The sequence below is a fragment of the Pseudomonas sp. B21-032 genome, from assembly GCF_024748965.1.
Taxonomy (GTDB): Bacteria; Pseudomonadota; Gammaproteobacteria; order Pseudomonadales; family Pseudomonadaceae; genus Aquipseudomonas.
In genome coordinates this window covers 4088752-4314599 of the sequence record NZ_CP087180.1, presented here as the reverse complement: position 1 = coordinate 4314599, position 225848 = coordinate 4088752, and the positions used below count along the sequence as shown (strand labels likewise).

Below are 225848 nucleotides of genomic sequence, written 5' to 3'. Positions count from 1 at the left end.
CTGCACTTCTTCGCCCTCGACCCGGAAAACCCGGCGAGCATTTACAGCTGCCTGGGTGCCGCGCGGGCCAGTGCCCATGCGGTACGTGGGCGGATCACCGCCGACATGTGGGAAAACATCAACGCCACCTGGCTGGAAATTCGTGGCATCGCCGAGCAAGGCCTGGGCCGCTATGGCATGAGCCGTTTCTGTGAGTGGATCAAGGAACGCTCGCACCTGTTCCGTGGCGCCACTTACGGCACCATCATGCGCAACGACGCCTTTCGCTTCATCCGCCTGGGCACCTTCATCGAGCGCGCCGACAACACCCTGCGCCTGCTCGATGCCCGCTACGAGATGCTTGGCGACGAGGCCGAGGCGGTCAGCGACAGCTCGGCGCGCGGTTATTACCAATGGAGCGCCTTGCTGCGCGCGCTGTCGTCATTCGAGGCCTACACCGAGATCTACCGTGATGCACCGGCCGCTCGCCATGTTGCCGAGTTGCTGCTGTTGCGCGCCGACGTGCCGCGCTCGCTGCGTGCCTGCACCGAGGAAATCGACCTGATCCTCGCCAGCCTGCCCGGTGGCAACGGCCGCCCGGCCCAGCGCCTGGCCGCCGAGGTGGACGCGCGCCTGCGCTACACCTCGATCGATGAAATCCTTGCCGAGGGCCTGCACCCCTGGCTGACCCATTACATCCCGCTGGTGCGTGAACTGGGCAACGCCATTCACAGCGCCTACCTGGAGGCCGTATGAGACTGACCATTAGCCACGAAACCGCCTACCACTACGAAGACCAGGTGCGTGCCAGCATCCAGTACCTGCGCCTGACTCCGCACGACAGCGAGCGTCAACAGGTGCTCAGTTGGCAACTGGACCTGCCGCGGCCGGTGCGCGCGCAACTGGACCCGTTCGGCAACATCCTGCATGTGCTGAGCCTGGAAGAGCCGCATTCGGACCTGGTCATCGGCGCCCGTGGCCTGGTCGACATTGATGAAAGCCGCGAGGCCGAGCACGAGTTGCAATCGCCGCTGCCGTTCCTGCGCTTCACCCGCCTGACCGAAGCTGACGAAGCCTTGCGTGCCTTCGCCAGCCAGCAATGCCGCAAGCGCCGTGACCGCTCGGCGTTGATCGAACTGATGAATGCCCTGAACCAGCGCATGGCCTACCGGCCCGGCAGCACCGCCGTGGATACCAGCGCCGCCCAGGCGTTTGCCGGCGGCGCCGGGGTGTGTCAGGACCACACCCATGCCTTCCTGGCCTGCGCGCGCAGCCTGGGCATCCCGGCGCGCTATGTGTCCGGCTACCTGTTCGACAGCGACAGCCAGCAGATGGCCAGCCACGCCTGGGCCGAAGCCTGGCTGGAGGATGCCTGGTACAGCTTCGATGTCACCAACCAACTGGCCCGGCCTGAACGCCACCTGAAACTGGCGGTGGGCCTGGACTACCTGGATGCCTGCCCGGTGCGCGGCATGCGCCGCGGTGGTGGTTTCGAGCAGATGCACGCCAAGGTGCTGGTGACCCCGACCCTCAACGCCCAGCAGCAGTGAGCCTCAGGGTTTGCGCGTGGCCATGTGGGCCAGGTACGCGAGCAGCGCATCCAGCTCGCTATCGCTGATGACCGCTGCGGCAAACCCGGGCATTTTTGCCTGGGGCCACTGGCGCAGGCTTTGCGGGTCACGGATGTAACGCCGGAGGAAGTCGGCCTGGAAGTACTCGGTCGGGTTGTGCGGCAGGTTCAGGTCCGGGCCGAACTGGGCGTCCCCAGCGCCATTGAGACGATGGCAGGCCAGGCAGTTCTTCTGGAACACGGCAAAGCCCTGGTTGACCGGGTCGTCGGCGCTAATGCCTGGCGCCGGGCGCATGGCCGGGAAACGCTCGGCCACTGCCGCCAGGCGGCGAATGCTGGCGACCTGGAAAGGCCATTGCTCAGGGCTGATGCGCCCGGCTTGCGGGTCGGTCCAGACCAGGTAAAACGGCCCGGCACCGGGCTTGCCCTTGGCCAGTGCCGGCCAGGGTCTGGCCGGGTCTTCAATGGCCAGCCAGGCCCGCGCAGGGCCGTCCTTGAGCAAAGGCGCGGCGGGCATCTCGGCGGCGAAACCGTCCAGGGCAATGGCTTGCAGGTGATCATCGGCCTGCACTCCCTGTAGGAGCACAGCCAGTGGTACCGCGCGGTAATGCATGGTTCGCTTGTAGGAAACGTCGTTTTCAATCTGGATATCCTGCGCCAGCGGATGCGCCAGCAACTCGGCGCTCTGCCAGTGGCGGCTGCCGTTGCCCAGGTCGAGGGTCAACTGCGCCGCCTGCAGGGGCAGGCACAGCAGGGCGAGCAACAAGCTGAAACAGTGGCGCATGGGCAGTCTCCAACCATCAGGGTCGGCAGATTACCTGCACACAACCGGCTTGTGCCAGGCACAAACCGCGGGAAGAGGGCATGCCGCTCAGCCGAACAGGCGTGAAAGGTTCGGCAGGATCAACAGCAGCGTAGTGGCGAAGAGAATGAGCCCGGCTTGACGTACTTTGTGTTGTTTGAACATGGCTGACCGCCTTTTTGTTGTTATTCCTGAGTGCCCAGAGGCTTCCTTGTCGTCGATCTGGCGAACATCATTTAACGTGGTGAAACATTAAGTCGCGAACCGTTGCTAATGGGTATACAGCTAACCTTAGGGTCAACGTCACCCGTGTTTTAGAACGCTTTAATCTGTACTTATTGCACTTCAGATGTTTTTCGCTATGAGGCCTTTGGCCATCCACCAGCATTCCCCTTGCTAGACGCCTGCGCCACATCGGCAAGTGGATCCCAACCTCATGACCGTTCGTCCGAGCATCATACTTGCCTGCGCGCCTTATTCGGGGCAGGCTTTACGGGGCAATCCCGCCTTTGTCGTTCAGGACTATCTCTATGTCGCTACGCATCTGCATCCTGGAAACCGACGTCCTGCGACCGGAGCTGGTCGAGCAGTATCAGGGCTACGGACGGATGTTCGAGCAGCTGTTTACCCGCCAGCCCATCGCCGCCGAGTTTTGCGTCTACAACGTGTTGAGAGGCGAATACCCCGATGATGATGAGGTGTTCGATGCCTACCTGGTTACAGGCAGCAAGGCCGACTCGTTCGGTGATGATCCGTGGATTCACAAGCTCAAGGCGTTCCTGCTGGAGCGCTATCAGCGTGGCGACAAACTGCTTGGCGTGTGTTTTGGTCATCAACTGCTGGCGCTGCTGCTGGGCGGCAAGAGCGAGCGCGCGCACCAAGGCTGGGGGGTGGGTACCCACCGCTATGTGATGAACGCCAAGGCGCCGTGGATGAGCCCACAGGTCGAAGAGCTGACCTTGCTGATCAGCCATCAGGACCAGGTCACCCGCCTGCCGGAGAACGCCACGGTGATTGCCTCCAGCGACTTCTGCCCGAACGCCGCCTATCACATCGGCGACCAGGTGCTGTGCTTTCAGGGCCACCCGGAGTTCATCCACGACTATTCGCGGGCGCTGCTCGAGCTGCGCCAGGACAGCCTCGGCCAGGAGGTCTACCGCAAGGGCATCGACAGTCTGGCGCAGCAGCACCAGGGCAGTACGGTGGCTGAATGGATGATGCGCTTCGTCGCGCACAAGCCCCAGGGCAGTTCGGCCTGAGGCCTGCCGTTACAGCCAGCCGGAGCGCTTGAAGCTGGCGTACAGCGCCGTGCAGCCCACGGCGATCCCGCCCAGCACGGCAAAGTAGCCGTAGTGCCAGCTCAGCTCCGGCATGTTCTGAAAGTTCATCCCGTAGATCCCCGCCACGGCGGTGGGGAAGGCCAGGATCGCCGCCCAGGCGGCGAACTTGCGCTGCACGATGCTCTGGCGTGACGACTCCAGCAGCATGCCGATTTCGATGGTCTGGCTGGCGATGTCGCGAATCCCTGCCAGGTCCTCCATCTGCCGGGTGACGTGGATCTGCACATCACGAAAGTACGGGCGCATGTTCTTGTCGATGAACGGGAAGGTCAGACGCTGCAGTTCTTCGCTGACCTCGACCATCGGCGCCACATAGCGGCGCAGGCGCAGGATGTCGCGGCGCAGGCTGTGGATGCGCTGGATGTCTTCTTCCTTGAGCGAGCCGCTGAGCACGCTGCGCTCAAGCTCCTCGATCTCGCCATGAATGGCTTCGCTGACCGGCTGGTAGTTCTCGGTGACGAAGTCGAGCAGGGCGTAGAGCACGAAGTCTTCGCCATGCTCGAGCAGCAGCGGCCGGGCCTCACAGCGCTGGCGCACCAGGGCGTAGGATTTCGAGTGGCCGTTGCGGGCGGTGATGATGTAGCCGTTGCCGGCAAAGATGTGGGTTTCGATGAACTCCAGCTTGCCTTCATGGCGCACTGGCGAATAAGTGACGATGAACAGCGCATCGCCGAAGGTCTCGAGCTTGGGCCGGCTGTGCTTTTCCAGCGCGTCCTCGATGGCCAGCTCATGGAGGTTGAACTGGCGTTGCAGGTTGGCCAGTTCCTGGGCGTTGGGCTCTTCCAGGCCGATCCAGACAAAATGCCCGGGTTTGCTTGCCCACTGGCTGCCTTCATTGAGGCTGATATTGGTGACTTTTCTGCCGGCGCTGTACACCGCCGCCGCAACGACTCGACCCATAGTTGTCCGCTTCTTCTGTTAACCGTGCCAGTAGCTTGGTATGACCGGCACGATTCGGCAACCGTTCACGCCTGGGTCAGTTCACTTTCCATGCGATCGATGCAGTGTTGCATCTGCAGGCGGCACTGTTCGGCCAGGGCCGGCACATCCTGCTGGGTCAGGCCGCTGGTGGCGATCGGCGCCAGCGAACGGATGATGACCTTGCTTCGCCGCCAGCCGTTGAGCTTCAGGCGGCTGGCATAGCGGCTGACGCACACCGGCACGATCGGCACACCGGCTTCCACGGCCATGTGGAAGGCACCCTTTTTGAAGGTGATCAGATGCTCGCCGGCATTGCGTGTGCCTTCGGGGAACACCCAGATCGAGGTGTCGTCTTCGCTCAGGGTGCGGGTGGTGGTCTGCATGGCCCGCCGCGCCTGGTAGGCATTGCCGCGATCGACCAGCACGTTGCCGCCCAGCCAGAACAACTGGCCGAACAGCGGGATCCATTTCAGGCTCTTCTTGCCGATGCACACGGTGCGCGGCGGCACCACATGGCCGAGCACGAACAAGTCGTAGTTGGACTGGTGGTTGGCGATGATCACGCAGCCCGGCGGCTGGTCGAACAGCGGGCCGACCTCGGCCTTGATCTCAAGGCGCATCAGCCAGGTGGCGGGCAGCCCGTAAAGGCGTGCACAAATTCGGCTGTTGTCCGGGTTGAACGGTCGGCACAGGCCGACCAGCACACCAAGAACACCGGCCAGGAGAAAATGCAGCCCCAACAGGAACATGCGGATTATAAAAAGCATTCGTACGACTCACACCAGGCAAACGCGGCGCAGTGTACGGGTGTGCACTTCTATCGGCAAACGCTCATTGGGCGGGACAGGCCTGATTACACAATTAGTTGCAATCAGGCCTTGGTAGGGGGTCAGCCGAGGTGTTCCTGGTCGCGGATGATCGCGTCGTCGAGCAGCTCCAGCAGAGCTTTGCGCACCTTGAGCTTGGTGTGCTTGTGGGCGTTCATGTTGATCTTCTTCAACTGCCGGGCGGCAGTCAGCGCAGCTTCCTGAAGTTGCTCGACCGGCACGACCTTGTCGAGGAAACCGGCGTCCACGGCGCTGACCGGGTCGAACATCTCGGCATTGATCACCGAGCGGTGGAATGCTGCACGGCGCAGTCGATCGCGGGCCAGTTCAATACCGGCGTGGTGCATGGTCATGCCGATCTGCACTTCATTAAGGCCAATGCTGAACGGGCCTTCGACACCGATGCGGTAGTCGGCCGAGAGCAGCAGGAAAGCGCCCTTGGCCACCGCGTGGCCCGGGCAGGCGACGATGATCGGGAACGGGTGCGAAAGCATGCGCCGGGCCAGGGTCGAGCCTGCGGTGACCAGGCTGACGGCTTCTTTAGGGCCTGCGGTCATGACTTTGAGGTCATAGCCGCCGGACAGAATGCCGGGCTGGCCGGTGATGATTACCACCGCGCGGTCCTGCACGGCCTGGTCGAGAGCGGCATTGAAGGCCTTGATGACGTCAGGCGAGATGGCGTTGACCTTGCCGTTGTTCAGGGTCAGGGTGGCAATGCCGTCTTCGAGGTGGTAGGTAATCAGCTCACTCATGACAGAGTTCCTTAAAGGGGAGTGGGGCAGACGTTACTCAGGCAAGTGCCCGAGGTAAAGCGCTGTGACTGACTGACCGGTCAGCTTGACGGCCCGTTCGCTCGTGCTGACGGGAGTAGGTGAATCGGCGCTGTCAAAGCACGCCAGAGAATGGCGGCTTTGCCCTGTGTACCGTGGTTTTTTGCTTGAATGGCTTAAGCGCATGAATATTCTGAAAAAAACCTTTGCCATCAGAACCTCTTTCGACTACATTAGCGCGCCTCGACAGGCTGAACTGCTTGAAGAGAAACGGTGAAGTGTCCGAGTGGCTGAAGGAGCACGCCTGGAAAGTGTGTATACAGGAAACTGTATCAAGGGTTCGAATCCCTTCTTCACCGCCATATCTAGAAAAGCCCCCGACCTGAACAAGGTCGGGGGCTTTTTGTTTTGCCCATGAAAAAGGATGTTTCAGATGCTCAAAGAATGTTTTACCAAGGCGCAGATCCTCGCCGCCGAACAATTGCTGACCTTGGTCAGCCCGTCGGCGGCAATGGCCAGCCAGCATGTCCAGGCCCTGCGCGAGGTCGAGCTGGATGAAGACGACATCGAGGAATTCGAGGACGATCCGCAGCAACTGATGTACATCGTCAAGGACGTGGCGGACTGGGAGTCGGTGTTCTTTGTCGACTGGAAAGACACCGAGTCTTTTGTGCAGAGCGTGCAGCAGCTGGCCGAGGCACGGGATGCCGACGTTACGTTCGGCGTTGAGGACGCGGAAGATGAAGACTTCCTCGAAGGCACCACGGTGCCCGAACTGATGGTCACCGCACACGACGAACTGCACAAGCAGGGCCTGGTGCTGTGGAACTGGTCTACCGATGGTGACTGCTACAGCGGTTTCATTACCACCAGGGACGTGGCGACGCAGCTGGTGGCGTTGGGCAAAGTGCTGGAAGTAGAAATCCGCGAGGGTAGCGAGCCGTTCTGACGGCGGTGTCTTCATCGCGGGTCAAGTCGACCCGCGATGAGCCCCTCAGAAGCTCACAGACGCCGAAACCCGTGCAGTGCGCGGCGCCCCCTGAAACAGATAACCATCCCCCAGGTACTCCCCGGCATCGCGCCAGTAGCGTTTGTCGAAGACGTTATCCACCATCAGCCGCAGCACCGTGTCGTAACCACCAATCCTGGTGCTGTAACGGCTGCCCAGGTCAAACACCGCATAGCTGCCGACCTCAACCGTTCCAGCCTGATTGGCGTACTTGCTGGCGCTGTAGCGCGCACCGCCGAGCAGGGCCAGGCCCGGGATCGGCAGGCTGTAGTCGGCCTGCACCGCAGCGCGCAAGTTCGGTACGTTGAGCGCCTGATGGTCTTCGTAGTCCGCCGTGCCGCTGTTTTTGACCCGCGCGCGAATTGCCGCAGCACTGGCGTTGATCTGCAGGTTGGAGGTCAGCCAGCCGCTGGCGCCCAGCTCCAGGCCGATGTTTTTTTGCTGGCCTTGCTGCACATAGGTGAAACCACCGGCACCGTCAGGTTGTGAATACTGATAGGCCTGGCGCAGCTGGAACAGCGCGGCGCTCAGGCTCAGGCGTTGCCAGTCGCGCTTGATGCCGACTTCCAGTTGATGGGACAGGGTCGGCGCAAGAATCTCGGCACCGTTACTAGCGAACCACGGCGCAGTACCGCCGGAAGACAGGCCCTTGCTATAGCTGGTGTACAGGGCGATGTCCGGGCGCGGCTTGTAGATCAGCGCGGCATTGGGCAACAGTTGGTAGTCGCGGGTGTGGCGGCCTGAGTTGCCATCTTCGCCGAAGGTTTTTTCATCCAGGCGCACCAGGCGTGCGCCCAGCACGGTCTGCCAGTGCTCATTGAAACTGATGCGGTCGCTGGCGAATATCCCGTATTGGCGGCTGTCGAGTCTGCGGGTGCTGTGGCCAGGGGTTTTTTCAGACGGCTCCAGCGCCGGCGTTTGTTGATAGATGTTGCCGCTGCCGATCCACTCGTTGAAATAGGGGCGCTGATCGAGGGTTCGACGCTGAGCGCTGCTACCGATGGTCAGCTCGTGGCCAACGCCCAGGCTGTCGAAGCGGCCATTGAGCGCCACTTGAGCCTCATCGGTGCGTCGGGTGTCGTCGGGGCTGCGGTAGTCATAAATGTCATAGTCGCCTGCCTCGCTGAAGTAGGCGCCTTCACTCGACCCCCAGGCAAACGAACTGTAGTCATCGATCACCACCTTGCTGCGCGAGGCGCTGACGCTGCCGGTCCAGTTGTCACTGAAGCGATATTCGAAGCGCCCGCCAAGGTTCAGCGAGTCGATGCTCACCGGGTTGGCCCAGTGCTGATAGGCCAGGCGGTCATGCGGGTCGATGCCGTGGGGCAGGCTGTTGCCGCCGAGCAACTGGTAGCCCGGCACCGAACGCTGCTCGCGCTGCTGGTATTCGGCATCCAGCTGCAGCACGGCGTCGGGGTTGATCTGCCAGTCGAAGGCCAGCGAGGCGAAGTCGCGCTTGCCGTCGGCGTGGTCGACGTAGCTGCGGATGTCCTCATGCGCCAGGTTGGCGCGCAGGCCGAACTGACGCTCGCTGCCGAACCAGCCGCCGAGGTCGGTGGCCAGGTAGCGCTCGCCTTGTTCGTTGCTTGAAACCGTCACCGAGCGCACATCCTCCGGGCGCTTGGTCACGTAGTTGATCAGGCCACCGGGTTCCGACACGCCGCTTTGCAAGCCCGACAGGCCCTTGAGCAACTCGACCTGTTGCTTGTTCTCCAGCGCCACGTTCTGCTCGCCGGCGATGGTCTGGCCGTTGATCTTGTAGCTGCTGGCGGCGTTGAGCTCGAAGCCGCGCACGTTGAAGTTTTCGTAGTATCCGATCGGCGCATAGCTTTCACCCACCGAGGCATCGCTTTGCAGCACTTCACTGAGCTTGCGCACCTGGCGGTCGGCCAGCAGTTGCTCGTTGAACACTGCAATCGAGGCCGGCGTATCGAGCAGTGGCGCCGGCTGGAAACCGCCGACCGCGGCTTCGCGGGCCTGGTACCCCTCGCTATAGACCTGCGACACCTGCAGCGGGGCCAGGGTGATGCTGTCCTCGGCCAGGCTGTGTGTAGCCGGCAGGGCCAGGCTCAGGCCGAGCAGGCGCAAGGGCAGGCGAGGGCGAGGCAGGGTCATGCAGGAGCTCCTTGAAAACGAACGCGAACGCGCCGTTATCGATCGGCTGCTGTCCGGCAGGGCGTATTTGCCCGATAGGCGATGAGGGGCGCGAGCCCGGGTGGCGAAAGCCTGCCGGGCTCGCGCCGGGCAGGCGGGGGCGCAATCTTAGCAGGGGCGACCGGTTGGCGGCGCCCCTGTTTTCAATCGATTGTCATGACCATGAACGTACGAGGGCTGTGCGGATTCAGCCGTTCGCTGCCGCCTGGCTGTGGCGTCGCCAATTGCCGTCGATTTTCGACCAGGTCTTCTTGTCGGTGATGGCCATCAGCTTGCGACCATCCTTGAAGGTCGCCAGGAAGGTCACTTCTTCTTCCTTGCCGCCTAGCCAAAGGCCGGCGATCAGGCCGACCGGGCCGGCCACCAGGGCGCCGGCAACGCCCCAGCCCAGCGCACTGCTCAGGCTGCGGCTAGATTCCTGATTGGCGACGATCAGATCGGTAATGCGGGTCAGGGCGATTTTCTCGCCAGGTGAGGGGCTGCGGGCGGTCTTGAGTGTGAGCGATCCATTGCGGTACTCGCCTTCACCTTGCAAGAAATCGCCGGATTGAACCGTGAGTCTTGTCATAGTGGCATCCAGGTTGAAAGGGCTGTTGACCAATCCCTACTCAGCGCCCGGCCCCGTCACAAGTCAATGGCCAGCCGACGGAGGGTCACCCGCTAGTTGTCACAAAAAAGTAAAGGCTCAGAATCAGCGGGTTATAACGGCATGTCGCATTCTTATAATTAAACTTCGATTATGCAACTAAAACTGTCGGGTCAGTTTTCGTCTAGGGCCGGGGTTTTTGTCAGTCTCGATATATCGTCGTTTGCGCAAATGTATACGCATTGGCTAAATCAAGGGTTTGCGCGTGTAGGACAATAAACAATTAGTCTTATTGAAAATTGACGTCAAAAAAAGCTGGACAGTTCAATTCCACCTGTGTCAGTTTTTCCCCGCCTCATTCAGGCGAGTGATAGGACGATCTCGCCGCAGGAGCGTCCTATCGGACAACAACTGCTTTTTTGTAAACAAGGAAGTGTCTGTATGTCGAAAGTCAAAGAAAGCGCTATTGTTTCAGCTGGCTCTGTATTGCAACCGCACGGTGCAAGTTCCGCTTACAGCCTGATCAATAGTTTCGGCCATCAATATGATCGCGGCGGCAGTGCGACAGTCAATGGCAAACCTTCGTTCTCGGTCGACCAGGCCGCTACCCAGTTGCTGCGCGACGGCGCTGCCTGGAAAGACCTGAACAAGGACGGCACCATCAGCCTGACCTATACCTTCCTGACCAAGGCACCTTCTGACTTCTACGGTCAGGGGCTGGGCTCGTTCAGCGCCTTTTCCGCGCAGCAGAAAGCCCAGGCCAAACTGTCCATGCAGTCCTGGGCGGACGTGGCCAAGGTCACCTTCAAGGAAGGCGCCTCGGGCGGCGACGGTCACATGACCTTCGGCAACTACAGCGATGGCAGCACCGGCGGCGCGGCATTCGCCTACCTGCCGTTCGACGGTCCGGGCTCGCACAAGGGCGAATCCTGGTACCTGATCAACAATCAGTACCAGGCCAACGTCAACCCGGAAAACGGCAACTACGGCCGTCAGACCCTGACCCACGAAATCGGCCACGTCCTGGGCCTGTCCCACCCCGGCGACTACAACGCCGGCGAAGGCTACCCGACCTATGCCGATGCTACCTACGGCCAGGACACCCGTGGCTACAGCGTCATGAGTTACTGGGGCGAGAGCAACACCAGCCAGAACTTCACCAAGGGCGGTGTGCAGGTGTACTCCTCGGCACCGCTGATGGATGACATCGCCGCCATCCAGAAGCTCTATGGCGCCAACTACGCGACCCGCTCCGGCGACACCGTGTACGGCTTCAACTCCACCGCTGACCGCGACTTCTACTCGGCCACCTCGGCCTCGTCGAAAATCGTCTTCTCGGTGTGGGACGGTGGCGGCAACGACACCCTGGACTTCTCCGGTTTTACCCAGAACCAGAAGATCAACCTCAATGACGCGTCGTTCTCCGACGTCGGCGGCATGATCGGCAATATTTCCATTGCCAAGGGTGCCATTGTCGAGAACGCCATCGGCGGCTCGGGCAACGACCTGCTGATCGGCAACGCCGTGGCCAACGAGCTCAAGGGTGGTGCCGGCAACGACATCATCTACGGCGGCGGCGGTGCCGACAAACTCTGGGGTGGTGCCGGTTCCGACACCTTCATCTTCGCTGCCAGCAGCGATTCGACCCCGAGCAATCCCGACCGGATCATGGATTTCGTCAGCGGTCAGGACAAAATCGATCTGTCGGCAATGTCGGCCTTTGCTGTCAACAAGCTGCCGCTGCAGTTCGTTGATGCCTTCACCGGCCATGCCGGCGAAGCGGTGCTGAGCTTCGATCAGGCAAGCAACCTCGGTAGCCTGTCGATCGACTTCACCGGCAACAGCCTGTCTGATTTCCTGGTGACCACTGTAGGTCAGGCGGTCGCCACGGATATCGTGGTCTGATAGCAAACTGAAAGGGCGGCGCCGATGCGCCGCCTTTTCCGAGGCGGACAGATAATGGCTTTGAAGCGAATGATCGCGCTCGGCGCGATTCCCCTGATGTTGATGACCGAGGTCGGTATGGCAAGCAGCCTGCTACTCCCCACGCCCGCGCAACTGGCCGGTGACTGGATGCTTTACCCCGAAAACGATCGGGCCGCAGGGTGTGAAATGCACCTGGATGCAGCGCAAACCTTGCGCGGCGATCTCGAATGCGTAGCAGGGCTGATTGGGCAGCGCCCCAGCGGCTGGCTGCCGACCACTGATACGCTGGCTTTGCTTGATGGCAGCGGTAGCGCGATGGTGCACTTTAACCGTTATAAGCCAGGTATCTTCAAATGGACTTCCATATCCGGAAAGATACTCTTGCTGGAACGTAAGAATAAAGAATAAAGCCTTGTAGGCGATTGCCGATTTTTCAGTGATAGAAAGGCGGACAATGAACAAGCCGACTCATAAAGCCGGGGCACCCCTGTGGGCAGCACTGGCCGATCACAAGTCCACGCTATTGAGTGTGGGTTGTTTTACCGCGTTGATTAACCTGCTTATGTTGGTGCCCTCGATTTATATGCTGCAAGTGTATGATCGGGTACTGTCTTCGCAAAACGAAACAACCCTGTGGATGTTGACGTTGATGGTAGTCGGCTTCTTCGTATTTATCGGCGCGCTGGAAGCGATCCGCAGTTTTATTGTTATCCGGGTTGGCAACCAGCTGGAGCAGGGCTTTAACCTCCACGTCTACCGTGCAGCCTTTGAGCGCAACTTGCGCCAGGGCGACGGGCAGGCCGGGCAAGCACTTAACGACCTCACGCAAGTGAGGCAATTTGTCACCGGTCCTGCACTGTTTGCCTTCTTTGATGCACCCTGGTTTCCGATTTATCTGGCAGTGATTTTCCTCTTCAACGTCTGGCTGGGTGTCATGGCCTGTGCCGGGGCGCTGCTGCTGATTGCCCTGGCGGTGCTCAACGAACGCCTGACTCACAAGCCGCTGGTTGAGGCCAGCGGTTTCCAGCAGCAGTCCACGCACCTGGCCAGCAGCCAGTTGCACAATGCCGAGAGCATCCAGGCCATGGGCATGCTTGGCGCCTTGCGCCAGCGCTGGTTTGCCTTGCATTCGCGCTTTCTGAACCTGCAAAACCAGGCCAGCGATACCTCGGCGGTGATCACCGCGGTGAGCAAGTCGCTGCGCCTGTGCCTGCAGTCCCTGGTGCTAGGGCTGGGCGCCCTGCTGGTGATCGAGGGGCAGATGACCCCGGGGATGATGATCGCCGGTTCCATCCTCATGGGCCGGGTGCTCAGCCCGATCGATCAGCTGATTGCCGTGTGGAAGCAGTGGAGTGGCGCGCACATGGCCTATCAGCGCCTGGATGGCCTGCTGCGCGCGTTTCCCGAGCCGCCGGCGCCGATGGCCTTGCCAGCGCCAAGCGGGCGCCTGGGCTTCGAACAGGTCAGCGCCGGGCCGCCTGGCAAGCGCGTGGCCACCTTGCAGCAGATCAGTTTCAACCTGGGTGCCGGCGAAGTACTTGGCGTGCTCGGCACCTCCGGCTCGGGCAAGTCGACCCTGGCCAAGGTGCTGGTCGGCGTCTGGCCGACCCTGGCCGGTACCGTGCGCCTGGACGGCGCCGACCTGCACCGCTGGGACCGCGAGGCCCTCGGCCCGCATATCGGCTACCTGCCGCAGAACATCGAACTGCTGCGCGGCAGCATTGCCGAGAACATTGCCCGCTTTGCCGAGCTCGACGGCCTCAAGGTGGTCGAAGCCGCGCGCCAGGCCGGCGTGCACGAACTGATTCTGCGCCTGCCGCAAGGCTATGACACACGCCTGGGCGAAGACGGCGGCGACCTGTCAGGCGGGCAGAAGCAACGCATCGCTCTGGCCCGGGCCCTGTACGGCGGGCCGAGCCTGATCGTGCTCGATGAACCCAATTCCAACCTCGACACCAGCGGCGAAGCGGCGCTGGCCACTGCCATCGCCCAGATGAAAGCCCAGGGCCGCACCGTGGTGCTGGTTACGCACCGCTCGGCCGCCCTGGCCCAGGCGGATAAACTGCTGGTGCTCAGCGAGGGCCGGATGCAGGCCTTTGGCCCGACCCATGAAGTCATGCAGGCCCTGAGCCGGGCTCAGGAGCAGGCCCAGCGCCAGCCCGCAAATGCCGCACTGGCAACCGGAGGTGGCGCATGAGCCAGGTCGATAAAAGCCGCAGTGCCCGGTTTTACGTGCGCCTGGGCTGGCTGCTGACCCTGGTCGGTTTTGGCGGGTTCATTGCCTGGGCAACCCTGGCGCCGCTCGATCAAGGCATTGCCGTGCAGGGCACCGTGGTGGTCTCGGGCAAGCGCAAGGCGGTGCAATCCCTGGCCGGTGGCGTGGTCAGCCGCATCCTGGTCAGCGAAGGCCAGTTGGTTAAACAGGGTCAGCCGTTGTTTCGCCTCGACCAGACCCAGGTCCAGGCCGATGTGCAATCGCTGCAGGCCCAGTACCGCTTGGCCTGGGCCAGCCTGGCGCGCTGGCAGAGCGAGCGCGACAACCTCGGCGCAATCATCTTTCCAGCGCAGCTTGCCAGCAACCCCGACCCGCAACTGAGCCTGGTGCTCGAGAGCCAGCGCCAGCTGTTCAGCAGCCGCCGTGATGCCCAGGCCCGCGAGCAGGCCGGGCTGACCGCCAGTATCGACGGCGCCGTGGCTCAGTTGGCCGGCATGCGCCGCGCCCGTGGCGACCTGCAGGCCCAGGCCGATTCGCTGCGTGAGCAGTTGGAGAACCTCAAGCCGCTGGCAATTCAGGGCTACATTCCGCGCAACCGCTTGCTCGAGTATCAGCGCCAGTTGTCCCAGGTCCAGCGCGACCTGGCGCAAAACAGCGGCGACAGCGCGCGGCTGGAACAGGGCATTGTCGAGTCGCGGCTGAACCTGCAGCAGCGGCGCGAGGAATATCAGAAAGAGGTGCGCAGCCAGTTGGCCGAAGCGCAACTGAAAAGCCTGACCCTAGAGCAGCAACTGACCTCGGCCGGTTTCGACCTGCAGCACAGCGAGATCCTCGCCCCGGCCGACGGCATTGCGGTCAACCTTGGCGTGCATACCGAGGGCGCGGTGGTGCGCGCCGGCGAAACCTTGCTGGAGGTGGTGCCCCAGGGCACCGCCCTGGAAGTGGAAGGGCGCCTGCCGGTCAACCTTGTGGATAAAGTCGCGATGCAGCTGCCTGTGGATATCCTCTTCACCGCCTTCAACCAGAGCAGCACGCCGCGGGTGTCGGGCGAGGTGGCGCTGATTTCCGCCGACCAGTTGCTCGATGACAAGACCGGCCAGCCGTATTACGTGCTGCGCAGCACCGTCAGCGAGCAGGCCCTGGCGCGCCTTGACGGGCTGGTGATCAAACCGGGCATGCCGGCCGAATTGTTCGTGCGTACCGGCGAGCGCTCGATGCTCAATTACCTGTTCAAACCCCTGCTCGACCGGGCAGGCACCGCGTTGACCGAACAATAAGGAAGCCCGTGGATGAAAAGCTTGATGACCGGGCTGCTGGCGGCGTTCGCCCTGACAACAGGGGCGGGCGCGCAGGCCATGGGGCCGTTTCAGGTGTATGAACAGGCGCTGCGCAAGGACCCGGTGTTCCTCGGCGCGCTCAAGGCCCGCGACGCCGGGCAGGAAAACCGCACCATTGGCCGCGCCGGTTTGCTGCCAAACCTGTCGTACAACTACAACAAGGGTCGCAACGATTCCAAGGCCCGCTACCTGGGCGATTCGCCGCGCGAAGATGAAGACCGCCACTACAACAGCTACGGCTCGACCTTCATCCTTCAGCAGCCGTTGCTCGACTACGAGGCCTACGCCAGTTACCGCAAGGGCGTGGCCCAGGCGCTGTTCGCCGATGAAGCATTTCGCGGCAAGAGCCAGGAACTGCTGGTGCGGGTGATGACCAGTTATACCCAGGCGCTGTTTGCCGACGACCAGATCAGTATCAGTGTCGCCAGCAAGCAGGCCTATCAACAGCAGTTCCAGCAGAACCAGCAACTGTTCCAGCAGGGCGAGGGCACCCGTACCGACATCCTCGAAGCCCAGGCCCGCTATGAGCTGGCCGACGCCGAGGAGATCCAGGCCCGTAACGATCAGGATGCCGCCCTGCGCGAGCTGGGGGCGCTGATCGGCGAGCCTTCGGCGCGCATCGACGAGCTGGCGCCGCTCAACGACGGCTTTGCCCTGCTGGCGCTGCAGCCAGCGACCTACGAGGCCTGGCATGAGCTGGCCCTGGCCAACAACCCGCAACTGGCGTCCCAGCGCCAGGCCCTGGAAGTGGCCGGATTCGAGGTGGAGCGCAACCGTGCCGGGCACCTGCCCAAGGTCACGGCTTACGCTACCTCACGGCAAATGCAGTCCGACAGTGGCAACACCTATAACCAGCGCTATGACACCAACACCATCGGCATCGAAGTCAGCCTGCCGTTGTTTGCCGGGGGCGGGGTGTCGGCGGCCACCCGTCAGGCCAGCCGCAACCTGGAGCAGGCCGAATATGAACTGGACGGCAATACCCGTACCACCCTGATCGAGCTGCGCCGCCAGTACAACGCCTGCCAGTCCGGCGTCAGCCGCCTGCGGGCCTATCAGCGCGCGCTGACTTCGGCCGAGGCGCTGGTGCAATCGACCCGCCAGAGTGTGCTGGGTGGCGAGCGGGTCAACCTCGATGTGCTCAATGCCGAGCAGCAACTGGCGACCACCCGCCGCGACCTGGCCCAGGCCCGCTACGACTATCTGCTGGCCTGGATCAAGCTGCACTACTACGCCGGGACCCTGCGCGAGGAGCACCTGGCGAGGGTCGATGAAGCCTTTGTGCGCCGTTAGGCGATACCCGGGCGCACGGCGCGCTGGCGCTCAGCCAGGCCCCAGACCAGCAGGGCCAGGGCGCCGATGCTCAGGCCGGCGATGACGATGCCGTCCCAGCCATAGCGCTGGAACAGCTGCGTGCCGAGCAGCGAGCCGAGCGCGCCGCCGATGAAGTAGCAGGTGATGTAGCCGGCATTCAGGCGGTTGCGCGCTTGCGGACGCAGGACAATCACCGCGTTCTGGTTGCTCACGTGCACCAGCTGCACCGCCAGGTCGAGCAACAGCACGCCAACCAGCAATGCCGCCAGCGACGACTGCGCAAAGGCCAGCGGTACCCACGAAAGCAGCAGTACCAGCAAGCCCACCGTGGTGCCCAGCGGGCCTTTGCCGCGGTCGGCCAGGCGCCCGGCCCAGTTGGCCGACAGGGCCCCGGCGGCACCGGCCAGGCCGAACAGGCCGATCACTGCGTCGCAATAGTGGTAAGGCTCGGCCGACAGCAGAAAGGCCAGCGGCGTCCAGAACAAGGCGAACAGGCTGAACGACAACAGCCCCAGCAGCGAGCGCAAGCGCAGGATCGGCTCGTCGACGAACAGGCGGAACACCGAGCCGAGCAGCGCCGGATAACTGAGCCCGGCGTGCTGATGGCGCTCGGGCAGGGCACGGAACAGGGCGATCGCCGACAGCCCCATCAACCCTGCCGCCAACAGGTAGATGCTGCGCCAGCTACCCAGTTCAGCCATGAAGCCGGCAGCCGTGCGCGCCAGCAGGATGCCCAGCAGCAGCCCGCTCATCAGCGTGCCGACCACCCGCCCGCGTTGTGACGGGTCACTGAGGCCCGCCGCCATCGGCACCAGCACTTGGGCGACCACCGAAAACAGGCCGGTGAGGGTGGTGCCGATCAGCAGCCATATCAGGCTTGGCGAAAAGGCGCTGATCAGCAGGCCCAGGGTGCTGATGGCAATCATGCTGACGATCAGCTTGCGTTGTTCGAACAGGTCGCCCAGCGGTGCCAGCAGCAACAGGCCGGCGCCGTAGCTCAGTTGTGCGGCCATGACGATGGCCCCGGCGCTGGCAGTAGTCAGGCCGAAATGCTCGGCGATGCTGTGCAGCAAGGGTTGTGCGTAGTAGTTGCTGGCGACCGCGAGGCCTGTGGCAGTGGCCATCAGCAAAATCAGGCCGCGGCTCAGGGGGTGGATGGCAGAGGTCATGGACCGTCTCTAATCAGTGGCAGTTGGAGGTGACAGTATGGGAAATGCGCTAGCATGACGCCAATGTATCGTTTTCATTCTATCCATCTTGAAAATAGATCGATCCATGAATCTCAAGCAGATTGAATATGCCTTGGCGGTAGTCGACACCGGCAGCTTCACCCGCGCCGCCGAGCGCTGCCATGTGGTGCAGTCGGCCTTGAGCCATCAGATTGCCCGGTTGGAAGAAACCCTCGGCGTCAGCCTGTTCGAGCGTAGCTCGCGGCGCGTGCGCCTGACGCCTGCGGGGGAAGCTTTTGTGCAAAGCGCGCGGCCAGCACTGGAGGCGACTCGAAGGATTGCCGAGGATGTTGCCGCCGCCTGCGGTGAAGTGCGCGGGCAATTGTCGATCGGCGAGATCACCTCGCTGACCGAGCTGGACCTGGTCGATCTGCTGGCTGATTTTCATGCCCAACATCCACGGGTGGACATCCGCTGGCTGATGGCCAAGAGCGAGTTGCTGATCGCCGACGTGCGCGAGCGACGCCTGGACGTGGGTTTTATCGGAATCTGGCCGGGCGAGCGGCTGGAAGGCGTCGAGTACCGCCTGCTGGCCGAAGAAGAATTGGTGGCGGTGATGGCTGTCGAGCACCCTTTGGCAGGCAAGATTCGCTTGTCTCTGGCCGATCTTGAAGCCCAGCCGCTGGTGGATTTTCCCGCCGGTAGCGGCGCGCGCCGGCAAACTGACGAAGCCTTTGCTGCCGCCGGAGTGCGCCATCGGGTGCAGTTCGAAATGACCAACATCCGCCTGGTGGAGAAATTCGCCAAGCGCGGCCTGGCGATCGGCCTGGTGCCGGCGCGAATTGCCAACGGCTTCAATGGCGTGGCGTCGGTAGCGGTCGAGGATGCGCCGGTGCGTCACGTTTATGCGATCTGGTCGACGCACCCGACCCCGGCCGCCAGGGCCTTTGTCCAGTTGATTGAACAGCGCCTGGCCGACAGGGACGGTCATTGACTGGCCTCAGGCCGCGAAGCCGCCATCAATGCTCAGGCTTGCGCCAGTGATGTACGCCGCCTCCGGGCCGGCCAGGTAGGCGACGAAGCTGGCGATCTCATCGACGTGGCCGTAGCGACCCACCGCCATCAAGCCCATCAGGCTTTCAGCGAACTCGCCCTGGGCCGGGTTCATGTCGGTGTCCACCGGCCCCGGCTGGACGTTGTTGATGGTGATGCCCAGGGGGCCGAGGTCACGGGCCAGACCGCGGGTCAGGCCGACCAGCGCCGACTTGCTCATGGCATAGGGGCCGCCACCGGCGAAGGGCATGCGCTCGGCATTGGTGCTGCCGATGTTGATGATACGCCCGCCCTGGCCCATGTGCCGGGCAGCGGCCTGGGTGGCGACGAAAACGCTGCGCACATTCACCGCCAGGGTACGGTCGAAGTCTTCCAGGCTGAAATCCGCCAGTGGCCCGACGGCCAGTACCCCGGCGTTATTGACCAGGATATCCAGGCCACCGAAGGCCTCGACGGTGCTTGCCACAGCCTGCTGCACGGCGCTGGCATCGGCGCTGTCGGCCTTGATTGCCAGGGCCTTGCCGCCGGCGGCGATGATGCTCTGCTGCAAGGCATCGGCCTGGGCCGGGGCATTGGCGTAGGTGAAGGCGACACTGGCGCCTTCGGCGGCCAGGCGTTTGACGATGGCAGCGCCGATACCGCGCGAGCCACCCTGGATCAAGGCTACTTTACCGTTGAGGCTGGATTGGGTCGACATGCTGTGCTCCCGAAAGAACAAGGCCGGATGCCTTGGATGGGGCCCAGTATCGGCCGCTGATTACCCTGCCGGTAGCCAGTAATCGCTATAGTCTGTGTAAACCAGAAGTATGGAATCGCCGCGATGGAGTCGTTCAGCAGTATCGAGTGTTTTGTCCGCAGCGCCGAGGTCGGCAGCTTTGCCGAAGCCGCGCGGCGCCTGAGCCTGACCCCGGCGGCAGTGGGCAAGAACGTCGCCCGCCTGGAGGCACGTCTGGGTGTGCGCTTGTTCCAGCGCAGTACTCGGCGCCTGACCCTGACCGAGGCCGGCCAGCGTTTTCTCGGTGAGGTAGCGGCGAGTTTCCAGACCATCCAGTACGCCGTGGCTAACCTTGCCAGTGCCGAAGGGCAGCCTGCCGGTACCCTGAAAGTGAGCATGGGCACGGTGTTCGGCCGTCTGTACATTGTGCCGCTGCTGGCTGAGTTCCTGCGGCGCTACCCGGCCATCAGCCCTGATTGGCATTTTGATAACCGCCAGGTCGACCTGATTGGCCAAGGTTTCGATGCGGCCATTGGCGGCGGCTTCGATCTGCCGCAAGGCGTGGTGGCGCGCAAGCTGACTCCGGCGCACCGGATTCTGGTAGCGGCGCCGGCCTACCTGCAGCAGCATCCGCCGATCACCCAGCCTGGCGACTTGCACGCACTCGATGGCATCCTCATCCGTTCGCCGCAAACCGGGCGCGTGCGCTCCTGGCCGCTGACCAGCCGCGAGCGGGAACAAAGTCCGTTGAGCCTGCGCCTGCGCATGACCATGAGCGATTCGGAAGCCGCCTGCGCGGCAGCGGAGCAGGGCCTGGGCGTAGCGCTGGTGAGCATGCCATTTGCCGTGCCATACCTGCAGGCCGGGCGGCTGCTGCGAGTGTTGCCGGACTGGTATGTGGACGACGGCAACATCTCGCTGTACTACGCCGAACACAAACTATTGCCGGGCAAGACCCGGGCCTTTGTCGATTTTATCATCGAGCAGTTTGCCAGCCAGGGGTTGGCGCAGCGCTTTGATGCCTTGGGATCTTTGTGAAGGCGCAGCCTTCCTGATCACAGAACCTTGAGGATGTAGTAACGCTGGGACACCCCGCCAAGCACCAGGCTGACCTCATCCTCTTCGACCTTGCCGAGCAGTCCCTGACCCAGTGGCGAGCGCGGGGTGATCACCGTGACCAGGTGCTCGCCCTGGCCAATCTTCAGGCCCGCGCCTTCGGGGCCGAGGAATAACTGCTGGCAACTGCCGTTCTCGGCCTCGAGGGTCACCAGGTTGCTGACCTGGATGCCGCGTTGCGGGTCATAGTCGCGCAGCAGCAACTGCTGGTACGCCGCCCGCGCCTGGCGGATCTCTTCCATGCGCCGGGCTTGCCCGGTGGCCAGGTACGAAGCCTCAAGGCCCAGGGTGTCGTACTTGTTCTCGGCGATGTTCTCTTCGGCGGTGGCCGCTTCATAGGCGGTTTGCGCCGCGCGCTGGGCGACGTCCAGGTCGAAGGTCAGGGTATCGATGATGCGTTGCAACAGGTCGGCTTTGTTCATGGTGTCAGTTGCAAAATTCCAGGACATGGGCGCGACTTTTTTCTGTGGGCAGGTTGCGGTTTTGCTGCAGCCAGAACTGGCACTTGGGGTTGGACAGGTTGCGCATGCTGCCTTGTGCCTGTTCTTCGGCCTGCTGTACCTGCTGGTTGCGCAGGATCTGCTGGTACTGCTCGAACATCTGCTGTTGCGGGTCTGCCGCCGGCGGGGGCGCCGGGGCGATGGCAGGCGGCGCAAGCACCTGGCCGATCGGCGGCACCGTCGCGGGAAGCAGGCGCCCGGCCAGCCACAGGCTCAGGGCGATGGCCACGGCGCCAAGCCACAGGCCCAGGGCAATGCACAGGATCAGTTGCAGCGGCTTGAGGGTGATCTTCAGTTCGCGAGGGCGGGGCATGATGGCCTCCTGGCCAGGACACGGGTGGCCATTGTCGCATGGTGCAGCAGGTTTTTTACCTGCCATGCTTTTGTCTGCGATGATTTACCCGGACAATCGGCGCTTTTTCCAAGGGGCTCGCGATGAAAGCGCACTGGGACATCTTCTGTTGTGTCGTCGACAACTACGGCGACATCGGCGTGACCTGGCGCCTGGCCCGGCAATTGGTGGCCGAGCAGGGCCAGGCGGTGCGCCTGTGGGTGGATGACCTTAAGGCGTTCGTGCGTATTTGTCCCGCGGCCCGGGCCGATGCCGCCCAGCAATGGCAACAGGGCGTTGATGTGCGCCAATGGCCTGGCGAGTGGCAGGACACGGCGGTAGCGCAGGTGGTGATTGGCGCGTTCGCTTGTCAGTTGCCGCCCGCTTATGTGCAGGCGATGCTCGATCAGCCACGTGCGCCATTGTGGCTGAACCTGGATTATCTCAGCGCCGAAGACTGGGTCGAAGGCTGCCATGGTTTGCCGTCGCCCCAGGCCAATGGCTTGCGCAAGGTGTTTTTCTTTCCGGGCTTCACCCGCAAAACCGGCGGCTTGCTGCGTGAGGCGAACCTGTTGGCACAACGCGACGTGCTGCAGCAGGACCCTGCCGCACGCACCGCGTTTCTGCAGCGCCTGGGCGTGACGCCAGCGGCAAACGCCCGCCTGATTTCGCTGTTCGCCTATGAAAACCCCGGTGTGGCCAGCTGGCTCGAGGCCCTGGCTGGCGACAGCCGCGCCAATCATCTACTGGTGCCCGAAGGCCGGGTGCTGGGCGATGTTCAGGCCTGGCTCGGCGAGCCGCTGTGCGTCGGCAGTGTTGCCCGGCGCGGCGCACTGACCGTGCAGATCCTGCCGTTCGTCAGCCAGGACGATTACGACCGGCTGCTGTGGAGCTGCGATTTCAATGCAGTGCGCGGTGAAGACTCTTTCGTTCGTGCGCAATGGGCGGCACGGCCGCTGCTTTGGCATATTTATGTGCAGGAAGAGTATGCCCACTGGGAAAAACTCGAAGCGTTTCTGGATCTGTACATCCAGGGCCTGAGCGCTGCGGCAGGCGACGCGCTGGTACAATTGTGGCGCGCCTGGAACATGGACTGCGACATGGGCCAGGCCTGGCAGCAGGTGCTGCTGCACTGGGACGAACTCGACCAGCACGCCCGCCGCTGGAGCGCCGCGCAGGCCGCTCAGCCGGACCTTGCCACGGCGCTGGTACAGTTTTACCGAAATTGGCTATGATATGCGGCCTCGATTTTTGTAAATCCATCCAAATTCGGATATATCGCAATGAAAACTGGTAAAGAACTGAAACCCGGTACCGTGATCCGTATCGACAACGATCCATGGCTGGTTCAGAAGGCTGAGTTCACCAAGTCGGGCCGTAACAGCGCGATCATGAAAACCAAGCTGAAGAACCTGCTGACCGGCTACAAGACTGAAACCGTCTACTCGGCCGACGACAAGCTGGACGACGTAATCCTGGATCGCAAAGAAGCGACCCTGTCGTTCATCAACGGCGACACCTACACCTTCATGGACACCACTGACTACACCATGTACGAGCTGAACGCCGAAGACATCGAGGCCGTTCTGCCGTTCATCGAAGAAGGCATGGAAGACGTCTGCGAAGCCGTGTTCTTCGAAGAGCGCCTGGTTTCGGTTGACCTGCCAACCACCATCGTGCGTCAGGTTGACTACACCGAAGGTTCCGCTCGCGGCGACACTTCGGGCAAGGTCATGAAGCCTGCCAAGCTGAAGAACGGCACCGAGCTGAGCGTTGCTGACTTCATCGAAATCGGCGACTGGATCGAGATCGACACTCGCGAAGGCGGCTCCTACAAGGGCCGTGCCAAGGTCTAAGCCTGGCATTCCTGCGCAATCGAAAAACCCGGCCTTGGCCGGGTTTTTTTATGCCTGGGGTTTTATCACTCAGACAGTGACATGCAAGCGTACATCAACGTTGCCACGGGTGGCATTGGAGTACGGGCAGACCTGGTGAGCGGCGTCGACCAGTGCTTGTGCCTCAGCCTGGTCCAGGCCCGGCAGGTTGATGTTCAGGTCGATATCCAGACCGAAGCCACCCGGAATCTGGCCGATGCCGACCTTGGCAGTGATCGAGCTGTCAGCAGGCAGGGCCTTTTTCTGCTGGCCAGCGACAAACTTCAGGGCGCCGATAAAGCAGGCCGAATAGCCGGCGGCAAACAGCTGTTCGGGGTTGGTGCCGTCACCACCGGCGCCGCCCAGTTCCTTGGGGGTGCTCAGTTTGACTTCCAGCTTGCCGTCGCTGGAGCTCGATTTACCGTCGCGGCCACCGGTGGATGTGGCTTGGGCAATGTACAGCGGAGTGACTTTTTGCATGATGAGCCTCGCTTGTGAGTGGCGCCGCGGCGCTGAGTGGGTACGGAAATTAAATTAGCGCGCAATTATTTAGTGCGCAAGATAATTTTTCGGCTGACCTACGAACGGTCATCTACCAGCATAGCCCTCAGAGGCTTTTTTGCAGGTTGGCGCGCAGTTCCAGCAAGTCGGCCTGCAGCTTTTGCAGGCGTTGGAGGTTCTCGCCACTGGCGGCGAGGATGCAGTGCGGCACATCCTTGGCCCGGGCTTGCAAGGCGCGGCCCTGGTCGCTCAACTGCACCAGCACGACCCGTTCATCTTCACGGCTGCGGGTACGCTTGAGCAGGCCTTCGGCTTCCAGGCGCTTGAGCAAGGGAGTGAGCGAGCCTGGATCGGTGAGCAGGCGCTGGCTTATCTCGCCGACGGTCAGGCCGTCCTGTTCCCACAGCACCAACATCGCCAGGTATTGTGGGTACGTCAGCCCAAGCTTGTGCAGCAGCGGCTTGTAGACCTTGGTCATCAGCAGCGAAGTCGAATGCAGAGCAAAGCACACCTGGTTATCCAGGCGCAGTTCGTCGCAGGGAGCGGGCGCTTTCGGGTCGGCGTTCATGCACATCCTTTCATGGGTTGAGTCCTTTAAATTTAGCACGCAAGTCATTAGCGCACTTACTGCCAGCGCAGCTCGCTTTGCAGCGCCAGGTCCCATGGCGGGATCGGGCTGAAGCGGCTCTTGAGGAATTCGAGCAGCAAACGGCTGCGAGAGTTCGTTTCATGTTCCAGGCGCAGGGCATAGATGCCACTGCTTTCGGCGCCGGGCAGGCCGTTGTCACAGAATAGCGGCAGCAATTCGCCGCGCAGCAGGTACTCGCTGATCAGCCAGGTGGGCAGGTGGGCGATGCCCAGGCCGGCGAGGGCGCCGAACAGCAGGGTTTCGGCATTGTTGGCACTCATGCGCATGCGCGTCGGGCGGTACAGGCGCATCTGCCCCTCGACCGCGAAGCGCCAGGCGAAGGGCGGGGCCAGGCCGTCCCAGTCCAGGCCATCGTGTTCAGGCAGTTCAGCCGGGCTGGCGGGAATGCCGCGCTGGGCCAGATAGCCGGGGCTGGCGCAGGCAATGCGCACCATATAGGCCAGCGGCGTGGCCACCAGGCGAGTGTCGGCCAGCGGGCCGGCGCGCAGTACCAGGTCGACTTCGCCCAGGTGCGCGCCGTGCAGGTCGACGAAGCTGTCGATCAGGCGCAGTTGTACGTCCAGGCCGGGATAGGCAACGAGGAAATCGGCGATGGCCGGGGCCAGGTGGCGGCGGCCGAAGGCGGCCGGGGCGTCGATGCGAATCAGGCCTTCCGGGGCATTGCTCAGCGACACCGCTTCAGCCCGGGCCAGGCGCAGTTCTTCGACAATTCGCCGGGCGCGCTCGGCAAAGGCATTGCCCGCCGGCGTCGGCCTTAGCGCATGGGTACTGCGCACGAACAGGCGGCTGCCGACTGCGCTTTCCAGGCTGTCGATACGCCGTGCCACCGCCGAAGGCGTCAACGGATGACGCCTGGCAGTAGCGGAGAAGCTGCCGGTTTCCAGCACATCGAGAAATAGGCTGAGTTGTTCGGTCAGGGCGTCGGGGTTCATGGCGGCAGATCTGCTTTTGCGTATATGGCACAGCCATTGTGCGTTGTTGTGCGTTTCCCCGCTAGCGCCAGCTCGGTAGCATGCAGCGCTTGGCACTTAAGAGAGACAGCAATGATCGAGTGGGTGATGTACATAGCGCTGGGCGCGGCACTGGGTACCGTGGGCGGGTTGTTCGGCATTGGCGGCGGGCTGATCGCGATTCCGGCGCTGGGGGTGCTGTTCGGCCTAGACCAGCAACTGGCCCAGGGCACGGCGTTGGTGATGGTGGTGCCCAACGTGCTGCTGGCACTGTGGCGGTATCACCAGCGCAATCGCATTGAGCTCAGGCATGCGCTGCCGCTGGCGGCGAGCAGTTTTGTGTTTGCGTGGCTGGGTTCGATCTGGGCGGTGGGCGTCGATGCCCAGGCGATGCGCTTTGGCTTCGTGTTGTTTCTGGTGGCGCTGGCGGCCTGGAACCTGGCGCGGATGTTCATGCGCACGGCGCAGCCATCCAGTGAACTGCGCCAGCCCTGGCCGTGGCTGGGCGTGCTGGGCAGCGGCGCCGGGGTGCTGGGCGGCTTGTTCGGGGTCGGCGGGGCGGTGGTGGCAACGCCGGTGCTGACCAGCGTGTTCGGCACCACCCAGGTGGTTGCCCAGGGTTTGTCGCTGGCGTTGGCGGCCCCGAGTACGGCCGTTACTTTGCTGACTTATGGTCTGCATCAACACGTGCAGTGGAGCATGGGCATCCCGCTGGCGGTCGGTGGCTTGCTGAGCATCAGTTGGGGTGTGAAACTGGCTCACGCCTTGCCGGAAAAAGTCCTGCGTTCGCTGTTCTGCGGCTTTCTGGTGCTGTGCGCGGTAATGCTCGCGTTCAAGATCTGAAGCCCTCGATGATGTAGTCGGCCAGGCAGTCGGTCATTTCCGACTGCGTGGTGCGATTGCGCAGCAGCATGATGCTGGCGGTGGGCAGTGGGGGCAGGCCTTCGGCCTCGCCGATGATCTGCAGGTCGCTGGTGATCAGGCTGTGCAGCTGCGCGGTGACCGCCAGGCCGGCGCTGACCACGGCCATGATCGCCGCAGTGCTGGCGCTGGTGTAGGCGATCCGGTACTCCTTCTCGATGGCATCCAGGGCGTTGCAGGCCCAGGTCCGGCAGTAACAATCGCAGTTGAACATCGCCAGCGGCAGCGGGTTGTGCTCATGCGGGCAGAAGCCCTGGGCCTGCACCCAGACTGCGCGCTCGCGGCGCAGCAACTGGCCGATTTCGTTGCCAGGCTCGCGAGTGACGATGGTCAGGTCCAGATCCTGGCGTTGCATCAGCTGCCGCGAACTTTCGCAGTGCACCTCGACCTGCACCAACGGATAGGCCTGGGCAAAACTTGAGAGGATGCCTGGCAAAAAGCGCATGGCGTAGTCGTCCGGGGTGCCGATGCGCACCACCCCGACCATGTGCGGCATGCGCAGGGTATTGAACACCTCGCCGTGCAACTTGAGGATCCGCCGGGCATAGCCCAGCAGCACCTGGCCCTCGGCGGTCAGGCGCACCTGGCGGCCATCGCGCTCGAAAAGCTGGCGCTGGATGATGTCCTCTTCCAGGCGCTTCATCTGCATGCTTACCGCCGACTGGGTACGGTTGACCACTTCGCCGGCGCGGGTGAAGCCGCCGTGTTCGGCAATGGCGACAAAGGTGCGCAGCACGTCGGAATCGATACTCTGGTACTGGGACAAGGCATCAATCTCCTAGATGTATTACATAAGAAACATTCGTTGGATTGATCTTATGCCCGACCTGACACTGTCGTCATCCCAACAGGAGGGTAAGACGATGAAAGGTCAGAAGTCGCTTGTTCTGCAGTACTCAACGTCCCGGCACAGCTGGTTTTACTACCTTGGCCAAGGCTTCAGTCAGCAACTGCTGCGCTGGCGCCAACTGCATCGCCAGCGCCTTGAACTGGCGCGCCTGAGTGACGCGGCGCTGGACGATATCGGCTTGAGCCGCGCCGATATCCTGCGCGAGGTGGAGCGCCCGTTCTGGGATGATCCGCTGAAAAAATGAGTCGCGTCATGGCGGTGCCACGACTAGTGTAAGTGGGCTTGTTCACAAGGAGCCGGGCATGCCCACCACACAGTCCCTTTCCCTGGCCCAGGCGCGCCGCCTGGCGTTGTCGGCTCAAGGCTTCAACAATCGGCAGGCGAGCCCGTCGCTCGGAGCCGCGCAACTTAGCCGGATGATCGAACGCCTGGGTGTGGTGCAGATCGATTCGGTCAATGCCCTGGTGCGTTCGCACTACCTTCCGCTGTTTTCCCGCCTCGGCAGTTATCCACAGGCGCTGCTCGATCAGCTGGCCTGGGGGCGCAACCGTCAACGCAAACTCTTCGAATACTGGGGGCATGAGGCCTCGCTGTTGCCGCTGCAGCTGTATCCACTGCTGCGCTGGCGCATGGAGCGTGCGCGCCAGGGGCAGGGGATCTATCAACAGCTGGCGCGTTTTGGCCGCGAGCAGCAAGCGACCATTGCCCGGGTGCTGGCGGCGGTGACCGAGCACGGCGCCCTCGGCGCTGGCAGCCTGTCGACCCGCCAGGAGCGCGCCGGGCCCTGGTGGGACTGGAGTGCGGAGAAGCACGCGCTGGAATGGCTGTTTGCCGCAGGGTTGGTCAATGTCGCCGGCAGGCGCGGGTTCGAGCGCTTGTATGATTTGCCCGAGCGGGTACTGCCGGCTGCATTGCTTGAGCAACCACCACTGCCGGAGGCCGACGCTCAGCGTGGGCTTTTATTGCATGCCGCACAGGCGCTGGGCGTGGCCACCGAGAAGGACCTGCGCGACTACTTTCGCCTGGCCCCCGGCGACAGCCGCGCACGCCTGGCCGAACTGGTCGAGGAGGGGCAATTGCAAGCCTGTGCGGTACAGGGCTGGACGCAAGCGGCGTATTGCCTGGAGGCGCCAAAGGTGCCGCGCAAAGTGAGCAGCAGCGCCTTGCTTTCACCCTTTGACTCGCTGGTCTGGGCGCGTGAGCGCACCGAGCGGCTGTTTGACTTTCGTTACCGCCTGGAGATCTACACGCCGGCGCCCAAGCGCGTGTACGGCTATTACGTGTTGCCGTTTTTGCACAACGAACGGATTGCCGCGCGGGTCGACCTGCGCGCCGAGCGTGCCAATGACTGCCTGGCAATCCACGCGGTGCACGAAGAGCAGCCGGGGCTGGATGACGCGGGCATGCAGGCCCTGGCCGACAACCTGCAGCGCATGGCCAGCTGGCTGGGCCTGGCCGAGGTGCAGTTGCACTGCCCGCGCGCCAGCGCCGCACGCTTGCGCGTGGCGCTGGCCGCTGGCCGCTGGCCGCGTTAGCGACGCACTTGCTTGAGGGTTTCGGCGATCAGGAACGCCAGCTCCAGCGACTGATCGGCATTCATTCGCGGGTCGCAATGGGTGTGGTAGCGGTCGCAGAGGGCGTCTTCGGTGATGGGGCGTGCGCCGCCAATGCATTCGGTGACGTTCTGCCCGGTCATCTCGATATGGATACCACCGGCATGGCTGCCTTCGGCCTGGTGCACCTGGAAGAACTGCTTGACCTCGCTGAGGATCTGGGCGAAATCGCGGGTCTTGTAGCCGCTGCTGGCCTTGATGGTGTTGCCGTGCATCGGGTCGGAACTCCACAGCACCTGGCGGCCTTCGCGCTCGACGCTGCGAATCAGCGCCGGCAGGTGTTCGCCGACCTTGTCGGCGCCCATGCGCACGATCAGGTTGAGGCGGCCGGGGTCGTTGCTGGGGTTGAGCACGTCGATCAGGCGGATCAGCTCTTCGGTGTTCATGCTTGGCCCGACCTTGACCCCGATCGGGTTGTTCACCCCGCGCAGGAACTCGACGTGGGCGCCATCGAGCTGACGGGTGCGATCGCCGATCCAGAGCATGTGCGCCGAGCAGTCATAGTAGTCGTTGGTCAGGCTGTCGCGGCGTACAAAGGCCTCTTCGTAGTTCAGCAGCAGCGCTTCGTGGGCGGTGAAGAAGCTGGTTTCCCGCAGCTGTGGCGAGCTGTCCAGGCCGCAGGCGCGCATGAATGCCAGGGTTTCGTCGATGCGGTCGGCCAGCTGGCTGTATTTTTCTGCCAGCGCCGAGTTGGCGATGAAGTCCAGGTTCCACTTGTGCACCTGATGCAGGTCGGCGAAGCCGCCCTGGGCAAAGGCGCGCAACAGGTTGAGGCTGGCGGTGGACTGGTGGTAGGCCTGCAGCAGGCGCTCCGGATCGGGGATCCGGCTTTCTTCGTCGAAACCGATGCCGTTGACGATGTCGCCACGGTAGGCCGGCAGGGTGACGCCGCCAATGGTCTCGTCGCCCGCCGAGCGCGGCTTGGCGAATTGCCCGGCCATGCGCCCGATCTTGACCACCGGGCAGCCGGCGGCGAAGGTCATGACAATGGCCATTTGCAACAGGACCTTGAAAGTGTCGCGAATCTTGGCTGCGGAAAACTCGGCGAAGCTTTCGGCGCAATCACCGCCCTGGAGCAGGAAGGCCCGGCCCTGGGTGACTTCGGCAAACTGGCGGCGCAGCTCCCGCGCTTCACCGGCGAACACCAGCGGCGGATAGCTGGCCAGGGTCTGCTCGACCTTGAGCAGATGGGCAGCATCGGGGTAGCTTGGTTGCTGCTGGATCGGCAGGGCGCGCCAGCTGTCAGGACTCCAGGGGTGGTTCATTGCGGGCTCGATCTGTTCGGAAAGGGGCTGTCTGCCATGTTAACAGGTGGCGCATGCCTTGTTGCACTGGCGCTATTGACAGACAATGGCGGTTTTTGCGCGATACGGCGGCGTCTGCCGGGAGACAGCATGACAGTGGAACGGGTAGAGCGACTGCTGGCCCAGGTGCAGGACCAGTACGGCACCATCAGCGTGCTGGAAGTCGACGACTATCGCTTTCTCGAATTTGGCGAGGCGATCGAGCAGAGTTGCGTGTTCACCGCCGACCCGAGCTGGCTGGAGTACGACTACACCCGTGCCATGCTGATCGGCGCGCTGGCTCACGCCGAGCCCGAGAGCGCGTTGTTCCTGGGGCTCGGTGCCGGCACCCTGACCCAGGCCTGCCTGAAATTCCTGCCGCTGGAAGACGTCGAAGCCATCGAGTTGCGCCCGGATGTGCCGCGCCTGGCCATCGAGTACATGGGCCTGGATGACGACCCGCGCCTGTACATTCGTATCGGCGATGCCATGGAGCTGCTGGAGACGGCCGAATCCGCCGACCTGATCTTCGTCGACCTCTACACCGACCACGGCCCGGGTGTCGCCCACCTGGCCTGGAGCTTTCTGGAAAACTGCCAGAAACGCCTGAACCCCGGCGGCTGGCTGGTGATCAACCAGTGGGCCAGCGACGACGGCAAGCCACTGGGTGCGGCGCTGCTGCGCGGCCTTTATCATCGGCATTACTGGGAATTGCCGGTCAAGGAGGGCAATGTGATCCTCATGGTCCCGGCTGACCTCGACCAGCAGCTCGATCTGCCGGGCCTGACCGCGCGGGCCGAGGCGCTGGCGCCGCAACTGGGCTACTCGTTGCAACCGCTGATCGGTGCGATTCGCCCGGCGTCCTGAGGCGCGTCACCGTGTCACTGGCGGAAAATCGATTCAGCCGCCAGTGTCGTCCACTTTCCGGGCCCGCCGTTACGTGGCCTGGCGCTGGCGTGTTTCATGAAAAAAATCTCCCGTGAATGGCGAATTCAGGTATAGTACGCGCCGGTCTTTCACCGGACCTCGTTTAAGGTGTGCAATTCCCCGAAGCCAGCTTCGGCTGCGCGTCCGCACTGCGGACTCTCCTTGACGTTCCTTTTTTTCTTCAATCGTTTTCGCAAATCCCCGCCGACAAAGCTGCCAGGGTGACCTTCGGGTCTTACAAGGCATGTGCAGCTTTGGAGCATGGGTCTTTGCGGATGCACTTAGAGGCAGACCCATGACCCAGGAAACCGGCGGCTTCGCCGCTCTCGAACTTCATCCGAGCATTGTTGCTGCAGTGCTGGCTACCGGCTACGAAGAGCCGTCCGCCATTCAGCAGCAATCGATCCCGATTATTCTCGCTGGTCACGACATGATCGGTCAGGCGCAGACCGGCACCGGTAAAACCGCTGCCTTCGCTCTGCCAATCCTGCACCGCATCGACCCGAGCAAGCGCGAGCCGCAAGCCCTGATCCTGGCGCCAACCCGTGAGTTGGCGCTGCAAGTAGCCACCGCTTTTGAAACCTACGCCAAGCAAATGCCGGGCGTAACCGTGGTGGCCGTATACGGTGGTGCCCCGATGGGCCCACAACTGAAAGCTATCCGTAACGGCGCGCAAATCGTCGTTGCTACCCCGGGCCGTCTGTGCGACCACCTGCGTCGCGACGAGAAAGTCCTGGCAACCGTCAACCACCTGGTGCTCGACGAAGCCGACGAAATGCTCAAGCTGGGCTTCATGGATGACCTCGAAGTGATCTTCAAGGCCATGCCGGAAAGCCGTCAGACCGTACTGTTCTCGGCCACTCTGCCTGCATCCATCCGTGCCATCGCCGAGCGCCACCTGCGCGAGCCGAAGCACGTCAAGATCCAGAGCAAGACCCAGACCGTTACCGCTATCGAACAAGCCCACCTGATGGTCCACGCCGACCAGAAGGTTTCTGCTGTCCTGCGTTTGCTGGAAGTGGAAGAGTTCGACGCGCTGATCGCCTTCGTGCGTACCAAGCAAGCCACCCTGGACCTGGCCAGCGCCCTCGAAGCCAAAGGCTACAAAGCCGCTGCGCTGAACGGTGACATTGCCCAGAACCAGCGTGAGCGCGTCATCGACTCGCTCAAAGATGGCCGCCTGGACATCGTCGTCGCTACCGACGTCGCTGCCCGTGGTCTGGACGTACCGCGCATCACTCACGTGTTCAACGTCGACATGCCGTACGACCCGGAGTCCTACGTTCACCGTATCGGCCGTACCGGCCGTGCCGGTCGCGAAGGCCGCGCGCTGCTGCTGGTTACCCCGCGCGAGCGTCGCATGCTGCAGGTGATCGAGCGTGTTACCGGTCAGAAGGTTGCTGAAGTTCGCCTGCCGAACGCCCAGGCCGTTCTCGATGCGCGCATCAAGAAGCTGACCAACAGCCTGGCGCCGCTGGTTGCTGACGCCGAGTCGACCCACGGTGATCTGCTTGATCGCCTAACCGCCGACATCGGTTGCAGCCCGCGTGCCCTGGCCGCTGCCCTGCTGCGCAAGGCTACCAACGGTCAGGCCCTGACCCTGGAAGCGGTCGAGAAAGAGCAGCCGCTGGTTCCGACCTACACTCCGCGTGAGCGCACTGGCGATCGTCCAGAGCGTGGCGAGCGTGAGCGTCGTGCACCCATGCCGCTGGGCGAAGGTCGTGCGCGTTGCCGTACCGCGCTGGGCGCGCGTGACGGTATCGCCGCCAAGAACCTGCTGGGCGCGATCCTCAACGAAGGCGGCCTGGCCCGCGAAGCGATCGGCCGCATCCAGGTGCGCGACAGCTTCAGCCTGGTCGAGCTGCCGGAGGAAGGTCTGGAGCGTCTGCTGACCAAGCTCAAGGACACTCGTGTTGCCGGCAAGCAGCTGAAGCTGCGCCGCTACCGCGAAGACTGATCCGCGAGCGATAAAAAAATCCCCGACTGGTTCGGGGATTTTTTTTGCCTGTACGAGGTGATGTGTTGGCTTGACCCGCGATCGGTCGCAATCCAGCGACAGGATCAATCGAACCGGTAAATATCCATCCCCAGCGCCCCCAGCGTAAACCCCTGATGGGCAATCCCGAATCGCCCGCCCGCACCCCGGGCGAAATACAGCGGCAACAGGTGCTCATCACTGGGATGATTGCGCACGGCAAACGGCGCCTGCTGGCGGTAGTCGTGCAAGGCGGGGGTGTCATCGGCTACCAGCTTGTCGATTATCCAGTCGCGAAACGCCAGGGCCCAGGGCTCGACGCTTTCGGGTCCAGCCTGCCAGTCGAGCTCGCGCAGGTTGTGGGTAATGCTCCCCGAGCCAATCAGCAGGATGTTGTCCTCGCGCAATTGCGCCAGCGCCTTGCCCACCTGCTCCTGCAGCTGCGGGCCCATCTGACTTGGTAGAGACACCTGTACTACGGGGATGTCGGCTGCCGGGTACATCAGCGACAGCGGCACCCACACGCCATGATCAAACGGGCGCTTGGGGTCGAGGTGCGCGGCTAGCCCGGCATCGCCCAGCAGGCCGATCAAGCGCTCGGCCAGTGCCGGCTCGCCAGGAGCGGGGTACTGCACGGCATACAGGGCGGCAGGAAAGCCACCGAAGTCATGCCAGGTTTCTGGTTGCGGGTGGCTGCTGACCCACAGCTCGCGGCTCTCCCAGTGCGCCGAGACCACCACGATGGCTTTGGGTCGCGGTAGCTCTGCGGCCAGGCGCGTCAGGGCCGGGCCGCTGGCACCGGGCTCGAGGGCGAGCATGGGCGAGCCGTGAGAAATAAACAGGCTGGGCAGCATGGAGAGGGTCCTGGCGGTTAAGATGGGCCCATCTTCCGGCAGATCATTGATCTGATTCCAATATAAGTTTTCGCATAATCTGATCGAATAATTCGAGGTATGCCATGCAGGCAGAGTTCTGGCACAAGCGTTGGGCAGATAACCAGATCGGCTTTCACCAGCGCCAGGTCAACGGCGACCTGCAACAGTACTGGCCCAGCCTGGGCCTGGCGCCCGGCAGCAAGGTGCTGGTGCCGTTGTGTGGCAAAAGCCTCGACCTGGCCTGGCTGGCCGGGCAGGGCCATCAGGTGCTCGGCATCGAGCTGTCCCAGCGGGCGGTGGAGGATTTCTTCAACGAACAGCGGTTGACGCCCGAAGTCGGCCAGCGGGGCGCGTTCAAGACCTATCGCAGTGGCAACCTGCAGCTGTGGTGTGGTGATTTCTTCGCCCTGAGCGCCGAAGATGTTGCCGACTGCACCGCGCTGTATGATCGGGCCGCAGTGATTGCCTTGCCGCCTGCGTTGCGCCAGCGCTATGCCGCGCTGCTCAGTGGCTATATGGCGTCCGGGTGTCGGGGGCTGTTGATCACCATGGATTACGACCAGGCCCTGCTGCCGGGCCCGCCCTTTGCGGTGGTTGATGCCCAGGTGCGGCAACTGTTCGCTGACTGGCAGCCGCATGAGCTTGAGGCGCGGGATATTCTCGCCGAGAGCCCGAAGTTCGTTCAGGCCGGGGTGCCGATGCTATTTGAGCGGGTGTACCGCCTGCAGCGCTGAAATGCAAAAGGGCGACCGAAGTCGCCCTTTTTTATTGCTGCTACCGATCAGCCGCGACGGCGCAGGGCTTCGATGCGCTCTTCCAGCGGCGGGTGGCTCATCAGCAGGCCGGCCAGGCCCTGCTTGAGGCCGCCGTTGATGCCGAAGGCGTTGAGGGTGTCGGGCATGTGCACCGGCACACCTTGTTCCGAGCGCAGGCGCTGCAGGGCGCCGATCATCGCGTTGGTGCCGGCCAGGCGGGCGCCGGCTTCGTCGGCGCGGAACTCGCGTTTGCGCGAGAACCACATGACGATGATGCTGGCCAGGATGCCCAGTACCAGTTCGGCGACGATGGTCGCGATGTAGTAGGCAATACCCTGGCCTTCTTCGTTCTTGAAGATCACCTTGTCGACGAAGTTGCCGATGATGCGGGCAAAGAACATCACGAAGGTGTTGACCACGCCTTGCACCAGGGCAAGGGTGACCATGTCGCCGTTGGCCACGTGGCCGATCTCGTGAGCCAGTACGGCGCGCACTTCATCGGGCGAGAAGCGCTCGAGCAGGCCCTGGCTGACCGCTACCAGGGCGTCGTTGCGGTTCCAGCCGGTGGCGAAGGCGTTGGCCTCGTAGGCCGGAAAGATACCCACTTCGGGCATCTTGATGCCGGCTTCGCGGGACAGTTCCTCGACGGTCTGCAGCAGCCATTGTTCGTGGCGGGTGCGCGGTTGGCTGATGATCTGGGTGCCGGTGCTCATCTTCGCCATCCACTTGGAGATGAACAGCGAGATCAGCGAGCCGGCAAAACCGAACACCGCGCAGAAAATCAGCAGCTGGTCGAGTTTGAGGTCAACCCCGTTGGCCGCCATGAACCCGTTGAAGCCAAACAGGCTCAGGGTAATGCTGGCAATCAGCACAACCGCGAGGTTGGTGGCCACAAACAGTAAGATGCGCATCATGGTTGTTACGTTCTCCTGACGGATAAAAGTGTCACGTATGCGGGGTATATAAGGTGCGCGCTGCAGTGATTCAACCGGGCGACTATTTCAAACTGTGTACTTGCCTTTATTACAGACGAATTCCAGCAACCCGCACGCCAGAGCGGCGGGTGCTGTAAGGGCTGAATGCTGGGTCTGAAAGGTCTGCGCCGAGGGCGGCGCAGACGTTTCCATATGCGCAGTAGGTTACTGCTGATATGTCTTCAGGAAGTTTCCGATGCGGCCAATGGCCTGCTCGAGGTCGTCGACCCGTGGCAGGGTCACGACGCGGAAGTGATCCGGCCACGGCCAGTTGAAGGCAGTGCCCTGGACGATCAGCAGCTTTTCCGACAGCAGCAGGTCGAGGACGAACTTCTCGTCGTTGTGGATCGGGCAGACTTTCGGGTCGATGCGCGGGAACGCATACAGCGCGCCCATCGGCTTGACGCAGCTGACCCCGGGGATGCTGTTGAGCAGCTCCCAGGTGCGGTTGCGCTGCTCAAGCAGGCGGCCTTGTGGCAGTACCAGGTCGTTGATGCTCTGGTAGCCGCCCAGGGCGGTCTGGATCGCGTGCTGGCTCGGCACGTTGGCACACAGGCGCATGTTGGCCAGCATGTCGATGCCTTCGATGTAGCTCATGGCGTGATGCTTGGGCCCGGAGATGGCCAGCCAGCCGGAGCGGAAGCCCGCCACCCGGTAGGACTTGGACAGGCCGTTGAAGGTCAGGCAGAGCAGGTCCGGGGCCAGCGAGGCGGTGCTGATGTGCACGGCTTCGTCATAGAGGATCTTGTCGTAGATCTCGTCGGAGAACACCACCAGGTTGTGCTGGCGGGCCAGCTCGAGCATACCCAGCAGCAGTTCGCGCGAGTACACCGCGCCGGTCGGGTTGTTCGGGTTGATGATCACCAGGGCCTTGGTGTTGGAGGTGATCTTGGCCTTGATGTCGTCCAGGTCCGGGAACCAGTCGGCCTGCTCGTCGCACAGGTAGTGCACCGGGTTGCCGCCGGCCAGGCTCACCGCGGCGGTCCACAGCGGGTAGTCCGGGGCCGGGATCAGCACTTCGTCGCCATTGTTGAGCAGCGCCTGCATCGACATCACGATCAGCTCGGAGACGCCGTTGCCCAGGTAGATGTCTTCGATACCGACACCTTCGACCTGTTTTTGCTGGTAGTACTGCATCACCGCCTTGCGCGCGCTGAACAGGCCCTTGGAGTCGCTGTAACCCTGGGCGGTCGGCAGGTTGCGGATCACATCCTGGAGGATCTCGTCCGGCGCCTCGAAACCAAAGGGCGCCGGGTTGCCGATGTTCAGCTTGAGGATGCGATGGCCTTCCTCTTCCAGGCGTTTGGCGTGCTTGAGCACCGGGCCGCGAATGTCATAGCAGACATTGGCGAGCTTGTTCGATTTGCTGACCTGCATGATGTGATCCCGATTAGAAAAGATCGCCGCGCATTGCGCTGTGAAAACGTTTGAAATGCGTATGACGCGGGTGCCAGACTGATGTCTGATGAGGCGCAATAATATACGTGCCGCCCGCCCTGTGGAAAAGCCATGGCGCGGGGTTTTTGGACAGATGAGGCCTGATGATGGAAAAACTCGCGAAAACCCTTGAAGAATGGCGTGCCATGCTCGACCCCGAGCAGTACGACGTGTGCCGCCTGAAGGGCACCGAGCGGCCGTTCAGCGGCAAATACAACGCCACCAAGACCGACGGCGTCTACCATTGCATCTGCTGCAACGAGCCGCTGTTCGATTCGAGCAGCAAATTTGATTCCGGGTGCGGCTGGCCTAGCTTCTATGAGCCGATTGCCGACAGCGCGATGATCGAAATTCGCGATACCTCCCACGGCATGATTCGTACCGAAGTCACCTGCGCCAAGTGCGACGCCCACCTGGGCCACGTATTTCCCGACGGTCCGCCGCCGACCGGGCTACGCTACTGCATCAACTCGGTCTGCCTGGACCTGGTGCCACGCTGACAAAGGAGCAAGGTCATGGCCGACGCAATGCTGAAGATTCCCTGCATTACCCTGACCGGTGAGCAAAAAGCCCTGGCCGATTACCCGGCCAAGGCAGTGCTGGTGGTCAACACCGCCAGCCAGTGCGGATTTACCCCGCAATACAAGGGCCTGGAGCAGCTCTGGCAACGTTACCGCGAGCAGGGGCTGGTGGTGCTGGGCTTTCCCTGCAACCAGTTCGGCAAGCAGGAGCCGGGCGATGCGAGCGAGATTGCGCAGTTCTGCGAGCTCAAGTTTGGGGTCAGCTTCCCGTTGTTTCGCAAAATCGAAGTCAACGGCGCCGGAGCCCATCCGCTGTTTATCGAGCTGAAAAAGCGCGCCCCAGGGCTGTTCGGCTCCGAAGGCATCAAGTGGAACTTCACTAAGTTCCTGCTCGATCCGGCCACCGGCAAGGTCACCCGCTATGCTCCGAGCACCAAGCCGGACGCCTTGGCCGGTTCGATCGAGAAACTGCTCAGGTAGCCGTCAACGGCACCCAGTGATCGATCAGCGCCAGCAATTCCTCGCGGCGAAACGGCTTGGCCAGGTAGTCGCTCATCCCTGCGGCCCGGCAGCGCTCGCGCTCTTCGGGCATGGCGTTGGCGGTCAGGGCGACGATCGGTAGGTCTGGCCAGCGCCCGCTCTGGCGGATCCGCCGACTGGCTTCATAGCCGTCCATCACCGGCATGTTGCAGTCCATCAGCACCAGGTCGAAGGGTGACTGCTCCAGCTGTTCGAGGGCGTCGGCGCCATGGGCGGCGACGCTGACCTCACAGCCGAGCTTGGCCAGCATACCCTTGGCCACCAACTGGTTCACCGGGTTGTCCTCGACCAGCAGGATGCGTGCACGGCGTTCGCTGTGCGAGGCGCCGCCAAGCGGTGACTGGTTGATGTGGTCGGCGCCGTGCAGGGTGCGCCGAAGTGTCTGATACAGGGCGTTGCGGGCCAGCGGTCGGGCCTGCTGCTGCAAGGGCGCCAGGTGCGCGGCCTGTTCGCCGGGCAGGAAATTGCCATAGGCGGTAACCAGCAGGATTGGCGCACTGACCTGCGGACGCAAACTGAACAGGCAATCCAGGTCGTCGGTGATCAGCAGGTCCGGGGTCGCGTCCTTGAGTTGCTCTGGCGTGTCGTAGCGCTGGTAGTCCAGGCCCCAGCCGGGCAGCAGTGTCTGCAGCAGTTCGGCCAGGCCGCTGCTGGCATTGCTGATGGCCGCAACGCTGCCGTGCAAAGGTTGCGCGGGCACCGCCGCAGTATGGCTGGGCAATGGCAGCTCGGCGCTGAACTGGCTGCCGAAGCCGGCTTCGGAACTGATGCTCAGGCGCCCTTGCATGGCTTCGCAGAGGTTATTGGTCAGCGCCAGGCCTAGGCCGGTACCGCCGTATTGGCGGGTGATACCGGCGCCGGCCTGGGTGAAGGGCTGAAAGATCCGTACCTGGGCTTCGCTGGGGATGCCGATGCCGGTGTCGCAGACATCCAGGCGAACGCCGCCGGCGTAGCTGCAAAGGCGCACATCGACACGGCCAAAGCGAGTGAACTTCAAGGCGTTGGACAGCAGGTTGCTGACAATCTGCCGTACCCGTGTCGGGTCGCCGAGCACCATCGAGGGAAACTGCGGGTCGATCAGGCAGGTCAGCTCGACACTGGGCGCGGCGTTCTGCGACAGCAGGTTGGCGGTGTCTTCGACCAGCGCGCCGAGGTCGAAGGGAATGCGTTCAAGCTCCAGTTGCCCGGCATCGAACTTGGACAGGTCGAGAATATCGTTGAGCAGCTCGACCAGAACCTTGCCCGAGTCGTGGGCAATCGACAGCTGCTGGCGCTGCTCGGCATTGAGCGGGCTGTCCAGTGACAGCGCGATCATCCCCAGCAGGCCATTGAGCGGGGTGCGAATCTCGTGGCTCATGTTGGCCAGAAAGGCCGCGCGTGCCTGGGCCATGTCCAGGGCGCGGCGCCGGGCGTCTTCGAGTTCTTCGTTGGACTGGCTGAGGCGAGTGTTGCTGGCCTTGAGCTCGTTGGTGCGCGCCGAGACGATGTTCTCCAGCTCGTTGAGGTAGTCGGTCAGGCGGTTTTCGGCGTTGCGCCGCTGCTGGATCTCGGTGGCCATGCTGACGAACTGCTGGTTGGCGACCTTTACCAGCACGCCGATTTCGTCCTGCTCGTGGCCGGGTGGAAACGACAGTTTGGACTGCGCCGGGTTGCGCGAATCACTGTTGCTCAGGGCGCTGATCACCCGAACCAGCGGCTGGGTCAGCATGATGTAGAACAGGCCGAGAAGAATCCCGGTCAGGACCAGGCTGCGCACAAAGCCATTGAGCAAGGTGACTTCGGCGCGCTTGAGAAAGCGGCTGCCAAAGGCAAAGGTATCGACGTCCAGGTACAGGGTGCCGAGGTATTCGTCGGGCATATGGCTGAGAAACAGCTGGTCGCGAAACTGGCGCGATTCGCCGAAGAGGAAATCGCTGATCAGCCGGTAGCTGCTTTCCTGGCGTGGGCGCTGAACATCGGCGAGGACGGTGTCGTTGTTGTCGATCAGCCAGGCGCGGGTGATCGCCGGCGATTGCAGCAGCCCGCGGGTCAGTTCCTGGGCCAGTTCGGCATCGATGTTATAGGCGATGCGCGAAGCCGGGTTATGGCTGATTTGCAGCAGCGCCTGCATCTCGCGGTTGATGGAGGCGTCTTCACTGGCATAATCGATACCGATCTGGATGAGACTGAGCAATGTACCCAGGATGAAGCCGACCAGGACCGTCAGCCGGGCTTGCTTGTAGGACAGGCGATTGGTGAACTTGATATCCATGAGTCCCGAGCCAGTTTCACGTTCCGTGCGCTGCGCAAGCATAGCCGATCAGTCCCGGCTGCTGGCACGCCCTGTCACACATTCAGCTGTGCTTTTGTCCTTGCATCTGTCTTGAGGAATTCTTGTGGACTCACGTTTGAATGCTTTTCTGGAGCGCGCCGAAACCGTACTTGCGCGCCTTGAGCCCCTGTTGCCGGCGCCACGCCCGAGCATCGACTGGTCGCAATGCCTGGCTGCGCGCTGGCAGCGCGATGGCCGTAGCGGCTACCTGCTGCCGCTGCAGGTCAGCCTCGACATGCGCCTGTCCGACCTGATCGGCGTCGATCAGCAGCGCGAGCAACTGGGGCGCAACACCCGCCAGTTTCTCGATGGCATGCCGGCCAACCACGCATTGCTGTGGGGCTCGCGCGGTACCGGCAAGTCGTCGCTGGTGCGCGCACTGCTGGCCGAGCATGCAGAAGCCGGCCTGCGCCTGATCGAAATCGAGCGCGATCACCTGGCCGACCTGCCGCGGGTGGTCGAGCAACTGCAGAAACTGCCGCAACGCTTCGTGTTGTTTTGCGATGACCTCTCGTTCGAAGCCGGGGAGGGCGACTACCGGGTGCTCAAGAGCGTACTCGATGGCTCGCTCGAACAGGCGCCGGATAACGTGCTGCTGTATGCCACCTCGAACCGCCGCCACCTGGTGCCGGAAAAACAGAGCGACAACGAAAACTGGAAGATGGTTGACGGCGAGCTGCATCCCAACGAAGCGGTGGAGGACAAAATTGCCCTGTCTGACCGCTTCGGCCTGTGGCTGTCGTTCTACCCCTTCACCCAGGAGCATTTCCTCAACGTGGTCGAGCACTGGATCACCCAGCTGGCGCAGAGCGCTGGCCTGGCCTGGCGCCGCGACGAGGAACTGGACATTCTCGCTGTGCGCTGGGCAACCGGTCGCGGCAACCGTAACGGCCGTTGTGCCTACCAGTTCGCCCGTTACTGGGTGGGACTGAAACTGTTGGAGCAAAAATCATGATCGACCTCAACGCTACCGGCGCCGGCCTCGAAGGCTACGGTCTGCTGGCGGCACAACTGGAAGCCCTGCTGGCCGATGAGCGTGACTTCATCGCCAACGCCGCGCAGTTTTCGGCGTTTCTCTACAGCCAGGTCGAAGACCTGAACTGGGCCGGCTTCTACCTCAACCGCAACGAGCAACTGCTGCTGGGGCCATTCCAGGGGCAGGTGGCCTGCGTGCGCATCCCGTTCGGGCGTGGTGTGTGCGGCGCGGCTGCGGCCAGCCGGGAAACCCAGCGGGTGGAAGATGTGCACGCGTTTCCCGGGCACATTGCCTGCGACAGTGCATCGAACAGCGAGCTGGTGATTCCGCTGGTAAAGGATGGCCGGTTGATTGGCGTGCTGGACCTCGACAGCCCTAAGCTTGCACGTTTCAGTGAAGTGGATCAGGCGGGGCTGGAGCGTTTGGCGGGGATTTTCCTGCGACTGACCGATTGCTGATGAGCGCTTTGCACTCGATCGCTGGCAAGGCCAGCTCTCACAGGTCTTGTATGTAGCGAACCTTGTGGGAGCCGGCCTTGCCGGCGATTGGGTCAATTAGAACTCAGTCGTAGATGACCTTTTTCTTCCAGTCTTCGGTGGTATCGGTCTTCAGGCCTTCGGTCAGGGCGTTGGTTTCGTCCTCGGCCGGTTCCAGCTGGCTCAACACCTGGGCATTGGCGCGGGCCAGCAGCTTCTCCATGTATTCCAGTTGTTCGCGGTAAATCACCGGGTCAGGCTGCTTGCGCAGGTATTGCACGCCACGCTCGAAGGCCAGGCGCGCGTGCCCGGGCTGGTTCTGTTGCAGCGCCTGCTGGCCGAGGTTGTTGAAGAACTCGATGTGCAGCAGCACCAGGATGTGGCGAATTTCCTTGACCCAGTACTTGGCCTCGTTGGTCGGCAGGAAGCCTTCCTGGGCGGCGCGGGTGATCTGGTTGTGCATGCCTTCCAGCAAAAAACGCACATCCTTGGCCCGGGCTTCGGTCTGGATCGGCATCGGCGGGTTGTTCACCGGCAGTGCTTCACCTTTGGCAATCAGCCCTTCGAGTTCGGCGATCCGTGCGCGAATATCGCGGCTGTGCTTGTCCAGGGCCAACTGGCGCTGGTTGAGGTTGAGTTCCAGGCGGGTCAACAGCAACTTGAGGGCCGGGGTCATCAACTGGCCAGGAAAGGTTTCGGTGATTTCGCCACAACGGCGCAAACGTTCGGCCAGCTCGATCTTCAGCCGGGCACGCTCGAGCTTGTTGTTCTCGACCACGTTGTTCAGGTAGCCGATCACGATCAATAACGCGATCCCCGCTACTATAAGCAGGGTGATCAGAAGTGGTGTCACCGTTAACGCCTCATACAGGATGATTTACTGTTTGAGTGTAGTGGCTAAGCTTTTAGCCGGATAGAGCTGTTTGGCGGTTGCCCGGGGGCGATTGATGGCCTTTTGCTGGTAGATCGCCGTGGCTGCTGGGCCGAAGGCGGGTAGGGCGTCAGAAAATAATCGTCAAGCCTCAGGCGCGCGTTGCCCTGGCGCAAGGCTGCAAAGCGCCGGGAAGTCATTGATTTAAATAAATTTATACAGAGGGGTTGACGGCTTATCAAAGCATCCCTAGAATGCGCGCCACTTGCAGCGTAAAGCACACAGCGGAACGCGGCAGGGAGTGAATGTTGTAGCGTGTCCCCTTCGTCTAGTGGCCTAGGACACCGCCCTTTCACGGCGGTAACAGGGGTTCGAGTCCCCTAGGGGACGCCAATGCGGGAATAGCTCAGTTGGTAGAGCACGACCTTGCCAAGGTCGGGGTCGCGAGTTCGAGTCTCGTTTCCCGCTCCAGTTTACAAAGGCTTTGCTTAACGGCAGGGCTTGTAAAAACCCAGCGTCAGATCTTTATGGTTTGAGTTGGTAACTGAAGCATGCATTGCATGTTTCGGGCTTCGTCCCCTTCGTCTAGTGGCCTAGGACACCGCCCTTTCACGGCGGTAACAGGGGTTCGAGTCCCCTAGGGGACGCCATTTTTGCGGGAATAGCTCAGTTGGTAGAGCACGACCTTGCCAAGGTCGGGGTCGCGAGTTCGAGTCTCGTTTCCCGCTCCAAATATGGTGCTCCAGCGTTTGATAACGCTGTAGTGATGGAACAAGGGCGTCAGTGCTTGTTCTTGCCGGTCCAGCCGGTCGCTACAAATTTGCGGGAATAGCTCAGTTGGTAGAGCACGACCTTGCCAAGGTCGGGGTCGCGAGTTCGAGTCTCGTTTCCCGCTCCAAATAAAGAAACGCCGTTCGTTTGAACGGCGTTTTTTTTCGTCTCGATTTTATCCGCTGTCTGCGTGCGGCAGGGCTGTTGTCAGCCCTGCGCAGCTTCATCGCTTAATGCTTGCTGTCGTCGTCCGACATGCTCAGCAGCTGTTTTTCCTGGTTCCAGTCGAAGGGTTCATCATTCTGCTCGGCCTCGAAGCGGCGCTCTTCCAGTTCCTGGTACATGTCCAGTTCGTTCTCCGGCATGAAGTGCAGGCAGTCGCCGCCAAAGAACCACAGCAGGTCGCGCGGTACCAGGTGCGCGACCTGTGGATAACGCTGGATGACCTGGCACATCAGGTCCTGGCCAAGATAGGTGCTTTCCGGGTCGACGGGCAGTTGCAGCATCAGATCGTCGAAGCGCTCCAGAAACAACGCGTGGCTTTCTTCCGGCACCTGCTCGGCTTCGCCCAGGGCAACCAGGATGGTGCGCAGGTGGGTGAGCAGGGCGAGATGGTATTCCAGGCGATCGGTAGCCATGCAGGCAGTCCTCTTGAGCAAAAACGGGCGCGGGAGTATACGGCTCCCGGCGCCCGATGTCCCGGCCCTTAGCGAATCTTGCCGTCGGCCGGTAGCAGTTGCCCCTTGTCGAAGGCGTCGACATCGATCACCCGCCGGCGTGCCGACTCAGCAGCATGCAGGCTTTGCGCCTCACTGGCTTGCAGCACGCCAGCGTGCAGCGCCGCGTCGATAATCGACTCGCCTGGCGCAGGGTCAACCTGGCCACTCTTGACGGCCTGGTGCAGTTTTTTACGCAGCGGCGCGCCGGCGCTGAGTAAATCGCAGGCCTGTTGCAGGGCGGCAACCGGATCGCCGTCCGTTTGCGGCCGATAACAACCGGCAAGCAGCTCCTCCAGCGCCGGGTCACCCTTGGCGCGGCCGATCAGTTCGGCAATCTCCGCGTCCAGTTCGTCGCTTGGCCCGGTATGCCGGCGGCCGAAGGGGAACACCACCAGGCGCAGGGCGCAACCGAGCAAGCGGTTGGGGAAGTTGTCGAGCAAGCGGTCCAGGGCTTTTTCGGCTTGGCCAAGGCTCTCCTCCAGGGCCCAACGCAGCAGCGGTTGCAGGTGCTCGGGCGAGTTCAGGTCGTGGTAGCGCTTGAGCGCCGCCGAGCCCAGGTACAGGTGGCTGAGCACATCGCCCAGGCGCGCCGACAAACGCTCGCGACGCTTGAGTTCGCCGCCCAGGAGCATCATGCACAGGTCGGCGAGCAAGGCGAACGCCGCCGCCTGGCGATTGAGGGCGCGGAAGTAACCTTGGCTTAACGCGTCGCCCGGGACTTTCTCGAAATGGCCCAGGCCCAGGCCGAGCACCAAGGTACTGGCGGCGTTACCGACGGCAAAACCAATATGCTGCATCAGCAGGTGATCGAACTCCTTGAGCGCCTGGTCGTGGTCTTCGCGACCGGCCAGGGCCATTTCCTTGAGTACGAACGGATGGCAGCGAATCGCCCCCTGGCCGAAGATCATCAGGTTGCGCGAGAGGATGTTGGCGCCCTCGACGGTGATGAAGATCGGCGCGCCTTGCCAGTTGCGTCCCAGGTAGTTGTTCGGGCCCATGATGATGCCCTTGCCGCCGTGCACGTCCATGGCGTGCTGGATGCATTCGCGCCCGCGCTCGGTGAGGTGGTACTTGAGAATCGCCGACAGCACCGAGGGTTTTTCGCCCAGGTCCACGGCCTTGGCGGTGAGCAGTCGCGCACTGTCCATCAGGAAGGCGTTGCCGCCAATGCGTGCGAGGGATTCCTGGATACCTTCGAAGGCCGCCAGCGGCACGTTGAACTGCTCACGGATCTGCGCGTACTGGCCGGTCACCAGGCTGGTGTACTTGGCTGCACCAGTGCCCACGGCTGGCAAGGAAATCGAGCGGCCCACCGACAGGCAGTTCATCAGCATCATCCAGCCCTTGCCGAGCATGTCCTGGCCGCCGATGAGAAAGGCCAGCGGCACGAACACATCTTTGCCGCTGTTGGGGCCGTTCATGAACGCCGCGCCCAGGGGCAGGTGACGCTTGCCGATTTCGACGCCGGGGGTGTCGGTGGGAATCAGCGCGAGACTGATGCCCAGTTCTTCTTTATCGCCCAGCAGGTGTTCGGGGTCGTAGGCCTTGAAGGCAAGGCCGAGCAGGGTCGCGACCGGTCCGAGGGTGATGTAGCGCTTTTCCCAATTCAGGCGCAGGCCGATGACTTCCTCGCCTTGCCACTGGCCTTTGCAGATGATCCCGGTGTCGGGCATGGCGCCAGCATCGGAGCCGGCCAGCGGACCGGTGAGGGCGAAGCAGGGGATTTCGTCGCCGCGGGCCAGGCGCGGCAGGTAGTGATTGCGCTGCTCGTCGGTGCCGTAGTGCAGCAGCAGTTCGGCCGGGCCGAGGGAGTTGGGCACCATCACGGTGGAAGCAAGGTCGCCGCTGCGGGTCGCCAGCTTCATTGCCACCTGCGAGTGGGCGTAGGCCGAAAAGCCCTTGCCGCCGTACTCCTTGGGAATGATCAGGGCGAAGAAGCCGTGGCTCTTGATGTGCTCCCAGGCCGCGGGGGGCAAATCCAGGTCCTGGCCGATCTGCCAGTCGCTGACCATGGCGCAGAGTTCTTCGGTGGGGCCGTCGATAAAGGCTTGTTCTTCTTCAGTGAGTTCGGCCTTGGAGTAGCCGAGCAGGGTGTTCCAGTCCGGTCGGCCGCTGAACAGCTCGCCGTCCCACCACACGGTGCCGGCGTCGATGGCTTCGCGTTCGGTCTGCGACATTGGCGGCAAGGTGCGCTGGAACCAGCCGAACAGGGGCGCGGTGAGCACTTTGCGGCGCAGGTCGGGGAGCAGCAGGGGCGCGGCGACGGCGGCCAGCAGCAGCCAGAAAATTGTCAGCAGCCAGCCTGGGGCGTGGCTGAAAATGCCCACCGCCAGCAGGTACAGGGCAACGATGCCCAACGCCGGCAAGGCGGCGATGCGACGGTGGGCCAGGTAAGCCACGCCGATCACCAGGACCACTAACCACAACAGCAACATAGGAATTCCTCCGTGAAACATCGGGGCATTTCGCCATCCATCGAAGCTTAGACCGCATCGGCTAAACGGCTTGTCTGAACAGTGACAGGACATGACCTCAGGAGTTCGCCTGCACGCCAAACGATTGCCAGCGCGAGCGCCTGGAGTAGACTGGGCGACCAGCCAAATCATCAGGGAAACGACATGCTCAAGATCTGGGGCAGGAAGAATTCGTCGAATGTCAGGAAAGCACTGTGGTGCGCCGCAGAGCTTGGTCTGGAGTATGAGTCGATCGATGCCGGTGGCGCCTTCGGCCTGGTCAACGAGCCGCAGTACCGGGCGCTGAACCCCAACGGCCTGGTGCCGATGATCGAGGACGACGGCCTGGTGCTGTGGGAGTCCAATGCCATTGTGCGCTACCTGTCGGCGCAGTACGGCTGCGAGTCGGGCTGGTATGAGCAGGACGCACGCAAGCGTGCCGAGGCCGACAAGTGGATGGACTGGGTTACTTCCTCCCTGGCTACGCCGTTCCGGCCGTTGTTCTGGGGCATCCTGCGCACGCCTGCCGATCAGCAGGACTGGGTGGCAATCAATGCCGCACACAAGACCTGCGCGCAGTTGCTGTCGATTGCCGACCAGGCCCTGGCGCACCAGCCGTATTTGTCTGGCGACAAGCTGGGCATGGGCGATATCCCCCTGGGCTGCTTTGCCTACGCCTGGTTCGAGATGCCCATCGAGCGCCCCGAGATGCGCCACCTGCGCGCCTGGTATGAGCGCCTGCAAGAGCGTCCGGCCTATCAGGCGGCGGTGATGACGGCGCTGACCTGATTGACGGTTACCGGGAAAGTGCGGTCAAGCTGATAGTTAATATCGATACACATGACTGTACTTGTCTGGTCTGCACAAGCACCATGCTCCTATTCACTGCGGCTGGCCTCGCCCGGCCGCGTCTAGAACCTTCCACACTGGTACGCGACCCGCTATGAGTTCTGCTCTGTCCATAAGGCAGCTAACCAAAACCTACGGCAACGGTTTCCAGGCCCTCAAGGGCATTGACCTGGATGTCGCCGAAGGTGACTTCTTCGCCTTGCTCGGCCCCAACGGCGCCGGCAAATCCACCACCATCGGCATCCTCTCGACCCTGGTCAACAAGACCAGCGGCAGCGTCAACATCTTTGGCCACGACCTCGATCGCCAGCCCGCCGCGCTCAAGCGCTGCATCGGCGTGGTGCCGCAGGAGTTCAACTTCAACCAGTTTGAAAAGACCTTCGACATTGTCGTCACCCAGGCCGGTTACTACGGTATCCCGGCCAAGGTCGCCAAGGAGCGGGCCGAGCAGTACCTGACCCAGTTGGGCCTGTGGGACAAGCGCGATGTGCCGTCGCGCTCGCTGTCGGGCGGCATGAAACGCCGCCTGATGATCGCCCGCGCGCTGATCCACGAGCCGCGCCTGCTGATCCTCGACGAGCCGACCGCGGGTGTGGATATCGAGCTGCGCCGGTCGATGTGGAGCTTTTTGACCGAGCTCAACCAGAAAGGCATCACCATCATCCTCACCACCCATTACCTGGAAGAGGCTGAGCAGTTGTGCCGTCACATCGGCATCATCGACCACGGCACCATCGTCGAGAACACCAGCATGCGCGCCTTGCTGAGCAAGCTGCATGTCGAGACCTTCCTGCTCGACCTCAAGCAGGACCTGCCCCAGGCGCCAAACCTGGTCGGCTATCCGTGCCGCTTGATCACCCCGCACACCCTGGAAGTGCAAGTTGACAAGGAAGTGGGCATTACTGCGCTGTTCGGCCAGCTGGCGCTGCAGAACATCGAGGTGCAGAGCCTGCGCAACAAGACCAATCGTCTCGAGGAGCTGTTCGTGTCCCTGGTTGAGAAAAACCTGGCAAAGGTGGCGGTATGAGTTCGGAACTGAGCGCCAACCTGGTCGCCCTCAATACCATCGTCTACCGCGAAGTACGCCGTTTTACCCGGATCTGGCCGCAGACCCTGCTGCCCCCGGCGATCACCATGGTTTTGTACTTCGTGATTTTCGGTAACCTGATCGGCCGGCAGATCGGCGACATGGGCGGCTTCACCTATATGGAGTACATCGTCCCGGGGCTGATCATGATGTCGGTGATCACCAACTCCTACGGCAACGTGGTCTCGAGCTTCTTCGGCAGCAAGTTCCAGCGTTCGATCGAGGAACTGATGGTGTCGCCGGTGTCGCCGCATACCATCCTCGTCGGCTACACCCTGGGCGGCGTGTTGCGCGGCTTGGCGGTAGGGGTGATCGTCACCTTGCTGTCGCTGTTCTTCACCGACCTGCAGGTTCATCACCTGGGCGTGACCATTGTCGTGGTGCTGCTGACGGCGACAATCTTCTCGCTGCTGGGCTTCATCAACGCCGTGTTCGCCCGCAACTTCGATGACATCTCGATCATCCCGACCTTCGTGTTGACGCCGCTGACCTACCTGGGCGGGGTGTTCTACTCGATTACCCTGTTGCCGCCGTTCTGGCAGACCGTGTCGATGGCCAACCCGGTATTGCACATGGTCAACTCGTTCCGCTACGGCATTCTCGGCGTGTCGGACATCCGCATCGGCGTCGCCATCAGCTTCATGCTGGTCGCCACGGCAGTGCTGTATATCGGCTGCGCGCGGTTACTGGTCAGTGGGCGAGGAATGCGCACCTGATTGTTTGACCTTGCGCCGGCGCCACTGCCTGCCGACCCACCAGCGCCAGTAGAGCATGGTCAGGCAGTAGGCGAGGGCGCCGAGCAGCACGCCACACACCACTGAGCCGAGCAGGAACGGCTGCCACAGGGTCGACAGCTGGTCGGTGATCCACTCGAAGGTCAGTTCTTCAGGCAGGGTGCGTGGTGGGATCTGCATCAACCAGGCGCCCATCTGGTAGGTGCAGAAGAACACCGGCGGCATGGTGATCGGGTTGGTCAGCCACACCAGGCTGACCGCGATCGGCATGTTGCCGCGGACCATGATCGCCAGGCTTGCGGCCAGCAGCATTTGCATCGGAATCGGAATGAAAGCGGCGAACAGGCCGACAGCCATGGCGCGCGCAACCGAATGCCGGTTGAGGTGCCAGAGGTTGGGGTCGTGCAACAGCCGGCCGAGAAAGCGTAAGGATTTGTGTTCCCTGATGCTGGTCGGATCGGGCATGTAGCGTTTGAAGAGACGACGCGGCATGTGGGGTCTCGGCAATCTGAAGGGTGCCAGTATGCACGGATTCTAAAAGTGCCTTATTCAGACTTTGTGACAATTATTTAGCGAGCGGTTGCCGTCACTGATCTAAGCCTCAGGGGGTGGTTTACTTCTGGAGCTTCACGCTTATGCGCACAGGGATGTTGGCGCTTGCACTCGGGCTGCTCAGCCTCGGGTTCCTGCCGGCTTTGCCGCCCGTCTGGATACTTGTCCTGCTGACAGTTGCCGGGCTTTGCTGCCTGCCTACGCGGCTGTGGCCCGCCGGGCTGTTTCTGCTGGGCTTGAGCTGGGCGTGCGTCTCGGCGCAATGGGCGTTGGATGAGCGTCTGGCGGCGCAGTTCGATGGCCGTACCCTGTGGATAGAGGGCCGGGTTGCTGGCTTGCCGGAGCAGGGTGCGCGCTCGGTGAGGTTCGAGTTGAGCGATGCCGAGTCGCGCCGGGGGCAATTGCCAAGGCGCATGCAGCTCAGCTGGTTCGGCGGCCCGGCGGTCAACAGCGGTGAGTACTGGCGTTTGGCAGTCAGCCTCAAGCGCCCCGCAGGTTTGCTCAATCCTCACGGCCCGGACCAGGAGGCCAGTTTGTTGGCCCGGCGCATCGGCGCCACCGGCAGCGTCAAAGCCGGCGAGCGGCTGCTGCCGGCAACGGCGGCCTGGCGGGATGATCTGCGCCAGCGCTTGCTCAGCGTTGATGCCCAGGGCCGGGAGGCGGCGCTGGTGGCCTTGATACTCGGCGATGGCGGCGCTTTGGCGCGCCAGGACTGGCAAGCGCTGCAGGCCACCGGCACGGTGCACTTGCTGGTGATTTCCGGCCAGCATATTGGCCTGTTGGCCGGGCTGGTATACGCCTTGATTGCCGGGCTGGCGCGCCTGGGCTGGTGGCCGCAACGGCTACCCTGGCTGCCTTGGGCCTGTGCGCTGGCCTTTGCCGCAGCACTGGCCTATGGCTTGCTGGCCGGGTTTCAGGTGCCGGTGCAGCGCGCCTGCATGATGCTGGCCATGGTGCTGCTCTGGCGCCTGCGCTTTCGTCACCTGGGTGTCGGGCTGCCGTTGTTGCTGGCGCTCGATGCAGTGCTGCTGTGGGAACCATTGGCCAGCTTGCAGCCGGGCTTCTGGCTGTCGTTCATGGCCGTGGCCATTCTGATCTTCACCTTCAGCGGCCGCCTTGGCGCCTGGAACCCCTGGCTGGCCTGGAGTCGCGCCCAGTGGTTGATCGCCATCGGCTTGCTGCCGGTGCTGCTGGCGCAAGGTTTGCCGGTGAGCCTGACGGCGCCGCTGATCAACCTGCTGGCAGTGCCGTGGATCAGCCTTGCGGTATTGCCAATCGCGTTGCTAGGCACTGTGTTGCTGCCGGTGCCGCTTCTGGGGGAAGGCTTGCTGTGGCTTGCCGGCGGCCTGCTCGACGGTTTGTTTCGCTTGCTGGCGCATGTGGCGGTTTGGCAACCGGCCTGGATGCCAGAACCATTGCCGTTCTGGGCCTGGTTGCTGGTATGCCTGGGGGCATTGCTGGTGTTGTTGCCGCGTGGCATACCGATGCGGGTGCTGGGCTGGCCATTGTTGCTGTTGGCGGTGTTTGCGCCCCGAGAGCGCGTGCCGCAGGGGCAGGTAGAGGTCTGGCAGCTGGATGTCGGCCAGGGGCTGGCCTTTGTGCTGCGCACCCGGCACCACGCCATGTTGTATGACGCCGGCCCGGCCATGGGCGATTTCGATCTGGGCGAGCGGGTAGTGCTTCCCAGCTTGCGCAAGCTGGGGGTAAGCAAGCTCGACCTGATGTTGCTCAGCCACGCCGACGCCGATCACGCCGGGGGCGCCCGCGCCGTGCAGCGCGGGTTGCCGGTGCTGCGGGTGCAGGCTGGTGAGGCTGCGGCCTTGCCTGAAGTGCTGCAAGCGCAGCCGTGCAGCAGCGGCGAACGCTGGCAGTGGGACGGGGTGAGTTTTTCACTGTGGCAGTGGCAGGATGCTGGCGACAGCAACCAGGATTCCTGTGTGCTGCTGGTCGAGGCAAATGGCGAAAAACTGCTGCTCACCGGCGATCTCGATGCCCGCGGCGAACGGGCCTGGGCGCGGGGCTGGCAGGCGACCACGGTCGACTGGCTGCAATCGCCCCATCACGGCAGTCGCAGCTCCTCCAGCGAGGCCTTGTTAAAGGCTACTACCCCGCGCGGCGTGCTGATTTCGCGCGGGCGCTACAACGCTTTCGGGCATCCGCACCCGGAAGTCATGGCGCGCTATCGGACGCACGGTATTCAGGCCTATGACAATGTCGACCACGGTGCCTTGCGCCTGCGCCTGGGTGTGTTCGGCGAGCCTGAGGGGTTGCGTGCCCAGCGGCGTTTCTGGCGTGAACCAAGATGACGACCTTCGGCAGATGAGCCCCCTGGGGTCCTATGGTAAAGTGGCGGACTTTTTCGAGGGGATGCTTACTGTGTGGGAATTGGTCAAGTCCGGTGGCTGGATGATGCTGCCGATCATTCTGAGTTCCATCGCTGCCATGGCGATCGTCGCCGAGCGTCTCTGGACCTTGCGCGCCAGCCGGGTCACGCCACCGCACCTGCTGGGCCAGGTGTGGATGTGGATCAAGGACAAACAGCTCACCAGTGACAAGCTCAAGGCCCTGCGCGCCGATTCGCCGCTGGGCGAGATCCTTGCCGCAGGCCTGGCCAACTCGCGCCATGGCCGCGAAATCATGAAGGAATGCATCGAAGAGGCCGCAGCGCGTGTCATTCACGAGCTGGAGCGCTACATCAACGCCCTGGGCACCATCGCCGCCATGGCGCCGCTGCTGGGCTTGCTCGGCACCGTGCTGGGCATGATCGACATCTTCAGCGCCTTCATGGGTACCGGCATGACCACCAATGCCGCAGTGCTCGCCGGCGGTATCTCCAAGGCACTGATCACCACCGCGGCCGGCCTGATGGTCGGTATTCCGTCGGTGTTCTTCCACCGTTTCCTGCAGCGTCGTATCGACGAGCTGGTGGTCGGTATGGAGCAGGAAGCGATCAAGCTGGTCGAAGTGGTGCAGGGCGACCGTGATGTCGACCTGGCCGAGGGCAAGGCGTGAAATTCCGGCGCAAGCCACGGGAGACCGTGGACATCAACCTGGCCTCGCTGATCGACGTGGTGTTCATCCTGCTGCTGTTTTTCGTGGTCACCACCACCTTCACTCGCGAAACCCAGTTGCGTGTCGAGCTGCCGGAGTCGGTCAGCGGCGCGCCGGCACCGGATTCGGAGCTCAAGCAACTGGACATCACCATCAGCGCCGACGGCGTCTATTCGGTGAACAACCACCTGTTGCCCAAGAGCGACCTGGCGACCCTCATTGAAGCCCTGCAGCAGGAATCCGCAGGGGACACCAAACTGCCGTTGTCGATCAGCGCCGACGGCAAGACCCCGCACCAGGCGGTGGTGACTGCCATGGATGCGGCCGGCAAGCTCGGTTTCAGCCAGTTGCGCATGACCACGGTCGAGGCGGCTCAGGGGACGCCCTGATGGCCTTTGCCGATCGTCTGCTCGATGCCTGGTACGCCGGGCATCCGGCCCTGGCGCTGCTGCGTCCGCTCGAAGCCCTCTATCGTCGCGTGGTGCTGAGCAAGCGCGCGCGCTTTCTCAGTGGCGAGAGCCCCAGCTACCGCGCGCCGGTGCCGGTCATCGTGGTGGGCAACATCACCGTCGGCGGCACCGGCAAGACACCGATGATCCTCTGGTTGATCGAGCATTGCCGCCAGCAGGGCCTGCGTGTCGGCGTGGTCAGCCGTGGCTATGGCGCCAGGCCGCCACAGTTGCCGTGGCGCGTGCGTGCCGAGCAAAGCGCGGCTGAGGCGGGTGATGAACCTTTGCTGATCGTCCAGCGCAGCGGCGTGCCGCTGATGATCGACCCGGACCGTTCGCGTGCGGTTCAGGCATTGCTGGCCAGCGAGCCGCTGGACCTGATCCTGTGTGACGACGGCATGCAACATTACCGCCTGGCCCGCGACCTGGAGCTGGTACTGATCGATGCCGCCCGTGGCCTGGGTAACCGCCGCTGCCTGCCGGCCGGCCCCCTGCGCGAGCCGGTGGAACGCCTGCAGGACGTCGACGCGGTGCTTTACAACGGCGCCACGACCGACCGCGAAGACGGTTTTGCCTTTGCCCTGCAACCTACTGCACTGGTCAACCTGCGCAGTAGCGAGCGCCGTGGCCTCGACTTCTTTGAGCCAGGCCAGGCCGTGCACGCGGTGGCCGGCATTGGCAACCCGCAACGTTTCTTCAATACCTTGCAGGGGCTAAACTGGCGACCTGTGCCACACCCTTTTGCCGATCATGCCCAATACAGCGCCCAGGCCCTGAGCTTCAGCCCTGCGCTGCCCCTGGTCATGACCGAGAAGGACGCGGTCAAATGCCGCGCCTTCGCTGCCGACGACTGGTGGTACCTTGCGGTCGATGCTGTGCCTTCGCCGGCCTTCAAGGCCTGGTTCGACACACAGCTTGCACGCTTGCTGCCCGGGTCGCGGCCCTCCTGATTCGTTTCTTTTTCCGGCCACTGGCCTGAGGAATTTCCATGGACACCAAACTGCTCGATATCCTTGCCTGCCCGATCTGCAAGGGCCCGCTCAAGCTCAGCGCCGACAAGACCGAGCTGATCAGCAAGGGCGCGGGTCTGGCCTATCCTATCCGCGACGGTATCCCGGTGATGCTCGAAAGCGAAGCCCGTACCCTGACCGATGACGAGCGTCTGGACAAATGAGCCTGGCCTTTACCGTTGTGATTCCGGCGCGGCTGCGCTCCACGCGCTTGCCCGGCAAGCCGTTGCTGCCGATTGCCGGCAAGCCGATGATCCAGCACGTCTGGGAACAGGCTCGCAAAAGCAGCGCCAACCGTGTGGTAATCGCCACCGACGACGCGGATATCTTCAAGGCCTGCGAGGCCTTTGGCGCTGAAGTGCTGATGACCCGCGAAGACCATGACTCCGGTACCGACCGTTTGGCTGAAGTCGCCGCCAAGCTGGGCCTGGCTGCCGATGCCATCGTGGTCAACGTGCAGGGTGACGAGCCGCTGATTCCGCCGGTGATCATCGATCAGGTGGCGGCCAACCTGGCGGCCCATCCCGAGGCCGGCATCGCCACCCTGGCCGAGCCGATCAGTGACGTCGAAGCGCTGTTCAATCCCAATGCGGTCAAGGTGGTCAGCGATTGCAATGGCCTGGCCCTGACATTCAGCCGCGCACCGTTGCCCTGGGCGCGGGATGCCTTTGCCCAGAACCGTGAGCAGATGCCGCAAGGCGTGCCGTACCGTCGCCACATCGGCATGTACGCCTATCGCGCCGGCTTCTTGCAGGACTTCGTCGCCTGGGGCCCGTGCTGGCTGGAGAAGACCGAATCGCTGGAGCAGTTGCGGGCGCTCTGGCATGGCGTGCGTATTCACGTTGCCGATGCCATCGATGCGCCGCCCGTGGGCGTCGATACCCCTGAAGACCTGGAGCGCGTACGGCGCTTGCTGGAGGCCTGATGCGGGTTTTGTTCGTGTGCCTGGGCAATATCTGCCGCTCGCCTACCGCCGAAGGCGTGCTGCGTCAGCAATTGCGCGCCGAAGGCCTGGCCGAACTGGTCGAAGTGGCGTCGGCTGGCACTGGCGACTGGCATGTCGGCAAGCAGCCTGATGCGCGCACCTGCCGCACCGCGCGCATTCGTGGCTATGACTTGTCGCAGCAGCGTGCGCAGCAAATCAAGGCCGCGCACTTCAATGACTACGACCTGATCCTGGCTATGGACAAGAGCAATCTTGGCCATCTGCAGGGCATGCGCCCGGCCACGGCCAAAGCCGAGCTGGACCTGTTCCTACGCCGCTATGACGGCGCGCTGGATGAGGTGCCGGATCCTTACTACGGCGCCGAGGAGGATTTCGAACAGGTCCTCGACCTGATCGAAATCGCCTGCAGCCGTTTGGTCACCGAACTCAAGGGTCGTCTATGAGCGGGCAGTGGCAGCAACAAGTTTCGCTCAAGCCGTTTAACACCTTCGGTATCGACGTTAAGGCCCAGTTTTTCACTGAAGCCCACAACGACGAAGAGGCTCGTCAGGCCTTGGCCCAGGCGGCTGAGCAGGGATTACCGGTGCTGGTGGTGGGAGGCGGTAGCAACTTGTTGCTGACTGCCGATATCCAGGCGCTGGTGCTGCGCATGGCCAGCCGTGGCCTGCGCATCTTGTCTGACGATGGTGAGCGGGTGGTGGTCGAGGCCGAAGCTGGCGAACCCTGGCACCCGTTTGTGCAATGGAGTCTGGCCCAAGGCCTGGCCGGGCTTGAGAACCTCAGCCTGATTCCGGGCACGGTCGGCGCCGCGCCGATGCAGAACATTGGCGCCTATGGCGTCGAGATCAAGGACGTGTTCGCCGGGCTTACCGCACTGGATCGCCAGACGGGCAAGCTGCGCGACTTCAGCCTGCAAGAGTGCGCCTTCGCCTACCGCGACAGCCTGTTCAAGCGCAACCCGGGGCGCTGGTTGATCCTGCGGGTGCGCTTTGCCTTGAGCCGGCTCATGCATGCCCACCTGGACTACGGTCCGGTGCGCCAGCGCCTGAACGAGCAAGGCATCAGCCAGCCGACTGCGCAAAATGTCAGTGATGCGATTTGCAGCATCCGCCGGGAAAAACTGCCTGACCCGGTCGAGCTGGGCAATGCCGGAAGTTTCTTCAAGAACCCGGTGGTGGCAGCTGTGCTAGCCGACAAGATCCGTTTGCAGTATCCGGGGCTGGTGGCTTATCCACAGGCTGATGGCCAGTTCAAGCTGGCTGCCGGCTGGCTGATCGAACAGGCGGGCTGGAAGGGCCATCGCGAAGGCGATGCCGGGGTGCACCGATTGCAGTCGCTGGTGCTGGTCAACTATGGCCAGGCCACCGGTGTGCAGTTGCATCAGTTGGCGCAGAAGATCCAGGCCGATATCCTCGAGCGTTTCGGGGTTGAGCTGGAGATGGAGCCAAACCTTTATTAACCGCTCCCAACGGCAATAAAAAAGCCCCGCCAGTCACCTGGCGGGGCTTTTTTTCAGCCTGGAAGATCAGACGAGCGGTTTGTGCTCTTCTTTCTCTTCAACCACTTCTTCAGCCGGTGCAGCAGGCGCCTCTTCAGCGACTACAGCAGCGCTGGCTTCGGCGGCGGCCACTGCAGCAGCGGCTGCGGCAGCTTCGGCTTCACGCTTGCGACGGCGTACTTCACGTGGGTCGTTCGGTGCGCGACCGTTGCTGGTCAGAGCACTGGCAGGAGCTTCAACCGCTGGCTCTTCAACCGCTGCAGGCTCGGCAACTACTGGCGCAGGCGCTTCGACCACTTCAGCAACGACTACCGGCTCGGCCACTACAGGTGCCTGGACTTCAGGCGCTGGCTCGACCGCAGCAACCGGCTCGACCACTTCAGCCGGGGCAGCAACAGGGGTTTCGATAACCGGCGCGATGCTGGTTTCTACGACTTCTGCTGCTTCGACCGGGGCAGTGAAGGGCTGTTCGACAACCGGCGCGGCAGCGACTTCAGCGACCTGGGCAGTTTCTACCACTTCGGTTGCTTCAGTTGCTTGAACCACTTCGGCGACTTCAGCCGCTTCAACTACTGGCTGAGTTGCTTCGACGACGGTTTCGCTGGCCGCGACTTCAACAACCGCCTGCTCTTCGACAGTAGCGGTGGCGCGTTCAGCCTGCTGGTTGGCTTGGGCTTCGGCAGCGGCGCTGATGTTGCTGGTGGCAACAGCGGCGGTCACGGCCAGGCCTGCGGCCAGTTCAGCACCCAGTTCGCTGGCTTGAGGCTGCTCGTCGCTGCCGTCTTCCGAACCTTCTACCAGGTTACCGTTGGCATCGCGTTGACGCTCACGACGGTTGCTGCGACGACGCTGGCCACGGGAGCGGCGGCGAGGGCGTTCGCCTTCGGTACCTTCCTGGTTGTCATCCTGCAGCAGCTCTTCGTTCGGCAGTTGCTCTTCAGCAGCGTCGGCAGCCTGTTCGGCTGGGCGCGGCTGGCGTTCTTCACGCGGTGGGCGCGGAGCGCGCTCTTCGCGTGGGGCACGCTCTTCACGCGGTGCACGTTCTTCGCGCGGTGCGCGCTCTTCACGTGGGGCGCGTTCTTCGCGTGGAGCACGTTCTTCACGAGGCTGGCGCTCTTCACGTGGGGCGCGCTCAGGGCGTTCTTCACGGACCGCCGGGGTAGCGGCGTCCAGCGGCTCGCGCAGTTCGCGGACCGGACGCTCTTCACGGGAGCGGCGCTCTTCACGTGGGGCGCGAGCTTGACGCTCTTCGCGCGGCTGACGTGGTGCACGTTCTTCGCGGGCCGGTGCTTCTTCGCGGGCTTCGCGAGGCTGACGCTCTTCACGCGGGGCGCGCTCGGCACGCTCTTCACGCGGCTTGCGGTCTTCGTCGCGACGGCCGTTGCGGTTGCGGCTCTGCTGGCGACCGTTGCGGCGCTCTTCGTTGCGCTGCGGGCGTTCGGTGGCGGGCTTCTCGGCAACCACAGGGGCGGCGGCAGGCTCGTCCTTGCCGGCGAACAGGCTGACCAGCGACTTCACCAGGCCTTTGAACAGGCTTGGCTCAGGAGCGTGGACTGGAGCAGCCACTGGCGCGGCAGCTTCGGCAGGTACTGGAGCGTTGGCGCGGGCCGGAGCGGTCTTGACCGCAGCTTCCTGGCGCACCAGGGTGCGGGTAGCGGCAGTCGGCTGGACTTCTTCGGTCTCGGCGGCGGCGATTTCGTAGCTGGACTGGCTGCTCAGGGCTTCCGGGCTGTCGTCGCGCAGGCGCTGGACTTCGAAATGCGGGGTTTCCAGGTGGTCGTTCGGCAGGATGACGATACGCGCCCGGGTGCGCAGCTCGATCTTGGTGATCGAATTGCGTTTCTCGTTGAGCAGGAAGGCGGCAACCGGAATCGGCACTTGCGCGCGGACTTCGGCGGTGCGGTCTTTCAGGGCTTCTTCTTCGATCAGGCGCAGGATGGCCAGCGACAGCGATTCGACGTCACGGATGATGCCGGTGCCGCTGCAGCGTGGGCAGACGATGCCGCTGCTTTCGCCCAGCGAAGGACGCAGGCGCTGACGGGACATTTCCAGCAGGCCGAAGCGCGAGATGCGCCCAACCTGTACGCGGGCACGGTCGGCTTCCAGGCATTCGCGGACTTTTTCTTCCACGGCGCGCTGGTTCTTGGCCGGGGTCATGTCGATGAAGTCGATCACGATCAGGCCGCCGATATCACGCAGGCGCAGCTGGCGGGCGATTTCCTCAGCCGCTTCCAGGTTGGTCTGCAGGGCGGTTTCCTCGATGTCGCTGCCTTTGGTGGCGCGCGCCGAGTTGATGTCGATGGAGACCAGGGCTTCGGTCGGGTCGATAACGATCGAGCCGCCGGACGGCAGGTCGACGACGCGCTGGAAAGCGGTCTCGATCTGGCTTTCGATCTGGAAGCGGTTAAACAGCGGCACGCTGTCTTCATACAGCTTGATCTTGCTGGCGTACTGCGGCATGACCTGGCGGATGAAGGTCAGGGCTTCTTCCTGGGCGTCGATGCTGTCGATCAGTACTTCGCCGATGTCCTGACGCAGGTAGTCACGGATGGCGCGGATGATGACGTTGCTTTCCTGGTAGATCAGGAATGGCGCGGCGCGGTCCTGGGAAGCTTCCTTGATCGCGGTCCACAGCTGCAGCAGGTAGTCGAGGTCCCACTGCATTTCTTCGCTGCTGCGGCCAAGGCCGGCAGTGCGCACGATCAGGCCCATGTCGGCAGGGGCGACCAGGCCGTTGAGGGCTTCGCGCAGTTCGTTGCGCTCTTCGCCTTCGATACGACGGGAGATGCCGCCGGCACGCGGGTTGTTCGGCATCAGCACCAGGTAGCGACCGGCCAGGCTGATGAAGGTGGTCAGGGCGGCGCCCTTGTTGCCGCGCTCTTCTTTCTCGACCTGGACGATGACTTCCTGGCCTTCGCTGAGCACTTCCTTGATGTTCACCCGGCCTTCGGGCGACTTCTTGAAGTATTCGCGGGAGATTTCCTTCAGCGGCAGGAAGCCGTGACGCTCGGAGCCGAAGTCGACGAAAGCGGCTTCCAGGCTAGGTTCGATCCGGGTGATCCGGCCTTTGTAGATGTTGGCCTTCTTCTGCTCACGCGCGCCGGACTCGATGTCCAGGTCGTAGAGACGTTGGCCGTCCACCAGAGCTACACGCAACTCTTCGGGTTGAGTCGCGTTAATCAGCATTCTTTTCATGTAATACCGTCGGTTTCCGGGCTGCCGGAAACGGCGTTCGGCACACACGACTTCTCACGGTCGGTGTCAGGTGCGCAAGGGGTGGCGGGCCACCCCCGTGTCCAGCAACTTTCGAGTCCGACTGGTCACCCAGTACTGCCGAAGTCGCGACGACGCGTCCTGCTTGCTGTGGTGTCAAATGCACTCAGTCAGGAGGAGGAATCAGCCTTCGGCCGTGGACGCCCGTGGGGCATCTTGATCAAGACCGGGTCCGGTCGCCTGGCCAATAGGCCGGTGGACTGGACGCAGTACTACACGGTCCGACGGTTGTGCATCTCCACCCTACACGTATCCCTGATAATTCGGGTGCTGCCGCGCGCTGAATCCGCAACGGGTTGCATTTTCGCCAGCTCCATACGGGAGCCCGCGCCTTTTATGTCCAAGGCTGGTATTTCCGAAGCCGTCGCCATGACTGCGTGAAATTGACGGCACTGACAGAGTGGCAGCGAAAAAAACGTGGGGGAGGGTGAAATACCGCTCTTGTAGTTTTTTATCGGTCTTCTCTGCACGGCGCTGGTGGCGATTCCAGGCATTTCTGTAAACTGGCGAAAGCCCCGTCGGACGGCCTCGCGTCCTCGAGAATTGCGTCGGTCAGGGCCGGCTGAAAGCCGTGAGTCCGCTGGCCAGCCGCTTTTGGCGGCGTTCGCGACTATAGCAGCAATCATTAAGTGCTTCAAATCCATAAAAAATTGTTATGATTGGCAAATGACGACTACTGCCCCTCCGACCTCCGGCGTCCAGCTGATCGAGGTCGCGCCGGAACTTGCCGGCCAACGAATCGATAATTTCCTCGTAACGAAGCTCAAGGGTGTTCCCAAGACCTTGATTTACCGCATTTTGCGTAAAGGCGAAGTGCGCGTGAACAAGGGCCGGATCAAGCCCGAGTACAAGCTGCAGGCGGGCGACATCGTGCGCGTGCCGCCCGTTCGTCTGCCCGAGCGCGACGAGCCGGTACCGGTGGCCCAGGGTTTGCTTCAGCGCCTTGAGGCGGCGATTGTCTACGAAGACAAGGCGCTGATTGTGCTCAACAAGCCGGCCGGCATCGCCGTGCACGGTGGCAGCGGCCTGAATTTCGGCGTGATCGAAGCCTTTCGTCAGATGCGCCCGGACGCCAAGGAGCTGGAGCTGGTCCATCGCCTGGACCGCGACACCTCGGGCCTGTTGATGATTGCCAAGAAACGCAGCATGTTGCGCCATTTGCACGCTGCCCTGCGCGGCGACGGTGTCGACAAGCGCTACATGGCCCTGGTCCGCGGTCATTGGGCCACCGCCAAGAAGCAGGTCAATGCGCCGTTGCTCAAGAGCAACCTGCGCTCCGGCGAGCGCATGGTCGAGGTCAATGACGAAGGCAAGGAAGCGCTGACGATCTTCCGCGTGCTGCGCCGTTTTGGCGAATTTGCCACCATTGTCGAGGCGCGGCCGATCACCGGTCGTACCCACCAGATCCGCGTGCATGCCCTGCATGCCGGGCATTGCATTGCTGGCGACAGCAAGTATGGCGATGAAGATTTCACCCGCGAGATCCGCGACCTGGGCGGCAAGCGCCTGTTCCTGCATGCTTATGCCCTGACCGTGCCGCTGCCTGATGGCGGCGAGCTCAAGCTCGAAGCGCCGGTAGACGAAATGTGGGCCAAGACCGTGGAGCGCCTGGGTGCAGCGTAATTACGACCTGCTGATCTTCGACTGGGACGGCACCCTCGCCGACTCCATCGGCCGCATCGTCGAGGCCATGCACCTGGCCGCCGGTCGCGCCGGCTATGCCATCTGCGCGGATGACGCGGTCAAAGGTATCATTGGCCTAGCGTTGCCCGAGGCCATCAGCGTGTTGTATCCGCAGCTGGATGCCGAGCAGATCGTGCAGTTTCGCCAGCACTATGCCGACGTGTACATGGCCCTGGATGACCAGCCTTCGCCGCTGTTCGAGGGGGTGGTTGAGTCGCTGGAGGCCTTTCGGGCCGAGGGTTATCGCCTGGCGGTAGCCACCGGCAAGGCCCGGCGCGGGCTCGACCGGGTCTTGCGCGCCAACGGTTGGGAAGATTACTTCGATATCACCCGTGCAGCCGACGAAAGCCGCGGCAAGCCGCACCCGCAGATGCTTGAAGAGATTCTTGCCCATTGCCAGGTCGAACCGCAGCGGGCATTGATGGTCGGAGATTCTTCCTTCGACTTGTTGATGGCCAGCAATGCCGGCATGCATTCGGTGGCGGTGGGTTACGGCGCCATGTCGCTTGAGGCCTTGAGTGCCTTCGGGCCACAGGTGTGTATCGATCATTTTTCACAGTTGCAGGCCTGGCTTCGCTGCACGCCTGCAGCAGTACATTCCAGGGTAGGTGAGCATGGCTGACGAGTGGAAGGCGCCCAGCGCCGAAAGTAACGACAGCAACGAAGAACAGAAGAGCTGGAAGCTGCTGGAGAAAACCCTCCTGGCCGGTGTTCAGGAGCAGCGTCGGGCGCGGCGCTGGGGATCTTTTTCAAGCTGCTGACCTTTGTTTACCTGTTCGGCATTTTTGCCCTGTTCACGCCTTTGATGAACATGGACAAGGCGGCCTCGCGCAGCGTCAGCCATACCGCGCTGGTCGAGGTGCGCGGCATGATCGCCGACCAGGAGCCGGCCAGTGCCGACAATATCGTCAGCGGCCTGCGCGAAGCGTTCAAGGACCCGAAAACCAAGGCGGTGATCCTGCGTATCAACAGCCCGGGCGGCAGTCCGGTGCAGTCAGGTTACATCTACGATGAAATCCGCCGCCTGCGTGCCGAATACCCGACCATCAAGCTGTATGCGGTAATCAGCGATCTCGGCGCTTCCGGCGCTTACTACATCGCCAGTGCCGCTGATCAGATCTACGCCGACAAGGCCAGCCTGGTGGGCTCCATCGGTGTAACGGCGGCCGGTTACGGTTTTGTCGGCACCATGGAAAAGCTCGGCGTCGAGCGTCGTACCTATACCGCGGGTGAGCACAAGGCCTTCCTTGATCCGTTCCAGCCGCAAAAGCCTGAAGAGACGGCGTTCTGGCAGGGCGTGCTGGAAACCACCCACAAGCAGTTCATTGCCAGTGTCAAGCAGGGTCGTGGCGAGCGCCTCAAGGACAAGGAGCACCCTGAGCTGTTCAGTGGTCTGATCTGGTCGGGCGAGCAAGCCCTCTCCCTGGGCCTGGTGGATGGCCTGGGCAGCGCCGGCTACGTGGCGCGCGAGGTGGTAGGGGAGAAGGAGCTGGTTGACTTCACCGTCGAGGAGTCGCCGTTCGATCGCTTCTCCAAGCGCCTGGGGGCCAGTGTGGCCGAGCACCTGGCGATGTGGATGGGCTTTCAGGGGCCATCGCTGCGTTGATTGCCTGGTGCATTGAAAAAGCCGACCTTCGAGGTCGGCTTTTTTGTGCGCGTCAGGGCAGGCTGACGCCTTCGGCCTGCAGCATATCTACCAGGCGGATCAGTGGCAGGCCGATCAGGCTGGTGGCATCCACGCCGTGGGTGCTCTGGAACAGGCTGACGCCCAGGCCTTCGGCCTTGAAGCTGCCGGCGCAGTCGTAGGGCTGTTCGGCGCGCAGGTAGCGCTCGATGCGTGGCAGGTCCAGTTCGCGCATGTTTACCGTGAACGGCACGCAGTCGACCTGGCAGTGGCCGGTGGCGCTGTTGAGCAGCGCCAGGCCGGTGAGAAAGGTCACATGGTTGCCGCTGGCTGCCAGCAGTTGCTCGCAGGCGCGCTCGAAGGTGTGCGGCTTGCCGAGGATCTGCTCGCCGAGCACCGCGACCTGGTCGGAGCCGATGATCAGGTGCCCGGGATGGCTGCCGGCCAGGGCCTGGGCTTTCTCCCGGGCCAGGCGCTTGACCAGCTCAAGGGCGGGCTCTTCGTCCAGCCGATGTTCGTCGATATCCGGCGATGCCCAACTGAAGGGCAGGCGCAGACGCTCGAGCAGTTCGCGTCGGTAGGGTGAGCTGGAAGCCAGTAATAAAGGCAGCATGATAGACTCCTGAACAGGTGAAACGATTCTAACATGCTGAACGGAGCCGAATTTCCTTTGACAGGGGCGGGGGTCATCCCTAGAATGCTGCGCCTATGTTGAATGACCCGATTCCACCTCACGTTGACCCGCGCAAATTGGCCGATCGTGGTGTTTCCCTCGAAGGAACACTGCAGCTCGCCGATTTGGAGAGACTCTGCGACCCGCTTTCCGACACTGTCGGTACGGTGCAGGCTAAATTCGATTTTGAGCGCGACGAGCAGAAGGCTGTGGTTATCCACACCGACCTGCGTGTCGAGGTCAAGATGGTTTGCCAGCGTTGTCTTGAGCTGGTCACCCTGCCGATCCACAGCGAATGTACTTACGCCGTGGTGAAGGAGGGTGCGAATACCCAGTCGTTGCCGAAAGGTTATGACGTGCTGGAACTGGGCGAAGATCCTTTGGATCTGCAGGCCTTGGTCGAGGAAGAGCTTCTGCTCGCCTTGCCTATCGTGCCTGCTCATCATCCGGAAGAATGCCAGCAGCCGGCGGGCGCCGATGAGCCCGAACCGAGCAAGGACGAGGTAACACGGTCCAACCCGTTCAGTGTATTGGCGCAGTTAAAGCGTGACCCAAACGTTTAGGAGTTAATCAATTATGGCTGTTCAGCAGAACAAAAAATCCCGCTCTGCCCGTGACATGCGCCGTTCGCACGACGCCCTCTCGGAAAACGCTCTGTCCGTAGAGAAAACCACTGGTGAAGTGCACCTGCGTCACCACGTATCGCCAGAAGGCGTATACCGTGGTCGTAAAGTGATCGACAAGGGCGCTGACGAGTAATCCTTGTCCGCTCAGATCATCGCGATTGACGCAATGGGCGGGGACTTCGGTCCCCGCAGCATTGTTCAGGCGAGTATTGCTTGCCTGTCGGCTACCCCCTCGCTGCACCTGACCCTTGTCGGTCAACCCTCCCTCCTTGAAGATCTGATCGCTGGCCCGTCGGCAGCGGATCGCGCGCGCCTGCAGATCGTGGCCGCCAGCGAAGTGATCGGCATGGACGAGCGGCCGTCACAGGCGCTGCGCAGCAAGCCCGATTCGTCCATGCGCGTGGCCCTCGAATTATTGCGTGATGGCAAGGTTCAAGCCTGCGTCAGTGCCGGCAACACCGGTGCGCTGATGGCCCTTTCGCGCTATGTGCTGAAAACCCTGCCCGGTATCGATCGCCCGGCCATGGTTGCCGCCATTCCCACCCAGACCGGCTATTGCCAGCTGCTCGACCTGGGCGCCAATGTCGACTGCAGTGCAGAAAACCTCTATCAGTTTGCCGTGATGGGCTCGGTGGCCGCCCAGGCCCTGGGTATCTCGCGTCCGCGCGTAGCCTTGCTCAATGTTGGCACTGAAGACATCAAGGGCAACCAGCAGGTCAAGCTTGCGGCCAGCCTGCTGCAGAACGCCCGCGGCCTGAACTACATCGGTTTCGTCGAAGGTGACGGCTTGTACCGTGGCGAGGCGGATGTGGTGGTGTGCGACGGTTTTGTCGGCAATATCCTGCTCAAGTCCAGCGAGGGCCTGGCGACCATGATCGGCTCGCGCATCGAGGCGTTGTTCAAGGGCGGGCTCGGCGCGCGCCTGGCCGGCGCCGTGGCCATGCCCCTGCTGCGCCGCCTGCAGGCTGACCTGGCGCCGGCGCGACATAATGGCGCAAGCTTTCTCGGCCTGCAGGGCATTGTCATCAAGAGTCATGGCTCAGCCGGTGTACAGGGCTTGCAGAGCGCCATCCAGCGTGCCTTGATCGAGATCCAGGAGAACCTGCCGCAACGTTTGCACGGGCGCCTGGAAGACCTGTTGCTTTAGGCATATGCCTCAGGAAGTGGTTAAATGTGACCGCTTGGTCCTCGTTACCATCCAACTCTTCAGTTTCTTGTGCTCAGCCTGGTGCTGGGCGCTTTATTTCCGACGACAAGATCACTAGGGGCTTGTTCAATGTCTGCATCCCTCGCATTCGTCTTTCCCGGTCAAGGTTCGCAGTCCCTCGGCATGCTCGCCGAGCTGGGCGCCCAGCATCCGCTGGTCATTGATACCTTCCGTGAGGCCTCCGAGGCTCTGGGCTATGACCTCTGGGCGCTGACCCAGAACGGTCCGGAAGAGCAACTCAACCAAACCGACAAAACCCAGCCGGCCATCCTTACCGCCTCGATCGCTTTGTGGCGCCTGTGGCTGGCTGAGGGCGGCGCGCGTCCGGCGTTCGTTTCCGGTCACAGCCTGGGTGAGTACAGCGCCCTGGTCGCCGCCGGCAGCCTGAGCCTGGGTGACGCCGTTAAACTGGTCAAGCGCCGCGGCGAGCTCATGCAAGAGGCCGTACCGGCCGGGCAGGGCGCCATGGCGGCAATTCTTGGCCTGGACGACGCCGTTGTCGTGGGTATCTGCGCAGAAGCAGCCCAGGGCGAAGTGGTCAGTGCGGTGAACTTCAACTCGCCAGGCCAGGTAGTCATCGCCGGTGCCAAGGCCGCCGTTGAGCGTGCCATGGAAGCCTGTAAGGCTGCTGGCGCCAAGCGCGCACTGCCACTGCCGGTCAGCGTGCCGTCGCACTGTGAGCTGATGCGCCCGGCAGCCGAGCGCTTTGCCGAGTCGGTCAATGCCATCGACTGGCAGGCCCCGCAAATCCCGCTGGTGCAAAACGTCAGCGCTGCCGTTGCCGCGGACCTCGACACCCTCAAGCGCGATCTGCTAGAGCAGCTGTACAAGCCAGTGCGTTGGGTCGAGTGCGTGCAGACCCTGGCCGCCAATGGTGCGGTCAACCTGGTCGAATGCGGCCCGGGCAAGGTTCTGGCCGGTCTGAACAAGCGTTGCGCCGATGGCGTGACCACCTACAACCTCAATACCCCAGATGCTGTCGCCGCCACTCGTGCGGCGCTGGCCTGATTTAGGAGAAACTTGCATGAGCCTGCAAGGTAAAGTTGCCCTGGTTACCGGCGCCAGCCGTGGTATCGGCCAGGCTATCGCCCTGGAGCTGGGCCGTCTGGGCGCTACCGTGATCGGTACCGCCACCTCCGCTTCGGGCGCCGAGCGTATCGCCGCGACCCTCAAGGAGCACGGCATCACCGGCACTGGCCTTGAGCTGAACGTGACCAGCGACGAGTCGGTCACCGCTACCCTGGCCAAGATCCAGGAGCAGTTCGGTGCGCCGACCATTCTGGTCAACAACGCCGGCATCACCCGCGACAACCTCATGCTGCGCATGAAGGACGACGAGTGGTTCGACGTCATCGACACCAACCTGAACAGCCTCTACCGTCTGTCCAAGGGCGTGCTGCGCGGCATGACCAAGGCGCGCTGGGGTCGTATCATCAGCATCGGCTCGGTGGTCGGTGCCATGGGTAACGTCGGCCAGGTCAACTACGCTGCCGCCAAGGCCGGCCTGGAAGGCTTCAGCCGCGCCCTGGCGCGTGAAGTCGGCTCCCGCGCGATCACCGTCAACTCGGTGACCCCGGGCTTCATCGACACCGACATGACTCGCGAGCTGCCTGAAGCTCAGCGTGAAGCGCTGCAGACCCAGATCCCCCTGGGGCGTCTGGGCCAGGCTCAGGAGATCGCCAATGTGGTGGCTTTCCTGGCCTCCGAAGGTGCAGGTTATGTCACCGGCGCGACCATTCCGGTCAACGGCGGCATGTACATGTAAAATTGAATGTGACGGATTGCATCAAAAAAATGTCATACGAGCTGTCTAAAATCCGTTATAAAGCTGCAACCAGATTCTAGTCGGTTGGCAGGTGTGGTCTTGCAAGGCGTGTTGCGCTTGAAAAGCAGACGTCTTTCTATACACTTACACACCGGCCAGCTGCCTGACATATGTCCATTAGGAGTGAAAACAAGGTATGAGCACCATCGAAGAACGCGTCAAGAAAATCGTCGCCGAGCAACTGGGCGTTAAAGAAGAAGAAGTAGTGAACACTGCTTCCTTCGTCGAAGATCTGGGTGCCGATTCCCTTGACACCGTTGAGCTGGTGATGGCTCTGGAAGAGGAATTCGAGACCGAAATCCCTGACGAAGAAGCCGAGAAGATCACTACTGTTCAAGCTGCTATCGACTACGTCACCAGCCACCAGGCCTAAGACGTTGTAGTCGTCGCTTCTTGTCATGGAAAAACCGCACTGCCTTCGCCGGCGTGCGGTTTTTTCTTTACAAGAGATGTAGTCAATTGAATAAGGAGAGTGCTGTGTCGCGTAGACGCGTCGTGGTCACCGGTATGGGTATGCTGTCGCCACTGGGTACGGATGTGCCGAGCAGTTGGCAGGGCATTCTGGCTGGCCGCAGTGGCATAGGTCTGATCGAGCATACTGACCTGTCTGCCTACTCCACCCGTTTTGGCGGCTCGGTAAAGGGCTTTGAAGTCGAGCAGTACCTGTCGGTCAAGGAAGCCCGCAAGCTCGATCTGTTCATTCAGTACGGCCTGGCAGCCGGTTTTCAGGCAGTGCGTAACGCCGGCCTGGAAGTGACCGATGCCAACCGCGAGCGCATTGGCGTGGCCATGGGCTCGGGTATCGGTGGCCTGACCAACATCGAAGAAACCAGCCGGACCTTGCATGACCAGGGCCCGCGGCGTATTTCGCCGTTCTTCGTGCCGGGTTCGATCATCAACATGATTTCCGGTTTCCTGTCGATCCACCTGGGTGTACAGGGGCCTAACTACGCTATTTCCACCGCCTGCACCACCGGTACCCACTGTATCGGCATGGCTGCGCGCAACATCGCCTTCGGTGAAGCCGACGTGATGATCGCCGGCGGTGCGGAAATGGCCGCCTGTGGCCTGGGCATGGGTGGTTTCGGTGCGTCGCGGGCGCTGTCGACCCGCAACGACGACCCGACCCGCGCCAGCCGTCCGTGGGACAAGGGCCGTGATGGCTTCGTCCTCGCCGACGGTGCCGGTGCGCTGGTACTCGAAGAACTCGAGCACGCCAAGGCCCGCGGCGCGACCATCTATGCCGAGCTGGTAGGCTTTGGCATGAGTGGCGATGCCTACCACATGACCTCGCCGCCAGAAGATGGCAGCGGTGCCGCGCGCTGCATGGCCAACGCCCTGCGCGATGCCGGCCTGAACCCCGGCGAAGTCGATTACATCAACGCCCACGGCACCTCGACGCCGGCCGGCGACCTGGCAGAAAGCTCGGCGATCAAGTCGGTGTTTGGCGATCACGCCTACAAGCTGGCCGTCAGCTCGACCAAGTCGATGACCGGGCACCTGCTTGGCGCTGCCGGTGCCGTCGAGGCGATCTTCAGCGTGCTGTCGATCAACAGCCAGGTGGCGCCACCGACCATCAACCTGGACGAGCCGAGCGAAGGTTGCGACCTCGACTTCGTGCCGCACCAGGCGCGCAACATGCCGATCGAGGTGGTGCTGTCCAACTCCTTCGGTTTTGGTGGCACCAACGGCTCGCTGGTGTTCCGCCGGTTCGCCGGCTGATGCACAGCTGGGTCGATGGCCTGCCGGCAGATGCACTAACCCTGCAAAGCCGGGGGCTGGCCTATGGCGATGGTCTGTTCGAGACCATCGCCGTGCGCGCCGGTCGGCCATCGTTGCTCGAGTACCACCTCGAGCGCCTGGCGCTGGGTTGCCAGCGCCTGGCGATCAGCGCCGATCACGGCCTGATTCGCGACGAGCTATGCCGTTATGCCAGCTTGCTGGGTGACGGCGTGCTCAAGCTCATTGTTACCCGCGGCGACAGCCAGCGCGGCTACGCGCCGGCCGCTGGCGTGGCGCCACGACGAATTCTCCAGGGCAATCCCTTGCCCACCTATCCCGCAGGGCATGCCGAACAGGGCGTTCGCTTGTTCGATTGCCAGACCCGTCTGGCCGAGCAACCCTTGCTGGCAGGCTTGAAACACCTCAATCGCCTCGAGCAGGTGCTGGCCCGTGCCGAGTGGCAGGATGCCGCGCACGCCGAAGGTTTGATGCGCGATGTTTCCGGGCGCATCATCGAGGGGGTGTACAGCAACCTGTTCCTGGTGCGCGACGGCCAACTGCAGACTGCCGACCTGAGCCGCTGCGGGGTGGCCGGGGTCATGCGCGCAGCCTTGCTCGATCACGCCAGGGACGCCGCAATCGCTGTGCAGATTACCGACCTGAGCCTGCAGGACCTGCAGCAAGCTGACGAAGTGTTTGTCTGCAACAGCGTCTACGGCATCTGGCCGGTACAGGCTTTTACATCGCTGAACTGGCCGCCGGGGCCGCTCACCCGTAAACTGCAGGCCATTGCCCGTACGCTACTGGATGCCTGATTTGTGAGACGTAAATTCTTGGTGCTGCTGGAGATCGGCTTGATCCTGGCCGGCCTGACGCTGGGCTATTCGGCCTGGAAGGTAAAATCGGCGCTGGAGCAGACCCTGCACGTGACCCAGGAGCAGTTGCTCGACGTGCCCACCGGTACCACCCCCAACCGCATGTTCTACCGCATGCAGAACGACGGGGTGCTGGAAGACGCCTTCTGGCTGCGCCTGTACTGGCGTTTCAACATGGCTGGCGTGCCGCTGCATACCGGCGAGTACCGCATGACCCCGGGCATGACCGTGCGCGAGCTGTTCGAGGTCTGGCGTCGCGGTGATGTGGTGCAGTACACCCTGACGCTGGTCGAGGGCTGGAACTTCCGCCAGGTACGTGCGGCGCTGGCCAGGCACGAGAAGATCAAGAAAACCATCGACGGCCTGAGTGATGCCGAGGTCATGGACAAGCTTGGCCATCCGGGGGTGTTCCCTGAAGGTCGGTTCTTCCCCGATACCTATCGCTTTGTGCGCGGCATGAGCGATGTCGAGTTCCTCCAGCAGGCCTACGCGCGCCTGGAAGAAGTGCTGGCCAAGGAATGGGCTGAGCGCTCCAGCGATGTGCCGTATCGCGACCCGTACCAGGCGCTGATCATGGCGTCGCTGGTCGAGAAGGAAACCGGCGTACCGCAAGAGCGCGGGCAAATTGCCGGGGTGTTCGTGCGGCGCATGCGTATCGGCATGCTGCTGCAGACCGACCCGACGGTGATCTACGGCATGGGCGAACGCTACAACGGCAAAATCACCCGCGCCGACCTGCGCGAGCCGACGCCGTACAACACCTACACCAACGCCGGCCTGCCGCCGACGCCGATTGCCATGGTTGGCCGCGAAGCCATTCATGCCGCGTTGAACCCGACGCCGGGCAGCAGCCTGTATTTCGTGGCGCGTGGCGATGGCAGCCATGTGTTCTCCGATGACCTCGATGCGCACAATTCGGCCGTGCGCGAGTACCAGATCAAGCGCCGTGCCGACTACCGTTCGAGCCCGGCCCCGGTTACCGAACCTGAACCCGAGGCCCAGCCGCCGGCGCCGCAATCGCCGGATGTCAGCCCTGAGCCGGCGACCGAGCAAGCGGCGCCGGCCAGCGACGCGGCCTCCCCGCAATGACCCACTGTAAGGACTGCCTGTGAGCGGCTTGTTTATCACCCTGGAAGGCCCTGAAGGCGCGGGCAAAAGCACCAATCGCGAGTACCTCGCCGAGCACCTGCGCGGCGCCGGCCTGGATGTCGTGCTGACCCGCGAGCCGGGCGGCACGCCACTGGCCGAGCGAATCCGCGAACTGCTGCTGGCCCCCAGTGAAGAGAAGATGGATGCCGACACCGAGCTGCTGCTGGTGTTTGCCGCCCGTGCCCAGCACCTGGCCGAAGTCATTCGCCCGGCCCTGGCCCGTGGCGCGGTGGTGTTGTGCGACCGTTTTACCGATGCCACCTACGCCTATCAGGGCGGCGGGCGCGGCCTGTCGCTGGAGCGCATCGCCACCCTGGAGAATTTCGTCCAGGGCGATCTGCGCCCGGACCTGACCCTGGTGTTCGATCTGCCGGTGGCGATCGGTCTGTCGCGCGCTGCCGCCCGCGGCCGCCTGGACCGTTTCGAACAGGAAGGCCAGGCCTTCTTCGAAGCCGTGCGCCAGGCCTACCTGGCTCGCGCCCAGGCTTCGCCGCAGCAATACCGGCTGATCGATGCCGCTTTGCCGCTGGCTCAGGTACAGCAGGCGCTGGACGCCTTGCTGCCGCAGATTCTGGAGCGTTGCCGTGGCTGAGGCCTTTCCCTGGCAGCAGGCGCTGTGGCAGCAACTGGCCGGGCGCACCCAGCATGCCCATGCCTATCTGCTGCACGGTCCGCAAGGCATTGGCAAGCGGGCCCTGGCCGAGCGCCTGATGGCCTTGCTGCTGTGCCAGCGTGTGCAAGGGCTGCAGGCGTGTGGGCAGTGCAAGTCATGCCTGTTGCTCGCAGCCGGCAGCCACCCGGACAACTACGTGCTGGAGCCGGAAGAGGCCGACAAGCCGATCAAGGTCGACCAGGTCCGCGAGCTGGTGTCTTTCGTGGTGCAGACTGCGCAGTTGGGCGGGCGCAAGGTGATCTTGATCGAGCCGGTCGAGGCGATGAACGTCAACGCCGCCAACGCCTTGCTCAAAAGCCTTGAAGAGCCCTCGGGCAATACTGTTCTGCTGCTGGTCAGCCATCAGCCCAGCCGCCTGTTGCCAACCATCAAGAGCCGCTGCCAGCAGCAGGCCTGCCCGCTGCCGAGCCGCGAGCAAAGCCTGGCCTGGCTCGAACAGGCCTTGCCCGACTGCGACGAGCAGGAGCGCCTGGAGTTGCTCAGCCTGGCCGCCGGCTCGCCGTTGGCGGCCGTCAGTCTGCAGGCCCAGGGTGTGCGCGAGCAGCGCGCGCTGGTGGTCGATGGGGTGAAGAAGCTGCTCAAGCAGCAGCAATCGCCTAGCCAGCTGGCCGACGCCTGGAATGCCATTCCCTTGCTGCAACTGTTCGACTGGTTCTGCGACTGGTCCAGCCTGGTCCTGCGTTATCAGTTGACCCAGGACGAGGAGGGGTTAGGCTTGAGCGATATGCGCAAGGTGGTCCAGTACCTGGCGCAGAAGAGCAGCCAGGCCAGGGTCCTGGAGATCCAGGACTGGATTCTGGCCCAGCGCCAGAAGGTCCTGGGCAAGGCCAACCTCAATCGGGTGCTGTTGCTCGAGGCGCTGCTGGCGTCCTGGGCGATGTTGCCGGGCCAGCGTTGAGCTGCGCCGTTCCTTCATTTCTTTTCAGCGTTGTCATGCACCCATGCTTGTAGATTCCCATTGCCACCTCGACCGTCTTGACCTCACCGCCCACCAGGGCTCCCTGGATGCGGCCCTGGACGCTGCCCGCGCGCGCGGCGTCGGCCACTTCCTGTGCATCGGCATCAGCGCCGACAACGCCCAGGCGGTCAAGGACCTGAGCGAGCGTTACAGTGATGTCGACTGCTCGGTGGGCATCCACCCGCTCGACCTCACCCCCGATGGCGCGCCGCCGCTGGACTGGCTGCTCAAGGAGCTGGAGCACCCGCATGTGGTGGCGATTGGCGAGACCGGCCTGGACTATCACTATGAGCCGGAAGCGGCTCAGGTGCAGCAGGACTCGTTCCGCCTGCACCTGGAGGCAGCCAGGGTAACCGGCAAGCCGGTGATCATCCATACCCGCGCGGCGCGCGCCGACACCCTGGCCTTGCTGCGTGAAGCGGACCTCAAGCAGGCCGGCGTTCTGCATTGCTTCACTGAAGACTGGGACATGGCCAGGGCGGCGCTGGACCTGGGCTACTACATTTCGCTGTCGGGCATCGTCACCTTCCGCAATGCCGATGCGTTGCGCGATGTGGCCCGCCAGGTGCCTGCCGATCGGCTACTGGTCGAGACCGACTCGCCGTACCTGGCGCCGATCCCCTACCGCGGCAAGGCCAACTTGCCAGAGTACGTGCGTGAAGTGGCGGAGTTCGTGGCGATGGTGCGCGGTGAAAGTTATGAGCAACTGGCTGAACAGACCACGGCCAACTTCAAGCGCCTGTTTCCGTTGGCGCGGGTGGCCTGAGCCCGCGGGCGGTAAAAACCGCAGGCAAAAAAAACCCGGGTTCTGGGGGGTGAATCCGGGTTAAGACCATTAGGAGTAAAACAAAGGCACGCGGTCCCTGAGCACCTTTATCGGCGCGCCACATGGGGGGATGCGCTGCGCCAACACCTGAAGTATTGGCCAGGATTGACGCGCCGCCAGCCACAGCTGGTCGTTTTTTAAACAGATTTGGAATACGCCTGCCGCTGCTGAGCACTCATCGCTCTGCGATCTCGCGCACAATGGCCAGAGTTTCGTCGATTATCTGCCTAGGTGTGTAGAAGTGCGGGGAAAATCGCACCCCGGGGCCACGCGGAATGCAGATCACCTGTTCCTGCTTGAGGCGCTGATAAACCTGGGCATTCTCGACGCCCTCAATGCTGAAGGACACGATCCCTGAGCGACGCGCAGGCTCCTGCGGGCTGTGTACGCGGACCCCAGGGATCGCTGCCAGGCCTTCGTTGAGCCAGTACACCCGCTCCAGCAGCGCTGTGGCCACTTGATTGATGCCCACTTCTTCGAGTAGCGCCAGGCTGGATTCCAGTGCCGCTGCACCAAGCATGTTCGGGCTGCCGCATTCAAAGCGCCGGGCGCTGTGGGCCGGCTGCCATTCGCTGCGGCTGTAGTCGCCCATGTGTTCGAGCATGTGCCAGCCGTACTCGCTGAGCTTGAGCAGCGGGCGTACCTCGGCGCGGCAATAGAACACCCCGAGGCCTTCCGGGCCGAGCATCCATTTGTGCCCATCGGCCATGGCAAAGTCGCACTGATAGGCCTGGACGTCGAAGGGCAGGGCGCCCAATTGCTGGATGGCGTCGATGCAGAACAACACCTCACGCTCACGACAGCCTTGGCCCAGACGCACCAGGTCAAGGCGCAGGCCGCTGGCAAACTGCACGGCGCTGATTGCCAGCAGGCGCACCTTGGGGCCGCAGGCCGCGAGCAAGGCCGCCTCCGGGTCGCTGCCCTTGAGGCTTACCTGGATGACGCTGACGCCTTTGTCGGCCAGGGCTTCCCAGACAATCCGGTTGGAGGGGAATTCTTCGTCGCTGATGACGATCTGGTCGCCGGCCTGCCAGTCGATACCGAAGGCGACGAAAGACAGCGCTTCGGAGGTGTTCTTGACCAATGCGATGTCATCCGTCGACGGTGCATTCGTCAGGCGCATCAGGCGTTCACGTAAACGCTGCTCCATGGCCATCCAGTCCGGATAGTCCCTTGCACCGAGCAAAACGTTCTCGCTGGCGAAGCGCGAAACCGCCTGGCTGGCGCGTTTGGGCCAGGGTGCGACCGCGGCATGGTTCAGATAACGAAGCCCCGGGGCCTGTTCAAACTCATCAAGAAACATAGACATGGTTGGATGATCCGTGCATTTTGGCGCAAGTTAGGCATAATAACCGGCTTCGATTTTGATCCAGTCCTTCTTATGCAGAAAGAACCTCGTAAGGTCCGTGAGTTTCGTCGCCGAGAGCAAGAAATTCTCGATACCGCGCTCAAGCTGTTTCTCGAACAGGGTGAAGACAGTGTCACCGTCGAGATGATCGCTGATGCCGTCGGTATCGGCAAAGGCACGATCTACAAGCATTTCAAATCCAAGGCGGAGATCTACCTGCGCCTGATGCTCGACTACGAGCGCGATTTGAACGAACTGCTGCACTCTGCCGACGTCGACCGCGACAAGGAAGCCCTGTCGCGCGCCTACTTCGAATTCCGCATGCGTGATCCGCAGCGCTACCGCCTGTTCGACCGTCTCGAAGAGAAGGTGGTCAAGGGCAACCAGGTGCCGGAGATGGTCGAGGAGCTGCACAAGATCCGCGCCTCCAACTTCGACCGCCTGACCCTGCTGATCAAGGGTCGCATCAGCGAAGGCAAGCTTGAGGACGTACCGCCGTACTTCCACTACTGCGCGGCCTGGGCCCTGGTGCATGGGGCCGTGGCGCTCTACCACTCGCCGTTCTGGAGCAACGTCCTGGAAGATCAGGAAGGCTTCTTCCAGTTCCTCATGGACATCGGCGTGCGCATGGGCAACAAGCGCAAGCGCGACCCGGATACCGCCGGTAGCTGAGACATTCAGCCAAACCATGGCGCTACTGGGATTGGGTGGCGAGGAATATACTCAGGTATGAGGCTTGCAAAAACCTGATTTTTGAGTCAGGTTTTGCAGGCCCGATTCACCCATGCCGGAGTCACCCATGATCGTCGACCGCCAAGGCAGGCGTTTTCGCAATTTGCGTGTCAGCCTCACGGCTGCCTGCAACTACGCCTGTACCTATTGTGTGCCCGACGGCAAGCGTCTGGTCGCGGCCCAGGACGAGCTCTCGGCCGAGGCCATGGCCCGCGGCGTGGCTTATCTGGTCGAGGCCGCCGGTATCGAGCGGGTGCGCGTCACCGGCGGCGAGCCGCTGGTCAGCCCCAAGCTGGAAACCTTCCTCAGCGCCATTGCCAATCTGGGCCTGGATGAAATCAGCCTGACCACCAACGGCCAGTTGCTGGCGCGCAAGCTGCCGTTGCTGCGCGCGGCGGGTATCCGTCGCCTCAACGTTTCCCTCGACACCCTTGATCCGGATGCCTTCCGGCGCATTGCCCGTGGCGGCGACCTGGCCACTGTGCTCGACGGCATGAGCCAGGCCAGCGCCGCCGGCATGCAGATCAAGGTCAACATGGTGCCGTTGCGCGGGCAGAACTTCGACCAGGTGCTGCCGCTGCTGGAGTACTGCCTGGCCCACGGCTACGAGCTGCGCTTCATCGAGCTGATGCGCATGGGGCACCTGGCGCGCGACAGCAATGCCTTTTTGCAGCAGTTCGTCAGCCTTGAGCACTTGCTGCAATTGATCGGCGAGCAGTACGAGTACCTGCAGGCCAACGCGCCGGTGGATGCCACCGCCTTGCGCTACCAGATCCCGGGCCAGGGTTATTTTGGCGTGATCGCCAACGAGAGCGTGCCGTTCTGCCGTACCTGTTCGCGTTTGCGCCTGTCCTCCACCGGCTGGCTGCACGGTTGCCTGTCGTCGAGCAACCGTCACTATATCGGCGACCTGCTCGACAAGCCGCGCCACCAGGCCTTGCCGGCGCTACAGGGCTTGCTGGTCAAAGCCCTTGGCGACAAGCAGCCGGTGGCGTTTTCCGGTGGCGCGACGGTGATGAAAATCATCGGCGGCTAAGACTGGCGCAAAAGCTGCATCTGCCAGCTGTTCGCCGGTTTTCCGTCACCGGCCACTGGAGGATAGATGCGTAGCCTGGTTTTGCTGCTGGCGCTGACGGCGCTGGGCGGCTGCATGAATGTCAGCGATATGGGCGAGGGTGCCCGTTATCACATGAGCGATGCCGGTCTGCTCGATCACAGCGACACCCGTCGTTCGCTGTCGGTGCGCCTGCAGCCTGATTCATTCATTTACATTGGCCAGGGTGCTTTCGTGCCATCAGGCAAGGGCCCGTACCCGCGGCCCAACGTCGTGGCTGAAGAAGCCTTCAAGGGCTTTGTCGAGTACTTCCCGCTGGTTCGCCGTGCCCCTGCGCCGCTGGGCCTTGAGCAAGCGCTGATCGAAGCGCGTGAAGTCGGCGCCCATTACCTGCTGTACACCCGTTTTGCCCGCACCGACGATCGCATCGGCAATGGCGATGAGTGGTATGACGAGCAGGCGGTCGATCGTCTGGGTATCGATACTGGTGTGGTGCAGCTGATGCTGATTGAAACCAGCACCCGTTACCTGATCGACACCGCGCGGATCAAAAGCCGCGGCGGTTTGCTGACGTTCCACGACAACAAGCCGGAAGATTTGCTCCGCCCGCCACTCGAGGATTACGCTCGCAGTCTGTTGGGCATGAGTCGTTAAGGAGAGGGTGATGCAAGACACCGGCAAGGCCAATGATCTGCTGGCGCAGATTCCCAAGGCAGAAAAGGGCCTGCCGCCCGTGCACCTGTGGAACCCGGATTTTTGCGGCGACATCGACATGCGCATCGCCCGTGACGGCACCTGGTACTACCTGGGTACGCCGATCGGGCGCAAGCCGATGGTGCGGCTGTTCTCGACCATCATCCGCCGCGACGGTGACGACTACTTCCTGGTGACGCCAGTGGAGAAGGTCGGCATCAAGGTCGATGACGCGCCCTTTGTTGCGGTCAGCCTGGAGGTGCAGGGCGAGGGTGAGCAGCAATTGTTGCGCTTTACCAGCAATGTCGACGACCAGGTCGAGGCCGGCCCCGAGCATCCGCTGCGCGTTGAAATCGACGCGCAGACCCAGGAGCCTTCGCCGTACGTGCACATGCGTAGCAACCTCGAAGCGTTGATCCATCGCAATGTCTTCTACCAGTTGGTCGAACTGGCGGTGCCCAGGCAGATCGATGGCCAGCAGTGGCTGGGCGTCTGGAGTGGTGGCTGTTTCTACCCCATCGGCCGGACCTGATCGTCCGCCCGGTTTTCCCTGAGGGGTGACCGGGCTGCGCGATTTAATCTGCCAGAAACGAAAAAACCTCCAGTGCTCAGGGCAACTGGAGGTTTTTCAGGTGTTTGGCTCCGCGACCAGGACTCGAACCTGGGACCCAATGATTAACAGTCATTTGCTCTACCGACTGAGCTATCGCGGAATCTGTGGCGTATCTTACTGATTGCTAAGGGGAAGTCAAGCCTCCCCTATGCAATTGAGTAAATTACAGGACCTCGACGATCGCCTTGGTCACCACATGGATGTTGCTTTGGTTCAGCGAGGCGACGCAGATGCGACCGGTATCCAGAGCATAGATACCGAACTCGTTCTTCAGGCGCGCGACCTGCTCAACGGTCAGGCCCGAGTAGGAGAACATGCCGCACTGGCGACCGACGAAGCTGAAGTCCTGCTTGGCGCCGTACTCGGCCAGCAGCTCGACCATCTGCTTGCGCATGCCGTGGATGCGCTGGCGCATCTCGGCCAGCTCGTCTTCCCACATCTTGCGCAGCTCTGGGCTGTTGAGCACGGTGGCGACGATGGTCGCGCCGTGGGTCGGCGGGTTGGAGTAGTTGGTGCGGATCACGCGCTTGACTTGCGACAGCACGCGGGTGGCCTCTTCCTTGGACGCGGTGACGATCGACAGGGCGCCAACGCGCTCGCCGTACAGCGAGAAGGATTTGGAGAACGAGCTGGAGACGAAGAAGTCCAGGCCCGACTCGGCGAACAGGCGTACCGCGGCGGCGTCTTCAGTGATGCCGGCGCCAAAGCCCTGGTAGGCCATGTCGAGGAACGGCACGTGGCCTTTGGCCTTGACCACTTCGAGAACGTTTTTCCAGTCTTGCGGGGTCAGGTCGACACCGGTCGGGTTGTGGCAGCAGGCGTGCAGCACAATGATCGAGCCAGACGGCAGGGCGTTGAGGTCTTCGAGCATGCCGCTGCGGTTGACGTCGTGGGTGGCGGCGTCGTAGTAGCGGTAGTTCTGGACCGGGAAGCCAGCGGTTTCGAACAGGGCGCGGTGGTTTTCCCAGCTCGGGTCGCTGATGGCGACGACGGCGTTCGGCGACAGCTGCTTGAGGAAGTCGGCACCGATCTTCAGGGCGCCGGTACCGCCGACGGCCTGGGTGGTGATCACGCGACCGGCGCTCAGCAGTGGCGACTCGGCACCGAACAGCAGCTTCTGTACGGCCTGGTCGTAAGCGACGATACCGTCGATCGGCAGGTAACCGCGGGAAGCGTGCTGGGCAGCGCGCTGGGTTTCGGCTTCGATCACTGCACGCAGCAGTGGGATACGCCCTTCTTCGTTGCAGTAAACACCTACACCCAGGTTGACCTTGTTGCTACGGGTATCGGCGTTGAAAGCTTCGTTGAGGCCCAGAATGGGATCGCGTGGTGCCAGCTCGACAGCGGAAAACAGGCTCATTATTACCTTGGCTCTGAATGGAGAGTGGAAGAGGTCGCACGCTCCAGTCGCTTGCACTAGAGCGGTGCACAAACGGGGAGTCAGTATAGTGATACCGCTCGGTCACGGCGACAGTCTGTCGCAGCTTTTCCTGCTGTTTGACCGAATATTTTTCGACCGTTAGTCGATTTCACCGGTCCATACTCAGAAATGCCCGGGTTACTCAGTTGAAACTGGCGCAAGGGGCCCTTAATTCGGTATAACTACTGTCTATAAATACAGTTGCCCGCGCCAGCGATGAAACCATCGCGATCACACAGAGGTTTGTCATGTCCGAGTTCCAGCTCGTCACCCGTTTCCAGCCGGCCGGCGACCAGCCCGAGGCCATTCGCCTGATGGTCGAAGGAATCGAGGCGGGCCTTGCGCACCAGACCCTGCTCGGGGTGACCGGCTCAGGCAAGACCTTCAGCATTGCCAACGTGATCGCCCAGGTGCAGCGCCCGACATTGGTGCTGGCGCCGAACAAGACCCTGGCGGCGCAGCTGTATGGCGAGTTCAAGTCATTCTTCCCGAACAACGCCGTCGAGTACTTCGTTTCCTACTACGACTACTACCAGCCCGAAGCCTACGTGCCGTCCTCGGACACCTTTATCGAGAAGGACGCCTCGATCAACGACCATATCGAGCAGATGCGCCTGTCGGCGACCAAGGCGCTGCTGGAGCGCCGTGATGCGATCATTGTCACCACGGTGTCCTGCATCTATGGTCTGGGCAGTCCGGAAACCTACCTGAAGATGGTCCTGCACGTGGACCGCGGCGACAAGCTCGACCAGCGTGCGCTGCTGCGCCGCCTGGCCGACCTGCAGTACACCCGCAACGAAATGGACTTTGCCCGCGCTACCTTCCGCGTGCGCGGTGATGTGATCGATATCTTCCCGGCCGAATCGGACCTGGAAGCCATCCGCATCGAGCTGTTCGACGACGAGGTCGAGAACATCGCCGCCTTCGATCCGCTGACCGGCGAGGTGATCCGCAAGCTGCCGCGTTTCACCTTCTACCCCAAGAGCCATTACGTGACCCCGCGCGAGACCCTGCTCGAGGCCGTGGACGGCATCAAGGAGGAACTGGCCCAGCGCCTTGAGTACCTGCACAAGGCCAACAAACTGGTCGAGGCCCAGCGCCTGGAGCAGCGCACCCGCTTTGACCTGGAGATGATCCTCGAGCTGGGTTACTGCAACGGCATCGAAAACTACTCGCGCTACCTCTCCGGGCGCCCGGCCGGGGCAGCGCCACCGACTCTTTACGACTATCTGCCGGACGATGCCCTGCTGGTAATTGACGAATCCCACGTCAGCGTTCCGCAAGTCGGCGCCATGTACAAGGGCGACCGCTCGCGCAAGGAAACCCTGGTCGAGTACGGCTTTCGCCTGCCCTCGGCGCTGGACAACCGGCCGATGCGCTTTGACGAGTGGGAAAACGTCAGCCCGCAGACCATCTTCGTTTCTGCGACCCCCGGCAACTACGAGGCCGAACATGCTGGCCGCGTGGTTGAACAGGTGGTGCGCCCCACCGGCCTGGTCGATCCGCAGGTCGAAGTGCGCCCGGCCACCACCCAGGTCGACGACCTGCTCTCGGAGATCCGCAAGCGCGTGGCGGTCGAAGAGCGCGTGCTGGTCACCACCCTGACCAAACGCATGGCCGAGGACCTCACCGACTACCTGGCCGACCACGATGTGCGCGTGCGCTACCTGCACTCGGACATCGATACAGTGGAGCGGGTCGAGATCATCCGCGACCTGCGCCTGGGTACCTTCGATGTGCTGGTGGGCATCAACCTGCTGCGTGAAGGCCTGGATATGCCGGAGGTATCGCTGGTGGCGATTCTCGATGCCGACAAGGAAGGTTTCCTGCGTTCCGAGCGCTCGCTGATCCAGACCATCGGCCGCGCGGCGCGTAACCTCAATGGCCGGGCGATCCTCTATGCCGACAACATGACCGGCTCCATGCAGCGGGCGATTGGCGAGACCGAGCGGCGCCGCGACAAGCAGGTCGCCTTCAACGCCGCCAACGGCATCGTGCCCAAGGGCGTGGTCAAGGACATCACCGACATCATGGAAGGCGCCAACGTGCCCGGCTCGCGCAGCAAGAAGCGCAAGGGCATGGCCAAGGCGGCAGAGGAGAGCGCCCGTTACGAAGCCGAACTGCGCTCACCGGGCGAGATCGCCAAGCGCATCAAGCAGCTGGAAGAGAAGATGTATCAGCTGGCGCGGGACCTGGAGTTCGAAGCGGCGGCGCAGTTGCGCGACGAGATTACCGCGCTGCGCGAGCGGATGATCACCACCTGAGGGCCTTATCGCTGGCCCTATGATTGCCATAACTGTGGGAGCGGCGGTGCGACGCCTCGACTTGACCCGCGATAAGGCGCCGCGATTAGTGCGCTTCCCCAGCCTTCAACCCCTGCGGCAATTTGCGCGTCATCACCACCGCCAGCATGCTGATCGCCAAGCCGATGCCGACAAAGTGGAAGGCATCGTTATAGGCCATGATCATCGCCTGCTGGTGGGTGATTTCACTCAGCTTGCCCAGCGCCGCCGCATCGCTGCCCAGTCGCTCTGCCAGTTGCGCCAGACGCTCCGCCACCTGCGGGTTGCTTGGCACGATGGCCTCGCGCAGGTAATCGAAATACACCTTGGTCCGTGCATCCAGCAAGGTCGCCAGCAAGGCGATGCCGATGGCGCCACCCAGGTTGCGCAAGATGTTGAACAGGCTCGAGGCCGAGCCGGCGTCCTGCGGCTGGATGTACGCGGTGGCAATCAGCGAGATGGTCACCATGATCATCGGTTGGCCGAGGGCGCGGATGATCTGGATATGGTTGAACTGCTCGCCGGCAAAGTCCGGGTTGAGCACCCCGGAGCCGAAACTGGCCAGGCCGAACAGGCCGAAACCCAGGGTGCAGAGGATCTTCGGTGAAATCACCTTCATCAGCTGCGGCACCAGCGGAATCAGGAACAGCTGCGGAATGCCCATCCACATGATCACTTCACCGATCTGCAGGGCGTTGTAGTTCTGGATCTGCGCCAGGTAAAGCGGCAGCAGGTAGATCGAACCGTACAAACCCACGCCCATGCCCAGGCTGGCAATGCTCGACAGGCCGAAGTTGCGGTTGCCAAGGATGCGCAGGTTGATCAGCGGGTTGGGTTTGGAAAACTGCAGGATCACGAAGGTGATCAGGCTGAGCAGGGCGATGCTGCCCAGGGTGACGATCAGGCTCGATTCCAGCCAGTCCTTGCGGTGGCCTTCCTCGAGAAATACCTGCAGGCAGCCAAGGCCGACGCCGAGCGTGACGATACCGGCATAGTCAGTGCTTTTCAGCAGTTCCCAATGGGCTTCTTTCTTCTCCAGGCCGTACAGCAAGCCGCCGATCATGATCAGCCCCGGCGGGATGTTGATATAGAAGATGTACTCCCAGCCCCAGTTCTCGGTCAGCCAGCCACCCAGGGTCGGGCCGATCGAGGGGGCGAAGGTGGCGGTCATGGCGAACATGGCCATGCCCTTGGCCCGGTGGTGTTCGGGCAGCTTGATCAGGGTCAGGGTGAAGGCCAGGGGGATCAGCGCGCCGCCGGTAAAGCCCTGCATGGCGCGGAAGACGATCATGCTCTCCAGGTTCCAGGCCATGGAGCAGAGTAGCGATGAGGCCAGAAAGCCCAGCGACACCCACACCGCCAGGCGCCGCGCCGACAGCAGTTGCACCAGCCAGGCGGTGAGCGGGATCATGATGATCTCGGCCACCAGGTAGGAGGTGGAAATCCACGAGCCTTCCTCCAGGGTTGCCGACAGCGCGCCCTGGATGTCCTTGAGCGAGGAATTGGTGATCTGGATGTCCAGCACCGCCATGAAGGCGCCGAGCATCACGCTCATTACCGCGATCCAGTCGCGCCGGCTGGGTTCGCCGGCGGGACGGATCAACTGGTCACCGGCCATGGTCGGCGTTGTCGCGGATATCAACGGTGGCGGTTACCGACATGCCCGGGCGGATCTTGCCGTGCAGCGGGTTGTTGGCGGCGAAGGTCAGTTTTACCGGAATGCGCTGCACCACCTTGGTGAAGTTGCCGGTGGCGTTGTCGGGCGGCAGCAGGCTGAACTGCGCGCCGGAGGCGGCGAACAGGCTGTCGACCCGCGCTTCGATCGGGGTGTCCGGGTAGCTGTCGAACAGCAGTTCAGCCTTTTGCCCGGGCTGCATGTGGCCGATCTGGGTTTCTTTGAAGTTGGCCTGAATCCAGATGTCTTCATCGGGGACGATCGACAGCAGGTAGGCGCCGGCCTGGACCACCTGGCCATTGCGCGCGGCGCGCTGGCCGATGATGCCGCTGATCGGGGCGTGGATTTCGCTGCGGGTCAGGTTCAGCTCGGCCTGGGCCAGGTCGGCGCGGGCGTTGACGATCTGCGCATCGAGGCGCTTGATCTCGGCGGCCAGGGCGTTGACCTGCTGGCGCTGGCCTTGCAGGTCGGCCTGGGCCTTGCTCACCTGGGAGCGGGCGACGTGGTTTTCGGCTGACAGTGTGGTGACCCGTTCTTCCGAGACAAAGCCCGGTTTGCGCAGGGCCTCGGCGCGGTTCAGGTCCAGTTGCGCACGGCCGAGGGTGGCCTGGTTGGCGGCAACCTGCGCTTTTCCTGCGGCAATCAGGCTGGCTTGCTGGGTGAGCCGGCTTTCGGCCTGCAGGCGTTCGGCTTCGCGGGTATCGAGGGCGGCGCGGGCGCGTTCAACGGCCAGGCGAAAATCTTCGGGCTCAAGGCGCACCAGCAGGTCGCCCTTGGCCACGTGCTGGTTGTCCTGTACCAGCACTTGATCGATGCGCGCGCTCAGCTGGCTGGAAACCCGGGTTATTTCGCCCTGCACGTAGGCGTTGTCGGTGCTTTCATAGAAGCGTCCCTTGAAGTACCAGTGGGCCAGGAAGGCGAGGGCAATCAGCAGGACAAGGGCAAGAAAAATCAGCAGGCGACGCTTGAGTTGGGCAGGCATGGGTACGATCGTTGTAAAAATGTAAGCAAATTTAACAGCGTTTGCAGCCGTGCTTACAAGTGCCGATCGCGCCCATTGCTGGAGCCCGGTGCCCGCTCCCTGTTAACATCCAGCCTTTGTTTCATCTCTAGTTCGAGACTGTCCATGACCACCGTTCGCACGCGTATCGCGCCTTCGCCTACTGGCGATCCCCACGTCGGCACCGCTTACATCGCCCTGTTCAACTACTGCTTTGCCAAGCAGCACGGCGGCGAGTTCATCCTGCGTATCGAAGATACCGACCAGCTGCGCTCGACCCGCGAGTCGGAACAGCAAATCTTCGACGCTCTGCGCTGGCTCGGCATCGAGTGGAGCGAAGGTCCGGACGTCGGCGGCCCGCATGGCCCTTACCGGCAGAGCGAGCGGGGCGATATCTACAAGCAGTACGCCCAGCAACTGGTCGACCTTGGCCACGCCTTCCCGTGCTTCTGCACCGCCGAAGAGCTCGACCAGATGCGTGCCGAGCAGATGGCCCGCGGCGAAACCCCGCGCTACGACGGTCGCGCCTTGCTGCTGTCGGCTGAAGAAGTGCAGCGCCGCCTGGCCGCTGGCGAGCCGCACGTGATCCGCATGAAGGTGCCGAGTGAAGGCGTCTGCGTGGTCCCGGACATGCTCCGTGGCGACGTCGAAATCCCGTGGGACCGCATGGACATGCAGGTGCTGATGAAGACCGACGGCCTGCCGACCTACTTCCTGGCCAACGTCGTCGATGACCACCTGATGGGCATCACCCACGTGCTGCGCGGCGAAGAATGGCTGCCGTCGGCGCCCAAGCTGATCAAGCTGTACGAGTACTTCGGCTGGGAACAGCCGACCCTGTGCTACATGCCGCTGCTGCGTAACCCGGACAAGAGCAAGCTGTCCAAGCGCAAGAACCCGACCTCGGTGACCTTCTACGAGCGCATGGGCTTCATGCCCGAAGCCATGCTCAACTACCTGGGCCGCATGGGCTGGTCGATGCCCGACGAGCGCGAGAAGTTCTCCCTGGCCGAGATGGTCGAGCACTTCGACCTGTCGCGGGTGTCCCTCGGCGGGCCGATCTTCGACATCGAGAAGCTGTCGTGGCTCAACGGCCAATGGCTGCGCGAGCTGCCGGTAGAGGAATTCGCTGCGCGCCTGCAGAAGTGGGCATTCAACAGCGACTACATGATGCAGATCGCGCCGCACGTGCAGGGCAGGGTAGAGACCTTCAGCCAGGTCGTGCCGCTGGGCGGCTTCTTCTTTGAAGGTGCGCTCAAGCTCGACGCCAAGCTGTTCGAAAGCAAAAAACTCTCGGCCGACCAGGTACGCCAGGTGATCCAGCTGATCCTGTGGAAGCTCGAAAGCCTGCGCCAGTGGGAAAAAGAGCGGATCACCGCTTGCATCCAGGCTGTGGTCGAAGCCCTGGAGCTGAAGCTGCGTGATGCCATGCCGCTGATGTTTGCCGCCATCACCGGCCAGGCCAGCTCGGTTTCGGTGCTCGATGCCATGGAAATCCTCGGCCCGGACCTGACCCGCTACCGCCTGCGCCAGGCTCTGGACCTGCTCGGTGGTGTGTCGAAGAAAGAAAACAAAGAGTGGGAAAAGCTCCTGGGCACCATCGCCTGATTGCCTGACCTTGGTAAAACTTCGCGGGGCAAGCCCGCTCCTACCTGTTCAGTAGGAGCGGGCTTGCCCCGCGAAGAGGCCCGCAAACCCCTGTAAATCCGGGGTGTTTCATCCGCTCGGGCGGTAAGTGTTTGTTATCTCGGAAATTTTTTTTGAATTTTGTTGAAAATATATTTGACAGGTTCGCCATCCGATCTTAATATGCGCCCCGTCCACAGCGATGAACGAAAACGAAACGCGAAGCACCCAGCCAAGCGGTTCAAGTTCAAAGCGACATTGTGGGGCTATAGCTCAGCTGGGAGAGCGCCTGCATGGCATGCAGGAGGTCAGCGGTTCGATCCCGCTTAGCTCCACCAAATTCCGATTCGCAGTCAGCTAGACTGACTGCGAAATCAACCGGGTTCCAGCGACCGGGTTGGTAAGGTAAGAAGGTTCGTCCCCTTCGTCTAGTGGCCTAGGACACCGCCCTTTCACGGCGGTAACAGGGGTTCGAGTCCCCTAGGGGACGCCAGTTTTACACAAGCGACATCGAAAGAAGTCGCTGGGCCGCGAGGCTAGAAATCTGGGGCTATAGCTCAGCTGGGAGAGCGCCTGCATGGCATGCAGGAGGTCAGCGGTTCGATCCCGCTTAGCTCCACCAATTTTGCCAGGATTCGTGAAAACGGATCTGCACGAAGGTTACAAGTCCCCTTCGTCTAGTGGCCTAGGACACCGCCCTTTCACGGCGGTAACAGGGGTTCGAGTCCCCTAGGGGACGCCATTTTACCCACTTTGTGGGATTTCAAGGCTCATTCGATTATTGAATGAGCCTTTTGTTTTTGTCTCGAAAAAACTTCTCCGCACACCTTTCTTGCCTGACGCGACCAGCGGCAGCAATTTCTGCTTGCGAAAAAATATTATGAGAATAATATTCTAACCATAATATTTTGGAGGCGAGCATGAACGACAAAAAGGCCAAGACCCGCGAACGGATTCTCGATGCTGCCTGCAGTGCGCTGATCCAGCATGGCCCCGCCGAGCCGAGCGTCAATCAGGTGATGGGCGCCGCCGGCCTGACCGTCGGTGGCTTCTACGCCCATTTCGACAGCAAGGACGCGTTGATGCTCGAAGCCTTTCGCCAGTTGCTGGGCGAGCGTCGGGCGCTGCTCGCCGAAGTCGACCCGAACATGAGCGGCGAGGAGCGCCGGGCCCTGGTTGCCGCCTTCTACCTGTCGCGCAAGCACCGCGACGCCACCGAGCGTGCCTGCCCGCTGCCCACCTCGCTGGGCGAAATGGCGCGCCTTCCGGAGGCCTTCCGCGAAGTGCTGGCCGAACACATTGAACTGATGATGGCCAACCTCGCCGACAGCCCGGAAGAGGCCGACAAGGTGCTCGCCGACATGGCCCTGATGATTGGTGGCCTGGCCCTGGCCCGGGCCCTGGGCACTGACGAGCTGTCTGACCGCATCCTGCGCGCCGCCAAGTCGGCGGTTGTCTGAACTACGCGATATCCACCGGAGTGAAGCGATGAATACCTTGAGCTGGATTCGTAGCGTTAACGGCACCCTCGGGCATCTGGCGCCGGAACATATCGCGCGCAAGATGCGCCGTGCCTTCATGACCCCGCGCAACCGGCCGCCGCGAGACTGGGAGCTGCCGCTGCTGGCCCGCGCCGAGCGCATCACCTTGCGTTTCGGCCTCTCGGCACTGCGCTGGGGCCAGGGCCCGACCGTGCTGCTGATGCACGGCTGGGAAGGGCGCCCGACCCAGTTCGCCCACCTGATCGACAGCCTGGTCGACGCCGGTTACACCGCCGTGGCCCTGGAAGGCCCGGCCCATGGCCGCTCGCCGGGCAACGAAGCTAACGTGGTGCTGTTCGCCCGTGCCTTGCTGGAAGCCGCCGCCGAACTGCCGCCGCTCAAGGCCGTGGTTGGCCATTCCATGGGCGGCGCCAGCATGCTCCTGGCGTTGCAGTGGGGGCTGCGCGCCGAAGTGGCGGTGAGCATCGCCGCGCCGGCGCAGTTGCTTGGCGTGATCCGCGGTTTCGCTCGTCACCTGGGCATGCCGGCGCGGGCGCGGGCGGCGTTCATTCGCCAGATTGAGCGCGATGTCGGCGTGCAGATTTCCCGCCTGGATGTCAGCGGCTACCAACTGGAGCTGCCCGGCTTGATCGTGCATGCCGAGGACGACCAATTGGTACCGGTAGACGAGTCCGACGCCATCCACCGCGCCTGGTTCGACAGCCGCCTGCTGCGCCTGCCCGACGGTGGTCACCTGCGGGTGCTGGCTGACCCACAAGTGCGCGAAGGGGTGCTGGCGCTGCTGCAGCGCAGCAGTTCACCGGCCCGGCAATCGGCCTGAGCATCCGGTACACTCTGCCCGTTAACCACGGATCTGGAGCGGGCATGAGTTGGGACCTGGCAACACCGTTCATCATCGACCTGCGGGTCGCTGCCGACGACATCGACGGCCTCGGCCACGCCAACAACGCGGTCTACGTCACCTGGCTCGAGCGCTGCGCCTGGCGCCACTCCCAGCGCCTGGGGCTGGACCTGGCCGAATACCGGCGCCTGGACCGGGCCATGGCGGTGGTCCGCCACGAAATCGACTACCTGGCCGCTGCCTACGAAGACGACGAGCTGCAACTGGCAACCTGGATCGTCGACTGGGACCAGCGGCTGAAAATGACCCGGCGCTTCCAGCTGGTCCGCCCCAGCGACGGCACCACCTTGCTGCGTGCGCAAACCACCTTCGTCTGCATCGAGTTATCCACAGGGCGACCCAAGCGCATGCCGGCCGAGTTTATCGACGGCTATGGCCCGGCGCTGATGGCCGGAGCGCTGTAAGCCGCGGATTTTGCTAGACTGCCGGCCTTTTCCAGCCGAGATGCAACCCATGCAAATTGCCCTGGCCCCGATGGAGGGGCTGGTCGACGATATTCTTCGCGACGTACTGACCCAGGTGGGCGGCATCGACTGGTGTGTCACCGAGTTCATTCGGGTCTGCGACCGCCTGCTGCCGGCGGCGACCTTCGAAAAGCTCGCGCCGGAGCTGAGCCAGGGCGCCCGCACTGCGGCCGGGGTGCCGTTGCGGGTGCAATTGCTCGGTTCCGACCCGGTGTGCCTGGCCGACAACGCAGTGCTGGCCTGTGAGCTGGGCGCGCCGGTGATCGACCTCAACTTTGGCTGCCCGGCCAAGACCGTCAACAAGTCGCGGGGCGGAGCGGTGCTGCTCAAGGAGCCGGAACTGCTGCACGCGATCTTGCGTGAAGTGCGTCGCGCGGTGCCTGCGCATATCCCGGTCACGGCCAAGATGCGCCTGGGTTTCGACAGCCCCGACGGCGCCCTGGACTGCGCCCGGGCCCTGGCCGAAGGCGGCGCCGAGCAGTTGGTGGTGCACGCGCGGACCAAAGTTGACGGCTACAAGCCGCCGGCCCATTGGGAGTGGGTGGCGCGGGTGCAAGAGGTGGTCAAGGTGCCGGTGTATGCCAACGGCGAGGTCTGGACCCTGGAAGACTGGCGGCGCTGCCGCGAAGTCAGTGGCGTTGAAGACATCATGCTGGGGCGTGGCCTGGTTTCGCGCCCGGACCTGGCCCGGCAGATTGCCGCCGAACGTGATGGCGTCGAGTTCGTGCCCATGGACTGGCAGAGCTTGCTGCCGCTGATCCAGGACTTCTGGGGCCAGGCCCGCGCGCAGATGACCCCGCGCCAGGCGCCGGGGCGTCTCAAGCAATGGGTGGCGATGCTGACCCGCACCTACCCCGAAGCGGTGGCGCTGTTCACCGAATTGCGTCGGGAAACCGACTGCGATCGGGTCGGGCAGTTGATTGGTGTACCGGTCAGCGAGGCGGCCTGAAAAAATTTTTGCAGGGTTGCTTGAAAAGCAGGCGAGGGTCCTTATCTAGGGAGTACGCGATGCCGAAGTCGGGTCGCGCTACTACACAACCTCGCTGATTTTCAGGAGATGCATCATGACTACTGCTTTTTCTCTGGCTCCACTGTTCCGTCATTCCGTAGGTTTCGACCGTTTCAATGACCTGTTCGAGTCTGCGGCGCGTAATGAGGCGGGTAGCAGCTACCCTCCCTACAACGTTGAAAAACATGGCGATGACCATTATCGAATCGTCGTTGCTGCGGCCGGTTTCCAGGAGCAGGATCTGGACCTGCAGGTGGAAAAAGGCGTCTTGACCGTGACTGGCGGCAAGCGTGACAGCAACGCTGATAGCGTTACCTATCTGCATCAGGGCATCGCCCAACGGGCGTTCAAGTTGTCGTTCCGGTTGGCTGACCATATCGAGGTCAAGGCGGCTGGTCTGGCGAACGGGCTGCTGAGCATTGATCTGCTGAGGATTGTGCCGGAAGAGGCCAAGGCCAAGCGGATTCCTATCAATGGTGAGAGCAAGCCTGCTCTGAATTGATTGTTTGATGTGAATGAGGGCACCTTCGGGTGCCCTTTTTGTCTTTGGTGATTATCCATTGGCGAGGGTGCTGCCGAGGCACCTTTCCGCCCTTACGGCGGCTTACTTTTTTCAGTCGAAAGAAAAGTAAGCAAAAATTCTCGCCCCACCAGTGGGCCCTACGCTGCGCTTCGGGTTCCCTCGCTCCGGTGTCGCTACGGCCCTTCTGGTTAACGGGGCCGGCAGATCAAGAGCACGATTCGAGTTGCTTTTGTGGGAGCGGGCTTGACCCGCGATGCGATGTGGCGGGCGGGACGATATCGCGGAGCTAGCCCGCTTCTACATTTTCGAAAGCTTCAGTAGCCCGCCGGCGCTTCAAGCAACATCGCCCGAAACTCCCCCAGCGGCAACGGCCGGCTATGCAGGTAGCCCTGGTACAGGTGGCAGCCCAGCCGCTCAAGAAACTCCAGTTGCTCCGACAGCTCGACCCCTTCGGCAATCACCGCCAGGTCCAGGCTGCGGGCCATGGCGACGATGGCGCGGACGATTTCGGCGTCGTTGGGGTCGATCGGGGCGTCGCGGACGAAGGACTGGTCGATCTTCAGGGCATCCACCGGCAGGCGCTTGAGGTAGGTCAGCGAGGAGTAGCCGGTGCCGAAATCATCCATGGCAAAGCTCACGCCAAAGGCCTTGAGCTCGCGCATTTTGCTGATGGTGTCTTCGAGGTTCTGGATGACGATGCCTTCGGTGATTTCCAGCTTGAGGATCTTGTGCGGCAGGCGATAGTCGTCAAGGCTGCGCATTACCCGTTCGACGAAGTCGTTCTGGCGGAACTGGCGCGGGCTGATGTTCACGCACAGGCTGAAGTCGTCGGGGTCGATCAGGCCGTCGCGCAGCATACCGGCGCAGGCGTCGCAGGCTTCGTCGAGGATCCAGCTGCCAACTTCGAGGATCAGCCCGCTTTCTTCCAGTACCTGAATGAACTGCGCCGGCGGCTGCTGGCCCAGTTGCGGGTGGTGCCAGCGCAACAGCACTTCGGCGCCGACGATGCGGTTGTCGCGGGCGTCGACCTGGGGCTGGAAGTGCAGGGCCAGTTCGCCGCGGGCCAGGGCCAGGCGCAGGTCGTTTTCCATGCGCAGGCGCTCGCTGGCAGCCTTTTGCATGGTGGTGTGGAACATTTGCGTGGTGTTGCGCCCGGAGTCCTTGGCCCGGTACAGGGCGATGTCCGCACGCTTGAGCAAATCGGCCGGGGTCGAGCCGTGGTCGGGGATCAGCGCCACGCCGATGCTCGGCGTCACCTGCAGGCGCTGGCCGTCCAGCGACATTGGCTCGGCCAGCAGTTCGCGCAGGGTGTCGGCCAGTTCGCGGACTTTTTCCGTGACTTCCTCGCGGCTGCCTTCAAGGCCGCTGAGCAGCACCACGAACTCGTCACCGCCCAGGCGCGCGACGGTGTCTTCCAGGCGCACGCTGGCTTCCAGGCGCGCGGTGATGATCTTCAGCACCGTGTCGCCGACCGGATGGCCGAGCGAATCGTTGATGTGCTTGAAGTGGTCGAGGTCGAGAAACAGCAGGGCGCCACGCAGGTTGTGGCGCTTGAGCAGGGCGATCTGCTGGCTCAGGCGGTCCATCAACAGGGCGCGGTTGGGCAGGTTGGTCAGTGGGTCGTGGTAGGCCAGGTGGCGGATCTGCGCCTGGGCATTCTTCAACTGGCTGACGTCGCGGGCGGTGAGCAGCAGGCACTCGGTTTCGTTGAGGTTGATCGGCTCGATCGAAACCTCGACGGTGAGAATGTCGCCACGCTTGTTGCGCCCGAGCATTTCCCGGTGATGCACGCGGCCTTTGTCGTGGAATTCGTTGAGCAGCGCGGCGCGCTGTTTGTCGTCAGCCCAGATGCCGATGTCGTGCACAGTCTGGCCGATCACTTCAGCGGCGCTGTAGCCGGTCAGGCGGCAGAAACCGTCGTTGACCTCCAAGTAGCGGCCGCTGTCGCGTTCGGTGATGGTGATGGCGTCGGGGCTTGAATGGAAGGCCTTGGCGAATTTCTCTTCGCTGGCCTTGAGCGCCGCTTCGGCGCGCTGCTGCTGGGTGATGTCGCGCAGGGTGGTGACGCTGCAGGGCTGGTTGTCGACCTTGATCAGGCGGCTGGAAATCACGCAGGTCAGCGGCTGCCCGTCCTTGTGGTTGACCACCACGGCGACGTTGTTCAAGGCCTGGTCGCGGATCACCCGTTCGATGCGCCGGGCGCGTTCGGCCGACTCGGCCCACAGGCCGATCTGTTCGGCGGTGTTGCCCAGTACCTGTTCGGCGTTCCAGCCAAACACCTGGGTAAAGGCCGGGTTGATCTCGATGAACTGGCCGCTGTCCTGGCGGGTCACGCAGATCGGGTCGGGGCTGGCCTGGAACAGGCTGGCGAACTTTTCTTCGGAACTGGTCAGGCGCTGCTCGCGCTCCACTTGTTCGGTGATGTCCAGCAAGGTGCCGGCCATGCGCAGCGGGTTGCCCTGTTCATCGCGGTACAGGCGCGCGCGGCTTTCAATGAAGCGCGAGCTGCCGTCTTCCATCTGGATGCGGTAGGTGATCTGGTAATTGCCGGCCGGACCTTCGCGCAGGCTGCGGTAGGCCTGGCGCATGCTGCTGCGTTCCATTTCCGGCACGCCTTCGAAAAACGACTCGAAGGATTCGTGAAACGGCACCGGCTCAAGGCCGTGCAGTTCGGCGGCGCGCGCCGAGCCATAGAGCATGCCGCTGGGGATGTGCCAGTCCCAGGTGCCCAGTTGTGCCGAGTCCAGGGCCAGGTCCAGGCGTTCCTGGCTGTCCTTGAGCGCTTGTTCGGCGCGTTTGCGCTCGCTGGTGTCGACGAAGGTGCTGAGCAGGTAGGCGGTGCCTTCCAGGTCGATGTTCTGGGTACAGAGCAGGCCGTCGTGGACTTCGCCGCTGCTGCCGCGAAACTGCACCTCGAGGGTCACCGGGCCGCTGGTGCCGCTGGTCGCCGCCAGCACCTGCAGGCGCTGCTGTGGATGCACCCACAGGCCAAGTTCGAGGGTGCTCTTGTTGATGATCTGGTGGCCCGGCCAGCCGAGGATGTTCTCGAAGTGCTGGTTTACCTCGTAGATCATGCCGTCGGCGCGGCGGGTCAGGAGGATGACATTGGGGCTCAGGTGGAAGAGCGTGGCAAAGCGCTTTTCCGAGTTGATCAGCGCCGCTTCCCGTTCACGCTGGCGGGTAATTTCGCGAATCACCCCGACCATCTGTCGCCGGCCGTTGCGGTCCTTGGTCATGCTGCCGTTGATTTCCAGCCAGTGCAGGCTGCCGTCGGGCCAGCGGATGCGATGGCGCAGGGCTTGCTCGACCGGCTCGCCGTTGACCACCGCATGAAAGGCCTGCAGGGCGCGGGCGCGGTCTTCCATGGGCACCAGTTCCAGGTAGTCCAGGTCATTGGGCAGCGGCTGGTGCGGGTCAAAGCCGAACAGCGCCTGGGTGCCGCGCGACCAGCTGATCTGCCCGGTCTCGACATCCCAGAACCAGGCACCCAGGCGCGCACCGTTAAGCGCCGCCAACAGTTGCGGGGCGTTTTCCCAGGTTTGCTCCGATTCCTGGGGGTCCGCTGCATGAATTCGGGGCATGCGCGGAAAACGGTTTGCTGATTTGGGCATCGATACCAGACCTTTGGCAGATAACGCGTCCTTGAGCGGGCGGGTGTGCCCGGGTACTACCTCAGTGGTTCAAGGGGCTTGCATGGCTGTCGAGCAATGCCATAAAGGCCCTGGCGGCATTCGATAACGTTCGTTCGGTGTGCAGAATGTAGCCTAGCTGGCGCGACAGCTGTATGCCCGGCAAGGCGATGGGCGCAACCTGCTCGTCGAGCATAGTACGCGGCAGCACGCTCCATGCCAGGCCGATGGAGACCATCATCTTGATGGTTTCCAGGTAGTTGGTGCTCATGGCGATGTTCGGCGTCAGGCCCTGGGCTTCGAACAGGCGCTGGACGATATGGTGTGTGAAAGTGTTACCACCGGGGAACACCGCCGGATGGTGGGCAATGTCGGCCAGGCTGACCGCGCCTTTGCGTGCCAGCGGGTGCTCTGGGGCGGCGACGAAGTCCAGCGGATCGTCCCATACCGGCACGGCACGCACCAGATGGTGCGGCTCCGGGGCCAGGGTGATGACGGCGATCTCTGCGCGGCCATGGAGGATTTCTTCGTAGGCAACTTCCGAGTCGAGAAACTGGATATCCAGCGCCACCGCCGGGTACTGGCGGGTGAAGGCTCGCAGCAGCGGCGGCAGGCGGTGCAGGCCGATGTGATGGCTGGTGGCCAGGGTCAGGCGCCCGCTGACTTCGCCGGTAAGGTTGGTCAGCGCCCGGCGGGTGTCGTCCAGCACATTGAGGATCTGGTAGGCGCGCGGCAGCAGGGCACGCCCGGCCTCGGTCAGGTTGACCTCGCGGCCGAGGCGGTCGAACAGGCGCACATCCAGTTGCTGCTCAAGGCCGGCGATGCGTTTGCTGATTGCCGGCTGGGTCAGGTGCAGGCGCTCGCCGGCTCCGGAAAAGCTGCCGGTCTCGGCAATCGCGATAAAGGCATTGAGGTTGGCCAGGTCCACTACTCGAATTCCTTTTGGTTATCCAAAGCATAAAAATTATGAATTTGAGTTATTCAATCTACCGGCATAGCATCGTCCGTACAAGCCAAGGGGTTATTGGCATAGAAAGACGCTGATGAGGAACAGTCTGATGGCCGGCAAAACGCTTTACGACAAGCTCTGGGATTCGCATTTGGTCAAGCAGCGCGACGATGGTTCGGCGCTGATCTACATCGACCGTCACATCATTCACGAAGTGACGTCGCCGCAAGCCTTCGAAGGCCTGCGTCTGGCCAATCGCAAACCCTGGCGCATCGATGCCAACATCGCCACGCCTGATCACAACGTGCCGACCACCCCGGAGCGCAAGGGCGGTATCGATGCCATTGTCGACCAGGTCTCGCGCTTGCAGGTTCAGACCCTCGATGAAAACTGCGACGAGTATGGCATCGTCGAATTCAAGATGAATGACGTGCGTCAGGGCATCGTCCACGTCATCGGCCCGGAGCAGGGCGCGACCTTGCCGGGCATGACCGTGGTCTGCGGCGACTCGCACACCTCGACCCACGGTGCCTTCGGCGCCCTGGCCCACGGTATCGGTACGTCCGAGGTCGAGCACGTGCTCGCTACCCAGTGCCTGGTGGCCAAAAAGATGAAGAACATGCTGGTGCGCGTTGAAGGCACATTGCCGTTCGGCGTCACCGCCAAGGACATCGTCCTCGCCGTGATCGGCAAGATCGGCACCGCCGGCGGCAACGGCCATGCCATGGAATTCGCCGGCAGTGCGATTCGCGAGTTGTCGGTCGAAGGGCGCATGACCATCTGCAACATGTCCATCGAAGCCGGCGCCCGGGTAGGTCTGGTGGCCACCGATGAAAAAACCGTCGAGTACGTCAAGGGCCGCCCCTATGCACCCAAGGGCGAGCAGTGGGCGCAAGCGGTCGAAGCCTGGAAAGACCTGGTGTCCGACGCCGATGCTGTGTTCGACACGGTGATCGAGCTGGACGCTGCACAGATCAAGCCGCAGGTCAGCTGGGGCACCTCGCCGGAGATGGTCCTGGCCGTCGACCAGCGCGTACCGGACCCGGCTGCCGAGGCCGATCTGGTCAAGCGTGGCTCGATCGAGCGGGCGTTGAAGTACATGGGCTTGAATGCCAACCAGGCGATCACCGACATCCAGCTCGACCGGGTGTTTATCGGCTCTTGCACCAACTCGCGCATCGAAGACCTGCGCGCCGCCGCCGAGATCGCCAAGGGCCGCAAGGTGGCCGCGACCATCAAGCAGGCGATCGTGGTGCCGGGCTCGGGCCTGGTCAAAGCCCAGGCCGAGAAAGAAGGCCTGGACAAGATTTTCCTCGAAGCGGGCTTTGAGTGGCGTGAACCGGGTTGCTCGATGTGCCTGGCGATGAACCCCGACCGCCTGGAGAGTGGTGAGCATTGTGCCTCGACCTCTAACCGCAACTTTGAAGGGCGTCAGGGCGCCGGTGGCCGTACCCACCTGGTGAGCCCGGCCATGGCCGCCGCCGCCGCCGTTACCGGCCGTTTTGTCGATGTACGCGAGTTGATCCAAGGGAGCGCAGCATGAAAGCCTTTACCCAGCACACCGGCCTTGTCGCGCCATTGGACCGTGCCAACGTCGACACCGACCAGATCATTCCCAAGCAGTTCCTGAAGTCGATCAAGCGCACCGGCTTTGGCCCCAACCTGTTCGATGAATGGCGTTACCTGGATGTCGGCCAGCCGTACCAGGACAACAGCAAGCGCCCGCAGAACCCGGATTTCGTGCTCAATCACGCGCGTTATCAAGGTGCCAGCGTGTTGCTCGCCCGCGAGAACTTCGGTTGTGGCTCAAGCCGTGAACATGCGCCGTGGGCCCTGGAAGAGTACGGCTTTCGCAGCATCATCGCGCCGAGCTATGCCGACATCTTCTTCAACAACAGCTTCAAGAACGGCTTGCTGCCGATCATCCTCAGCGATGAGGAAGTCGACGAGCTGTTCAAGCAGGTTGAAGCCGATCCGGGTTACCAGTTGAGCATCGACTTGCAGGCTCAGACCGTGACCCGCCCGGACGGCAAGGTGCTGACCTTCGAGATCGATGCATTTCGCAAGCACTGCCTGCTCAACGGCCTGGATGACATCGGCCTGACCTTGCAGGACGGCGATGCGATTGCCGCCTTTGAAGCCAAGCACCGGGCCAGCCAGCCCTGGTTGTTTCGTGACGCTTGATTGATGCCAATCGCGGGGCAAGCCCGCTCCCACATGCCCCGCGATAAGGCCCCAGGAGATGCAGATGACCAGCACCACCCATAAGGACGTCGTCCAGCGCCAGTTCGGCGAACAGGCCAGTGCCTACCTGAGCAGCGCCGTGCATGCCCAGGGCAGCGAGTTCGCCCTGTTGCAGGCCGAACTTGCCGGCCAAGGCCGGGCACGCCTGCTGGACCTTGGCTGTGGCGCCGGCCATGTGAGTTTCCACGTTGCCCCGCTGGTGCGTGAAGTGGTGGCCTACGACCTGTCGCAGCAGATGCTCGACGTGGTCGCCGCTGCCGCCGCCGAGCGTGGCTTCGAGAACATCGTCACCGAACGTGGCGTCGCCGAGCGCCTGCCGTTCGCCGATGCATCGTTTGATTTCGTCTTCAGCCGCTACTCGGCGCACCACTGGAGCGACCTGGGCCTGGCGCTGCGGGAAGTGAAGCGGGTGCTCAAGCCCGGCGGCGTGGCAGCCTTCATCGACGTCATGTCGCCGGGCAGCCCGTTGCTCGACACTTACCTGCAGAGCGTCGAGGTGCTGCGCGACACCAGCCATGTACGCGATTATTCGGCCAGCGAATGGCTGCAGCAGGTCAGCGAAGCCGGCCTGTTCACCCGCAGCCACAACCGCCAGCGCCTGCGCCTGGAGTACAACTCGTGGGTCGAGCGCATGCGCACCCCCGAGGTGATGCGTGGCGCCATCCGCCAATTGCAGCAGGCGATGGGCGAAGAAGTACGGCAGTATTACCAGATTGAAGCCGACGGCTCGTTCAGCACCGATGTCGTGGTGCTCTGGGCCGAACGCTAGGTTTTTTCCGGCAGGCCAACAGGGCGTGCCGCTTGAATTGAATAGAGGAAAGCATGAGCAAGCAGATTCTGATTCTTCCAGGTGATGGCATCGGTCCGGAAATCATGGCCGAGGCGGTCAAGGTGCTGGAACTGGCCAACGACAAGTTCCAGCTCGGTTTCAGCCTGGAGCACGACGTCATCGGCGGCGCCGCCATCGACAAGCACGGCGTGCCGCTGGCCGACCAGACCCTGGAGCGCGCACGCAAGGCCGATGCCGTGCTGCTCGGCGCCGTTGGCGGGCCGAAGTGGGACAAGATCGAGCGCGACATTCGCCCTGAACGCGGCCTGCTGAAAATCCGCTCGCAACTGGGCCTGTTCGCCAACCTGCGTCCGGCGATTCTCTACCCGCAACTGGCCGACGCTTCGTCGCTCAAGCCAGAAATCGTCGCCGGCCTGGACATCCTCATCGTTCGCGAGCTGACCGGCGGCATCTATTTCGGCGCACCCCGCGGCACCCGCGAGCTGGAAGGCGGCGAGCGCCAGTCCTACGACACCCTGCCATACAGCGAGAGCGAAATCCGCCGTATCGCCCGGGTCGGTTTCGACATGGCCCGCGTGCGCGGTAAAAAACTCTGCTCGGTCGACAAGGCTAACGTCCTGGCCTCCAGCCAGCTGTGGCGCGAGATCGTCGAGGAAGTCGCCAAGGACTACCCGGACGTCGAACTCAGCCACATGTACGTCGACAACGCCGCCATGCAACTGGTGCGTGCGCCCAAGCAGTTCGACGTGATGGTCACCGACAACATGTTCGGCGACATCCTGTCGGATGAGGCTTCCATGCTCACCGGCTCCATTGGCATGCTGCCATCAGCGTCGCTGGATGCCGACAACAAGGGCATGTACGAGCCTTGCCACGGCTCGGCACCGGACATCGCCGGCCAGGGCATCGCCAACCCGCTGGCGACCATCTTGTCGGTGTCGATGATGCTGCGTTACAGCTTCAACCAGCAGGCGGCAGCCGAGGCCATTGAAAAGGCCGTCAGCCTGGTATTGGATCAGGGGCTGCGTACCGGCGACATCTGGTCGGACGGTTGCAGCAAGGTAGGTACGCAGGAAATGGGCGACGCAGTAGTCGCAGCGCTGCGGAATCTGTAATCTCTCGGGCCCGCTGCTGTTTTTCCTAGTGAAGCAGCGGCCCACTTTTTAGCAAAGGTGTAGTTGCGATGAAACGTGTAGGTCTGATCGGTTGGCGCGGTATGGTCGGTTCCGTGCTCATGCAGCGGATGCTGGAAGAGCAGGATTTTGATCTTATCGAGCCGGTGTTCTTCACCACCTCCAACGTCGGTGGCCAGGGTCCGGCAGTGGGCAAGGATATTGCTTCACTCAAGGACGCTTACAGCATTGAAGAGCTCAAGACCCTCGATGTGATCCTGACCTGTCAAGGCGGCGACTACACCAACGAAGTCTTCCCCAAGCTGCGTGAAGCCGGCTGGCAGGGCTACTGGATCGACGCCGCCTCCAGCCTGCGCATGCAGGATGATGCGGTCATCGTTCTCGACCCGGTCAACCGCAAGGTCATCGACCAGCAGCTCGACGCCGGTACCAAGAACTACATCGGCGGCAACTGCACCGTCAGCCTGATGCTGATGGGCCTGGGCGGCCTGTTCGAAGCCGGCCTGGTCGAGTGGATGAGCGCCATGACCTACCAGGCAGCCTCCGGCGCCGGTGCGCAGAACATGCGCGAGCTGATTCGCCAGATGGGCGCGACCCACGCCGCGGTCGCCGATGACCTGGCCAACCCGGCCAGCGCCATCCTCGACATAGACCGCAAGGTTGCCGAGGCCATGCGCAGCGACGCCTACCCGACCGAGAACTTCGGCGTGCCGCTGGCCGGCAGCCTGATCCCGTGGATCGACAAAGAGCTGCCTAACGGCCAGAGCCGTGAAGAGTGGAAGGCCCAGGCCGAGACCAATAAGATCCTCGGCCGCTTCAAGAGCCCGATCCCGGTCGACGGCATCTGCGTGCGCATCGGCGCCATGCGTTGCCACAGCCAGGCACTGACCATCAAGCTGAACAAGGACGTGCCGATTGCCGACATCGAAGGCATGATCAGCCAGCACAACCCTTGGGTGAAGCTGGTGCCGAACCAGCGTGAAATCAGCATGCAGGAGCTCAGCCCGACCAACGTCACCGGTACCCTGAACATCCCGGTGGGTCGCCTGCGCAAGCTGAACATGGGTTCCCAGTACCTGGGCGCCTTCACCGTTGGTGACCAGCTGCTGTGGGGCGCGGCCGAGCCGCTGCGGCGCATGCTGCGCATCCTCCTGGAGCGTTGATCGCCAGGCAGTGTTGAACCCAAGCCCGTGCTGGAAACAGCACGGGCTTTTTTGTGGGTGGTCCACGCTGTGGGAGCGGGGTTGACCCGCGATTCAGGTGTTCCGCGCATGAGAATCCAAGTAAAGTGCCGCTCCCGCCGTTTCAGCAGAGGATTTTTCCATGAGCCAGCCTATTGATATCGCCGTTATCGGTGCCACCGGTACTGTCGGTGAAACCCTCGTGCAGATCCTCGACGAGTGCGATTTCCCGGTCGGCACCCTGCACCTGCTGGCCAGCAACGAATCGGCGGGCAGCGGCGTGATGTTTCGCAGCAAGAGCCTGCGCGTGCGCGAGGTCGACAGCTTCGACTTCAGCAAGGTCAAGCTGGCCTTCTTCGCCGCCGGCCCGGCAGTGACCCGCAGCTTCGCGCCACGGGCCCAGGCGGCTGGTTGCGCAGTCATCGACCTGTCCGGCGGCTTGCTGGCCGAGCAGGCACCGGCGGTGGTGCCGGAAGCCAACCCGGCAGTGCTCGACAGCCTCAAGGCGCCGCAGCAACTGAGCAGCCCAAGCGCCGCAGCGATTGCCCTGGCGGTAACCCTGGCGCCCCTTAAGGGCTTGCTGGAGCTTGAGCGCATTAATGTCACCGCGTGCCTGGCGGTCTCGGCCCAGGGTCGCGAGGCGGTCAACGAGCTGGCCCGGCAGACCGCCGAGCTGCTCAACGCCCGCCCGCTGGAGCCGCGCTTCTTCGACCGGCAGATGGCCTTCAACCTGTTGGCCCAGGTCGGTGCCAGCGATGCTGACGGCCATGGCGCCCTTGAACGCCGCCTGGTCAGTGAGTTGCGCGAAGTGCTCGGCTTGCCTTCACTGAAGATTTCGGTGACCTGCGTTCAAGTCCCGGTGTTTTTCGGCGATAGCTACAGTGTGTCCGTGCAAAGCCGCACGCCGGTCGACTTGGCGGCGGTCAACGCCGCACTGGAAGCCGCTGACAGCATCGAACTGGTGGAGGAGGGTGATTATCCGACGCCGGTGGGTGACGCAGTGGGCCAGGACGTGGTCTATGTTGGACGGGTACGGGGTGGAATCGACGAGGTTGAGCAGCTCAACCTCTGGCTGACCACCGACAATGTGCGCAAAGGTGCGGCCCTGAACGCGGTCCAGCTGGCGCAATTGTTGATAAAAGGCCTTGTGTAAAAGATACTTGCCGACAATTTGCTCCACTTGTTCTCGCTTGCCGGGGAAGGTTCATTCAAAGGAAGAGGTCATGCTTCGAATTCGCAAACTGGTCTTAGCAATAGCCGCGGCGTCGGCGCTGTCGTCCGGTATGGCGCATGCCCTCGGGTTGGGCGAGCTGACCTTGAAGTCAGCGCAGAACCAGCCCCTGGATGCCGAGATCGAACTGCTCGATGTCCGCGACCTGACCGCGGCCGAAGTAGCGCCGAGCCTGGCGCCGGCCGAAGAGTTCGCCAAGGCCGGTGTCGAGCGCCAGGCGTTTCTCAATGACCTGACCTTCACCACGGTGATCAACCCCAACGGCAAGAGCGTGTTGCGGGTGACCTCGAGCCAGCCGCTGCCGGCGCCGATGGTCAAGTTCCTGGTCCAGGTCATGTGGCCGAGCGGTCGCCTGCTGCGCGACTACAGCGTGCTGGTCGACCCGGCCAAGTTCAACGCTCCGGCCGGGCAACCGGCGCCGGCCGGCGTTGCGCCTGCGGTAACCGCGGCCAACTACACCACCGTGCGTCGCGACACCCTGTGGGAAATCGCCTCGAAAGCCCGTCAGGGCGGGTCGGTGCAGCAGACCATGCTGGCCATTCAGGCGCTGAACCCGGATGCCTTCATCAACGGCAACATCAACCTGCTGAAAACCGGCCAGGTCTTGCGCCTGCCCGATCAACAGCAGATCACCAGTATCCCTCAGGCCCAGGCCGTTACCGAAGTGGCCGAGCAGTACGCTGCCTGGCGCGAAGGCCGGCGCCTGGGCCCGCGCGCACGCCAGCTGGACGCCACCCGGCGCAGCGGCACCGAGGCGGCGCCGGCACGTATCGCCAACCAGGACAACCTCAAGCTGGTCGCACCCGGCAGCAAAGGCGCTGCGGGCAGTAAAGGTCTCAACGACAAGCTGGCTGTGGCCCAGGAAAGCCTGGACACCAGCCGACGTGACAATGAAGAGCTCAAAGGCCGCATGGCCGACCTGCAGAGCCAGCTGGACAAACTGCAGCGCCTGATCGCGCTGAAAAACGACCAACTGGCCAAGCTTGAAGCCCAGGGCGCCGCTGGCGCGCCGGCGCCTGAAGCTGCCGCGGCCCAGCCGCCGGCCATTGCCGCCGAGTTGCAGCCGGCTCCTGCCGAACCGGTGGTCACCCCGGCACCGGCTGCGGTCGATACCGCACCGGTTGATCCGGCGCAGCCTGCTGCCGACCAGGCACCGGCCGACTCGAACAAGATGCTCGACGATCTGCTCGGCAACCCGTTGTTGCTGGCGCTGATCGCCGGTTCCGCGTTGTTGGTGCTGTTGCTTCTGCTGCTGTTGCTGGCACGCAAGCGCAAGGCCGACCAGGAAGCGGAAAAACACCTGCGCATGGCCCGCGCCCTGGCCGAAGAGGGCGAGCGCGCCCCAGACCTGGACCTGCCGCCAAGCAGTTTTGAAGGCCTGGACATCGCGCCGCCGAGCGTGACCCTGGCACCGGCAGTGGTCGCGGCATCTGCCGCCGCCGCCACAGCCGCCGCCTTGCCTGCCGAAGAGCCGGCGCCTGTGGTGGCGGAGCCAGCGCCGAGCAAGCCGGTGCAAGGCCCGATTGCCGCGCCATTGGTTGCTCCGGCGGCCAGCCCGGCAGCCCCGACCGGCGACGCTGTGCTCGACGAAGCAGAGTTGAGCATTGCCCGTGGTCGCCTCAATCACGCTGCCGAACTGCTCGAACCTGCGGTTGCCGCAGCCCCTGAGCGCAGCGACCTGCGCCTGAAACTGATGGAAGTCTATGCCCGCCAGGGCGATCGCGATGCCTTTGTCGGCCACGAGCGGCAGCTGATTGCCACCGGCCAGAACCATGCCGATGTCGAAGCCCTGAAAAACCGCTTCCCGGCCATGCTCGCCGTCGCGGCGGCGGGCGTCGGCGCGGCGGCGCTGGCGGCCGAACTGGATGCCCAGTATGTCCAGGAGCTGCTGCAGGACGAGGCGCCAGCCGAACCGCCGGCAGAAGCCGAACCAGCCGTCGAGCCAGCCGTTGAGCCAGAAGCAGAGGCCGAGCCTGAACCTGAACCTGAACCTGTGGTTGAAGAATCGCTGGCCGAGCCTGAGTCTGTTCCTGAAGACGACCTGGACAGTGCCTTCGACCTGAGCCTGGATGACGACCTGCAAGGCCTGGAGCTGGACGCGCCGCCACTGCTCGACGAGCCCTCGCTGGCTGTTGAGGCGCCACAAGCCGAAGCAGTCGCGAGCGAAGCCAGCCCGGCGCAACCGGACTTCGACGCCTTGCTCGCAGAGCATCTTGCCGAGCCTGAGCAGGCCCTGGACGACCTCGCCGATTTCGACCTCGATGTCGCTGGCGACGAGCCGGCGCTGGCGCCGAACAGCGAGACCGTCGATATCGCCGCAGAGCTTGCAGCGTTCGATGAAACCATGCCCGAGTTCGACCCGCTGAGCGAGCTGGACCTGCCGGAAGACTTCGACCTGTCGCTGTCGCTGGAGGACTCGCAGGCGGATAAAAACTTTGCCTCGGAGCTCGATGACGTCAACGCCGAACTCGACAAGCTGTCGCAAAGCCTTGAGCAGCCGTCGATCGAGCCGCACTTCAGCGAAGCGGACGCCGCGATCAGCGACGACCTCGACGATGATTTCGACTACCTCGGCGGCGCCGATGAAGTGGCCACCAAGCTCGACCTGGCCCGGGCCTATATCGACATGGGCGACCATGACGGTGCCCGCGACATTCTCGACGAAGTGCGCAAGGACGGCAGCGATGCCCAGCGCCAGGAAGCCGACGAGCTGCTCTCGCGCCTGGTCTGAGTTCACCCTGTGTAAAACCAACGGCAGCCCAAGTGGCTGCCGTTGTCGTTATAATTGCCGCCATCTGCTAAACCGACAGGCTGTATCCCCTTGGAAATCATTGATAACGCGGCTGCCGAAGTGGCCGCCGAAGGCTTCTTTCGTATCGCCCTGGGCGTTGAGTACAAAGGTTCGCGCTACCGCGGCTGGCAGCGCCAAGCCAGTGGCGTGGCAAGCGTGCAGCAAACCCTCGAAGAAGCCTTGTCGCGGGTGGCCGATTCGCCGGTCACCCTGCACTGTGCCGGGCGCACCGATGCCGGCGTGCATGCCTGCGGCCAGGTGGTGCATTTCGACACCCAGGCGGTGCGCAGCATGAAGGGCTGGACCATGGGCGCCAACATCAACCTGCCGCACGACATCAGCGTGTCCTGGGCCAAGCAGATGCCGGCGCACTTCCATGCGCGCTTCAAGGCCATTGCCCGGCGTTACCGCTATGTGATCTACAACGACCAGATCCGCCCGGCGCACCTGGGCGAAGAGGTGACCTGGAACCACCGGCCGCTAGACGCCGAGCGCATGGCCCTGGCCGCCGAGTACCTGGTCGGCACCCACGATTTCAGTGCTTTTCGCGCCGGCCAGTGCCAGGCCAAGTCGCCGGTCAAGAACCTCCATCACCTGCGTGTTACCCGCCACGGCCAGATGATCGTCCTCGACATCCGTGCCAGCGCCTTCCTGCACCACATGGTGCGCAACATTGCCGGTGTGCTGATGACCATCGGCGCTGGCGAGCGCCCGCCGGAGTGGGCCCTGGAAGTGCTGCAAAGCCGCGAGCGGCGCGCCGGCGGGGTGACCGCGCATCCGTATGGGCTGTACCTGGTGCAGGTCGAGTACCACGACGAGTTCGAACTGCCCGAGCGTTACATCGGCCCACACTTCATTACCGGCTACGAGGCATTGACGGGCTGACGGCCCGCAAGCCATTTGCTAACATCCGGGACTTTCCGCTTTCTGCTGAGGTTCACAGGTCATGAGCGCCGTTCGCAGCAAAATCTGCGGCATTACCCGCATCGAGGATGCGCTGGCCGCAGCCGAGGCGGGCGCCGATGCCATCGGCCTGGTGTTCTATGCCAAGAGCCCGCGGGCGGTCGATGTGCAGCAGGCGCGGGCGATCATCGCCGCCTTGCCGCCGTTCGTCACCACCGTCGGCCTGTTCGTCAACGCCAGCCGTTGCGAGCTGACGGAAATCCTCGAAGCGGTGCCGCTCGACCTGCTGCAGTTCCATGGCGATGAAACCCCGGCCGATTGCGCAGGTCACAACCGTCCATGGATCAAGGCCTTGCGGGTGCGCCCGGGCGACGACCTGGAGGCCAGCTGCAAGCGCTACAGCGGTGCCAGCGGCATTCTTCTCGATACCTACGTGGCCGGCGTGCCCGGCGGTACCGGCGAGGCGTTCGACTGGTCGCTGGTGCCTGCGCAACTGAGCAAGCCAATCATCCTCGCCGGCGGCCTGTCGCCGGATAACGTCGCCCAGGCCATTGCGCAGGTGCGGCCTTATGCGGTGGATGTCAGCGGCGGCGTGGAGCAGGCCAAGGGCATCAAGGACCCGGCGCGGATCGAGGCGTTTATCCGCGCGGTCAAGCAGGCGTGAAAGCGCTGCGTGCTGCGGATGTGACGGCTGGCCGCGCGCCATCGTCCATAGCTTTCGCAGCCCGGTGCTGCCGGATCGCGCCCATGGGCCGGTCGAAATTAGCGGGTGACGCCACGGGCGTCGCCCTTACAGGTTGACGAGGGTGCGGTATCGGGGTGGCTCGCTGCAGGCGGGCGCCGGAGCCGCATCTTCATCGCGTCATACACGAATTGAGCTCAAGGGCATACGCGCGAGCCGGCAGCCATAGCCTGCCGGTCGCCGCTACTGGAGAAAGAAAGCATGAGCAACTGGTTAGTAGACAAACTGATCCCTTCGATCATGCGTTCCGAGGTGAAGAAGAGTTCGGTCCCTGAAGGCCTGTGGCACAAGTGCCCGTCCTGCGAGGCCGTGCTGTATCGTCCGGAGCTGGAAAAGACCCTGGATGTCTGCCCTAAGTGCAACCATCACATGCGTATCGGCGCCCGCGCCCGTATCGACATCTTCCTCGATGCCGAAGGCCGCGCCGAGCTGGGCGCTGACCTGGAACCGGTCGACCGCCTGAAGTTTCGCGATGGCAAGAAGTACAAGGACCGCCTGACTGCTGCCCAGAAGCAGACCGGCGAGAAAGACGCACTGATCTCCATGAGCGGTACCCTGCTGGGCATGCCGATCGTGGTCAGCGCTTTCGAATTCTCCTTCATGGGTGGTTCGATGGGCGCCATCGTCGGCGAGCGTTTCGTCCGTGCCGCCAACTACGCCCTTGAAAACCGCTGCCCGATGGTCTGCTTCTCGGCCTCCGGTGGTGCGCGCATGCAGGAAGCGCTGATCTCGCTGATGCAGATGGCCAAGACCTCCGCAGTACTGGCACGCCTGCGCGAAGAAGGCATCCCGTTCATCTCGGTGCTGACCGATCCGGTCTACGGCGGCGTTTCTGCCAGCCTGGCGATGCTTGGTGATGTCATCGTCGGTGAGCCCAAGGCGCTGATCGGCTTTGCCGGCCCGCGGGTGATCGAGCAGACCGTACGCGAGAAGCTGCCAGAAGGCTTCCAGCGCAGCGAGTTCCTTCTGGAGCACGGCGCCATCGACATGATCATCCCGCGTCAGGAGCTGCGTCAGCGGCTGGGCAACCTGCTGGCCCAGATGATGGGCCTGCCGACGCCCACGTTCGTCGCCCCGGTGATCGAGCCGATCGTCGTGCCGCCGGCGCCTGCCACCGTATGACCCAACGTACCCTTGGCGACTGGCTCGCCTACCTCGAGCAGTTGCATCCGTCGGCCATCGACATGGGCCTGGAGCGTTCGCAACAGGTCGCTGCGCGGCTCGGGCTGGGCCAGCCGGCGCCACGGGTAATCACCGTGACCGGCACCAACGGCAAGGGTTCGACCTGCGCCTTCGTTGCCGCGTTGCTGCGCGCCCAGGGCCTCAAGGTCGGCGTCTACAGCTCGCCGCACCTGCTGCGCTACAACGAGCGGGTGCAGATCAACGGCGCTGAAGCCGGCGATGAGCAGCTGTGCGAAGCCTTCGCCGCGGTTGAAGCGGCCCGCGGCGACATCTCCCTGACCTACTTCGAAGCCGGTACCCTGGCGGCGTTCTGGCTGTTCAAGCAGGCGGCGCTCGACGCCGTGGTGCTCGAAGTCGGCCTGGGCGGACGCCTGGATACCGTCAACATCGTCGATGCCGACCTGGCGCTGGTCACCAGCATCGGCGTTGACCATGTCGACTACCTGGGCGACACCCGTGAGTTGGTGGCCTTCGAGAAGGCCGGGATCTTCCGCCAGGGCAAGCCGGCCCTGTGTGGCGACCTCAATCCGCCGCAGCCGTTGCTGGACAAGGCCCGCGCCCTGAACAGCCCGCTGTTTTTGCGCGGTCGCGATTTCGACCTGGCCAGCACTGACCAGTACTGGCAGTGGCGTGGGGTCAATGCCCGTGGCGAGGTGGTCGAGCTGCAGGATTTGCCGCTGCTCGACCTGCCGATGGAAAACGCCGCGTTGGCATTGCAGGCCTACCTGTTGCTCGACCTGCCGTGGGATGCCGGGCAGATTGCCGAGGCCCTGCGCAGCACGCGCATGGTCGGCCGCCTCGATCGGCGAGCCTTTACCTGGCAAGGCAAACCTTTGACTATCCTCATGGATGTCGGGCACAACCCGCATGCTGCCGAGTACCTGGCTCAGCGCCTGGCCACCCGGCCGCTTTCGGGCAAGCGCCTGGCGGTGTTCGGTTTGCTCGCCGACAAGGACCTCGACGGCGTGCTCAAGCCGCTGCAGCACCAGGTTCAGGCCTGGGCCGTGGCGCCGCTGGACACCGCCCGCAGCCGGCCGGCTGCCCAGTTGCAGGCGGCGCTGACGAACCTTGGCGCTGCGGTGCAGTCTTACCCCAGCGTCGCCGCCGCCCTGGAAGGGCAGTGCGCGCAGGCGACGGCGGATGACGAAATCCTGCTGTTCGGATCATTTTTCTGTGTCGGCGAAGCCCTGCAGTGGCTCGACCGGCAGGCCACGGAGGACGGGGCAAATGGCATTGCTGGATAAAGTGGTCAAGCAACGCATGGTCGGGGCGCTGGTGCTGGTGGCGCTGGCGGTGATCTTCCTGCCGATGCTGTTCTCGCGCGAAGACGAAATGCGCCAGGTGCGCGTCGAAGCCCCCGAGGCACCGGCTGCGCCGACCCTGCCGCAAGTGCAGGTAGAGCCGGTGCAGGTCCCCGAGCCGCAGGTAGTGCCTGAAGAGCCGCTGATCGTCGAGCAGGCCACGGCACCGGTGCAGGCGCCAAGCACGCCGATTGCCCCGGCGCCGGCCGCCACGCCGCTGCCGACACCGGCCCCGGCCGCACCGGCTGTCGCGGCAAAACCGGCGACGCCAGCGCCCGCCAAGGTAGAAGCCAAGCCGGCAGCCACCGTCGCCGCTGCGACCAAGCCTGCTGCGGGCAAGATCGACGCCAATGGCCTGCCGGTCAGCTGGTCGATTCAGATGGCCAGCCTGGCCAACCGCGCCAGCGCCGACAACCTGCAGAAAACCCTGCGCAGCCAGGGCTACAACGCTTATATCCGTTCGGCCGAAGGCATGAACCGGGTGTATGTCGGACCGTTGATCGAGCGCGCCGAGGCCGAGCGCCTGCGCGATGTGATCAACCGCCAGCAGAAGCTCAAGGGCTTTGTCGTACGCTTCCAGCCCGAGCGCAGTTGAACCCTTGCCGCCCGGCCCGTACCGGGCGGTAAATCACTGCTTACCGACAGCCCGTTGCTCTGGTAAAATGCGCCGCCTTATCCGTTTGCAGGCAACACTGTGGCATTTACCTGGGTCGACTGGGCGATTCTCGCGATCATCGCCATTTCTTCGCTGATCAGTCTCAAGCGCGGCTTTGTCAAAGAGGCCTTGTCGCTGCTTACCTGGATCATCGCCGGTGCCGTGGCCTGGATGTTCGGTGGCTCGCTGTCGCAGTACCTGGAAGCTTATATCCAGACGCCTTCGGCCCGGGTCATCGCCGGATGCGCCATTCTTTTCGTCGCCACCCTGCTGGTGGGGGCCATGATCAACTTTCTCATCGGCGAGCTGATTCGCGTCACCGGGCTGTCCGGGACCGATCGCTTCCTGGGCATGGCCTTCGGCGCCGCCCGCGGGGCCTTGCTGGTGGTCGTGGCGGTCGGGCTGTTGAGCCTGGGGCCGGTACAACAGGATCAGTGGTGGCAGGAGTCTCGCCTCCTGCCACAATTTCTATTGGTGGCTGACTGGTCGAAAAACCTCATTCTGGGGTTCACCAGTCAGTGGCTAGCCAGCGGGATCAGCGCACCGGCTGATCTCCCGTTCCAGGAACAGCTGCTGGGGCCCAAAACGCCTTGAGCGCTTTTCAATCCAGTTTCATTAAGTAGGGGTTGCGTCGCATGTGTGGCATCGTCGGTATCGTCGGTAAGTCGAACGTCAATCAGGCGCTGTATGACGCGCTAACCGTCCTCCAGCACCGCGGCCAGGACGCTGCCGGTATTGTGACCAGCCATGATGGCCGGTTATTCCTGCGCAAGGACAACGGCCTGGTCCGTGACGTATTCCAGCAGCGCCATATGCAGCGCCTGGTCGGTCACATGGGTATCGGCCACGTGCGCTACCCGACCGCGGGCAGCTCGACCTCGGCCGAGGCCCAGCCGTTCTATGTCAACTCGCCCTACGGCATCACCCTGGCGCACAACGGCAACCTGACCAACGTCGAACAGCTGGCCAAGGAGATCTACGAGTCCGACCTGCGCCACGTCAACACCAGCTCCGACTCGGAAGTGCTGCTCAACGTCTTCGCCCATGAGCTGGCGGTGCGTGGCAAGCTGCAACCGACCGAAGAAGACGTGTTCGCCGCAGTCACCGACGTGCACAACCGTTGCGTTGGCGGTTACGCGGTGGTGGCGATGATCACCGGCTACGGCATCGTCGGTTTCCGCGATCCCAACGGTATCCGCCCGATCGTCTTCGGCCAGCGTCACACCGACGAAGGCGTCGAGTACATGATCGCTTCCGAAAGCGTCTCTCTGGACGTGCTGGGCTTCACCCTGATCCGTGACCTGGCGCCGGGCGAAGCGGTGTACATCACTGAAGAGGGCAAGCTGCACACCCGTCAGTGCGCGACCAACCCGCAACTGTCGCCGTGCATCTTCGAACACGTCTACCTGGCCCGCCCTGACTCGATCATCGACGGCGTCTCGGTGTACAAGGCGCGCCTGCGCATGGGCGAGAAGCTGGCCGAGAAGATCCAGCGCGAGCGCCCTGACCACGACATCGACGTGGTCATCCCGATTCCCGACACCAGCCGCACCGCAGCGCTGGAGCTGGCCAACCACCTGGGCGTCAAGTTCCGCGAAGGCTTCGTCAAGAACCGCTACATCGGCCGTACCTTCATCATGCCCGGCCAGGCCGCGCGCAAGAAATCGGTACGCCAGAAACTCAACGCCATCGAGCTGGAGTTCCGCGGCAAGAACGTGATGCTGGTTGACGACTCGATCGTGCGCGGCACCACCTGCAAGCAGATCATCCAGATGGCCCGCGAAGCCGGCGCGAAAAACGTCTACTTCTGCTCGGCCGCCCCGGCGGTGCGCTTCCCTAACGTCTACGGCATCGACATGCCGAGCGCCCACGAGCTGATCGCGCACAACCGCAGCACCCAGGATGTCGCCGAGCTGATCGGCGCCGACTGGCTGGTCTACCAGGACCTGCCGGACCTGATCGAAGCGGTCGGCGGTGGCAAGATCAAGATCGAGCATTTCGATTGCGCAGTGTTCGACGGCAAGTACGTCACCGGCGACATCGACGAAGCCTACCTGGACAAGATCGAGCAGGCGCGCAACGACGCCTCCAAGGTCAAGAACCAGGCGGTCAGCGCGATCATCGACCTCTACAACAACTAAGTTAGGAGCAGCGGCATGACACAGGAATGGGATGCCGGGCGCCTGGACAGCGACCTCGAAGGGGTCGCTTTCGACACGCTGGCGGTACGCGCCGGCCAGCATCGCACGCCGGAAGGTGAGCACAGCGATCCGCTGTTCTTCACCTCCAGCTATGTGTTCCGTACGGCGGCCGATGCCGCCGCGCGGTTCGCCGGCGAGGTTCCAGGCAACGTCTATTCACGCTACACCAACCCCACCGTACGCGCGTTCGAAGAGCGCATCGCCGCCCTTGAAGGCGCCGAGCAGGCGGTTGCCACCTCCACCGGCATGTCGGCGATCCTCTCGACCGTCATGGCCCTGTGCAGCGCCGGCGACCATGTGCTTGTGTCGCAGAGTGTCTTCGGTTCGACCATCAGCCTGTTCGAGAAGTACTTCAAGCGCTTCGGCGTGCAGGTCGACTACGTGCCGCTGACCGACCTGGCCGCCTGGGACCAGGCGATCAAGGCCAACACCAAGCTGCTGTTCGTCGAGTCACCGTCCAACCCGTTGGCGGAGCTTGTGGATATTGCTGCCCTGGCTGAAATCGCCCATGCCAAGGGCGCGCAGCTGGTGGTCGACAACTGCTTCAGCACCCCGGCCTTGCAGCAGCCGCTGAAGCTGGGCGCCGACATCGTCGTGCATTCGGCGACCAAGTTCATCGACGGCCAGGGCCGTTGTATGGGCGGCGTGGTTGCCGGGCGCAGCGAGCAGATGAAAGAAGTGGTGGGCTTTCTGCGCACCGCCGGGCCGTCGCTGAGCCCGTTCAACGCCTGGATCTTCCTCAAGGGCCTTGAGACCCTCAACCTGCGCATGCGCGCCCACTGCGCCAATGCCCAGGCGCTGGCCGAATGGCTGGAGCAGCAGGACGGTATCGACAAGGTCCACTACGCGGGCCTGCACAGCCATCCGCAGCACGAGCTGGCCAAGCAGCAGATGAGCGGCTTCGGTGCAGTGGTGAGCTTTGAGGTCAAGGGCGGCAAAGAGGGCGCCTGGCGCTTCATCGATGCCACCCGGCTGATTTCGATCACCGCCAACCTGGGTGACAGCAAGACCACCATCACCCACCCGGGCACCACCTCCCACGGCCGCCTGTCGCCGCAGGAGCGTGAGGCCGCCGGCATTCGCGACAGCCTGATCCGGGTTGCCGTGGGGCTGGAAGACGTCGCTGACCTCAAGGCCGACCTGGCCCGCGGGCTGGCGGCACTGTGATCGACTGGTCGGTGGGCGACAGCAGCCATAACGGCCGCGTCGCCCTGGTCACCGGTGCGGCGCGGGGCATCGGCCTGGGCATTGCCGCCTGGCTGATCAGCGAAGGCTGGCAGGTGGTGCTCACCGACCTCGACCGGGCCCGTGGCGCGAAAGTGGCCAAGGTGCTGGGTGACAACGCCTGGTTCGTCGGCATGGATGTCGCCGACGAAGCCCAGGTAATGACCGGCGTGGCCGAAGTGCTGGGCCAGTTTGGCCGGCTCGACGCCCTGGTATGCAACGCGGCGATTGCCGACCCGCACAACACCACCCTCGAAAGCCTGAGCCTGGCCCACTGGAACCGGGTGCTGGCGGTCAACCTCGGCGGCCCGATGCTGCTGGCCAAGCACTGTGCGCCGTACCTGCGCGCCCATTGCGGGGCGATCGTCAACCTGGCCTCCACCCGCGCCGGGCAATCGGAACCCGATACCGAGGCCTATGCCGCGAGCAAGGGTGGGCTGCTGGCCCTGACCCATGCCCTGGCCATGAGCCTGGGCCCGGAGATTCGCGTCAACGCCGTCAGCCCCGGCTGGATCGACGCCCGTGATCCTGCCCAGCGCCGTGCCGAACCCCTCAGCGAAGCCGACCATGCCCAGCATCCGGCGGGCAGGGTAGGGACGGTAGAAGACGTAGCGGCGATGGTGGCCTGGTTGCTGTCGCGCAACGCCGGCTTCGTCACCGGCCAGGAATTCGTAGTCGACGGCGGCATGACCAAGAAGATGGTTTATCGGTAGCGGCAAGCGGCAAGCGGCAAGCGACAAGCGACAAGCGACAAGCTTCAAGCTTCAAGACGTCCGCGTTGTGCTTTTGATTTTGCTTTTTCTTGTAGCTTGCAGCTTGAACCTTGAAGCTGTTTTTTTCACCCCTGTGAAAAAAACTTCAATCAGGCTATTGACTTAGGTTCGATACCTGCGTAAATTTCGCCACCTCAGCGAAGCACACGGGTGATTAGCTCAGCCGGGAGAGCATCTGCCTTACAAGCAGAGGGTCGGCGGTTCGATCCCGTCATCACCCACCACTTCCTGAGATGTTCCTGACCCGACACTTTCGCAAGAAGGTGTTACCAGAGAGGAACCGGACGCAAGTCCATATGCGCAGCGGTAGTTCAGTCGGTTAGAATACCGGCCTGTCACGCCGGGGGTCGCGGGTTCGAGTCCCGTCCGCTGCGCCACTTTTCTCCAGATCGGTTTAATGACCGGTTTGAGGTTCCAGGGCCAAACAGCCTTGTAGCCAGATCCCAGTTTCAAGCGGGCGCAAGCCTGTACGATACGCAGCGGTAGTTCAGTCGGTTAGAATACCGGCCTGTCACGCCGGGGGTCGCGGGTTCGAGTCCCGTCCGCTGCGCCATCTTCGCTTCGAGGCCCTTGAACTCCTCGAAGCAACAAAGAGAGCGACCTGAGGTTGCTTTTTTTGTGCCCGGGATTTGCAGCCTTTGCGCAGCCCGGGTGAGCACGACACGCAGCGGTAGTTCAGTCGGTTAGAATACCGGCCTGTCACGCCGGGGGTCGCGGGTTCGAGTCCCGTCCGCTGCGCCATATTGCAGTACCAGAGAAAGCGACCTTCGGGTCGCTTTTTTTGTGCCGAAATTTTGGCACCGTGGTACGGCCATCACCGGCAAGGCCGGCTCCCACTCTGTGGGAGCGGCGGTACGACGCCTCGACTTGCCCCGCGATGCTTTTCAGGCCTGCTTGGTCTGCATCCAGTCCGCACAAGCGGTATGCTAGCGCCTCAAGTCTTCCACTGAGGTTCAGGATGAACAATCTTCAAGACTCGATCGCGGTCATCACCGGTGCCGGACGCGGCCTGGGTGCCGCGTTGGCCATCTCCCTGGCCGACGCTGGTTGCAAGGTGGTGCTCTGTGGCCGCAACGAAGCAGCCCTGGCCCAAGTCGCTGCCACGATCGAAACCCGCACCGCTCAACTGCCATTGACTGTCCAGGTCGATCTCGCCGACAGCGCCAGCGTTACCCAGGCAACGCAGGCCATCAGCCAGCGCTTCCCCACTATCGATCTGCTGATCAACAACGGCGCCATGTGGCTGGAGCACAACGAGGAAGGTTATTCCCCTGAAGAGGTCCACGGCGTGATCAACGCTGCGGTCACCGGTACCTTTCTCTTCACCCAGGGCTTGCTGGCCTCTCTGCGTCGCTCTCAGCGCCCGGACATCGTCACCATAGGCTCGATCAGCGCGCTGCCCAATGCCGCCTTGCACAGCGTCTCAGTGCCGTTCTACGCCGCCAAGCAGGCCCAGCGTGCACTGGCAGAAGGGCTGCGCCAGCAACTGGCCGGTACGCCGATCCGTTCGCTGTGCGTGCACCCGCCGTACCTGGACGACATCTGCCCGACGCAACCGGCCTGGGAGGCCGCCGCCCAACGCCAGAAAGGCGAGCGCGGCACCAACCGTGACGTGGTCGAGGCCGTGCTGTTTGCCGTGACCCGGCCGCGGCATGTGAGCCTGTCGTCGATCGTTATTGACAGCGACGACGGCGGCCTGTTCGGCTGACTTACCGGTTACACCCGAAAGCGCGCCACCAGCTGTTGCAGTTCACTGCCCAGGCGCGCCAGTTCCACCGACGAAGCCGCCGTCTGCTGCGACGCGGTGGACGACTGTTCGGCAACGTCGCGCACGCTGAGCACACTGCGGTTGATCGATTCGGCGACGCTGCTCTGCTGTTCGGCGGCGGTGGCGATCTGCAGGTTCATGGTCTGGATGCCGGTCACGGTCTGGGTGATGGCCTGCAGCTCGATACCGGCCTGGTTGGCCAACTCCACAGTACCGCCGACCTGTTGCTGGTTGGCGTGCATCATTTCGGCGGCTTTCTGCGCGCCTTGTTGCAACGACAGGATCAGCGACTCGATCTGCGCTGTTGATTGTTGTGTGCGCTGGGCCAGCCCGCGCACTTCATCGGCGACCACGGCAAAGCCGCGCCCGGCCTCACCCGCGCGCGCCGCCTCGATGGCGGCGTTGAGCGCCAGCAGGTTGGTCTGTTCGGCAATGGCGTTGATCACCGTCATCACGGTGCCGATGCGCTCGCTTTCTTGCGACAATTGGCTGACCGCACTGGCGCAATTGCCGATGTCGTCGGCCAGCTGGCCGATCTGGCTCAGGGCCTGCTGCACTACGCGGTTGCCCTGTTTGGCCTGGCTGTCGGCCTGGTGCGTGGCTTCGCTGGCTTCTTCGGCGTTACGCGCGACTTCCTGGACGGTGGCAACCATCTCGCTCATTGCCGTGGCCACCTGGTCGGTTTCGACCTTCTGGCTGGTGATGCCGGCGCTGGTCTGTTCAGTGATGGTCGACAGCTCCTCGGCGGCGGTCGACAGCTGGCGGGTGACATGCCCGGCCTGGCCAAGCATCTCGCGCAGGTTCTCGCCGCTTTGCGCCAGCGCCTGCAACAGCTGGCCGAATTCGTCGCGGCGTGGTTCGCTGGCAGTGTTGGTCAGGTCGCCTTGGCCAATGCGCCGGGCAATTTCCACCGCCTGGCGCAGCGGCTGGGTGACCTGGCGGATGATCAGCGCACTGATCAGCACGCCCAGCACCAGGGCTGCGAGCAGCAAGCCCAGCATCAGGCTGCGGCTGTCGCTGGATTCCTCGGTGCTCTTCTGGTTCTGCAGGGTGATCAACTGGTTGATCGCCTCCAGGCCCTGATGCACGGTCTGCAGCAACTGGTCATGCAGCTTGCTCTGCAGCAGGGTGCCGCCGCTGGCCGCCTTGAGTTGCTCGAACTGTTGCAGGTACTGCTTGAGATCATCGCCAGTGGCCTTGAGCAGGCGCTGCGAGTCGGCATCGGGCAGGGCGCCGAGGTTTTCCTCGACCAGGCGGCTGGCCTCCTGGTGGGCCTGTACCAGCTGGCTGGCGAAGCTGCCTTCGCGGCGTTGCTCGAAGCTCAGCTGGGCGGCGCGCATTTCATTGAGGTTGTCGAGGATGTAGTTGACCGACACCAGGCGATCGGCGCGCTGGGTCAGGGTGTTCAAGCTGTTGATGGCGGTAATGGCGAGTAGCGCCATCAGTACCAGAATGGGCGCAAAGCCAAGCAGCAACTTGATTTTCACAGATAGGTTTTTCACCGAGATAACTCCTGTCGACCGGTAGGTGGTGATGGCTAGTTGCCAGCGTAGTCGTAGAATGGGCAGGGCAAAAGTCGGATGGGTCCGATCTGTTCGTAGGGCTCGAGCGAAGGATTTGTGGGTTTATCGACCAATGGTCAAACCCCGGCATCAGGGGCGATCACTGGCCCCTTGTATGAATTTTCTGCGGTGATTGCCCGCCTGTGGTTTCAGCATTCCGTCGATGTGTTGCACAATAGGCGCCGACCGTTTCCTCAGGATTTGCAATGTCAAAGTCAACCGTCTGCGGTGCGCTCGGGCTGGCCCTTGTGCTGGCGGGTGTTTCCGGCTGTTCTTCGAAGAAAGCTGCCATTTACGAACACGAGAATTTCGACGACTCGGGTACCTTCTCGCGCAGCTTTGCGGTGAGTGAAGCCGGTACCTGCGAAGCGGCGCGCCGTGCCTTGCTCAGCCAGGGCTATATCATCACCAGCAGCGACGCTGGCCAGGTCAATGGCAACAAGAGCTTCCAGCAGACTGGCGATTCGCACCTGCAGATCAGCTTCAACGTGGTCTGTGCCCGCGACAGCGGCGACGAGCAGCGCTCGACCATGTTCGCCAACGCCCTGCAGGATCGCTATGCGCTGAAAAAATCCAACACCTCGGCCAGCCTCGGCGTCGGCGTGCTGGGTTCGGTGTCGATGCCGATCGGCTCCAGTGACGATTCGATGGTCAAGGTTGCCAGCGAGACCGTGACCTCGGCCAAGTTCTACGAGCGTTACTTCGCCCTGGTGGAAAGTTTCCTGCCCAAGGAAACCAAGAAGAAGGCTGAGGCAAAGCCTGCAGCCAAGCCAGCGGTGGAGCTGGGTGTGCCCGAGACCGCGCCGGCAGCACCAGCGGCCGCCCTGGCTCCGGCTCCGGTTGAAGCACCAGCGGCTGCAGCGGCTGGCGTACCGGTCAGCGAACCGTCGCCGGCCCCGACGGCGGAAGTGCCGGCCGCACCGGTGGTGGATGACAGCAGTGGCTCGCAGCCGGTGCCGCCGCCCGCCGAAGCTGCGCCGATCAGCGTCCAGGACAGCAGCACGCCGGCACCCGTAGAGCCGACCCCGACCATCGCCCCGGTAGCACCGGCCAGCAGCGAGCAGGCGCCGCTGTAAATTCGCCCGTCTCTGCTACGTTGTTTTGATAAGCGTCATTGTCATTTTTCTTTCATCGCGGCACTTTAGGCTCGTTGATGAATCAATGACATGAATGAGAAACAACGGAGCAGACGATGGACGACTATCAAGAAGAACTACTCGAATACCGCGCCATTGAGCTCGACCCGGTCGAGCCAGCCGAAGACGCTACCGAGCTGTAATCAGCCGGTACGCCGCTGGCTGCGGCGAAACTCGCCCGGGGTGATGCCGTTCCAGCGCTTGAACGCGCGCTGAAAAGCCTCCGCCGAGGCAAACCCGAGCAAGTAGGCAATCTCGCCAAAGGCCAGTTCCGTGTCACGGATATAGGTCATGGCCAGATCGCGCCGGGTATCGTTGAGGATGGCGCGAAACTGCGTGCCTTCCTCGGCCAGCTTGCGCCGCAGGGTCCAGGTCGGCAATTGCAGGTGCCTGGCCACTTCCTCCAGATCCGGTTCCCGTCCGCCATTCAATAGCGGCCCCAGCAGGTGGGCGATGCGCTCGCCCAGGCTGCGTATGCGCGTGCGTTGCTCAAGCTCGGCCTCACACAGTTGCAGCAGGTGCTGCCAGGTGCTCGGACAGTGCGCCGGGTTGCGCAGGGCCAGGTTGGCGCGGCTCAGGCGCAGTTGATTGGTGGCGGCGCCAAACTGCACCGGGTTGCAGCTCAAGGCCTGGTAGTGGGCGGCGTAGGCGGGCGCCTCGAACTCGATCTCGACCCGTTCGGCCAGCAGCATCGTACCCGCCAGGCTCGACAGCTGCGCCAGCCAGCCGGCCAGCAGCGAATCCACCACGAAGCGGTTATAGGCGTTGTACGGGCTGATCGAATAGAACCGTAGCCAGGCGCCGCTGCTGTCTTCATGAAAGCTTGAGTGCCCGCGGTAGTTGGCCGCGTACAGCGGCTCGAAGCGCAACAAGGTGCGCGCCGCTTCGCCCACGGTGGGTGCTTGTGCCGCAGTGACGCCGGCCAGGCCGGCCTGGCCCAGGCGGCTGATGTGGCCCATGTGCAGGCCCAGGGCCGGGTCGCCGGTCAGTTCGATGGCGGCATGGCCCAGGTGCATATAGCGCGGGATCGACAGGCGCGCGCCGGCTTCGGCCAGGCGCGCTGGCTCCAGGCCGTAGCGGGCGAGCAGGGCCGTAGGATCGATGCCGCGTTGCTGCAGGGTTTCGCTCAGCGGCTGGATAAAACCGACCGACAGGTCGCCCAGGCGCACGCGGGGACGGTTCATGCCCTACAACCAGAGGTTCAGCAGGCGCGCACCGGGGCTGGACGTGCCGCCCAGGTTCACCCCGTTGAGCTGGGCAAAGCCCTGGCCATCGGCGGCCAGGTCCCAGAAGCGCCCGCGCAGGAACACACTCATGCTGCTGACCCTGGCGGCGTTGGCGTTCAGGGTCAGGCGTTGCCAGGCTTCGTGTTCGCTCACCTCACCGGGCTTTAGCGCCAGCGACGAGGCCAGGGGTTGATGCCGGTTGCCGCGCCACGGCGCGTTCCAGCTGTCATGGCCGCTGAGAAACACCGGGTTGGCGACGATCTGGGCAAACTGGTTGGCCAGTTGCTGCTGGTTGCTCGGGTACCAGCTGTCGCTGCCGATCAACACGCCCAGGCGCCCGGCCGGGGTTTGCAGCACCTGTGGCGGTTGATCGGTGCCGCTGCTGATAAAGCGCCGCACTTCACTGTCCGGGTGCTGCTGGCGTTGCGGCTGGCCGAGCACCGAGCCGTCGCTGGCGAACACCAGGCTTGCGTTGTACAGGGCGCCGGAGCCGATGCGCAGGGTGCCGCGCTCGACGTAAGGTTCAGGCAGGACGATGGAGCCGGCCACCAGGGTCACGCCGAACTCCTTGGCCAGGCCGCCGAACAGTTGCTGATAATCCTCGGCCATCTGCCCGGCTTTCATGCGCAGGTGGGCGTCGGCACGACGGTCGTCACCCTCGGCGCCGAGCAGGGCCAGGCCGTAGCGCAGCGGGTTGCTCAGTTCCAGCCATTGCAGGGCTTCGCGGCGTTGGGTGACCTGGTACAGCTCGCTCTTCTCGCCTCGGGCCCACAGCCAGGTGCCGATGTGTTCGGGCAGGATGACGATGGTTTTGGCGTTGACCAGGCCCTGGGCGCGGGCGTGTTCAAGGTAGGCGGCCAGCTTGCGGTGCAGGCGCTGCAGGCTCTGGTAGTCACCGGGGAACAGCTGCGGCTCGACGCCCAGCAGGTTGCCGTGATCGGCCGGCACGCCTTCGCTCAGGGCCAGCTCGATGCGCAGGTCCGACAGGTAGTGCCCGGCCGGGCGCTGCTCGGTCCAGAAGCCGTAGCCACTGAGGACGGCAATGACAACCAGCGCCAGGGCGCTCAACAGAAGTTTTCGCATGAAACGGGACAGCGCCGAAAAGGGATTCGGCCCCTAGGGTAGACCCCGAGTGCAGCAGGATCAATAACTTGTCACTTTCGGTCATTGAGCCGCGCCCGCAGGCTCTTTAATGTCGGCCTCAGATAACTGACGGGCCCCGCCAGCCTTGGCGAGGCGCCCGCATTCCGTGATTACGCCTGTTGTGGAGTTCACTATGGCCGCCGCTCAATACCCGCATTTGCTCGCCCCGCTGGACCTGGGTTTCACCACCTTGCGCAACCGCACCCTGATGGGCTCGATGCACACCGGCCTTGAAGAAAAGCCCGGCGGTTTCGAGCGCATGGCGGCCTATTTTGCCGAGCGTGCCCGTGGCGGCGTTGGCCTGATGGTGACCGGCGGCATCGGCCCGAACGTGGAGGGCGGGGTGTATTCCGGCGCGGCCAAGCTGAGCACGCCGGAAGAAGCCGATAAACACCGCATCGTCACCCAAGCGGTGCATGAAGCCGGTGGCAAGATCTGCATGCAGATCCTCCACGCCGGGCGCTATGCCTACAGCCCCAAATCGGTAGCGCCGAGCGCGATCCAGGCGCCGATCAACCCGTTCAAGCCGCGTGAGCTGGACGAAGAGGGCATCGAGAGGCAGATCCAGGACTTCGTCACCTGCTCGCTGCTGGCGCAAAGCGCCGAGTACGACGGCGTCGAGATCATGGGGTCGGAAGGCTACTTCATCAACCAGTTCCTCGCCGCCCACACCAACCAGCGTACCGATCGCTGGGGTGGCAGCTACGAGAACCGCATGCGCCTGGCGGTGGAGATCGTGCGCCGGGTGCGCGAAGCGGTAGGGCCGAACTTCATCATCATCTTTCGCCTGTCGATGCTCGACCTGGTCGAGGGCGGCAGCAGCTGGGAAGAGATCGTGCAACTGGCCAAGGCCGTGGAGCAGGCCGGCGCGACCCTCATCAACACCGGTATCGGCTGGCACGAAGCGCGGATCCCGACCATCGCCACCAAGGTGCCGCGTGCGGCATTCACCAAGGTCACCGCCAAGCTGCGCGGCGCGGTGCAGATCCCGCTGATCACCACCAACCGCATCAACACCCCGGAAGTCGCCGAGCAGATCCTTGCCGAGGGCGACGCCGACATGGTCTCGATGGCGCGGCCGTTCCTGGCTGACCCGGAGTTCGTCAACAAGGCCGCCGCCGGGCGTGGCGACGAGATCAACACCTGCATCGGCTGCAACCAGGCCTGCCTGGACCACACCTTTGGCGGCAAGCTGACCAGCTGCCTGGTCAACCCGCGCGCCTGCCACGAAACCGAGCTCAATTACCTGCCGGTAACCCAGGTCAAGCGTATCGCCGTAGTGGGCGCCGGCCCCGCCGGCCTGGCGGCTGCCACCGTGGCGGCCGAGCGCGGCCATGAAGTGACCCTGTTCGATTCGGCCAGCGAGATCGGCGGCCAGTTCAACGTGGCCAAGCGCGTGCCGGGCAAAGAGGAGTTCTATGAAACCCTGCGCTACTTCAAGCGCAAGCTGCAGACCACCGGTGTCGAGCTGTGTCTGAACACCCGCGTCGATGCCGAGCAACTGGCGGCGGGCGGTTTTGACGAGATCATCCTCGCCACCGGTATCGCCCCGCGCCTGCCGGCCATCCCTGGCATCGAGCACGCCAAGGTGTTGAGCTACCTGGACGTGCTGCTGCAGCGCAAGTCGGTAGGGCAGAAGGTCGCCGTGATCGGCGCTGGCGGTATCGGCTTTGACGTCTCCGAGTACCTGGTGCACCAGGGCGTGGCCACCAGCCAGGATCGTGAAGCGTTCTGGAAGGAGTGGGGCATCGATACCCGGCTTGAAGCCCGCGGCGGCGTGGCCGGGATCAAGGCCGAGCCGCATGCGCCGGCGCGCCAGGTGTTCCTCCTGCAACGGAAAAAAACCAAGGTCGGCGACGGCCTGGGCAAGACCACCGGCTGGATTCACCGTACGGGCTTGAAGAACAAGCAGGTGCAGATGCTTAACAGCGTCGAATACCTGAACATCGACGATGCCGGCCTGCACATCCGTATCGCCGAGGGCGAGCCGCAGGTGCTGCCTGTGGATAACATCGTCATCTGCGCCGGCCAGGATCCGCTGCGCGAACTGCAGGACGGCTTGCTCGCCGCCGGGCAGTCGGTGCACCTGATCGGTGGCGCCGATGTCGCTGCCGAACTGGACGCCAAGCGCGCCATCAACCAGGGCTCGCGCCTGGCCGCCGAGCTCTGACCGGCGCAGCGCGGCGGGCCGCCCGGCCCGTCGCGCTGTTACACTGCGCTGCCCTGGCAGCCCTGTTGTGCCCCGCCCATGATTGGCAATTTCGACGACCTTCCGCTCGCGCCCCTGCAACCCTTGCCGCTGAACTGGCTACGCCCTCATGGCGTGAAGCTCGCGGTGTTGCGCCTGGACCTGATCGACCCGCTGATCAGTGGCAACAAGTGGTTCAAGCTGCTCGAGCACCTGCGAATCGCCCAGGCCCAAGGGGCGCCCGGGGTGATCAGCCTTGGCGGCGCCCATTCCAATCACCTGCATGCCCTGGCGGCGGCGGGCAAGCGCTTCGGCTTTGCTACCGCCGGGCTGTTGCGTGGCCATGCCCAGGACACCCCGACCGTGCGCGACCTGCAAGCCTTTGGCATGCAGTTGCACTGGTTGGGTTATGGCGGTTATCGCGAGCGTCATCAACCGGGGTTCTGGCAGCCGTGGCAGGCGCTTTATCCGGGTTGGCAGTGTGTCGCTGAAGGCGGTGGCGGGGCGTTGGGCGCCAAGGGTTGTGCGTTGATCGTCGAGCAGGCGCAAGCGCAGTTGGCGGCGCTGGGCTGGGCGGATTACCACGGCTGGTGGCTGGCGGCCGGCACCGGCACCACCCTGGCCGGGTTGGTGTTGGCCGAGGCGGGCCGGCGTGAGGTGCATGGCGCCCTGGCCGTACCGCTGGACCACGGCGTGCCCGAGTCTGTCGAAACACTGGTTGGCAAGGCAGGTTACAGGCTGCATGAGGCCTGCCGTGGCGGCTTTGCCAAGGTCGATGACGAGTTGCTGGCGTTTATGGCCGACTGCGAATCTGAAACGGGCATGCCGCTGGAGCCGCTGTACACCGCCAAGGCCTTGCTGGCGCTGCGCCGGGAAGTCGAAGCGGGGGCTTTTGCCGCCGACACCCGGCTGATCTTTTTGCACAGCGGCGGCCTGCAGGGCCGCCGCGGGTTCGCCTAGTTATTGCGTGGCAACATGCGCAGCAAGGTGTTGTCGCGCTGCACATAGTGATGGAACAGGCCGGCAACAGCATGCAGGCCGATCAACCAGTAGCCCCAGGTGCCGATGCGCTCGTGCCAGCCCTTGATGAACTTGGCCAGGTCCGGGTCCGGGGCTATAAGCGCCGGCAGCTCGAAGCCATAGAACGGGATCGGCTTGTTGGCAGCGCTGAGCAGCAGCCAGCCGGCCAGCGGCAGGCCGATCATCAGCAGGTACAGGGCCAGGTGCATCAGGTGCGCCAGGCCGGTCTGCCAGGCCGGCGGCGCCGGAATGATCGGCGGGGTCGGGCGGCCCAGGCGCAGGGCCAGGCGCAGCCAGACCAGCACGAATACCGTCAGGCCGAGCATGAAGTGCAGGTCTTTCATCAGCGCGCGCTCGGCGCTGTCCTTGGGGAACATGCCGCGCAGTTCGATAAAGGCGTAGACCGCCGCCAGCAGCACCAGCATCAGCCAGTGCAGGGCAATCGACAGACCGCCGTAGCGGGCCTGGTTTTGGCTCAACGTCATGGGTATTCCTCATCATCAGGTCGAAGTCCGCGCTCTTGTGGCGCAGTCAGCTAACTGTAACCGCTTGCCAGCCGATTACCCGGCCATTGCAGCAGAAATTGGTCACGCAGGCCTTGATCTGTCGCTAGAATCCGGCGCTTGAGTCCGATTTCTACAAGGCTTGTACTTCATGCTGATGGCATCGCTGATATTCCTCCTGACCATTACCCTGGTGATCTGGCAGCCCCGCGGCCTGGGCGTTGGCTGGAGTGCCACGGGCGGGGCGCTGCTGGCGTTGCTCTGCGGGGTGGTGCAGTGGAGCGATATTCCGGTGGTCTGGCAGATCATCTGGAACGCCACCGGCACCTTCATTGCCCTGATTATCATCAGCCTGTTGCTCGATGCTGCTGGCTTTTTTGCCTGGGCGGCGCTGCACGTGGCGCGTTGGGGGCGCGGCAGTGGCCGGCGGCTGTTCTGCTACATCGTGCTGCTGGGGGCGCTGGTGTCGGCGTTGTTTGCCAACGACGGCGCGGCGCTGATCCTCACCCCGATCGTGGTGGCCATGCTCCTGGCCCTGCGCTTCAGCCCGGCGGCGACCCTGGCTTTTGTCATGGCCGCAGGTTTTATTGCCGATACCGCGAGCTTGCCGCTGGTGGTGTCGAACCTGGTCAACATCGTCTCCGCCGACTTCTTCGGTATTGGTTTCAACCGTTATGCGGCGGTGATGGTGCCGGTCAACCTGGTTGCCGTGGCGGCAACCCTGGCGGTGCTGTTGTGGTACTTCCGCCGCGATATCCCGGCGGATTACGACCCGCTGCAACTGGATGCGCCGCGCAGCGTGGTGCAAGACCCGGCGACGTTTGTTGCCGGCTGGCTGGTGCTGGCGATCCTGCTGCTCGGCTGTTTTGCCCTTGAGCCGCTGGGCATCCCCATCAGCGCGATTTCGGCGGTTTGTGCACTGGTGTTGCTGCTGGTGGCGGCACGCGGGCACAGGATTTCCACGCGCAAGGTGCTCAAAGAAGCGCCCTGGCACATCGTGGTGTTCTCCTTAGGGATGTACCTGGTGGTCTATGGCCTGCGCAACGCCGGGCTGACCGATTACCTGGCCGGTTGGCTCAACGCATTCGCCAGCGGCGGGGTGTGGGGTGCGGCGCTGGGTACCGGGCTGCTGACCGCGGTGCTGTCGTCGATCATGAACAACCTGCCGACGGTGCTGATCGGCGCCTTGTCGATCGATGCCAGTGCCGCCACCGGGGTGGTCAAGGAAGCGATGATCTACGCCAACGTGATCGGCAGTGACCTGGGGCCGAAAATTACCCCGATCGGCAGCCTGGCGACCCTGTTGTGGTTGCATGTGCTGGAGCGCAAGGGGGTGAAGATTGGCTGGGGGTATTACTTCAAGGTCGGGATTGTGCTGACGCTGCCGGTGTTGCTGCTGACGCTGGTGGCGCTGGCGTTGCGCTTGACGGTGGCTTAGGGCTGGCCTGATCACGGGGCAAGTCGAGGCGTCGCACCGCCGCTCCCACAAAACCATTTACCCGGGAAGATTGGGCCAAAGGTCAGAGACCAGGAACAAGCGCTCGGCTTCCTCCCACTCGCCACGCTCGCCCTCGACCAGCCTTACCAGCAACTGCGCCGGTGCCAGCGGGTCCAGGGCCTGCAGCCAGGTTTCGAAGCGCTGCACCGACCAGCAGTCTTGCGCCGGATAACAGGCCGGCGCTAGCCAGGCATGGCGCGGTAGCGGCTGCCAGCGACCAGCCGCGCTTTGCGCCTGCAATGACGCCCAGTCCCGCTGATGCAACCAGAGCCCGCGCAAATGCTGCGGGTTGGCCCCTCGCGGCGCTTGCGCCTGCCCCGGCCAGGGGTAGAGCAGGTAACCGCCCAGCCACAATTGCGCACTGAACTGCTCGATCTCCAGCGCCGCCAGCGCTTCGCGGCTTTCCGCGCGCGCCGAAATCGGCAACTGGTGTTCGGCCAGGTGGGCAAGCTTGCGGTCCAGGCGGTCATGGCAACCCGGCCCCAGCCACTGCGCCGGGTTCTCTCCCGTGCCGTTCTGCGGCCCCAGGTACAGCTTGATCGCCAGCTCCAGGTGGTGCACACCGTCGCTGTCGCGCAGCAACAGGTCCAGCTCGCCTAGGGTGTGCCCGCCATTGCGGATCGGCAGGTTGGCAGCCAACAGGGTCACGCCGGGGGCATGCTGGAGGACGAACTGCCATAGACGTTCGTAGTACAAACCCAGGCGCCGGGTGCTGGCCTGGGCCAGCCAGTGCAGCAGGGCCTGGCTGTCGCGGTCTTGTGCCAGCAGCCACTGGCGCAGTTGTTCAGGCTCGGCTACCCAGCGGCTGGCCGCCAGCGGGTGGCGCTGCGGCCACGGCGTGTCGCGCAGCATCGGCGGCGCCAGGATCACCCAGGCCAGGTCGCGCACCTGGGGCTGGCGCAACTGGCGGGGCAGGTCGGTCAGGCTGGGGAACGGGTTCATTCTGCGAGCATAGCCGCTCAGCCTGCGCGCTTGCTGAATTTCTCCGGCGTTTGCCGCTGCCCGGCGCTTTCGCCCATAATCGGACTCTTTGGCGAGAATCGCCTCTTTACCCGCCGCAGAGCCCTGGAGCCCCATGGAGCAATTTCGCAATATCGGTATCATCGGACGTCTGGGCAGCTCCCAGGTGCTCGATACCATTCGCCGACTGAAAAAATTCCTGCTGGCGCGGCATCTGCACGTGATCCTCGAGGACACCATCGCCGAAGTCCTGCCCGGCCACGGCCTGCAAACCTCGACCCGCAAGCTGCTGGGCGAGGTCTGCGACCTGGTGATCGTCGTCGGTGGCGACGGCAGCCTGCTCGGCGCCGCCCGCGCCCTGGCCCGGCACAACATTCCGGTACTGGGCATCAACCGTGGCAGCCTGGGCTTTCTGACCGACATCCGCCCCGATGAGCTGGAGGTCAAGGTCGCCGAGGTGCTCGACGGCCACTACCTGGTGGAAAACCGCTTCCTGCTGCAGGCCGAAGTGCGCCGGCACGCCGAAGCCATCGGCCAGGGCGACGCCCTCAACGATGTGGTGCTGCACCCGGGCAAGTCGACGCGGATGATCGAGTTCGAGATCTACATCGATGGCCAGTTCGTCTGCAGCCAGAAGGCCGACGGCCTGATCGTCGCCACCCCGACCGGCTCGACCGCCTACGCGCTGTCGGCGGGCGGGCCGATCATGCACCCCAAGCTCGACGCCATCGTCATCGTGCCGATGTACCCGCACACGCTGTCGGGGCGGCCGATCGTGGTTGACGGCAACAGTGAGCTGAAGATCGTCGTGTCCAAGGACCTGCAGATCTACCCGCAGATTTCCTGCGACGGCCAGAACCATTTCACCTGCGCGCCTGGCGATACCATCACGGTCAACAAGAAGCCGCAGAAGCTGCGCCTGATCCATCCGCTGGATCACAATTACTACGAGGTATGCCGGACCAAGCTCGGCTGGGGCAGCCGCCTGGGTGGTGGAGGCGAGTGATGCTCGATCCCGCTCGCAGTTTCGACCTGATCGGTGACGTGCACGGCTGTGCACATACCCTCGAACGCCTGCTCGACGCCCTCGGCTACAAGCGCCAGGGTGGCGTCTGGCGGCATCCGTCGCGCCAGGCCGTGTTCCTTGGCGACATCATCGACCGTGGCCCGCGGATTCGCGAAGCGCTGCACATCGTCCATGACATGGTCGAGGCCGGCCAGGCCCACTGCATCATGGGCAACCACGAGTACAACGCCCTGGGCTGGAACACCCCGGCGTTGCCCGAGAGCGGCAAGCACTACGTGCGCGAGCACACCCCGCGCCACGGCCGGCTGATCTACGAAACCTTGACCCAGTTCGAACAGCATCCAGGCGACTGGCATGACTTTCTCGAGTGGTTCTACGAACTGCCGTTGTTCATCGACGCCGGGCGTTTTCGCGTTGTCCATGCCTGCTGGGATGCGCGGCTGATCGACCCGTTGCGCCAGCAGTACCCGGACGGGCGCATCGACGAGCATTTCATCCAGGCTTCGGCAGTGCCTGAGAGCTTTGCCGCCACAGTCTGCAACCGCCTGTTGCGCGGCACCGACATGCGCCTGCCGGACGGTTTGACCCTGACCGGCGGCGACGGCCTGACCCGGGCGTTTTTCCGCACCAAGTTCTGGGAAGAAGACCCGCAGACCTACGGCGATATCGTCTTCCAGCCCGATGCGTTGCCCGAGCAGGTGGCCAGTGCGCCGCTCAGCCACAGCCAGAAGAACGCCTTGCTGCGCTACAGCGAGGACGAGCCGATGCTGTTCGTCGGCCATTACTGGCGCAGCGGCAAGCCGGCGCCGATCCGCGCCAACCTGGCCTGCCTGGACTACAGTGCGGTGCTGTACGGCAAACTGGTCGCTTACCGCCTGGATGCTGAAACCCGCATCGACCCGCGCAAGTTCGTCTGGGTTGATGTCGACCGGCCGGAGGCCAGCCAATGACTGCAGTGGTGGTACTACGCATGCCGTTGAGTACCGATCTCAGCGGCTTTGTCGGCCTGTTGCGGCGCCTGCAGGTGCCGCACCGGGTCAGCGAGGAGGGCGGTGACCAGGTGTTGTGGGTGGCCGAGAACCTCGCCGAAGACGTACGCCAGCTTTACCAGCGTTTCCCCGCGGGCAATGCCGAGTTCGAACTGCCGGCCGATGCCGCCCTGGCGCCGCCGGCGCGTCCGAGCATCGGCGAGCAGTTGCGCGCCAGCAAGGCCACGGCGGCGATCCTCCTGCTGTGCCTGATCGTCGCCGGCCTTACTGGCCTTGGCGACAACTTCGCGACCTTGAGCTGGCTGACCTTCCTCGATTTTCGCGTGCAGGGCGACTACCTGTACTTCACCCCCTTGGCCGCCAGCCTTGCCGATGGCCAGTGGTGGCGCCTGTTCACGCCGATGCTGGTGCATTTCGGCATCCTCCACCTGGCCATGAACGGCCTCTGGTACTGGGAACTGGGCCGGCGCATCGAACTGCGCCAGGGGCCATGGAACCTGCTCGGCCTGACCTTGCTGTTCAGCCTGGTGTCCAACGCGGCGCAGTACCTGTTTGGCGGCCCGAGCCTGTTCGGCGGCTTGTCGGGGGTGCTCTACGGTTTGCTCGGACACATCTGGCTGTACCAGTGGCTGGCGCCCAACCCGGTGTATCGCATGCCGCGCGGCGTGCTGGTGATGATGCTGGTGTGGCTGCTGCTGTGCCTGTCCGGTTTGATCAGCCTGCTCGGCTTCGGCCAGATCGCCAACGCCGCCCATGTCGGCGGGCTGTTGGTCGGTTGCCTCAGCGGGCTCTTGGGCGGGGCGCTGGCCCGGCGTAAACTGACCGCTTGATTTTGGGAGACCTTATGTCCACTTTTGCGCAAATGATTGAAAACATCACCCCGGAAATCTACCAGAGCCTGAAACTGGCGGTAGAGCTGGGCAAATGGGCAGACGGGCGCAAGCTCACCACCGAGCAGAAAGAGCTGTCGCTGCAGGCGGTGATCGCCTGGGAGCTGCAGAACCTGCCGGAAGAACAGCGTACCGGTTACATGGGCCCGCAGGAATGCGCCTCGAAGTCGGCACCGGTGCCGAACATCCTGTTCAAGTCGGATGCGATCCATTGATCGAACTCGGCCGCGGCTCCATCAGTAAAATGTCGGCGCGTCTCGATGCGCCGGTGGTGCAGTACGCTTTTCGTCTGGGCGAGCAGGAAGTGCCGGTCAACCCCTTGATCGGCAAGACCCTGCGCCTGGAATACCTCGGTGCCATCCATTGCAGCCACTGCGGGCGCAAGACCAAGACCAGCTTCAGCCAGGGTTATTGCTACCCGTGCATGACCAAGCTTGCGCAGTGCGACGTGTGCATCATGGCTCCGGAAAAATGCCACTACGATCAGGGCACCTGCCGCGAACCTTCGTGGGGCGAGCAGTTCTGCATGACCAATCATGTGGTGTACCTGGCCAACTCCTCAGGCATCAAGGTCGGCATTACCCGGGCGACCCAGTTGCCCACCCGCTGGCTAGACCAGGGCGCCAGCCAGGCGCTGCCGATCGTGCGGGTTGCCACCCGCCAGCAGTCGGGGCTGGTCGAAGACCTGTTCCGCAGCCAGGTGGCCGACCGCACCAACTGGCGCGCCTTGCTCAAGGGCGATGCCGAGGCGGTCGACCTGCTTGCCGTGCGCGATCAACTGTTCGACAGCTGCGCCGAGGGCCTGACTGCCCTGCAGGCACGATTCGGCCTACAGGCCGTGCAGCCGTTGAATGATGGTGAAGTGCTGGAAATCCGCTACCCGGTCGAGGCCTACCCAAGCAAGATCGTCAGCTTTAACCTGGACAAGAACCCCGTGGCTGAAGGCACGCTGTTGGGCATCAAGGGCCAGTACCTGATCTTCGACACCGGCGTGATCAATATTCGCAAATACACGGCGTACCAGCTCGCCGTGCATCAGTAAAAAAGGACCGCCACATGCGTACCGAACAGCCGCAAGTGATCTACCTCAAGGACTATCAGGCCCCCGAATACCTGATCGACGAGACCCACCTGACCTTCGAACTGTTCGAGGACCACAGCCTGGTCCACGCGCAGCTGGTCATGCGCCGCAATCCGGCCCGTGGTGCCGGCCTGCCGCCGCTGGTGCTCGACGGCCAGCAGTTGGAGCTGCTCAGCGTCGCCCTGGACGACCAGGCCCTGGCCGCCGGCGACTACCAGCTCGATGACAGCCACCTGACCGTACAGCCCAAGGCTGCGACCTTCACCCTCGACACCAGCGTGAAGATCCACCCCGAGCGCAACACCGCCCTCGAAGGCCTGTACAAGTCCGGCAGCATGTTCTGCACCCAGTGCGAGGCCGAGGGTTTTCGCAAGATCACCTACTACCTCGACCGCCCGGACGTGATGAGCAAGTTCACCACCACGGTGATCGCCGAGCAGCATCGCTACCCGGTGCTGCTGTCCAACGGCAACCCTGTCGGGACTGGCCCGCAGGAAGATGGCCGGCATTGGGCGACCTGGGAAGACCCGTTTATGAAACCGGCCTACCTGTTTGCCCTGGTCGCCGGTGACCTGTGGTGCGTCGAAGACAAATTCACCCGTCAGTCGGGCCGTGACGTGACCCTGCGCATTTATGTCGAGCCGGAAAACATCGACAAGTGCCAGCACGCCATGACCAGCCTGAAGAAGTCCATGCGCTGGGACGAGGAAGTCTATGGCCGCGAGTACGACCTGGACATCTTCATGATCGTCGCGGTCAACGACTTCAACATGGGCGCCATGGAAAACAAGGGCCTGAACATCTTCAACTCCAGCTGCGTGCTGGCCCGCGCCGAAACCGCCACCGACGCTGCGCACCAGCGGGTCGAGGCGGTGGTCGCCCACGAATACTTCCACAACTGGTCGGGCAACCGCGTGACCTGCCGCGACTGGTTCCAGCTGTCGCTCAAGGAAGGCTTCACGGTGTTCCGTGATTCGGAGTTCAGCGCCGACATGAACTCGCGCACGGTCAAGCGCATCGAGGACGTCGCCTACCTGCGCACCCACCAGTTCGCCGAAGACGCCGGGCCCATGGCCCACGCCGTGCGCCCCGACAGCTTCATCGAGATCTCCAACTTCTACACCCTGACCGTCTACGAGAAGGGCTCGGAAGTGGTGCGCATGGTCCGCACCCTGCTGGGCGCCGAGGGTTTCCGTAAAGGCAGCGACCTGTACTTCGAGCGTCATGACGGCCAGGCCGTGACCTGCGATGACTTCATCAAGGCCATGGAAGACGCCAACGGCGTCGACCTGACCCAGTTCAAGCGTTGGTACAGCCAGGCCGGCACGCCGCGCCTGGCAGTCAGCGAGGCTTACGACAGCGCCACGCAGACTTACAGCCTGACGTTCCGCCAGAGCTGCCCGGCCACCCCGGACAAGGTCGAGAAAAAACCATTCGTGATCCCGGTGGAGCTGGGCCTGCTCGATGCCCAGGGCAACGACATTGCCCTGCGCCTGCAAGGTGAAGCGGCAGCAGACGGCACCTCGCGGGTGTTGTCGGTCACCGAAGCCGAGCAGACCTTCACCTTCGAAGGCATCGCTGCCAAGCCGCTACCCTCCTTGCTGCGTGGCTTCAGTGCCCCGGTCAAGCTGAGCTTTCCGTATGACCGTGACCAGCTGATGTTCCTCATGCAGCACGACAGCGATGGTTTCAATCGCTGGGAAGCCGGCCAGCAACTGTCGGTACAGGTGCTGCAGGAACTGATCGCCCAGCACCAGCAGGGCGCCAAGCTAGTGCTGGATCAGCGCCTGGTGACCGCGTTGGGTACGGTACTGGCCAACGAGCAACTGGACCAGGCCATGGTCGCCGAGATGCTCTCGCTGCCCAGCGAAGCCTACCTCACCGAAATCAGCGAAGTGGCTGACGTCGATGCCATCCACGCCGCCCGCGAGTTCGCCCGCAAGCAGATCGCCGAGCAGCTGTTCGATGCCCTCAACGCACGCTACCAGGCCAACCGCGCGCTATCGCGTGGCACCGAGTACGTTGCCGAAGCCGAGCACTTTGCCCGTCGCAGCCTGCAGAACATCGTGCTCTCGTACCTGATGCTCAGCGCCCGGCCCGAAGTGCTGGCTGCAACCCTGGAGCAGTTTGACGCCTGTGACAACATGACCGAGCGCCTCACCGCCCTGGCCGTGCTGGTCAACTCGCCGTTCGAGACGCAGCGGGCCAAGGCCCTGGAAAGCTTTGCCGAGCACTTCAAGGACAACCCGCTGGTCATGGACCAATGGTTCAGCGTACAGGCGGCCAGCACCCTGCCGGGCGGCCTGGCGCGGGTCAAGGCGCTGATGCAGCACCCGGCCTTCACCATGAAGAACCCGAACAAGGTCCGCGCCCTGATCGGTGCCTTCGCCGGGCAGAACCTGGTCAACTTCCATGCCGGCGATGGTTCGGGCTATCGCTTCCTGGCGGACCTGGTGATCGAACTCAACGCCCTCAACCCGCAGATCGCTTCGCGGCAACTGGCGCCGCTGACCCGCTGGCGCAAATACGACAGCGCCCGTCAGGCGTTGATGAAAGGCGAGCTGGAGCGGATTCTGGCTAGTGGTTCGCTGTCCAGCGATGTGTATGAAGTTGTGAGCAAAAGTCTGGCTTGATGGCCTCATCGCGGGTCAAGCCCGCTCCCACATTTAGTGTGGGAGCGGGCTTGACCCGCGATTGTTTCCCCGCAAATCCTGCGCTTAACAAAAGATAACGTCCCGTTCGTTGTCAGCCCTTTGCAAACCCCGATAGGATGGCTCTCAGCTATTGCGGGGCTCTGGAACACGGTTTTTGCAGTACCTGCATATAGATTGACCCAAATAACAATAAACGGGGGATAGATCTATGACTGAGCCTGTCATGGCGGGTCTCGGCGCTGCTGCGCGTAAAGCCGGCAATCGCCCTTGGGCATTGGCCGCCAGCGGCTTGCTGGTCTTGGCAATCGGGCTGTGGGCCAATACGGCCGAAGCCGCAGCCGCGCAAACCGATGACTACTCCACCCAATCGTCCAAGGCGGTAAAAAGCTTGCTGCTGGACGTCACCAAGGCCGGTGCACGCCTGGTCGCCGTGGGTGATCGTGGCCATATCCTGTTTTCCGATGACCAGGGCAAGTCCTGGACCCAGGCCAAGGTGCCGACCCGGCAACTGCTCACCGCCGTCTATTTTGTCGACGACCAGCACGGTTGGGCGGTCGGCCACGATGCGCAGATCCTCGCCAGCACCGACGGCGGCGCCACCTGGAACAAACAATTCGAAGACCTCAAGCGTGAAGCGCCGCTGCTCGATGTCTGGTTCAAAGACACGCAGCACGGCATCGCCGTGGGCGCCTATGGCGCATTGCTGGAAACCACCGACGGTGGCAAGCACTGGAACGATGTTGGCGATCGGCTGCTTAACGATGACCAGTTGCACCTCAACGGCATCGCCGCAGTAAAAGACGCCGGCCTGTTCATCGTTGGCGAGCAGGGCAGCATGTTCCGCTCCAGCGACGACGGCCAGACCTGGGAAAAGCTCGAAGGCCCTTATGAAGGCTCGCTGTTCGGCGTCACCGGCACCGCCCAGTCGCGTACCTTGCTGGCCTACGGCTTGCGCGGCAACCTCTATCGCTCCACGGATTTTGGCGATAGCTGGCAACAGATCGAATTGAAAGCCGCGCGCGGCAACCTCGAATTTGGTCTGGCAAGCGCTACGCTTCTCGATGATGGCAGCCTGGTACTCGTGGGCAATGGCGGCAGCGTGCTGCGCAGCAGCGACGATGGCCAGAGCTTCAGCGTGTTCAACCGGGCCGATCGCATCGCCCTGTCCGGCGTCAGCGGGCTGAATGCAGGGCGCCTGGTGCTGGTGGGCCAGGGTGGCGTGCACCTGGCTTCGGCCAAGGGCGCCGAAGGAGTGCAGCCATGACCCGTCAGGAGCAGTTCAACATGAATCAGCAGCAACACCATCAGGACAAGGCGACCTTGCTTGAGCGCCTGATCTTCAATAACCGCCCGGTGGTGATCCTCATCTGCCTGCTGGTTAGCGTGTTCCTGTTCTGGCAGGCCACGCAGATTCGTCCGTCCACCAGCTTCGAAAAAATGATCCCGCTCGAACATCCGTTCATCGAGAAGATGCTCGAGCACCGCAACGACCTGGCCAACCTCGGCAACACCGTGCGCATTTCGGTGGAAGCCACCGACGGCGATATCTTCAGCAAGGACTACATGGAAACCCTGCGTCAGGTGCATGACGAGGTGTTCTACATTCCCGGCGTCGACCGCTCGGGGCTTAAGTCGCTGTGGAGCCCCAGCGTGCGCTGGACCGAAGTGACCGAAGAGGGCTTCGCCGGCGGCGAGGTGATCCCGCAGACCTACGACGGCTCGGCCGACAGCCTCGACCAGTTGCGCAACAACGTGCTCAAGTCCGGGCAGGTCGGGCGCCTGGTGGCCAACAACTTCAAGTCGAGCATCATCGACATCCCGCTGCTGGAGTCCTACCCCGACCCGCAGGACCAGGGCAGGCTGATCAAGCTCGACTACCAGCAATTCTCCCATCAGCTCGAAGAGAAAATCCGCGACAAGTTTCAGGCCCAGAACCCCAACGTGAAGGTGCACATCGTCGGCTTCGCCAAGAAGGTCGGTGACCTGATCGACGGCCTGATGATGGTGGCGATGTTCTTCGGCATCGCCCTGGTGATCACCTGGGTGCTACTGTACTGGTTCACCTGGTGTATCCGCAGCACCATCGCCGTGCTGATCACCACCCTGGTGGCGGTGGTCTGGCAATTGGGCCTGATGCATGCGGTGGGCTTCGGCCTCGACCCGTACTCGATGCTGGTGCCGTTCCTGATCTTCGCCATCGGCATCTCTCACGGGGTGCAGAAGATCAACGGCATCGCTTTGCAGTCCAGTGATGCCGACAACGCCCTGACCGCGGCCCGGCGCACCTTCCGCCAGCTGTTCCTGCCGGGGATGATCGCCATCCTGGCCGACGCCGTGGGCTTCATCACCCTGTTGATCATCGACATCGGCGTGATCCGCGAGCTGGCCATCGGTGCCTCGATCGGGGTGGCGGTAATCGTCTTTACCAACCTGATCCTGCTGCCGGTCGCCATCTCTTATGTCGGCATCAGCAAGAAGGCCATCGAGCGCAGCAAGAAGGACGCCACCCGCGAGCATCCGTTCTGGCGCCTGCTGTCGAATTTTGCCAGCGCCAAGGTCGCGCCGGTGTCCATCGTCCTGGCCTTGCTGGCCTTCGGTGGCGGCCTCTGGTACAGCCAGAACCTGAAGATCGGCGACCTCGACCAGGGCGCGCCGGAGCTGCGTCCGGACTCGCGCTACAACCAGGACAACGCCTTCATCATCAACAACTACTCGACCAGCTCCGACGTGCTGGTGGTCATGGTCAAGACCCCGACCGAAGGCTGCTCGGTGCACTCGACCATGGCGCCGATCGACGAGCTGATGTGGAAGATGGAGAACACCCAGGGGGTGCAGTCGGCGATCTCCCTGGTGACCGTGTCCAAACAGATGATCAAGGGCATGAACGAGGGCAACCTGAAATGGGAAAGCCTGTCGCGCAACCCGGACGTGCTCAACAGCTCGATCTCCCGAGCCGATGGCCTGTACAACGCCGACTGCTCGCTGGCGCCGGTGCTGATCTTCCTCAACGACCACAAGGCCGAGACCCTCGACCGCGCGGTCAAGGCGGTGCAGGAATTTGCCGACACCCACAACAAGGAAGGCCTGGAATTCCTCCTGGCGGCCGGTAACGCCGGTATCGAGGCGGCCACCAACGAGGTGATCAAGTCGGCCGAGCTGACCATCCTGATCCTGGTGTACATCTGCGTGGCGGTGATGTGCATGATCACCTTCCGCTCGTTTGCCGCAACCTTGTGCATTGTTCTGCCGCTGGTGCTGACCTCGGTGCTGGGCAACGCCCTGATGGCCTTCATGGGCATCGGCGTCAAGGTCGCGACCCTGCCGGTGGTGGCGCTGGGCGTGGGTATTGGCGTGGACTACGGCATCTACATCTACAGCCGCCTGGAGAGTTTCCTGCGTGCCGGGCTGCCGCTGCAGGAAGCCTACTACCAGACCCTCAAGTCCACCGGCAAGGCGGTGCTGTTCACCGGTCTGTGCCTGGCCATCGGCGTGTGCACCTGGATCTTCTCGGCGATCAAGTTCCAGGCCGACATGGGCCTGATGCTGACCTTCATGTTGCTGTGGAACATGTTCGGCGCGTTGTGGCTGCTGCCGGCACTGGCGCGGTTCCTGATCAAGCCGGAAAAAATGGCGGGCAAGCAGGGCGGTTCGATTTTCGCCCATTGATTGCTGGTGATAATCGCGGGTCAAGTCGAGTCGTCGCACCGCCGCTCCCACAGTGGGAGCGGCGGTGCGACGACTCGACTTGACCCGCGATGCTTTCAGGTATCATGGGCTTTTCCCGCCAGTGATACCCCTGCAATGACAACCCTCTCCCAAGCCCTCGAATCCTGCGACATGCTCCTGATCGACGGCCTGCACGCTTTTGACTTCACCTTCGACGAAACCGGCCTGCATATCGCGCTGATGGACGGCCGCGTTCGTAAACAATGGTCGTTCACCCCGGAGCAGATCGGCGCCGCCCGGCTCGAAGGTACCGACTGGCTGATCACGGCCGACACCGGCGAGCATCGGCTAGTCTGTATGAGTGCCTTTAGTGCCCGCGAAGAGGATGACGATGACGCGCCTGCTGAAGAACCTGCTGATCGCCAGTAGCATGAGCCTGATGTTCACCGCCCAGGCCCATGAGCTGCTGGTCGGCAGCTACACCGCAGGCAGCAGCGAGGGCATCTACCGTTATCGCTTCAACAGCGACAGCGGCCAGATCGACCCCACGCCGCTGCAGGTGCTCAACAGTGAAAACCCGTCCTGGCTGACCCTCTCGGTCGACAAGCGCCTGCTGTTCGCGGTCAACGAGAATGGCGCCGGCAACGGCCAGGTCAGCAGTTTTGCCATCGGCAAGGACGGCAGTCTCAAGGCTCTGAACCAGGTGCCCAGCCTGGGCGACGAGCCGACCCATTCCAGCCTCAGTCATGACCAGCGCTACCTGTTCGTCGCCAACTACGGCGTGTTGCCCGCCCCGGGCGGCAGCCTCAGTGTGTTGCCGGTAGACCGCAACGGCCACTTGCAGGCCTCGGTGCAGCAGGACCGGCACAAGCCCAGCGGCGTCAATCCGGAGCGCCAGACCGGGCCGCACGTGCATTCGGTGGTGTCCTCGGACGACGGCAAGTACGTGTTCGCCAGTGATCTTGGCGCCGACAAGGTGTTTGTCTACCGCTACGACGGTGCCAGCCCCACCCAGCCCCTGAGCGCGCTCGAGCCGGTCAGCCTGCCGCCGGGTAGCGGGCCGCGGCACTTGCTGTTCGACCGTGACGGCAAGCATGCCTACCTGACCCTGGAAATGAGCGCGCAAGTGGTGGCGTTCGAGTACCAGGACGGCAAGCTGCTGGAGCTGCAGCGCCTGCCCTTGACCGAACAGGGTGATGCCTCGGCCCGCGCGGCGGGGGCCTTGCACCTGTCGGCTGACGGGCGCTTTCTGTATGTCAGCAACCGCGGTACGGCCAACGAGCTGCTGGTGTTTGCCGTCGATGACAAGACCGGCAAGCTGATGCAGGTGCAGCGGCGCAGTGTCGAAGGTGATCATCCACGGGAATTCACCCTCGACCCGAGCGGCAAGTTCCTGCTGGTGGCCAATCAGAAGAGTAACCAGATCGTGGTGATCCGCCGTGATCCACGCAGTGGCTTGCTCGGTGAAACCGTGCAGAAGCTGGCCCAGGATGCGCCCTCGGACCTGAAGTTCGTCAACTGACTATCAATTGCGCTGATGTTTGCTACTGCTGCAATGAATTTCTGTGCGCCGCGCTCGCGGCGTAAGTTTGAACTACGGCCCCAGACGGCCACTTCAAACCACAGACTTCGAGGGTCAGCGCCATGAACTTCAACCTTTTCCCGGTCATCGCCGCTTCCGCCATTTCTGCTTCGGTGGTCCTGCCGGCCAACGCCCATGTCGAGCTCAGCGAGCGCAAATCGTCGACCCAGAGCTACACCCAGAAGTACCTGCAACAAAGCGCCAACTTCTACGCCGCGCTGGACCACAAGTCGCAGCACTAGCGCGCCATGATCGCCTTGAACAGCGCCGACTCCAGCCAACCCTGCAGCCACGCCCGCAAGTGCGGGTAGGGCGCCTGGGCAAACCATTCAGGCTCGACCCCGGCGAACTGGCGCATCAATGGCAGTAACGCCGCATCCGCCAGGCTTGGATGGTCAGCGAACAGGTAGCCCTGGTGTGCCAGTCGCTCATTCAGTTCGGCCAGCCAGGGTTCAGCCTGTGCCCGGTACTCCTCACGCGAGTGCTGTGGGTAGCGTTCAGCGTACTTGTACAGATTGACCTGCACCTTGAACTGGCGATCATTGCGCTCGATCAGCGCCTCGGCGGCCTGCGCCGCCTGCGGGTCGGCCGCCAGTTGCCAGTCTTGCGGATCATGCCGGGCCAGGGCCCAGCGCATGATCTCCAGGCTTTCCTCCAGCACCAGGCCGTCTGCACTCAACACCGGTACCGTGCCCTTGGGCGACAGTGCCAGTAGTTCGGCCGGCTTGGCCTTGAGGCTGACTTCGCGAATCTCTACCGGACACTCGGCATAGCGCAGCGCCAGGCGCGCACGCATGGCCCACGGGCAGCGGCGGAACGAGTAGAGGATCATCCGCTGACCTCCACCGTGCTCAGGCCATTGCCCTGGCGACGCACCTGGATCTGCACCGGGATACGCTCGTGCATTTCCTGTACGTGGGAGATCACCGCGACCTTGCGGCCCTGGGCCTGCAGGCCGTCGAGGGCGTCCATGGCCAGTTGCAGCGACTCCGGATCAAGGCTGCCGAAGCCCTCGTCGATGAACAGCGACTCGATGCGCAAGGTGCTCGAGGCCATCGATGCCAGGCCCAGGGCCAGGGCCAGCGAGACCAGGAAGGTTTCACCGCCCGACAGCGAATGCACCGAGCGCAGCTCGTCGCCCATTTCCGTGTCCAGCACCAGCAAACCGAGCAGGCTGCCACCGCGCTTGAGCCGGTAGCGCCGGGCCAGCTGACGCAACTGGGCGTTGGCGTGGTGCACCAGCAAGTCGAGGTTGTAGCCCTGGGCGATCTTGCGGAAGGTGTCGCCGGTGGCCGAGCCGATCAGGGCGTTGAGCCGCGCCCAGCGCTGCCATTCGCCGTAGGCGCTGGCGATCCGTTCGGCCAGGGCCTGGTGCGCCAGTTGCCGGCGCTGGTCTTCAGCCTGGGCGGCACGCAGTTCGGCGCAGGTCTGTTCGCTGGCCGCCAGCTGTAGCTGCAGGCTGTCGATTACCTGCTCCAGGGCTTCGCGGGTGAGCTCGGCGTTGCCCTGGGTCTGATGCTGGTCCAGGCGCTGCTGGCGCTCCTGCAGCAGGGTGCGGGCCTGTTCGATGGCTTTTTCGGCGTCCTGCAGACCCTGACGCAGCTGCGCTACGGCGTTGTCGTCCAGTGCCAACAATTGCTCCAGGCCACTGTCGTCCAGCTCCGGGTGGCCCTGGCGCCATTGTTCGATCTGCGCGCGAACCTCGTTGTGTTCCTGTTCCAGGTTGCTCAGGCGTTCGTCTTTGGCCTTGAGCTCGGCGGCCAGTTCGATCAGTTGCGCCTGGGTTTGCTGCAGTTGTTGCAACGCCTGGGTTTCAGCCTGGCGTGCGTGCTCCACGGCCTGTTCCAGATGCTGCTGCCAGTGTTCGGCGCTGGCCTGTTCGCCGAGCAGGGCGGTGAGGCTGTCGCGGCTACTTTGATGCTGGTGTTCCAGCTCAGTGCACTGCTGTTGCAGCTCTTCGTGTTTTTGTACCCGCGCCTGTTGCTGCAGCTGGGCTTTGTCCAGGCTCTGCTGGCGCTCGGCATGTTCCTGCTGTTCGTCCTTTTGCCGTTGCAAAAGATCCAGGCGCAGGGCCAGTTGCTGGTCCAGGCGCATGAAGGCGGCGGCCGGCTCCTGGCGCAGGTCGTTGAGGATGTCAGCGGGCAACAGGCTGGCGAAGCTGCCCAGTTCCTGCTCCAGGCGTTCTTCGTCACTGGCCAGCGCTGTTTGCTGCTGGCTCAGGTGCTGGCTGGCCTGTTGGCTGGCTTCTTGGGCTGCCTGCAGCTGCTGTTGCAGGCGGCTGGCGTCTTTTTGCAGGGTCAGCAGGGCGTTCTGGCGCTGCTCGTCACGACCGATGTCGTGGTTCAGGTTGCGTGCCTGCAAGTCCAGCCAGGTGCTGCGCTGGCTTGCGTCCTGAGCGGCCAGCGACGGGTACAGCGGGTGCGCTTGGAGGCTGGGCAGCAGCGCCTGTTGCTGGCTGCCCAGTTGCTCCTGCTGGTGCAGGTACTCCTTGATCTGGCCGTTGACCCCGCCCAGTTGCGTGCGCAGCTCATCGAGTTGCTTCTTCAGCCCGTCGACCACCTGCTGGGCATTGGCTTCTTCGTTCTGGTCGTGGCGGCCGAGGCTTTGCAGCAGGGCTTCGGGCTGATGGTAAGGGTGTTCCTGGCTACCGCAGACCGGACAGGGCTGGTCGTCCTGCAATTGCGCGCGCAGTTCTTCGACGCTCTGGCTGCGGGCCAGGCGCTGGCGTTCGAGCAACTGGCGAGTAACGTTCAGCGCCTGTTCGGCGGCGGTCAGCTGGTTTTTGCCATTGAGGCCTTCGCTGATCAGCTGTTCGCGTTGTTGCAGGGCAGCTTGCTGGCGTTCGCGCAGGGCTTGCAGGCGCTGTTCGAGCTCTTGCTGGTTGCTCCACAGCCGGCTCAGTTCTTCGACCTGGCGTTGCTGCTGGCGGTTTTTCTGCAACAGCTCGCCAAGCAGGCCGATCTGTTCGGCCAGTGCCTCGGGTTCGGCCTCGGCTTCGCGGTAGAGCAGGGCCAGGGCGGCGCGTTGCGTTTCAAGCTGGGCGTGGGCCTCGCTGGCGCGTTGCTGCAGGCCCGGCAGTTCGGCACGGCCCTGGTTTAGGCGGTTGCCCAGTTGCATCAGTTGCTGCAGGCGGTGGCGATAGGCATTCCAGGCTTCGCTCAAGCCAGCCAGCGCCACGCTTTGCTCAAGCTGCGCGCCGATCTGCTGCAAGCGTTGTTCGCTCAGGCGTTGCTGCTCATTGAGGCTCAGCAGCTGTTGCTGGCCTTCGGCACTGGCCTGTTCGGCCTGCTGCTTGAGCGCTGTGCTGTTGGTCAGCTCCTGCTGCAGGCGGGTCAGGGTGTTTTGCTCGGCAAAGGCCTGGCGTAGCGCAGGTGCGCTGTCGCTTTGTTGCGCCAGGGCCAGGCCCAGGGCTTCGCGGGCCTTGGCCTGTTCGTCCTGCAGCTGCTGCTGACGGCCTTGCAACTGCTCATGTTGCTGGCGCTGCGCGGCGATACTTGCGGCCAGCGGGCTGAGCTGGGCATTGAGCGCCTGCTGGCGGGCGAACTGGTGACGCTGCGGTGCCAACTGTTCCAGGCGCGCAAGCTTCAGCCGCTCACCGTGCAGGCTGTCGTGGTGGTGTTGGGCGCTGTGCAATTGCGCGCTGGCGGCCTGCACTTGCTCTTGCAGTTGCAGCAGCTCGCTGAGCCAGCTGCGTTGCTGTTCGAGCAGGCGCAGTTGCGCCTGTTCGGCCTTGAACCCGTCGAGCGCTTGGGTGTAGTGCAGGTCCAGTTCGGCGCGAGCCTCGGCGGCCATGGGCAGCACGCCGCTGGCCTGGTCCTGCAGGGCTTTGTGCGCCTCTTCGGCTTCTTTGCTCTTGCTGTAGGCGCGGCGCCCCAACTGGCTGTAGATCGCCGTGTTGGTGAGTTTTTCCAGCAGCTCGCTGCGCTCTTTGTCATCGGCCTTGAGGAAGGCGCTGAACTCGCTCTGGGCGAGCATAACGGCGCGGGTGAACTGCTCGAAATTAAGTCCCAGGCGCGACTCGATCAGTTGCTTGTATTCGGCCTTGCTCTGGTTGCTCAGCAGTTGCTCGCTGTCCAGGTCATGCAGGCTCTGGCGGCTGCCTTGCAGCTTGCCGTTGGCCTTGTCGCGGGCGCGGTTGGTTTCCCAGCGGGCGCGGTAGCGACGACTGTCGATGCCGACGAAATCCACCTCGGCAAAGCCGCTGCCCGAACCCCGACGCAGCAGGGTGCGCGGGTCGCTGGTAAGGATGTCGCTGTCGACTTCCGGCAACTTGGTTTCGCGGCCGATGTTGCTCAGCCGCGGCACCGCGCCGAACAGCGCCAGGCACAGGGCATCGAGCAGGGTGCTCTTGCCGGCGCCGGTAGGTCCGGTAATGGCGAACAGGCCGGCGCTGGCCAGCGGCTCGGCGCTGAAGTCGATCTCGATCGGGCCTTCCAGGGAGGCCAGGTTCTTCAGGCGGATGGCGAGAATCTTCATGGCTGTTCTTGCTCCTGCTGGACGTCCTGCAGCAACAGGGCAAAGTCGGCCAGGGTCTGTTCATCGACGGCGTTGCCGTAGGCCTGCTCCCAGGCGCGGCTGAACAGCTCGTGCGGGGTCAGTTGGCCGAGTTCCAGCAGGTCGGCGCTGCTGTCGTCTGCGCTGCGGCCGTTGCCGGCATACTCGGCGGCGATGCGCACCAGGCGCACGGCCTTGCCGTGCAGGGCGTCTTCCAGTTGTGCCCGCAAGTCGGGCAGGGGCTCGTCCAGGCGTACGCGGATCTCCAGCCAGGGTTGGCGCTGGGGATCGTCGAGCAGGTCGACCACCGGCAGTTCGGCCAGTTGCTCCAGCACCTCGGCCAGCGGCGCCGGGCCGAGGCGTTGCAGGTGCACGGCACGTGGTACCAGGCGCGATTCGACGCTGGCAAGCTTGGCGCCTTCCAGTTCGATTTCCAGGACCTGGTGCTGATAGCCGATTTCCGAGAACGACAGCGGGATCGGCGAGCCGCTGTAGCGGATGCGCTCTTCGCGGTTGACCTTCTGCGGTTTGTGCAGGTGGCCGAGGGCGACGTAGCTGATCTCCGGGGCGAACAGCCGCGCCGGCAAGGCTTCGGCGTTGCCGATGATCAGGCTGCGTTCGGAGTCTTCCGAGATCGAGCCGCCGGCCATGTGCGCATGGCTCACGGCAATCAGCGCCTGGCCGTTTTTGCGCCGTTGCAGGGCGGCGGCGATGAGTTTTTCGTGGACCTGGGCGATGCCGCGCAGGTAGTCATCGCCCAGGTGCGCACCGGTGACTTCTGCCGGGCGCAAAAATGGCAGCGCCAGGCACCAGGCGGCGACCTTGCCTTTGGCGTTGGTCAGTGGGATCAGCAGGCGTTCGCTGTCCAGCTCGCCTTCATCCAGCCACTGCACACGGCCCAGGGCGTGGGTGCGCAGGCTGCGCATCAGCGGCGCCGGCAACTCGATGCGCGAACCGGAGTCATGATTGCCGGCAATCATCACGATGGTCAGCTTGGGCTGCTGTTCGTGGGCCTGGACGATGAAGTCGTAGAGCCGTTCCTGGGCTTTGACCGGCGGGTTGACGGTGTCGAAGATGTCGCCGGCAATCAGCAGGGCATCGGGCTGGCGCAGCTTGAGCTGGCCGAGCAGCCACTCGAGAAAGCAGGCGTGTTCGAAGTCGCGTTCCTGGCCGTGCAGGGTTTGACCCAGGTGCCAGTCGGAGGTGTGAAACAGACGCATGAAGGGTTCCGCAGTGTGCCGGCGTGGCGCCCGGGGCGTCACGCCTTGAGGTTATTTGGGGTACAGCGGCGGCAAGCTGCCGTTCTCGCTTTGTGCAGGCTGGACCTGCTCGGCGGCCGGGATGGTACCGATGGCCCGCCATAATTCTTCGCCTTGCCAATACTGCCCGCTTTCGCTGTACAGCGCGCCGTTGAGGCCATCGAGGGCATCGGACAGCGGCACGAAACGCGCGGCCATCTCGGCCAGGGTTTCCGGTTGCTGGCGCGCCCAGGCATCCAGGGCCTGGCGCGTTGCTTGAGGGTCGTTGGCCTGGCACGCGCGTTTAAGGTCATCAAGCAGGGTGCGCGGGCTCGGCCCGCTTTGCGCCGCGCGCAGCACCGCCGGTTGCGAGCGCGCCCGCCACCACAGGGCGAAGCCCAGCAGGGTGGTCAGGGCCAGCACCAGGGTACTCAGTTGCCAGGGCCAGAGCAGGTAGGTGTGCACCGTGACCGGGTCGACGCTGGCCGGCTTGTCGGCACTCAGCGCCGGGTTGTCCTCGATCTGCAGGCTGCGCGCCGGCAGATTGCTGCGCTCCAGATGATCTTCGCGGGTGTTCCACCAGACCACTTCCTGGCTCGGCAGTTCCAGCCTGCCGGCGTGGGTCGGTACCAGCGCTTCGCGCTCTTCACGCACCCCGAGCAGGCCGCGGTCATTGACCTGGTTGCGCAGTTGCGGCTGGTCCGGGTAGCGGCGCAGGCCGCTCACTTCGGTGCCGGGCAGTGGTGGCAACTGGGCGCTGGACAAACCCTCGGCCTGGAGGATCACGGTGCGGGTCAGCGAGTCGCCGATTTGCGTCTGTTGCTGGGCCGGGTCCGGGCTCCAGTGTTCTTCCAGGGTCAGGCTGTTGGCCGGCAGCCACGGCGTATCGGCTGGGTAATCGGCCGGGATCGGGTCGACCGTCAACACCAGCGGCGTCGAGCTGACCTGCACCTGCTTGCCGGCGCGCGGGGTGTTGAGTTCCTGCTCGGCGTCGTTCTGCGCGGCGGTGGCGCTGAAGGTCAGGGCCGGGATTTTCAGGTCGCCGCTTTGCTGCGGGTAAATTGCATAGCGCATCTCGATCACGCCGTGGCGCACACCGTCGATGACTTTTTCGAAGGTGCGCGACTCACCCAGCGGCTCGACCCTGGCGTTGTCCAGCTGCAGCGGGCTGAGGCTGCTGTCGTCGTACAGCGGCACCGAGTGATAGATGCTCAGGGTCAGCACCGCCTGGGCCTGGACGTAAACCTCGGGCTGGTCGAGGCTGGCGTCGATGAACACCGGCCCGTGGTTTTCGCTGCTGATCTCGTTGGCCTGGATCTGCAGGCTGATCGGCTGGCTGCGCACCTCGCCCAGCTGCAGGGCGGGAATTTCCACGCTGCCGCTCTGGCGTGGCAACAGGGTGATGATCCAGCGGGTGTTGGCGCTGTTCTCGTCGAGGCTGTTGAGGCTGTTGACCTGGCGGGTACCGCGCACCTCGAAGCTGGCAGCGAGCGGCGTCAGGTCGGGCTTGCCGAATTGGGTGACATCCTGGGTCTCGAGGGTCAGCTCAAGGGTTTCGCCGGCATTCAGGCGGGTGCGGTCGACACTGGCGAGCAGCGCCGCCGCCTGCACCTGCAGGGCGATAAAGAGGCTGAAGATCAGGACGCAGACGCGACTCATCGATGGGTTTCCTGATGTTGTTGCTGTTCATACCAGAATTTACGCCGCAACAGCTCGGCCGGGTTGTCCGGAATCTGTCGCAGCCATTGTTCCAGGGCCTGGCGCTGTTCGGCATCAAGGCTGCTGTCGGTCGGGCGCTGGGGCGGGCGGGTGGTGTCTTCGTCGTCCGCGCCGCTGGCCTGGTTTTGTGCCTGCTCGTTGGCGTTGTCTGCAGGTTTGCCCGCTTCATCGGCCTCTTGCGGTGGTTTTGCAGCGGCCTGGTCCTGGGCGTTCTGCGCGCTGCTGGCAGCGTCGCTGCTGCTGTTGGGGTCGCTTTGCTGGCTGTCTTCGGGCGGCTGCTCAGGCGTCTGTTCGGCCTGGCGTTGTTGCAGCAATTGCTCGACCAGGGCCTTGTTGGCCAGCGCCGGTTGCAGTTCCGGCTGGCGCTCCAGGGCCTGTTCGTAGGCATCCACTGCGGCTTCCAGTTCACCGCTGCGGGCCAGGGCGTTGCCGCGATTGTAATGGTCGGCGGCGCTGTTGCCCTGGGCGAACTGGCGCGCGGCGCCGTTGTAGTCGCCGGCCTCATACAAGGCCAGGCCTTTCCATTGCGGGTCTTCGAAGTGCCGCGCAGCTTCGGCCGGGCGCTGCTGCTCAAGCAGGTGCTGGCCTTGCTGGTCGGGGCGCAGCCACAGGTCGTTGAACTCGAAGGCGTAGCTTGGTTGCGGCAGGGCCAGCAGCAACGGCAGGCAGAACAGCCAGCCACGGCGGCCGGCGCAGGCGGCCAGCAGCAACAGTGGCAGCAACAGCCAATAGCCCTGGTCGGCCCAGCTGTCGAGCTGCACGGTCTGGCCATCGTCTCGCAGGCTGCGCGGGTTGTCGAACAGGCGCAGGCCGCGCAGGTCGAGGTCGTCGATGCGGGCGCTGCGATAACGCCCGCCGGTACTGGTGACAAAGGCTTTGAGGCTGGCGCTGTCGAGGCGCGGCAAGAGGATGCCGCCCTGATCGTCCTTGAGGAACTCGCCGTTGGCCTGCCTGACCGGCGCCCCCTCGGCGCTGCCGACGCCGAGCATCAACAGGCTCGGGCCTTGGCGGCCAAGCGCCTGGACGATGCCCTGGCGCTCCTGGGTATCGAGCGATGAGCCGATCAACAGCAGCCGGCCCTGGCCGATGCCTGCCTGGGCGAGCAGGGCCAGGCCCTTGCGCACGGCAAGATCCGCGCGCTGGCCGGCTTGCGGCATGATCGCCGGGTCCAGGGCTTCGAGCAGGTTGCGGCTGGTGGCCAGGTCGTCGGACAGCGGCACCAGGGTGTGTGCGCTGCCGGCGTAGACGATGATCGCGGTCTGGCTGTCGCGGCGGTGCTCGAGCAGGTCGAGGATCTTGCGTCGGGCCTGTTCCAGGCGGTTTGGCGCGGCGTCGTCGGCAAGCATCTGCGGGGTCAGCTCAAGCAGCACCACCAGCGGGTCGGCCGGGCGCTGGCGGGTGTCCTCCAGGCGCTGCCAGCTTGGGCCCACCAGGGCCAGCACGGTGATCAGCCAGGCCAGGCCCAACGCGATCCACGGCAGTTTGCTGTCGCGACCGTTGCCGCCACCGAGCAGCACGGCATGGAAGGCCGCGGGCAGGATCATCTGCCAGCGCCCGGCGCGTTTTTGCCGGTGCCAGAGCTTCCACAGCAACCAGGCCAGCAGCGGCAGGACGACCAGCCACAGCGGGCGTAGCCATTGCGGCCACAGTTCGTTCATCGCCGCCTCCTCAAGCGCAGCCGTTGCAGGCGCTGGCGCCATTCCGGGTGCGGCTGCAGGAAGCGTGGGCGGCGCAGCAGGCGCTGCAACAGGTTGTCGGGCCATTGCTGTTCGACCACCAGCAGCACGCTGAGCACCAACGCCAGGGCCAGCGGCCAGCTGTACAGCGGCTCGGCGGTGCGCGCCTGGGTCGGCTGCTGGGCCACAGGCTCCAGGCGGTCGAGGGCGTCGCCGATGGCTTGCAGTTCTTCGCCGTCGTGGGCGCGGAAGTAGCTGCCGCCGGTCAGTTCGGCGATTTCCTTGAGCGAGGCTTCGTCCAGGTCCAGGCTCGGGTTGATGCCCAGCAAGCCGGCGGTGCCGGTCTGCTCCGGGTCGGCACCAATGCCGATGGTGTAGATGCGCACGTTTTCCTGGGCGGCCAGGCGCGCGGCGGTCAGCGGGTGGATCTGCCCGCCGTTGTTGGCGCCGTCGGTGACCAGCACCAGCACCCGGCTCTGCGCCGGGCGCTGACGCAGGCGCTTGAGCGCCAGGCCGATGGCATCGCCAATGGCAGTGTTCTTGCCGGCGATGCCGATCTGCGCTTCGTCGAGGAAGGTGCGTACGGTGCGCCGGTCGAAAGTCAGCGGTGCCTGCAGGTAGGCCTGGCTGCCGAACAGGATCAGGCCGACGCGATCGCCCTGGCGCTCTTCGAGAAAGTCGCCGAGCAGGGCCTTGACCAGGGTCAGGCGGCTGACGTCGTCGCCTTGCCACTGCATGTCGGGAAAGTCCATGGAGCCGGAAACATCCACCGCCACCAGCAGGTCGCGGCCACTGGCGGCCACCGGCAGCGGTTCGCCCAGCCACTGCGGGCGGGCGGCGGCAAACAGCAGCAACAGCCAGACCAGCACGAATGGCGCTTGCTGGCGCCAGGTCGGCAGGTTCAGGCGCGCCCGGCGCCCGGCCAGGCCTTCGAGTTCATCGAGGAAACTGACCTTGAGCACCGGCTCGCCGCTGTCGGCGGCCGGCAGCAGCAGGCGCGCCAGCCAGGGCAGCGGCAGCAGCACGAAGATCCACGGCCAGGCCAGTTCAAACATGTTTGCGGATCCAGGTTTCGACCGACTGGTTGAGGCCGTTGATGGCTTTGTCGTCGAGTTTGCATTCGGGCTTGTAGGCGCCTTCGACCAGTACCATCCAGCGGGTCAGACCGGCGGCCGGGCAGCGGTTATCAAGAAACGCCAGCCATTGGCGGCCGTTGAGGGTATGGCTGTGGCTGCCCGGGTAATGGTTGCGGCACAGGCGCTTGAGCAGCGCGTTGATCTGCTGCAGCCAGGCCCCGGCCGGGGCACCGTCGTAGGGTTTGGGCAGGCGCGCGAGTTCGGCCAGTGCCTCGATGCGTACTGGGTCCAGAGGCAGTTCGGCGCGCACGATGGGCTTTTTGCCCGGGCGCCAATGGCGCAGGCGCCACAGGCCCCAAGCCAGTAGCGGCAGTAGCAACAGCAGTGCCCACCAGCCTGGCGCCAGCGGCCACCAGCCGATCGGCGGTGGGGCCAGCAGCGGCTGCAATTGATCGAGCGGGTTCACGAGGTTTTCCCCGGTCGTTGCGCGTTAAGGTACTCGCGCAGTTGCTCGATCATCTCGCTCTGGGTGCTCAGCGGCATCAGCACCACCCGCAGCTTTTGCGCCAGCAGCTCCCAGCGTTCGATGCGCGCCTCGCTTTGCTGGCGGTAGCTCTTGCGCAGGGTCGGGTCGAGGGTGTCGAGCTCCAGTTGCGCACCGTGCTGGGCAAAGCGCAGCAGGCCGGCGGCCGGCAGGGCATGGTCGAGCGGGTCGGACAGCGGCAACAGCAGCAGGTCGCAATGACGCGAAAGCAGGCTCAATTGCTGCTCGACCGCAGGCGTCAGCGCCCGCTCGTCGCAGATGATGATTGCCAGGCTGCCCGGGCGCAGCACTTCGCGGGCGCGGCGCAGGGCGATACCGAGGCTGTCGGCCTGGGGCACGGCTTCGGTGTGCAGCGACTGGTTGACCCGTGCCAGGCGGTTGAGCAACTGCAACAGGCTCTGCTTGCTGCGCCGTGGCTTGATTTCGTAGTGCTCGTTGTCGCCGAACACCAGGCCGCCAATGCGGTCGTTGTGGCCCAGCGCAGCCCAGCCGATCAGGGCGGCGGCCTGGGCGGCGAGCACCGACTTGAACATCAGCCCGGAACCGAAGAACAGACGCTGGCTTTGTTCGACGAGGATGAAGATCGGCCGTTCACGCTCCTCATGGAACAGCTTGGTATGCGGCTCCTGGGTACGCGCGGTCACCCGCCAGTCGATGTTGCGCACATCGTCGCCGGCCTGGTACACCCGCACCTGGTCGAAGTCGACCCCGCGTCCGCGCAGTTTCGAGTGGTGCAGGCCGACCAGCGGGCTGCGCTGGCCGGGCCGGGAGAACAACTGCACTTCGCGCACGCGATGGCGCATCTCGATCAGCTCGGCGAGGCTGATGCGGATTCCGGGCGCGGCCAGCAGGCGATTGGGCATGGGTTCAGGCGACGGCGACGACGTCGAGGATGCGCTGGATCACCCGGTCCTGGTCAATCCCGGCGGCCTCGGCCTCGAAGGAAAGAATGATGCGGTGGCGCAGTACGTCGAACAGCACCGCCTGGATGTCTTCAGGGCTGACGAAGTCGCGTCCGGCCAGCCAGGCATGAGCCCGCGCGCAGCGGTCGAGGGCAATCGATCCGCGCGGGCTGGCGCCGTAGGCGATCCAGTCGGCCAGCTCCAGGTCGAACTTGGCCGGGGTGCGGGTGGCCATCACCAGTTGCACCAGGTATTCCTCTACCGCGTCGGCCATGTACAGGCCGAGGATTTCCTTGCGCGCGGCAAAGATCGCCTGCTGGCTGACCCGTCGTTCCGGCTTGGTCTCGCCGTTGAGCGCCTCGCCCCGGGCCTGCTGGAGGATGCGCCGTTCGACGGCGGCATCGGGAAAACCAATCTTGACGTGCATGAGGAAGCGGTCGAGCTGGGCTTCGGGCAGCGGGTAGGTGCCTTCCTGCTCGATCGGGTTCTGCGTGGCCATCACCAGGAACAGCGGCGACAGCTCGTAGGTACTGCGCCCGACACTGACCTGGCGTTCGGCCATGGCCTCGAGCAGCGCCGACTGAACCTTGGCCGGGGCGCGGTTGATTTCGTCGGCCAATACCAGGTTGTGGAAGATCGGCCCCTGCTGGAACACGAAGCTGCCGGTTTCCGGGCGATAGATCTCGGTGCCGGTGATGTCGGCCGGGAGCAGGTCGGGGGTGAACTGGATACGATGGAACTCGGCTTCGACGCCTTCGGCCAGTTCCTTGATGGCCTTGGTCTTGGCCAGGCCCGGGGCGCCTTCGACCAGCATGTGGCCGTCGGCGAGGAGCACGATGAGCAAGCGCTCGACGAGTTTTTCCTGGCCCAGGATCTGGGTTGAAAGAAAGGTGCGCAGCGCGATCAGCGCCTCACGGTGTTCCATCGTTGACGGTTCCTGGAAAAAAGCCAGGGCGTGCGGCGTAAAAGCGCCCGGGCGGGGGCTGATACTTTAATCCATCCGGGGGCTTGCGACTAACGGCAGCAGGGAAAATTGTTCAAATCGTGAAGTCGGGGCTGCTGTGCAGCCCATCGTCGGCAACGCCAACTCCCACAGGGATCGCGCTGACCCTGTGGGAGCCGGGGTGTCAGTTCTTGAAGCTGGAATGCTTGCGGCCCTGGTCACACAGGGCAAACACCACCACGAACACCGCCGCCACCGCCAGAATCAGCGCCACGCCGTCGGTGGAGTGGGTCGCCGAGTTGGCCACCAGCGCCAGGCCGCCCAGCGGTGCCAGGCCGCCGGCCACGGCGGTGCCGATCTCGCGCCCGGTGCCAAAGCCCGAAGAGCGGGTCTGGGTCGGGAACTGGCGGCTGAGGAACGAGCCCTGCGGGGCAAACATCATCGGTGCGAGGATGCCGGTACCGATGGCAATCGCCAGGTAGATCATCATCGGCTCGCCGGTGTTGAGCAGGCTCAGGAACGGGTAGGCGAACAGCACCGAGAACAGCCCGCCGAGCATCAGCACGGTCTTGCTGCTCCATTTGTCGCACAGCCAGCCGAAGAACGGCACGGCGATGATCGCTACCAGGCTGGCGATGGTCACTGACAACGAGGTGACATGGGCTTCAACGCCTTTGTACTGGGTCAGATAAGCCAGCGAGAAGGTCTTGAAGATGTAGCTCAGGGCGTTGTAGCCGATGGCCACGAAGAACACCACGGCCAGGCCTTTGAGGTCGTTGCGAAACAGCAGTTTGAGCGGCGATACCTGGTCCTTGGCCGGGGTTTTGTCGAGCTCTTTGAAGTCCGGGGTTTCCGGGATGCTTTTACGCACCCACAGGCCGACGCCGACCAGCACGATGCTGCAGATGAACGGGATGCGCCAGCCGCCGGCGAGCAGGAACTCGTTGCCGTTCATGGTCAGCAGGTAGACGGTCAGCGACGACAGCAGCAGGCCCAGGTTCAGGCCCAGCGCCGGCCAGGCGCCCTGGCTGCCGCGCTTGCCTTCGCTGGCGTGTTCATAAGAGGTCACCGCCGCGCCAGACAGCTCGGCACCGGCGCCCAGGCCCTGAATGATGCGTACCAGCACGAGGATGATCGGCGCCCAGATACCGATCGAGGCGTAGCTGGGGATCAGGCCGATCAGGGTAGTGCACACGCCCATCATGCAGAAGGTGATGACCAGTACCTGCTTGCGCCCGAAGCGGTCGCCCAGGTAGCCGAACAGTACGCCGCCGAAGGGGCGGGCGATAAAGCCGATGGCGAAGGTGGAGAACGCCAGCAGCGACGCCACCGCGGGGTTGCTCGGGTCGAAGAAGATCTTCGAGAAGACGATCGCCGCCATGGTCGCGTACAGGTAGAAGTCGTACCACTCCAGCATCGAGCCGAAGATGGTCGCGGCGGCGACCTTGCGCAGGCGTTTGCGTTTTTGTTCCGGGGTTTCGCTCGCGGCCGCAGCCGCCTCATGTACCGACATGTGGGGTGTTCCTTTTTTGTCTTTGTAGTTAGGTGTGCAGCAGGATTCAGCGGGCCTTGAAGATCCTTTCGGCGATCATCTGGCCGATCGGGATGGCCGAGGTGGCCGCCGGTGACGGCGCGTTGCAGACGTGCACCATGCGCGGCGTCTCGGCGAACAGGAAGTCGTGCACCAGGGTGCCGTCGCGCATCACCGCCTGGGCGCGGATGCCGGCCTCATAGGGCAGCAGGTCTTCGACATTCAGCGACGGGCAGTACTTGCGGCATTGCTCCAGGTAGCCGCCTTTGAACAGCGAGTTCTTCATCTCGGCGGTGCCGGAACCAAGGTTGTTCCAGATGGTTTTCCAGAACCCCGGAAAACGCGCGTATTCGGCAACGTCGCGCCAGTTCACCGAGAACTTGCGGTAGTTTTCCCGGCCCAGCCCCAGTACCGCGTTCGGCCCGACGGTAACGCTGCCGTCGATCATCCGCGTCAGGTGCACGCCAAGAAACGGCAGCTCCGGGTCGGGGATCGGGTAGATCAGGTGGTTGACGATGTCGTTCTTGGCCGCAGGCAGGCGGAAGTATTCGCCGCGGAAGGGGATGATCTGGTGGTCGATCTTGACCCCGGCCATGGTTGCCAGGCGGTCCGATTGCAGGCCGGCACAGGCCACCAGCTGGCGGGCGCTCCAGACCTTGTCGTCGCTGCTGATGGTGACCTTGTCGGCGGTTTCGACAATAGCGCGCACGGTGGTTTGCAGCTGCACTTCGCCGCCGAATCGCTGGATGACCCGGGCCATGGCTTCGCAGACCTGCTGGTAGTCGACAATGCCGGTGGCATCGAGGAACAGGCCGCCGAGGCCGACGATGTTCGGCTCGCGGCGTTGCAGCTCCTTGGCATCCAACTGTTCGACCTTCAGGCCGTTCTGCTGCGAGCGCTCGTACAGGGCACGCATGCGCTCGACTTCCAGCGGCGTCGAGGCCACCAGCAACTTGCCGCAGACTTCGAACTTGATCTGGTGCTCGCTGCAGAACGCTTTGGTGGCCTGGGCGCCGCGCTTGCACAGGTCGGCCTTGAGGCTGCCCGGCGCGTAATAGATGCCTGCGTGAATCACGCCGCTGTTATGCCCGGTCTGGTGCTTGGCCAGGCTGCTTTCCTTTTCCAGGATCAGCAAGGAGGCGCCCGGTTGGCGTTCCAGCAGCGCCATGGCGGTGGCGAGGCCGACGATGCCGCCGCCGATGATGCAGTAGTCGTAGATCATGCAGGTGTCACCTTGGCTTGTTCTTATCAGAGAGTCTGCTTATCAGGTTGTCAGACTAAGTAGGTCAAACAAAAGGGCGCCATGCCGCAGCGCCCGTTCTATAGGGTGTTCAGTCGATACTCGGCAGGTCCAGTTTCAGGCGTTTGGCCGAGGCCCGCAGGTGCGCTTCGGCGCAGGCTGCGGCGCCAAGCCGGTCGCCATCGGCGATGGCCTGGTACAGCGCCTGATGCTCGCGATGGGCATCGGCCGAACCGCCGACCGAATGCGCCGCCGAGTTTTCCCAGGCGGTGCGACGGGCTGCGGCCAGCTGGCCACGCAGAAAATCATGGAAAGCGACGAAATAATCGTTCTTGCTGGCCTCGGCGATGGCCCGATGAAACTCCACGTCGGCAGCGGCGGCCACGGCAAACTCGCTGCGCTTGTCGAGCATCTCCTGCAGGGCCTTGCCCATGCGCGCCAGGTCAGCGGCGTCGCGGCGCTGGGCGGCTACCGAGGCGGCCTGGGTCTCGATCCACAGGCGCACTTCGAACATCTGCACCAGGTCCGGGCTGCGGCCTTGCGCAGCAGGGAAGCGGAAGACCGTGCCGGTCGGGGTTTGCGAAATGTACGAACCCAGGCCGCGGCGGGCGATCAGCACCCCGTCCGCCTTGAGCTGGGCCACTGCCTCGCGTACCACCGAGCGGCTGACGTTCAATTGCTCGGCCAGTTGCTGTTCGGTGGGCAGGCGCGATTCGGCCGCCAGGCGACCGGAATCGATTTCGGCGCGGATGGCGCCGACAACCCGTTCGACCAGGGTGTCGGGGCGCTGAAGCTCAAGCATGAGGGGTGGCTCATTAATCAGGTTGTCAGACAATGCCTTTTGCAGCGGTTCCTTGTCAAGAAACCGCGTGGGCGATTACAGCTCGCTGATGTAGGTGCCGGTGCCCTTGAGGATGTTCTGCAGGGTTTCTTCGACTTCGGCGAGGTCGGTGCCGTCGGCGGTAAGCAGGATTTCCAGAAAGTCGTCGCCATTGAGCGCATCGGTATCGCCCGCTGCCACTTCGATCATCAAGCGTTTGGCACTGAAGGTCACTTTGAGGCCATCGAGGGTGCTTGGCTCGTCATCCAGGGTGATGTCCACCGTGTCTTCGTCCGGATAGCGCGTCATGAGGAACATCTGGCCCTTGTCGCTGTGGCAGCACAGGGTGGCCATGTTGTCTTCTTCATCATCGCAGGGGGTGGCGAAGAGCAGGGCGGTCTTGAATTGCATGAGCGGCTCGATCAATAAGTTGAAACACGATTCTGCCAGTCTTCGGCCTGTGGATAAACGTACGGTTGCACCTCAATGACCGAATATGTCGCAGCACCGCAAGCAGGGGCGGGCGGGCACTCGTTAAGCTGCGCTGTCGATGGACACCCGTAAAGACACAGCCGCGCTGGCAGTCGTTTTTGCAGATGCCCATCCGTGGAGCGGGAAGATGTGACTTGCGGGTCACCTTGAGCGCCTGTTTCTATGGTTTTACCGTCCTCCTGCTACGGGTTGGCTATCGTTGATCCGTAAACGGCGGACGCGCGCGACGCTTCACTCAATAATAAAGCCCAAGCGGAGTACCACAGATGGCGTTTTTCACCGCAGCCAGCAAAGCCGACTTCCAGCATCAACTGCAAGCGGCCCTGGCGCAGCACATCAGCGAACAGGCACTGCCACAAGTGGCGCTGTTCGCCGAGCAGTTCTTCGGCATCATCTCTCTGGACGAACTCACCCAGCGCCGTATGTCGGACCTGGCCGGTTGCACCCTCTCTGCGTGGCGCATCATCGAGCGTTTCGATCACTCCCAGCCTCAGGTTCGCGTCTACAACCCCGATTACGAGCGTCATGGCTGGCAGTCGACCCACACCGCGGTCGAAGTCCTGCACCATGACCTGCCATTTCTGGTCGACTCGGTGCGCACCGAGCTCAACCGCCGCGGCTACAGCATCCATACCCTGCAGACCACCGTACTGAGCGTGCGTCGCGGGCCGAAAGGCGAGCTGCTGGAAATCCTGCCCAAGGGCACCCAGGGCGAAGGCGTGCTGCAAGAATCGCTGATGTACCTGGAGATCGACCGCTGCGCCAATACTGCCGAACTCAACCTGCTGACCCGCGAGCTTGAGCAGGTGCTGGCTGAAGTGCGTGTCGCCGTCGCCGATTTCGAGCCGATGAAAGCCAAGCTGCGCGAGGTCGTGGCGCTGGTTGAACAAACCGCCTACGCCCCGGCACAAAATGAAAAGGCCGAGGTCAAGGCGTTCCTCGAGTGGCTGCTGGGCAACCACTTCACCTTCCTCGGCTACGAAGAATTCGTCGTCCATGGCGACGCCCAGGGCGGCCAGCTGCAATACGACGAGCAGTCGTTCCTCGGCTTGACCCGCATGCTGCGCGTCGGTCTCACCGCCGAAGACCTGCGCATCGAAGACTACGCCGTCAATTACCTGCAAGAGCCGCTGCTGCTGTCCTTCGCCAAGGCCGCGCACCCAAGCCGCGTGCACCGTCCGGCCTACCCGGACTACGTGTCGATCCGCCAGCTGGACGCCGACGGCAAGGTCATCAAGGAATGCCGCTTCATGGGCCTGTACACCTCTTCGGTGTATGGCGAGAGCGTGCGCGCGATCCCCTACATCCGTGGCAAGGTCGCCGAAGTCGAGCGCCGCTCGCACTTCGACCCCAAGGCCCACCTGGGCAAGGAGCTGGCGCAGGTCCTGGAAGTGCTGCCGCGCGACGACCTGTTCCAGACCCCGGTCGACGAGCTGTTCAGCACCGTCATGTCGATCGTGCAGATCCAGGAGCGCAACAAGATCCGCGTGTTCCTGCGCAAGGACCCGTACGGCCGCTTCTGCTACTGCCTGGCCTACGTGCCGCGTGATATCTACTCCACCGAAGTGCGGCAGAAGATCCAGCAGGTGCTGATGGAGCGCCTCAAGGCCAGCGACTGCGAGTTCTGGACCTTCTTCTCCGAGTCGGTACTGGCCCGCGTGCAGCTGATTCTGCGCGTCGACCCGAAAAACCGCATCGACATCGACCCGCAGCAACTGGAAAACGAAGTGATCCAGGCCTGCCGTTCGTGGCAGGACGACTACGCCAGCCTGACCGTCGAAAGCTTCGGCGAAGCCCAGGGCACCAACGTCCTGGCCGATTTCCCGAAAGGCTTCCCGGCCGGTTACCGCGAGCGTTTCGCCGCCCATTCGGCGGTGGTCGACATGCAGCACCTGCTGACCCTGTCCGAGCGCAAGCCGCTGGTCATGAGCTTCTACCAGCCGCTGACCCAGGCCGGCAAACAGCAGCTGCACTGCAAGCTGTACCACGCCGATACGCCGTTGGCGCTTTCAGATGTGCTGCCGATCCTGGAAAACCTCGGCCTGCGCGTGCTCGGCGAGTTCCCCTACCGCCTGCGCCACGCCAATGGCCGCGAGTACTGGATTCATGACTTTGCCTTCACCGCCGCCGAAGGCCTGAACCTCGACATCCAGCAGCTCAACGACACCCTGCAGGATGCATTCGTGCACATCGTCAATGGCGATGCCGAGAACGACGCCTTCAACCGCCTGGTGCTGACCGCCGGCCTGCCATGGCGCGACGTGGCGCTGCTGCGTGCCTACGCCCGCTACCTCAAGCAGATCCGCCTGGGCTTCGACCTCGGTTACATCGCCAGCACCCTGAACAACCACACCGACATCGCCCGCGAGCTGACCCGGTTGTTCAAGACCCGCTTCTACCTGGCGCGCAAGCTCACCAGCGAAGACCTCGACGACAAGCAGCAGCGTCTGGAACAGGCGATCCTCACCGCCCTGGACGACGTTCAGGTGCTCAACGAAGACCGCATCCTGCGTCGCTACCTGGACCTGATCAAGGCCACCCTGCGCACCAACTTCTACCAGACCGATGCCCAGGGCCATAACAAGTCGTACTTCAGCTTCAAGTTCAACCCCAAGCTGATCCCCGAGCTGCCCAAGCCGGTGCCGAAGTTCGAGATCTTCGTCTACTCGCCACGGGTCGAGGGTGTGCACCTGCGCTTTGGCAACGTCGCCCGCGGCGGCCTGCGCTGGTCGGACCGTGAAGAAGACTTCCGCACCGAAGTGCTGGGCCTGGTAAAAGCCCAGCAGGTGAAGAACTCGGTGATCGTGCCGGTCGGCGCCAAGGGCGGTTTCCTGCCGCGTCGCCTGCCGCTGGGCGGCAGCCGCGACGATATCCAGGCCGAAGGCATCGCCTGCTACCGGATCTTCATTTCCGGCCTGCTGGACATCACCGACAACCTCAAGGACGGCGCCCTGGTGCCGCCGGCCAACGTCGTCCGGCATGACGACGATGACCCGTACCTGGTGGTGGCTGCCGACAAAGGCACCGCGACCTTCTCCGATATCGCCAACGGCATTGCCATCGACTACGGCTTCTGGCTCGGCGATGCGTTCGCCTCCGGTGGCTCGGCCGGTTACGACCACAAGAAAATGGGCATTACCGCCCGTGGCGCCTGGGTTGGCGTGCAGCGTCACTTCCGCGAGCGCGGCATCAACGTCCAGGAAGACCCGATCACCGTGGTCGGCGTCGGCGACATGGCCGGTGACGTGTTCGGCAACGGCCTGCTGATGTCCGACAAGCTGCAACTGGTGGCGGCGTTCAACCACCTGCACATCTTCATCGACCCGAACCCGGAGCCGGCCAGCAGCTTCGCCGAGCGCCAGCGCCTGTTCGACCTGCCGCGTTCGGCCTGGAGCGACTACGACACCAGCATCATGTCCGAAGGTGGCGGGATCTTCCCGCGCAGTGCGAAAAGCATCGCGATCACCGCGCAGATGAAAGAGCGCTTCGCCATCGAAGCCGACAAGCTGACCCCGACCGAGCTGCTCAATGCACTGCTCAAGGCGCCGGTCGACCTGCTGTGGAACGGCGGTATCGGCACCTACGTCAAGTCCAGTGAGGAAAGCCACGCTGACGTCGGCGACAAGGCCAACGACGCCCTGCGCGTGGACGGCAACGAGCTGCGCTGCAAGGTGGTGGGCGAGGGCGGCAACCTCGGCATGACCCAGCTGGGCCGGGTCGAGTTCGGCTTGAACGGCGGCGCCACCAACACCGACTTCATCGACAACGCCGGTGGCGTGGACTGCTCCGACCACGAGGTCAACATCAAGATCCTGCTCAACGAAGTGGTGCAGGCTGGCGACATGACCGAGAAGCAGCGCAACCAGCTGCTGGGCAGCATGACCGACGAAGTGGCCGGCCTGGTGCTGGGCAACAACTACAAGCAGACCCAGGCGTTGTCGCTGGCTGCGCGTCGGGCCAAGGAGCGCATCGCTGAATACAAGCGCCTGATGGCCGACCTTGAAGGCCGTGGCAAGCTGGACCGCGCCATCGAGTTCCTGCCGACCGAAGAGCAACTGGCCGAGCGCCTGGCCGCCGGTCAGGGCCTGACCCGTGCCGAGCTGTCGGTGCTGATCTCGTACAGCAAGATCGACCTCAAGGAGCAGTTGCTCAAGTCGCTGGTGCCGGACGATGACTACCTGACCCGCGACATGGAAACCGCGTTCCCGCCGTCGCTGGTAAGCAAGTTCGCCGAGGCCATGCGCCGCCATCGCCTGAAACGCGAGATCGTCAGCACCCAGATCGCCAACGATCTGGTCAACAACATGGGCATCACCTTCGTTCAGCGCCTGAAAGAGTCCACCGGCATGAGCCCGGCGAACGTCGCTGGCGCCTACGTGATCGTGCGCGACATCTTCCACCTGCCGCACTGGTTCCGTCAGATCGAGGCGCTGGACTACCAGGTCCCGGCTGAAATCCAGTTGACCCTGATGGACGAGCTGATGCGTCTGGGCCGCCGTGCGACCCGCTGGTTCCTGCGCAGCCGTCGTAACGAGCAGGATGCCGGGCGTGACGTGGCGCACTTCGGACCGAAGATCGCTGCTTTGGGGCTCAAGCTTGACGAACTGCTGGAAGGGCCGACCCGCGAGCGCTGGATGACCCGTTACCAGGGCTTTGTCGAAGCCGGCGTGCCGGAGCTGCTGGCACGCATGGTGGCCGGCACTACGCACCTGTACACCCTGTTGCCGATCATCGAGGCTTCCGACGTCACCGGCCAGGACCCGGCCGAAGTGGCCAAGGCCTTCTTCGCCGTTGGCAGCGCCCTGGACCTGACCTGGTACCTGCAGGAAATCAGCAACCTGCCGGTGGAAAACAACTGGCAGGCCCTGGCCCGTGAAGCCTTCCGCGATGATATCGACCTGCAGCAACGGGCGATCACCATCTCGGTGCTGCAGATGATCGACGCACCCGAGGACATGGACGCCCGTGTGGCCCTGTGGCTGGATCAGCACCGGGTCATGGTCGAGCGCTGGCGCGCCATGCTCGACGAGCTGCGTGCCGCTACCGGCACCGACTACGCCATGTACGCGGTGGCCAACCGCGAACTGGTGGACCTGGCCCTGAGTGGCCAGGCAACGGTGATGCCGTCTTAAGCGGCTAGCTTTAAGCTACAAGCTGCAAGTGGAATGCGTTGTTTCCGCTTGCAGCTTTCAGCTTGCTACTCGTGCAAGCTAACAACGTTCTCACCAACAGCGCCGCCTGCTTTTTCTTGTCGCTTGAAGCTTGCAGCTTGCAGCTTGCAGCCTACTTAAACCTTCGCTCTACACCTTTCTCGACCAGAATCTTCGCCGCAATCTCTTCCACGGAGAAATGCGTGGAGTTGATGTGCGCAATGTTCTCGCGGCGGAACAGGTTCTCCACTTCACGTACCTCGAACTCGCACTGGGCAAAGCTTGCGTAGCGGCTGTTGGGCTTGCGCTCGTGGCGGATGGCGGTCAGGCGGTCGGGGTCGATGGTCAGGCCGAACAGCTTGTGCTGGTGGTTTTTCAGGGCCTGGGGCAGTTGCAGGCGCTCCATGTCATCTTCGGTCAGCGGGTAGTTGGCCGCGCGGATGCCGAATTGCATGGCCATGTACAGGCAGGTCGGGGTCTTGCCGCAACGCGACACGCCTACCAGGATCAAGTCGGCCTTGTCGTAGTAGTGGGTGCGCGCGCCGTCGTCGTTGTCGAGAGCGAAGTTGACCGCCTCGATGCGTTCCATATAGTTGGAATTGCCGCCGATCGAGTGGGATTTGCCCACCGAATAGGACGAATGGGCGGTCAGTTCCTGTTCCAGCGGGGCCAGGAAGGTCGAGAAGATGTCGATCATGAAGCCGTTGGAGGTGGCGAGGACCTCGCGGATATCCTGATTGACGATGGTGTCGAAGATGATCGGACGGACACCGTCTTTCTCAGCGGCGCTATTGATTTGTTGTACCATCACCCGCGCTTTTTCTACGCTGTCGATGTACGGACGCGTGAATTTATTGAACGGAATGGTATCGAACTGCGCTAGAAGACTCTGTCCCAGCGTCTCGGCGGTAATGCCGGTGCCATCGGAGATAAAGAAAGCAGATCGTTTCATTTGCGCCTTGGGCCTTAAGCTGGTGACGAATCTTGGATATGATAGGTTCGGTTTACCGAACACTGCGTTCGGCATTCTCACTTATTTTCCAGGTCCAGGCCACAAGCGCCCGGCCAAGCCAGAGCTGGCAGGCGGGCGACCTGAGCTTTTCCAACACAGTTAGTGGAGAGATCACCTTGGTAGAGTACGTAGTTTCCCTCGATAAGCTCGGCGTCCATGATGTAGAGCATGTGGGGGGCAAGAACGCATCCCTCGGCGAGATGATCAGTAACCTCGCGGGCGCCGGTGTCTCGGTCCCCGGCGGCTTTGCCACTACGGCTCAGGCGTATCGTGACTTTCTCGAGCAGAGCGGCCTGAACGCCCAGATCCACGCTGCCCTCGACGCGCTGGACGTTGACGACGTCAACGCCCTGGCCAAGACCGGTGCGCAGATCCGCCAGTGGATCATGGAGGCCGAGTTCCCCGAGCGCCTGAACGCCGAAATCCGCACTGCCTTCGCCGAAATGTCCCAGGGCAACCCGAACATGGCCGTGGCCGTGCGCTCCTCGGCCACTGCCGAAGACCTGCCGGACGCCTCGTTCGCCGGCCAGCAGGAAACCTTCCTGAACATCCGCGGCGTCGACAACGTCATCCGCGCCGCCAAGGAAGTGTTCGCCTCGCTGTTCAACGACCGCGCCATTTCCTACCGCGTGCACCAGGGCTTCGACCACAAGCTGGTGGCCCTGTCGGCCGGCGTGCAGCGCATGGTCCGCTCGGAAACCGGCACTGCCGGCGTAATGTTCACCCTCGACACCGAGTCGGGCTTTCGTGACGTGGTGTTCATCACCGGCGCCTACGGCCTGGGTGAAACCGTCGTTCAGGGTGCAGTCAACCCCGACGAATTCTACGTGCACAAAGGCACCCTGGAAGCCGGCCGCCCGGCGATCCTGCGCCGCAACCTGGGCAGCAAGGCGATCAAGATGGTCTATGGCGAAGAAGCCAAGGCCGGTCGTTCGGTCAAGACCGTCGATGTCGACAAGGCCGACCGCACCCGTTTCTGCCTGAGCGACGCCGAAGTCAGCGAGCTGGCCAAGCAGGCGATGATCATCGAGAAGCACTACAAGTGCCCGATGGACATCGAATGGGCCAAGGACGGTGACGACGGCAAGCTGTACATCGTTCAGGCCCGCCCTGAAACCGTGAAAAGCCGCGCCCAGGCCAACGTCATGGAGCGTTACCTGCTCAAAGAGACCGGCACCGTGCTGGTCGAAGGCCGCGCCATCGGCCAGCGCATCGGCGCCGGCAAGGTGCGGATCATCAAGGACGTCTCGGAGATGGACAAGGTCCAGCCCGGCGACGTACTGGTTTCGGACATGACCGACCCGGACTGGGAACCGGTGATGAAGCGCGCCAGCGCCATCGTCACCAACCGTGGCGGGCGTACCTGCCACGCGGCGATCATTGCCCGTGAACTGGGTATTCCGGCGGTGGTTGGTTGCGGCAACGCCACCCAGCTGCTCAAGGATGGCCAGGGCGTGACCGTGTCGTGCGCCGAAGGCGATACCGGCTTCATCTTCGAAGGTGAGCTGGGCTTTGACGTGCGCAAGAACTCCGTCGACGCCATGCCGGAGCTGCCGTTCAAGATCATGATGAACGTCGGCAACCCGGACCGTGCCTTTGATTTTGCCCAGCTGCCCAACGCCGGTGTCGGCCTGGCGCGCCTGGAATTCATCATCAATCGCATGATCGGCGTGCACCCCAAGGCGCTGCTCAACTACGCAGGCCTGCCTGCCGAGCTCAAAGAGAGCGTCGACAAGCGTATTGCCGGCTACAACGACCCGGTCGGCTTCTACGTCGAGAAACTGGTCGAGGGCATCAGCACCCTGGCGGCGGCGTTCTGGCCGAAGAAGGTCATCGTGCGCCTGTCGGACTTCAAGTCCAACGAATACGCCAACCTGATCGGCGGCAAGCTCTACGAGCCGGAAGAAGAAAACCCGATGCTGGGTTTCCGCGGTGCTTCGCGCTACATCAGCGAAACCTTCCGTGACTGCTTCGAGCTCGAATGCCGCGCCCTCAAGCGCGTGCGCAACGAGATGGGCCTGACCAACGTCGAGATCATGGTGCCGTTCGTGCGCACCTTGGGCGAGGCCAGCCAGGTTGTCGACCTGCTTGCCGAAAACGGCCTGGCCCGCGGTGACAACGGCCTGCGCGTGATCATGATGTGCGAATTGCCGTCCAACGCCATCCTCGCCGAAGAGTTCCTCGAGTATTTCGATGGTTTCTCCATCGGCTCCAACGACCTGACTCAGCTGACCCTGGGCCTGGACCGCGACTCGGGGATCATTGCGCACCTGTTCGACGAGCGTAACCCTGCCGTCAAGAAGCTGCTGGCCAATGCCATCCAGGCCTGTAACAAGGCTGGCAAGTACATCGGTATCTGCGGCCAGGGCCCATCCGATCACCCGGACCTGGCTAAATGGCTGATGGAACAGGGCATCGAAAGCGTCTCGCTGAACCCGGACTCGGTCCTCGAGACCTGGTTCTTCCTGGCTGAAGGCCAGGCCGCGAACTGATGCGCTGAACCGGAGCCTTCACCTGGCGGTTACGCCGGTGAGGGTTCCGACCGTATTCCAGGGCGTGTTCCAGTGATGGATCTCGCCCTTTTTTGTGCAAGAACCCTATGCAAAGCAGCAGTACCCTTTTTTCCCGTGGCCTTGCTCAGTGCCGAGCGCCGTGGCGACCTGAGCGAGGACGTGTACCGGATCAAAGCCGGTAACAGCCCGGATCGCAGCGTCGAGCTGGCGCTCACCCGCCTGGGCATGGCCGATCAAGCCGAGGTGCGTGGCACCCCGGTGATTCTGCTGCACGGCAGCTTTTCCAACCGGCGCTTCTGGTATTCGCCCCGGGGCATTGGCCTGGGCGCCTACCTGGCGCGCGCCGGTTTCGATGTGTGGATCCCGGAGATGCGCGGCCACGGCCTGTCGCCGCGCAACCATGGCTATCGCAACAACCGCGTGGCTGACTATGCCCGTTACGACCTGCCGGTAATTGCCGCGTTCGTCTGCGAGCAGGCCGGCAGGCCTGCGCACTGGATCGGTCACTCGCTGGGCGGTACCACCCTGGCGGCGGCCCTCGGTGGCCAGTACCTGGGCGCCGAGCAGGTGGCCAGCGTGGCGTTCTTCGGTACCCAGGTCAGCCGAACCTACTGGCCACTGAAGCTGCCGCCGGTGGAGTGGGGCGGGCGCCTGTTGCTCAAGCGCTTTGCGCAGATTTCCGGCTCGCGGCTCAAGCGCGGCCCGGAAGACGAGCCGATTGGCCTGGCGCTGGAAAGCATGCGCTGGTTCGGTCTGTTTGGCCGCTTTGGCGACAAGGATCGCGACTGGTGGGCGGGGCTGGCCGAAGTTGATGTGCCAGTGCTGGCGGTGGCCGGCGCGGGTGATCACCAGGACCCGGTGTGGGCCTGTCGCAAGCTGTTCGAGCAACTGGGCAGCGAGCACAAGCAGTTTGTCCGCCTGGGCCGTGAGGAGGGCTTCGACAACTTTGGTCATGTCGACATGCTGGTCAGCAAGCCGGCGCAGGCGCAGGTCTGGCCGTTGGTCGAGCGTTGGTTGCAGGATCCGCTGGCGGCGTTGCTGCCGGAGGCGGCGCAGGCCGTTTCGCCGGCGAGCTGATGCCGTTAAGATATGACGATTGTGAAGGTTTTGGTCATTTTTGGGTTTTTCAGCGAACATCTGTTCGCTGACTCCTTGCCCAACGTGACCGCAACGGCAGTGACGTGTAGCCTTGGGCCTAAAGCCGCATCGCCGGGCCTCGTTCACTGAGTGAAACTGCGACATTCATCGTCTCGATAATCGACAGGAGTTTCCCATGCATTACATCACCCCCGATCTGTGCGACGCCTACCCGGAACTGGTGCAGGTGCTGGAGCCGATGTTCAGCAACTTCGGCGGCCGCGACTCCTTCGGGGGTGAGATCGTCACCATCAAGTGCTTCGAGGACAACTCGCGGGTAAAAGAGCAGGTCGAGCTCGATGGCACCGGCAAGGTCCTGGTGGTCGATGGCGGTGGTTCGCTGCGCCATGCCCTGCTCGGCGACATGCTCGCCGAAAAGGCGGCGAAGAATCACTGGCAAGGCCTGGTGATCTACGGATGCGTGCGTGATGTCGATGTCCTGGCGCAGACCGACGTCGGCGTCCAGGCCCTGGCCAGCCACCCGCTCAAATCGGTACGCCGCGGTGTTGGCGAACTCAACATCCCCGTGACCTTTGCCGGCGTGACTTTCCGTCCGGGCGAATACATCTACGCCGACAACAATGGCGTGATCGTCTCGCCAAGCCCGTTGAAAATGCCTGAGTAAAGCTCTGAAACCGGTCAGTGGGGTAGGGATGTTCGAGGAAGAAAACGCGCAATGGGGGCTGGTGCATGCCCTGGTGCTGGATGGAAAAGGCGGTGCCCGTGCGATCGCCCGAACTGAACTGGACGCCCTTGCGTTGCAGCCCCAGGAAAGCCTGTGGCTGCACTGGGACCGCAGCCACCCGCAGACCCGCACCTGGTTGCGCCACGACAGCGGCCTGAACGAGTTTGCCTGCGACCTGTTGCTGGAAGAAAACACCCGTCCACGCCTGCTGCCCCTGCCGGATGCGCAGATGCTGCTGTTTTTGCGCGGGGTCAACTTAAACCCCGGCGCTGAACCCGAAGACATGGTCTCGGTGCGCATCTTCGCCGAGGCCCAGCGGGTGATCTCGCTGCGCCTGCGGCCGTTGCGCGCCAGTGACGAGCTGCTCCAGCAACTGGCCGAAAATCGAGGGCCGAAGACCGCCTCCGAGCTGCTGCTGAGCATGGCCCAACTGCTGACCGAAAAGGTCCAGGCGCTGATTAGCGACCTCTCGGAAGTGGTTGACGGCGAAGAAGAGCAGCTTGAAGCCGACAAGCGCTATGCCCCGGACCAGGGCAGCCTGCAGCAGATCCGCCGGCGTGCGGCGGGGCTGCGGCGCTTTCTCAACCCGCAGCGGGAAATCTACGCACAACTGGCGCGCAACAAGTGGAGCTGGTTCGCCGCCGACGATGCCGACTACTGGAACGAGCTCAACAACAGCCTGACCCGCTACCTCGAAGAGCTGGATCTCACCCGTGAACGCGCCGCCCTGGTGCTCGAGAGCGAGGACCGGCGCCGCAGCGAGCGGATGAACCGGACCATGTACCGCTTCGGTATCATCACCTGCATCTTCCTGCCCATGAGTTTCGTCACCGGGCTTCTGGGCATCAACGTCGGCGGTATTCCCGGCTCCGACAGCCCCTACGGCTTTCTGTTCGCCAGCCTGCTGGTGCTGGCCCTGGCGTTGGGGCAATGGTGGCTGTTCCGCCGCCTGCGCTGGGTGTGAAGATGAAATCTGTGAACATACAGTCACAAACTGCCTGGGCGGTTCATGTGACCCGTTGTCTGGCGACCTCGTCTTTGACAGATATTGCGCGAGGTGCCTATGCACGATCCGTTTGAAGAATCCCTGCGAGACCTGCTCAAGGCATCGCCGTCCGGTCAGGACCGCGACGACGACGCCTGCCTGGGCCGGGTCCTGAAAACCGCCAACCGCCAGGTTGGCGCGGGCGATCTGTTCAGCCTGCTGGGCCGCTGGAGCCAGGCGCTGATGATTGCCGTGAACAATGGCTCGGCGCATGTCGCGCCGGTGCGCCGTAACGCTACCGCCCGTAAAGCTGATAAGGCCGATTGAATATGGAACTTGATCTCTGGACCCAGAGCCTGGTCACCGCGATGACAGCGCTGTGGACCAAAGTGGCGAACTTCATCCCCAACCTGTTCGGCGCCCTGGTTGTGGTGCTGCTCGGTTTCGTCGTGGCCAAGCTGCTCGACACCCTGTTGTCGAAATTGCTGGCCAAGCTCGGCCTGGATCGCCTGATGGGCGGCACCGGCCTGACCAAGATGCTCAGCCGGGTCGGCATCCAGGTGCCGATCTCGACCCTGATCGGCAAGATCGTCTACTGGTTCGTGCTGCTGATTTTCCTGGTTTCTGCCGCTGAATCCCTGGGCCTTGAGCGCGTCTCGGCGACCCTCGACATGCTCGCCCTGTACCTGCCGAAGGTATTCGGTGCGGCGCTGGTGCTGCTGGCCGGTGTGTTGCTGGCACAACTGGTCAACGGCCTGGTACGCGGCGCCGCCGAAGGCATCGGCCTGGAATATGCCGCAGGCGTCGGGCGCATCGCCCAGGGCCTGGTGATTATCATCAGTATCTCGGTGGCAATCAGCCAGCTTGAGGTCAAGACCGACCTGCTCAACCATGTGATCGTCATCGGTTTGATTACCGTTGGTCTGGCCGTAGCGCTGGCCATGGGCCTGGGCAGCCGGGAAATCGCCGGGCAGATCCTGGCCGGAATTTACGTGCGTGAACTGTATCAAGTGGGCCAACAAGTGCGGATTGGCGAGGTCGAAGGGCAGATCGAAGAGATCGGCACGGTCAAGACGACCCTGCTGACCGATGATGGCGAACTAGTGTCGTTGTCCAACCGGATTCTGCTTGAGCAGCGAGTCAATAGCCGCTAACCGGGCAAATCCTGCTAATGTATGCCGCCGCAAAAATGCCCCAGGCAGGGGTATGCGGCGACATTGACCTGACTGTCGGCCAGATCCGTTTTGAATAAAGTTCACTCGCTGCCCATGCGTTACGACCCCCGCGAGCTCACTGATGAGGAGTTGGTGGCGCGTTCGCATGAGGAGCTGTTTCATGTTACTCGCGCGTATGAGGAGCTCATGCGCCGCTACCAACGGACCCTTTTTAACGTCTGTGCACGTTATTTAGGGAACGATCGGGATGCTGACGATGTCTGTCAGGAGGTGATGCTCAAGGTGCTCTATGGGCTGAAGAACTTCGAGGGCAAATCGAAGTTCAAGACATGGCTCTACAGCATCACCTACAACGAATGCATCACCCAGTACCGCAAGGAGCGGCGCAAACGTCGACTGATGGATGCCTTGAGTCTTGATCCACTCGAGGAGGCCTCGGAAGAGAAGGCGCCAAAACCGGAAGAGAAAGGCGGGCTGGACAAATGGCTAGTGCATGTCAATCCGATTGACCGCGAGATTCTGGTGCTTCGATTTGTCGCAGAACTGGAATTTCAGGAAATCGCCGATATCATGCACATGGGCCTGAGCGCAACGAAAATGCGGTACAAGCGTGCGCTTGACAAGCTACGTGAGAAATTTGCGGGCCTTGCTGAAACTTAGTAGCGCGCAAATATCTCTAACGTACCGGCAAGTTCTGCTAGACTTGCCGTCGAGTTGTCCCCCGGATGTTGGTGGGACTGCTTAACTATCACCAGATGGGGATTTAACGGATGAAATTGAAAAACACCTTGGGCTTGGCCATTGGTTCTCTTGTAGCCGCAACTTCCTTCGGCGCTCTGGCACAAGGCCAAGGCGCAGTCGAAATTGAAGGCAACGTCACCAAGCAGTACTACGACAGCGAACGTAACTTCAAGAACGACGGCACCAATCCTGGTGTTCGCCTCGGTTACTTCCTGACCGACGACCTGTCCCTGGACCTGGGCTACAACGAGACTCACAACGCTCGTGGCGAAGTCTTCAACAAAGACATCAAAGGTTCCAAGGCCAAGCTGGACGCTACCTACCACTTCGGTACCGTCGGCGACGCTCTGCGTCCATACGTTTCGGCTGGTTTCGCTCACGAAAGCCTGGGTCAAGCTACCCGTAACGGCCGTGACCACTCCACCTTCGCCAACGTTGGCGCTGGCGCCAAGTGGTACATCACCGACATGTTCTTCGCCCGTGCTGGCGTTGAAGCCATGTACAACATCGACAACGGCAACACCGAGTGGGGTCCGACCGTTGGTCTGGGTCTGAACTTCGGTGGTAGCGGTGGCAAGGTTGAAGCCGCTCCTGCTCCAGTCGCTGAAGTCTGCTCCGACAGCGACAACGATGGCGTCTGCGACAACGTCGACAAGTGCCCTGACACCCCAGCCAACGTTACCGTTGACGCTGATGGCTGCCCAGCTGTTGCTGAAGTCGTCCGTGTTGAGCTGGACGTCAAGTTCGACTTCGACAAGTCGGTCGTCAAGCCAAACAGCTACGGCGACATCAAGAACCTGGCTGACTTCATGAAGCAGTACCCACAGACCACCACCACTGTTGAAGGTCACACTGACTCCGTCGGTCCTGACGCTTACAACCAGAAACTGTCTGAGCGTCGTGCAAACGCCGTTAAGCAAGTTCTGACCAACCAGTACGGTGTTGAGTCGAACCGCGTTGAGTCGGTTGGCTACGGTGAAACCCGTCCGGTTGCTGACAACGCCACCGACGCTGGTCGCGCTGTTAACCGTCGCGTAGAAGCACAAGTAGAAGCCCAAGCCAAGTAATTGGTCCAGGCGCTACTGAAAAGCCCGGCCTAGGCCGGGTTTTTCTTTGCCTGCGATTCAGGCTGTCAGTTGCTGCAGCACTGCGCTGTGCGCTGCTGCCACCTCGCCGATCACCACAATCGCCGGGCTGCACAGCTTGAAGCGGGCGGCGTCCTGGCACAGCTGCGCCAGCGTGCTGCGCTGCTCACGCTGTTGAGGCAACGAGGCGTTCTCGATCATGGCCACCGGCGTCTGCGCCGCCAGGCCACCTGCCAGCAAGCCCTGCTGCACGTCCTCCAGTTTGCTCACGCCCATGTACACCACCAGGGTGGTACCGCCCTGAGCCAACGCCTGCCAGTTCAACGGGCTGTCGTCCTGAGTGTGGGCGGTGACCAGGGTCACGCCACGGCTGACGCCGCGCAAGGTCAGCGAGATACCGCATTGGGTCGCGCCGGCCAAGCCTGCGGTAATGCCATTGACCAGCTCGGTTTCGACGCCATGAGCCTGCAACCAGGCCGCCTCTTCGCCGCCGCGGCCAAAGATGCACGGGTCACCGCCCTTGAGCCGCGCCACGCAGCGGCCCTGACGGGCATAGCGCAGCATCAGGCGCTGAATGAAGGCTTGCGGCGTGGAGCGGCATCCGCCGCGCTTACCCACGGCAACCACCCGCGCCTGCGGGCAGTGTTGAAGAATGTGCGGATTGACCAGGTCGTCGATCAGCACCACTTCGGCTTCCCCCAGGGCGCGTACCGCCTTGAGGGTCAGCAGCTCCGGATCACCGGGGCCTGCACCAATCAGCCAGACTTTCGCATGCATCGGGTATTCCTCATCGGCAAAGGGGTTGTCAGCCTTTTAGCAGGCTGATCAGCAGGATCAGGTTAAGCAGCAGGGACAGCAGCGCCAGGGTGCGCCAGACTTTCAGCGGCTCGCGCTCAAGCAGCGGCCGCGGGCGCACGCTGAGCGCCTGGCGGTCGCCCTGTTCAAGCAGCAACAGCCATTGCTCGGCGGTTTCAAAGCGTTGCCGCGGGTCGGCGAGCAGTGCCTGAGCGAGGTTGTGCTCGAGCCATTCGGGCAGGTCCGGGCGATAGCGGGCGGCGCTGATCGCCTGGGTGAAGCGCGGGCGCTGAAAGGCTTCGATTTCGCCATAGGGGTAATGTCCGGTGAGCAGGTAGTACAGCGTTACCGCCACGCTGTAGAGGTCCTGTTGCGGGCTGGGCGGCTCGGCGTCGAAGGCTTCCGGCGCAATAAACGAGGGCGTGCCTGGCAGCTCATGGGCGCGGTCCTCGGAAAGCCCCGGGCAGAACGCCAGGCCGAAATCCAGCAGGCGCAGCTGGCCGTCATCGCCCAGGAGCAGGTTCTCGGGCTTGATGTCGCGATGGAGGATGTTGCGTCGGTGCAGCGCGCCTACCGCCTGCAACAGTTGACGGGCCAGCGCCTGCCATTGCGCCAACGGCAGGGGGCCGCTGGCGGCGAACCGTTGCGCCAGGGTTTGCCCGGAGTACTCGCGCATCAGGTAATACAGATGGTGGCGCTGGCTGGCCGGGTGCACTTCGGGGAAGTAGCGCCCGGCCACACGGCGCAGGAACCACTCTTCAAGCAGCAGGCCTTGCTGCGCGCCGGGTTCATCTTTGCGTTCGGCCGGCAGGGTTTTCAGCAGCCATGCCTGTTGCTGCGGGTCGCGCACGCGATACAGCAAGGATTGGCGGCTGTGGCCAAGCGCCCGCTCGACCTGCCAGCCGTCGATTGTCTGCCCGCTGCGCAAGGCGGGCGGCAGGGGCCATTGCTGCAATTGCGCCAGGGAATCACCGAGGTTGCTCGCACCCAGTTGTTCGACCCGCACCAGCAGGGCGCTGGCATTGTCCTGGCTGCCGCTGTAGTGAGCCGAGCTGACCAGGGTCTGGGCGGCGTCCTGCAGGTCGATCTGCTCGCGCAGCACCGCGCGAATCTGCGCTTCGCTGAGGCTGGCCCAGACGCCGTCGCTGAGCAGCAGGAAACACTCACCGGCCTGCAGCTCGCCCTCCAGGTAGTCGACCTGCAGGTGCTGGTCCAGGCCCAGGGCGCGCTTGAGCACGTGCTGCATGCCGGGTTGGTCCCAGACGTGGTCTTCGCTGATGCGCTGCAGTTGCCCGGCGGCCCAGCGGTAGATCCGGCAGTCACCGACATGCGCCAGGGTAAAACGCCGACCCCGCAGCACCAGTGCGCTCAGCGTGGTCAGCAGCGGCTGGCCGCCGCCATTGGCACGCAGCCAGCGGTTCTGCGCCAGTAGCAGGCGGTCCAGCGCCTGGGCCACGCCCCAGGTGGCCGGCGTGGCGTAATAGTCCAGGGCCAGCGCCTGCAGGCTGGCCCGCGCCGCCAGGCCGCCATCGGCGCACTGGCTGACGCCGTCGGCGAGGGCGAACAGGTAGCCTTTGCTGGCGGCCAGTTCCGGGTTGGGGGTGACCAGGCGCAGGGCGTCCTGGTTTTCCTCCCGGGGGCCGCTGGCGCTGGCCTGGGCAAAGCTCAGTTGCAGGCTCATGTTGTCATCCTCAAACCCGCGCCGCAGTCACCGCTGCCGAGCCCCAGGTGGTGCGCCAGCGCTGCTTGACGCCGTGCAGGCCGAACCAGGCAAGAATGCCCAGGCTGGCGAACAGCCACAGGCCCAGCTGATAGTCGCCGCTGTGCTGTTTGATCGCCCCCAGGCCCGCAGCGAGCAGAAAGCCGCCGATGCCGCCGGCCATGCCGATCAGCCCGGTCATCACGCCGATTTCCTGGCGAAAGCGTTGCGGCACCAGTTGGAACACCGCGCCGTTGCCGGCACCCAGGCCGAGCATGGCGCTGACGAACAGGGCCAGGGCAGCCACTGCGCTGGGCAGGTTGAAACCGACGGCGGCAATGCAGATGGCGGCAACGCTGTACATTGCCAGCAGGGTGCGGATGCCACCGAAGCGATCGGCCAGGGCGCCGCCCAACGGCCGCATCAGGCTGCCGGCAAAGACGCAGGCGGCGGTGTAGTAGCCAGCGGTCACCGGGCTTAGGCCGTACTGGTCGTTGAAGTAGCCGGGCAGGGCACTGGCCAGGCCGATAAAGCCACCGAAGGTGACGCTGTAGAAGAACATGAACCACCAGCTGTCGCGATCGCCCAGGGCCTTGAGGTAGTCGGCCACGGCTTTCGGTTTGGGCCGTTCGGGGGCGTTGCGCGCCAGCAGGCTGAACAGCACCAGGGTCAGCAGCAGCGGGATCACGGCAAAACCGAACACGTTGTTCCAGCCAAAGCCTGCGGCCAGGGCCGGGGCCAGCAGGGCGGCGAACACCGTGCCGGAGTTGCCGGCACCGGCGATGCCCATGGCCTTGCCCTGGTGCTGCGCCGGGTACCACTGCGAGGCCAGCGGCAGTGACACGGCAAACGAGGCGCCGGCAACGCCGAGGAACACCCCGAGCAACAAGGCTTGCTCATAACTGTGAATGCCCAGGCGCCAGGCGCAGAACAGTGCGACGATGACAATCACCTGGCCGATCAGCCCGGCGGTCTTGGGTGACAGGCGGTCGACCAGCAGGCCCATGACAAAGCGCAGGATCGCCCCGGCCAGGATCGGCGTGGCCACCATCAGCCCGCGCTGCTGGGTGGTCAGTTGCAAGTCGGCGGCAATCTGCACCGCCAGCGGGCCGAGCAGGTACCAGACCATGAAGCTCAGGTCGAAATACAAAAAGGCGGCGAACAGGGTGGGGACATGCCCGGACTTCCAGAAACTCGTATTCATCGAACACCTCGTTGAACAGGGACGGAAACGAAAAAGACGTCGCCACCCGACCCGCTGGCGCGAGTGGGGGTGCGACGTCTTTGTCGTGAAGGGGGCAACCGCCGTTGGCTACCTGTGCTGTGGTGATAGCAAGAGCCGGGCCAGAGTGCTTCAGCCGAGCAGGTCGCTCATGGCAATGATCTGCTCGGCCACCTGGATCAGCTTCTGCTGCTTGCTCATGGCCTGGCGGCGCATCAGGGTGTAGGCCTGTTCTTCGTTGCAGTCCTTCATTTTCATCAACAGGCCCTTGGCCAGTTCGATGCGCTTGCGCTCCGCCAGTTGCTGGTCGCGGGCCTGCAGTTGGGCCTTGAGCGCCTGGTCGCTTTCAAAGCGGGCCATGGCCACATCGAGGATCGGCTGCAAGCGCGTAGCCTGGATGCCTTCGACAATGTAGGCGCTGACCCCGGCCTGGATCGCCTGGCGCATCACCCCGGGGTCGTGCTCGTCGGTGAACATGACGATCGGTCGCGGCCGGTCACGGCTGACCAGCACTACTTGCTCCATGACATCACGGCCCGGTGACTCGGTATCGATCAGCACCACGTCCGGATGCACCGTTTCGACGCGTGCCGGCAGGTCGATGGTCAGGCCCGACTCTTCGATCACTTCGAAGCCGGCCTGGACCAGCGCAGCCTTGAGGCGACCGACTTTTTTCGCGGTGTCGTCGATTAGCAGGATTCGCAGCATGAGAGCGTCTCCGTTCAGCGTCGGGCGAGGGCGGCGGGCGGCTCGGCCAGCGCGTGCAGACGAAAGCTGCGGGCGTAGCCGTGCGGGTCGCTGCCATCCCAGCGGCTGCCATCGATCAGCTGGCTGCTACGCATGTCGGAACCTGCGCAGGGCACGCCGACCGCCGTGGCGGCGTCGCGGTACAACGCCAGTTGCTGCACCTGGCGGGCTACGGCGAGGTAATCGGGGTCTTCACGCAGCAGGCCCCAGCGGCGGAATTGGGTCATGAACCACAGGCCATCGGACAGGTACGGCAAGTTGGCCCGGCCCTGGTCATACAGGCGCAAGGCGTGGCGATCCTGCCACTGGTTACCCAGGCCGTCCTGGTAGTGGCCGAGCAGGCGCGGCTCGATGCTCGACAACGGCGCATCCAGGTAGGCCTTGCTGCTGAGCAGTTGCGCGGTGCTGCGGCGGTTTTCGCGGCTCTGCTCGATAAAGCGGCTGGCGGCCAGCACTGCCATCACCAGGGCCCGCGCACTGTTCGGATACTGTTCGACAAAGGCCCGGGTGCAACCCAGGACTTTTTCCGGGTGATCCGGCCAGATTGATTGGCTGGTGGCCAGGGTGAAGCCCTGGCCCTGTTCGATGGCGCCCGCCGACCAGGGTTCGCCGACGCAAAATCCGTCGATGCGTCCGGCTTGCAGGTGTGCGAGCATCTGGCCTGGCGGCACCACCACGCTGTTGACGTCATGCAAGGGGTGGATGCCCTGGCTGGCCAGCCAGTAATACAGCCACATGGCATGGGTGCCGGTAGGAAAAGTTTGTGCAAAGGTCAGTTTTGTCCTGCTTTGGTGCACGAAGTGCTCCAATGCCTCGGGACTGGTCACGCCCTGACGTTGCAGCGCAGCGGACAGATTGATGCCCTGGCCGTTCTGGTTCAGGCCCATCAGCACCGCCATGTCGGCGGCCGGACTACCGCCGATGCCCAGTTGCAGCGCGTAGATCAGGCCGTACAGGCTATGCGCGGCATCCAGCTCGCCGCTGGCCAGCTTGTCGCGCAGGCCGGCCCAGGAGCTCTGGCGCTGCAGGTTCAGGGTCAGGCCGTAGGTCTGGGCGAAACCCTGGGTCGCGGCCACCACCACCGAGGCACAATCGCTCAGGGCCATGAAACCGAGATTCAGGCAGGGCTTTTCCGGGGCATCGCTGCCGTTGACCCAGGCCAGCGAGGTTGCGGGAATAGGGTTGGTCACGTCATTGCGCCTGTGTCGAAGGTCAGGCCGTACCGCTCGCGAGGCAGGCGTTTGATCAGGGTGCAAGCAACGCATATGCCAAGGCGGCCCTGTCCCCCGGGCGACGCCACCGCTATAATCGCCCCCTCACTCACGTCGAGCTAAACCCGCCCATGTATACCCTGGCCCGCCAGCTGCTGTTCAAGCTCTCCCCGGAGACCTCCCATGACCTGTCCCTGGACCTGATCGGCGCCGGTGGCCGTCTGGGCCTCAACGGCTTGCTGACCAAGGCGCCGGCTTCCTTGCCGGTCACTGTCATGGGCCTGAACTTCGCCAACCCGGTCGGGCTGGCGGCGGGTCTGGACAAGAACGGCGCGGCCATCGACGGCTTTGCCCAGCTGGGTTTCGGTTTTGTCGAGATCGGCACCGTTACCCCGCGTCCACAGCCGGGCAACCCCAAGCCGCGCCTGTTCCGCCTGCCGGAAGCCGAAGCGATCATCAACCGCATGGGCTTCAACAACCTGGGTGTCGACAACCTGCTCAACCGTGTGCGCGCCGCCAAATACAGCGGCATCCTCGGCATTAACATCGGCAAGAACTTCGACACTCCAGTCGAGCGCGCGGTCGACGATTACCTGATCTGCCTCGACAAGGTCTACGACCAGGCCAGCTACATCACCGTCAACGTCAGCTCGCCGAACACCCCGGGCCTGCGCAGCCTGCAGTTCGGCGATTCGCTTAAGCAACTGCTCGACGCCCTGGCCGAGCGCCGCTCGCAACTGGTGAGCGAACGCGGCAAGCATGTGCCGCTGGCGATCAAGATCGCCCCGGACATGAGCGACGAAGAAACCGCGCTGGTCGCCGCAGCCCTGGTCGAGTCGGGTATGGACGCGGTGATCGCCACCAACACCACCCTCGGCCGTGAAGGCGTCGAAGGCCTGCAGCATGGTGACGAAGCAGGCGGCCTGTCGGGCGCGCCGGTGCTGGAAAAGAGCACCCATATCGTCAAGGTGCTGGCTGGCGAGCTGGGTGGCAAGTTGCCGATCATTGCTGCGGGCGGGATTACCGAAGGCAAGCATGCGGCGCAGAAGATTGCTGCCGGTGCCAGCCTGGTACAGATCTACTCGGGGTTCATCTACAAGGGCCCGGCCCTGATCCGCGAGGCAGTGGACGCCATCGCCGCCATGGGGCGCTGAAACCGCAGGCATAAAAAAGGGCCCCCTCAAGGGGCCCCTGGGCCTCAGCCCGCCGCCCGGATAGGGCGCGCATGGTAATCGGATTCAGTTCCTCGTTCAGCCAACGGCGTGAAGTTCGTTGAGTCTATGGATACCCGCAGTGCCGGTCATACCGTCCCAGTTGTCGCCGCGTCCTTCGCGCCAGCCATTGATCCATGCCTGGCGTACAGACGGTAGAGTAAAGGGGCAAAGCTCGCGGGATTTGCCGGTGACCCCATATTGGTAGCCACGTGAAAAAGCTCGTTCCAACGGATCACGCTTAAGTCTTCTCATAGGGTGTTGCCCTCACTTGTTGACTGTAATGTCCCGTCGACCTCTAGAAGGTCGGGCAGAATCGTTCTGCCGGTTTGCGCTCGCTGCCGGCGTCGCGAGCGGAAGTGTTGCCCCGTTGCGGTGACAACCTGAGACCAGTTCTAACCAATGCAGGACACAGTGTGAATGATCGTTTTGTCATAAGGACGTAACCTTTCATAGGGTCACAGGATAAGTAAATAAATGCGTCTGATTAGGATCTGGCGCAAAGCCCGCTATGATCAGGGTTTGACCTGCTGCAAAGTCATCTGGCCATCGCTGTGTGATAATTTGTAACAACATCGGCAAAACGACGAAGGGTCATTTTTCCCGGTTTTTTGCCTGAATTTTTCGTTCTGCCCGGCAATCAAAGACTTTTCAGCCCTCGGCAAAAGTCGGATTGGCGGGCGGCCCGGCGCGAGATAAAGCGCCACTCGAACGCTGTGGAAAGGCGTTCGATTAAACATCGGAAGGGCGATGCGCTTGCCTCTCCACTTTATTGCTCAAGGCTCTGGATACCCCATGTCGGACCGTTTCGAACTTTACCTCACCTGTCCCAAAGGCCTTGAAGGCCTGCTTGCCGAAGAAGCCCGCGGCCTCGGCCTTGAAGAAGTGCGCGAGCACACTTCGGCGATCCGCGGCACGGCCGACATGGAAACCGCCTACCGGCTGTGCCTGTGGTCGCGCCTGGGCAACCGCGTACTGCTGGTGCTCAAGCGCTTCAACATGAAGAACGCCGACGACCTCTACGACGGCGTCAACGAAGTCGAGTGGCAGGATCACCTGGAGGCCAGCGGCTCGCTGGCGGTGGAATTCAGCGGCCACGGCTCGGGTATCGACAACACCCACTTCGGCGCCTTGAAGGTCAAGGATGCAATTGTCGACAAGCTGCGTACCAGCAGCGGCGAGCGCCCGTCGGTCGACAAGCTCAACCCGGACCTGCGCGTGCACCTGCGCCTGGAGCGTGGCGAGGCGATACTGTCCCTGGACCTGTCCGGCCACAGCCTGCACCAGCGCGGTTACCGCCTGCAGCAAGGTGCGGCGCCGCTCAAGGAAAACCTCGCGGCCGCGGTGTTGATCCGCGCTGGCTGGCCACGCATCGCTGCCGAAGGCGGCGCCCTGGCCGACCCGATGTGTGGTGTGGGGACCTTCCTGGTCGAAGCCGCAATGATCGCCGCCGATATCGCACCGAACCTGCGCCGCGAGCGTTGGGGCTTCAGCGCCTGGCTCGGCCACGTGCCGGCCCTCTGGCGCAAACTCCATGATGAGGCGCTGGCCCGTGCCGAAGCCGGCCTGGCCCGCCCGCCGTTGTGGATTCGCGGCTATGAGGCCGACCCGCGGCTGATCCAGCCGGGCCGCAACAACGTTGAGCGCGCCGGCCTGAGTGACTGGGTGAAGATCTACCAGGGCGAAGTCGGCAGCTTCGAGCCGCGCCCGGACCAGAACCAGAAAGGCCTGGTGATCTGCAACCCGCCGTACGGCGAGCGCCTGGGCGACGAAGCGAGCCTGCTGTACCTCTACCAGAACCTTGGCGAGCGCCTGCGTCAGGCCTGCCTGAACTGGGAAGCGGCGGTGTTCACCGGCGCCCCGGACCTGGGCAAGCGCATGGGCATCCGCAGCCATAAGCAATATGCCTTCTGGAACGGCGCCTTGCCGTGCAAGCTGCTGCTGATCAAGGTTCAGCCCGACCAGTTCGTCACCGGCGAGCGCCGTCAGCCCGAGCGCAATGGCGAAGCAGCCGAACCGCGTACCCCGGCCGCCGTGGCCAGTGAGCCGGCACGCCTGAGCGAGGGCGGGCAGATGTTCGCCAACCGCCTGCAGAAGAACCTCAAGCAACTGGGCAAGTGGGCCAAGCGCGAGAACGTCAGTTGCTACCGCCTGTACGATGCCGACATGCCCGAGTACGCCCTGGCCATCGACCTGTACCAGGACTGGGTGCACGTGCAGGAATACGCCGCGCCGCGCTCGATCGACCCGGAAAAGGCCCAGGCGCGTCTGTTCGACGCCCTGGCAGCGATCCCTCAGGCCCTGGGCATCGACCAGAGCCGCGTGGTGGTCAAGCGTCGCGAGCGTCAGAGCGGTACCCGCCAGTACGAGCGCCAGAGCGCCCAGGGGCAGTTCCTCGAAGTGCAGGAAGGCGGCGTCAAGCTGCTGGTCAACCTCACCGATTACCTGGACACCGGGCTGTTCCTCGACCACCGCCCGATGCGCCTGCGCATTCAGCGCGAGGCTGCCGGCAAGCGCTTCCTCAACCTGTTCTGCTACACCGCCACCGCCAGTGTGCATGCGGCCAAGGGCGGCGCGCGCAGCACCACCAGTGTTGACCTGTCCAAGACTTACCTGGACTGGGCGCGGCGCAACCTGTCGCTCAATGGCTTCTCGGACAAGAATCGCCTGGAGCAGGGCGATGTCATGGCCTGGCTGCAAGCCTGTCGCGAGGAATACGAGCTGATCTTCATCGATCCGCCGACCTTCTCCAACTCCAAGCGTATGGAAGGCGTGTTCGACGTGCAGCGCGATCATGTCGAGTTGCTTGACCTGGCCGTGGCGCGCCTGGCGCCGGGCGGTGTGCTGTACTTCTCGAACAACTTCCGCAAGTTCCAGCTCGACGAAAACCTGGCTGAGCGCTACGCGGTGGAAGAGATCAGCACCCAGACCCTGGACCCGGACTTTGCCCGTAACAGCAAGATTCACCGGGCCTGGAAAATTCAGGCGCGCTGATTGGCTGATTGTCGCGGGTGATGATTGCTACGTTAATGGCTAATGGCTATAACTCAATCAGAGCCCGCGATCCGCTGGACGCTGGCGTTTTGAGTGCTTTCTATGTCGATGCACGCCGCTCGTCCGAAGATGCTCGGCTTTGTCAGCGAGGAAGTGTCCGCCTGGCTGGTGGCCGGCGTGGCATTTGTCGCCGGCGGCCTGTTGACTGCGCTGCTGGCGCTGGCCACCCATGACCTGTACCGCCAGCAGTTGCGTCAACGCTTCGAACTGCTCGCCAGTGAGCGTTACAGCCGTATCGAAGAGCGTTTCGAGGACCAGGTGCAGCGTCTCGATGGCCTGCGCCGCTTCTTCGTGTTCTCCGAAAGCGTCACTCTCGCCGAGTTCAACGGCTACGCCAAGCCCCTGTTGTACCGGACCCAGGCCTACGCCTGGGCGCCGCGGGTGGCGGGCGATGAGCGTCAAGCGTTTGAGCGCAGCGCCGCGCAACTCCTCGGCAAGCCCTTTGCCATCCACGAGCTGAATGACGCCGGCAGCCTGCAGGTAGCGGCTGAGCGTGCGCTCTATTACCCACTGTTGTACACCCAGGTCTCCAGCCACCAGGTCCAGCCCCTGGGCCTGGACATGCTCTCCCAGCCGCTGCGCCAGGCGGCCCTCGACCGTGCCCGCCAGCCCGGCAGCATGGCGGTGTCGGCACCCTTGAACCTGACCCATGTCGACCCGGCCTTCGCCCGCGGGGTATTGATGGTGGCGCCCGTTTTTGCCCCGGGCAGCGCCGCCGCCCCACCAGATGGCTACGTACTGGCGGTGATCAGCCTGCAGCAGCTGATGGCCGAGGGGCTGCCCAACCCGAGCGAGGACAACCTGGTGGTGCGCATTCTTGACCTGTCCGGGCAGGGCCAGCATGAGGTGTTGTTCCAATCCGGCAACCAGGGGGCCGACACCGATCTGACCGCCACCCATCTGTTGCGCCTGGCCGATCACGACTATCAACTGGATATCCAGCCCAGCCTTGCCTTCATGGACGCCAATCGCTCCTCGGCGGTCGTTGCCGTGGTGCTGCTTGGCGGCCTGCTCAGCCTGTTGCTCAGCGCCTTGCTGTTCAGCCTGTTCGGCCAGCGCCAGCGTGCCCTGACCCTGGTCGAGCAGCGCACCGCCGAGTTGCGCGTCAGCGAACAGTCGCTGCGCGATACCCACAACCAGCTGCGCAGCGTGCTCGATGCCGCCACCCAGGTGGCGATCATTGCCACCAGCCTGCGCGGGGTGATCAGTACCTTTAACGCCGGCGCCGAACGCATGCTCGGCTACCACAGCGCTGAAGTCATCGGCCGCCTGACCCTGGAAGAGCTGGTCTCGCCAGAGGAGCTGCAGGCCCGGGCCCGCGCCTTGAGCCTGCGTTATGGGCGCGAGGTCAGCCCGGCCCAGGCGATGTTCGCCGAGACCATCCAGGAGGGTGAGAGCGAGCCTGGTGAGTGGACCCTGTTGCGCAAGGATGGCAGCCACCTGCTGGCCAACATGATGGTCAGCGCGGTGCTCGATGAGCACGGCCTGTGGGTCGGCCACCTGGCCATCTGCATCGACGTTACCGAGCGCAAGCGCGTGCATGAGGCCCTGGCGGCCCGCGACCGGCTGCTGGAAAAGCTCAGCGCCGAGGTGCCCGGCGGCATTTACCAGTTTCGCCTCGACCCCGACGGCAGCTCGTGCTTCAGCTATGCCAGCGAGGGCTTGCGCGATATCTACGAGATCGAACCGCAGCGCTTGCGCGAGGACGCCACGGCCGTGTTCGAGCGTATCCACCCCGATGACCTGGAGCGGGTGCGCGCTTCGATCCGCTATTCCGCTGATCACCTCACGCCCTGGCGCGAAGAGTACCGGGTGCTGCTGCCGGTGGCCGGGATGCGCTGGATCCGCGGCGAAGCCACGCCGGAGCCGGCCGAGCAGGGCGGTACTCTGTGGCACGGCTACCTGACTGATATCTCCGATCTGAAGCGCGTCGAGGAGGAGCTGCGGGCGTTGTCGGTAACCGACTCACTGACCGGCATTCACAACCGCCGCTACTTTCAGGAGCGGCTCAAAGCCGAGCTTGAGCGGGCCCAGCGCGACAGCCAGGACCTGGCAGTGATCATGCTGGACATCGACCACTTCAAGCGCATCAACGATTTGTACGGCCATGCCGTGGGCGATCATGTGCTGCGCAGCCTGTGCCAGCGCATCAATCACCGCCTGCGCCGTACCGATGTGTTCTGCCGCCTGGGTGGCGAGGAATTCATGGTGTTGTGCCCGGGCAGCAATGCCGAGCAGGCCTACAGCCTGGCCATGGAGCTCTGGCAGGGCCTGCGCAGCGTGCCGGTGGACGGGGTGGGGATGGTCACGGCGAGTTTCGGCGTGGCCGGCTGGCGCCCGGGGGAGGGCGCCGATGCCTTGCTGCTACGCGCCGACTCGGGGGTCTACGCGGCCAAGCAGGCTGGCCGCGACCGCGTCGAGGGCGAACTGCCCTGAGTCAGGCTCAGGGCTGAACGGCGGCGGTGCTGTTGACCAGTTTCGGCTGGCGGTACAGGTCGAGCAGGACCTGGTCGAGCACGGCAGAAGCCCCCCAGGGTTTGGGGTCGTTGAGGATTGCCGCGACCGCCCAGGTGTTGCCGTTGCTGTCGCGGCTGAAGCCGGCGATGGCGCGCACGGTGTTCAGGGTGCCGGTCTTGATGTGCGCCTCACCGGTCATGGCGGTGCGCTTGAGGCGCTTGCGCATGGTGCCGTCCATGCCCACCAGCGGCATCGAGCTGATGAACTCGGCAGCGTACGGGCTGTTCCAGGCCGCTTGCAGCAGGGCGGCCATTTCCCGGGTGCTGACCCGTTCGGCGCGGGACAGGCCCGAGCCGTTTTCCATGATCAGGTGCGGCGCGGTGATGCCCTTTTTCGCCAGCCACTGGCGCACCACGCGTTGGGCGGCGCGGGCGTCGTCGCCGTCGGCGTCGGTACGGAACTGCGCGCCCAGGCTCAGGAACAACTGCTGGGCCATGGTGTTGTTACTGTATTTGTTAATGTCGCGGATGATCTCCACCAGGTCCGGGGAGTAGGCGCGGGCCAGCAGGCGCGCGCTTTTCGGCACGTTGTCGACCCGGTCACGGCCCTGGATGCTACCCCCCAGTTCGTTCCAGATGGCGCGCACGGCGCCGGCGGCGTAGGTCGGGTGATCGAGCAGCGACAGGTAGGTCTGCGAGTTGCAGCCATCGCCCAGCTGGCCGCTGACCACGACGCTGACGCCGTCAGCTTGCACCACGGGGTTGTAGCGCACGTCGCCGCTGCACTGCTTGGTGTTGACCGCCTTGACCTGGTTGTCGATGCGGATGTTGGCAATCGGCGGCTCGACCGAGACCAGCACCTTGCCCCCGTCGTTGCGGGCGACGAAGCGCAGCGCCTTGAGGTTGATCAGCAGCGAGTCGGGCTTGACCAGGAAGGGTTTGTTTTCGTCGCCACCATCATCGTTGAACTGCGGCAGTTGTGGCTGGATGAAGTGGCTGCGGTCGAGCACCAGGTCACCGCTGATGGTCTGTACGCCATTGGCGCGCAGGTCGCGCATCAGCAGCCAAAGCTTTTCCATGTTCAGCTTCGGGTCGCCGCCGCCCTTGAGGTACAGGTTGCCCTGCAGCACGCCGTTGCGCAGCGGGCCGTCGCTGTAGAACTCGGTTTTCCACTGGTGGGTGGGGCCGAGCATTTCCAGGGCGGCGTAGGTGGTGACCAGCTTCATGGTCGAGGCCGGGTTGACCGAGACATCGGCATTGAACACGGTCGGTGTGCCCGGGCCGTTGAGCGGCAGCATGACCAGCGACAGGGCCGAGTCCTGCAATTTGTTGGTTTTCAGCGCCTGCTGAACTTTTGGCGAAAGCGTGGTGTTGACCGCGGCGGCGTGGCTGGAAAGCGCCAGGGGCATCAGCAGGCCGGCAAGCAGAAGAGGGCGAAGAGATCTGATCATGTGCGATAAAACCCTGCGAGCGAGGGGTGAAAAAAACGGAGCGAAAAAAGGTGAAGGCCCCGATACGGAAAAATATAGCGCGCATTATGCCCCAAGCAGAACGCCCATGGGCCTGTGAATACAGGATCAAACAACAGCTTATCGGCTTTTATTCCGGCAATCGCGCGGTGAAACTGGTAAAGTGCCGCGCGTTAATACTCAAGAGGATTGTTTCATGGCCACTAACCGTTCCCGCCGTCTGCGCAAAAAACTCTGCGTGGATGAATTCCAGGAGCTGGGTTTTGAGCTGAACCTGGATTTCAAGGAAGATCTGTCCGACGAAGCCATTGACGCCTTCCTCGATGCATTCCTGGCTGACGCCATGGATGCCAATGGTCTGGACTATGTTGGCGGCGACGACTTCGGTCTGGTCTGCAAGGCCACCCGTGGTTCGGTCACTGAAGAGCAGCGCGCTGCTGTTGAAACCTGGCTCAAGGGCCGCAGCGAACTGACCAAGATTGAAGTCAGCCCGTTGCTGGACGCCTGGTATCCGGAAAAACCGGTCACCCCGGCTTCCTGATCCTGCTGAAACGGCGGCCCCAGTGGCCGCCGTTTTCGTTTCTGCTCCCCCGCCGCCTGTTCAGGTGGTGCCGCTGGAACAGCGCTGCTCCGGCAAGTGTTCGTGCAAATACCCCTGTAATGCCTGCTCAAGCACCGAGAGGATGTGCAGGATCTGCCGTTGCCGACGCTCCAGCATGGCCGGCGCCAGGTTGGCCTGGCAATCGGCCTCGAGCTGTTCGCAGGCGTGGATCAGGCCGTTGGCCTGAATGATCCGCGCCGGGCCGAGAATCTTGTGCGCCTGGCTCATCATTTGCGCTACATCGCGGCCAGGGTCGAGCGCCTTGAGTTGGGCGCCGTCGCGCTTGAAGCTGCGCAGCAGTTCTTCAAGCAACTGGCGCAGGTCGTTGATGCTGTTGCCGACCACAGGCTCCAGCCCTTGCAGATCGAACGGCAACTGCGCAGGCGGCGCCGGCCGGGCGCTCATCAGTGGCGCCCGGGCCAGGCGCTGGCCCAAGGCGTTGAGGCTGATAGGCTTGAGCAAACAATCATCCATGCCGACCTGGCGACAACGTTCGCGCACTTCCGGCTGGGCATTGGCGGTGTAGCCGAGAATGGTGCAGGGTGACCATTGGTACTGTCGCTCGTGGTCGCGCAACGCCTGGGTGAACTGGTAGCCGTTCATTTGCGGCATGTTGCAGTCGACGATTACCACATCGAAGTGCGCCTGACGCCAGGCATTGAGGCCGCTGAAACCATTGTCGGCACTGGCGTGTTCGAGCCCGAGAAAGTTCAACTGCTGGGCGATCAGCAGCAGGTTTGCCGGATGGTCATCGATCACCAGGATCCGCAGCGCTGGCAGCACCGCACAGGGCACCGCTACGGGGGCGTCCGGCTTGGCCGTTTCAGCCAGCAGGGTCAGGGGCATGCTGATGCACGCACGGGTGCCCTGGCCGAACACGCTGTGCAAGCTCAGGTTGCCGCCCATCGACTGGCACAGGTCGCGGCTGATGGCCAGGCCCAGGCCGGTGCCGCTGCGGGCCAGGTTGCTGTCCGGATCGGCCTGGGCGAAGGGCAGGAACAGGCGCTGCTGGTCTTGCGGGCGAATGCCGATGCCGCTGTCCTCGACCGTTATCTTCAGGGTCGGGTGATCCGCTTGTGGGCCGGGCTCCAGAACCAGGTGCACGGTGACCTGCCCCTGTTCGGTGAATTTGATCGCATTGCTGACCAGGTTGGAAAGAATCTGCTTGAACCGCAGCGGGTCGAGCAATACTTCGCAGCGTGCTTGCGCGGCGATGTCCAGGTTCAGGCGCAGGTCTTTCTGGCGGGCCACGCCATCGAACACACGCCCGACCGACTCGACCAGCCCGGCCAGGTTAACGGGCTCTGGTGCCAGGCTCAGGTGGCCGGACTCGATACGGGCCATGTCGAGAATGTCGCCGATCAAGGCCAGCAGTTCTCTCGCCGAGTTGTAGGCCACTTCGATGGCCGGTCGGTCGATATGCCCCTGGTCGCCCCGCTTGAGGGTCAGTTCGAGCATGCCGATGATGGCGTTCATCGGCGTGCGGATTTCGTGGCTGATGGTCGCCAGGAACACGCTCTTGGCGCGATTGGCATCGTCGGCGCGTTGCTTGGCCAGGCGCAGGTCCTGGATCAGTTGGCGGCGCTCGCTGATGTCGATCCAGCCGCCAATGATGCCCTGTACTTCGCCAAGCGAGTCGCGGTAAGGCAGGATCCAGTGGTAGATGGTCAGTTCCCGTTCCCTGAGCAGCAGGGGCCGGTCAACGATCAGCGGAATGCCTTCGCGCATGACCTTCTGGTAATCGGCCTGGATCTGGCTGGCATAGCAGCTGTCGCCCAGGGTGCTGTCCTGGATGCGCTTGCCGAGGACGTCCTCAAGGCGCGCCTGCACCGCTTCCAGGTAACTGTCGTTGCAGCTTTGCAGCAACCCGGCACGATCGCGAACGTACATCGGGTGGGGGGTACCGTTGAGCAGTGCGCGCATGAACTCGAGCTGGTCGTTGAGGGCGCGCTCGGCGGCCTCGCGCTGCTTGATCTGGCGGCGCATCCAGGCGTTCCAGGCCAGCGACAGCAGCAACAGCAGGCTGGTACCCAGTACAACCTGGAGGATCAGGCGCTGGTACTTCTGCCAATAGGCGTCGGTTTCGGTGCTGTAGCCACGCCAGCGGCTGTTGATGATGCCCAGCTCTTCCGGGGCGATGCTCAGCAACGCCTTGTCGAGGATTGACGCCAGCTCCTGGGCGCCTCGCGCCGTGGCCATGGCGAAGGTCGCAGGCTCGGCGCCGACCGAGGCGCGGATCGTTAGGTCGCGCTGGGAGGCCAGGCTGAAGTTGGCGTTGATCAGCGCGGTGATGGCCGCATCGACATGCCCGCTGGCCAGCAGCGAGGTTGAGAAGAAGGTGCTTTCCGTTTCGATCAGCTGGATGCCGGGAAAACGCTGGCGCAAGTCTTCGAACAGCGGGCTGTCGCGGGTCAGGGCCAGACGCCGGCCGTTCATCTGCTCCAGCGAGTCCGGCTGGTCGCTGCCTTTGCGTGTGAGTAGGACGTAGGAGTTTTCCAGGTAGGGGCGGCTGATCGCCAGGGTGCCCGCGCGCCGCGGGCTGGGGGAAATTGCCGCAATCACATCGGCCTGGTCATGGTTGAGGCGGTCGATCATGTCACTGATGCCGCTGGCCCGTTGTACCTCGAAACGCAACCCGGTGCGCAGGCGGATCAGCTCCAGCAGATCGGCGGCGATGCCGCGAAAATTGCCGGCGCTGTCAAAAAAAGTCAGCGGCGCGGCGGTTTCGTTGACCACCACGCGCACCACCGGGTGGCCGCTGAGCCAGCGCTCTTCGCGTTGCGACAGCTGCAGCTTGCGGTCGGTGAGCAGCACGTCGCTGCCGGCGCTCCAGCGTTTGAAGATGCTTTCGCGGGTGCTGCTGGAGACGCTGTCGAGGGTGGCGTTGATCAGTTCCAGCAAAGGCTGGTTGTTGCGCTGCACGGCAAAGCTGAAACCGACCGGTTCGTGCTTGCCGAAATTGGCCATCTTGATGTTCTGCAAATGGCCCTGGTTGATCAGGTAATGGGTCGAGATGGTGTCACCGAGAAACACATCGGCCTGATCGAAGGCCACGGCGTTGAGGGCGTTCTGGTAAGAGGGGTAGGACTGGATGGTGGCGTCCGGGTAACTGGCCAGTACCTCGTCCATCGGCAGGTAGTGATAGACCATGCTCAGGCGCAGGCCGGCCAGGCCCATGTCGAGCGGGCGCGCCTCGTTCTCGCGGGTGACCAGCACCGGCTGGTCGACCGCGTAGGGCTTGGACAGGGCAATGCCGGGAGTTGCCGCCTCGTAGCCGTTGGTGCTGCCCAGCAGGTCGATCTGCCCTTGGGCCAGGGCCTTGACCGCATCCTGGCGGGTGGCGAAGCGCTTTACCTGGATGGGCAGGTCCAGGGCTGAGCCAATCAACCCGGCGAAATCGGCGGTCAGGCCTTCGTAGTCACGGCCGCTGGCGGTCATGTCGAACGGCGGGTAGTCCGGCGCTGAAGTACCCAGCACCAGCTGGCCCTTGCCCTTGATCCACAGGCGCTGGGCCGGGGTCAGCGACAGTTGCATGGCAATCGGCCCGGCCCGGCTGAACAGGGTGAACGGGCTGGCGGCGACTTCGTCTGCCTGCGTGACATGGCTCAGGCAGGCCAATACGCCGCACAACAACAGGGTCAGGCGCCGCCTAAGCATGAGTGGCCTCACACCAGTGCATTGCGTTTGGCCATTTCAATCAGTTCGACCAGCGAGCTGGCCTTGAGCTTTTGCATCAGCCGTTTCTTGTAGGTGCTGACAGTTTTGTTGCTGAGAAACATGCCCTGGGCAATTTCCTTATTGCTTCGGCCTTGGGCAAATAGTTGCAGCACCATTAACTCGCGGTCATTGACCTGTTTGAAAAGGTCCAGTTCCGAGGCGCAATCTTCGTGTTTGCGTGGCGGATTGATCGCTTGGCTGGGGAAGTAGTTATAACCGGAAAGCACCGCTTTTATCGCACTGAGCAGTTCACTGAGATCTTCCTGTTTGCACACATAGCCGGCAGCACCGGAGTGCATGCAGCGAATGGCAAAGAGTGCCGGCGATTGTGCGGTCAATATCAGGATTTTCAGCGGGATGCCCATGGCGTGAAAGCGTGAGAGCACTTCCAGGCCATCGAGCCGGGGGATGCTGATGTCGAGGATGATCAGGTCCGGCAGGCATTCGCGGACCATTTGCATGGCGTCTACGCCGTTGTCCGATTCGCCGACGACGCGATAGCCCTCATTCTCCAGAAGCATGCGCACCGCCAGGCGGATGACCGGGTGATCGTCGACGATGAATACAGAGTACATGGTGAAGTTTCCATAAAGGTGCCAGAGGGAGAAACGGCACCTTAGCGCAGATAGAACAGGTCGCACATGAACTCAAGGGGAGTTAAATGATATATAGGAAAAGTCCTACTGGTTTTGAAATGTAGGATTACAGGGGTTTCTGTATGGTGGCAGTGTCAATAGTGTTGATAGTAAGTTGATGTTGCGAAGGATAAGGTAAGTTTATTGTTGTTTGCAGTGTGTAGGTGGTTTCTCACGTCTTATCGGCGAAATCGCACTGCCCGAATGCCGGGCAGTACGCTGTGGTCGCGATCAGGTCGGGCTTGAGCGGCCGGTCATTTCGCGGGCCATTTCGCTGGCATAGCTGTCGGTCATCCCGGCGATGAAGTCGATCATGCGCAAGAACGAGCTGTGCAGCGAGGCGTCAGGGTCGGGTGCGTTCTTGCCGAGCAGGTCGAGGATGCGTCGGCTCTTGAACGACGGCGTGCGTCCGCCATGTTGCTCAAGGGCCGCCCCACAGAACGAGTTGAGCAAAATCTCCAGGGTGGTGTAGGCGCCAATTTCGTGCAGGGTCTTGCGTTTATCCTGGAAGATTTTCTTGCGCGCAATGTCCTTGGCCTGCAGCACGCAGCGTTTGGCCGGGCCGTGCATGTGTTCGACCAGATCGCCGCCGAGGGTGCCGGCCAGCAGGGCGTCCTGTTGCTCGACAAAGGCACGCGCGGCGGCGTTGGTCAGATGTTCGATGGCCTTGCCACGCAGGATCGCCAGCTTGCGTCGGCGCGAATCGTCGGGGCCCAGCTGGCGATAGGTTTCCGGCAGGTCGTCGCCCACCAGGCTGAGCAACAGCGACTCGACCTCGGCATAGTCGAGCAGGTCCATTTCCAGGCCGTCCTCGAGGTCGATCAGCGCATAGCAGATGTCATCGGCGGCCTCCATCAGGTACACCAGCGGATGACGCGCCCAGCGTTGCTCTTCAAGCTGCGGCAGACCGAGCTTGCGGGCGATCTGTTCAAGCAGCGCCAGTTCGCTCTGGTAGCAACCGAACTTGTGCTTCTTGTAGCCCAGGGCGTCGGCATGGCGGGCGGTCCAGGGGTACTTGAGGTAGGTGCCGAGGGTGGCATAGGTCAGCCGGGTGCCGCCGTCGAACTGGTGGTATTCGAGCTGGGTAAGCACGCGAAAGCCCTGGGCGTTGCCTTCGAAGTTGAGGAAGTCGGCGCGTTCGGCCTCGCTCATGGCGTCGAGCCAGCCACGCCCGGCGGCCTGCTGGAACCAGTGGCGGATGGCGTCTTCGCCGGAGTGGCCGAACGGCGGGTTGCCGATGTCATGGGCCAGGCAGGCGGACTGCACGACCATGCCCAGGTCGCTGGGTTCGCACCATTGCGGCAGGCTGGCGCGCAGGGTTTCGCCGACGCGCATGCCCAGTGAGCGGCCGACGCAGCTGACTTCCAGGGAGTGGGTCAGGCGGGTGTGGATGTGGTCGTTGCTGGACACCGGATGAACCTGGGTTTTGCGCCCCAGGCGGCGGAAGGCGCCAGAGAAGATGATCCGGTCGTGGTCTTTGTGGAACGGGCTGCGGCCGAGTTCTTCGGGGCTGTGCAGGGGTTTGCCGAGGCGTTCGCGGGTGAGCAGGGTGTGCCAATCCAAGGCCATTTCTCCGGGGTTTTGGGGCAGGTTGGTAGCTTCGGGGTTTGGGTCGGGGGGTGCAAGTGTGTTCTTGCGATCTGTGGGCTTATCCATTTGATCGGGTGTACTGGCGGGCCCCTTCCGCCTTTACGGCGGCTTACTTTTTTCAGTCGAAAAAAAAGTAAGCAAAAATTCTCGCCCCACCAGTGGGCCCTGCGCTGCGCTTCGGGTTCCCTCGCTCCGGTGTCGCTACGGGGCATTGCGAACTTCGAGTTGCAAGCAACTCTACGTTTCGCAACTTCGGCTAACGCCGAAGGTGCTGCGCACTCGCCCCTTCGCAACACCTGCACTCGGCCCTTCTGGTTAACGGGGCCGGTGGATCAAGATCAAAAGCAGATCAAGGTCAAGATCGCAATGCGCTTCGCTCTTGCTTTTTAACGCTTGCTACCAGCCCCTTGCATGGCCAGTTTCAACAATGGAATCAAGCTGGTGCCCAGGCGCACCAGGCGGCTGACGCTGCCGCTGCGGGCGCCTTTGCCGGTCAGGAAGCCCAGCAGCACCACGGCGCCAATGCCCCACAGCGGCGCGTGCTTGATGCCCAGGCCGCCTTGCAGCGAATCGCCCATGGCGCGCAAGCGGGTCAGGGGGTTGAGCAGTTGCCCGGATTCGTGGCGAATTTCCTGGCGGTGCATCTCCAGGCGCAGGCGTACCAGGGCCTTGCGTAATTCGCGGCGGTTGGTGGTTTGCGGCAGTTCTGGCAGGCTCATGGCAACAGGCGCTCCCGGTCCTTGGCAAGTTCTTCGAGGGTCGAGCTGAACGGCGACGATTCATCGAACACCGCTGCCTTCAGGCGCAGGCCGCAAAACACTGCGGCAAGCCCGTAAAACACGCACAGGCCGATGATGCCGGCCAGGCGGTAGCTGTCCCAGAGCATCACCAGCACCAGGCCGGAGAGGGCGGTCAACAGCAGCAGGGCAAACACCAGGGCCAGCCCGGCGAACAGCAGCAGGCTCAGGGTTCGGGCTTTCTGCTCCTGCAGCTCGATGCCGAACAATTCGACATGCCCATGCAACAGGCCCAGCACTGCCGCGCCCAGGCGCTTGCTGGAGGGGCCGGCACCGGCCAGTGGTTCGCTTTCCATGCTCGGTCCTCAGCGGCGGGTGGCCAACAGGCCGATCAGAAACCCTACGCCGGCGGCAATGCCGATCGACTGCCAGGGGTTGCTCTGCACGTAGTCTTCGGTGGCGCTCAGGGCCGCCTGGCCGCGCTCGCGGACCGAGTCCTGGGTCAGTTGCAGGGTTTCCCGGGCGCGCAGCAGGCTGTCGTGGATCTGCTCGCGCAGGTCGTCGGCCTGATCGCCGGCCAGGGTTGCAGTGTGTTCCAGCAGCTTCTCGGTATCGCGTACCAGGGCCTGGAAGTCAGCCATCAATATGTCTTGAGCAGTCTTTGCCGATTTGCTGGCCATGGGGCTCTCCCTAACAGTGTGTGTGGCTATTTCGAGTCGTGGGCGCGGGCGAAGGTTCAAGTGCAATTGGCTGGTACAGCTTTTGCTTTGCCTTGGTGCGCCAGGACCGGTGCCCGCGCCGATTGTGGGCGCGGGCCCTTACCGGACCTGTAAACCTTAACCCAATCCACGACAAACCCAAGGAAAAACTCCCGTATCACCCGGATCGGCCAGGGAGGTGGCCGTCACAACGATCCAGGCTGGTGCACCAAGGAGTACTTCTGGGCTGTCTTGGTGCTTTTTTTGCGGGCCTGCCGACTCCATGGAAAATTTGCAAAGCGCGGTGGACACCCTGGTCCACGGTTCCAACACGCTGTTCATCCTGCTGGGGGCGGTGATGGTCCTGGCCATGCACGCAGGCTTCGCCTTCCTCGAGGTGGGCACGGTGCGGCACAAGAACCAGGTCAACGCCTTGTCGAAGATTCTCAGCGACTTTGCCGTCTCGACCCTGGCGTACTTTTTTGTCGGCTACTGGATTTCCTATGGCGTGAGTTTTCTCCAGCCGGCCCAGGTATTGAGCCAGGAGCATGGCTATAGCCTGGTGAAGTTCTTCTTCCTGCTGACCTTTGCCGCAGCCATTCCGGCGATTATCTCCGGTGGCATTGCCGAGCGGGCGCGCTTTGCCCCGCAATTGTGCGCCACGGTGCTGATCGTTGCCTTCGTCTATCCGTTTTTCGAAGGCGTCGTCTGGAATGGCAACTTCGGCCTGCAAGCCTGGCTGACGGCACGCTTTGGCGCAGGCTTTCATGACTTTGCCGGCTCCGTGGTGGTGCATGCCATGGGCGGCTGGCTGGCGCTGGCGGCGGTATTGTTGCTGGGGCCGCGCAACGGCCGCTATCGCGACGGCAAGCTGGTGGCCTTTGCGCCGTCGAACATTCCGTTTCTGGCCCTGGGTTCGTGGATTCTGATTGTCGGCTGGTTCGGCTTCAACGTCATGAGCGCGCAAACCCTGCAAGGGGTTAGCGGCCTGGTGGCGGTCAATTCCTTGATGGCCATGGTCGGCGGTACTGTCGCCGCCTTGCTGGTCGGGCGTAACGACCCGGGCTTCCTGCACAACGGCCCGCTGGCCGGGCTGGTAGCGGTGTGCGCAGGTTCTGACCTGATGCACCCGGTGGGGGCGCTGGCCACTGGGGCGATTGCCGGGGCCTTGTTTGTCTGGTGTTTTATTGCCGCGCAGAACACCTGGAAGATCGACGACGTGCTGGGCGTGTGGCCGCTGCATGGTTTGTGCGGGGTATGGGGCGGGATCGCTTGTGGAGTCTTCGGTCAGAGCGCGCTGGGTGGTTTGGGTGGGGTGAGCCTGGCCAGCCAGCTGATCGGCAGCCTGGCCGGGGTGCTGGTGGCGTTGCTCGGTGGCTTTGCCGTCTATGGCAGCATCAAGTTGCTGCACGGCTTGCGCCTGAGTCAGGAGCAGGAGTACTACGGCGCCGACCTGTCGATTCATAAGATCGGCGCCACCAGTCAGGACTGAACGGCTCAGCGCCCGGCGAGCAAGCGCGCCTCACAGGCTTCTACCGCGCTCAATGGACCGCTGACCAATACGGCATCGCCGGCGTGCAGGCAGGTGCCGGTGTCGACATTCAGCTCCTCGCCCTGGCGCTGCACCGCCTGCAACTCAACGCCCAGTTGCTCCAGGCCCAGCTCGCTCAAGGGGCGGCCGCAGGCGTAGGCTTCGGCGCCGAGGTTGACCGCGTGCATCATCGCCTTGGGCAGGCCCTCGCTGTCGACCGGGCTGGTCTGGGCGCCATGGTAGAAGGCATGCAGCAAGCGGTAGCGGGTTTTGCGCACTTCATCGACGCGCTGCTGCACCTGCTCTTGCGGCAGGCCGAGCATGACCAGGGCGTGGGAGGCCAGCATCAGGCTGGATTCAAGCAGCTCCGGGACCACCGCCGTGGCGCCGGCGGCGCGCAGTTCTTCACGCTGGCTGTCATCACGGGTTCGCACCAGGATCTGCACCTGGGCGTGCCGCTCGCGGGCGGCTTTCAACACGCTCAGGGCAATGTCGGTCTTGTCCACGGCAATCACCAGCAGGCGCGCGCGTTCAAGGCCGATGGCGGTGAGCAGTTCGCCGCGCCGCGAGTCGCCGTAATGCACGCAGTTTTCCCCGGCGGCAGCTTCCTGAACGCGCACCGGGTCGTCATCCAGGGCAATGAAGGCGATGTTCTCGCGCCGCAGGAATCGCCCGATCGATTGGCCGACGCGGCCGTAGCCGCAGATCAGCACGTGGCCATTCATTGCCGCGCTTTGCGCTTCGATCTCTTCCAGGTGGATCTCCTGGTTGGGCTTGCGGTGCAGGCGGGCGGCGATGCTCGGCGCTGCGCGCAGCAGTAGCGGGGTGACCAGCATCGAGCAGAAGGTCGCGGCCAGCAGCAGGTTGCCCAGCTCTTCTGGCAGCAGGCGGGTCTGTTGCATCTGCGCCATCAGGGCGAAACAGAACTCGCCACCCTGGGCCAGGGCCAGGCCGCTGCGCCAGGCGGTCTCGGCATCACTGCCGCGCAAGCGCACCAGGGCGGCCACCACCACACCTTTGATCAGCAGCAGGGCGAGGGTCAGGGCAAGCAGCTGCCAGCCGTGGCTGGCGAACAACTGCAGGTCGATGAGCATGCCGATACTGACGAAGAACAGCCCGAGCAGAATGTCGCGGAACGGGCGGATATCGGCTTCGATCTGATGGCGATAATTGCTTTCACCCAGCAACATGCCAGCGAGAAACGCGCCCAGGGCCGGGGACAACCCCAGCAGGTGGGTCAGCCAGGCGGTCAACAGCACGATCACTAGCGCCAGCAAGACGAACAGCTCAGCTGAGTGCGAGCTGGCTACCTCATGGAACAGCCGTGGCAGCAGCCAGCGGCTGGCCAGCAGCAGGCCGAAGAAGAGGATCACGGTCTTGCCCAGGGTCAGCGGCAAAGCCCAGTACCAGGCCTGGCCGCCTTGACCGGCAAACACCGGGACCAGGGTCAGCAGCAGCACCGCCACCACGTCCTGGAACAGCAGCACGCCGATGGCATTCTGGCCATGGCTGCTGAAGATTTCGCCAAGGCTGGTCAGCTCCTTGCTGACGATCGCCGTCGACGACAGCGCCAGGCCTGCGCCGAGCATCAGGGCGACGTTGGGTTGCATGCCAAGCAATACCAGCAGCCCGGCGAGGAGGATGCTGGTGCAGATCACCTGCAGGCTGCCGAGGCCAAACACCACCTTGCGCAAGGCGAGCATTTTCGACAGGGAAAATTCCAGTCCCAGGGAAAACAGCAAAAACACCACACCCATTTCAGCCAGGTCCGGCAGCTCTTCGCTTTCGTTGACCCAGTCCAGGGCGGTAGGGCCGACGAACAGGCCGACACACAAATAGCCAAGTACCGGTGGCAACTTCAGGCGCCGGAAGAACGCGATGACGACCAGCGATGAGGCCAGGATGATCAACAGGTTGGCAAACACAAAACACTCCCTTGCGAAAACAGCGAAAAAACCATTAAGTCTGAACGACTTACGCGATTTGGCCGTTGATGTACATCAGCACTTCATTGCCGTTGGCCGGCTTCAGGGGCGGCGCTCGACTGGCCCCGATTGCAGACCTAGAATAATGATCCGTTCCTACAGATGCTGGTACCCATAAATGCCTCCTGAATGCCAATTGTTCGGCACCTTGGGTTGTCACCTGTGCGAAGTGGCCGAGGCGCTGCTGATGCCGTTTGTCGAGCATGGCCTGATGGTCGAACTGGTCGATATCGCCGAGCACGAGGGGATGATCGACACCTATGGCCTACTCATTCCGGTGCTGCGTAGATGTGATACCGGTGCAGAGTTGAACTGGCCGTTTGACCCTGAACAGGTGGTGACCTTCTTGCAGTAAAGCAGGGCGCGCGGGGAGCGGCTTCCTGTCGTGCGTTGATTCAAGGGTGCGAGGACAATCCCTGGCGAATACACAATGCCAAGGAATGGTCCCATGCAGCTGTCCGCACATTTTTCCCTCGCCGAGATGATTACCTCGGAGACTGCCGCTCGTCGTGGTATCGACAATAACCCCGAAGCGCAGGTCATCAGTAACCTGCAACGACTGTGCATTGTGCTTGAAGAGGTTCGCCGCCTGGTCGGCCGGCCGATTAGAGTCAGCAGCGGCTACCGTTCGCAGGCCCTCAACAAGGCAATCGGTGGCTCGCCCAGGAGTGCGCATACCCTCGGCCTGGCGGTGGATATCAATGTGACCGGGCTGGCGCCGAGCGAACTGGCCAGGCGAATCAAGGACAGTGAGGTGATGTTCGATCAGTTGATCCTCGAATACGACCAGTGGGTGCACTTTGGCCTCAGCACGCAAGTGCCACGCCGTCAGGTGCTGACCATTCGCCGCGGTAGTGGCTACCTGCCGGGTCTGGTCTGACAGCTGTCGTCTGATTGACGCAGGCGACTTCTCTGAATATGCTGTATATAAATACAGTAAAGGGGTGGCGCTTGCGTCGAGGGTCCGGATCAATGGTCAATGTCGAACAACTGAAATACTCCGTCAATCGCATGGCTGTCGAGGTCGTGAGTGAAGCGGTGCTCGAGTTGCGCCTTGACGGCCTGGTGCTGGAAGGCAAGACGCCGTTCAATAAAGTGCATTTCAATACCTGCTTTGCCGAGATCGAGGCGCTGTTCCAGCGCGCGGGTTACCACCGGCCGCTGGATGTGGTCGGTTACCAGGGGTTGTTGTACGCCCTTTACGACCCCGGCCGCTGGGAGGCGGTCGAGGTGCTGCGCTGGCTCAAGGAGTTCACCGAGGCTGCAGCCACCGAAGCTGGCTGAGCGGGCGGGCATGGGCGATAATGCCCGGTCCTTTCGTCCTGAGTGTTTCCATGGCCACGCCTCCCTTCGATCCGGCACAGCATCAAGCCAGTACTGTCTGCCTGCCGCCCGGCAACTGGGCGACGGTGGTCGATTGCCTGAGCGAGCACTTCAAGGCCATCGGTCGCGAGCAGTGGCTCGATCGTATCGCCCGCGGCCGGGTGCTCGATGCCCAGGGTGCGCCGATCAATGCCGCGCTTGCCTACCGTCCGGGCCTGCGCATTCACTACTTTCGTGAAGTGCCGAACGAAAAACCGATCCCGGTCGAAGAGGCCATCCTGCACATCGATGAGCACCTGGTGGTTGCCGACAAGCCGCATTTCCTGCCAGTCACCCCGACCGGCGAATATGTCGAGCAGACCTTGCTGCGCCGGCTGATCCGCCGCCTGGACAATCCCCACCTGGTGCCCTTGCACCGCATCGACCGGCACACCGCCGGGCTGGTGCTGTTCTCGGCCAACCCGCAGAGCCGTTCGGCCTATCAGTCGCTGTTTCCAAACCGGCAGATCGACAAGCGCTACCAGGCCATCGCCCGCGCCTTGCCCGCGCGTGAGTTTCCACTGGTGCACAAAAGTCGCCTGGTCAATGGCGAGCCGTTCTTCCGCATGCAGGAAGTGGAAGGGGTGAGCAACAGCGAAACCCTCGCCCAGGTGCTGGAGAAGAATGGCGAGCTGTGGCGCTACGGGCTGTCGCCGGTGACCGGCAAGACGCACCAGCTGCGCGTGCACATGACCTCCCTGGGCGCGAGCATTTGCAACGATCCGTTCTATCCGGACATCGTTCAGGGGCCGGACGACTACAGCAAGCCGCTGAAACTGCTGGCGCACAGCCTGCGTTTCAATGACCCGTTGAGCGGTGCAGAGCGATACTTTGAAAGCCGGCTGACGCTCGACTGGTAAGGCGGGGAGCCGCGCACCGCCAATGGCGATGCGCGGCCGGGCTTAGCGGTTGAAGCGTTCCACCAGCGAGTACTGGCTGGTGGCGGTGCGGGTCAGTTCTTCGCTGAGCAGCGCCGAGTGCTGGGCCTGTTCCGAGGTCTGGTCGGCCAGCTGGGCGATGGTGCTGATGTTGCGGCTGATCTCGTCGGCCACCGCGGTCTGCTCTTCAGTGGCAGCAGCAATTTGCGTGGCCATGTCGGTGATGTTGGCTACCGCTTCGCTGATGCCGACCAATGCCTGGTCGGCTTCCATCACCCGTGCAACGCCTTCTTCAGCCTGGCGATGACCGCTTTCCATGGTCTGCACTGCGCTGTTGGCAGTCTGTTGCAGTTTGGCGATCAGGCCGTGGATCTGCCCGGTGGATTCGGCGGTGCGTTGCGCCAGCTGGCGCACTTCGTCGGCCACTACGGCAAAGCCGCGGCCCATCTCACCGGCCCGGGCCGCTTCGATGGCGGCGTTCAGGGCCAGCAGGTTGGTCTGGTCGGCAATGCCCTTGATCACATCGACCACGCCACCGATTTCGTCGCTGTCGCGAGCCAGCTGAGTCACGGTCAGGCCGGTCTCGCCGACGGCAGCCGACAGGCGCTGGATGGCTTCGCGGGTTTCCCCGGCGATGTCACGGCCGCGCCCGGTCAGGCGATTGGCTTCCTGAGTGGCATCGGCCGTGCGCTGGACGTGGTTGGCCACTTCCTGGGTGGTGGCGGCCATCTGGTTGACGGCGGCGGCAACCTGTTCGGTTTCCACGCGCTGGCGTTCCAGGCCCGAGGAGCTGTTGTGGGCCAGGGTATCGGACTGGCGCGCCTGCTCGTTGAGGTGCTCGGCGGTATCCTGCAGGCGGGTCAGGCAGGTTTTCATCCGCGCATCCTGGCTGAGCATGGCCATTTCCAGGCGCGCCTGCACGCCGCGGCTGTCGGTGTACATCTGCGCGATCAGCGGGTCGGAAGTGGCTTGTTCGGCCAGGCGCAGCAGGCGCTTGAGGCCGCGTTGCTGCCAGCTCAGGCCAAGCAGGCCGAGCGGCACCGAAAGGCCGGCTGCCAGGGCAAAGCCCCAGGAATGGCCGAGCCAGTTGCCGATCAGGAAGCCGATCTGGCTGATGAGGATGAACGGCAGCCAGTCCTGCACCACCGGCAGCCACTTGTCGCGGCGCGGAATGGCCGGCTTGCCCTGGTTGATGCGCTGGTACAGCGCTTCGGCGCGGCGTACCTGTTCGGCGGTGGGCTTGACCCGCACCGATTCGAAGCCCACCACCTGGTTGCTCTCGAACACCGGCGTAACATAGGCGTTGACCCAGTAATGGTCACCCGACTTGCAGCGGTTCTTGACGATGCCCATCCATGGCAGGCCTTGCTTGAGCGTGGTCCACATATGCGCAAACACAGCAGGCGGCACATCCGGGTGGCGGACCAGGTTGTGCGGTGCGCGCATCAGCTCCTCGCGGGAGAAGCCGCTGATTTCGACGAAGGCGTCGTTGCAGTAAGTGATAACGCCCTTGGCATCAGTGGTCGAAATCAACCGTTGCTGAGCTGGGAAAGTCCGTTCGCGCTGGGTAATCGGCTGGTTGTTACGCATTAGCTGTTCAATCCGCAAGGCTTTCGAGAGGTATCGGCACGCCGGGGGTTTTGTTGAATGAATATTTGCAGGGCTTGATTTCGATCAATGAGTCCTGATCTGACCTGCGCTAAGTCACTCGTGCAAAGTTCAACAAATTAGCTGCATTCTTTCATGTTTTTGACACAAAAGTCAGCTAATGACCGCAAGTTCACAACGGCGCCAGCATCGGGTAACTGAAACCGGCGAAATGCGCCAGGTTCAGGCCGAAATGGCAGAGTACTGCGGCGAAAATGCCGCCATGACGGTATGCCAGGCCGTAGCCGACACCGGCAAGCCCAGCCAGCAGCACCCATTGCCAGCCGCCACCAAGATGAGCCAGGCCGAACAGGCTGGCGGCCAGCAGCAGGGCCAGGTTCTGGTTTTTCAGCAGGCGTTGCAGGCCGCCCTGGATGTAGCCGCGAAACAGCAGCTCTTCGGTCAGGCACACCAGCAGCAGGTTGTTCATGGCCCAGATCCACGCCTGTTCAGGCCACTTCGGCGCCCAGGCGATTATTGCCAGCAGCCAGGCGCCGCCCAGGCAGACCGCGATGACCAATGGCAAGGTCCAGGCCAGGCTCGCCAGTGGGCGCTTGTTCTTCAGGGCCAGCACCCAGGGGCACGCCAGCAGCAGCCAGAAGCCGATCAGCGGCTTGTCGAGGTTCAGGTACATGGAGAAGGGCAGGGCTTCGCTGCTAAAACGCACCTTGTCGATGACCTTGGCGCCGCTGAAACCGGGCAGCATGTGCAGGGCCAGGGCAAAGGCCAGGAGCACGAACAGGGCATGGCCGACCAGCTTTTGCCAGAGGCTCGCGCGGCGTACCAGCAAGCCTGCACACAGCAGGGCAATCAGGGTGGGCAGGGCCAGCAGGCCGAGGTTGCCCTTGAGCAGGGCGAAGAGGTAACCGAGGCCGAGCAGCGCCAGGCCGATCCATTGCGGGGCAAGCATGAGACATCCTTTGAAAAGCAAAACGTGAAACCTTCGACTGCGCTTTTACAATCGAGGACACGCCACTCGGCCATCCTTTGGCCATTACTGCTTATCGTACGTGGTCTGCTCCATCAGGCAAAGGCCCGGTCACAGGGACCGGGCCGTTACTTCAGGCTGCGATCAATTGCCGCAGTACATAGTGAAGAATCCCGCCGGCCTTGAAGTACTCCACTTCATTGAGGGTATCGATGCGGCACAGCACTTCGATCTGCTCCTGGCGACCGTCCTCGCGGGTGATCTTCAGGTTCAGGGTCATGTGCGGCTGCACCTGTGCATGGCTCAGGCCAAGAATGTCGATGCGCTCGCGGCCGTCCAGGGCCAGGCTCTTGCGGTTCTGCCCGGGCTTGAATTGCAACGGCAACACGCCCATGCCCACCAGGTTGGAGCGGTGGATGCGTTCGAAGCTCTCCGCCAGCACCGCCTTGACCCCCAGCAGGTTGGTGCCCTTGGCGGCCCAGTCGCGGCTGGAGCCGGTGCCGTATTCCTGGCCGGCAATCACCACCAGTGGCGTGCGATCGGCCTGGTAGCGCATGGCCGCGTCGTAGATCGCCATCTTCTCGCCGCTGGGCACATAGAGAGTGTTGCCGCCTTCTTCACCGCCGAGCATCTCGTTGCGAATGCGGATATTGGCGAAGGTGCCGCGCATCATCACTTCATGGTTGCCCCGGCGTGAGCCGTAGGAGTTGAAGTCGCGCGGCTCGACGCCTTTTTCCCGCAGGTAACGTCCGGCCGGGCTGTCGGCCTTGATGTTGCCGGCCGGGGAAATGTGGTCGGTGGTCACCGAATCGCCCAGCAGGGCCAGGACCCTGGCGCCGTGAATATCCTCGATGACCGGCAGCGGCCCGGTAATGTCGTCAAAGAACGGCGGATGCTGGATGTAGGTGGAATCGTCCTGCCAGACATAGGTGGCCGCCTGCGGTACTTCGATGGCTTGCCATTGGGCGTCGCCGGCAAACACCTCGGCGTACTCCTTGTGGAACATCGCGGTATCGACGCTGGCCACGGCGTCGGCAATTTCTTTCTGGCTGGGCCAGATGTCGCGCAGGTACACCGGCTGGCCATCCTTGCCGACGCCCAGCGGTTCGCGGCTGATATCCACGCGCACGCTGCCGGCCAGGGCATAGGCGACCACCAGCGGTGGCGAGGCCAGCCAGTTGGTTTTCACCAGCGGGTGCACGCGGCCCTCGAAGTTGCGGTTGCCCGAGAGCACCGAGGCGACGGTGAGGTCGGCGCTGGTGATGGCTTTTTCGATGGCGTCGTCCAGCGGGCCGGAGTTGCCGATGCAGGTGGTGCAGCCATAGCCCACCAGGTCGAAGCCCAAGGCGTCGAGGTATTGGGTCAGGCCGGCGGCCTTGTAGTAGTCGGTAACCACCTTGGAGCCGGGGGCCAGCGAGCTCTTGACCCAGGGCTTGCGCTGCAGGCCTTTCTCCACTGCCTTTTTCGCCACCAGCCCGGCTGCCATCATCACGCTGGGGTTGGAGGTGTTGGTGCAGGAGGTGATCGCCGCGATCACCACCGCGCCGTTTCTGAGCAGGTGTTGCTGGCCCTGGTATTCATAGCTGACTTCACCGGCCTGGTCGGCATTGCCCACCGCCACGCCGCCACCGCCTTCGCTTTCAAGGCGACCTTCTTCCTTGCTCGAGGGCTTGAGTTGCAGGCCGATGAAGTCATCGAAGGCCTGGCTGACGTTAGCCAGGGCGACGCGGTCTTGTGGGCGCTTGGGCCCGGCCAGGCTCGCTTCGACTTCGTTCATGTCCAGGGCCAGGGCGTCGCTGAACACCGGCTCCTGGCCGGGCAGGCGCCACAGGCCCTGGACTTTGCAGTAAGCCTCGACCAGTTTCACCGTGGCTTCAGGACGGCCCGACAGGCGCAGGTAATCGAGGGTGATCTGGTCGACCGGGAAGAAGCCGCAGGTGGCGCCATACTCCGGTGCCATATTGGCGATGGTGGCGCGGTCAGCCAGGGGCAGGTCGGCCAGGCCGTCGCCGTAGAACTCGACGAATTTGCCGACCACGCCTTTTTTACGCAGCATCTGCGTGACGGTCAGCACCAGGTCGGTGGCGGTGATGCCTTCGCGCAGCTTGCCGGTCAGCTTGAAACCGATCACTTCCGGGATCAGCATCGACACCGGCTGGCCGAGCATTGCAGCCTCCGCCTCGATACCGCCGACGCCCCAGCCGAGCACGCCCAGGCCGTTGATCATGGTGGTGTGCGAGTCGGTGCCGACCAGGGTGTCGGGGAAGGCGTAGGTGCGCCCGTCTTCTTCACGGGTCCAGACGGTGCGCCCCAGGTACTCGAGGTTGACCTGGTGGCAGATACCGGTGCCCGGCGGCACCACGCTGAAGTTGTCGAAAGCATTCTGGCCCCAGCGCAGGAAGGCGTAGCGTTCGCCGTTGCGCTGCATTTCGATGTCGACGTTCTGGGCAAAGGCCTGCTGGCTGGCGTAGCGGTCGACCATCACCGAGTGATCGATGACCAGGTCCACCGGCGACAACGGGTTGATCCGCTGCGGGTCGCCGCCGGCCTTGGCCATGGCCGCGCGCATGGCGGCGAGGTCGACCACCGCCGGTACGCCGGTAAAGTCCTGCATCAGCACCCGCGCCGGGCGGTACTGGATTTCGCGGTCGGAACGCCGCTCCTTGAGCCAGTTGGCCAGCGCCGAAAGGTCGCCGCTGGTGACGGTCTTGCCGTCTTCCCAGCGCAGCAGGTTTTCCAGCAGCACTTTCAGCGACATCGGCAGGCGCTGCAGGTCGCCGAGGCTGTGGGCGGCGTCGGGCAGGCTGTAATAGTGGTAGAGACGATCATCGACCGTCAGGGTCTTGAGGGTTTTCAGGCTATCGAGCGAGGGCATTACCAACTCCTTCTGCGCCGGTGATCGGCAATCTTCCCTGCTGTCGCCGGTTCACCGCCTCTGTGACAGTCCGCACGGCACGGACCTGGCTGAACGGTCAGGGTAGCCCTGTTTGGCGGACCTGACCATGTACTGGACCGGCCGGAAGTGTCGCAGGTTCCGATCTTCCTTTATCATTCGCCGATTTACCGGCGCTGCGTATTGCGCCCGGTCAGGGTTGGCGGTAATGGCCGTCAGCCGTCCTGGAGTGAAGATGAATACCCTGTTTATGCATTGCCGGCCCGGTTTCGAGAGCGAAGTCTGTGCCGAAATCGCCGAGCACGCCGCGCGCCTGAATGTCGCCGGCTATGCCAAGGCCAAGCCGCAGAGCGCCTGCGCCGAGTTCATCTGCAACGACGCCGAAGGTGCCGAGCAACTGATGCGCGAGCTGCGTTTTGCCCAGCTGATCTTCCCCCGGCAATGGGCCCGCGGCGCGTTCATCGAGCTGCCGGAAACCGACCGCATCAGCGTTCTGCTCGAGGCCCTGGCCGATTACCCGCAGTGTGGCAGCCTGTGGCTGGAGGTGATGGACACCAACGATGGCAAAGAGCTGTCGACCTTCTGTCGCAAGTTCGAAGTGCCGTTGCGCAAGGCCCTGAGCAAGGCCGGGCGCCTGGTTGAGGATGCGCACAAACCACGATTGCTGCTGACCTTCGTCAGCGGCCGGCGGGTGTTTGTCGGCCTGGCGGCGGCGGATAACTCGGCGATGTGGCCGATGGGTATTCCGCGCCTGAAGTTCCCCCGCGAAGCGCCGAGCCGTTCGACCCTCAAGCTGGAAGAGGCCTGGCACCACTTCATCCCTCGCGATCAGTGGGATGCGCGCCTGTCCGATGACATGACCGGGGTTGACCTGGGCGCTGCGCCGGGCGGCTGGACTTACCAACTGGTCAAGCGCGGCATGCTGGTAACCGCCATCGACAACGGGCCGATGGCTGAGAGCCTGATGGACACCGGCCTGGTCCAGCACCTGATGGCCGACGGCTTTACCTACAAGCCCAGGCAGACCGTGGACTGGATGGTCTGTGACATCGTCGAGAAGCCGGCGCGCAGTGCCGCCTTGCTCGAAACCTGGCTCGGCGAGGGCTTGTGCCGCGAGGCGGTGGTCAACCTCAAGCTGCCGATGAAGAAGCGTTACGCCGAAGTGCGGCGCCTGCTCGAGCGCATCGAAGAGGGCTTCAAGGCGCGCAAGGTCAAGGTCTCGATTGGCTGCAAGCAGCTGTATCACGACCGTGAGGAAGTGACCTGCCACCTGCGGCGCCTGGATCTGAAACCGCGCTGAGGCTGTGGGAGCGGCTTGAGCGACAATAGCTGATTGTTTCCGGAGTTCTACATGACTGACTTCACCCCAGATGCCATCCTCGACGCCACCGGCCTGAACTGCCCGGAGCCGGTGATGATGCTGCACCAGTACATTCGCGACCTGGCCCCCGGCGGCTTGCTCAAGGTGATCGCCACTGATCCCTCGACCCGTCGCGATATCCCCAAGTTCTGCGTGTTCCTCGACCATGAACTGGTCCAGCAACAGGAAGAGGCCGGCACTTACCTGTACTGGATCCGCAAGAAGCTCGGTTAACGCTTTTCAGCGCGGCGAATGTGCTTGGCGCTGCTGCGCGCCAAGCGAATCGCCAGCATCAGCGCCGCGCAGGTGAGGCCGGCAATCAGGCCTTCCCACAGGCCGTTAGGGCCGCTGGCTGGGCCGAACAGGTCGGTCAGGCCGAGCACGTAACCCACCGGCAAGCCGATGCCCCAGTAGGCGAACAGGGTCAGGATCATGGTCACCCGGGTGTCCTGGTAACCGCGCAGGGCGCCGGCGGCAATCACCTGGATGGCGTCGGAGAACTGATACAGCGCGGCATACACGATCAGCATCGCGGCAATCTGGATCACCGCCGTGTCCGGGGTGTAGATCGAGGCGATGGGCTCGCGCATCAGCAGGATCAGGCTGGCCGAGAAGCAGGCAAACACCAGCGCCGCACCCAGGCCCACCAGAGCGGCGAAGCGCGCCTGGCGCGGTAGCCCGGCGCCGATCGCCTGGCCAACCCGCACGGTCACCGCCATCCCCAGCGAATACGGAATCATGAACAGCAGCGAGCTAATGTTCAGGGCAATCTGGTGCCCGGCCACCACGGTCGGGCCGAGGCTGCCGATCAGCAGGGCAATCACTGCGAAGATGCTCGACTCGGCGAATACCGCGATGCCGATCGGCAGGCCGACGCCGACCAGGCGCTTGATCACCGGCCATTGCGGCTTGTCCAGGCGCACCAGCACGCGCTGGCGGGCATAGGCCGGGGCCCAGTGGGTCCAGGCGGCCATGCTCAGGGCCATGAACCACATGACGATGCCGCTGGCCCAGCCGCAACCGACGCCGCCCAGGGCCGGCATACCGAAGTGGCCGTAAATCAGTACATAGTTCAGTGGAATGTTCAGCAGCAGCCCGGACAAGCCGATGACCATGCTCGGCCGGGTCCGGCCCAGGGCATCGCTGTAGCAGCGCAACACGTAATAAAGGGCGACACCGGGGAAGCCGAAGGCAATGCCCTGCAAATAGCCCATGCTCGGCGCCACCAGTTGCGGGTCGACTTTCATCACCTGCAAGATCGGTTCGGCGCTGAGCAGCAGGCCACTGGCGATCAGGCCGACGCACAGTGCCAGCCACAATGCCTGGCGCACCAGCGGGCCGATCTCGGCATGCTGGCCGGCGCCATAGCGCTGGGCAACCTTGGGCGTGGTCGCCAGCAGGATGCCGGTCATCAGCAGGTACACCGGAATCCAGATCGAGTTACCCAGCGCCACGGCTGCCAGGTCGCGGGGGCTGACCCGGCCGGCCATCACCGCATCGACAAAACCCATGGCGGTGGTCGCCAACTGGGCAATGATGATTGGCGTGGCCAGCATCAGCAGGCCGCGCAGCTCGCTGCGGATCCGCGTCGGGCGCGACAGGGCGGGGGTTTGGGTCTCGGCGGTCATCGGTGTCACAAGGCAGGCGTCCACAGGAAAGATGGGCAAAGCCGGCTAGTCTACGCCTTGACGCGGCAGTCAGGAACCTCGCCTGCCTGTGGATCGCCCCACCCGTATCGGCCTACACTGCGCACCCCGATAGGAGAGCGCCATGCTGATTGTTGCTGACGAGAATATCCCGCTGCTCGATGCCTTCTTTGCCGGTTTTGGCGAAATCCGCCGCTACCCCGGGCGGGCGATCGATGCCGCCTGCGTCAAGGATGCCGATGTGCTGCTGGTGCGTTCAGTGACCAAGGTCGATCGCACTTTGCTCGAAGGCAGTCAGGTGAAGTTTGTCGGCACCTGCACCATCGGCACCGATCACCTGGCCCTGGATTACTTCGCCGAGGCTGGTATTCACTGGTCCAGCGCGCCAGGCTGCAACGCCCGCGGGGTGGTCGACTATGTGCTCGGCAGCCTGCTGACCCTGGCCGAGCTCGACGGCGCCAGCTTGCCTGCGCGCACCTATGGGGTGGTCGGCGCCGGGGAAGTCGGTGGGCGTCTGGTCGAGGTGCTGCGCGGCCTTGGTTGGCAGGTGCTGGTCTGCGACCCGCCGCGCCAGGCGCGCGAAGGCGGCGACTATGTGAGCCTGGAGCAGATCATCGAGCAGTGCGACGTCATTAGCCTGCACACCCCGCTGACCCGTAGCGGCGAGCTGCCGACCTGGCACCTGCTGGGCCAGGCGCAACTGGCCCGCCTGCGCCCCGGCGCCTGGCTGATCAATGCCAGCCGCGGCCCGGTGGTCGACAATCAGGCTCTACGCCAGCTGTTGCGCGAGCGCGACGATATCCAGGCGGTACTCGACGTCTGGGAGGGCGAGCCCCAGGTCGACCTGGCCCTGGCCGACCTCTGCGTGATCGCCACCCCGCATATTGCCGGCTACAGCCTGGACGGCAAGCAGCGCGGCACCGCGCAGATCTACCAGGCGTTTTGCGCCTGGCGTGGCGAACCTGCCGAGGTGCAACTGAGCGACCTGCTGCCACAGCCGTGGCTGGCCGAAATCGCCTTGCAGGCCGAGACGGATCCGGCCTGGGCCCTCGCGACCCTGTGCCGCGCAGTGTATGACCCGCGCCGTGACGATGCCGATTTTCGCCGCAGCTTGAGCCGCGACCCGGCGCAGCAGAAGGCCGCCTTCGACAACCTGCGCAAGCACTACCCGCCGCGCCGTGAAATCGAAGGCCTGGCCGTGCGCCTGCACGGTGAAGCGCCGCAACTGGCACAGCTGGTCCGCGCCCTGGGCGGCGTGCTGGTGTAAATAGCGGGCAATAAAAACCCGGCGCGTGCGCCGGGTTGAAGAATTCGGGTGGGTCAGTCTTTCTTGGCGAGTTCTACCCGGCTTTTTTCCAGCTTCTCGCAGGCCTGCTGGATCATCTCCTCGGTGATGGTGATCTCATTGCCATCCTTGTCGATGATCGTGCCGCCTACCGATGCCTGCGGGTTAGGCGCGGGTTTTTCCTGGGTGTTGCCTTGATGTTGCAAGCTCATTTCCTGTCTCCTCATCAGGTTGCAAGCTCAGACTAGAATCGCCTCGTGACCGGCCTGTGACAGCTCCTTCGGTTATCACTGTGCGACGTGTCCAGTCCATCAGAAAGCCGAGTAAACCTCCAGTAGTACTTTAGACCGAAACGGTCTAGCCGGCTGTGGCCTGGGTCTTATATGCCCAGGTTCTGGTTCCGACGCCCAATCATTGCCCGCAGTTCCTTGGCGCTTGATCAACGGTCCGGTGTAGGCTGCTGTAAATAGCGGACAAACGGCGTACTCCATGCTCAACCGGTTTTCTTCACGCCAGCGCCAGGCCCTGCGCCTGGGCTGGCGTTTTATCCGTCCTTACCGCACGCAGGCGCTGCTGGCCTTGCTGGCACTCATCGTTACCGCAGCGATTACCCTGTCCATGGGCCAGGGTATTCGCCTGCTGGTGGACCAGGGCTTCATGACCCAGTCGCCGCACCTGCTCAACCAGTCAATCGGCCTGTTCCTGCTGTTGGTGCTGGCCCTGGCGATCGGTACCTTCAGCCGCTTCTACCTGGTGTCGTGGATTGGCGAACGCTGTGTGGCCGATATCCGCCAGCAGGTGTTCGATCATCTGATCTACCTGCACCCGGGTTTTTTCGAAAGTAACCGCAGTTCGGAGATCCAGTCGCGGCTGACCGCCGACACAACCTTGTTGCAATCGGTGATCGGCTCGTCGCTGTCGCTGTTCCTGCGCAACGCGCTGATGGTGCTGGGCGGCATCGTCCTGCTGTTTGTCACCAACCCCAAGCTCACCAGCATCGTGGTGCTGGCCTTGCCGCTGGTGCTGGCACCGATCCTGATTTTCGGCCGCCGGGTGCGCAACCTGTCGCGGCAGAGCCAGGACCGGGTCGCCGACGTCGGCAGCTATGTGGCCGAGACCCTCGGCCAGATCAAGACCGTGCAGGCCTACAACCACCAGTCCAGCGACCAGCAGCGTTTCGGCGCCACGGTCGAGGCGGCCTTTGAGGTGGCGCGCAAACGCATCCTCCAGCGCGCCTGGCTGATCACCCTGGTGATCGTGCTGGTGCTCGGGGCGGTTGGGGTAATGCTCTGGGTCGGTGGCATGGACGTGATCGCCGGGCGTATTTCCGGCGGTGAGCTGGCCGCCTTCGTGTTCTACAGCCTGATCGTCGGCAGCGCCTTCGGCACCCTCAGCGAAGTGATTGGCGAGCTGCAGCGCGCTGCCGGTGCCGGCGAGCGGATTGCCGAGCTGCTGGCAGCGCGCAGCGAGATAGTCGCGCCTGCTGACCTGCAGCGCTCGGCGCCGCGGGTCAGTGGCCGGGTCGAGTTGCAGGACATCCGTTTTGCTTATCCATCACGGCCAACACCGCCGGCCATCGATGACCTGAAGCTTACCGTCGAGCCCGGCGAAACCCTGGCCCTGGTCGGGCCGTCGGGGGCGGGCAAGTCGACCCTGTTCGACCTGTTACTGCGTTTTTACGACCCGCAGCAAGGGCGCATCCTGCTTGATGGTCAGGACATCAGGTGCCTCGATCCGCAGGACCTGCGCCGCCACTTCGCCCTGGTAGCGCAGAACCCGGCGCTGTTCTTTGGCACGGTGGAGGACAACATCCGCTACGGGCGCGCCGATGCCACGGCCGAACAGGTCGAGGCTGCTGCCCGCAGCGCCCATGCCCATGAGTTCATCTTGCAGTTGCCCAAGGGCTATCAGACTCACTTGGGTGACGCCGGCCTTGGCCTCTCGGGCGGTCAACGCCAGCGCCTGGCGATTGCCCGGGCCTTGCTGGTGGATGCACCGATTCTGTTGCTGGACGAAGCCACCAGCGCCCTCGACGCGCAGAGCGAGCATTTGATCCAGCAGGCGCTGCCGACCCTGATGAGCGGGCGCACCACCCTGGTGATCGCCCATCGCCTGGCCACGGTGCAGCATGCCGACCGCATTGCGGTGATTGATCAGGGCCGGCTGGTGGCCATCGGCACGCATCGCCAGTTGATTGCCCAGAGCCCCTTGTATGCACGGCTGGCGGCGTTGCAATTCAATAACGTGACGGAAATGTGACAGCGTCCTACAGACTGTCACATTTCTGTAGCAATCCCTTGAGACTATCTGTTCCAGCTGTTGCGTAATGCTCGAACCTGGCTGCTATCGATCGATGGCAGCTTTTTTTTGGCCTGCCGTCAGTGGCCAGTGAACGAGGACAGGGACGTCTTTGCCTGGTTGGCGCCGAGTGGCGCCGCTCCCTTATTCCTTGTTCCGGGACTTCTTCCGATGTTGCGTAAATCCCTCAGAGTGCAAATTCTCGCCCTGCTCGGCGGCAGCCTGGCGGCGATCCTGCTGATCGCCCTGGTGTGCTTTCAGTTGTTGTCCTCCAGCGTGCGCGGCTACGGCCAGCTGATCGACGGGCCATTGCAGGCGTCGCAGTTGATCGATGAAGCCAACCTGCAGTTCAAGGTCCAGGTCCAGGAGTGGAAGAACGTGCTGCTGCGCGGCAAGCAGCCCGCCGAGCTGGACAAGTACTGGCAGCAGTTCCTGGCCCGTGAGCAGCAGGTGCAGGGCATCCTTGACCAGTTGATCGCCCGCAGCGAGCAGCCGCTCAAGGGCCGTGCCGAGCAACTCAAGGCCAGCCACCGACAGTTGGGTCAGGCTTACGCACAGGGGCGTCAGGCGTTTCTGGCGGCGGGCGCTGATCCTGTTGTAGGCGATCAGGCAGTCAAAGGTGTTGACCGCGCTGCCAGCGAGCAAATGAGTGAGTTGGTCAGCCAGTTGCGCAGCGATGCCCAGGCGCGTGCCCAGACCATCAACCAGTCGGCAGAGCGTACGGTCTGGCTGGGGCTGCTGGTGATGTTCGGCTCGGCGTTGCTGGTCGGGCTGTTCAGTCTGTGGCTGGTCAACCGCAGCCTGATCGAGCCGATCCGTGGCTTGATCGATTATGTCGCGCAGTTGAGCCAGGGGCGCTTCGCCGCGCGGGTCGCCAGCGATCGCCAGGATGAGCTGGGGCGGCTGGCGGTGGCGGCCAATACGCTGCGCGACTTTCTTGCCGACACCTTCAGCCGCCTGCAGCGCAATGCCGGTGAGCTGGAAAGCGCCAGCGGCGAGCTGCGCGGCATTGCCGGCAACATGGCCCGCGGCACCGACGACCAGTTCCAGCGTACCGACCAGGTCGCTACGGCCATGCATGAAATGTCGGCGACCGCCCAGGAAGTCGCCCGCCATGCCGCCGACGCCGCGCGCGCCGCCGATGAAGCCGACCACAGCGCCCAGGCCGGCGAGCAGGTGATGCAGGCAACCATTGCCACCATTGCCGGGGTCAACCAGGAAATTGCCGACACCGCCAAGGTGATTCGCCATCTGGAAGCCGACAGCGACCGCATCGGCAAGGTGCTGGAAGTGATCCGCGCGATTGCCGAGCAGACCAACCTGCTGGCGCTCAACGCCGCCATCGAGGCGGCACGGGCCGGTGAGGCCGGACGCGGCTTTGCCGTGGTCGCCGATGAGGTGCGCAGCCTGGCCCAGCGTACGGCCGCGTCGATTGCCGAAATCAACCAGATCATCAGCGCCGTGCAGTCCGGCGCCGTGGCGGCGGTAAAAGCCATCGAGAGCGGCCAGCAGCGCAGCGAGGAGGGCGCCGAGCAGGTGCAGCAGGCCGGGCAGATGCTGCAGCGCATCACCGTTGCCGTCGAGGCTATCCGCGACATGAACCGGCAGATCGCCACGGCGGCGGAAGAGCAGACCAGTGTTGCCGAGGACATCTCGCGCAACCTGGTGGAAATCACCCGGATTGCCACCACCAACCAGCAGGCGGTGCAGCAGACCGAGCAGGCCGGGCAGCACTTGCACGGCTTGTCCGGGCAGTTGGGGGAGGTCACTGCGCGCCTGAGTGCTTGAGCAAAAGCGGGGGAAATCCGCCACATCCAGCGGTAAAGGCCTGGCAATGTGGCGGATTGTCGCCAGCTAAACCGTTAAAGTTGGGGTGCGACGACACGTCCTAGCTATTAGCCGTTGGTCTTGTAAAAGTTGGCCCGCTTCCTGCTTTAAGGCGACCCACCCTGACAGCGGCGGCCATGCCCCGCGTCTGGCGTGACGACCGTTCCCGATCCATCGAACAACCCCAGCCGCCATCCAGTGCGCGGGTGTCCGGGCCGATTGCCCGAGCACCAGCTACGCTAAGCCTTGGACTGCGCGAGCAACAACAAGAATCCGGGCGTGCACTACGGGACCTGCGGTCATTGCCAATTACTTCACTTCAATTGGATTGAACTATGAAAAAAATCCTGCTGACGCTCCTGTGCCTGAGTGTCATCGGTTGCTCCAAGCCCAGTGAGCCCGAGAAAACCGTAGACGTGCTGCTGATCGGCGGCGGCATCATGAGTGCAAGCCTGGGTACCTACCTCAATGAGCTGGAGCCCGGTTGGTCGATCGACATCTACGAGCGCCTGGACAAGGTCGCCGAAGAAAGCTCCAACGCCTGGAACAACGCCGGTACCGGTCACTCCGCGTTCTGCGAGCTGAACTACACCAGCGAAGGTGCCGACGGCAAGATCGACATCAGCAAGGCCGTTGGCGTCAACGAGCAGTTCGAGATCTCCAAGCAGTTCTGGGCCTACCAGGTCGAGCAGAAAGTGCTGAACAACCCGACCTCGTTCATCAATAACGTGCCGCACATGAGCTTCGTCTGGGGCGACAAGAACGTCGAGTTCCTCAAGAAGCGTCATGAGGCCCTGCAGCACAGCTCGCTGTTCCGTGGCATGGAGTACTCCGAAGACCACGAGCAGATCAAGAAGTGGGTACCGATCGTGATGGAAGGCCGCGCTGCCGACCAGAAGATCGCCGCCACCCGCATGCCGATCGGCACCGACGTCAACTTCGGCGAGATCACCCGCCAGCTGTTCGCCTCGCTGACCAAGCACGACAACGTCAAGCTGCACGTCCAGCACGAAGTCCGTGACATCGTCCGTAACGCCGACAACACCTGGACCGTGGTCGTCGCTGACCTGGCCAACAAGGGCGTCGAGAGCAGCATCAAGGCCAAGTTCGTCTTCATCGGTGCCGGTGGTGGCGCGCTGAAGCTGCTGCAGAAATCGGGCATCCCTGAAGCTGACGGCTATGCCGGCTTCCCGGTCGGTGGCCAGTTCCTGATGACCGACAACCAGGACATCGTTGCCCGTCACAAGGCCAAGCTGTACGGCAAGGCTTCGGTTGGTGCGCCGCCGATGTCGGTTCCGCACCTGGACACCCGCGTGATCGACGGCAAGGAAGTGCTGCTGTTCGGCCCGTTCGCCACCTTCTCGACCAAGTTCCTGAAGAACGGCTCGCTGCTGGACATGTTCGCTGCGCTGACCACCCACAACATCATGCCGATGACCCACGCCGGTATCGACAACATCGACCTGAGCACCTACCTGATGGGTCAGTTGATGCTGAGCTTCGATGACCGCATGGCGGCCCTGCGCGAGTACTTCCCGAACGCCAAGAACGAAGACTGGAAACTGCTGCAGGCCGGTCAACGCGTCCAGGTGATCAAGAAGGACCCTGAGCACGGCGGCATCCTGCAGTTCGGTACTGAAGTCGTTGCTGCCCAGGATGGCACCATCGCCGCACTGCTGGGTGCCTCGCCAGGTGCTTCGACCGCTGCGCCGATCATGCTGAGCGTGCTGGAAAAGACCTTCAAGGATCGCATCAAGACTCCTGAGTGGCAGGCCAAGCTGAAGGAAATCGTGCCGACCTACGGCCAGAAGCTCAACAACAACCTTGAGCTGACCAACAAGACCCGTGAGTGGAGCAGTTCGCGTCTGAACCTGCTGTACGTTCCGGTGCTGCCGGAAGAAGCGGCTGCGGTACAGGCTGAGCCTGCGCTGTAAGCTTTCGCTTTGCTAGAAACAAACAAGCCCCTGTACAGGGGCTTGTTTGTTTCTGGCCTGGCAAAAATATCGCCGGCTACTCGGTTGCGGATCAGTGGCGTTTCTTGCGATGACTGTCCGCCAGGTTGTTACCCAACGCACCACCAGCCGCGCCGCCCAGGCCTGCGCCAATTGCCGAGCCGGTGCTGCCACCGAGCTTGCCGCCGACCAGCGAGCCACCGGCCGAACCCAGGCCGCCACCAATGGCCGCCTTGGTCTTGTTGCCTTTCTTCGCGCCCATGGCACTGCCTGCCGCGCCGCCGACGCCGGCACCAATGGCCGCACCGGTGCTGCCGCCAAGCTTTTGCCCGACCACGTTACCCAGAACACCACCCAGGCCACCGCCTACAGCGGTCTGGCCATCACCGGCCATGGCGCCTTGTGCGCACAAAAGGCCCAGGGTCAGGGCGGCAAGAGTCTTACGCATGTGAATCAACCTTACTGTTCAAAAAGGCGCGCATTCTGCTGGCAGCGTCGCCGCCGCGCAATGCTGGCCACTGCTGCTCGTCTGCCAGGCACGAAAAAGCCCGCGCGAGGGCGGGCTTTTTGCTGAGTAAAGTGGTCGGAGAGACAGGATTCGAACCTGCGGCCTTCTCGTCCCGAACGAGACGCGCTACCTGGCTGCGCTACACTCCGATGGAGAAAATATTACTCAAAATCTTCTCCTCGACAAGCCCCCAGAGGCGGCCTGTCGATCAGCTCACAGGTCCTTGACGGTGCGGACCTGGTCCTTGTTGATGCGGGTGCGCTTGCCGTCCAGTTGTTCGAATTCGTAGAAGCCCGAGTCTTCGTCGTATTGCGGAGTATCGACCGCCTGGATTTCGCGGCCGTCGTTCAGGGTAATGACGGTCGGCGAAGCGCAGCCAGCCAGAGTGCCAAGACCCAGGGCGAGCAGGAAAGCGGGAAGAGTCCGTTGAATCATTGTGTTTCTCCAGTAAAGGATGGTGCGTAATGTTTCTTGAGACGCATGGCGCCTGCGCAAGTTCCATGCAGATTTCAGCATAGCGGCAATCTAGCATTATTGACCGGCAACAATGCCTGGGCCGCTGACGGGCGCGAGGCAGGCAGGGCTGTGATATAACACCGCTCATTCGTTCCTATCAATGGATTCAAGGTCCCATGAAAGCCAAGGCAGATGTACCTTTCGTGCCGCTGAACATTGCCGTCCTGACGGTCAGCGATACCCGCACCCTGGAAACCGACACCTCCGGCCAGGTGTTCGTCGACCGCCTGAGCGAGGCCGGCCACGCTCTGGCGGCGCGGGTGCTGCTCAAGGACGATCTGTACAAGATTCGCGCCCAGGTCGCCACCTGGATCGCCGATGAGCAGGTGCAGGTGGTGCTGATCACCGGCGGTACCGGCTTTACCGGGCGCGACAGTACCCCGGAAGCCGTGGCCTGCCTGCTGGACAAGCAGGTCGATGGCTTTGGCGAGCTGTTCCGGCATATCTCCCTGGCCGATATCGGTACCTCCACCGTGCAGTCCCGGGCCCTGGCCGGGCTGGCCAACGGCACCCTGGTGTGTTGCCTGCCGGGCTCGACCAACGCCGTGCGTACCGGCTGGGACGGCATCCTTGCCGAGCAGCTCGACGCCCGTCATCGCCCGTGCAACTTCGTCACCCACCTCAAGCAGGCCGCGCCCTGCGAAAGCCGTGGTTGAGGCGCCCATGCACACTCAACTGATGCCGGTCGAAGAAGCCCTGGCAAAACTGCTGGCGCTGGCCGAAGCCGCGCCTATCACCGCTACCGAGCAGGTCGCCCTGGCCGACGCCGAGGGCCGCGTGCTGGCACATGAGCTGGTCTCGAGCCTCGACCTGCCGCCCTGGCCCAACAGCGCCATGGACGGCTACGCGCTGCGCCTGGCCGACTGGACGGGCGAGCCCTTGACGGTCAGCCAGCGGGTATTCGCCGGGCATTCACCCGAGCCGTTGCAGCCGGGTACCTGTGCGCGGATCTTTACCGGGGCGCCGGTGCCGGTGGGGGCGGATTGCGTTGAGATGCAGGAAAACGCCGACGTCCTGGACGATCAGCGCGTGCGCTTTACCGAGGCGCTTCGCGTCGGTCAGAACATTCGCCCGCAAGGGCAGGAAACCCGCGCTGGCGAGGCGGTTTTGGCCGCGGGTACGCGCCTGGGGCCGATCGAGCTGGGCCTGGCAGCTTCCTTGGGGTGCGCCGAGCTGACCGTCGTGCGGCGGGTCAAGGTCGCTGTGCTGTCGACCGGCGACGAACTGGTCGAGCCCGGCTTGCCCCTGGGGCCCGGGCAGATCTACAACAGCAACCGGCGGCTGCTCGGCAGCTGGTTGCAACGCCTGGGCTGTGAAGTGATCGACGCTGGCATTCTGGCCGATGACCTGGAGAAAACCCGCAACTGCCTGGCTGCCCTGCAGGGCGTCGACCTGATCCTTTCCACTGGCGGTGTTTCGGTGGGCGAGGCCGATTACCTGGGCATCGCCCTGCGTGAAGAGGGCGAACTGTCGCTGTGGAAGCTGGCAATCAAGCCGGGCAAGCCGCTGACCTTCGGTCATTACAAGGGCGTGCCGGTCATTGGCTTGCCGGGTAACCCGGCTTCGACCCTGGTGACCTTCGGCCTGCTGACCCGCCCCTACCTGTTGCGCCGCCAGGGTGTTACCGAGGTCACGCCGCTGCAGTTCGCGGTGCCGGCCGGGTTCGACTGGCCCAAGGCTGGCACTCGCCGCGAATACCTGCGCGGGCGGCTGGAGCGGGGTAGTGCATTGATCTACAAGAACCAGAGCTCGGGTGTGCTGCGCAGCGCCGCCTGGGCCGAGGGCCTGGTCGAAGTCCGTGAGGGCCAGACCCCGGGCAAGGGCGATATCGTGCAGTTCATTCCCTTGAGCGAGCTACTTGGTTGAGCGGCTGAGCAGGGTGTCGCCCATCAGGGTGGCACCGCTCGGCGCGCGCAGGCTGGGGCGCGCATGTACGCTTTCCAGCTGGGCAGCGGCGATGCTCCAGTCGTGCCGGCTGCAGACAAACTCCCGCGCCGCTTGCGACAGCTGGCGCAGGCGCCAGGGCTGATTGAGCAGTTGGTTAATCATCAACGCCAGCTGGTCGCCGTCGTCACTGGCCAGGTAGTGCTCGCCATGGGTCACCTGCAGGCCTGACACGCCCTTGGCCGTGGTTACCACCGGCAGCCCGGCGGCCATGGCTTCCAGTATCTTGATCTTCGAGCCGCCGCCATAACGTAGCGGCGCAAAGAAGATCGCCGAGTTGCGTTGCAGCTCGCGCAGGTCAGGCAGGTAGCCAATCCATTCGATTCGCGGGTCGCTCCAGCGCAGTTTCCAGCTGGGCGGCAAGGCGTGGCCAACCACGGCCAGGCGTACTGCGGGGTTGCTCAACCAGACTTGCGGCAGAATGTCTTCCAGGGCCCATTCGATGGCTTCAAGGTTGGCGCCGTATTCGAAATTGCCGACGAACAGCAGGCGCTGGCTGCACAGCGACGGCTGGATATCCTGGTAATGCGCGCAATCCACGCCATTGATCACCACCGACACCGCAGCGCCGGTCGCCTGGCTGATGTGTTCGGCGTCGGTTGGGCTGACCGCTACCACTTCATGGGCCTGGCTGAGCACGCGGTTTTCCCAGCGCCGGTAACGCCAGCGATCAAAGGCATTGAACGGTCGCAGCCACAGTGGCAAGCGGTCGTGGCAAGCGGCGCCATTGACCGATTCGATGTTGTGCTCGCTGAGCACGAATGGCAGCCCGCGAGCCTGCAGGGCCTTTTCGAACGGCTGGAAGCTGTAGCTGTGCTCGATCTGGATGACATCCCAGGGCTCTTCCAGCAATTGCTCGAAGCAGTGGCGCAGGTGCGGCGCCAGGCCATTGATGCTGGCGCGCATCGGATAGCTGGGGTAGATCGCCGCCAGCAGGTTCAGGGGGCTGTGGAAGGGGCGCCTGGGTAGCACGATCAGGCGTTCGAGCAAAGGTTCCAAGGCCTGTCGGGCCGCGTCGCTGGGCGGGATTTTCGATTGCACCAGCAGGGTGATGCGGTGACCCCGCTGCGCCAGGCTGCGCAGCAGGTGGTATTGCCGTGTTTTACCGCCGCTGGTGGTGGGCCAGGGCAGGTAGGGTAGTGTCCAGAGTACGCGCATGACCCCTTTCCTCTGTGTTCAGGCGGGTAACGGCATGCAGATAAAAATGGACGCGCCGGGGGAATCAGCTTGCGGCTGGCTCCGGGGCGCGTCCATAGATATCAGTAAAGCGCACGATGTCATCCTCGCCCAGGTATTCGCCACTTTGTACTTCAATCATTACCAGATCGATCACCCCGGGGTTGGTCAGGCGGTGTACCCGGCCGGGTTTGATGAAGGTCGATTCGTTGGTATCGAGCAGAAATTCCTCTTCACCATTGGTCACACAGGCCATGCCGCTGACCACGATCCAGTGCTCGCTGCGGTGATGATGCATCTGCAGCGACAGCGAAGCCTCGGGGCGGACCATGATGCGCTTGATCTTGAACCGCGGGCCTTCCTCGAGCACCGTGTAGGTGCCCCACGGGCGGTTGACCGTGCGGTGCAGGCGGAACGCGTCGTGGCCCTGGCGCTTGAGCTGCTGGGCAATCACCTTGACCTCCTGGCTGCGTGCGGCATCGGCAATCAGCAGGGCATCCGGGGTATCGATGATGATCAGGTTGTCCAGGCCCACCGCGCCGACCAGGCGCCGTGGCGAGTCGATATAGCAATTGTGCACATCGTGCAGCACGGTTTCGCCGGTGCAGCGATTGCCTTGAAGATCACCGGCCTTGAGCTCGCGCACCGCCTCCCAGCTGCCGATATCGCTCCAGCCCAGCTGGCTGGGCAGTACCGCGACCTGTTGCGAGGTCTCCATCACGGCATAGTCGATGGAAATGTCCGGCACCAGGGCGAAGCTGTCCGGGTCCAGTTCCACCTGACACTCGCGGGCGCCTTCCTTGCACGGGCTCAGGGCCAGGCAGTGATTGACCGCCGCCAGCAGTTGCGGGGCGTGCTGTTCCAGCTCATGCAGGATGGCGTCGACACGCATGCAGAACATCCCGGCATTCCACAGGTGCTGGCCGCCATCGAGGTACTGCTGGGCGGTGTCGGCGTCGGGCTTTTCGACAAAGCGGGCAACCCTGAAGCCGTGGGCATCCAGGGCCTGGCCTTTTTCGATGTAGCCAAAACCGGTTTCAGCACGGGTCGGCAGCAGGCCGAAGGTGGTCAGCCAGCCCTGGGCAGCCAGCAAGCGGGCCTGGCTGACGGCCTGGTCGAAGGCGCTGAGGTCGTTGATCAGGTGATCGGCCGGCAGTACCAGCAGTTGCGCATCCTCACCGTACAGCCGGGCGCAGTGCAAGGCGGCAGCGGCAATGGCGGCGGCGGTATTGCGGCCAAAGGGTTCGAGGATGTAGTCCAGGGCCAGGTTGGCGGTGTTCAGTGGGCGGAACTCGTCCTGGGTGCGGAAGAACACTTCGCGATTGGTCACGGTCAACACCCGCTCGACGTCGGCCAGGCGGCTGGCGCGGGCGAAGGTTTTCTGCAGCAGGCTCTGGCCGTCAGGCAGGCGCATGAATGGCTTGGGCATGGTTTCGCGCGAAACCGGCCACAGGCGGGTGCCGGCGCCGCCAGCGATGATGCAAGGGATCAGAACACTCATCTCACAGCCTCGAGTCAGGGGCACTGCCTGGGCAGTGCAGCAAAAGTAAACAGAGCAACCTGGCAGGCTTTTGCGCAATGAGTCAATAAACTGACTTTTACCACTGGCATCGTCCGTGAAGGCCAAATATTTGTCGAATGATGCCCCTCGGCGACGAAGCTTTCAATGATATTTGTGTGAATGACATGCGAAACTCTGCTGAAACGTTACCTGCAATGCAGTAAAGGGACGCCGGAAACGGTCGAGATACTCGACGCTCAATTCATCGGGGAACGCACACATGGCGCAGCAAAAGGCATTGATGATCCTGCATGGCAAGCAGGCCATGAACGACGAGGTGCGTGCTGCGGTGACCGGCATGCGTGAGCGCGGCTGGCAACTGGACGTGCGCCTGACCTGGGAGGGGGGCGACGCCCAGCGCCTGGTCGAAGAAGCGCTGGCCGCCGGCTACCCGCACTTGGTGGCTGCGGGTGGCGATGGCACCCTGCGCGATGTCGCCGAGGCCATGGTGCGTGCCGACGCTGACGCCAGCCTGGTGTTGCTGGCGCTGGGCACCGCCAACGATTTTGCCAAGGCTGCCGGCGTGCCGCTGGAGCCGGCGCAAGCTTTGGACTTGCTGGAAGTGCCGGCCCGGGCCATTGACCTGGGCGAGGTGGGTGGGCAGGTATTCCTGAACATGGCCACCGGTGGCTTCGGCAGCCAGGTTACCGCCAATACCTCCGAAGACCTGAAAAAGGTATTGGGTGCGGCGGCCTACCTGTTCACCGGCCTGTCGCGTTTTAGTGAGCTGCGCGCAGCCTCGGTGGAGCTGCATGGCCCGGATTTCCAGTGGCAGGGCGAGTTGCTGGCGCTGGGCATCGGCAACGGGCGGCAGGCCGGCGGCGGGCATGCGCTGTGCCCCCAGGCGCAGGTTGATGATGGCTTGCTCGACATCAGCATCCTGCCGGCACCCCAGGAAGTGGTCGGCACCTTGCGCGGCCTGCTCAGCGATGGCCTGGGGCTGGACAGCATGTTTGTCCGTGCGCGCTTGCCATGGGTCGAGATCAAAAGCTCGCAAGGCCTGGACATCAACCTCGATGGTGAGCCCTTGCAGGGCGACAACCTGCGTTTTGAAGTGCTGCCCGCGGCCTTGCGCGTGCACCTGCCGGTCGACTCACCGCTGCTCAGTCGTCGAGGCTGATGATTTGCTCGCGCACGGCAAACAGCACCAGGCCAGCAACGTCGTAGATCTGCAGGCGTTTCATGATCTGCGAGCGGTGGGTTTCCACGGTCTTGATGCTCAAGCCCAGGCCCTGGGCGATTTCCCGGGTCGACTTGCCGCGCACGATCAGGCGCAGGATTTCCAGTTGGCGGGCGGTGAGGTTGTGCTTTTCCGCTGTCTCCGGCTTGCCCGACTGGGCGCGCAGCAGGGCCTGGTTGATTACCGTGTGGGCAATCGCCGGGCTCAGGTAGCGCTCGTTGCCGCGCAGTGCTGCCAATGCCTGCTCAAGCTCGGTGGCGGTGGTGTCTTTGAGCAGGTAGCCATGGGCGCCGCTTTCCAGGGCCTGCATGATCAGCTCCGGGTCGGTGTGCATGGAGAGGATCAGCACCTTGCTGCGACAGCCCAGGGCGCGCAGGCGGGTCAGGGCATCCAGGCCGCTGGTGCAGCGCATGGAGATATCCAGCAGGACGATGTCCGGGTCCAGTTGCATGACCAGTTCCGGCACCTGGCTGCCGTCGTTGGCTTCGCCGATCACGGCATAGCCGGGAATGTCGGACACCAGCGCGCGCACACCTGCGCGAATCAGTGAATGGTCATCGACCAACAGCAATGTACAGGTCATGGGGCGTTACTTGTCTTGGCGCGTTCGAGGGTGCGCGCAGGCCAGGGGAACAGGGCGTCGATCTGGGTGCCCAGGCCGGGCTGGCTGTTGACCGACAGTGTGCCATTGAGCAGGCCGACGCGCTCGAGCATTCCGGCCATGCCGCGCTGGCCTTCATCGGCTGGGCTGCTGGCCGGCGAAAAGCCCAGGCCGTCATCGCTGATCGACAACGCCAGGCCTTCGGGCTGGCGCTGAATGCGCACCACCAGGTTCTTTGCCTTGGCGTGACGCAGGATGTTGGTCACTGCTTCCTGGGTAATGCGAAAGGCGGCGATGGCCATATCTTCCGGGAGGCCGCCCAGGCGCTGGCGGCATTCCAGGCTCCAGTGCACCTCGGTGTTTTCCAGGGCGCGCAGCAGGTGCGCGCGCAGGCTGGCTTCCAGGCCCAGGCTGGACAGTTGTCTTGGGTTGAGGATGGCCGAAACATCGCGCACGCTGGCCAGGGTGTCGTCCAGGGTGCTGCGCAAGGTTTTGCAGTGCTCCTGCAGCTCGCTCGGAGCGCGGCGCGCGAGCCAGTCGGCCTGGAGTTTGGCGGCGGTCAGCAACTGGCCGATATCGTCGTGCAGTTCGCGGCTCAGGCGCTGGCGTTCGCTTTCCTGCACTTTGAGCAGGCGGTCGGCCAGTTCCGCCGGGCGCAGGGCAATCGAGCGCGCCCACTGGCGCAGTTGCCAGGCAATGCTCGACAGGGCAACCAGTTGCAGGGCCAGGGCGATGCCTGGCAGTGGTTGCTCAAGCAGGTACAAGGCCAGGTTGACGGCAACCGAAGCCAGGCACAGCAGGGCGGTTGCCCAGCGCAACAGAGAGGCTCCGGGGTGCCAGCGCTTGAGTGTCTTGAGGCTTGAGAACATAGAAATTGAAGCCACTGAAATATCGCTGTTGAAAGCCTTGCAAAGGTCGAACTAGAGGCGTTTGTCGAATTGCCTTCAATAACGTTTAAATGCCGGCGCCGGGGTAACCGCGATGAAAGTCTGCACGCGGTGTCTGGGGAGATCCGGGTAAGGTGCATGTGTCCATCAGTGCGCATGGTATCACTTCAAATACAATTGGTCGCGAACTCTGATAACTGACTGAATAGCCAGATTTTACGGGCTGGTACGACGGTTCCGATTGTCTTCGAATCTAGCATTTTGCCATCAGTTTGCGGGGCTGGGATTTTGCCCGAAATCAATTAAACGAAATGTTTGTTGCAGATAATTAGAGAGACCTGGAAATACACTAAGTTGGGTCTTAGTGTGCACTCGTCACAGGCTTGGTTAATCTCGCCGGGGCAGTATTGTTATGTCCCTTAGTTGCCCCTGGTTGGCGAAGAAAGTGCAGTGGCGTTCGCGCTGGTGGGCGCAGCCATTGAAGGGGCGGGGTGTTCGCAAGTGTGCCGGGTTTCGATGCAAGAGTCGCAGGCCAGAGCCTCCTGCGGGCTCAGGGCGGTGGCCAGGGTGTCGAGCAACTGCACCTGTTCCTCGGTATCCAGGCTCAGGCGGCCGGTGTGCGGATCGATCAATTCCAGCTGCCAGGCCAGCAGGGTCAGGCAGCTTTCCAGGGCTTGCAGGGCTTCACCTTGCAATGCCGGTTGCGCCTGCGCGGGTTCCAGCAGTGCCTGCAGATGCTGGCTGTAGCTCGCGACCTCGACCAGGCCAAGGGCCTGTGCGCGTTCTACCAGGGTGGCCAAGGTATCGTTGAGGCAGTGACAGGCATCCGGATCGTTGTCGATCAGTTGCAGGTGCAGCAGGCATTCCTCTGCCTTGGTCAGCAGCACCTGGGCGTCGATCAGGAAATCCTGCAGGGCGCTGTTGTGCAGTGCGTCGTTAGCCATCATTTGGCTCCAGCGCGTAAGGCTGGAGCAGGGGCTGGCCACCATGAGGCGATCGCTGACAAAAGCCTGACTCCGTTCATGCAATGAGAATGGCGTCACATTAATGGCTAATGGATATTGCGAACATCAGGTCTCACCCGATTGTCACTAGGGGATTCCCTGATGCGGTGTTTTCGATACGACCCTTTGCGGGTGTTTGCGACAGCGGAGAGGTGAGCGCAGTAAAGCATGATGGTAAAATGACATCAATGGGCTGCGGAGCATTTTCTTCACAGGGTCAAGCTCTGCGGCAAACGGCCGATACAGGGCCATTGGGATCATTTTCGACACACCTTGGGGGCTCTTCGATGGCTGGCATTCTCGACACGGTAGACCAAAGAACGCAGCTGGTGGGCGAGAACCGCCTGGAAATCCTGATGTTCCGCCTGGCTGGCCGGCAACTGTTCGCGATCAACGTGTTCAAGGTCCAGGAAGTGCTGCAGATGCCCAAGCTGACCCTGATGCCGCAGCGCCATGCGTACGTCTGCGGCGTGGTCAACCTGCGCGGCCAGACCCTGCCGGTGATCGACCTGTCCCAGGCCATCGGCATGCGCCCGCTGGAGCCCGGCCCGGGCAGCACCATCATCGTCACCGAATACAACCGCTCGGTGCAGGCCTTCCTGGTCGGCGGCGTCGACCGCATCGTCAACATGAACTGGGAAGCCATCATGCCGCCGCCGACCAGCGCCGGTCGCCAGCACTACCTGACGGCGATCAGCAAGGTCGACGAGCAACTGGTGGAAATCATCGACGTCGAGAAGGTTCTGGCGGAAATCGTCCCGTACAGCGCCAAGGTCTCGCGCGACAAGCTCGAAGACCCGGTGCTGGCCCGTGCCCGCGGCCGCGAAGTGCTACTGGTCGACGACTCTACCGTGGCCCTGGCGCAGTTGCGCGACACCTTGTCGCAACTGGGAGTGAAAATGCATGTGGCCAGCGATGGCCTCAAGGCGCTGCGCATGCTCAAGGGCTGGGCCGATGCCGGCGAGGATGTTTGCGAGAAGCTGCTGATGGTTTTCACCGATGCCGAAATGCCGGAAATGGACGGCTACCGCCTGACCACTGAAATCCGCAACGACCCGCGCCTGCGTTCGTTGTACGTGGTGCTGCACACGTCGCTGTCGGGCAGCTTCAACGAATCGATGGTGAAGAAGGTCGGCTGCGACAACTTCCTTTCCAAGTTCCAGCCCGACAAGCTGGTCGATGTCGTGCGCCAGCGGCTGATGCTGGATGAAGCCACGGCCTGAGTCGGTATAAGCTAGGGCTTTAACCGACACAAGGCAGGTCATGATGCGCCTCAGTGCGTTGTACCGATATCCGCTCAAATCAGCGCGCGGTGAGGCGCTGCAGACTTCCTCGCTGGACCTTCTGGGGTTGAGCGGGGACCGCCGCTGGCTGCTGGTGGAGCGCGCCAACGGGCGCTTCCTGACCCAGCGCATGTACCCGCAGATGACCCGGCTGGCCGCGCTGCACAACGCCGATGGCAGCCTCACCCTTGAGGCGCCGGGCCATCCCACGCTGCACGTGGCCGTACCCGAGCCCGAAAACGACCTGCGCGGTATCACTATCTGGCGCGACACCTTTCGCGTACCCGATGCCGGCGATGCGGCTGCGCAGTGGCTTAGTGCATTCATCGGCAAGGACGTGCGCCTGGTTTACGTGCCCGATCAACGTGCACGCTTCCTGCCCAGCGGGTATGGCCTGAACAGCGACCGTGTGGCGTTTGCCGATGGTTTTCCCTTGCTGCTGATTGGCCAGGCATCGCTGGATGACCTGGTAGCGAAGGTCGGGCGGCCGCTGCAGATGCTGCGCTTTCGTCCCAACCTGGTGGTGGAGGGCAGTGCTGCCTTTGCCGAGGATGGCTGGAAGCGCATCCGTATCGGCGAGGTCGAATTCCGGGTGCTCAAGCCCTGCGAGCGCTGCATCATGACCACCATCGACCCGAAGACCGGCGAACGCAGCCCGGACCGTGAACCACTGGCGACCTTGCAAACCTACCGGCAGAAGGAAGGCGATGTGCTGTTTGGCCAGAACCTGGTGGCCGATGGGGTAGGAAGGCTTGAGGTGGGGATGGCAGTGACGGTGCTGGAGTAGTTCGGCTGTGGACTTCTATCGCGGGGCACGTCGAGGCGTTGCCCCGCGATGGCGTCAATCACTGATCGTCAAAATATCGCTCATGCCAGTCCACCAGCGGCTGCGGCGAATTGAGCTTTTGCCCGTAGATCACCGAATACGACAGCACGTTCTGCACGTACTGGCGTGTCTCGTCGAACGGGATCGACTCGACCCAAACGTCAAAGCTCAGGTGGTCTGCGCCCCGCAGCCACTGGCGTACCCGGCCTGGCCCGGCGTTGTAGGCGGCCGAGGCGAGCACGCGGTTGCCGTTGAACTGGCTGTGCACCTGGCTCAGGTAGGCAGCGCCGAGCTGGATGTTCTTGTCCGGGTTGAACACCTGCGCCGGCGAGGCCAGCGGGATGCTGAACTTGCGCGCGGTCTCTTTGGCGGTGGCCGGCATCAGTTGCATCAGGCCACTGGCGCCAACGCTTGAGCGGGCATCGTCCATGAACGCGCTTTCCTGGCGGGTGATGGCAAACACCCAGCTCGAATGCAGGCCGCGCACCTTGGCCTCGCGCACCAGGGTGTCGCGGTGGGCCATCGGGAAGCGGATGTCCAGGTCGTCCCAGTACTTGGCCTGGCTGATGGTGCGAATGGCTGGGAAGTACCAGCGCATGTCATAGGCCAGCTTGGCCTGGGCGACCATCTCGTCACGGTTGAAGTGCCGGCTGACGTGATACCACTCGCGGCGACCGTCGACGATCTGCCCGCGGGCGTGGAACTCCAGTGCACGTTTGACCCCAGGGGTGTTGCGAACCTTGCTGATGAGCTGCTGGCTGAGTACCAGCGGCTTGTTGTTCAACTGGTAGGGGGTTTGCGCGCGGTCGGCGGCGAGGAAGCCGTAGAAGTCGCGCTCACGGGCCACGGTTTTGTACAGCAGCGGGATCTGCGGGTTCTTCGGCTGCGCCAGCTCCAGGCTGCGCGCCTGCCAGTAGCGCCAGCGGTTGCTGCTGGCCAGGTCCTGGGGCAGGCGCTTGG

Annotated in this window: 196 protein-coding genes, 16 tRNA genes and 3 pseudogenes (2 of these 215 only partly in view); 136 read left to right on the top strand and 79 right to left on the bottom strand. The window is 63.3% G+C overall.

Annotated elements, in window-relative coordinates; translation table 11 throughout:
• Positions 1 to 735, top strand: the 3' portion of a protein-coding gene (locus tag LOY54_RS19855) for an alpha-E domain-containing protein (protein WP_045195278.1). The gene continues 216 nt to the left of window position 1, outside the view; the window shows 735 of its 951 coding nt (coding positions 217-951); its start codon lies off the left edge, out of view; its stop codon occupies positions 733 to 735.
• On the top strand, positions 732 to 1529 hold the full coding sequence (locus LOY54_RS19850) for a transglutaminase family protein (RefSeq protein ID WP_258607664.1): 798 nt from the start codon (positions 732 to 734) through the stop codon (positions 1527 to 1529). Before LOY54_RS19855 ends, LOY54_RS19850 begins: the two co-directional genes overlap by 4 nt.
• A 3-nt stretch (positions 1530 to 1532) precedes the next feature.
• Here the strand turns inward: LOY54_RS19850 and LOY54_RS19845 are convergent, their stop codons facing one another.
• Positions 1533 to 2333, bottom strand: a complete 801-nt coding sequence (locus LOY54_RS19845; protein WP_258607662.1) for a cytochrome c — start codon at positions 2331 to 2333, stop codon at positions 1533 to 1535.
• A gap of 548 nt (positions 2334 to 2881) precedes the next feature.
• Here LOY54_RS19845 and LOY54_RS19840 point away from each other — a divergent pair.
• Positions 2882 to 3610: an amidotransferase gene (locus LOY54_RS19840; protein ID WP_258607660.1), complete on the top strand. Its 729-nt coding sequence runs from the start codon at positions 2882 to 2884 to the stop codon at positions 3608 to 3610.
• A gap of 9 nt (positions 3611 to 3619) precedes the next feature.
• Here the strand turns inward: LOY54_RS19840 and LOY54_RS19835 are convergent, their stop codons facing one another.
• The 3 genes from LOY54_RS19835 to LOY54_RS19825 all read right to left on the bottom strand — a co-directional run bounded on the left by LOY54_RS19835 (position 3620) and on the right by LOY54_RS19825 (position 6191).
• Complete coding sequence (locus tag LOY54_RS19835) at positions 3620 to 4591, bottom strand: magnesium and cobalt transport protein CorA (RefSeq protein WP_258607658.1); 972 nt, start codon at positions 4589 to 4591, stop codon at positions 3620 to 3622.
• A 65-nt stretch (positions 4592 to 4656) separates the two neighbouring features.
• The gene (locus LOY54_RS19830) at positions 4657 to 5379 is read right to left on the bottom strand and encodes a 1-acyl-sn-glycerol-3-phosphate acyltransferase (RefSeq protein ID WP_045195267.1); all 723 of its coding nucleotides are present in this window, start codon (positions 5377 to 5379) and stop codon (positions 4657 to 4659) included.
• A 122-nt stretch (positions 5380 to 5501) separates the two neighbouring features.
• Entirely contained in the window at positions 5502 to 6191 is a 690-nt protein-coding gene (locus tag LOY54_RS19825; RefSeq protein WP_045195264.1) for a crotonase/enoyl-CoA hydratase family protein, read from the bottom strand.
• A 290-nt stretch (positions 6192 to 6481) separates the two neighbouring features.
• Between LOY54_RS19825 and LOY54_RS19820 the strand changes: the two genes are divergently transcribed.
• Positions 6482 to 6571 (top strand) — tRNA-Ser (locus LOY54_RS19820).
• A 71-nt stretch (positions 6572 to 6642) separates the two neighbouring features.
• Positions 6643 to 7158: a hypothetical protein gene (locus LOY54_RS19815; RefSeq protein ID WP_143013269.1), complete on the top strand. Its 516-nt coding sequence runs from the start codon at positions 6643 to 6645 to the stop codon at positions 7156 to 7158.
• 45 nt (positions 7159 to 7203) lie between these two features.
• On the opposite strand, the gene LOY54_RS19810 is transcribed toward LOY54_RS19815, so the two are convergent.
• Positions 7204 to 9333 carry a TonB-dependent siderophore receptor gene (locus tag LOY54_RS19810; RefSeq protein WP_258607656.1) on the bottom strand — a complete coding sequence of 710 codons (2130 nt, stop codon included), beginning with the start codon at positions 9331 to 9333 and terminating at the stop codon, positions 7204 to 7206.
• A 226-nt stretch (positions 9334 to 9559) separates the two neighbouring features.
• Positions 9560 to 9940 carry a hypothetical protein gene (locus tag LOY54_RS19805; protein WP_045195746.1) on the bottom strand — a complete coding sequence of 127 codons (381 nt, stop codon included), beginning with the start codon at positions 9938 to 9940 and terminating at the stop codon, positions 9560 to 9562.
• Between the two features lie 459 nt (positions 9941 to 10399).
• Here LOY54_RS19805 and LOY54_RS19800 point away from each other — a divergent pair, with 459 nt between their 5' ends.
• The 5 genes from LOY54_RS19800 to LOY54_RS19780 are packed head-to-tail and all read left to right on the top strand — an operon-like array spanning position 10400 to position 16729.
• Positions 10400 to 11863: a serralysin family metalloprotease gene (locus tag LOY54_RS19800; protein WP_195884774.1), complete on the top strand. Its 1464-nt coding sequence runs from the start codon at positions 10400 to 10402 to the stop codon at positions 11861 to 11863.
• Between the two features lie 24 nt (positions 11864 to 11887).
• A complete protein-coding gene (locus LOY54_RS19795) occupies positions 11888 to 12292 on the top strand; it encodes an AprI/Inh family metalloprotease inhibitor (protein ID WP_230090888.1) in 405 nt (134 codons plus the stop codon).
• A 46-nt stretch (positions 12293 to 12338) separates the two neighbouring features.
• Positions 12339 to 14081 (top strand): type I secretion system permease/ATPase, encoded by a 1743-nt coding sequence (locus LOY54_RS19790; protein WP_093380513.1) that lies wholly within the window; start codon positions 12339 to 12341, stop codon positions 14079 to 14081.
• The gene (locus LOY54_RS19785; protein WP_093380515.1) at positions 14078 to 15376 is read left to right on the top strand and encodes an HlyD family type I secretion periplasmic adaptor subunit; all 1299 of its coding nucleotides are present in this window, start codon (positions 14078 to 14080) and stop codon (positions 15374 to 15376) included. Before LOY54_RS19790 ends, LOY54_RS19785 begins: the two co-directional genes overlap by 4 nt.
• Positions 15377 to 15388: 12 nt before the next feature.
• Positions 15389 to 16729, top strand: a complete 1341-nt coding sequence (locus LOY54_RS19780; protein WP_258607655.1) for a TolC family outer membrane protein — start codon at positions 15389 to 15391, stop codon at positions 16727 to 16729.
• On the opposite strand, the gene LOY54_RS19775 is transcribed toward LOY54_RS19780, so the two are convergent.
• Complete coding sequence (locus LOY54_RS19775) at positions 16726 to 17919, bottom strand: MFS transporter (RefSeq protein WP_258607654.1); 1194 nt, start codon at positions 17917 to 17919, stop codon at positions 16726 to 16728. The two genes, LOY54_RS19780 and LOY54_RS19775, sit on opposite strands and share 4 nt — an antisense overlap.
• Positions 17920 to 18025: 106 nt before the next feature.
• Between LOY54_RS19775 and LOY54_RS19770 the strand changes: the two genes are divergently transcribed.
• The gene (locus LOY54_RS19770) at positions 18026 to 18913 is read left to right on the top strand and encodes a LysR family transcriptional regulator (protein WP_093380517.1); all 888 of its coding nucleotides are present in this window, start codon (positions 18026 to 18028) and stop codon (positions 18911 to 18913) included.
• Between the two features lie 6 nt (positions 18914 to 18919).
• On the opposite strand, the gene LOY54_RS19765 is transcribed toward LOY54_RS19770, so the two are convergent.
• Entirely contained in the window at positions 18920 to 19669 is a 750-nt protein-coding gene (locus LOY54_RS19765) for a 3-oxoacyl-ACP reductase family protein (RefSeq protein ID WP_258607653.1), read from the bottom strand.
• A 123-nt stretch (positions 19670 to 19792) separates the two neighbouring features.
• On the opposite strand from LOY54_RS19765, the gene LOY54_RS19760 reads away from it, so the two are divergent.
• Complete coding sequence (locus tag LOY54_RS19760) at positions 19793 to 20725, top strand: LysR family transcriptional regulator (RefSeq protein ID WP_093380520.1); 933 nt, start codon at positions 19793 to 19795, stop codon at positions 20723 to 20725.
• Between the two features lie 17 nt (positions 20726 to 20742).
• Here the strand turns inward: LOY54_RS19760 and LOY54_RS19755 are convergent, their stop codons facing one another.
• The gene (locus LOY54_RS19755; RefSeq protein WP_093380523.1) at positions 20743 to 21225 is read right to left on the bottom strand and encodes a transcription elongation factor GreAB; all 483 of its coding nucleotides are present in this window, start codon (positions 21223 to 21225) and stop codon (positions 20743 to 20745) included.
• A gap of 4 nt (positions 21226 to 21229) precedes the next feature.
• On the bottom strand, positions 21230 to 21616 hold the full coding sequence (locus LOY54_RS19750) for a hypothetical protein (RefSeq protein ID WP_045195243.1): 387 nt from the start codon (positions 21614 to 21616) through the stop codon (positions 21230 to 21232).
• Between the two features lie 122 nt (positions 21617 to 21738).
• Here LOY54_RS19750 and earP point away from each other — a divergent pair, with 122 nt between their 5' ends.
• Together earP and LOY54_RS19740 are read left to right on the top strand one after the other, a co-directional pair.
• Positions 21739 to 22869, top strand: a complete 1131-nt coding sequence (earP, locus tag LOY54_RS19745) for an elongation factor P maturation arginine rhamnosyltransferase EarP (protein WP_258607651.1) — start codon at positions 21739 to 21741, stop codon at positions 22867 to 22869.
• 48 nt (positions 22870 to 22917) lie between these two features.
• Positions 22918 to 23490, top strand: a complete 573-nt coding sequence (locus LOY54_RS19740; protein WP_038994110.1) for an elongation factor P — start codon at positions 22918 to 22920, stop codon at positions 23488 to 23490.
• Positions 23491 to 23559: 69 nt separating this feature from the next.
• Here the strand turns inward: LOY54_RS19740 and LOY54_RS19735 are convergent, their stop codons facing one another.
• The 3 genes from LOY54_RS19735 to LOY54_RS19725 all read right to left on the bottom strand — a co-directional run bounded on the left by LOY54_RS19735 (position 23560) and on the right by LOY54_RS19725 (position 25590).
• A complete protein-coding gene (locus tag LOY54_RS19735; RefSeq protein ID WP_045195238.1) occupies positions 23560 to 23988 on the bottom strand; it encodes an organic hydroperoxide resistance protein in 429 nt (142 codons plus the stop codon).
• Positions 23989 to 24115: 127 nt separating this feature from the next.
• Positions 24116 to 24577 carry a MarR family winged helix-turn-helix transcriptional regulator gene (locus LOY54_RS19730; protein ID WP_093380528.1) on the bottom strand — a complete coding sequence of 154 codons (462 nt, stop codon included), beginning with the start codon at positions 24575 to 24577 and terminating at the stop codon, positions 24116 to 24118.
• Between the two features lie 56 nt (positions 24578 to 24633).
• Complete coding sequence (locus tag LOY54_RS19725) at positions 24634 to 25590, bottom strand: LysR family transcriptional regulator (protein ID WP_258607650.1); 957 nt, start codon at positions 25588 to 25590, stop codon at positions 24634 to 24636.
• A gap of 111 nt (positions 25591 to 25701) precedes the next feature.
• On the opposite strand from LOY54_RS19725, the gene LOY54_RS19720 reads away from it, so the two are divergent.
• Positions 25702 to 26451: a sulfite exporter TauE/SafE family protein gene (locus LOY54_RS19720; protein ID WP_093380533.1), complete on the top strand. Its 750-nt coding sequence runs from the start codon at positions 25702 to 25704 to the stop codon at positions 26449 to 26451.
• Here the strand turns inward: LOY54_RS19720 and LOY54_RS19715 are convergent.
• Positions 26441 to 27295 (bottom strand): LysR family transcriptional regulator, encoded by an 855-nt coding sequence (locus LOY54_RS19715; protein WP_258607649.1) that lies wholly within the window; start codon positions 27293 to 27295, stop codon positions 26441 to 26443. The genes LOY54_RS19720 and LOY54_RS19715 overlap by 11 nt on opposite strands.
• A 97-nt stretch (positions 27296 to 27392) precedes the next feature.
• Between LOY54_RS19715 and LOY54_RS19710 the strand changes: the two genes are divergently transcribed.
• Together LOY54_RS19710 and LOY54_RS19705 are read left to right on the top strand one after the other, a co-directional pair.
• Complete coding sequence (locus tag LOY54_RS19710) at positions 27393 to 27623, top strand: DUF1127 domain-containing protein (protein WP_309475654.1); 231 nt, start codon at positions 27393 to 27395, stop codon at positions 27621 to 27623.
• 58 nt (positions 27624 to 27681) lie between these two features.
• A complete protein-coding gene (locus LOY54_RS19705) occupies positions 27682 to 28914 on the top strand; it encodes a winged helix-turn-helix domain-containing protein (RefSeq protein WP_258607647.1) in 1233 nt (410 codons plus the stop codon).
• On the opposite strand, the gene LOY54_RS19700 is transcribed toward LOY54_RS19705, so the two are convergent.
• The gene (locus LOY54_RS19700; RefSeq protein WP_093380541.1) at positions 28911 to 30257 is read right to left on the bottom strand and encodes a class II 3-deoxy-7-phosphoheptulonate synthase; all 1347 of its coding nucleotides are present in this window, start codon (positions 30255 to 30257) and stop codon (positions 28911 to 28913) included. The two genes, LOY54_RS19705 and LOY54_RS19700, sit on opposite strands and share 4 nt — an antisense overlap.
• A 129-nt stretch (positions 30258 to 30386) precedes the next feature.
• Here LOY54_RS19700 and LOY54_RS19695 point away from each other — a divergent pair, with 129 nt between their 5' ends.
• Both LOY54_RS19695 and LOY54_RS19690 read left to right on the top strand, forming a co-directional pair.
• Complete coding sequence (locus tag LOY54_RS19695; protein WP_045195222.1) at positions 30387 to 31142, top strand: spermidine synthase; 756 nt, start codon at positions 30387 to 30389, stop codon at positions 31140 to 31142.
• A 321-nt stretch (positions 31143 to 31463) separates the two neighbouring features.
• Positions 31464 to 33159: pseudogene (locus tag LOY54_RS19690) on the top strand (DEAD/DEAH box helicase).
• A 104-nt stretch (positions 33160 to 33263) separates the two neighbouring features.
• Here LOY54_RS19690 and LOY54_RS19685 read toward each other — a convergent pair.
• Entirely contained in the window at positions 33264 to 34031 is a 768-nt protein-coding gene (locus tag LOY54_RS19685; protein ID WP_258607646.1) for a class III extradiol ring-cleavage dioxygenase, read from the bottom strand.
• Positions 34032 to 34135: 104 nt separating this feature from the next.
• Here LOY54_RS19685 and LOY54_RS19680 point away from each other — a divergent pair, with 104 nt between their 5' ends.
• Entirely contained in the window at positions 34136 to 34786 is a 651-nt protein-coding gene (locus LOY54_RS19680) for a thiopurine S-methyltransferase (RefSeq protein ID WP_258607643.1), read from the top strand.
• 47 nt (positions 34787 to 34833) lie between these two features.
• Here LOY54_RS19680 and htpX read toward each other — a convergent pair whose 3' ends face one another.
• Positions 34834 to 35721 carry a protease HtpX gene (htpX, locus tag LOY54_RS19675; RefSeq protein ID WP_045195215.1) on the bottom strand — a complete coding sequence of 296 codons (888 nt, stop codon included), beginning with the start codon at positions 35719 to 35721 and terminating at the stop codon, positions 34834 to 34836.
• A 225-nt stretch (positions 35722 to 35946) separates the two neighbouring features.
• Positions 35947 to 37158: a pyridoxal phosphate-dependent aminotransferase gene (locus LOY54_RS19670; protein ID WP_123567230.1), complete on the bottom strand. Its 1212-nt coding sequence runs from the start codon at positions 37156 to 37158 to the stop codon at positions 35947 to 35949.
• A gap of 167 nt (positions 37159 to 37325) precedes the next feature.
• Between LOY54_RS19670 and msrB the strand changes: the two genes are divergently transcribed.
• Together msrB and LOY54_RS19660 are read left to right on the top strand one after the other, a co-directional pair.
• On the top strand, positions 37326 to 37718 hold the full coding sequence (msrB, locus tag LOY54_RS19665; protein ID WP_258610738.1) for a peptide-methionine (R)-S-oxide reductase MsrB: 393 nt from the start codon (positions 37326 to 37328) through the stop codon (positions 37716 to 37718).
• 15 nt (positions 37719 to 37733) lie between these two features.
• Positions 37734 to 38219 (top strand): glutathione peroxidase, encoded by a 486-nt coding sequence (locus tag LOY54_RS19660; protein WP_045195209.1) that lies wholly within the window; start codon positions 37734 to 37736, stop codon positions 38217 to 38219.
• On the opposite strand, the gene LOY54_RS19655 is transcribed toward LOY54_RS19660, so the two are convergent.
• The gene (locus LOY54_RS19655) at positions 38212 to 40572 is read right to left on the bottom strand and encodes a response regulator (protein WP_258607642.1); all 2361 of its coding nucleotides are present in this window, start codon (positions 40570 to 40572) and stop codon (positions 38212 to 38214) included. The two genes, LOY54_RS19660 and LOY54_RS19655, sit on opposite strands and share 8 nt — an antisense overlap.
• An 82-nt stretch (positions 40573 to 40654) precedes the next feature.
• Here LOY54_RS19655 and LOY54_RS19650 point away from each other — a divergent pair, with 82 nt between their 5' ends.
• Complete coding sequence (locus tag LOY54_RS19650; protein WP_045195206.1) at positions 40655 to 41545, top strand: ATP-binding protein; 891 nt, start codon at positions 40655 to 40657, stop codon at positions 41543 to 41545.
• Positions 41542 to 42024, top strand: a complete 483-nt coding sequence (locus LOY54_RS19645) for a GAF domain-containing protein (RefSeq protein ID WP_093380555.1) — start codon at positions 41542 to 41544, stop codon at positions 42022 to 42024. The genes LOY54_RS19650 and LOY54_RS19645 overlap by 4 nt, the downstream gene beginning before the upstream one ends.
• A gap of 103 nt (positions 42025 to 42127) precedes the next feature.
• Here the strand turns inward: LOY54_RS19645 and LOY54_RS19640 are convergent, their stop codons facing one another.
• Entirely contained in the window at positions 42128 to 42895 is a 768-nt protein-coding gene (locus LOY54_RS19640) for a hypothetical protein (protein WP_045195204.1), read from the bottom strand.
• 335 nt (positions 42896 to 43230) lie between these two features.
• Here LOY54_RS19640 and LOY54_RS19635 point away from each other — a divergent pair.
• The 5 genes from LOY54_RS19635 (at position 43231) to LOY54_RS19615 (ending at position 43811) form a co-directional block, all read left to right on the top strand.
• Positions 43231 to 43306, top strand: a tRNA-Glu gene (locus tag LOY54_RS19635).
• Positions 43307 to 43308: 2 nt separating this feature from the next.
• Positions 43309 to 43384: transfer RNA gene (locus tag LOY54_RS19630), tRNA-Gly, on the top strand.
• A gap of 103 nt (positions 43385 to 43487) precedes the next feature.
• Positions 43488 to 43563: transfer RNA gene (locus LOY54_RS19625), tRNA-Glu, on the top strand.
• A 5-nt stretch (positions 43564 to 43568) separates the two neighbouring features.
• Positions 43569 to 43644: transfer RNA gene (locus LOY54_RS19620), tRNA-Gly, on the top strand.
• Positions 43645 to 43735: 91 nt separating this feature from the next.
• Positions 43736 to 43811 (top strand) — tRNA-Gly (locus LOY54_RS19615).
• A 103-nt stretch (positions 43812 to 43914) separates the two neighbouring features.
• On the opposite strand, the gene LOY54_RS19610 is transcribed toward LOY54_RS19615, so the two are convergent.
• Together LOY54_RS19610 and LOY54_RS19605 are read right to left on the bottom strand one after the other, a co-directional pair.
• The gene (locus LOY54_RS19610) at positions 43915 to 44322 is read right to left on the bottom strand and encodes a PA2817 family protein (RefSeq protein WP_045195203.1); all 408 of its coding nucleotides are present in this window, start codon (positions 44320 to 44322) and stop codon (positions 43915 to 43917) included.
• A gap of 68 nt (positions 44323 to 44390) precedes the next feature.
• Entirely contained in the window at positions 44391 to 46838 is a 2448-nt protein-coding gene (locus LOY54_RS19605; protein WP_258607641.1) for an acyl-CoA dehydrogenase, read from the bottom strand.
• A 183-nt stretch (positions 46839 to 47021) separates the two neighbouring features.
• On the opposite strand from LOY54_RS19605, the gene LOY54_RS19600 reads away from it, so the two are divergent.
• The 3 genes from LOY54_RS19600 (at position 47022) to LOY54_RS19590 (ending at position 49508) form a co-directional block, all read left to right on the top strand.
• Positions 47022 to 47645, top strand: coding sequence for a glutathione S-transferase family protein (locus LOY54_RS19600; RefSeq protein WP_123567236.1), 624 nt, complete (start codon positions 47022 to 47024; stop codon positions 47643 to 47645).
• Between the two features lie 154 nt (positions 47646 to 47799).
• The gene (locus LOY54_RS19595; RefSeq protein WP_045195197.1) at positions 47800 to 48732 is read left to right on the top strand and encodes an ABC transporter ATP-binding protein; all 933 of its coding nucleotides are present in this window, start codon (positions 47800 to 47802) and stop codon (positions 48730 to 48732) included.
• Positions 48729 to 49508, top strand: coding sequence for an ABC transporter permease (locus tag LOY54_RS19590; RefSeq protein WP_045195195.1), 780 nt, complete (start codon positions 48729 to 48731; stop codon positions 49506 to 49508). The genes LOY54_RS19595 and LOY54_RS19590 overlap by 4 nt, the downstream gene beginning before the upstream one ends.
• Here LOY54_RS19590 and LOY54_RS19585 read toward each other — a convergent pair.
• Complete coding sequence (locus tag LOY54_RS19585; RefSeq protein ID WP_045195193.1) at positions 49476 to 50018, bottom strand: DUF2062 domain-containing protein; 543 nt, start codon at positions 50016 to 50018, stop codon at positions 49476 to 49478. The two genes, LOY54_RS19590 and LOY54_RS19585, sit on opposite strands and share 33 nt — an antisense overlap.
• A gap of 143 nt (positions 50019 to 50161) precedes the next feature.
• Between LOY54_RS19585 and LOY54_RS19580 the strand changes: the two genes are divergently transcribed.
• The 8 genes from LOY54_RS19580 to murB all read left to right on the top strand — a co-directional run bounded on the left by LOY54_RS19580 (position 50162) and on the right by murB (position 56993).
• Entirely contained in the window at positions 50162 to 52384 is a 2223-nt protein-coding gene (locus LOY54_RS19580) for a DNA internalization-related competence protein ComEC/Rec2 (protein WP_258607640.1), read from the top strand.
• A 70-nt stretch (positions 52385 to 52454) separates the two neighbouring features.
• Entirely contained in the window at positions 52455 to 53090 is a 636-nt protein-coding gene (locus LOY54_RS19575; protein ID WP_176794233.1) for a MotA/TolQ/ExbB proton channel family protein, read from the top strand.
• Entirely contained in the window at positions 53087 to 53518 is a 432-nt protein-coding gene (locus tag LOY54_RS19570; protein WP_045195189.1) for a biopolymer transporter ExbD, read from the top strand. Before LOY54_RS19575 ends, LOY54_RS19570 begins: the two co-directional genes overlap by 4 nt.
• Positions 53518 to 54528, top strand: coding sequence for a tetraacyldisaccharide 4'-kinase (lpxK, locus tag LOY54_RS19565; protein WP_258607639.1), 1011 nt, complete (start codon positions 53518 to 53520; stop codon positions 54526 to 54528). The genes LOY54_RS19570 and lpxK overlap by 1 nt, the downstream gene beginning before the upstream one ends.
• A gap of 38 nt (positions 54529 to 54566) precedes the next feature.
• A complete protein-coding gene (locus tag LOY54_RS19560) occupies positions 54567 to 54752 on the top strand; it encodes a Trm112 family protein (protein WP_038994143.1) in 186 nt (61 codons plus the stop codon).
• Positions 54749 to 55513 carry a 3-deoxy-manno-octulosonate cytidylyltransferase gene (kdsB, locus tag LOY54_RS19555; protein WP_045195184.1) on the top strand — a complete coding sequence of 255 codons (765 nt, stop codon included), beginning with the start codon at positions 54749 to 54751 and terminating at the stop codon, positions 55511 to 55513. Before LOY54_RS19560 ends, kdsB begins: the two co-directional genes overlap by 4 nt.
• Positions 55513 to 55977, top strand: coding sequence for a low molecular weight protein-tyrosine-phosphatase (locus tag LOY54_RS19550; protein ID WP_045195182.1), 465 nt, complete (start codon positions 55513 to 55515; stop codon positions 55975 to 55977). The genes kdsB and LOY54_RS19550 overlap by 1 nt, the downstream gene beginning before the upstream one ends.
• Positions 55974 to 56993, top strand: a complete 1020-nt coding sequence (gene murB, locus LOY54_RS19545; protein WP_258607638.1) for a UDP-N-acetylmuramate dehydrogenase — start codon at positions 55974 to 55976, stop codon at positions 56991 to 56993. Before LOY54_RS19550 ends, murB begins: the two co-directional genes overlap by 4 nt.
• 66 nt (positions 56994 to 57059) lie before the next feature.
• On the opposite strand, the gene rne is transcribed toward murB, so the two are convergent.
• Positions 57060 to 60227 (bottom strand): ribonuclease E, encoded by a 3168-nt coding sequence (rne, locus tag LOY54_RS19540; RefSeq protein WP_258607637.1) that lies wholly within the window; start codon positions 60225 to 60227, stop codon positions 57060 to 57062.
• A 744-nt stretch (positions 60228 to 60971) separates the two neighbouring features.
• Between rne and rluC the strand changes: the two genes are divergently transcribed.
• The 3 genes and pseudogenes from rluC (at position 60972) to LOY54_RS19525 (ending at position 63594) form a co-directional block, all read left to right on the top strand.
• The gene (gene rluC, locus LOY54_RS19535) at positions 60972 to 61928 is read left to right on the top strand and encodes a 23S rRNA pseudouridine(955/2504/2580) synthase RluC (RefSeq protein WP_045195176.1); all 957 of its coding nucleotides are present in this window, start codon (positions 60972 to 60974) and stop codon (positions 61926 to 61928) included.
• A complete protein-coding gene (locus tag LOY54_RS19530; protein WP_045195174.1) occupies positions 61918 to 62610 on the top strand; it encodes an HAD family hydrolase in 693 nt (230 codons plus the stop codon). Before rluC ends, LOY54_RS19530 begins: the two co-directional genes overlap by 11 nt.
• A pseudogene (locus LOY54_RS19525) lies at positions 62603 to 63594 on the top strand (S49 family peptidase). Before LOY54_RS19530 ends, LOY54_RS19525 begins: the two are co-directional and overlap by 8 nt.
• 52 nt (positions 63595 to 63646) lie before the next feature.
• On the opposite strand, the gene LOY54_RS19520 reads toward LOY54_RS19525, so the two are convergent.
• Positions 63647 to 64225: a nucleoside triphosphate pyrophosphatase gene (locus LOY54_RS19520; RefSeq protein ID WP_213603585.1), complete on the bottom strand. Its 579-nt coding sequence runs from the start codon at positions 64223 to 64225 to the stop codon at positions 63647 to 63649.
• A 95-nt stretch (positions 64226 to 64320) separates the two neighbouring features.
• Here LOY54_RS19520 and LOY54_RS19515 point away from each other — a divergent pair, with 95 nt between their 5' ends.
• The 12 genes from LOY54_RS19515 to LOY54_RS19460 all read left to right on the top strand — a co-directional run bounded on the left by LOY54_RS19515 (position 64321) and on the right by LOY54_RS19460 (position 74086).
• On the top strand, positions 64321 to 64848 hold the full coding sequence (locus tag LOY54_RS19515; RefSeq protein ID WP_045195168.1) for a YceD family protein: 528 nt from the start codon (positions 64321 to 64323) through the stop codon (positions 64846 to 64848).
• A gap of 13 nt (positions 64849 to 64861) precedes the next feature.
• Positions 64862 to 65044: a 50S ribosomal protein L32 gene (gene rpmF / locus LOY54_RS19510; RefSeq protein WP_010223221.1), complete on the top strand. Its 183-nt coding sequence runs from the start codon at positions 64862 to 64864 to the stop codon at positions 65042 to 65044.
• A gap of 3 nt (positions 65045 to 65047) precedes the next feature.
• Positions 65048 to 66058: a phosphate acyltransferase PlsX gene (gene plsX / locus LOY54_RS19505; RefSeq protein ID WP_408980530.1), complete on the top strand. Its 1011-nt coding sequence runs from the start codon at positions 65048 to 65050 to the stop codon at positions 66056 to 66058.
• A 129-nt stretch (positions 66059 to 66187) separates the two neighbouring features.
• Complete coding sequence (gene fabD / locus LOY54_RS19500; protein WP_258607635.1) at positions 66188 to 67126, top strand: ACP S-malonyltransferase; 939 nt, start codon at positions 66188 to 66190, stop codon at positions 67124 to 67126.
• A gap of 16 nt (positions 67127 to 67142) precedes the next feature.
• Positions 67143 to 67883 carry a 3-oxoacyl-ACP reductase FabG gene (gene fabG / locus LOY54_RS19495; RefSeq protein ID WP_038994156.1) on the top strand — a complete coding sequence of 247 codons (741 nt, stop codon included), beginning with the start codon at positions 67143 to 67145 and terminating at the stop codon, positions 67881 to 67883.
• Between the two features lie 196 nt (positions 67884 to 68079).
• A complete protein-coding gene (acpP, locus tag LOY54_RS19490; RefSeq protein WP_003175607.1) occupies positions 68080 to 68316 on the top strand; it encodes an acyl carrier protein in 237 nt (78 codons plus the stop codon).
• A 104-nt stretch (positions 68317 to 68420) separates the two neighbouring features.
• The gene (gene fabF / locus LOY54_RS19485; protein WP_045195160.1) at positions 68421 to 69665 is read left to right on the top strand and encodes a beta-ketoacyl-ACP synthase II; all 1245 of its coding nucleotides are present in this window, start codon (positions 68421 to 68423) and stop codon (positions 69663 to 69665) included.
• Complete coding sequence (gene pabC, locus LOY54_RS19480; protein WP_093380584.1) at positions 69665 to 70480, top strand: aminodeoxychorismate lyase; 816 nt, start codon at positions 69665 to 69667, stop codon at positions 70478 to 70480. Before fabF ends, pabC begins: the two co-directional genes overlap by 1 nt.
• A 3-nt stretch (positions 70481 to 70483) precedes the next feature.
• Complete coding sequence (gene mltG, locus LOY54_RS19475) at positions 70484 to 71629, top strand: endolytic transglycosylase MltG (protein ID WP_195884746.1); 1146 nt, start codon at positions 70484 to 70486, stop codon at positions 71627 to 71629.
• Positions 71630 to 71648: 19 nt separating this feature from the next.
• The gene (gene tmk, locus LOY54_RS19470) at positions 71649 to 72281 is read left to right on the top strand and encodes a dTMP kinase (protein ID WP_045195155.1); all 633 of its coding nucleotides are present in this window, start codon (positions 71649 to 71651) and stop codon (positions 72279 to 72281) included.
• Positions 72274 to 73260 (top strand): DNA polymerase III subunit delta', encoded by a 987-nt coding sequence (locus LOY54_RS19465; protein ID WP_258594441.1) that lies wholly within the window; start codon positions 72274 to 72276, stop codon positions 73258 to 73260. Before tmk ends, LOY54_RS19465 begins: the two co-directional genes overlap by 8 nt.
• 43 nt (positions 73261 to 73303) lie before the next feature.
• Positions 73304 to 74086 (top strand): TatD family hydrolase, encoded by a 783-nt coding sequence (locus tag LOY54_RS19460; RefSeq protein ID WP_258607633.1) that lies wholly within the window; start codon positions 73304 to 73306, stop codon positions 74084 to 74086.
• Positions 74087 to 74321: 235 nt separating this feature from the next.
• Here the strand turns inward: LOY54_RS19460 and LOY54_RS19455 are convergent, their stop codons facing one another.
• Positions 74322 to 75455: an aminotransferase class V-fold PLP-dependent enzyme gene (locus tag LOY54_RS19455; protein WP_258607631.1), complete on the bottom strand. Its 1134-nt coding sequence runs from the start codon at positions 75453 to 75455 to the stop codon at positions 74322 to 74324.
• 72 nt (positions 75456 to 75527) lie between these two features.
• Between LOY54_RS19455 and LOY54_RS19450 the strand changes: the two genes are divergently transcribed.
• The 4 genes from LOY54_RS19450 (at position 75528) to LOY54_RS19435 (ending at position 78505) form a co-directional block, all read left to right on the top strand.
• A complete protein-coding gene (locus tag LOY54_RS19450; RefSeq protein ID WP_045195146.1) occupies positions 75528 to 76166 on the top strand; it encodes a TetR/AcrR family transcriptional regulator in 639 nt (212 codons plus the stop codon).
• Positions 76167 to 76293: 127 nt separating this feature from the next.
• Entirely contained in the window at positions 76294 to 77262 is a 969-nt protein-coding gene (locus LOY54_RS19445; protein WP_258607629.1) for a GTP 3',8-cyclase MoaA, read from the top strand.
• Positions 77263 to 77328: 66 nt separating this feature from the next.
• Positions 77329 to 77934, top strand: a complete 606-nt coding sequence (locus LOY54_RS19440; RefSeq protein ID WP_045195142.1) for a DUF4823 domain-containing protein — start codon at positions 77329 to 77331, stop codon at positions 77932 to 77934.
• Positions 77935 to 77944: 10 nt separating this feature from the next.
• Positions 77945 to 78505 (top strand): DUF1285 domain-containing protein, encoded by a 561-nt coding sequence (locus tag LOY54_RS19435; protein WP_045195140.1) that lies wholly within the window; start codon positions 77945 to 77947, stop codon positions 78503 to 78505.
• Positions 78506 to 78610: 105 nt separating this feature from the next.
• Here the strand turns inward: LOY54_RS19435 and LOY54_RS19430 are convergent.
• Together LOY54_RS19430 and LOY54_RS19425 are read right to left on the bottom strand one after the other, a co-directional pair.
• A tRNA-Asn gene (locus LOY54_RS19430) sits at positions 78611 to 78686 on the bottom strand.
• Between the two features lie 63 nt (positions 78687 to 78749).
• Complete coding sequence (locus LOY54_RS19425) at positions 78750 to 79946, bottom strand: amino acid aminotransferase (RefSeq protein ID WP_258607627.1); 1197 nt, start codon at positions 79944 to 79946, stop codon at positions 78750 to 78752.
• A 308-nt stretch (positions 79947 to 80254) separates the two neighbouring features.
• Between LOY54_RS19425 and uvrB the strand changes: the two genes are divergently transcribed.
• Positions 80255 to 82270 (top strand): excinuclease ABC subunit UvrB, encoded by a 2016-nt coding sequence (gene uvrB, locus LOY54_RS19420; RefSeq protein WP_258607625.1) that lies wholly within the window; start codon positions 80255 to 80257, stop codon positions 82268 to 82270.
• An 85-nt stretch (positions 82271 to 82355) separates the two neighbouring features.
• Here uvrB and LOY54_RS19415 read toward each other — a convergent pair whose 3' ends face one another.
• Together LOY54_RS19415 and LOY54_RS19410 are read right to left on the bottom strand one after the other, a co-directional pair.
• Positions 82356 to 83906, bottom strand: coding sequence for an MDR family MFS transporter (locus LOY54_RS19415; RefSeq protein WP_258607623.1), 1551 nt, complete (start codon positions 83904 to 83906; stop codon positions 82356 to 82358).
• A complete protein-coding gene (locus LOY54_RS19410) occupies positions 83896 to 84945 on the bottom strand; it encodes an HlyD family secretion protein (protein ID WP_045195134.1) in 1050 nt (349 codons plus the stop codon). The genes LOY54_RS19415 and LOY54_RS19410 overlap by 11 nt, the downstream gene beginning before the upstream one ends.
• Positions 84946 to 85089: 144 nt before the next feature.
• Between LOY54_RS19410 and gltX the strand changes: the two genes are divergently transcribed.
• The 10 genes from gltX to LOY54_RS19360 all read left to right on the top strand — a co-directional run bounded on the left by gltX (position 85090) and on the right by LOY54_RS19360 (position 90967).
• Positions 85090 to 86571, top strand: coding sequence for a glutamate--tRNA ligase (gene gltX, locus LOY54_RS19405; RefSeq protein WP_045195132.1), 1482 nt, complete (start codon positions 85090 to 85092; stop codon positions 86569 to 86571).
• Positions 86572 to 86851: 280 nt separating this feature from the next.
• Positions 86852 to 86927, top strand: a tRNA-Ala gene (locus LOY54_RS19400).
• 79 nt (positions 86928 to 87006) lie between these two features.
• Positions 87007 to 87082, top strand: a tRNA-Glu gene (locus LOY54_RS19395).
• Positions 87083 to 87135: 53 nt separating this feature from the next.
• Positions 87136 to 87211, top strand: a tRNA-Ala gene (locus tag LOY54_RS19390).
• Between the two features lie 44 nt (positions 87212 to 87255).
• Positions 87256 to 87331, top strand: a tRNA-Glu gene (locus LOY54_RS19385).
• A gap of 178 nt (positions 87332 to 87509) precedes the next feature.
• On the top strand, positions 87510 to 88049 hold the full coding sequence (locus tag LOY54_RS19380) for a TetR/AcrR family transcriptional regulator (RefSeq protein WP_045195130.1): 540 nt from the start codon (positions 87510 to 87512) through the stop codon (positions 88047 to 88049).
• 28 nt (positions 88050 to 88077) lie between these two features.
• A complete protein-coding gene (locus LOY54_RS19375) occupies positions 88078 to 88911 on the top strand; it encodes an alpha/beta fold hydrolase (protein ID WP_123567284.1) in 834 nt (277 codons plus the stop codon).
• A gap of 44 nt (positions 88912 to 88955) precedes the next feature.
• Positions 88956 to 89396 carry a thioesterase family protein gene (locus tag LOY54_RS19370; RefSeq protein ID WP_045195126.1) on the top strand — a complete coding sequence of 147 codons (441 nt, stop codon included), beginning with the start codon at positions 88956 to 88958 and terminating at the stop codon, positions 89394 to 89396.
• Positions 89397 to 89445: 49 nt separating this feature from the next.
• On the top strand, positions 89446 to 90405 hold the full coding sequence (locus LOY54_RS19365) for a tRNA-dihydrouridine synthase (protein WP_258594430.1): 960 nt from the start codon (positions 89446 to 89448) through the stop codon (positions 90403 to 90405).
• Positions 90406 to 90520: 115 nt separating this feature from the next.
• Positions 90521 to 90967 (top strand): Hsp20 family protein, encoded by a 447-nt coding sequence (locus LOY54_RS19360; protein WP_045195122.1) that lies wholly within the window; start codon positions 90521 to 90523, stop codon positions 90965 to 90967.
• A gap of 335 nt (positions 90968 to 91302) precedes the next feature.
• Here the strand turns inward: LOY54_RS19360 and LOY54_RS19355 are convergent, their stop codons facing one another.
• Both LOY54_RS19355 and LOY54_RS19350 read right to left on the bottom strand, forming a co-directional pair.
• The gene (locus LOY54_RS19355) at positions 91303 to 94599 is read right to left on the bottom strand and encodes a PAS domain S-box protein (RefSeq protein WP_045195120.1); all 3297 of its coding nucleotides are present in this window, start codon (positions 94597 to 94599) and stop codon (positions 91303 to 91305) included.
• Positions 94600 to 94660: 61 nt separating this feature from the next.
• Positions 94661 to 95545 (bottom strand): LysR family transcriptional regulator, encoded by an 885-nt coding sequence (locus LOY54_RS19350; RefSeq protein ID WP_093380610.1) that lies wholly within the window; start codon positions 95543 to 95545, stop codon positions 94661 to 94663.
• 130 nt (positions 95546 to 95675) lie between these two features.
• Between LOY54_RS19350 and leuC the strand changes: the two genes are divergently transcribed.
• The 21 genes from leuC (at position 95676) to LOY54_RS19245 (ending at position 115625) form a co-directional block, all read left to right on the top strand.
• Entirely contained in the window at positions 95676 to 97109 is a 1434-nt protein-coding gene (leuC, locus tag LOY54_RS19345) for a 3-isopropylmalate dehydratase large subunit (RefSeq protein ID WP_045195116.1), read from the top strand.
• Positions 97106 to 97750: a 3-isopropylmalate dehydratase small subunit gene (leuD, locus tag LOY54_RS19340; RefSeq protein WP_045195114.1), complete on the top strand. Its 645-nt coding sequence runs from the start codon at positions 97106 to 97108 to the stop codon at positions 97748 to 97750. Before leuC ends, leuD begins: the two co-directional genes overlap by 4 nt.
• Positions 97751 to 97814: 64 nt before the next feature.
• The gene (locus LOY54_RS19335; protein WP_258607620.1) at positions 97815 to 98579 is read left to right on the top strand and encodes a class I SAM-dependent methyltransferase; all 765 of its coding nucleotides are present in this window, start codon (positions 97815 to 97817) and stop codon (positions 98577 to 98579) included.
• A gap of 53 nt (positions 98580 to 98632) precedes the next feature.
• Positions 98633 to 99715: a 3-isopropylmalate dehydrogenase gene (leuB, locus tag LOY54_RS19330; protein ID WP_045195110.1), complete on the top strand. Its 1083-nt coding sequence runs from the start codon at positions 98633 to 98635 to the stop codon at positions 99713 to 99715.
• 68 nt (positions 99716 to 99783) lie between these two features.
• Positions 99784 to 100896: an aspartate-semialdehyde dehydrogenase gene (gene asd / locus LOY54_RS19325; RefSeq protein WP_258607619.1), complete on the top strand. Its 1113-nt coding sequence runs from the start codon at positions 99784 to 99786 to the stop codon at positions 100894 to 100896.
• Positions 100897 to 101056: 160 nt separating this feature from the next.
• A complete protein-coding gene (locus LOY54_RS19320) occupies positions 101057 to 102067 on the top strand; it encodes an aspartate-semialdehyde dehydrogenase (protein ID WP_258607617.1) in 1011 nt (336 codons plus the stop codon).
• 70 nt (positions 102068 to 102137) lie between these two features.
• Positions 102138 to 104876, top strand: coding sequence for a FimV/HubP family polar landmark protein (locus tag LOY54_RS19315; RefSeq protein ID WP_258607615.1), 2739 nt, complete (start codon positions 102138 to 102140; stop codon positions 104874 to 104876).
• A 120-nt stretch (positions 104877 to 104996) separates the two neighbouring features.
• On the top strand, positions 104997 to 105821 hold the full coding sequence (gene truA / locus LOY54_RS19310; protein WP_184959567.1) for a tRNA pseudouridine(38-40) synthase TruA: 825 nt from the start codon (positions 104997 to 104999) through the stop codon (positions 105819 to 105821).
• A 61-nt stretch (positions 105822 to 105882) separates the two neighbouring features.
• Positions 105883 to 106503 carry a phosphoribosylanthranilate isomerase gene (locus LOY54_RS19305; protein WP_045195103.1) on the top strand — a complete coding sequence of 207 codons (621 nt, stop codon included), beginning with the start codon at positions 105883 to 105885 and terminating at the stop codon, positions 106501 to 106503.
• Positions 106504 to 106782: 279 nt separating this feature from the next.
• Positions 106783 to 107703: an acetyl-CoA carboxylase, carboxyltransferase subunit beta gene (gene accD / locus LOY54_RS19300; protein WP_045195100.1), complete on the top strand. Its 921-nt coding sequence runs from the start codon at positions 106783 to 106785 to the stop codon at positions 107701 to 107703.
• Entirely contained in the window at positions 107700 to 109007 is a 1308-nt protein-coding gene (gene folC, locus LOY54_RS19295; protein ID WP_258607613.1) for a bifunctional tetrahydrofolate synthase/dihydrofolate synthase, read from the top strand. Before accD ends, folC begins: the two co-directional genes overlap by 4 nt.
• Positions 108991 to 109659 (top strand): SPOR domain-containing protein, encoded by a 669-nt coding sequence (locus LOY54_RS19290; protein WP_213603602.1) that lies wholly within the window; start codon positions 108991 to 108993, stop codon positions 109657 to 109659. Before folC ends, LOY54_RS19290 begins: the two co-directional genes overlap by 17 nt.
• 99 nt (positions 109660 to 109758) lie before the next feature.
• Positions 109759 to 110313 carry a CvpA family protein gene (locus LOY54_RS19285; protein ID WP_045195095.1) on the top strand — a complete coding sequence of 185 codons (555 nt, stop codon included), beginning with the start codon at positions 109759 to 109761 and terminating at the stop codon, positions 110311 to 110313.
• Positions 110314 to 110354: 41 nt separating this feature from the next.
• Positions 110355 to 111860 (top strand): amidophosphoribosyltransferase, encoded by a 1506-nt coding sequence (gene purF / locus LOY54_RS19280; RefSeq protein ID WP_010223267.1) that lies wholly within the window; start codon positions 110355 to 110357, stop codon positions 111858 to 111860.
• A 15-nt stretch (positions 111861 to 111875) separates the two neighbouring features.
• Positions 111876 to 113087 carry an O-succinylhomoserine sulfhydrylase gene (locus LOY54_RS19275; protein WP_258607611.1) on the top strand — a complete coding sequence of 404 codons (1212 nt, stop codon included), beginning with the start codon at positions 111876 to 111878 and terminating at the stop codon, positions 113085 to 113087.
• Between the two features lie 11 nt (positions 113088 to 113098).
• Positions 113099 to 113857: an SDR family oxidoreductase gene (locus tag LOY54_RS19270; protein WP_177329148.1), complete on the top strand. Its 759-nt coding sequence runs from the start codon at positions 113099 to 113101 to the stop codon at positions 113855 to 113857.
• Between the two features lie 208 nt (positions 113858 to 114065).
• Positions 114066 to 114141 (top strand) — tRNA-Val (locus LOY54_RS19265).
• 76 nt (positions 114142 to 114217) lie between these two features.
• Positions 114218 to 114294 (top strand) — tRNA-Asp (locus LOY54_RS19260).
• A 99-nt stretch (positions 114295 to 114393) separates the two neighbouring features.
• Positions 114394 to 114470, top strand: a tRNA-Asp gene (locus LOY54_RS19255).
• Between the two features lie 111 nt (positions 114471 to 114581).
• Positions 114582 to 114658 (top strand) — tRNA-Asp (locus LOY54_RS19250).
• A 217-nt stretch (positions 114659 to 114875) separates the two neighbouring features.
• The gene (locus tag LOY54_RS19245; protein ID WP_258607610.1) at positions 114876 to 115625 is read left to right on the top strand and encodes an SDR family oxidoreductase; all 750 of its coding nucleotides are present in this window, start codon (positions 114876 to 114878) and stop codon (positions 115623 to 115625) included.
• A gap of 8 nt (positions 115626 to 115633) precedes the next feature.
• On the opposite strand, the gene LOY54_RS19240 is transcribed toward LOY54_RS19245, so the two are convergent.
• A complete protein-coding gene (locus tag LOY54_RS19240) occupies positions 115634 to 117187 on the bottom strand; it encodes a methyl-accepting chemotaxis protein (RefSeq protein ID WP_309475653.1) in 1554 nt (517 codons plus the stop codon).
• A gap of 266 nt (positions 117188 to 117453) precedes the next feature.
• On the opposite strand from LOY54_RS19240, the gene LOY54_RS19235 reads away from it, so the two are divergent.
• Positions 117454 to 118323: a DUF2242 domain-containing protein gene (locus LOY54_RS19235; RefSeq protein WP_258607609.1), complete on the top strand. Its 870-nt coding sequence runs from the start codon at positions 117454 to 117456 to the stop codon at positions 118321 to 118323.
• A gap of 203 nt (positions 118324 to 118526) precedes the next feature.
• Here the strand turns inward: LOY54_RS19235 and LOY54_RS19230 are convergent, their stop codons facing one another.
• Together LOY54_RS19230 and LOY54_RS19225 are read right to left on the bottom strand one after the other, a co-directional pair.
• Positions 118527 to 119567, bottom strand: a complete 1041-nt coding sequence (locus LOY54_RS19230) for an AraC family transcriptional regulator (protein ID WP_045195083.1) — start codon at positions 119565 to 119567, stop codon at positions 118527 to 118529.
• Between the two features lie 3 nt (positions 119568 to 119570).
• Positions 119571 to 120692, bottom strand: coding sequence for a carbon-nitrogen hydrolase family protein (locus LOY54_RS19225; RefSeq protein WP_213603604.1), 1122 nt, complete (start codon positions 120690 to 120692; stop codon positions 119571 to 119573).
• 193 nt (positions 120693 to 120885) lie between these two features.
• On the opposite strand from LOY54_RS19225, the gene LOY54_RS19220 reads away from it, so the two are divergent.
• Together LOY54_RS19220 and LOY54_RS19215 are read left to right on the top strand one after the other, a co-directional pair.
• Positions 120886 to 122922 (top strand): NADPH-dependent 2,4-dienoyl-CoA reductase, encoded by a 2037-nt coding sequence (locus LOY54_RS19220; RefSeq protein WP_258607608.1) that lies wholly within the window; start codon positions 120886 to 120888, stop codon positions 122920 to 122922.
• Positions 122923 to 123000: 78 nt separating this feature from the next.
• Entirely contained in the window at positions 123001 to 123900 is a 900-nt protein-coding gene (locus LOY54_RS19215; RefSeq protein WP_258607607.1) for a 1-aminocyclopropane-1-carboxylate deaminase/D-cysteine desulfhydrase, read from the top strand.
• Here the strand turns inward: LOY54_RS19215 and LOY54_RS19210 are convergent.
• The gene (locus LOY54_RS19210; protein WP_093380638.1) at positions 123897 to 124445 is read right to left on the bottom strand and encodes a cytochrome b; all 549 of its coding nucleotides are present in this window, start codon (positions 124443 to 124445) and stop codon (positions 123897 to 123899) included. The two genes, LOY54_RS19215 and LOY54_RS19210, sit on opposite strands and share 4 nt — an antisense overlap.
• A 169-nt stretch (positions 124446 to 124614) precedes the next feature.
• Between LOY54_RS19210 and LOY54_RS19205 the strand changes: the two genes are divergently transcribed.
• Positions 124615 to 125901: an arsenic transporter gene (locus LOY54_RS19205; protein WP_258607606.1), complete on the top strand. Its 1287-nt coding sequence runs from the start codon at positions 124615 to 124617 to the stop codon at positions 125899 to 125901.
• A gap of 57 nt (positions 125902 to 125958) precedes the next feature.
• On the opposite strand, the gene LOY54_RS19200 is transcribed toward LOY54_RS19205, so the two are convergent.
• Entirely contained in the window at positions 125959 to 126903 is a 945-nt protein-coding gene (locus LOY54_RS19200; RefSeq protein ID WP_258607605.1) for a DUF1853 family protein, read from the bottom strand.
• 133 nt (positions 126904 to 127036) lie between these two features.
• Here LOY54_RS19200 and LOY54_RS19195 point away from each other — a divergent pair, with 133 nt between their 5' ends.
• The 11 genes from LOY54_RS19195 (at position 127037) to LOY54_RS19145 (ending at position 139052) form a co-directional block, all read left to right on the top strand.
• The gene (locus LOY54_RS19195) at positions 127037 to 127927 is read left to right on the top strand and encodes an NAD(+) kinase (RefSeq protein WP_045195070.1); all 891 of its coding nucleotides are present in this window, start codon (positions 127037 to 127039) and stop codon (positions 127925 to 127927) included.
• Positions 127927 to 128898 carry a metallophosphoesterase gene (locus LOY54_RS19190; RefSeq protein WP_093380644.1) on the top strand — a complete coding sequence of 324 codons (972 nt, stop codon included), beginning with the start codon at positions 127927 to 127929 and terminating at the stop codon, positions 128896 to 128898. Before LOY54_RS19195 ends, LOY54_RS19190 begins: the two co-directional genes overlap by 1 nt.
• Complete coding sequence (locus LOY54_RS19185) at positions 128895 to 129767, top strand: rhomboid family intramembrane serine protease (protein ID WP_258607603.1); 873 nt, start codon at positions 128895 to 128897, stop codon at positions 129765 to 129767. Before LOY54_RS19190 ends, LOY54_RS19185 begins: the two co-directional genes overlap by 4 nt.
• A 14-nt stretch (positions 129768 to 129781) precedes the next feature.
• Positions 129782 to 130042, top strand: a complete 261-nt coding sequence (locus tag LOY54_RS19180; RefSeq protein WP_045195064.1) for a YeaC family protein — start codon at positions 129782 to 129784, stop codon at positions 130040 to 130042.
• Positions 130039 to 130869 carry a DUF2797 domain-containing protein gene (locus LOY54_RS19175; RefSeq protein WP_258607601.1) on the top strand — a complete coding sequence of 277 codons (831 nt, stop codon included), beginning with the start codon at positions 130039 to 130041 and terminating at the stop codon, positions 130867 to 130869. The genes LOY54_RS19180 and LOY54_RS19175 overlap by 4 nt, the downstream gene beginning before the upstream one ends.
• 14 nt (positions 130870 to 130883) lie before the next feature.
• A complete protein-coding gene (gene pepN / locus LOY54_RS19170) occupies positions 130884 to 133541 on the top strand; it encodes an aminopeptidase N (RefSeq protein ID WP_213603609.1) in 2658 nt (885 codons plus the stop codon).
• Positions 133542 to 133770: 229 nt separating this feature from the next.
• Positions 133771 to 134826, top strand: coding sequence for a YCF48-related protein (locus LOY54_RS19165; protein WP_258607600.1), 1056 nt, complete (start codon positions 133771 to 133773; stop codon positions 134824 to 134826).
• A 20-nt stretch (positions 134827 to 134846) separates the two neighbouring features.
• Positions 134847 to 137228, top strand: coding sequence for an RND family transporter (locus tag LOY54_RS19160; RefSeq protein ID WP_093387402.1), 2382 nt, complete (start codon positions 134847 to 134849; stop codon positions 137226 to 137228).
• Between the two features lie 135 nt (positions 137229 to 137363).
• On the top strand, positions 137364 to 137657 hold the full coding sequence (locus LOY54_RS19155; RefSeq protein WP_195884717.1) for a DUF5629 family protein: 294 nt from the start codon (positions 137364 to 137366) through the stop codon (positions 137655 to 137657).
• 1 nt (position 137658) lies between these two features.
• Positions 137659 to 138750 (top strand): lactonase family protein, encoded by a 1092-nt coding sequence (locus LOY54_RS19150; RefSeq protein WP_408980600.1) that lies wholly within the window; start codon positions 137659 to 137661, stop codon positions 138748 to 138750.
• A 122-nt stretch (positions 138751 to 138872) separates the two neighbouring features.
• The gene (locus LOY54_RS19145; RefSeq protein ID WP_010223291.1) at positions 138873 to 139052 is read left to right on the top strand and encodes a hypothetical protein; all 180 of its coding nucleotides are present in this window, start codon (positions 138873 to 138875) and stop codon (positions 139050 to 139052) included.
• Here LOY54_RS19145 and LOY54_RS19140 read toward each other — a convergent pair.
• The 13 genes from LOY54_RS19140 to LOY54_RS19080 form a co-directional block, all read right to left on the bottom strand.
• Complete coding sequence (locus LOY54_RS19140) at positions 139049 to 139642, bottom strand: glutathione S-transferase (RefSeq protein ID WP_258607597.1); 594 nt, start codon at positions 139640 to 139642, stop codon at positions 139049 to 139051. The two genes, LOY54_RS19145 and LOY54_RS19140, sit on opposite strands and share 4 nt — an antisense overlap.
• Positions 139639 to 143286 carry an AAA family ATPase gene (locus LOY54_RS19135; RefSeq protein WP_258607596.1) on the bottom strand — a complete coding sequence of 1216 codons (3648 nt, stop codon included), beginning with the start codon at positions 143284 to 143286 and terminating at the stop codon, positions 139639 to 139641. The genes LOY54_RS19140 and LOY54_RS19135 overlap by 4 nt, the downstream gene beginning before the upstream one ends.
• The gene (locus LOY54_RS19130) at positions 143283 to 144524 is read right to left on the bottom strand and encodes an exonuclease SbcCD subunit D C-terminal domain-containing protein (RefSeq protein ID WP_258607595.1); all 1242 of its coding nucleotides are present in this window, start codon (positions 144522 to 144524) and stop codon (positions 143283 to 143285) included. The genes LOY54_RS19135 and LOY54_RS19130 overlap by 4 nt, the downstream gene beginning before the upstream one ends.
• A gap of 51 nt (positions 144525 to 144575) precedes the next feature.
• Entirely contained in the window at positions 144576 to 146201 is a 1626-nt protein-coding gene (locus tag LOY54_RS19125; RefSeq protein WP_258607594.1) for a BatD family protein, read from the bottom strand.
• The gene (locus LOY54_RS19120) at positions 146198 to 147919 is read right to left on the bottom strand and encodes a tetratricopeptide repeat protein (RefSeq protein WP_258607593.1); all 1722 of its coding nucleotides are present in this window, start codon (positions 147917 to 147919) and stop codon (positions 146198 to 146200) included. The genes LOY54_RS19125 and LOY54_RS19120 overlap by 4 nt, the downstream gene beginning before the upstream one ends.
• Complete coding sequence (locus tag LOY54_RS19115; RefSeq protein WP_045195041.1) at positions 147916 to 148992, bottom strand: VWA domain-containing protein; 1077 nt, start codon at positions 148990 to 148992, stop codon at positions 147916 to 147918. The genes LOY54_RS19120 and LOY54_RS19115 overlap by 4 nt, the downstream gene beginning before the upstream one ends.
• A complete protein-coding gene (locus tag LOY54_RS19110; protein WP_093380674.1) occupies positions 148985 to 149479 on the bottom strand; it encodes a DUF4381 domain-containing protein in 495 nt (164 codons plus the stop codon). Before LOY54_RS19110 ends, LOY54_RS19115 begins: the two co-directional genes overlap by 8 nt.
• A complete protein-coding gene (locus LOY54_RS19105) occupies positions 149476 to 150420 on the bottom strand; it encodes a DUF58 domain-containing protein (RefSeq protein WP_045195038.1) in 945 nt (314 codons plus the stop codon). The genes LOY54_RS19110 and LOY54_RS19105 overlap by 4 nt, the downstream gene beginning before the upstream one ends.
• 4 nt (positions 150421 to 150424) lie before the next feature.
• Positions 150425 to 151384, bottom strand: coding sequence for a MoxR family ATPase (locus tag LOY54_RS19100; RefSeq protein WP_038994235.1), 960 nt, complete (start codon positions 151382 to 151384; stop codon positions 150425 to 150427).
• Positions 151385 to 151586: 202 nt separating this feature from the next.
• Entirely contained in the window at positions 151587 to 152915 is a 1329-nt protein-coding gene (locus tag LOY54_RS19095; RefSeq protein ID WP_258607592.1) for an MFS transporter, read from the bottom strand.
• A 46-nt stretch (positions 152916 to 152961) separates the two neighbouring features.
• Positions 152962 to 154155: an L-2-hydroxyglutarate oxidase gene (gene lhgO / locus LOY54_RS19090; RefSeq protein ID WP_195884709.1), complete on the bottom strand. Its 1194-nt coding sequence runs from the start codon at positions 154153 to 154155 to the stop codon at positions 152962 to 152964.
• Positions 154156 to 154264: 109 nt separating this feature from the next.
• The gene (locus LOY54_RS19085) at positions 154265 to 154975 is read right to left on the bottom strand and encodes a FadR/GntR family transcriptional regulator (RefSeq protein ID WP_045195031.1); all 711 of its coding nucleotides are present in this window, start codon (positions 154973 to 154975) and stop codon (positions 154265 to 154267) included.
• 75 nt (positions 154976 to 155050) lie between these two features.
• Positions 155051 to 155404, bottom strand: coding sequence for a hypothetical protein (locus tag LOY54_RS19080; protein ID WP_258607590.1), 354 nt, complete (start codon positions 155402 to 155404; stop codon positions 155051 to 155053).
• 347 nt (positions 155405 to 155751) lie between these two features.
• Here LOY54_RS19080 and LOY54_RS19075 point away from each other — a divergent pair, with 347 nt between their 5' ends.
• Positions 155752 to 160617, top strand: coding sequence for an NAD-glutamate dehydrogenase (locus tag LOY54_RS19075; RefSeq protein ID WP_045195028.1), 4866 nt, complete (start codon positions 155752 to 155754; stop codon positions 160615 to 160617).
• A gap of 151 nt (positions 160618 to 160768) precedes the next feature.
• Here LOY54_RS19075 and LOY54_RS19070 read toward each other — a convergent pair whose 3' ends face one another.
• Positions 160769 to 161587 carry a pyruvate, water dikinase regulatory protein gene (locus LOY54_RS19070; RefSeq protein WP_045195025.1) on the bottom strand — a complete coding sequence of 273 codons (819 nt, stop codon included), beginning with the start codon at positions 161585 to 161587 and terminating at the stop codon, positions 160769 to 160771.
• 176 nt (positions 161588 to 161763) lie between these two features.
• Here LOY54_RS19070 and ppsA point away from each other — a divergent pair, with 176 nt between their 5' ends.
• The 8 genes from ppsA (at position 161764) to LOY54_RS19030 (ending at position 169950) form a co-directional block, all read left to right on the top strand.
• Complete coding sequence (ppsA, locus tag LOY54_RS19065; protein ID WP_045195023.1) at positions 161764 to 164139, top strand: phosphoenolpyruvate synthase; 2376 nt, start codon at positions 161764 to 161766, stop codon at positions 164137 to 164139.
• 75 nt (positions 164140 to 164214) lie between these two features.
• The gene (locus LOY54_RS19060) at positions 164215 to 165237 is read left to right on the top strand and encodes an alpha/beta hydrolase (protein ID WP_258607588.1); all 1023 of its coding nucleotides are present in this window, start codon (positions 164215 to 164217) and stop codon (positions 165235 to 165237) included.
• A 196-nt stretch (positions 165238 to 165433) separates the two neighbouring features.
• Positions 165434 to 165922, top strand: a complete 489-nt coding sequence (gene rraA / locus LOY54_RS19055; protein WP_038994247.1) for a ribonuclease E activity regulator RraA — start codon at positions 165434 to 165436, stop codon at positions 165920 to 165922.
• 28 nt (positions 165923 to 165950) lie between these two features.
• A complete protein-coding gene (locus tag LOY54_RS19050; RefSeq protein WP_045195019.1) occupies positions 165951 to 166946 on the top strand; it encodes a zinc transporter ZntB in 996 nt (331 codons plus the stop codon).
• A gap of 93 nt (positions 166947 to 167039) precedes the next feature.
• Positions 167040 to 167294 carry a CrfX protein gene (locus tag LOY54_RS19045; RefSeq protein WP_371128640.1) on the top strand — a complete coding sequence of 85 codons (255 nt, stop codon included), beginning with the start codon at positions 167040 to 167042 and terminating at the stop codon, positions 167292 to 167294.
• Between the two features lie 2 nt (positions 167295 to 167296).
• On the top strand, positions 167297 to 168121 hold the full coding sequence (locus LOY54_RS19040; RefSeq protein WP_038994250.1) for a mechanosensitive ion channel family protein: 825 nt from the start codon (positions 167297 to 167299) through the stop codon (positions 168119 to 168121).
• A gap of 114 nt (positions 168122 to 168235) precedes the next feature.
• Positions 168236 to 168802 carry an RNA polymerase sigma factor SigX gene (gene sigX, locus LOY54_RS19035; RefSeq protein WP_036990388.1) on the top strand — a complete coding sequence of 189 codons (567 nt, stop codon included), beginning with the start codon at positions 168236 to 168238 and terminating at the stop codon, positions 168800 to 168802.
• Positions 168803 to 168912: 110 nt separating this feature from the next.
• Complete coding sequence (locus tag LOY54_RS19030; RefSeq protein ID WP_045195013.1) at positions 168913 to 169950, top strand: OmpA family protein; 1038 nt, start codon at positions 168913 to 168915, stop codon at positions 169948 to 169950.
• Between the two features lie 57 nt (positions 169951 to 170007).
• Here LOY54_RS19030 and cobA read toward each other — a convergent pair whose 3' ends face one another.
• The 5 genes from cobA to LOY54_RS19005 all read right to left on the bottom strand — a co-directional run bounded on the left by cobA (position 170008) and on the right by LOY54_RS19005 (position 175621).
• Entirely contained in the window at positions 170008 to 170745 is a 738-nt protein-coding gene (cobA, locus tag LOY54_RS19025; RefSeq protein WP_045195011.1) for a uroporphyrinogen-III C-methyltransferase, read from the bottom strand.
• A gap of 28 nt (positions 170746 to 170773) precedes the next feature.
• Positions 170774 to 172444 carry a bifunctional protein-serine/threonine kinase/phosphatase gene (locus LOY54_RS19020; protein ID WP_258607586.1) on the bottom strand — a complete coding sequence of 557 codons (1671 nt, stop codon included), beginning with the start codon at positions 172442 to 172444 and terminating at the stop codon, positions 170774 to 170776.
• A gap of 10 nt (positions 172445 to 172454) precedes the next feature.
• On the bottom strand, positions 172455 to 173666 hold the full coding sequence (locus tag LOY54_RS19015; RefSeq protein ID WP_258607584.1) for a NarK/NasA family nitrate transporter: 1212 nt from the start codon (positions 173664 to 173666) through the stop codon (positions 172455 to 172457).
• A gap of 150 nt (positions 173667 to 173816) precedes the next feature.
• Positions 173817 to 174392: an ANTAR domain-containing response regulator gene (locus LOY54_RS19010; protein WP_010223325.1), complete on the bottom strand. Its 576-nt coding sequence runs from the start codon at positions 174390 to 174392 to the stop codon at positions 173817 to 173819.
• A 14-nt stretch (positions 174393 to 174406) separates the two neighbouring features.
• The gene (locus LOY54_RS19005; protein WP_258607583.1) at positions 174407 to 175621 is read right to left on the bottom strand and encodes a CmpA/NrtA family ABC transporter substrate-binding protein; all 1215 of its coding nucleotides are present in this window, start codon (positions 175619 to 175621) and stop codon (positions 174407 to 174409) included.
• Between the two features lie 152 nt (positions 175622 to 175773).
• On the opposite strand from LOY54_RS19005, the gene LOY54_RS19000 reads away from it, so the two are divergent.
• Entirely contained in the window at positions 175774 to 176796 is a 1023-nt protein-coding gene (locus tag LOY54_RS19000; RefSeq protein WP_258607581.1) for a quinone-dependent dihydroorotate dehydrogenase, read from the top strand.
• Positions 176797 to 176892: 96 nt separating this feature from the next.
• Here LOY54_RS19000 and rmf read toward each other — a convergent pair whose 3' ends face one another.
• Entirely contained in the window at positions 176893 to 177108 is a 216-nt protein-coding gene (gene rmf, locus LOY54_RS18995; RefSeq protein WP_010223328.1) for a ribosome modulation factor, read from the bottom strand.
• A 540-nt stretch (positions 177109 to 177648) separates the two neighbouring features.
• Here rmf and rlmKL point away from each other — a divergent pair.
• Positions 177649 to 179847, top strand: coding sequence for a bifunctional 23S rRNA (guanine(2069)-N(7))-methyltransferase RlmK/23S rRNA (guanine(2445)-N(2))-methyltransferase RlmL (gene rlmKL, locus LOY54_RS18990; protein ID WP_258607579.1), 2199 nt, complete (start codon positions 177649 to 177651; stop codon positions 179845 to 179847).
• Positions 179848 to 179949: 102 nt separating this feature from the next.
• Positions 179950 to 182343: a diguanylate cyclase gene (locus LOY54_RS18985; protein WP_258607578.1), complete on the top strand. Its 2394-nt coding sequence runs from the start codon at positions 179950 to 179952 to the stop codon at positions 182341 to 182343.
• A 7-nt stretch (positions 182344 to 182350) separates the two neighbouring features.
• On the opposite strand, the gene dacB is transcribed toward LOY54_RS18985, so the two are convergent.
• Complete coding sequence (gene dacB / locus LOY54_RS18980; protein WP_045194994.1) at positions 182351 to 183814, bottom strand: D-alanyl-D-alanine carboxypeptidase/D-alanyl-D-alanine-endopeptidase; 1464 nt, start codon at positions 183812 to 183814, stop codon at positions 182351 to 182353.
• Positions 183815 to 184028: 214 nt separating this feature from the next.
• Between dacB and LOY54_RS18975 the strand changes: the two genes are divergently transcribed.
• Positions 184029 to 184373, top strand: coding sequence for a YggL family protein (locus LOY54_RS18975; RefSeq protein WP_258607577.1), 345 nt, complete (start codon positions 184029 to 184031; stop codon positions 184371 to 184373).
• Between the two features lie 60 nt (positions 184374 to 184433).
• On the opposite strand, the gene LOY54_RS18970 is transcribed toward LOY54_RS18975, so the two are convergent.
• The 6 genes from LOY54_RS18970 to LOY54_RS18945 all read right to left on the bottom strand — a co-directional run bounded on the left by LOY54_RS18970 (position 184434) and on the right by LOY54_RS18945 (position 191792).
• On the bottom strand, positions 184434 to 188090 hold the full coding sequence (locus tag LOY54_RS18970; protein ID WP_258607576.1) for a transporter substrate-binding domain-containing protein: 3657 nt from the start codon (positions 188088 to 188090) through the stop codon (positions 184434 to 184436).
• Positions 188091 to 188098: 8 nt separating this feature from the next.
• A complete protein-coding gene (locus tag LOY54_RS18965; RefSeq protein ID WP_045194987.1) occupies positions 188099 to 188725 on the bottom strand; it encodes a response regulator transcription factor in 627 nt (208 codons plus the stop codon).
• Positions 188726 to 189016: 291 nt separating this feature from the next.
• Positions 189017 to 190348: a deoxyguanosinetriphosphate triphosphohydrolase gene (locus LOY54_RS18960; protein WP_093387412.1), complete on the bottom strand. Its 1332-nt coding sequence runs from the start codon at positions 190346 to 190348 to the stop codon at positions 189017 to 189019.
• Positions 190349 to 190761: 413 nt separating this feature from the next.
• Complete coding sequence (locus LOY54_RS18955; protein WP_045194984.1) at positions 190762 to 191094, bottom strand: hypothetical protein; 333 nt, start codon at positions 191092 to 191094, stop codon at positions 190762 to 190764.
• The gene (locus LOY54_RS18950) at positions 191091 to 191468 is read right to left on the bottom strand and encodes a phage holin family protein (RefSeq protein ID WP_045194982.1); all 378 of its coding nucleotides are present in this window, start codon (positions 191466 to 191468) and stop codon (positions 191091 to 191093) included. The genes LOY54_RS18955 and LOY54_RS18950 overlap by 4 nt, the downstream gene beginning before the upstream one ends.
• 9 nt (positions 191469 to 191477) lie before the next feature.
• Positions 191478 to 191792, bottom strand: coding sequence for a YqjD family protein (locus tag LOY54_RS18945; RefSeq protein WP_045194981.1), 315 nt, complete (start codon positions 191790 to 191792; stop codon positions 191478 to 191480).
• 301 nt (positions 191793 to 192093) lie between these two features.
• Here LOY54_RS18945 and LOY54_RS18940 point away from each other — a divergent pair, with 301 nt between their 5' ends.
• Positions 192094 to 193302 carry an ammonium transporter gene (locus LOY54_RS18940; RefSeq protein ID WP_258607575.1) on the top strand — a complete coding sequence of 403 codons (1209 nt, stop codon included), beginning with the start codon at positions 192094 to 192096 and terminating at the stop codon, positions 193300 to 193302.
• Positions 193303 to 193307: 5 nt separating this feature from the next.
• On the opposite strand, the gene LOY54_RS18935 is transcribed toward LOY54_RS18940, so the two are convergent.
• Positions 193308 to 195266, bottom strand: a complete 1959-nt coding sequence (locus tag LOY54_RS18935) for a monovalent cation:proton antiporter family protein (protein WP_093380714.1) — start codon at positions 195264 to 195266, stop codon at positions 193308 to 193310.
• Between the two features lie 178 nt (positions 195267 to 195444).
• On the opposite strand from LOY54_RS18935, the gene LOY54_RS18930 reads away from it, so the two are divergent.
• From LOY54_RS18930 to LOY54_RS18915, 4 genes are all read left to right on the top strand, one after another.
• On the top strand, positions 195445 to 195681 hold the full coding sequence (locus tag LOY54_RS18930) for a glutaredoxin family protein (protein WP_123565427.1): 237 nt from the start codon (positions 195445 to 195447) through the stop codon (positions 195679 to 195681).
• 93 nt (positions 195682 to 195774) lie between these two features.
• Positions 195775 to 196206: a D-Ala-D-Ala carboxypeptidase family metallohydrolase gene (locus LOY54_RS18925; RefSeq protein WP_258607574.1), complete on the top strand. Its 432-nt coding sequence runs from the start codon at positions 195775 to 195777 to the stop codon at positions 196204 to 196206.
• A gap of 92 nt (positions 196207 to 196298) precedes the next feature.
• Positions 196299 to 196610: a hypothetical protein gene (locus tag LOY54_RS18920; protein WP_045194969.1), complete on the top strand. Its 312-nt coding sequence runs from the start codon at positions 196299 to 196301 to the stop codon at positions 196608 to 196610.
• 50 nt (positions 196611 to 196660) lie between these two features.
• Complete coding sequence (locus LOY54_RS18915; protein WP_258607573.1) at positions 196661 to 197548, top strand: pseudouridine synthase; 888 nt, start codon at positions 196661 to 196663, stop codon at positions 197546 to 197548.
• A gap of 42 nt (positions 197549 to 197590) precedes the next feature.
• Here LOY54_RS18915 and LOY54_RS18910 read toward each other — a convergent pair whose 3' ends face one another.
• From LOY54_RS18910 to acnA, 3 genes are all read right to left on the bottom strand, one after another.
• Complete coding sequence (locus LOY54_RS18910; protein WP_045194965.1) at positions 197591 to 199156, bottom strand: PAS domain-containing methyl-accepting chemotaxis protein; 1566 nt, start codon at positions 199154 to 199156, stop codon at positions 197591 to 197593.
• Between the two features lie 190 nt (positions 199157 to 199346).
• Positions 199347 to 200123: a CPBP family intramembrane glutamic endopeptidase gene (locus LOY54_RS18905; RefSeq protein ID WP_258607572.1), complete on the bottom strand. Its 777-nt coding sequence runs from the start codon at positions 200121 to 200123 to the stop codon at positions 199347 to 199349.
• Positions 200124 to 200274: 151 nt separating this feature from the next.
• Entirely contained in the window at positions 200275 to 203016 is a 2742-nt protein-coding gene (gene acnA, locus LOY54_RS18900; protein ID WP_258607571.1) for an aconitate hydratase AcnA, read from the bottom strand.
• 253 nt (positions 203017 to 203269) lie between these two features.
• Between acnA and rlmM the strand changes: the two genes are divergently transcribed.
• Both rlmM and tusA read left to right on the top strand, forming a co-directional pair.
• Complete coding sequence (gene rlmM / locus LOY54_RS18895) at positions 203270 to 204334, top strand: 23S rRNA (cytidine(2498)-2'-O)-methyltransferase RlmM (RefSeq protein ID WP_258607569.1); 1065 nt, start codon at positions 203270 to 203272, stop codon at positions 204332 to 204334.
• A gap of 51 nt (positions 204335 to 204385) precedes the next feature.
• On the top strand, positions 204386 to 204628 hold the full coding sequence (gene tusA, locus LOY54_RS18890; RefSeq protein ID WP_045194957.1) for a sulfurtransferase TusA: 243 nt from the start codon (positions 204386 to 204388) through the stop codon (positions 204626 to 204628).
• Here tusA and LOY54_RS18885 read toward each other — a convergent pair.
• On the bottom strand, positions 204625 to 206022 hold the full coding sequence (locus LOY54_RS18885; RefSeq protein ID WP_045194955.1) for an MATE family efflux transporter: 1398 nt from the start codon (positions 206020 to 206022) through the stop codon (positions 204625 to 204627). The two genes, tusA and LOY54_RS18885, sit on opposite strands and share 4 nt — an antisense overlap.
• 142 nt (positions 206023 to 206164) lie before the next feature.
• Here LOY54_RS18885 and pdxB point away from each other — a divergent pair, with 142 nt between their 5' ends.
• Positions 206165 to 207307 (top strand): 4-phosphoerythronate dehydrogenase PdxB, encoded by a 1143-nt coding sequence (pdxB, locus tag LOY54_RS18880; RefSeq protein ID WP_045194952.1) that lies wholly within the window; start codon positions 206165 to 206167, stop codon positions 207305 to 207307.
• Positions 207308 to 207360: 53 nt separating this feature from the next.
• Here pdxB and LOY54_RS18875 read toward each other — a convergent pair whose 3' ends face one another.
• Positions 207361 to 207537 carry a PA1571 family protein gene (locus LOY54_RS18875; RefSeq protein WP_176794234.1) on the bottom strand — a complete coding sequence of 59 codons (177 nt, stop codon included), beginning with the start codon at positions 207535 to 207537 and terminating at the stop codon, positions 207361 to 207363.
• A 277-nt stretch (positions 207538 to 207814) separates the two neighbouring features.
• Between LOY54_RS18875 and LOY54_RS18870 the strand changes: the two genes are divergently transcribed.
• The 4 genes and pseudogenes from LOY54_RS18870 (at position 207815) to mqo (ending at position 213384) form a co-directional block, all read left to right on the top strand.
• Positions 207815 to 209584 carry an ABC transporter transmembrane domain-containing protein gene (locus LOY54_RS18870; protein ID WP_258607568.1) on the top strand — a complete coding sequence of 590 codons (1770 nt, stop codon included), beginning with the start codon at positions 207815 to 207817 and terminating at the stop codon, positions 209582 to 209584.
• Between the two features lie 210 nt (positions 209585 to 209794).
• Positions 209795 to 210478 (top strand): annotated as a pseudogene (locus LOY54_RS27700) (methyl-accepting chemotaxis protein); the annotation flags it as partial.
• A gap of 165 nt (positions 210479 to 210643) precedes the next feature.
• Complete coding sequence (locus tag LOY54_RS27695) at positions 210644 to 211411, top strand: methyl-accepting chemotaxis protein (RefSeq protein WP_408980599.1); 768 nt, start codon at positions 210644 to 210646, stop codon at positions 211409 to 211411.
• A gap of 374 nt (positions 211412 to 211785) precedes the next feature.
• Complete coding sequence (gene mqo, locus LOY54_RS18860) at positions 211786 to 213384, top strand: malate dehydrogenase (quinone) (RefSeq protein WP_258607567.1); 1599 nt, start codon at positions 211786 to 211788, stop codon at positions 213382 to 213384.
• Between the two features lie 91 nt (positions 213385 to 213475).
• Here the strand turns inward: mqo and LOY54_RS18855 are convergent, their stop codons facing one another.
• From LOY54_RS18855 to LOY54_RS18845, 3 genes are all read right to left on the bottom strand, one after another.
• The gene (locus LOY54_RS18855) at positions 213476 to 213850 is read right to left on the bottom strand and encodes a bacteriocin (protein WP_038994310.1); all 375 of its coding nucleotides are present in this window, start codon (positions 213848 to 213850) and stop codon (positions 213476 to 213478) included.
• Between the two features lie 132 nt (positions 213851 to 213982).
• A tRNA-Pro gene (locus LOY54_RS18850) sits at positions 213983 to 214059 on the bottom strand.
• A gap of 64 nt (positions 214060 to 214123) precedes the next feature.
• Positions 214124 to 214345, bottom strand: a complete 222-nt coding sequence (locus LOY54_RS18845; RefSeq protein ID WP_010223359.1) for a YgdI/YgdR family lipoprotein — start codon at positions 214343 to 214345, stop codon at positions 214124 to 214126.
• A gap of 197 nt (positions 214346 to 214542) precedes the next feature.
• Here LOY54_RS18845 and moaB point away from each other — a divergent pair, with 197 nt between their 5' ends.
• Positions 214543 to 215082 (top strand): molybdenum cofactor biosynthesis protein B, encoded by a 540-nt coding sequence (moaB, locus tag LOY54_RS18840; RefSeq protein ID WP_045194944.1) that lies wholly within the window; start codon positions 214543 to 214545, stop codon positions 215080 to 215082.
• Positions 215083 to 215089: 7 nt separating this feature from the next.
• Entirely contained in the window at positions 215090 to 216292 is a 1203-nt protein-coding gene (gene glp / locus LOY54_RS18835) for a gephyrin-like molybdotransferase Glp (RefSeq protein ID WP_258607566.1), read from the top strand.
• Here the strand turns inward: glp and LOY54_RS18830 are convergent.
• Positions 216281 to 217528 carry a glycosyltransferase family 4 protein gene (locus LOY54_RS18830; protein ID WP_258607565.1) on the bottom strand — a complete coding sequence of 416 codons (1248 nt, stop codon included), beginning with the start codon at positions 217526 to 217528 and terminating at the stop codon, positions 216281 to 216283. The two genes, glp and LOY54_RS18830, sit on opposite strands and share 12 nt — an antisense overlap.
• A 64-nt stretch (positions 217529 to 217592) precedes the next feature.
• Positions 217593 to 219047, bottom strand: a complete 1455-nt coding sequence (locus tag LOY54_RS18825; protein WP_258607564.1) for a mannose-1-phosphate guanylyltransferase/mannose-6-phosphate isomerase — start codon at positions 219045 to 219047, stop codon at positions 217593 to 217595.
• A gap of 280 nt (positions 219048 to 219327) precedes the next feature.
• On the opposite strand from LOY54_RS18825, the gene yegS reads away from it, so the two are divergent.
• Positions 219328 to 220227: a lipid kinase YegS gene (yegS, locus tag LOY54_RS18820; RefSeq protein ID WP_258607562.1), complete on the top strand. Its 900-nt coding sequence runs from the start codon at positions 219328 to 219330 to the stop codon at positions 220225 to 220227.
• Here yegS and LOY54_RS18815 read toward each other — a convergent pair.
• The 3 genes from LOY54_RS18815 to LOY54_RS18805 all read right to left on the bottom strand — a co-directional run bounded on the left by LOY54_RS18815 (position 220211) and on the right by LOY54_RS18805 (position 222719).
• The gene (locus LOY54_RS18815; RefSeq protein WP_045194934.1) at positions 220211 to 220870 is read right to left on the bottom strand and encodes a response regulator transcription factor; all 660 of its coding nucleotides are present in this window, start codon (positions 220868 to 220870) and stop codon (positions 220211 to 220213) included. The genes yegS and LOY54_RS18815 overlap by 17 nt on opposite strands.
• Positions 220867 to 221757 (bottom strand): sensor histidine kinase, encoded by an 891-nt coding sequence (locus LOY54_RS18810; RefSeq protein ID WP_258610735.1) that lies wholly within the window; start codon positions 221755 to 221757, stop codon positions 220867 to 220869. Before LOY54_RS18810 ends, LOY54_RS18815 begins: the two co-directional genes overlap by 4 nt.
• A 437-nt stretch (positions 221758 to 222194) precedes the next feature.
• Complete coding sequence (locus LOY54_RS18805) at positions 222195 to 222719, bottom strand: histidine kinase (RefSeq protein ID WP_082075399.1); 525 nt, start codon at positions 222717 to 222719, stop codon at positions 222195 to 222197.
• Between the two features lie 347 nt (positions 222720 to 223066).
• Here LOY54_RS18805 and LOY54_RS18800 point away from each other — a divergent pair, with 347 nt between their 5' ends.
• Both LOY54_RS18800 and LOY54_RS18795 read left to right on the top strand, forming a co-directional pair.
• Positions 223067 to 224002 (top strand): chemotaxis protein CheV, encoded by a 936-nt coding sequence (locus LOY54_RS18800; RefSeq protein ID WP_038994319.1) that lies wholly within the window; start codon positions 223067 to 223069, stop codon positions 224000 to 224002.
• 40 nt (positions 224003 to 224042) lie between these two features.
• Positions 224043 to 224849 (top strand): MOSC domain-containing protein, encoded by an 807-nt coding sequence (locus LOY54_RS18795; protein ID WP_258607560.1) that lies wholly within the window; start codon positions 224043 to 224045, stop codon positions 224847 to 224849.
• 58 nt (positions 224850 to 224907) lie between these two features.
• Here LOY54_RS18795 and LOY54_RS18790 read toward each other — a convergent pair whose 3' ends face one another.
• Positions 224908 to 225848: the final stretch of a transglycosylase SLT domain-containing protein gene (locus tag LOY54_RS18790; RefSeq protein ID WP_258607558.1), read on the bottom strand. 988 nt of this gene lie beyond the right edge of the window; 941 of the gene's 1929 nt are visible here — the last part of the coding sequence; its start codon lies off the right edge, out of view; the stop codon is at positions 224908 to 224910.

Coding starts and splice junctions, on each gene's coding strand:
- LOY54_RS19165 (WP_258607600.1), top strand. CDS start 133,771: ATGACTGAGCCTGTCATGGCGGGTCTCGGCGCTGCTGCGCGTAAAGCC.
- msrB (WP_258610738.1), top strand. CDS start 37,326: ATGGAAAAACTCGCGAAAACCCTTGAAGAATGGCGTGCCATGCTCGAC.
- LOY54_RS19685 (WP_258607646.1), bottom strand. CDS start 34,031: ATGCTGCCCAGCCTGTTTATTTCTCACGGCTCGCCCATGCTCGCCCTC.
- LOY54_RS19135 (WP_258607596.1), bottom strand. CDS start 143,286: ATGAAGATTCTCGCCATCCGCCTGAAGAACCTGGCCTCCCTGGAAGGC.
- LOY54_RS19520 (WP_213603585.1), bottom strand. CDS start 64,225: ATGCTGCCTTTATTACTGGCTTCCAGCTCACCCTACCGACGCGAACTG.
- LOY54_RS19755 (WP_093380523.1), bottom strand. CDS start 21,225: ATGAACAAAGCCGACCTGTTGCAACGCATCATCGATACCCTGACCTTC.
- LOY54_RS19825 (WP_045195264.1), bottom strand. CDS start 6,191: ATGAGTGAGCTGATTACCTACCACCTCGAAGACGGCATTGCCACCCTG.
- LOY54_RS19455 (WP_258607631.1), bottom strand. CDS start 75,455: ATGTCTATGTTTCTTGATGAGTTTGAACAGGCCCCGGGGCTTCGTTAT.
- LOY54_RS19195 (WP_045195070.1), top strand. CDS start 127,037: ATGGAGCAATTTCGCAATATCGGTATCATCGGACGTCTGGGCAGCTCC.
- LOY54_RS19380 (WP_045195130.1), top strand. CDS start 87,510: ATGAACGACAAAAAGGCCAAGACCCGCGAACGGATTCTCGATGCTGCC.
- kdsB (WP_045195184.1), top strand. CDS start 54,749: ATGAGCCTGGCCTTTACCGTTGTGATTCCGGCGCGGCTGCGCTCCACG.
- LOY54_RS19740 (WP_038994110.1), top strand. CDS start 22,918: ATGAAAACTGGTAAAGAACTGAAACCCGGTACCGTGATCCGTATCGAC.
- rne (WP_258607637.1), bottom strand. CDS start 60,227: ATGAAAAGAATGCTGATTAACGCGACTCAACCCGAAGAGTTGCGTGTA.
- LOY54_RS19375 (WP_123567284.1), top strand. CDS start 88,078: ATGAATACCTTGAGCTGGATTCGTAGCGTTAACGGCACCCTCGGGCAT.
- LOY54_RS19760 (WP_093380520.1), top strand. CDS start 19,793: ATGGAGTCGTTCAGCAGTATCGAGTGTTTTGTCCGCAGCGCCGAGGTC.
- LOY54_RS19680 (WP_258607643.1), top strand. CDS start 34,136: ATGCAGGCAGAGTTCTGGCACAAGCGTTGGGCAGATAACCAGATCGGC.
- fabG (WP_038994156.1), top strand. CDS start 67,143: ATGAGCCTGCAAGGTAAAGTTGCCCTGGTTACCGGCGCCAGCCGTGGT.
- LOY54_RS19815 (WP_143013269.1), top strand. CDS start 6,643: ATGCTCAAAGAATGTTTTACCAAGGCGCAGATCCTCGCCGCCGAACAA.
- LOY54_RS19780 (WP_258607655.1), top strand. CDS start 15,389: ATGAAAAGCTTGATGACCGGGCTGCTGGCGGCGTTCGCCCTGACAACA.
- LOY54_RS19830 (WP_045195267.1), bottom strand. CDS start 5,379: ATGCTTTTTATAATCCGCATGTTCCTGTTGGGGCTGCATTTTCTCCTG.
- LOY54_RS18955 (WP_045194984.1), bottom strand. CDS start 191,094: ATGAGCCTGCCAGAACTGCCGCAAACCACCAACCGCCGCGAATTACGC.
- LOY54_RS19700 (WP_093380541.1), bottom strand. CDS start 30,257: ATGAACCACCCCTGGAGTCCTGACAGCTGGCGCGCCCTGCCGATCCAG.
- purF (WP_010223267.1), top strand. CDS start 110,355: ATGTGTGGCATCGTCGGTATCGTCGGTAAGTCGAACGTCAATCAGGCG.
- LOY54_RS18810 (WP_258610735.1), bottom strand. CDS start 221,757: ATGTTCTCAAGCCTCAAGACACTCAAGCGCTGGCACCCCGGAGCCTCT.
- LOY54_RS19560 (WP_038994143.1), top strand. CDS start 54,567: ATGGACACCAAACTGCTCGATATCCTTGCCTGCCCGATCTGCAAGGGC.
- LOY54_RS18795 (WP_258607560.1), top strand. CDS start 224,043: ATGATGCGCCTCAGTGCGTTGTACCGATATCCGCTCAAATCAGCGCGC.
- moaB (WP_045194944.1), top strand. CDS start 214,543: ATGAAAGCCAAGGCAGATGTACCTTTCGTGCCGCTGAACATTGCCGTC.
- LOY54_RS19365 (WP_258594430.1), top strand. CDS start 89,446: ATGCAAATTGCCCTGGCCCCGATGGAGGGGCTGGTCGACGATATTCTT.
- LOY54_RS19790 (WP_093380513.1), top strand. CDS start 12,339: ATGAACAAGCCGACTCATAAAGCCGGGGCACCCCTGTGGGCAGCACTG.
- LOY54_RS19225 (WP_213603604.1), bottom strand. CDS start 120,692: ATGCGAAAACTTCTGTTGAGCGCCCTGGCGCTGGTTGTCATTGCCGTC.
- LOY54_RS19590 (WP_045195195.1), top strand. CDS start 48,729: ATGAGTTCGGAACTGAGCGCCAACCTGGTCGCCCTCAATACCATCGTC.
- murB (WP_258607638.1), top strand. CDS start 55,974: ATGAGCGGGCAGTGGCAGCAACAAGTTTCGCTCAAGCCGTTTAACACC.
- earP (WP_258607651.1), top strand. CDS start 21,739: ATGAAAGCGCACTGGGACATCTTCTGTTGTGTCGTCGACAACTACGGC.
- LOY54_RS19415 (WP_258607623.1), bottom strand. CDS start 83,906: ATGGCCGGTGACCAGTTGATCCGTCCCGCCGGCGAACCCAGCCGGCGC.
- LOY54_RS19435 (WP_045195140.1), top strand. CDS start 77,945: ATGCAAGACACCGGCAAGGCCAATGATCTGCTGGCGCAGATTCCCAAG.
- sigX (WP_036990388.1), top strand. CDS start 168,236: ATGCGTTACGACCCCCGCGAGCTCACTGATGAGGAGTTGGTGGCGCGT.
- pepN (WP_213603609.1), top strand. CDS start 130,884: ATGCGTACCGAACAGCCGCAAGTGATCTACCTCAAGGACTATCAGGCC.
- LOY54_RS19130 (WP_258607595.1), bottom strand. CDS start 144,524: ATGCGTCTGTTTCACACCTCCGACTGGCACCTGGGTCAAACCCTGCAC.
- asd (WP_258607619.1), top strand. CDS start 99,784: ATGAAACGTGTAGGTCTGATCGGTTGGCGCGGTATGGTCGGTTCCGTG.
- glp (WP_258607566.1), top strand. CDS start 215,090: ATGCACACTCAACTGATGCCGGTCGAAGAAGCCCTGGCAAAACTGCTG.
- LOY54_RS19765 (WP_258607653.1), bottom strand. CDS start 19,669: ATGTCGACCCAATCCAGCCTCAACGGTAAAGTAGCCTTGATCCAGGGT.
- LOY54_RS18985 (WP_258607578.1), top strand. CDS start 179,950: ATGTCGATGCACGCCGCTCGTCCGAAGATGCTCGGCTTTGTCAGCGAG.
- cobA (WP_045195011.1), bottom strand. CDS start 170,745: ATGCATGCGAAAGTCTGGCTGATTGGTGCAGGCCCCGGTGATCCGGAG.
- LOY54_RS19205 (WP_258607606.1), top strand. CDS start 124,615: ATGCTGATGGCATCGCTGATATTCCTCCTGACCATTACCCTGGTGATC.
- LOY54_RS19145 (WP_010223291.1), top strand. CDS start 138,873: ATGAACTTCAACCTTTTCCCGGTCATCGCCGCTTCCGCCATTTCTGCT.
- LOY54_RS19655 (WP_258607642.1), bottom strand. CDS start 40,572: ATGCTTGCGCAGCGCACGGAACGTGAAACTGGCTCGGGACTCATGGAT.
- LOY54_RS19460 (WP_258607633.1), top strand. CDS start 73,304: ATGCTTGTAGATTCCCATTGCCACCTCGACCGTCTTGACCTCACCGCC.
- LOY54_RS19770 (WP_093380517.1), top strand. CDS start 18,026: ATGAATCTCAAGCAGATTGAATATGCCTTGGCGGTAGTCGACACCGGC.
- LOY54_RS19595 (WP_045195197.1), top strand. CDS start 47,800: ATGAGTTCTGCTCTGTCCATAAGGCAGCTAACCAAAACCTACGGCAAC.
- LOY54_RS18885 (WP_045194955.1), bottom strand. CDS start 206,022: ATGACCGCCGAGACCCAAACCCCCGCCCTGTCGCGCCCGACGCGGATC.
- LOY54_RS18910 (WP_045194965.1), bottom strand. CDS start 199,156: ATGCGTAACAACCAGCCGATTACCCAGCGCGAACGGACTTTCCCAGCT.
- LOY54_RS19695 (WP_045195222.1), top strand. CDS start 30,387: ATGACAGTGGAACGGGTAGAGCGACTGCTGGCCCAGGTGCAGGACCAG.
- LOY54_RS19085 (WP_045195031.1), bottom strand. CDS start 154,975: ATGCTTGAGCTTCAGCGCCCCGACACCCTGGTCGAACGGGTTGTCGGC.
- LOY54_RS19125 (WP_258607594.1), bottom strand. CDS start 146,201: ATGAGTCGCGTCTGCGTCCTGATCTTCAGCCTCTTTATCGCCCTGCAG.
- LOY54_RS19185 (WP_258607603.1), top strand. CDS start 128,895: ATGACTGCAGTGGTGGTACTACGCATGCCGTTGAGTACCGATCTCAGC.
- LOY54_RS18825 (WP_258607564.1), bottom strand. CDS start 219,047: ATGAGTGTTCTGATCCCTTGCATCATCGCTGGCGGCGCCGGCACCCGC.
- LOY54_RS19800 (WP_195884774.1), top strand. CDS start 10,400: ATGTCGAAAGTCAAAGAAAGCGCTATTGTTTCAGCTGGCTCTGTATTG.
- LOY54_RS19315 (WP_258607615.1), top strand. CDS start 102,138: ATGCTTCGAATTCGCAAACTGGTCTTAGCAATAGCCGCGGCGTCGGCG.
- LOY54_RS19360 (WP_045195122.1), top strand. CDS start 90,521: ATGACTACTGCTTTTTCTCTGGCTCCACTGTTCCGTCATTCCGTAGGT.
- LOY54_RS19845 (WP_258607662.1), bottom strand. CDS start 2,333: ATGCGCCACTGTTTCAGCTTGTTGCTCGCCCTGCTGTGCCTGCCCCTG.
- LOY54_RS18945 (WP_045194981.1), bottom strand. CDS start 191,792: ATGGCCAGCAAATCGGCAAAGACTGCTCAAGACATATTGATGGCTGAC.
- LOY54_RS19120 (WP_258607593.1), bottom strand. CDS start 147,919: ATGAACGAACTGTGGCCGCAATGGCTACGCCCGCTGTGGCTGGTCGTC.
- uvrB (WP_258607625.1), top strand. CDS start 80,255: ATGTCCGAGTTCCAGCTCGTCACCCGTTTCCAGCCGGCCGGCGACCAG.
- rmf (WP_010223328.1), bottom strand. CDS start 177,108: ATGAGAAGACTTAAGCGTGATCCGTTGGAACGAGCTTTTTCACGTGGC.
- LOY54_RS19445 (WP_258607629.1), top strand. CDS start 76,294: ATGATCGTCGACCGCCAAGGCAGGCGTTTTCGCAATTTGCGTGTCAGC.
- rpmF (WP_010223221.1), top strand. CDS start 64,862: ATGGCTGTTCAGCAGAACAAAAAATCCCGCTCTGCCCGTGACATGCGC.
- LOY54_RS19245 (WP_258607610.1), top strand. CDS start 114,876: ATGAACAATCTTCAAGACTCGATCGCGGTCATCACCGGTGCCGGACGC.
- LOY54_RS19610 (WP_045195203.1), bottom strand. CDS start 44,322: ATGGCTACCGATCGCCTGGAATACCATCTCGCCCTGCTCACCCACCTG.
- acnA (WP_258607571.1), bottom strand. CDS start 203,016: ATGCCCTCGCTCGATAGCCTGAAAACCCTCAAGACCCTGACGGTCGAT.
- LOY54_RS19050 (WP_045195019.1), top strand. CDS start 165,951: ATGTTCGAGGAAGAAAACGCGCAATGGGGGCTGGTGCATGCCCTGGTG.
- LOY54_RS19010 (WP_010223325.1), bottom strand. CDS start 174,392: ATGCTGCGAATCCTGCTAATCGACGACACCGCGAAAAAAGTCGGTCGC.
- LOY54_RS19605 (WP_258607641.1), bottom strand. CDS start 46,838: ATGTTGCTGTTGTGGTTAGTGGTCCTGGTGATCGGCGTGGCTTACCTG.
- LOY54_RS19370 (WP_045195126.1), top strand. CDS start 88,956: ATGAGTTGGGACCTGGCAACACCGTTCATCATCGACCTGCGGGTCGCT.
- LOY54_RS19775 (WP_258607654.1), bottom strand. CDS start 17,919: ATGACCTCTGCCATCCACCCCCTGAGCCGCGGCCTGATTTTGCTGATG.
- LOY54_RS19795 (WP_230090888.1), top strand. CDS start 11,888: ATGCGCCGCCTTTTCCGAGGCGGACAGATAATGGCTTTGAAGCGAATG.
- LOY54_RS19180 (WP_045195064.1), top strand. CDS start 129,782: ATGTCCACTTTTGCGCAAATGATTGAAAACATCACCCCGGAAATCTAC.
- acpP (WP_003175607.1), top strand. CDS start 68,080: ATGAGCACCATCGAAGAACGCGTCAAGAAAATCGTCGCCGAGCAACTG.
- lpxK (WP_258607639.1), top strand. CDS start 53,518: ATGGCCTTTGCCGATCGTCTGCTCGATGCCTGGTACGCCGGGCATCCG.
- LOY54_RS19440 (WP_045195142.1), top strand. CDS start 77,329: ATGCGTAGCCTGGTTTTGCTGCTGGCGCTGACGGCGCTGGGCGGCTGC.
- LOY54_RS19730 (WP_093380528.1), bottom strand. CDS start 24,577: ATGAACGCCGACCCGAAAGCGCCCGCTCCCTGCGACGAACTGCGCCTG.
- LOY54_RS19585 (WP_045195193.1), bottom strand. CDS start 50,018: ATGCCGCGTCGTCTCTTCAAACGCTACATGCCCGATCCGACCAGCATC.
- pdxB (WP_045194952.1), top strand. CDS start 206,165: ATGCTGATTGTTGCTGACGAGAATATCCCGCTGCTCGATGCCTTCTTT.
- tusA (WP_045194957.1), top strand. CDS start 204,386: ATGACTGACTTCACCCCAGATGCCATCCTCGACGCCACCGGCCTGAAC.
- LOY54_RS19410 (WP_045195134.1), bottom strand. CDS start 84,945: ATGCCTGCCCAACTCAAGCGTCGCCTGCTGATTTTTCTTGCCCTTGTC.
- LOY54_RS19150 (WP_408980600.1), top strand. CDS start 137,659: ATGAGCCTGATGTTCACCGCCCAGGCCCATGAGCTGCTGGTCGGCAGC.
- LOY54_RS19810 (WP_258607656.1), bottom strand. CDS start 9,333: ATGACCCTGCCTCGCCCTCGCCTGCCCTTGCGCCTGCTCGGCCTGAGC.
- LOY54_RS19290 (WP_213603602.1), top strand. CDS start 108,991: ATGGCATTGCTGGATAAAGTGGTCAAGCAACGCATGGTCGGGGCGCTG.
- lhgO (WP_195884709.1), bottom strand. CDS start 154,155: ATGATCTACGACTACTGCATCATCGGCGGCGGCATCGTCGGCCTCGCC.
- pabC (WP_093380584.1), top strand. CDS start 69,665: ATGCACAGCTGGGTCGATGGCCTGCCGGCAGATGCACTAACCCTGCAA.
- LOY54_RS19140 (WP_258607597.1), bottom strand. CDS start 139,642: ATGATCCTCTACTCGTTCCGCCGCTGCCCGTGGGCCATGCGTGCGCGC.
- LOY54_RS19735 (WP_045195238.1), bottom strand. CDS start 23,988: ATGCAAAAAGTCACTCCGCTGTACATTGCCCAAGCCACATCCACCGGT.
- fabD (WP_258607635.1), top strand. CDS start 66,188: ATGTCTGCATCCCTCGCATTCGTCTTTCCCGGTCAAGGTTCGCAGTCC.
- LOY54_RS19020 (WP_258607586.1), bottom strand. CDS start 172,444: ATGAGCCTGCAACTGAGCTTTGCCCAGGCCAGCGCCAGCGGCCCCCGG.
- LOY54_RS19515 (WP_045195168.1), top strand. CDS start 64,321: ATGTTGAATGACCCGATTCCACCTCACGTTGACCCGCGCAAATTGGCC.
- mqo (WP_258607567.1), top strand. CDS start 211,786: ATGAAAAAAATCCTGCTGACGCTCCTGTGCCTGAGTGTCATCGGTTGC.
- LOY54_RS18975 (WP_258607577.1), top strand. CDS start 184,029: ATGGCCACTAACCGTTCCCGCCGTCTGCGCAAAAAACTCTGCGTGGAT.
- LOY54_RS18830 (WP_258607565.1), bottom strand. CDS start 217,528: ATGCGCGTACTCTGGACACTACCCTACCTGCCCTGGCCCACCACCAGC.
- LOY54_RS18930 (WP_123565427.1), top strand. CDS start 195,445: ATGCCTCCTGAATGCCAATTGTTCGGCACCTTGGGTTGTCACCTGTGC.
- LOY54_RS19355 (WP_045195120.1), bottom strand. CDS start 94,599: ATGCCCAAATCAGCAAACCGTTTTCCGCGCATGCCCCGAATTCATGCA.
- LOY54_RS18845 (WP_010223359.1), bottom strand. CDS start 214,345: ATGATTCAACGGACTCTTCCCGCTTTCCTGCTCGCCCTGGGTCTTGGC.
- LOY54_RS18970 (WP_258607576.1), bottom strand. CDS start 188,090: ATGCTTAGGCGGCGCCTGACCCTGTTGTTGTGCGGCGTATTGGCCTGC.
- LOY54_RS18925 (WP_258607574.1), top strand. CDS start 195,775: ATGCAGCTGTCCGCACATTTTTCCCTCGCCGAGATGATTACCTCGGAG.
- rraA (WP_038994247.1), top strand. CDS start 165,434: ATGCATTACATCACCCCCGATCTGTGCGACGCCTACCCGGAACTGGTG.
- gltX (WP_045195132.1), top strand. CDS start 85,090: ATGACCACCGTTCGCACGCGTATCGCGCCTTCGCCTACTGGCGATCCC.
- LOY54_RS19725 (WP_258607650.1), bottom strand. CDS start 25,590: ATGAACCCCGACGCCCTGACCGAACAACTCAGCCTATTTCTCGATGTG.
- LOY54_RS19785 (WP_093380515.1), top strand. CDS start 14,078: ATGAGCCAGGTCGATAAAAGCCGCAGTGCCCGGTTTTACGTGCGCCTG.
- LOY54_RS18870 (WP_258607568.1), top strand. CDS start 207,815: ATGCTCAACCGGTTTTCTTCACGCCAGCGCCAGGCCCTGCGCCTGGGC.
- LOY54_RS18920 (WP_045194969.1), top strand. CDS start 196,299: ATGGTCAATGTCGAACAACTGAAATACTCCGTCAATCGCATGGCTGTC.
- LOY54_RS18950 (WP_045194982.1), bottom strand. CDS start 191,468: ATGGAAAGCGAACCACTGGCCGGTGCCGGCCCCTCCAGCAAGCGCCTG.
- LOY54_RS19450 (WP_045195146.1), top strand. CDS start 75,528: ATGCAGAAAGAACCTCGTAAGGTCCGTGAGTTTCGTCGCCGAGAGCAA.
- LOY54_RS19335 (WP_258607620.1), top strand. CDS start 97,815: ATGACCAGCACCACCCATAAGGACGTCGTCCAGCGCCAGTTCGGCGAA.
- LOY54_RS19425 (WP_258607627.1), bottom strand. CDS start 79,946: ATGAGCCTGTTTTCCGCTGTCGAGCTGGCACCACGCGATCCCATTCTG.
- LOY54_RS18940 (WP_258607575.1), top strand. CDS start 192,094: ATGGAAAATTTGCAAAGCGCGGTGGACACCCTGGTCCACGGTTCCAAC.
- LOY54_RS19645 (WP_093380555.1), top strand. CDS start 41,542: ATGATCGACCTCAACGCTACCGGCGCCGGCCTCGAAGGCTACGGTCTG.
- LOY54_RS19155 (WP_195884717.1), top strand. CDS start 137,364: ATGACAACCCTCTCCCAAGCCCTCGAATCCTGCGACATGCTCCTGATC.
- rluC (WP_045195176.1), top strand. CDS start 60,972: ATGACGACTACTGCCCCTCCGACCTCCGGCGTCCAGCTGATCGAGGTC.
- LOY54_RS27695 (WP_408980599.1), top strand. CDS start 210,644: ATGGCCCGCGGCACCGACGACCAGTTCCAGCGTACCGACCAGGTCGCT.
- leuD (WP_045195114.1), top strand. CDS start 97,106: ATGAAAGCCTTTACCCAGCACACCGGCCTTGTCGCGCCATTGGACCGT.
- LOY54_RS18905 (WP_258607572.1), bottom strand. CDS start 200,123: ATGCTTGCCCCGCAATGGATCGGCCTGGCGCTGCTCGGCCTCGGTTAC.
- LOY54_RS18915 (WP_258607573.1), top strand. CDS start 196,661: ATGGCCACGCCTCCCTTCGATCCGGCACAGCATCAAGCCAGTACTGTC.
- LOY54_RS19190 (WP_093380644.1), top strand. CDS start 127,927: ATGCTCGATCCCGCTCGCAGTTTCGACCTGATCGGTGACGTGCACGGC.
- LOY54_RS18805 (WP_082075399.1), bottom strand. CDS start 222,719: ATGGCTAACGACGCACTGCACAACAGCGCCCTGCAGGATTTCCTGATC.
- LOY54_RS19305 (WP_045195103.1), top strand. CDS start 105,883: ATGAGCGCCGTTCGCAGCAAAATCTGCGGCATTACCCGCATCGAGGAT.
- LOY54_RS19220 (WP_258607608.1), top strand. CDS start 120,886: ATGGCCGCCGCTCAATACCCGCATTTGCTCGCCCCGCTGGACCTGGGT.
- LOY54_RS19070 (WP_045195025.1), bottom strand. CDS start 161,587: ATGAAACGATCTGCTTTCTTTATCTCCGATGGCACCGGCATTACCGCC.
- LOY54_RS19550 (WP_045195182.1), top strand. CDS start 55,513: ATGCGGGTTTTGTTCGTGTGCCTGGGCAATATCTGCCGCTCGCCTACC.
- LOY54_RS19835 (WP_258607658.1), bottom strand. CDS start 4,591: ATGGGTCGAGTCGTTGCGGCGGCGGTGTACAGCGCCGGCAGAAAAGTC.
- LOY54_RS19710 (WP_309475654.1), top strand. CDS start 27,393: ATGAAAGGTCAGAAGTCGCTTGTTCTGCAGTACTCAACGTCCCGGCAC.
- LOY54_RS19660 (WP_045195209.1), top strand. CDS start 37,734: ATGGCCGACGCAATGCTGAAGATTCCCTGCATTACCCTGACCGGTGAG.
- LOY54_RS18800 (WP_038994319.1), top strand. CDS start 223,067: ATGGCTGGCATTCTCGACACGGTAGACCAAAGAACGCAGCTGGTGGGC.
- LOY54_RS19080 (WP_258607590.1), bottom strand. CDS start 155,404: ATGCAATTCAAGACCGCCCTGCTCTTCGCCACCCCCTGCGATGATGAA.
- LOY54_RS19160 (WP_093387402.1), top strand. CDS start 134,847: ATGAATCAGCAGCAACACCATCAGGACAAGGCGACCTTGCTTGAGCGC.
- rlmM (WP_258607569.1), top strand. CDS start 203,270: ATGAATACCCTGTTTATGCATTGCCGGCCCGGTTTCGAGAGCGAAGTC.
- LOY54_RS19580 (WP_258607640.1), top strand. CDS start 50,162: ATGCGCACAGGGATGTTGGCGCTTGCACTCGGGCTGCTCAGCCTCGGG.
- rlmKL (WP_258607579.1), top strand. CDS start 177,649: ATGTCGGACCGTTTCGAACTTTACCTCACCTGTCCCAAAGGCCTTGAA.
- LOY54_RS18855 (WP_038994310.1), bottom strand. CDS start 213,850: ATGCGTAAGACTCTTGCCGCCCTGACCCTGGGCCTTTTGTGCGCACAA.
- LOY54_RS19040 (WP_038994250.1), top strand. CDS start 167,297: ATGGAACTTGATCTCTGGACCCAGAGCCTGGTCACCGCGATGACAGCG.
- LOY54_RS19030 (WP_045195013.1), top strand. CDS start 168,913: ATGAAATTGAAAAACACCTTGGGCTTGGCCATTGGTTCTCTTGTAGCC.
- LOY54_RS19720 (WP_093380533.1), top strand. CDS start 25,702: ATGATCGAGTGGGTGATGTACATAGCGCTGGGCGCGGCACTGGGTACC.
- LOY54_RS19230 (WP_045195083.1), bottom strand. CDS start 119,567: ATGAACCGTCCCCGCGTGCGCCTGGGCGACCTGTCGGTCGGTTTTATC.
- LOY54_RS19705 (WP_258607647.1), top strand. CDS start 27,682: ATGCCCACCACACAGTCCCTTTCCCTGGCCCAGGCGCGCCGCCTGGCG.
- accD (WP_045195100.1), top strand. CDS start 106,783: ATGAGCAACTGGTTAGTAGACAAACTGATCCCTTCGATCATGCGTTCC.
- LOY54_RS19200 (WP_258607605.1), bottom strand. CDS start 126,903: ATGAACCCGTTCCCCAGCCTGACCGACCTGCCCCGCCAGTTGCGCCAG.
- dacB (WP_045194994.1), bottom strand. CDS start 183,814: ATGATCAGATCTCTTCGCCCTCTTCTGCTTGCCGGCCTGCTGATGCCC.
- LOY54_RS19670 (WP_123567230.1), bottom strand. CDS start 37,158: ATGCAGGTCAGCAAATCGAACAAGCTCGCCAATGTCTGCTATGACATT.
- leuC (WP_045195116.1), top strand. CDS start 95,676: ATGGCCGGCAAAACGCTTTACGACAAGCTCTGGGATTCGCATTTGGTC.
- LOY54_RS19095 (WP_258607592.1), bottom strand. CDS start 152,915: ATGTCGGTACATGAGGCGGCTGCGGCCGCGAGCGAAACCCCGGAACAA.
- LOY54_RS19215 (WP_258607607.1), top strand. CDS start 123,001: ATGATTGGCAATTTCGACGACCTTCCGCTCGCGCCCCTGCAACCCTTG.
- LOY54_RS19235 (WP_258607609.1), top strand. CDS start 117,454: ATGTCAAAGTCAACCGTCTGCGGTGCGCTCGGGCTGGCCCTTGTGCTG.
- LOY54_RS18875 (WP_176794234.1), bottom strand. CDS start 207,537: ATGAGCTTGCAACATCAAGGCAACACCCAGGAAAAACCCGCGCCTAAC.
- htpX (WP_045195215.1), bottom strand. CDS start 35,721: ATGATGCGCATCTTACTGTTTGTGGCCACCAACCTCGCGGTTGTGCTG.
- LOY54_RS19115 (WP_045195041.1), bottom strand. CDS start 148,992: ATGTTTGAACTGGCCTGGCCGTGGATCTTCGTGCTGCTGCCGCTGCCC.
- LOY54_RS19210 (WP_093380638.1), bottom strand. CDS start 124,445: ATGACGTTGAGCCAAAACCAGGCCCGCTACGGCGGTCTGTCGATTGCC.
- yegS (WP_258607562.1), top strand. CDS start 219,328: ATGGCGCAGCAAAAGGCATTGATGATCCTGCATGGCAAGCAGGCCATG.
- LOY54_RS19060 (WP_258607588.1), top strand. CDS start 164,215: ATGGATCTCGCCCTTTTTTGTGCAAGAACCCTATGCAAAGCAGCAGTA.
- LOY54_RS19840 (WP_258607660.1), top strand. CDS start 2,882: ATGTCGCTACGCATCTGCATCCTGGAAACCGACGTCCTGCGACCGGAG.
- LOY54_RS18965 (WP_045194987.1), bottom strand. CDS start 188,725: ATGTACTCTGTATTCATCGTCGACGATCACCCGGTCATCCGCCTGGCG.
- LOY54_RS19015 (WP_258607584.1), bottom strand. CDS start 173,666: ATGAATACGAGTTTCTGGAAGTCCGGGCATGTCCCCACCCTGTTCGCC.
- LOY54_RS19075 (WP_045195028.1), top strand. CDS start 155,752: ATGGCGTTTTTCACCGCAGCCAGCAAAGCCGACTTCCAGCATCAACTG.
- LOY54_RS19320 (WP_258607617.1), top strand. CDS start 101,057: ATGAGCCAGCCTATTGATATCGCCGTTATCGGTGCCACCGGTACTGTC.
- LOY54_RS19000 (WP_258607581.1), top strand. CDS start 175,774: ATGTATACCCTGGCCCGCCAGCTGCTGTTCAAGCTCTCCCCGGAGACC.
- LOY54_RS19805 (WP_045195746.1), bottom strand. CDS start 9,940: ATGACAAGACTCACGGTTCAATCCGGCGATTTCTTGCAAGGTGAAGGC.
- leuB (WP_045195110.1), top strand. CDS start 98,633: ATGAGCAAGCAGATTCTGATTCTTCCAGGTGATGGCATCGGTCCGGAA.
- LOY54_RS19850 (WP_258607664.1), top strand. CDS start 732: ATGAGACTGACCATTAGCCACGAAACCGCCTACCACTACGAAGACCAG.
- LOY54_RS19275 (WP_258607611.1), top strand. CDS start 111,876: ATGACACAGGAATGGGATGCCGGGCGCCTGGACAGCGACCTCGAAGGG.
- LOY54_RS19105 (WP_045195038.1), bottom strand. CDS start 150,420: ATGCCCAATCGCCTGCTGGCCGCGCCCGGAATCCGCATCAGCCTCGCC.
- LOY54_RS19750 (WP_045195243.1), bottom strand. CDS start 21,616: ATGCCCCGCCCTCGCGAACTGAAGATCACCCTCAAGCCGCTGCAACTG.
- folC (WP_258607613.1), top strand. CDS start 107,700: ATGACCCAACGTACCCTTGGCGACTGGCTCGCCTACCTCGAGCAGTTG.
- LOY54_RS18815 (WP_045194934.1), bottom strand. CDS start 220,870: ATGACCTGTACATTGCTGTTGGTCGATGACCATTCACTGATTCGCGCA.
- LOY54_RS19600 (WP_123567236.1), top strand. CDS start 47,022: ATGCTCAAGATCTGGGGCAGGAAGAATTCGTCGAATGTCAGGAAAGCA.
- LOY54_RS19100 (WP_038994235.1), bottom strand. CDS start 151,384: ATGGAACACCGTGAGGCGCTGATCGCGCTGCGCACCTTTCTTTCAACC.